The following is a 230,686-nucleotide window of genomic DNA, read 5'->3' as shown; positions in this document are numbered from 1 at the left end:
GGAGGCGCTCGACAAGGACCCGTTCCTGCTGTTCGAGCTCCGCGGGCGCACGCGCGCGCAGGTCATCGAGGCGCTCCGCGCCGCCCGAGGCGCCGCGCCGGGCGGCGCGAGGGGGCGGAGAGCGCGCGGGGGCGCGGGCCGGAAGCGCGCGCCCTGCGCCGCCGACGAGCCGCCCGTGGCGACGGTGACGCTCGGCCCGATGGAGGCGAGGGACTTCGACGCCTGGCGCGAGCCGCCGCCGGCGCTCGACGTGGCGCTGGCGCCGCCGCGGTCGCGCGGGGCGCTGCTGACCCAGCTCGGCGCGCCGCCCGGCTGGACCGAGGAGCGATCACCGGCGGAGCTGCTCGGGCCGCTGATCCGGGCGGCGTCCGAGCGGGCGCGGGTGATCGCGATGGCGGAGGGCCCGCGTCGAAGCGGAAAATCCGATCGTTAGCCTAACTAACGATCCGGGTGGCGCCGCGCCACGCGCCCGCGCGGTGGAACAGGGCGGTCCAGCTCCTGGACCAGGTGGAGCGCTGGACCGATTCGAGGCGCGCCCGCGCGCGCCCCGTCAGAAGCTCCGCGCGGCCGGGGTGCCCGCGCGGGACGCGGCGGCGCGCACTGCGGCACGCTCCGACTCGGAGAGCACCACGTTCAGCTCGAGCACGTCGCAATCGCCGCTCCGCTCCACGTTGACGCTCACCTGGTCCAGATCGATCCGCTCGTACTTCGAGATCACCTGGAGCAGCTCCTGCTTGAGCCGCGGCAGATAATCCGGCTCGCCCGTCGGGCGCACGCGCTCGCGCGCCACGATGATTTGCAGACGCTCCTTCGCCACGGTCGCCGACTTCGGCTGCGACCTCCGGAAATAATCCATGATCGACATGGCACAACCCCCTAGGCGGTCGCCGCCTGGCCGCCAAAAATCCGGCTGAAGAACCCCTTCTTGGCCGGCTCGAGGAAGCGGTGCGGCCGCTCCTCGCCGAGGAAGCGCTGGACCACGTCGAGGTAGGCCTGCGCCGCGTCGCTCGTCGGATCGAGCACCACGGGCGTCCCGGCGTTCGACGCCTGGAGCACCGCCTGCGACTCCGGGATCACGCCGAGCAGCGGGATGCCGAGCAGCTCCAGCACGTCCTTGTGCCCCAGCATCTCGCCCTTCGCGACGCGCGCCGGCGCGTACCGCGTGAGCAGGAGGTGCGTCTTCACCGGCTCCTCGCCGAGCTCCGCCCTCCGCGTCTTCGCGTCGAGCAGGCCGAGCACGCGATCCGAGTCGCGCACCGAGGAGACCTCGGGGTTCGTCACCACGATCGCCTCGTCCGCGAAATACATCGCCATCTGGGCGCCCCACTCGATGCCTGCCGGCGAGTCGCAGAAGATGTAATCGAAGCCCGCGGCGCGCAGCTCGTCCAGGATGCGCCCGACCCCGTCCATCGTGAGCGCGTCCTTGTCCCGCGTCTGCGACGCGGGCAGCACATAGAGGGTCTCGATCCGCTTGTCCTTGATCACCGCCTGGCGGACCGTCGCCTCGCCGCGGATCGCGTTGACCAGATCGTAGACCACGCGGCGCTCGCACCCCATCACGAGGTCGAGGTTGCGCAAACCCACATCGAAATCGATGGCAATCGTCTTGTAACCGAGAGCCGCGATACCGGACGCGAGGTTTGCGGTCGTGGTGGTCTTGCCGACTCCGCCCTTGCCCGAGGTGACGACGACTACCTTTGACACCAGAAACCTCCTTAGATGGTTCGAAAGACGTGGCTGTCCGACGGCCGAGCCCGCCCGGATGCCCGTCTCTCCGGCGCTGAGGAGGCGCCGTCGACGTGTTCGGAGCTCGGCGCCCACCCGATTCCCTTGAGGCCGGGGACGCGCTCGACTGGGTACGTCATGGCGCGCCGAACGAACAACTTTTTTGCGGCGAAACTTGCAGCGTACCCCATCCGGCGACCTGGTTCCAAATTCCCTACATGTAGGCAAACGCTGCGCGGCCGCGAATCGCGGGCATTTTTGCGGGAAGAGGCGGCCCGGTCGCCGGGATCTCCGGGTCGATCGCCCCGCGCCCGCGGCGCGCCCGCGGCCTTTGGCGCGGTCGCTTATGCAATACTGTTGTCGGAATGACACCGGGTCAGCGGATCGGACCGCATCACGTGGTGGAGCGGCGGGCCGGGGCGGGCTCGCTCGGCACCGTCTACCTCGCGCGGCACGTCGAGACCGGCGAGCCGGCGGCGATCAAGGTCCTCCGGGATCCGAGCGAGGAGGCGCTCAAGCGGTTTGCCCGCGAGGCGCGCGCGCTGGCCGCGCTGCAGCACCCCCATATCGTCCGGTACGTCGACCACGGGGTGATGGCGGACGGCGAGCCGTACCTCGTGATGGAGTGGCTCGAGGGGGAGGACCTCGGCGCGCGGCTCGCGCGCGGGCGGCTGGAGCCGGCCGCGGCGCTCCGGCTCGCGGCCAGGGTCGCGGAGGGGCTCGAGGCCGCGCACGGCCAGGGGGTCGTCCACCGCGACATCAAGCCGCAGAACCTCTTCCTCCCGCAGGGCGACCTCGATCGGGTCAAGATCGTCGACTTCGGCCTCGTCCACCTCCGCGACGCCACGTACGCGCTGACGCGCGAGGGGCAGACGCTGGGCACGCCGTCGTTCATGCCGCCCGAGCAGGTCACCGGCGAGCAGGAGATCGACGCCCGCGCCGACCTGTACGCGCTCGGGTGCGTGCTGTTCGCGTGCCTGACGGGCCGGCCGCCCTTCGCCGCCGCGCAGCTCGTGGCCACGCTCGCCAAGGTGGTGTTCGACGAGGCGCCGCCGCCGAGCTCGCTCTGCCCGGGGCTGCCGGCGGCGCTCGACGCGTTCGTCGCGCGGCTGCTCGCCAAGAAGCCCGCCGCGCGCCCCGCCAGCGCCGCCGCCGTGGTCGAGGCGCTGCGCGCGCTGGAAGCCCGGCTCGGCGGCCCGGCCTCGTCGAGCGCGCCCGCCTCGTCGGCCGCCCTCACCGGCCGCGAGCGCCGCGTCGCCAGCGTGATCCTCGCCGCGGGCGCGGGCGACATCGGGCGCGGCCTCGCCGCCGCCGACCGGACCGCCCCGCTCGGCGGCGCCCCCCCGCTCGACGCCCTCGCCCTGACCGCGCAGGCGCTCCGCCAGGTCGTGACGCGCCACGGCGCCCAGCTCGAGCTGCTCGGCGACGGCTCCCTCGCGGCGCTGCTCCCGGGCGCCGGCTCGCCCACCGAGCTCGCCACGAGCGCCGCGCGCTGCGCCCTGACGATCCGCGGGCTCCTGCCCGGCGCGCGCGTGGCCCTCGCGACCGGCTGGGACGAGGTCGAGCGGACGCAGCCCATGGAGCAGGTCATCGACCGCGCCAGCGCGCTGCTCGAGGGCCGCGCCGAGGGCCAGACCGACGGCGCGCCGCCGATCCTGCTCGACCCGATGACCGCGGCCCTCCTGAGCGACCGGTTCGAGGTCTCGCGCGGCGCGGGCGGGCTCGTGCTCGTCGGCGAGATCGAGCCCGCCGACGAGGCGCGGCGGCTCCTCGGGAAACCGACGACGTGCGTCGGACGGGAGCACGAGCTGCTCCTCCTGCAGGCGACCTTCGACGAGTGCGCCGCCGAGTCCGAGGCGCGTGCGGTGCTGGTCACGGCCGGCGCCGGCGTCGGCAAGTCGCGCCTGCGCCACGAGCTCGTGCGGCGCCTCGCGGCGCGCGGGGAGCCGGTCGAGATCTGGACCGCGCGCGGCGACTCGATGCGCGTCGGCGCGCCGTTCGGCATGCTCGGCCAGATCGTCCGGCGCGCGGCGCGGCTGCTCGACGGCGAGCCGATCGCGGCGCGCCGGCAGAAGCTCGCCGCGCGCGTGTCCGCGCACGTGCCCGAGCCCCTGCGGCGGCCGGTCACCGAGTTCCTCGGCGAGATGGTGGGCACGCCCTTCCCGGACGACGACAGCGTGCTGCTCCAGGCGGCGCGGCAGGACGCGAAGCGCATGGGCGACCAGATGCAGTGGGCGTGGGTCGAGCTCGCCCGGGCCGAGTGCGCTGCCCGGCCGGTCCTGCTCGTCCTGGAGGACCTCCACTGGGGCGACCGGCCGACCGTCGAGTACGTCGACGCCGCGCTCCGGCTCCTCGCCGGCGAGCGGCTGATGGTGCTGGCGCTCGCCCGCCCCGAGGTGCGCAAGGCGTTCCCGGGTCTCTGGGGGGATCGCGCGCTCACCGAGCTCCGGCTCAAGGAGCTGTCGCTGAAGGCGTGCGAGCGGCTCGTGCGCGAGGCGCTCGGGCCGGGCGCGCCGGCGGCCACGGTCGCCGAGATCGTGGGGCGGTCGGCGGGCAACGCGTTCTTCCTCGAGGAGCTCGTGCGCGCGGCGACGGAGGGTGGCCCCGGCGGCGTGCCGGAGACGGTGCTCGCGATGATGCAGGCGCGCCTCGGCGGGCTCGTGCCGGAGGCGCGGCGGCTGCTGCGCGCCGCCAGCGTCTTCGGGGAGGTGTTCTGGCGCGGGGCCGCGCGGGCGCTGCTCGGCGCCTGGGTGGACGAGCCCGAGCTCGACGCCGGCCTCGCGGAGCTTGAGCAGCGCGAGCTCATCGCGCGCCGGCCGGACGCCAAGTTCCACGGCGAGGTCGAGTACGCCTTCCGGCACGCGCTCCTGCGCGACGCGGCCTACGAGATGCTGACCGAGGACGATCGGGCGCTCGGCCACCGCCTCGCGGGCGAGTGGCTCGCCCAGTCGGGCGAGACCGACGCGATGGTCCTGGCGACGCACTTCGAGCTCGGCGGCGAGCGCGGGCGCGCCATCCACTGCTACCGGCGCGCGGCCGAGCAGGCGCTCGGCGGCAACGACTACGCGGCCGCGATCGAGCGCGCCGAGCGCGCGATCGCGTGCGGCGCGGCCGGCGACGAGCTCGGGGAGCTCGCCACGATCCAGGCCGAGGCGCACCGCTACCGCGGGGATTTCGCCTCGGCCGAGCGGCACGCGGTCGCGGCGATGGCGGCGCTGCCGGAGGGGAGCGTGCGCTGGTACCGCGCGGCGAACCTGGTGGCCCTGGCGGCGACGCCGCTGGGCCATGAAGAGAGCGCCACGGCGCTCGCCCGGACGCTGTGCGCGCGCTGGTCCGAGCGGGCGGCGCGCGGCCCCGAGCTCATCGTGATGGCGCAGGCGGCGAGCGGGCTCCTGGTCCTGCGGGGCGAGTGCGAGGACGCCGAGGCGCTGTGCCGCCGGATCGACGCGGTGGCCGAGCGGTTCCGGGGCGACCCGGCCGTGAGCGCGACGATCCTGCGCCTCGGCATGCACCGGGCGATCCTGGCGGGGGATCTCGGCACCGCGCGGGAGCGCTGCGAGGCGGCGGCGCACGGCTTCTCGCAGGCGGGCGACGCGCGCATGGCGTGCAGCTCGCGGAGCAACGCCGGGCACCTCTGCAACGAGCTCGGCGCCTACGCCGAGGCCGCGGCCCTGATCCGCGCCGCCCTGGCCGACGCCGGGCGCCTGGCGCTCGCGAACACGGTGGCGCACGCCAAGGAGAACCTCGGCCGCGCGCTCCTCCACCTCGGCGCCCTCGACGAGGCGCGCGCCCTGGAGCTCGAGGCGCGCCGGCACTTCGTGGCGGCCGGCCAGCGGCGGCTCGAGGGCGGCACCTACATCTACCTGGCCGAGGTCTTCCGCCTCGCCGGGGACCTCGCCGCGGCCGAGGCCGAGGCGCGCCGGGCGTGCGAGCTCCTCGCCGACGTCCCCCCGCTCGTGCCGTGCGTGCTCGCGACGCTCGCGAACGTGCTGCTCGCCCAGGGCCGCGCCGCCGAGGCGCTCGAGAGCGCGGCGCGCGCCGCCGAGCTCGCCTCCGCGGCGGTGACCTCGCGCGGCCACCTCGAGACGGGCGAGTCCCTGGTCCACCTGGTGCACGCCGAGGCGCTCGCGGCGTCGGGCGACCTCGGCGGGGCCCGCGCCGCCATCGCGCTCGGCCGCGAGCGGCTGCTGGCCCGCGCCGCGAAGATCGCGAACCGCGCGTGGCGCGCGGGCTTCCTCGAGAACGTGCCCGAGAACGCCCGCACGCTCGCGCTCGCTCGGGCGTGGCTGGGCGAGCATCGATGACGTCGCGGTCCGCCGGCGAGGGACGATGCGCCCGATCCAGGCCTCCCCGCGGCGGAGCCCCATCACGAACAATTAGTTAGCCTGACGAAGTCGCGCCCTCGCGCTTCGGACGACGCGCGCAGCGCTCGCCGTAGCGCGTCGCGCAGCCCACGTCACCGCTGCGCCGAGCTCGCCCGGTGGGCCGGGATGCGCGCAGCAGAAAAAGATCCCTGTCCGTGCCATTCGAGCGAAGGACGACCGAGGTCGCCGCATTCACCAGGTACCAACGAGCGGCGGCGCAGGGACCAGCCGAGCCTCGAGGACCGAGGCCGCTGGGCGCGCCGGACGAGCGTCGTTCTCCGGTCCTCGGGGAGCTCTCGGGGCAGCCCAGGTCCACGCCTGGGCTCCTCTCGCTCAGCTCGACAGCCAAGCGGAGCTTATCATGAGAAGAAGCATCATTTTCGTGGCCGCAGCAATCCTCTCGGCGTGCACGGGAGAGGTGGACGACCTCCCCCTGGCCGAGACGGACGAGACGCCCGCGGGCATCATCGGAGGCACCGTCGACGAGGGCGATCCGGCCGTGGCGATGCTGCGCATCTACCCGCAAGGCGAGGACTTCGGGGAGATCTGCACCGCTTCGCTCATCGCTCCGAAGGTGCTCCTGACCGCGGCCCACTGCGTGGCGCCGGAGAAGGTCGACGGCGGGACCATCACGGCCTTCTTCGGCACCGACTCCTATGGGGAGGAGGGGTTCTGGGTCAACGTGGTCGAGACCCACATCGACCCCGCGTACGACCACGCGAACAAACAGGCGGGGCACGACGTCGCGGTGGCCATTCTCCAGGAGCCCGTCGCCATCCAGCCGCTTCCGTACAACCGGGCGCCGCTGACCGAGGCCAGGGTCGGCGAGCCGGGCCGGCTGATCGGCTTCGGCGATGATCATGAGATCTGGGGGTTTGGCGGCCTCAAGCTCCACGTGTCGACCACCGTCCACACCGTCACCCCGTCTCTGGTCGGCCTCGGCGACCGGGACCACCACACGTGCGTGGGAGACTCGGGCGGGCCCGCGCTGATGGACGTGAACGGCGTCCCCACGATCGTCGGCGTGACGTCGTTCGGAGGGGTGCAGGCGCCCAGCATCTGCACCGACGGCTGGCATTCGCGGGTCGACATCTCCGTCGACTTCATCGACCCGTTCGTCAACGCGCCCTAGCCCCAATGCCGGTCAGTTAGGGGAAAACCGCATAAATTCATAAGGTTGCGGGTGCTGTGGGCCCGCGACGAGCGGTGCGGCTTCCCGTCACCCCCATCCGGGGACACGAGCGTGTTCATGGCACCGCGGCCGACCGCCAGCAGGAGCCGATCGAGGTCGACGCTATCTCGCGCACTTGACGAGCTTCTTGGGCGGGCGAGAGGCGCAGCGGCAAAAGCGGTGCGCTCACCGGAATAAGCTAAGTATGGCTTTCCGCGATGCGCTGCTCGCTGCCGCCGACTACGTCGGCCCGGCTGACGTCAACAACATCTGCAAGCACTTGCCGGCCGAGTGGATCGAGCAGGCGCTCGCCGCGACCGGTACTGCTACGCTGCGGCGTCGACGCCTGCCTGCCGAGCAGGTCATCTGGCTTGTGCTGGGCATGGCGCTGATGCGCGATCGGCCGATCGAGGAGGTCGTCACCAAGCTGGATCTTGCTCTGCCCGGTGCGAACGGGGCGATCGCCCGCAGCGCCATTCCCCAGGCGCGCGCTCGGCTGGGCGACGAGCCGATGCAGTGGCTGTTCGAGCGCAGTGCCCTGGCCTGGTCGACCCAGAGTGCCGACGCGAATCGCTACCGCGGCCTGGCCGTATACGGCATCGATGGCACGACGCTGCGCGTGGCCGACACGCCGGACAACCGTGCCGAGTTTGGCGGCGCTTCGAGCTCACGCGGTGACAGCGGCTACCCGCAGGTGCGCTTGGTGTGTCTGATGGTGCTGAGCTCTCACGAGCTGGCAGCTGCCAACTTTGGTCCTTACGCAACTCATGAACTGAAGTACGCACGGCCTTTGGTTGACCACATCCACGATCGCTCGCTGACGATCGTGGATCGCGGATTTTTCGGTGCCTCCTTTCTCATCGGGCTGACGAGATCGGGCAGCGAACGACATTGGATGACCCGCGCCCGCTCCACCACCAAGTGGCGCGTGATCAAGCAGTACGGCCCTGACGATGCGCTGGTAGAGATGGCCGTCAGCTCCGAGGCCCGCCGCAAGGACCCATCTCTGCCAAACACATGGCACGTGCGCGCCGTCCGCTATCGGCGACCCGGACATGAGCCCAAGACGCTGCTGACCTCGTTGCTCGATCCAGTGGCCTACGCGGCGAAGGAACTGGCGGCGCTCTACCACGAGCGCTGGGAGCTGGAACTCGCCTACGACGAGCTGAAGACGGAAATGCTCGATCGACGTGAGAGCATCCGCAGCAAGACGCCGATGATGGTGCGTCAGGAGATTTGGGGCCTGCTGTTGGCCTACAATCTCGTCAGGCTGGAGATGGAGCGCGTGGCTGCCGAGGCGCGCGTCCCTCCGACGCGCATCAGCTTCATCATGGCGCTACGTCTCATCCGTGATGAGTGGCTCTGGTCGAGCGACTCCCGTCCCGGAGCCATCCCCGGTCATCTGCACAACCTCCGCCGGGATCTGAAGCGCTTCATCCTACCCCCACGCCGCGCTGAACGAACGTACCCTCGCGCGGTGAAGGTCAAGATGAGCAACTACCCGCGGAAGCGGCCGATCTGAAGGGGATGGAGCTTAACTGACCGGCATTGGCCCTAGCCCCGCCGCCCGAGCGGCGTCGCCAGGGCTCCTTCCCTCTCCTCTCGCATTCACACCTACATCGCGAGCCAAACGCCGCGATCCACCGGACATGGGCTCGCGGTTCTTCGGGACCGGGCTCCGGCGACCGTGCCCCGAGCCACACATTCCCCTGAATTGTGCCTCGGCCTCCAAACCTCCCCTAACGGAACATTTACATCCCCCTTGACAGCCAGATCCTCGTTCTCGTAACACGAAGGATCGAGCATGCTCGCTGCTGCATCGACTTTCACGCGAGGTTATCCCGCGCGACCGAGCGAACCACGGACGAGGAGGGATCTCATGAAGACGATGGGACGATGCTGGGCGGCCTTCGGGCTCATGCTGGCGGCGGCGGCGTGCGGATCCGGCGATGCCGGCGGCGAGGACGCCGAGGGCGACACCATCACGCGGGCGGAGATACCGGACAACGAGTTCTTTCCGATGGAGCTCGAGGCGAGGATCGACAGCCTCGTCGCCGAGCTCAACAAGACCCCCCTCAAGTCGATGCAGATGGTGGTCCTGACGAAAAACCTGTCCGATTTCTTCGAGCCGATCTCCGTGGGCGCGAACCGGGCCCTCGGCGAGCTCGAGGCCATCGGGAATGTGCTCGGGCCCACGGACCAGTCTTCGGACGATCCCACGACGACGCAGGATCTTCAGAACCAGCAGATCGATCAGGCGGTGGCGGACGGCGCCAGGGGGATCGGCGTCTCGCCCTTCGGCGAGGAGAACAGAGCCAACATCGACAAGGCGGCCGATGCCGGGATCCACGTGGTGACGTTCGACAGCGACCTGGTGGACTCGAAGCGCTCGCTCTACGTCGGATCGCTCGGCTACTCTGCCGGAAAAACGGCCGCGAGCACCCTGCTCGATATGCTGCCCGATCCGCCAGGCACGGTGTTGATCCACGGCATCACCGGAAAGGATTGGCCCGACGGATTCGACCGGACGCAGGCGGCCCAGGATGTGATCGGGAAGGCGGGCTACACGTTCACCGTGACCCAGGCCGCCTTCGTCGGCGAAGAGAGCGCCGACGTCGACCAGATGAAGGCCGTCCTCGAGGCCGCGAACCCGCCCGTCGTCGGCATGCTCGGCCTGTTCAACATCTCGTACCGGCTCGTGATGGCCGCAGAGGCCGCGGGCATCGAGGGTGTCCCCATCGTCGCCTTCGATTACGATCCGAAGACCGTCGAGTACATGCGCGAGGGGCGCATCCGGGCCACGCACACCCAGCGGCAGTACTACGAGGGTTACCTCGTGCCCTACATCCTCTACGGCATCGACACCATCGGCCTCGACGCGACAAAGCAGATCCTGGCCCCGCTGGTCGACGACAAGGGCCGGGTCAACATCGGCATCGACGTGGTCCTGTCGGAGAAGATCGACGACTACAACGACTTCCTCAACACGATCGGCGCCATCCAGTAGCGGCGGCGCAGCTCGCGGGAGGCCCGGCGCGGTTCCTGCCGGGCGCCGCCGGCGCCGTGGGATAGACTGGGGCCATGACCGTCATTCGCTTCTACCGCGCCGGCGACGCCCACGGGTTCTTCTCCAACTTCTCGCGCCACCCGTTCACGCTGAAAGGCAAGGTGTGGCCCACGAGCGAGCACTACTTCCAGGCCCAGAAGTTCGCCGGCACGGACCACGAGGAGGAGATCCGGAGCGCCCCCGGCCCCGGCGAGGCGGCCCGCATGGGCCGCCAGCGGAGCCGCCCGCTGCGCCCCGACTGGGAGCAGGTGAAGGACGACATCATGCGCGAGGCGGTGCTGGCGAAGTTCACCCAGCACAAGGATCTCCGCCGCGCCCTGCTCGACACCGGGGACGCCGAGCTGGTCGAGCACACCGCGAACGACGCCTACTGGGCCGACGGGGGCGACGGGAGCGGCCGGAACATGCTGGGGAAGATCTTGATGGAGATCCGCGAGCAACTGCGCCGCCCGGCCTGAGGGCGAGCCGCCGCCCGCGCCGGAAGGTCCGAAGGCCCTCGCATGCCGCCGGGCGGCGCCGCCGCGGCGCTCAGAAATCCGCCACGTTGAACGGCTGCCCAGATACCGACGAATCGGGCCCAGTCCCGACCGGGTGGGTCTCGGCGATGCCGCTGATCGTGCCGGAGACGGCGCTGCCGGTCAGCTCGCCGCTCAGGTACACGAAGACCTCCCTGAACTCGGTGGGATCGACCTCGGTGACCTCGTACGAGCCCTGGAGCGCGTCGACATCGATCCTGTGAAAGAAGCGGCCCGCGCCGACCTGCGGGACCCTGAGCGTGACCGCGAACGACTCGTCGAACGCGCCGTCCTCGGTCGAGAAGGCCAGCGGGACGTCGAGCTGCAGGTGATCCGCGCAGTCCGCGGCGATCGCCGTCGACTCGGCGCCGCCAGGTCCGCGGTCCGCCACCGCCTTCTCCGTCGATCGCACGAAGCGCGCCGCGACGAGCTCGCCCGCGGCGACCGTCGCCGTGGTGCTGCCGCCCTTCGACCACGCGAGCGGGGCGGAGCGCTCCCCGGAGAGGGCGGAGAGCGCGTCTCGCGCCGAGAAGCCCAGCGGGGAGACGTCGTCGGCGCCGATGTCCTCCTTCACCTCGTCGCACCCGCCCTCGTTGACCTGGACGCCGCCGATCTGGCCGCCCGGCGCCGTGTCGTCCGAAGGCCCTCCGCCCTCGCCGGACACGCACCCCCACAGGCCAACGCTCATCACCGCCGCCGCCACCCAAGAAAGACAAAGCCGCTCGCGCATGTTCATGACCTCCTGCGGCCTACCTTGCGTCGGCCCCCGGAGCGACGCCAGCTCAGCTTCGCACATTTCATAGAGCAAACAGGCCTGTATATGTGCGAATCTGCGCTACGTGAACCACGAATCCCTCGCAAGAGAGCTGATCCGCGCGCTCCGCGGCCGGCGCTCGCAGCTCGGCTTCAGCCGCCGGCTCGGCTTCCGCACCAACGTCGTGTACACGTGGGAGTCGGGCAGGCGCTGGCCGACCGCGGCCACGTTCCTCGTCGCGGCCCGGCGCGCGGGCGTCGACGTCGCGGGGGCGGTGGGGCGCTTCTTCCCCTCGACGCCCGCCTGGCTCGCGCACACCGACCCGGCGTCCGCCGAGGGCGTCGCGGCGCTCCTCTCGGAGCTGCGATCGATGTCGCCCATCGTCGACGTGGCGCGCCGCGCGGGCAGGAGCCGCTATGCGGTCGCGCGCTGGCTCTCGGGCGAGGCCGAGCCGCGGCTCCCGGACTTCCTGCGGATGGTCGAGGCCTGCTCGCTGCGCCTGCTCGACTTCGTGGCCCTCTTCGCCGACCCGGCGGCGCTCCCGGCCGCGAGCGCGGCGTGGCGCACGCTCGAGGCCCAGCGCCGCGCCGTCTACGAGGAGCCGCTGCTGCCCGCGATCCTGCTCGCCCTGGACATGCCGTCCTACCGCGCGCTGCCGCGCCACGAGCCGGGGTGGATCGCGCGGCGGCTCGGGTTCCCCGCCGAGGACGAGGCGCGCTGCCTCGACCGGCTCGCCGAGGCCGGCCAGATCCGGAAGAGCCGCGGGCGGTGGATCGTCGCGCCGATCCGGACGGTGGACACGCGCCCCGACCCGGACGCCGAGCACCGGCTCAAGTGCTTCTGGGCGGGCGTCGGGCTCTCGCGGCTCACGCGCAAGGCCGAGGGGCGCTTCTCGTTCAACGTGTTCACGGTCTCCGAGGCCGACCTGGCGAAGCTCTCCGAGCTCCACGTGAGCTATTACCAGAACATGCGCGCGGTGATCGCCGAGTCGCGGCCGCCCGAGCGCGTGGTCGTCGTCAACCTGCAGCTCTTCCCGCTCGACGGGGGCTGAGCCGCGCCCGCGGCGGCGGCGCGGGCGGAGCGCGCCTGCGCGGCGAGCGGCGCGCGCGATTCACACGATGGCGAACGCCCGCACCGGGAACGTGCCGAAGGCGCGGACCTTCACCGGGACGGCGAAGAAGCGGGCGCCGGCGGCGGGGAGCCGTTCGAGCCCGGTCATGTGCTCGCAGATCGGGATGTCCGCGCCGAGCAGGATCGAGTGCACCGGCCGCGTGGGATCGGCCGTGTCGTCGATGTTGTAGGTGTCGACGCCCACGAACGCGGCGCCCGCGCCGGCCAGGCGCCGCGCCGCGCCCCGCGTGAGGAACGGGTGCCCCTCGAAATAGCGATCCGTGCGCCAGTGGTCGCTCCAGCCGGTGCGCACGAGGACGGCCTTGCCGGCGAGATCGAGCCCCTCGAACGCGCCTTCGTCGATCGCGCGCCCGGACCGATCCCGCGCCTCGACGACCACGCTCTCCAGATCGGCCAGCGATTCGAGCGGCAGGGCGGCGAGGTCCTTGCCGTCCGCATAGCGATGGAACGGGCTGTCCACGTAGGTGCCCGTGTTCGCGACCATGTCGATGCGGCCAATGTGGAATTCGACACCTTCCGCGTAGACGGCGCGGGACTGCTCGCGCGAGAGGAAGTCGCAGAGGACGGGCGCCGGCACGCCCTTGTACGTCACCATGCCGTGCTCGACGGTGTGGCTGAGGTCGACGAGGATTCGTGAGGCGGGGGTGGTCACGGTCCGCTCCTTGGGAGGGTCTCCGCGCGGCGGCGCCTCTCGCGAGCGCGGTCGGGTCGCCGAGCCGCCGTCAGTCTCGCGGAGCGGCGCGAAGAGATCCAGAAATCGGGCAATCCAGGCGAGTTGACACCCGCCCACATGCGCCGATAGAGTGTGACCACGGGGATGTCGCGCTCGGCCCGAGGGTCCTCGGGGCGAGCCATCGTGGATGGGTGCCGCAGCGGGCGCGGCATCGGGTGCTGTCATTGAAATGGATCATCGCGGGGAGATCGAGCGTGCCCGCGTGGAGAGCTGGATGCCTGGGATGAGTCGAGCCGTGCCGCGCCGAGCCCTCCTCCTGTCGGCGCTGATCCTGTCGACCGGCGCGGTGTCCGGCTGTCGCTCCAAGGGCGGAGGCCCGGAGAGCGGCTCCGTCGCGCCGGAGCGGGCCGCGAAGGCGGAGCCGGCGGCGTCCGCGTCGAAGCCTGCGCCGAAGGGCGCCGCGATGGTCACGATCGCGCGGGAGCAGCAGGCGACCTGGGTGCGCAATTTCAACCCGTTGCTCGCCGAGGGGAGCGTGCGCTTCCCGACGGTCGCCGGCATCTACGAGCCGATGCTCATCTACAACACGATGAGGAACGAGTACACGCCGTGGCTCGCGACGAGCTATGCGTGGAGCGACGGGAACCGCAAGCTCACGTTCACGGTCCGCTCGGGCGTGAAGTGGTCGGACGGACAGCCGTTCTCGGCGAGGGATGTCTCGTTCACGTTCGCGCTGCTCAAGAAGCACCCGGCGCTCGATCTCTCGGGGGTGTGGAGGTTCCTCGGCGCGGTGACCGCGGAGGACGAGTCGACCGTCGAGTTCGTCCTGAGGCGGCCCTATGTCCCCGGGCTCAGCTACATCGGCCATCAGCCGATCGTGCCGGCGCACGTCTGGAAGGACGTCGCCGATCCGGTCACGTTCGCGAACGAGAACCCGGTGGCGACAGGGCCGTTCACCGAGGTAAGGGTCTTTCAGAACCAGGTGTACGAGCTCGGCAAGAACCCGCACTACTGGCAGGAGGGCAAGCCGGCGGTCGACGGGCTGCGCTTCCCGGCGTACCCGAGCAACGATCAGGTGACGATGGCGCTCGTCAACGGCGAGGTCGACTGGGCGGGCGCGTTCGTGCCGGACATCGAGCGGGTCTTCGTCGCCAAGGATCCGGCGCACCATCATTACTGGTTCCCGCTCGTCGGCGGCACGGCCACGCTGTACCCGAACGCGACGAGGAAGCCGTTCGACGACGTGCGCGTGCGTAAGGCGATCAGCATGGCCATCGACCGGGAGCAGATCGTCAAGCTCGCGGCCGACAACTACACGCACGGCGCGGACGCGACGGGGCTGGACGACTCCTACGAGCGGTTTCGCAGCGAGAAGGCGGTGGCGGCGGGCGACTGGGTGAGGTTCGACCCGCAGCGGGCGAACGAGATCCTCGACGACGCGGGGTATCCGAGGGGCGCCGACGGGATCCGGACGAGGAACGGCAAGTCGCTGCGCTTCGAGATCAACGTGGTCAGCGGCTGGTCGGACTGGGTCCGCGCGGTGCAGATCATCGTGCAGAACCTGCAGACCGTGGGCATCGACGCGACGATGAGGACGTACGACTTCAGCGCGTTCTTCGCGGCGCTCCAGAAGGGCGCGTTCGACATGTCGATGGGGTGGACCACGGTGGAGCCGACGCCGTACAACTTCTACCGGGATCTCATGAGCACGGAGCTCCTGAAGCCCGTCGGCGAGGTGAGCGCGCGCAACTGGCACCGCTTCGGGGCGAAGCACGCCGACCCGCTGTTCCACCAGTTCGAGGCCGCGACGGATCCGAGCGAACAGAAGCGCATCCTCGACGCGATCCAGATGATCTTCGTGGAGGCTGCGCCGGTGATCCCGCTGTTCAAGAACCCGTCCTGGGGCGAGTACAGCACGAAGCGGTTCACCGGCTTCCCCACCACCGAGAACCCGTATGCCAAGCTGACGCCGAACAACCCGCCGGAGTACCTGCTCGTCCTGACCGAGCTGCGGCCGAGGTGAAGGCCCCGGGCGGGTGGGGGGTGGAGGATCAGTTGTTGTCCTCGGGGGCGGGCTTCGGCGTGACGTCGAGCTTCACGGTCGCGACGGCGCCCTCCTCGACGATGGCGCCCTTGGAGATCGAGGCGGTCATGACGGTGATGAGGTAGTTTCCCGCGGCGAGCGAGGGCACACGGAAGTTGCCGTCCTTGTCCGTCACCGGCATGTGCCGCTCGAAGCCCGGCTTGCGGCCGCGGTTCGTGGTGACGAGGAGGCGGATCCCGGCGAGGGGTTTGTCGCCGGCGGTGACCCGTCCGCGGAGCTCGCCGGTCCCCTCGCCGAAGAGGGAGATGTCGCGCTTCACCACCTTGCCCTCCTTGACGTTCACGGACACCATGGTGGCCCGGCTCCCGTCGCGCAGCTCGACGCGCACCATCCCGGCGGGCAGGTCGTCGACGCGATAGCGTCCCTCTTCATCGGCCACCACGTTCACGAAGCCGACGGAGCGGGCGAGCAACGTGAGCTTGGCGTTGGGGATCGGCGAGCCGTCGTCCCGGCGCGCCACGCCGCGGATGCTCCCGCCGGGGGACATGACCACCTTGACCGGCTCCACCTTGCCGCAATCGGAGATGTTCGAGGCCACCGTGGTCACCGCGTGGCTCCCATCGTAAGCGCGCACCTGGATGTCCCCCGTGGGCACATGCTCGAGCCGGAACGTGCCGTCGTCCCCGGTCTGCGTCTGCTGCACGTCGGCCGAAGACCGGAGGGCCTGCTCGCTCAGCGAGCCGGCGCCGAGGCGCGACTCGGCGTCGACGAACACGCCCGGCAGCGGCGTGCCCTGCGCGTCCTCCACCCTCCCCGAGAGGACGCACCCCCGGGAGAGCGCGAGCTCCACCGTGCCCGTCTGGCCGCGCTCGACGTAGAGCATCTCGGAGAACCCCGGCGCGAGCTCCTCGGCCGTGGCCTTGAGGATCACGTCCCAGGGAGGAATCTGGTCGATGCGGAAGGTCCCATCGGGGCTGTCGAACGTCTGCGAGTACATCGGCGGCGGCGCCGGCACGTCGTCGGGGACGGCGGAGAGGACATCGATGGTGAAGCGGCGCACCGGCTCCTTGCGCTCGTCGACGACGCGCCCGGTGATGACACCGCTCCGAGAGAGCACGAGGCTCACGGTATCGCCGCTGTGCGCGACCGCGTTCGTCGGGCCGTAGCCGGCCAGATCGGCCTTCAGCTGGTACGTCCCGTCCTGCAGGCTGAGCTCGAAGCGCCCGCGCTCGTCGCTCTTCACGGCGAGCGCGGTCGAGGGGATGTTGCCGGCGACCTCGAAGGTCGTTGCGACGACGGTCGCGCCCGCGAGCGTGTTGCCGTCGGTGTCGTAGACCTCGCCGACGATCCGCGGGTTCTCGGGCTCGCGCGGCCCGGACAGCGCGGGTGACCTCAGGACAGCGCGGTTCCGGTAGGTGGGCGGGCTCCTCCGTGTCTCGCCTCCGGCCTCCTCGCTGCCCGCGGAGAGGGTCTCTTCGGCCCTGGGGCGGGCGAGCAGCAGCACCGCGGCCGCGATCGCGATGGCGAGCAGGGCGAGCAGGAGGAGCCTGCCAGAGGATCGGTGAAGAAAGCTTGTTCGTGAGCTGTGCTGTTGCATCGTCGTATCTCCAGGTGGGATACCCCGGCGAGCGGGCGGTCGTGCGGCGGACGCCTGCACAAAAAGGGAGAGCCGCCGGCGAAAGCCGGCGACTCCCTTCCTTCAGGTCCCGGGGCGCGCGCTGCCGCCGGTCATCGGAGCTCCCGTGTGCACCCCGGGAGCTCCTGCCGGCCGCCGAGCTGCGGCGCTCCGGATCGCGCGTGGAGGATCAGCCCTCGGTCGCCGGCGCCTCGCTGACGTCGGTGTGCTCCTCCTCCTCCTCCTCTTCGTCCACCTCCTCAGCCAGGAAGCTGCAGCTGTAGTTCACGAATTCGAGCCCCTTGAAGCTGCACGCGCCCCAGAGGTTGCCGTCGCGGTCCTCGCCGCCCACGAACTCGTTGAGCTTCCGCTTCTCAGACTTGAAAAAGAGCTTGCTCACCTTTTCGGGTTCGATGGTGACGTAGGTGACGACCGCATTCTTGTCGAACTTCTCGCAGTCGAAGTTGCCGGTCGTCATCTTCTCCAGGAGGAAGAAGTTGGTGCTGTCCGGGATGTCCGCCTCGAACTTCACCTTGCAGACGCGCACACAGAACTCCGCCGGAAAACCGAGGATCTCGCCGTCCTCGTCGTCCCGACGAAAGGAAGGATCGCACTTCAACGTGTTGGCTTCGGAGATAGCGAAGCCAGTGTCGATTTTGACATTCAGCTCCTGGTCGATGTCGATCGCCATCGCACCGGCGGAGAGCGTGGCGGAGGCAAGGACGACAAGAGAGATAAGCGACTTCTTCATGGAACCCTCCCATTATGACCACAGATCAGCGACCTCACGCCGGGACAGCGCTCCCGGCGCACGGCTCCGCATCGGCTGATGCGAGTCAACGACGTCAGTCGCCGGCTCACCTGCCTCCGCGGGCCCGAAGGCGGTCACGCTCTCGGCTGAGTTCTGCGTGACAGCGAGCGGTAAGCTATTCCACGAGTGCGCCGGTGCAAGAGTTTTTTCGGCTCGTAGATTTGTTTCAGGGTAGTCGCGCTGGACGATAGTTGTTTGTTCCAGCGTCGCCAGCCTGCGGAAACACTGGGTTCGTCCTCGCCCCATCCATGCCTGTCGGGATCTGTCACCGGTGCTTCGACGTTGGTCCGGACGCGAGATGTCGACCACGTCCGATCCGACGAAGGTCGTTCGAACCGAACGACCTCTGCCCTGCGCGAGCGGCAGAAGGGCGGCGAAGGCTGCCTGTACGAACGCGCGCGTCCTGGTGGTCCTCCGCCGAGGACTCGGTCGGCGCCCGTGTAGGCGACGCCCCGGCGGGCGGTTCGCCCCGGATGGCCAGCGGCGGCGTCCCGAACGGCGCGCTGGGCCGCCGCCTGCGGTGAACCTCCGCCGGACGACCGGTGAGCGCTACAGCCGCGTGACCACGAGCCCGTCGTTCTGCACCGAGATGCGGGCGGGCTTGCCGCGGTGCTCGTCGGGGATCTCGTCGGCCATGAGGTAGCGGCCGGCGATCGAGACGAACTCCGCCTCGAGGCTCATGCAGAAGATGCTCGCGTCCGCGTTGTTGTGGGCGCCGGCCATGGCGCGGCCGCGGAGCGGCGCGTAAACGTGGATGTTGTCGTTGGCGATGAGCTCCGCGCCCGAGCTGACCGGCGAGAGGACCACGAGGTCGCCGTGGGGGACGTAGATGACCTGCCCGCTGCGCACCGGGTGCCGCACGGTGAGGCCCGCGGGCGGCGGCTCGGCCGCGTCGGGCGGCGGCGCGGCGTCCCTCGGGCGACGGGCAGGCCCAGCCGTTCCGCGGTCGGGGGCGGCCCCTGTCCCCCCGCGGTCCGCCGGCGCCGGCCCCACCGCGACGGGCCCCGGCGTGGGGGTGGCCCCCTCGGCCTGCGCGCCCTGGCGCGGCGAGCGCGTGAGCGGCGTCCGCAGCACGCCGAGGCCGGCGGCGACGGCGCGCTCGCGCTGGGCTTCGGTCGGGTTGCGCACGGCGATGGGCACGAGGTTGTGCTTCCGCAGCAGGCCGGCGAGGGCGCCGAGGTCGACAGGCTCGTCGCCGAGGGCGTCGAGGTCGAGCAGGATCGGCAAGTGCAGGAAGAAGTGCGGCATCTGCGAGATGTGGTCGGCGAGCTGACGCTCGATGGCCGAGACATCCGCCGTCCGCAGGCAGAGCATCGTGATGGCGGGCATGGTGCCCTTGAGCGCAAACGCCTGCTGCTCCTGCCGCTTCTCCCCTCGCCTGCCCGACACCATCGCTGTCCTCGCTCGCAAAAAGGTGCTTCCGCCGCGGCACTGTAACCCGGATCCGGCGGCGCGCGCCGGAAAAACCGGCGGGCGCTCTGTCGCCGTCCGCCCTGTCGCTGTCAGCGCCGTCAGCGCCGTCGCCGCCAGCGCCGTCGCCCCCGACGGGCCGGCGCGTCGCCGCTTGGCTGGCCGCCGCGGGCGATGCTAACGGTGGTTTGGCCATGCCCACCGCGCGCCGCGCCTCCGTACGGCGGCTCGACCTCGATCTCCGCGCGACGGCCTCCTCCGGTCGCCCGGGGGCTCCGCCGGTCGAAGCGCTCGGCCGTCACCTCGCCCTGGAGGTCCCCGGGGTGTTCTCGGAGGCGGAGCGCGCGGCGCTCGTCGAGGGGGTTTACGCCGCCCGCGACGCGTGGACTGCCGACTTCGGAGGCGAGCAGTTCTCGCTGGGGCGCGCCTTTTACACGCACCTCGAGCAGGGGCGTTCCCGGGAGTACTTCGCCGACGCGGCCGCGTCCGACGCCCGCGTCGAGCGCCACCTCCCCGGCCTCCAGCGCCGGATGCGCGCGCTCGTCGCGGCGCTCACCGGCGGGCTCGCGCAGCCCCGGCGCGGCTTCTGCGGGCCGGGGGTGCACGTCTTTCCCGCGGGGGAGAAGGTCGCGCGCGAGGGCGGCGTCGTCCACTTCGACACGGAGGGGCTCTCCGACTACCACCTTGCCCGGCGGCTCCGCGCGATCACGGTGGTCGTGATGCTGGAGCTCCCCGACGCGGACGGCGGGCTCAAGCTGTGGGACGTCCTCTACGACGGGAGGGACGATCCGGGCGACGAGGCGCTCTCCGCGCGGAGCCTCGTGGCCGGCTATCGGCCTGGGGGCGCGCTCGTCATCGACAGCTACCGGCTGCACCAGATACAGCCGTTCTCCGGCGGCCGAGACCGGATCTCGGCGACGGTGCACGCGGCGGAGATCGATCCCGGCCGGTGGGAAACGTGGTTTTAGCGAGGGGAACTGGGCGGCTGACGGGAGCTGCTCTACACGATCTTCCGCAGGTAGTGGAACTTGGGATCGTTCAGATCGTCGGCCGTGAGCGCCCACCCCTCGTCGCGCGGGATGAGGTAGATGACATCCGACTTCACGCTGGCGAAGCTCACGTGCCCGAGGTTCTGGAGAATGTGGCCGAACACGTCGCGGCGCCAGAGGCGGTCCTTGGGGATGTCGCAGACGGCGCAGAGCATCCGATCCGTGGGCGAGCCCTGGACCAGCAGGAACGCCATCGTGAACGTCAGGTAGCGCGGCTGGCCGCGGTACGGGTCGGGCGTCCCCGACGGCCCCCTGCGCGCGCCCTCCTCGGTGGTCATGCCACGGGACCACATGCTGAAGTCGTTGAGCGCGCGGGCGTTGTCGTCGAAATAGTCCCAGCACCCCTTCTCGAGGACATGCAGGTTGGACAGCAGCGCCATCTGCGCGCGGCGGTACTGGTGCCATTTCTGGTTCAGGCTCATCGTCTCGCAATGGCCCTGCACGCACTCGTGCAGCGTGCGCTGCAGGACGCTCCCCGGGTCCATGCGCGCGCACACCTCCATCGCGAAGATCGAGTGCTCCACGCTAGCCTCCGTACCCTCCCGAAGCCCGGTTCCACGAGCCGCTCCGGCTGAGCGCCGCCCCGAGGATCGCGCCGGTGCCGAGCGCCACGACGACAGGCACCGTCCCGAAGCCGTCCGGGACCGGCGGCGTCCCGCCCGCGGCGCCGCCGCTCGAGAACGGCGTCGCCCGCACCATCGGCACATAGCCCTTGCCCGGCCGCCGCACGGCGGGCTCGACCGGCGCCGGCCGGGGCGGCGCCCCCCACGGGTAGTCCACCCAGAACCAGCCGTGCGACGCGGCGCTGCCCCCGTAATAGTGAGGAGGCCAGTCCTCGGTGGCGTTCGCGGGCCTCGCCTCCGCGGGATCGGGCGCGAAGACGCTCGCGGCCATCATCGCCACGTGGAGCTGGCGCATCCGGTAGGCCACGAGATCGTCGTTGAGATCGTCCGTCTCGGTCGTGTCCGCCTCCGTGGGCACGACGTACAGCACGTAGCGGACGCCGCGCTCCCACAGGGTGTCGGCGGACGGCAGCCGCGCGACATGCCGGTTGTCGAACTGCGCCGCGTCGTCCGAGTAGGGCGAGAGCCGCTGGCGATCGAGGACGAACATCGTCGCGCGCGGGCCGGGGTGCGGGCGGGCGAAGAGCGGCTGATAATACGCCGCCGCGGCGAGCGTCTGGTGCGCCTTGACGACGCCGCGCGGATGCGGCCAGTTGTCGAACGTGAACACCGGATCGAACGCCTCCGCCGCGCCCGCGGCGAAGGCCACCGACTCCGGGCCATCCAGATCCACGATGACCGCGATGTCGCGGCGCAGGCCGCCGGCCGTCCGGGCGGCGAGGAGCAGGGACGCGAGCGCCTTGCCGCTCCGGTAGGCGCGCTCCATCGCCGGCGTGAAGATCGGCCGGAGCACGCTGCCGAGCGGCGTGATCGGCGCCGGATCCCCCTGGGCGACGAGCGTGGGCACGGCGGAGGGGGACTCGAACAGCGCGGGCACATAGTAGGCGCGCATGGCCTCGTCCGCAGGCCTGAGCTCGGTCGCCATCCTCGCGATCGCCGCCTGGTCGAACGGCTTCTTCGACTCGCCGTCGAACGTCACGCTCTCTTGCGCCGCGCCGAAGCTCCAGCCGAAGGTCCGCTGCATGTCGAGCGCCCGCTTCCTCTGGACCTCGTGATCGTCCTCGGAGCACCCTTCACCCGCCACGGCGATCGCCGCCGCGACCCCGGCGAGCCCGACCGCGCCGAGCGCGACCAGGATCGCGTTCCGCCGCGAGGCGTCCTTCGGCGCCTCGGCGAGGCCCTTGTGCCACCAGCGCGCGCCGACGATCCCCGGCTTGTCGAGCACCTCGTCCCGCTCGAACGGCTCATTCGGTCGGCTCACGCGGCGGCCTCCTCGCCGTCGCGCGGCGCGCCGCCAGTCTCCGCGACCGCCTCCGCGACGCCCCCCGCCTCTGCGACGGCCCCCGCCCCCGCCGCACGGCCGTGGTCGCGCCGGAGCGCCTCGATGAACTCCGGGGTGAAGGTGCCGTCGATGCGCACCGAGTACCTGAAGAAAGGATCCGCCTCGACGCCGTGGTAGTCGTGGTCGTTGAACCAGTAAGCCCGGCCCGCGACGGCCGTCTTCCGCCGCGCCCGCTCGTCCCAGAGGAACAGGCGCTTGTTGCCCGCGGGACACAGCGTGATGAAGTGATCGGGCTCGCGCTCGACGCCGCGGTCCCCCTCCGCGCGCGCCCCCTCCCCTTCCCCGTCGCGGTGCACCGTGCCGTGATCGTTCGCCTCGAGACCCATGATGTTGCAGCGCCCGATCGACGAGAACGGCAGACGCTTCACGTAGGCGATCGTCTTCGGGAAGAACGAGCGCGCGAGCCGGGTGAAATCCTTGCCTTCGCTCCGGCTCTTGTCGCTCCAGTAGCGGTTCGGGATCAGCTCGACATAGACCTTCCAGGGGAAGTAGACCCCATGGCGGAACTTGAGCCAGAGCATCTGCCGCCGCGAGAGCGGGATCTCGCGCTCCTCTCCGAACTCGAGCGTGGCGCGCGCCGAGCGGTCGATCGCCGAGGGGTCGTCCGAGAGGCGCTGGAACGTGGCGAACTCCTCGTCGCCGAGGCCGCGGATCACCTCGCCGTAATCCGCGAGCGCCTCGCCGAGGCGCGACGGCGGCATGATGCCCATCGTGCGGTGGCTGCCGCCGGTGTAATCGATCGGCACCTGGGTGAGCCCGAGGCAGATCTCGTCGTGGAGCTCGCCGAGCGGCGCGAGGTCGAGGTACGGCGCGAGGTCGATATAGGGCCGCGCGAAGATGCCCGTGATGCCCTGAGTGCCGGAGTCGCTAGGAGGTTCGACCATGATCCGCCGCGGCAGCCGGTCCGTCGCCGGCCGGTGGACGTACCCATATCACAAAGAGCGGCCCGCCCCGCAAACCCTACGCCGGAGACCGCCGGAGCGCGCCTCGCGCGGGCCCTTCGCGGCGCGCGCCGGGGCTTGTGACGGCGCGGCGCGTTCTGTAGCGTGCGTCCCATGGATCTGTCCTACGTCATGGGGTTCGGGCTGGGCACGACGCTCGCTCTGCTCGCCCTCCTGCGCATCGGGCAGAGGATCTTCTCGCCGGCGCACACGGTCGCCCGCGATCTCGCCGAGAGCAACGCCGCGCGCCGGCTGCTCACGGTGGGCCAGGTCCTCGCGGTGTTCCTCGTCGCCGCGAACGCCGTCAAGAACTGCCTCGACGGGTCCAGCTTCGCGCGCGATCTGCTGTGGGTGAGCGCGTTCGCGGTCGTGGGCCTGCTCCTCGTGATCGCGACCGGCGAGCTCGGGATCCGGCTCCTGCTCAAGGCGCGGCTCCCGGCCGAGATCGAGCGCGGCAACGCGGCGGCCGGGCTCGCGGCGGGCGCGCACTACGTCGCGACCGGGCTCATCACCTCGCGGGCGATCGCGGGCAAGGACCTCGGCGATCTCGCGATCTCCCTCGGCTTCTTCCTGCTCGCGCAGATCACGCTGCACGTGTTCATCTCGCTCTTCCGGGCGCTCACCACCTACGACGACGCCGAGCAGATCCAGGGAGAGAACCTCGCCGCCGCCCTGAGCTACGCCGGCGCCTCGATCGCGGTGGCGATCATCATCGCGCGGGCGCTCGAGGGCGACTTCGAGGGTCTCTTCATCTCGCTGAAGGGCTATGGCGGCGTGCTGCTGTATCTGCTCGCGCTCTACCCTGTCCGGCAGCTGCTCGTGCAGAGCGTGCTGCTCGGCGCGCCGCTCGCGCTGCGCGGCGGCCGCCTCGACGCCGGCATCGCGGCCGACCGCAACGAGGGGCTCGGCGCCCTCGAGGCGGCGACCTACCTCGCGACCTCGATCGCCATCGCGCGCCTCCTATGAGCGACGCTGTCCGGGCGTACGACGCCTTCGCCGCGAGGATCGTCGAGACGGGCCTCATCACCGATCCGTGGTTCGACGGGGCGCCGCGGTTCCGCGAGGAGCCGGTGCTCGTCACGGCGGCGGAGCAGCGCGCCCTCTACCGGGCCGCCGAGGAGGTCGCGGCGGTGTACAACGAGCTGTGCCTGCTGGTCGCGGACGAGCCGTCGCTGCTCGACGACTTCTTCTGTCTGACGCCGTGCCAGAAGGCGATGTGGCTCTCGTCGCAGCCGCTGTGGCACGGCATCGCGCGCGCCGACGTCTTCCTGACCGACGAGGGCCCCGCGATCGCCGAGCTGAACTGCGACACGCCGACGGGCGAGGCGGAGGCGGTCGTGCTGAGCGCGCTCGCCGCGGCGGACCACCCGGGCGCGCTCGACCCGAACCGCGAGCTCGGCCCCCGGTTCTGCGCGATGGTGGAGGAGGTCGCCCGCGCGCTCCTCGGCGAGGCCGCGACGCGGCGCCTCGGGTTCGTGTATCCGACGGAGTTCACCGAGGATCTCTCGGTGATCCGCCTTTACCGGCGCTGGCTCGAGGAGCGGGGCTACGCGGTGATCCTCGGCTCGCCCTACAACCTCGCCCACGATGAGCGGGGCCTGTCCCTGTTCGACGTCCCGTTCTCGATCCTGCTGCGCCACTACAAGACGGACTGGTGGGGAGAGCGCTCGAGCGTGTGGACCGACGAGCAGATCCCCGACCCCGAGCCGCTCGCGGGCCCGCTCGGCGCTGTGCTCTCGGCCGCGGCCGACGGGCGCGTCGCCGTGCTGAACCCGCTCGGCGCGGTGCTGCCGCAGAACAAGCGCTCGATGGCCTTCATGTGGGAGCACCTCCACCGCTTCTCGCCGCACGCGCAGTCGGTGATCCAGCGCCACGTCCCGGTGACGTCGCGGCTGGAGACGGTGCACCCAGAGATGCTCCGCGCGCAGCGCGAGGAGTGGGTCCTGAAGAGCGATTATGGCGCCGAAGGAGAAGAGGTGATCCTCGGGCGCCACACGTCCGACGACGTCTGGCGCGCCTCCCTGGCCAAGGCGCGCGAGGGCCGGTGGATCGCGCAGCGGTACTTCGCGGCCCTCGAGAACGAGCGGCGGGAGTCGGTCAATTACGGCATCTACCTCATCGCGGGCGAGGCGTGCGGCATCTACGCGCGCGTCCAGGCCGGGATGACGGACGCCGCCGCGCTGAGCGCGCCGGCGCTGGTGCGGTAGCCGGCGCGAGCGCCGCCCGCTATCGCTGTGCCGGCTCCTTTGTGCACTCGAACAGCATCGCGTAGGGCCGCGCGAGGTAATTGCTCCAGAACGCCTCCCCGAGCGCCTCGATGCCTTCAGGCGCCACCTCGGGCGCGCGCCATCGGATCTCTCGAAACCCTGCGCGCCTCAGCGCGGCCTCATAGCCGCCCCGCGTCCAGTAGTGCGTCGAGATCGTCAGCTCGGCGTCGACCGTCGTCACCGTCACCTTCATCGGCGCCGCGTCCTCGAGACGACCGTCGACGGAGGCGCGCAGGCCGTAGGCGCTGTAATACGCAGGATCGTTCACGGCGAACGCGTCGTTCGGGTGAATGGCCACGAACCTCCCGCCGGGGGCGAGCGCCTCGTGGATGCCTCTGCACATCGCGGCGAGCTGATCGGGCGACGATGCGTGCGGCAGGACGTAGCAGGCCGTCACGAGATCGAAGGGGCCCAGCGCGCCTGCGTCGGCGATGTCGCGGCGCACGTACTCGACGCCGAGAGGGCTCCTGGCCTCCTCGCCGCGCGCGAGGTCGAGCATCCCCTCGGAGAGGTCCAGCCCGACCACCCGGCGCGCGCCCCTCTGCTTGAGCATCCTCGTGATGACCCCTGTGCCGCAGCCGACGTCGAGGACGGCCTGGCCCTCCACGTCACCGACCGCCCTGGTGAGCGAAAAGTAGTCCACATAGCGGCGCACATCCAGGGCGATGGCCCTGCCATAGGTGTTCGCGAAGCTATCATATTGACTTGACATGACCAAGGACCTCCACTCGCGCTGAGTCACCTGCCCTACCCGTTCAATCCACGATCGACCTAACGCCTCTCGGTGCTGGTCTCGGCCGGCCGGCCGGCCTTCAGAAGCAGAGCCACGACGTCGTCGACGCGCTCGATGGGCGGCGGCCTCGGAGAGCCGTCACCGAGCAGGCCGTCCATCACGACGTGCGTGAGCAGCGCGCCGATCGCCATGCGCGCCGCCGTCTCCGCGCTCGGGAACGACACGAGCCCGCGCTCCTGGCCGTGCTCGAGCAGCCGCACGACTGCGCTCAGGATCGGCCTTGGCACGGTCTCGCGGAACAGCGCCCCGATCTCGGGCATCCGGGGGACCTCTGCGATGATCACCCGGGCCAGGCCGAGGTAGTCGGGCTGCATGAGCGTGGTGAGCACCGCACGCAGGAAGGTCGCGAGCGCGTCGTGGAGCGCCTGCGCGTCCTCAGGCATGGACGAGGCGAGGGCGAGCTCCCGCCGACCCGGCTCGGCGATGAGCTCCTCGAGGACGCTCTGCAGGAGCCGCTCCTTGCTCGGGTAATGGGCGTAGAGCGTCCGCTTCGACACGCCGGCCGCCGCGGCGAGCGCGTCGGTGCTCGTCCCGGCCACGCCCCGCTCGAGGAACAGGCGCCGCGCCGCTGCCCTGATCTGCGCCTGTTTCGCCGACTTGCGCTCCTCGTGGCTGGCCATCATCCTGCTCTTGTAAACGAAACCGTACCGTTTACTTAGGCCACGGACTGGCGGTCGTCAAGGTGCGCGCGACCCGACCCAGGTTGGGCTGCCCGACCCGGCGCGGCGCGAACCGACCCAGGTTGGGCTGCCCGACCCGGCGCGGCGCGACCCGACCCAGGTTGGGCTGCCCGACCCGGCGCGGCGCGAACCGACCCAGGTTGGGCTGCCCGACCCGGCGCGGCGCGAACCGACCCAGGTTGGGCTGCCCGACCCGGCGCGGCGCGACCCGACCCAGGTTGGGCTGCCCGACCCGGCGCGGCGCGACCCGACCCAACCCAGGTTGGGCTATCCCCGGCCGACCCAGGTTGGGCTACCCCCGGCCGACCCAGGTTGGGCTACCCCCGGCCGACCCAGGTTGGGCTATCTCCGACCCGAGCACGGTGCGACGGCGACCGAACGTCCAGGGGCCAGAGACCGGCCGGCCCGCCAGCGCCGCTCAGAAAATCGCGCTCTTCCGCGCGCCCGAATCGGTCGTGCGCTGTCGGGGGAGCGCTCCGCCCGTGCTCCGCGGCGCCTCGGACGCGCGGGCGGGGCGCGCTGCGGCGGGGCGCGGCGCCGGCGTCGGCTCCGGCGGCGCCGCGACGGTGGGGGGCGGCGCCGGCTCCGGCGCCGCCGCGACGGCGAGCGGCGCAGTCTGGGGCCCTGCCGTCGCGAGCGGCGCTGCCACGAAGCCGGCCGGCGGGACAATCGAGCACGCGCCCGCCTGGGGTGCCCTGGACGTCTGAACCGCGGGAGCGCGGCGGGCGACGGCGCGCACCTCGCCGCCGACGGCGCGCAGCGCGGCGGACGAGCTTTGCAGCTGCGCCCGGGGCAGCGCGGTGGCGAGCGCCATCCCCATCCCGAGCGCCGCGAAGAGCCCAACGGCCGCGAGGCGCCCCCGGGGCCGCTGCGGCGGCGCAGCGCGCCCGACCGAGGCCGGCCCGACCGAGGCGGGCGCCACCGAAGCGGGCGCAACCGAGGCCGGCGCCACCGAGGCCGGCGCCACCGAGATCGGCGCCGCGTCCAAGGCGCCGACCGCGGCCACGAAGGCGGAGACCATCGGCTTGATGGCAGGAAATCGCTCTTCAGGGTTCAGGGCGAAAGCGCGCGCGAACCACCCCTCCAGCTCGGGCGGCGCTTCCGGGGCCAGCGTCGACAGCGACGGTCGCTCGCCGGCGAGGATGGAGGCGAGCACATCGGCGATGGTGCCGCCGGCGAAGGGCTGGTGGCCGGTGAGCGCGACGTGAGCGACCACCGCGAGGGCCCACATGTCGAGCTGCGGATCCGCGTGCCCGTCGCAGGTGTGCTCCGGGCTCAGGTAGGCCGGCGTGCCCAGCACCACGCCCTCCGCGGTCTGGCGGGGGAAGTCGGCCGGTAGATCCTGGCGGATCCACTTGGCGATCCCGAAGTCGGCGACCTTGGCCCGCAGGCGGCCGTCGCGTCCCTGGAGGAGCAGGATGTTCGACGGCTTGATGTCGCGATGCACGATCCCGAGGCCGTGCGCCACCGAGAGGGCCTCTCCGATCTGGGAGAGGAGCGCGGCGAGCTCGGCCGCCGGCACCGGCCCCCGCTCCTGGATCAGCTGCCGGAGGGATCGGCCGCGCACGTACTCCATGACGAGGTACGGGCCTACCGCGGGATCTTCGCCGGCGTCGTGCACGGTGACGATGAGGTCGGTCTTCCGCCCGAGCTGCGCCGCGACCTGCGCCTCGAAACGGAAGCGTTCCATGATGTCGATCGGCAGGCTCTGCCGCGGGAGGACGAGGAACTTGAGCGCCACGTCGAAGCGCCGGACGCCGTCGTGCGCGCGCCACACCTCGCCCATGGCGCCGTGGCCGAGCGGATGCGCGAGCTTGTACCGTCCAGCGACGAGGCGGCCGGGCTGGAGCTTCGCTCGAGTCCCGTCCCGTCCGGCGTCGCGCGGCGCCGCAGGAGACGGCTGCGCTGGCTGAGGCTGCTGCACGCTGAGCGTGGCCGCGTCGCGCGCGACGTCTCTCGCCGTGGGATCGAGCCGTCGATCCGGCGCGGGCGGCTGGAGCGTGCCCGCGACCTTCGTGCCGCCCCCGTGTCCCAGACCGGCGAGCGTGCCCATGGGCGGACGACCTGGGTTGAGAGGCCGGGACATATCCGCAGCGTATCGCGAACGCGGGGACCTTTGAATCGCGAATACCCGGGACCCCTCGCGCACGCACCCCTGCAAGCCCACACGACAGCGTCAAGATGCGCACCTCCACGGCATGTTTCGCCCGCCAACGCTCACGGCGCGGCGCGGGACCCCGCGGCGCGGACGCGCGCCCGGCCGGCCCGGGGGCTCCTGGCAGCCACGCGGCGGCCTCGCGCCGCGCCACACGCGGCCGAGGCGTCCGCTCTCCGGTCCCCGGCGCCTCCGGTCCGTGACGCGAGAAGCGCGGAGATCCGACCCGAGTTGATGTAGGACTCCTGAAGCGGCCGTCTCTTCGCGGGCGCGCTGATCGAGGAGGGATGATGGCAAAGATTGCACTCGTCACGGGCGCGAACCAGGGCCTCGGCTACGCGATGGTCGCCCGGTTGTGCCAGGAGCTGCCGGCGGGGAGCACCGTGTACCTGGCGGCGCGGGACCCTGCGCGCGGCGAGGCGGCCGTGGCTCGCCTGCGCGAGGAAGGCCTGCAGCCGACGCTGGCCCAGCTGGACGTGACCGACGACGCCAGCGTCCAGGCCCTGGCGGAGACGCTGGCGCGCCGTCACGGCGGGATCGACATCGTGCTCTCGAACGCGGCCGCGCGCATGGTGAAGGTGCTGCCGCAGGCGGCCCAGGTCCGCACCCTCATCGACACGAACAACCACGGGACGTACCGGATGATCCGCGCCTTCGTGCCGCTGCTCCGCGACGGCGGGCGGTTCCTCGTGGTGGCGAGCTCCTTCGGCTCGCTGCGCAAGCTGGACCCGCGGCTTCACCACCACTTCGACCCTGCCACGCGATCGCTCGAGGACATCGAGCGCGTCATGGACGAGTACGTGGAGCTGGTCGAGCGCGGCGAGGCGGAGGCCCACCACTGGCCGGCGTGGATCAACATCCCGTCCAAGATCGCGCAGGTCGCCTCGATGAAGGTCGTCGCGCGCCAGCGGAAGGACGAGGCGGCGCGACGCGGGCTCCTCATCGCCGCGGTCTGCCCTGGGTTGATCGACACCGAGGCATCGCGTCCCTGGTTCGACGACATGTCGTCGGCGCAGTCGCCGATGGATGCCGCGAAGGACGTCCTCTGGCTCTGCACGCAACCCGCAGGCTCGAAAGCTCCCTATGGCGAGCTCGTGCAGCACCGCCGGGTTATTCCATGGATATGACGCCTACCATGATCGATGCTGTCAAGATCGATGTCGCCCTCGTGAGCCGGCTGATCGCCGCGCAATTCCCGCAGTGGTCCCACCTGCCGGTCAGGCCAGTGGCATGGGACGGCTGGGATAACAGGACCTTCCACTTGGGCGAAGACATGAAGGTGCGGCTGCCAAGCGCCGAGCACTACGTTGCTCAGGTGAAAAAGGAACACCATTGGTTGCCAAGGCTGGCGCCGCTATTGCCCCTTCCCATTCCCACGCCCCTTGCGGTGGGGCGCCCCGCCTTCGGATACCCTTGGCCCTGGTCGATCTATGGCTGGATCGAAGGCGATACCGCGTCCGTCGAGCGGATCGCCGATCTCACGGGCTTCGCCACGGAGCTTGGCCGGTTCCTCGTCGCCTTGCAGCGGATCGATGGCACGAACGGCCCGCTGGCCGGTGAGCACAATTTTTTCCGCGGTGGGCCACTCTCCGTCTACGACGCTGAAACGCGCCATACCATCGCTGCCGTTGCCGGCAAGGTGGATGCGGGCGAAGCTATCGACGTGTGGGAAGCGGCGCTCGCGGCCAGCTGGCACGGCCCGCCGGTGTGGGTCCACGGCGACATCGCGGTTGGGAACCTGCTGGTCAGGGACGGGGGCTTGCGCGCCATCATCGATTTCGGCAGCTCCGGCGTGGGCGACCCGGCCTGCGACCTCGTGATCGCCTGGACGTTCTTCAGGGGCGAGAGCCGCGACGCATTCCGGGCGGCGGTGTCAGCCGACAGCGCGACTTGGGCGCGCGCCCGCGGTTGGGCGCTGTGGAAGGCGCTCATCACATTCGCGAGCAACGGACGTACCCATCCCGCGGAATACCCGCCTCGCGATGTCATCGCCGCGGTGCTGGCCGAGCATCGGCAGCACCGCGGCTAGCGGGCGGCGACGTCCTGCTGAGTGCGAAAGCGTGCGTGTGCCGGGATCATCCGCCAGGCCGTACCGTTCGTCGAAGGGAACAGCGGCCCGTGCTCAGCTCGCACGTTGCCGATTCGGGATCGGCTATTTAGCGGGCGACAACCCGGAGCAACCCGAACCTGGGTCGGCTCGCCGCGCGGGATCGCTCAGCCCGGGTCAGGTCGCTGAGCTCGGCGGTGCTGGGCGCGCCAGGCAGCGGGGGTGACGCCGTGATGGCGCCGGAACAACCGCACGAAATGGCTCGGATCGGCGTAGCCGACGCGCTCGGCGATCACGTCGACATACTCGTCGGTCGCCAGGAGCCTCCGCCGCGCCTCGGCCAGACGCCCCTCCACGATCCACGCGACCACCGTGCGCCCGGTGGCCTGCTTGACCGCGGTGGTCACGTGGGCCGGCGTCCGGCGCACCGCCTCCGCGACCTCCTTCAAGGACAGGGGCCCGAGGCACCGGGCCTCGATCACGGCCAGCGCCTCCGCCACGATCGAAGGACGCTGCGCCGGCGCGGCCCGGACGCTGCCGCTCGCGCGCACGACCTCCGCGAGCACCAGCGCGAGCAGGCTCTCGGAGACCACCGGCAGCGCGCCCGCGGCCTGCTGCTCGCGCTCGAGCTCCCGGAGCAGATCGAGCACGTACGCCTGCCGCGCCGCGGGCAGCTCGACCACGGGCGACGCCCCGTGCCGGACCCGGTCGAGCGGGGCGAACAGGTCGCCGTAGCGCGCCGGATCGAGGCACGTCCGGCAGAAGCCGATCCCCCACACCTCCGCATGGCTCGCCGACAGGACGCGGTGCGCGTCGCCAGCCGGAATGAGGTGGAGGTGCCCGGCCCGCAGCTCGAACTCGCCGCGATGCTCGACCCGCATGCGGCCTCCGACATGCAACGCCAGGGCGACGTACGTGTGGACCGCCGGGCTCTGCATCGGTCGCGCGTAGTCGCCATGGCACACATGCCGCATGAACCGGATCGGCGTAGGGTCGAGCTCGTCGTGGCTCACCCGCGGAGCGTACCACCTCCGTCGCGGCGTGCTCGCCGCACGAGAGCGGCAACCGAAACCAGGCCAGGCCCACCGAAAAGACGGCCAAGGACGCGCTCCTCCGGCGGCGGCGGGGAGACGCTTCGCGTTCCGTGCTCCCGGAGCCCGCCGCGGGCTCGCGTCACGAGCCTTCCGGGAGCGGAATGAACTCGGTGTCATCGCCGGGGATCGTGGGGAAGCGGCCCTCGCGCCAGTCGGCCTTCGCTCGCTCGATGCGCTCCTTGGAGCTCGCCACGAAGTTCCAGGTGATGTGGCGAGGTCCGTCGAGCGGCGCGCCGCCGATGAGCATGAGGTTCGTCGCGCCGATCGCCTCCGCGGCGACGGCCGCGCGCGGACGGAGCACGAGCATCGCGCCCGCGCCGAAGCGCTTGCCGTCGCACGCGATCGCCCCGTCGACCACGTAGATCGCGCGCTCCTCGTGCTCGTCGTCGATCGGCAGCGTCGCGCCGGCGTCGAGCCGAGCATGCACGTAGAGCGTCGGCGACAGGACCCCCGTGGGCGCCTTCGCGCCGTAGGCGGTCCCGGCGATGACGTGGAGCTCCGCGCCGTTGCGGCGCACGACGGGCATCGTCTGGCGCGGGTGATGCTCGAAGCGCGGCTCGATCTCCTCGTCTTGCTGCGGGAGCGCGACCCACGTCTGGATCCCGTGCATCCTGGCGCCGCGCGCCCGCACCTCCGGCGCGGTTCGCTCCGAGTGGACCACGCCGCGCCCCGCGACCATCCAGTTCACGTCGCCCGGCCGGATCGGCTGCTCCGAGCCGATGCTGTCGCGATGCACGAACTCCCCTTCGAGGAGATACGTGATGGTCGCGAGCGCGATGTGCGGATGCGGCCGGACATCGATCCCCTGACCCGGCGCGAAGTCGACGGGGCCCATGTGATCGAAGAAGAGAAAGGGCCCGACGTGACGTCGCTGCGCCGCTGGGAGCGACCTGCGCACCGTGAAGCCGCCCAGATCCCGCGGGCGCGGCTCGATCACGAGGTCGATGTTCGCGCTGTCGGCGCCCAGGCACTCCGGTTCCTTGTCGGGATATCGGCTCATCGAAAACTCCTTGCCCCCATGGCGCTCGTGCTCGTGACGCTCAACCTAGCGCCCCGACGCGCGGCGCCGCAATCCCGTTCTTCCTCGCGCACGGGGCCACGGCCGCCCTCGCCCGGCGAAGGGCGACGAGGAGAGCGGGAGCGTGCGATCGACCGCATCGAGGTCGCCGACGGCGGCAGCAACTCGACCTCCGATATCGCGCCAGCCGCCCCTCTCCAGGACCGAGCGGACCCGGCCGAGGCTCCGGGGCGACCCCGACCTCGGTCGGATCGTCCATCGGAGTGTCGATCGATTGCCAATAGATCGTCGCATTCTTACGAGGGCGGATCGCTGATCCTCTATCCGCGGCGCCGCGTGTGCAGCCTGGATGGACTACAGAGACCTTGCGCGATCGCCGCATTGCGCCGTGATGGTCGCAGTACGACGCAACCACTTTTCAGGCCGTATCCCGCGCAAAGATCAGCGTCATCGATTATACTCCTCATCGATCCCGGGGCTCCGACGAGGCGCGATCCTGCAAAATTCCGCCTCCGGAGACCTCTCGTTTTTATGTGCGTCGTGCTGGCGTATCGCGCCTGGCATGCGCTCGAAGAGGAGTGGATTTATGAGATTGCCTACGATGGCCATAGCTTTGTCGATGGTGAGTTTGGCCAGCGCCGCATGCGGCGGGGTTCCGGGCGGCGGCGAGGGCGACGGAGGCTCCCAGAACAGCACCGGCAACGGCACCGGCAACGGCGACGGCACCGGCAACGGCGCCGGCACCGCCACCGGCTACGATGACAGCTTTGGCAGCGGGAACGATCTAGGATCGAGCGGGAATTCCGGTGCAAACGGCGCCAGCAGCGGCGGCTCGACGGCAGCAGGGCAGGCGTGCGCCACCGAGACCTCCCAGGCCGGGTTCCAGCAGGTGTACCTCGCCTTCGCGTTCGACGTGTCGGGCAGCATGGGCGCGAACGATGTGCCCTGGCGCGATCGGTCGCTCAAGTGGGATCCCGTCGTCGCCGCGACGAAGCAGTTCTTCGTGGATCCCGCCTCGGCCGGGTTCCGGGCGTCGCTCACGTTCTTCCCTGGCGCGGGACAGATGTGCAACGCAAGCACGTACCTGGCGCCGAACGTCGCAATGACGCCGCTGCCGTCTCCGGCGTTCGGCGAGGCGATCGATGCCGTCACGCCTCAGGACGACCGGAGCTGGCGCATCGGCACGCCGACTGCATTCGTGATCGAAGGCACGACCGCGTACATCGAGGAGCAACGCCAGCTGAACCCCGGGAAATACGCGATCGTCCTCGTGACCGACGGCTATCCGGAGCAATGCCGCCAGTCGAACTCGATCGAGGCCGTCGTCGAGCGCGTCGAGGCGGCGCGCGCCGCCGGCATCTCCACGTTCGTGATCGGGGTCAACAGCCCGCCGGTGGAGGGCGCGCCGCCGAGCCTCGATGAGAACCTGCGCGTGATCGCGGCGGCGGGCGATACAGGAGAGGCGTTCATCATCGACACCGGCAACGCGGCGGACACCACGGCCGCGTTCAAGGCGGCCGTCGAGGAGATCCGCGGCGCCGCGGTCTCGTGCACGATCCCGATCCCGCCGCCCCCCGACGGGAGGACGTTCGACAAGCAGAAGGTGGACGTGAAATACACGAGCGCCACGACCAACACCCCGACGTCGCTCGTGTACGATCAGGCCTGCGCTGCCGCGGGCACCTGGCGCTACGACGATCCCGCGAACCCGACCGCGATCGTGCTCTGCGACGACACGTGCGCCGTGGTGCAAGCCCAGGTCGAAGTGTCCCTGGGCGTCGACTTCACCTGCGAAGACGTGCTCGAAGTGCCGCTGTGATCGGCGGCGCTCCCCGGCCGGCGCGATCCCTTCCAGGGATTTCGCCGGCCAGGCGAGCCTATCGCGGTGGACGCGCGGCGGGTGAATCGAGCTTCGACGAGCTCCCTCCGCGGAGGGAGCTCGCGCAGATCATCGGGTCAGCGTGACGTCAGGGACCACCGCGACCCAGGAACTCCATGAGCCAGGCCATGGCCGGCCGCATGGTGCCGTTCGAATGCTGAATGCCGGTGTTGTCCCGCCAGGTGGTGCCGACGATGTAGCCCCACAAGGTGATGCCCGGAACGGCGGGGTGATTCCAGAACATCGTGAACTGCTCCTCCATCACCCTCTTCTGCTGGTTGTCGTCCGCGATGCCGATATCGTACTCGGTGATGTACACGGGCTTGCCCAGCGCGGCGAGCTTGTCGAGGTAGCCCTTCACGGTGCTGGTGTTGATCTTGTAGGCGTCGTGGGCCTGAGCGCCGAGCGCGTCGACCGGGGCGCCCGCGTCGATGACCGCCCTCGCGATCCGCACGAAGTTGTTGTGGTCGTTCTCGTACTCGATGTTGTTGTAGTCGTTGAGGATCAAGACCGCGCCAGGGCAGAACTCGCGAGCCCACTTGAAGGAGTTCACGATCCAGTCCCAGCCGCTGGCGCCGTCGCCGCCGATGCCGTTCTTGTACGACGGCGTGGTGTGGGGCGGCGGCTCGTTGACGACGTCGATGTACTTCGTGTCGGGGTAGCGCTCGCAGAACGACTTCATCCAGTCCCGCACGGCCGCCTGCTGCTCCGACCCGGAGAGGCCTCCGACCCAGTTCGGTTGCTGGCTGCCCCACACGAAGACGTGGTGCTTGAAGATGATGTTGTTGTCCTTGGCGTACTTGTAGATCGCGTCGAGCTTGCTCCAGTCGCGACGGCCGCGGGAGCTCTCGACGGAGCCCCACTTGCCCTCGTTCTCGGGCGTGATCTGGTTCCAGTACGTCGCGAAGCCGTTGCGCACAGCGCCGCTCGTCGTGATGTTGCCGACGAACTTCGCGGCAGGGGTCCCGCCGCCTCCGCCGGCCCCGTTGTCCTCACCGCCCGCCCCGCCGCCGCCCGCGCTCGAACCGCCGGTCGTCGAAGAGCTGGTCGTCCCCGCCCCCCCGGTGCCGCTCGTGACCGAGCTGCTGCTGCTGCTGCTGCTCGTCGTCGGGCCAGCGCTGGCGCCGGTGGTGGTCGTGGTCGTGATGGTGCCCGCTCCCCCCTCGCCGCCCGCGCCCCCCTCGCCGCCATCGCCCCCATCGGAGCAGCCAGAGAGGGTCGCGAGCCCGAGCACGATCCACGTCGTGCCGCACAGCCATCGAGAAGAACGGTTCATGGTCATGTTGGACTTCCGAGAGTTGAGCGATTGGGGTGGAGATTCCAGGAGCGGGAGCGCCGATCGACTGCGACGCGAGCCGGAGCGCACACGCTCAGCGATGCCCACGCCGGGAGCCCGGCGCCTACAATTCCCGCGACCGGTGGAAGTGATCTGCGACATTCGCCTGAAAACGCCTACGCTTGGCGTTTTCCATCGAGAGGAAACATGCAGTGGCATTGGCCCCCTGCGCCAACACGACAACTTTGCACCTGAAGCCGAACTTGCGCCGCCGAGACGGTCGGTACAAGGTGATCCGCCCCATGACCGAGTTGAGCCATTCGCAGATCGAGCACTTCATCACCCAGGGCTTCGTCCGCATCGACGCGGCGTTCCCCCGGGCGCTGGCCGACGAGGCCCGCGCCATCCTGTGGCGCGACACAGGCATGACCCCGGACGACCCCAAGACCTGGACGAAGCCGGTGGTTCGACTCGGGCACTACGGCCAGCGACCCTTCGCCGAGGCCGCGAACACCCCGGTGCTCCGCGCCGCGCTCGATCAGCTGGTCGGCAGCGGGCGCTGGCAACCGTGCGCCGCCCTCGGCACGTTCCCCATCCGCTTCCCCTCGCCCCTCGACCCGGGGGACGCGGGCTGGCACATCGACGTGAGCTTCGGCACCGAGAACCCCGATTTCATGGAGTGGCGCGCGAACGTCCGGTCGCGCGGCCGCGCGCTGCTCATGCTCTTTCTCTTCTCGGATGTGGGCGAGGACGACGCGCCGACGCGCATCCGAGCGGGGTCGCACCTCGACATCGCGCGGCAGCTGGCGCCGGCCGGCGAGCCGGGGATGACCTTGCGCGAGCTGGCCGCGAACGGCTTCGCGGAGACGGCGCATCGGCCGCAGGTGCTCGCGGCGGGCGACGCGGGAACGGTCTATCTGTGCCACCCGTTCCTCGTCCACTCCGCGCAGCCGCACCGCGGCGCGCGCCCGCGCTTCATGGCTCAGCCCCCCCTGCTCCCGACCGAGCCGCTATCGCTCGAACGCGAGCGCGGCGACTACTCACCCGTCGAGCAAGCCATCCGCCTGGCGCTGAGCGGCGCAGCGGCCACCTCTCCGGACGGGACCGAACTCGCCCCTTAACCGCGCGGCCTTCGCGCGTAGAGGAAGCGCGCGTAGCCGATCTCCGCGGCGTTCTTCGTGAGCTCGACGTTGGCCCACGCCACGACGTCGCCGAACGGCCGGTCCTGGAAAGGCCACCGCGTCCGCCGCGTCGAGCGCAGGTCGTCGTCGGTGGCCTGCTCGATCGCCGCCCGCCACCGTTCCTGAAGCCCGCCGAGCCACGCGCGCACGCCGTCGGCGTCGCCAGGCCAGGTCACGTCCTCGCGCGCGAGGGCTCCGTCGCCGAACGAGTGGTCGAGCACCATCGACCACCAGAACCCGAGATGCCACGTCACCCAGGCGATGCTCGGCGGGCCGAGATCGTATCCCTCGTGCTCCGGCCAGTCGGCGCGCCACGTTCCATCGTCGGTCCGACGAACGTGCAATCCCTCGTCCGCAGGGCGCCACAAGCACTCTTCGGTGGTGAGCCCGTCGAGATGGAAGCTGGTGAGCTGCCACGCTATCTCGAGCTGCCGGACCAAGGTGCCGCGAACCTCGCCGGCCACGGGCGGAGGCGGGACCTCAGGGCTCTCGCGTCTCATCGCCCCAGCCTAGCACGGCCGCCCGCCCGCCGAGGGCCGGGGGGATTCACAGCCCGAGATAGGCCCTCCGCACTTCCTCCTTCCTCGCCAGCTCACTCGCCTCGCCCTCCAGGTGGACGCGCCCCTCCGCCAGCACATAGGCGTAGTCGCTCACCGCCATGGCCATGGCCACGTTCTGCTCGACGAGGAGCATCGTCAGCCCCTCGGCCTTGAGCCGGCGCAGCGACTCGAAGAGATCGAGCACCAGCCGGGGCGAGAGGCCCAGCGACAGCTCGTCGAGCATCAGCACCTTCGGCTCGGCCATCAGCCCCCGGGCGACGGCGACCATCTGCTGCTCGCCGCCGCTGAGCGTGCCCGCCTTCTGGCCGCGCCGGTCCGCGAGGCGCGGGAACATCTCGAACACGCGCTCCAGGTTGCGCCGCAAGCCCGGCTGGGCCCGCCTCGAGAAGGCGCCTAGCTCGAGGTTCTCGAGCACCGTCATGTCGGCGAACAGCTGCCGCCCCTCCGGCACCAGCGCGAGCCCCTCGGCGGCGCGGGCGTGCGCGGGGAGGCGCGTCACGTCGTGGCCCGCGAAGACCACCGAGCCGCGCCACGCGGGCAAGAGCCCCGTCGCGGCGCGCAGGAGCGTCGTCTTGCCCGCCCCGTTCGAGCCCACGAGCGCCGTCAGCCTCCCCGGCTCGAGGCGCAGGCTCACCCCCCACAGGATCTGCACCTCGCCGTAGCCCGTGACCAGCTCAGTAACCTCGAGCGCTGCCGCCATCCGAGCCTCCTGCCAAGAGCTCTCGCCCGAGCTTCGGGTCGCCGAGGTACGCCTCGATCACGCTCGGATCCGCGGCCACCGCCCGCGGCTCCCCCTCGGCGATGAGCTTGCCATAGTCCAGCACCACGATCCGATCGGAGAGGCTCATCATCGCCTGCATGAGGTGCTCGATCATCAGGATCGTGACCCCCTGCGCGCGGATGTGGCGGATCATGTCGATCATCCGGCCGACCTCGGCGGGGTTCAGCCCCGCGAGGACCTCGTCGAGCAGCAGCAGGTACGGCCGGGCCGCGAGGGCGCGCGCCAGCTCCAGCCGCTTCTTCTGCGCGACGTTCAGGCTGCCGGCCAGCTGCGCGGCGCGCTCGCCGAGGCCCACCAGCGCGAGCACCTCGTCCGCCACCCGGGCGGCCGCGCCGCGCCCGTGGCGCTCGCGGCCGTAGCAGGCGCCGAGCATCACGTTCTCGCGCACGGTGAGGTCGTGCAGCGGCCGCACGATCTGGAAGGTGCGGGCCAGCCCGAGGCGCGCCACGCGGTACGGCGGCAGGCCGGTGATGTCCTGGCCGCGGAAGACGATACGGCCCTTGTCCGGCGGGTGCACGCCGCTCACCACGTTGAAGAGCGTCGTCTTCCCCGCGCCGTTCGGCCCGATGAGGCCGAGGATCTCCCCGTCCGCGACGCCGAACGTGACGTCGCTCAGCGCTTGCAGGCCGCCGAAGCGCCGTGCGATCCCCTGGACGTGCAGCATCATTCGAGCACCCCCCGCGCGCGGGGCAGGCGCGCGCGCAGCCAGCCGACGACCCCGGAGGGCACGAACAGGACGATGAGCAGGAGCACGCCCCCCGCGAAGGCCAGGTGGAGATCCTTGAAGAGCGGCGTCGTGAGCAGGAAGCTGCGGAGGCGATCGTACGCGGCCGCCCCGAGGACCGGCCCGAGCGCCGTCCCCGCGCCGCCCAGCATCACCATGACCAGCGTCTCGATGGAGGTGTGCAGGCGGAAGGCGTCGCCCGGCTCGACATTGCCGTTCTTGAAGAAGTAGAGCGTGCCGGCCACGCCCGGGAAGAACGCCGACAGCACGTAGGCGAGCGTCTTCAGCCGCGGCGCGTTCACGCCCATGACGAGCGCCGCGTCCTCGTCCTCGCGGATGCTGAGCAGGCCGAGCCCGAACCGCGAGCTCTTCACGAGCAAGCTGATGGCGACCACCACCACGGTGACCGCCAGGAGCAGGGAGTACGTGAGCCACAGCGCCCTCGACGGGCCGCCGTACTCCCCGTACACGGAGAAGTTGATCGACAGCCCCGTCGCGCCGCCGAACAGGGAGACGTTGTTCACGAAGGCCCGCGCCGCCTCGTTGATCCCGATCGTGGCCAGCGCGAAGTAAGCGCCCCGCAGGCGCAGGATGGCGAGGCCGAGCAGGCCGGCCAGCGCGGAGGCGGCGAGGCCGCCGGCGAGCATCGCGAGGTAGAGCGAGACGCCCCGCTGGCTCAGGAGGTAAAAGCCGGTGTACCCACCCAGCCCGAAGAACACGATGTGGCCGAAGTTCACGTAGCCCGTGTACCCGAGCAAGAGGTTCAGGCTGGAGGCGAGCGTGACGAACATCAGCAGGGTGAACATCGCCTCGCGCAGCGTGTCGCCGCGCGTCGCGAGCGGGAGGGCGCCGAGCGCCGCGACGAGGAGGAGCGTCAGCCAGAAGGCGGGGCGTCGGTGCGCGTTCATGTGCGGGCTCCCATGAGGCCGCTCGGGCGGAGCAGCAGCACGAGGACGAAGAGGGCGAACTCCACCACGGGCACCCAGCTCACGGGGAGGAAGATGGGGATGAGCCCCTCCAGCATGCCGAGCAGGAGCCCTCCGGCGAGCGCGCCGATGGGGTTGCCGAGGCCGCCCAGCACGCCGATGACGAACGATTTGAGCTGGTACGACTCGCCGCTCAGGATGGTGAAGGGAAAGAACGTGGCGATGAGCGCGCCGGACGCCGCCGCGAGCATCGTCCCGAGCCCGAAGCTGAGGGCCAGCACGCGAGAGGAAGGGATGCCCATCAGCTCCGCCGAGGCGCGGTTGCTCGCCACCGCGCGGATGGCCTTGCCGAGCCGCGTCCGGCGCAGAAACAAGGTGAGCGCCGACGCGACGAGGATGGCCATCAGGGCCGCCATGAGGCGCGTGCCCGGGAGCGCCACCGGGCCGAGGCGCGCCGTGCCGAGGGAGTAGTCGATGTTGCGCGGGGTGGTGGTCAGGAGCGCCGTGCCCAGCCCGATGAAGATCATGTTGACGGCGAACGTGGCCAGCAGGGTCGTCAGGTGGTGCGGCGCGTGGATCACGCGGTGCACGGCCACGGGGTAGATCAGGAGCCCGAGCAGCAGGCCCGCCCCGGCCACGGCGACCAGCCCGACATACGGGTTCACGCCGAGGTGCGTGAACAGGAAGTAGCTGGCGAACATCCCGAGCGCGATGACCGCGCCGTGGCTCAGGTTGATGATGCGCAGGATCCCCCAGATGAGCGTCATGCCCATCGCCGCGAGGCCGTACACGAACCCGAGCATGAGCCCGTCCACGAGCGACGTCAGCAGCTGGCTCGGGCCCGCGGCCGCCTGATCGCGGGCCGGATACAGGGGTTTGGCCGTGCTGGCGTCCTCGGGCCAGACGACCCGCTTGACGAGCCTCCCCTGCTCGTCCTTCTGCCACTGGATGTAGACCATCTCGTGACCGACCTGGCGGCCGTGCCGTTTCGCGCTGGTGTCGTACTTCGTGTGGCCGAAGAACGTCAGCATGTCCGTGCCGTCGAGCGCCGCCTTGACCTTCGCCGTCTCCAGCGACCCCGCCCGCGCGACGGCCTGCTCCAGGATCAGGCCCGCGGCGTAGCCCCCCGCGCCGTGGTACGACGGCGTATCGCCGAACCGCTCTCTGTAGCGAGCGACGAAGTCGTGCACCGAGGGCCCGTGCCAGGGGAGGCCCGCGGCGCGCGCGGCCTCGGGGCTGTACTTCACGGTGGACTCCCACTGGCTCGGCCCGATCACGCCGAGCGCCGCCGCGCCGAGCTCGCCGAACCGCGGCTCCGGCGGCGCCACGAGCAGCGCGACGAACTTGGCGTGAATGCCCTTCTCCGCGAGCTGCCTGGCGAAGGTGCTCGTGTCGGCGAAGTGGCCGCCGCCCATGATGGCGTCCACGTCGCCCGGCATCCTGTTGATGAACGGCGCGAAGTCGGTGGTGCCGCTGGCGTAGCCTTCGAAGAGGACGATCTCGTAGCCCTTGGCCTCGCCGTGGCTCTTGGCCGCCGTGGCCACGTCCGTGGAGAACTTGTCCCGCTCGTGGACGATCGCGACCCTCTTCGCCGACGGGTCGAGGTGGGCCAGCAGATCGAAGGCGCCGGTCAGGTAGCGGCTCGCGGGCGTGTAGGTCATGAAGGCCAGCGAATAGCCCTTGTCATGCGTCGAGTCCGACGACGCGCCCGCCGTGACCATGACGCGGCCGTACTGCTCGGCGATGACGGCCGCGGCGTCCGTCAGGCCGCTGCTGTACGGGCTGATCAGGAAATCGGCCCTGTCCTCGTTGATAAGCCGGGTGTAGAGCTGCTGGACACGATCCTTGTTGCTCTCGTCGTCATAGAACCGGATATCGACGGTGACGACGCTGCCGTCGGCGAGGCGGATGCCGCCGGCCTCGTTGACGTCGTCCACCCACATCTTGATGCCGTTGGTCTGCCGGGTCGACTCGACGTTGACGTTCCCCGTCAGCGACGCGGTGAACCCGACGATGGCCGTGCGCGAGGGGGCCGCCGAGGTCCCTTGCCGGTCGAGCGCGCTCGGCTGCGCTCTCGCGGGCGAGGGCGCGCTCCACGCGATCGCGACCAGCGTCAGAAAGAACAGGGCCAGCCTTCGCATCGCGGCATCCTACACCTCCGCGCCCACGTGCGCGCACACCATCCGCGGCGCCGGAAGCCGCCCCCCGCCCCGCCACGGCTCACGCGACGGTCCGCTCGGGGAAGTCGATCTGCTCCCACCGGCCTCCGGTCATGCCAGCGCCGGCGCCGGGCCGGCGCCGCGGCTGAACTTGGACGCGATGACGAGGTCGTTCCGATACGGGGCGACGATCTCGCCGATCAGCCGCTCTGCCTCGCCGTGCTGGTAATTGTCGGCGGTGTCGATGAAGTTGCCGCCCGCCTCGACATAGCCCTGCAGGATGCTCCGCGCCTCGTCCGGCGCGGCGCCGTAGCCCCACGCCCTCCCGAACATCCCGGTGCCCAGACACAACGCGGAGACCTTGAGGCCGGTTCGCCGGCCGAGAATCTTGTAGCGCATCGAGAGCTCCTCACCGCGGGAATGACGTCCTCCGCGGCCGACGTGGACCTGGCGGTCACGGCCGCTTATGCTCACGCGGTGACCGCACCGTACGCCTCACGGCCTGGAGCATCCATGTCGAATGCGCCGGTTTTCTGGTCCAAAACGCCACGCGAGCGAGGGTGATGTGGATGTTCTCACCGAGATCATGGCGCTGTTCCGGACCCAGGGGCACCTCTACGGCAGGCTCGAGCTCACGGCCCCGTTCGGGCTCCAGTTTCCGGGCAAGAAGGGGATCTGTCTCATCGTGACCCGCGGCTCCTGCTTGCTCGGCGTCGACGAGCAGGCGCTCGTGCCGCTCGTCGGCTCGCGCGCGTCGCCTCGATGTCGCGCTCGGCGTTCGCCGCGCGGTTTCGCGAGCTCGTCGGGGAGACGCCGCTCGATCACCTGACGCAGTGGCGGATGGTGCGGGCCGCGAGCATGATGCGCGAGAACCGGCCGATGAAGCTCGCGGCGATCGCGACGGCGGTCGGCTACGAGTCGGAGAGCTCGTTCGGCAAGGTGTTCCGGCGCGTCATGGACATGTCGCCGGGGCGCTACCGCCGGAAGCACCGGCTCGACGAGGAGCGAGCGGACTGACACGTCCGGCTGGCGCCCGGGGCGGCGGAAAAAAGAAACCGCCCGCAGGACCAGGCCTGCGGGCGGTCGTCACGATCTGCGGCTCGGTCTACTTGAGGCGGGCCAGCATCTGGACCTTCTCGGTGTCGAGCCCCGTCCAGGTGCCCCAGCCCGTCTTGTCGGCGTCGGTGTACTTGTGGCCGTAGATGCCGCCCGTATCACCCGACTCGGGGTTGATGGACCAGTAGGTGAAGTCCGTCATCTTCTTCTTGATCAGGTAATCCGTGTACATGTTCTGCCACTCCCAGTCGTAGCGCTTGCCGGCAGGCAAGTGCGCCCACATCTGGGCCAGGGCGGGCTCCATCTCGTTCTTCGGCCAGTCCTTCACGCCGCCGTACTCGCCGGTGATCACGCAGAACTTCTCGTCGTGGAGGAACCCGAAGTGCTCGTCCCACTGCTTCTCCAGCCTCGCGACGGCATCCGGGTTGGACCGCTCGATGTCCAGCCCGCACTTGGCCGCCGCGGCAGCCTCGTCCTCGAGCCCGGCGCACCCGGCCTGGGACTGATCGACGTGCTGCTTCTGAACGAACACGGCAGGCCCGTAGGTGTGGGGCGAGAAGCAGAGCCGATTCCTGGGGATCTGGATCGGGTAGGTGTGCTGCCCGTAGAAGTTCTCACCCCAGTTCGGGTTGAGGTTCTCATCGCCGTGGGGCTCCGGCGTCAGATCCAGGCCCGAGCCGCCCGGGGTCTGGTGGCTGCCCGACACGCCCTGGACCACCGCGATGATGTCGTCATTCTGCGATTTGATGGCGTCGTAGCACTCCTTGGCCAGGTCCGCCCACTCCGCCCAGCTGTACTTCCACGGCTCGTTGAAGCAATCGATGCCGAGGATATTGTCGATCCCGAGCTTCTTGGGCAGCGCCGCCATCGTACGGATATTCGCGAGCCACTTCTCCTTGTTGTAGGCGTCCTCACCCGAAGCGCAGGTGTAGTTGTCCTTCTTGTAGTCGTAGTTCTCGCGCGAGCTGTCGACCCACGGCGGGGCATCGTCGAGCTTGCCCTTGCGCCACCCGATGTGGTTCGAGCAGGAGTGCAAGCCCAGGATGACGTACAGCCCGTTCGCGTCGGCCTGCTTGAGGAAGTCCTCGAGCGCCGCGTAGGCGTTGGCGTACGGATAGGCCGTCGGATTGTTGTTCTTGAGCTTGGGCGTCTTGGTGTAGTCGCCGTCCGGGTGGGCGGCGTCCAGGGTCTGCGGCGCGATGGGAAGCCGGATCGTGTTGAACTTGAGATCGGAGCTCGTGAGCTCCTTCATCGTATCCGCGATGGTGCGCGTGGTCGTCACCCAAGACATCGACCCGATGAAGAGCTCCATGGCGCCGGGGCGCTCGAGGTCGTCCTGTCCCTCGAGCCCGAACCAGTTGCCGCCGCGGACCTGGGTGTCCACGCCGTCGATCATCACGCGGCCGTTCTCGGGATTGACACGGAACTTGCCGGGCGGCGAGTCATCGGTCGCCGGCGTGGGATCCCCGTTCGGGTTGGTGGTGCCGCCGCCGCCGCCGCCGACGCCCGTGCCCGTGGGCATGCCAGCGCCAACGCCGCTGCTGGTCGGGGTGCCAGCGCCAACGCCGCTGCTGGTCGGGGTGCCAGCGCCAACGCCGCTGCTGGTCGGGGTGCCAGCGCCAACGCCCGCGCTCGCGCCCGCGCCGCCGGAGCCCGTGGTGTCGCCGCTGGACCCGCTCGAGCTGTCACCGCCGCAGCCGATGGCCAGCAGGCCGGCGATGGAAAAGGAACACAAGAAGATATGGCTTCCTCGGATTCTCATAGCTCCGCTCTTTCTTTAAGCCCGAACTCAGCGCACGGTACACGGCTTCGAGCGTCCACGCCCCCGTGACACAACCGCAAGCCAATCCAATCTCAAGGCTTGGTCGCGCTCGACGTCGACCCTGTGCAGAATTCGCAGACAGGCAACACCGACGGGTTGCCAACCGGGGCTGTACACTACCCGCCATAAAACAAGGGGTCAAGATGGGATGTGCCCCGCCATGCGGGCATGGCTGGATAATTATCGACAGAGTGTCGCTTTCCCACGGGGGTGGATCTCTTCATCGTCTCATCGAGCCGACGAGCGCACGCAGCAGGGATGTCCCTACAGCCTTGGCCTCGCGGAGCTTGACTTTCGGATCGGCGACGAATTTTCCGGGGCTCGACGCGCCGCCATGATGCTCCGTGTCAAGCTCTCGCGACCTCATGATGCTCTGTGTCAAGCCCAGGGAAACGGCGTGTCAATGCTCACGGCGGTCAAGCGACGGGGCCGTCACCGTGCGCTTCGCCGTCATGCGGGGCGCTGGTAGCGGTGCTCCTGCGTGAGCCCGCCGTAGCCGTAGGCGCTGGCGCGCAGGTCCGCGATATGGATGTAGGAGTGCTCCGCCACCTCGCCGAGGAGCTCGCGCATCGCCTCGTGGACCGCCCTCAGGTAGGCCGCCTTCTCGGCCTTGGTGTTGGTCTCGTCGGTGATGCTGACCATCCAGTGATACGAGCGCGCGCCCTGCTGCGACAGCGCGCGCCCGGCGACGAACCAGCGCGAGGGCTCGATGAAGTCGATCACCACCGCGGTGAGCGACGGGTCCTTGTGCAAGATCTGCGCGGTCAGCGCGCTCGCCGCGGCGGCGGTCCGCTGCGCGAGCGCGTCGTCGGCGGGGCCCGAGATCTGGATATGGATATAGGGCATGACGGCTCCTTTCGAATTGACGCCCTCATTCTAGGTCGCCATCATTGCGCAGAGAAGCAGAACAATTTCGTCCTATTCGGCAGAAATTCTGATGAATCACCTCGAGCCGCTCTGGTTGCAGAGCTTCGTCGCCATCGCCGCCAGCGGCGCGGTGGCGCGCGCGGCCCAGCAGGTGCACCGCACGCCCTCCGCCGTGAGCACGCACCTGCGCCAGCTCGAGACCGCGCTCGGCGCGCGCCTCGTCGAGCGCACCACCCGCTCGCTGCGCCTGAGCGCGCAGGGCGAGCGGTTCCTGCCCTACGCGCAGCGCCTGCTCGAGCTGCAGGCCGCCGCCCAGGCCGCGCTGAAGCCCGCGCCGCAGCAGGGCGTGTGGCGCATCGGGATCAGCGAGTACTTCCTTCCGCACCGGCTCCAGGCGCTGCTCGCCTTGCTCGAGCATCAGGCGGCCGGCGCCCGGCTCGAGCTCCTCTGGGCGAGCTCGGCGGAGCTGCAGCGGCGGTGGCAGGCCGGCGACGCCGATGCGGTCGTCGTGACCGCCAGCGAGCCGCTCCCCGACGCGCGCCTGCTGCGCCGCGAGCCGCTCGCGTGGGTGGTCGGCGCCGGCGTTCGACCGCCGGCCGAAGGCGCCATCCCGCTGGTCCTGCTCGGGTCGGACTGCCCCGTGCGCGCCATGGCGCTCGGCGCGCTCGCGCGCGGCGGCCGAGCCCACGAGGTGCGGCTCACCTGCAGCGGCAGCCAGGCCGCGGTCGCCGCGGTGCGCGCGGGCTGGGGCGTGGGCTGCCTCAACGCGTCGGCCGTACCGCCCGACCTCGTGAATCTGGCCCAGCAGGACGCGCGGCGCTGGCGCTCCCCCGGGCGGCTCTCCTTTTACGGGCTGTCCCGGCCCGGGTTCCAGCGCCTGCTCGGCGCGCTCGCGGCGTGGGCCAAGGCGGCCTGACGCCTCGCTGGCCGACGCTCCTCGCGGGCGCGGCGCCCTGGCCGGCGTGACACGTCCTCCCCTCTTCTTGACTTGACGCGGCGCTCGAGAGGAGAACCAATGGGCGTTTTCCTGCATCGGCTCGATATCGCCGCGGGCCGGCCGATCGCCGTTGACAGCGGCCATGTTAACGTTCACATTCCGGCCTCGAAGGGGGTCTTCTGGCGCGTCGCTCCGGGTGGGTGGATGCGCGGTTGGACCTTTTCATCGACGACGGCGCGATGGGTACCACCGGCGAGGAGTCGTGAGGTTAAATCGATGAAGTCGAGCTGGATCCCGCGCGTTTCATGTTTGGTGGCGCTGTGCGCCTGCGGCGAGGCACCTGACAGCGGCACGACGTCGGACAGCGGCAGCACGTCGGAGGGCGGCAATCTCGCGGCCGGCGGCTCGGCGGGCGGCGGCGCCGGAGGCGTCGGCGGTCCAGGCTCGGGCGGCGCGGACGGCGCGGCCCAGGGCGGCTCGGCCGGCACGGGCGCCGGGGGTGCTTTCGTGCCCGGCGGCGCTGGAGGCGGCGGCTCGGCTTACGTGCTCGACTGCGGCACGAACGGCGTGGCCATCGAGAGCGCGGGCCCGCCTGAAAACCGCGTCAACTACGTCATCCTCGGCGACGGCTACGACGCCGCGGCCGTGAACACCACGTACCTCGAGCACATCGAGGCGGCGATGGCCCTGCGCTTCAGCAGCCCGATCGGCGAGCCGTACGGCAGATATCGCAAGTTCGTCAACATCTGCGCCATCAAGCTGGTCAGCCCCTCGAACGGCGTCCCGGGCGTGCTCGGCTGCACCGGCGACGACGAGAGCCGCCTCGCGGACTGCGATACCCGCGCGGCGGACGCCGCGCTCGAGGCGAACCTCCCCGACGACTTCGAGGTCGACTGGCACGCCATCGTGCTGAACAACGATCGCTGGTGGAACACGGGCTCCTCCTGGATGCTCTGGTCGGGCGCGCATCCGGAGGCTCCCGGCGCGGCCCTGCACGAAGGCGGCCACGGCTTTCATCAGCTCGCCGACGAGTACTGCGCCAAGGCGACGGGCGCGGGCTGCGGCGCGAACACGTGCGGCGGCAGCGGCACCGAGTACGTCGAGGTGAACTCGACGGCCGATTGCGCGACGACGGCCGGCAAATGGGACAAGTGGCTGGGCTACGACGCCGCCGACGCCACGGGCCTCCAGGGCACCTTCGTCGGCAGCCGCTACGTCGACGGCGGACAGTACCGCCCGTCGTCGAACTCGATGATGAACAGCCTGTTTGGAGGCCACAAGAACACGAGCTTCAACCCGGTCTCGCGCGAGAAGATGATCATGGATATCTGGATGCGCATCAAGCCGGTAGACTCGGCCGATCCGCCCGCCGGCGCCGTCACCGACCCGGCGACGCTCGCGGTCAACGTGATCGATCCCGAGGTCATCAGCGTCGATTGGACGCTCGACGGCGAGGTGATCGCGACCGACGGCGGCCCCGTCTACAACGTCGCCGCGGCGGGCCTCGCTCCGGGCACGCACACGATCGTCGCGAGGGCCTACGACAACGCCGGCGAAGCGTGGGTGCGCTACCGCAGCGGCGAGTGCCTGGACCCGCCGCCGTCGACCGACCCCAGGTACTACGATCCCTGCTGGGGTCGCGACAACTGGCCCCGCTCGCAGGAGACGGTGACGTGGACGGTGACGATTCCGTGAGGTCGACGCGCGGGCGCTGGGGCGTGGCCGCGCTGGTGCTCCTCGGCGCGGCGCTATGGCTCGTCGATCGCTCGCAAGAGCCCGATGGACGGCGGCTGCCCTCGTCCCGGCAGGGAGCGCCGCAGGAGGCGCCGCGCGAGGCGGCGTCGCGCCACAGGGCGAGCGAGCCGCCCGCGCCGGCCGCCGGCGCCGAGCTCGCCGCGGCGGCCATCGACCTGCCGGTCGTCGGGCCGAGCCCCGACGACCGGCACGACGGCCCCGCTCACCCCCACCCCGTCACGCCGCGTCACCTCGAGATGCAGCATGAAAATGGTCTGATTGCGCTGCTGAACGACGCGATGAGCGCGCGGGACGGCGCGCGCATGCGCGAGCTCGTGCGCGAGTATCGTCGCGCGCACCCCGGGGACCCGAGCCGGCTCCAGGACGGCTACGAGATCATCGCGGGGTGCCTCGAGGCGCCGGGCGAGGATTCGAGGGCGGCGGCGGAGGGCTACTATGCCGAGCACCGCGCCTCGACCGTGAGGCGCTTCGTGCGCGCGATCTGCCTCGAAGGGGGCTGAAGGACGCTCGCCCGAGCCGGCGCAGCTGCCGGCGGCCTCAGGACGATTTTCCGAAGGAGCGGCGCCGGTGGCGGCATGCAGACAGGGCTACCGGGAGCGACCTCGACCGATTGCGCACCTTTCCACCGCCCCTGTAGCGAAACGCATCGGTCCGTGCCGGCCTCGCGGGTGACTGGACGATTCCACGCGATCGCCTCGGAGCCGGCGGACATCGCCAGAAAGAGGTGCAGTGGATGGAATCGCAATCGAGAGCTTCACGGAGCGATCGTCACCAGGCGCGACCGGCCGAGCGCAGGCGCCCGTCGCCCCGCGGCGGGAGGGCCGGCCTCGTCCTGCGGGCTCGCGGCCTCCGCCTCGCGTGGCTGGGCGTCGTCGTCGTCATGTCCCTCGTGTGCCCCCGGAGCGAGGGCCTCGCCGCGACGACCGACTTCACCGTTCAATACGCCAACTACGATGTAGCCGCCCCGAACGACACGATCGCGGAGGCCGGCATCCGGCTGCGCAACAACACCACGGCGACGGTGCCGCTGAACAGAGTCGTGGTGCGGTACTGGTTCAAGAAGAACGGCGCCGCGGCCGTGACCCCGGCGTGCTGGTGGTGGAGCCCGTCCTGCAGCAACATCACGCTGGCGACCCGGAGCGTCTCCTCGAGCGGCGCCGACGGCTACGTGGAGATCGGCTTCTCGAGCAGCGCCGGGAGCCTCGCCCCGGGGGCGACGACCCAGCCGATCGACCTCGGGATCCAGTTCGGCGTCAACGTCGATGAGACCGACGACTACTCGTACGGCAGCCAGACCACCTTCGCCAACTGGAGCCGGATCACCGTGCACGACGCCGGCTCGGCGCCCACGGGCGGCCTGCGCGGCGGGACGCCGCCGAGCGGCACCGTGGCGGCGCCCGCGGCGCCGGCGTCGCTGACGGCGACGGCGGTGAGCTCGAGCGCGATCGCGCTGAGCTGGTCGGCGAGCAGCGGGGCGACGAGCTACAGCGTGTACCGCTCGACCACGCCGGGGTTCGCGCCCGCGGCGGGCAACCGGATCGCCTCCGGGGTGACGTCGACCAGCTACGACAGCACCGGCCTGTCGGCGTCCACCACCTACCATTACAAGGTCACGGCCTCGAGCGGGGGGAGCGAGTCGGGGGCGTCCAATCAGGCGAGCGCGACGACGCCCGCCGGAAGCTCTGTCGTGGCCGAGCTCTTCGACGACTTCAGCTACACGGGCACCGGCGACAGCAGCTTTCGCGCGTCTTGGTCGCTGCGGAGCTGGTCGGGCGGGCCCGGGGTGAGCGGCGCGCAGTGGCTGCCGTCCAACGTCTCGCTGGTCGCCGATCCGGCGAACGGGGCGAACAAGCTGATGCGGCTCAAGGCGACCACGAACGGCGCGGCCGCGGGGAGCTCGCATGCGGAGGTCATGTCCACGGCGAGGAAGTTCCGGCTGGGCACGTACGCCGCCCGGGTGAAGTTCTACGATACGCCGCTGTCCGGCGCGCGCCTCTTCGGCGACAAGCCGATCGAGACGTTCTTCACGATCACCGACTATGTCGAAGGCGTCCCGGACTACTCGGAGCAGGATTTCGAGTACATGCCGAACGGCGGCTGGGGGCAGGGCAACACCAGCACGATGTGGCTGACCTCGTGGGAGACGACGACCGACAAGACGTCGAGCCTCGTGTCGGGGAGCCACGACGGCTGGCATACGCTTGTAATACAGATCACCAGCACGTCGATCACGTACTACATCGACGGGGTGGCGAGGGCGACGCACGCGTCCAGGTTCGTCCCGGAGGAGGGCCAGTACCTGAGCTTCCAGGTCTGGTTCGACCAGCTCGACGCGGCCCAGGGCAGCTCGCGCACGTACCACGAGGACGCGGACTGGGTGTACTTCGCCAAGGACGCGATCCTCTCGCCCGCCGAGGTCGACGCGAAGATCGCCGGCTTCCGGAGCTCGTCGGTCGCCCGCAAGGACACGGTGCCGTGATCGGGTGACTCCAACCTGGGTCGGGCCGCCCGGCCTCAACCCGGGTCGGGCCGACCCTCGGGCGCCCGCAGCGCCTCCACGATCGCCTTCCGCAGACAGGCCGCCGCCGGGTCCTTGTGCGTCCGCTCGTGCCACGCGAGCCACATCTCGTGCGCGAGATCCGCCACGGGCAGCTCGACGACCCGCAGCGGGAGGTGCGACGCGAGCGCCTGCGCCGTGCGCCGAGGCATGCACGCGACGAGATCGCTGCCGGCCGCGGCCATCGCCGCGGGCGCGAACCCGGGGACCACCAGCGCGATCCGGCGGACCAGACCCTGCGCGCGGAACGCCCGCTCGACAAGCGCGTGCCCCCGGCCCGGACGGCCGAGCGCGATGTGCACGTCGATGAAGCCCAGCCGCGGAAACGCGCTCCGCGTCAGGCGCCGGCCCACGACCGGATGATCCCGGCGGACCACCCCCACGGTCGGATCCCGGTAGAGCGCCGCGACGCGGAGCCCAGGATCGCGCCGCCGCAGCACGATCGCCGCGTCGATCCCGCCCTGGGCAAGGCCCCCCGAGGCGATCAGGGCGTCGATGCTCACCACCCGGAGCCGCGCGAGCGGCATCTCCCGCGCGAGCGCCGCCGCGACCAGCGGCACATCCGCGATCTGCGAGTTGTCGGCGCAGGCGAGCGTGAGCTCCCGGGTGGACGAGCGCGGGTCGAACGTCCGCCGGCGCTCGACCACCGACCGCACCTGGGCCATCGCCGCCGCGAGCTCCGGCAGCAGCTCCTCGGCCGCCGGCGTCGGCGCCATGCCGCGGCCATCGCGGACGAGCAGCGGATCGCCGAGGAGCTCGCGCGCCCTGGCGAGCGCGTTCGAGACCGCCGACTGCGTGACGCCCAGCCGGCGCGCGGCGCGCGTCGCGCTGCGCTCCTCGAGCGTCACCGCGAGCACGTGGAGCAGGTTGAGATCGATGGCCGATAGATTCACCACGGTGATGACATCTATCACGATCCATCACTGGAGATGGCACGCGGCCCCTGTCTAGATACGGCCATGTCCACCCGCGAGAGACGCCCGACACGCGCTGGATTCGCGCCCCTCTGGCTCGCCGCCGCCGGCCTCGCCGCCGCCGGCTGCGACGATCTCCGCCAGTGCGATCCCCCCGATCCGGAGCGCCAGGCCGAGCTGCCCGCGGCGCTGTCGCAGACCGGCCTCTACGCCGACATCGCCGCGGGGACGGTGGCGAGCGACGTGGTGGCCTACGCGCCCGGCTTCGAGCTCTGGAGCGACGGCGCGGACAAGCAGCGGTTCATCCGGCTGCCAGAGGGCGCGCAGATCGACACAAGCGCTCAGGATGCATGGCAGTTCCCCGACGGGACCCGCCTCTGGAAGGAGTTCCGGAGGGACGGAGTCCTCGTCGAGACCCGCCTGCTCGCCAAGGTGGGCCCCGCCCCCGAGGACTGGGCCGCGGTCGCCTACGTCTGGAACGCCGACGGGACCGACGCGCTGGCGACGCCCGGCGGCGCCGAGGACGCGCGCGGCACGCCGCACGACGTGCCCGCGGCGGCAGAATGCATGGGCTGCCACGGCGGAACCGAGAGCCGCGTGCTCGGGTTCTCGGCGATCCAGCTCGCCGCGAGCCGCGGCGAGGTCGACCTCGACGCGATCGCCGCCCGGGGGATGCTCTCGGCTCCTCCGCGCCGGCCGGTCCGGCTCCCGGGAGACGCCGTGGCGCAGGCCGCCCTCGGCTGGCTGCACGCGAACTGCAGCCACTGCCACAACAGGACCCGCCCGAGCAGCGACGGCGCGCGCTGCTACGATCCGCAGCGCAGGTTCGACTTCACGCTCCGGGTCGACGAGATCGCGTCGGTCGAGACCACCGCCACGTACCGCACCGCCGTGGGCACGGTGATCCGCCCGGGCGATCCCGACGACAGCGACGCGGTGGAGCGCGCCCGGAGGCGCGATCCGGACTGGCCTTCGATGCCGCCCCTCGGGACCGAGATCGTCGACCAGGACGGCCTGGCGGCGCTGCGCGCCTGGATCCGTCGCCTCTAGACCAGAGCGCGGCGCTCGGCCGGGCAGGACGGCGTTTTTGCCACACTGAGACAGTCCGCGACGGCCAATCGAGCGGCAACTCGTCGCGCGGCCTCAGCCGCGACGTGAATCGCGCGCTGCTCGCCTGGCACATGGATTGCCAACACGCCGACAGCGCGGCGCCAGGAATCCAGGACGAAACCGCTTCTCCTCGGCCCGCCCAACCACCATGTCCACCCGCTTCGACAGCCTGATCACGCGCCTGCGCAGCGCATGGAAACCGGTCAAACAACCCACTGCCCCGCGCGCCTACCGGTGCCAGTGCGAGCGGCCGGTGTTCTTCCGCAACAGCGAATGCCTCGCCTGCAAGACGCCGCTCGGTTATGAGCCCGAGCGCGCCCAGGTGATGCCGATGAAGCCCGGCGCGACCGAGGGCACCTGGCAGCTCTGGCACGACGCCGCGGCCGCGCCGCGCCTCTACCGGCGCTGCGGCAACTTCGACACGGCGTCCGGCTGCAACTGGCTCGTCCCGGTGGCGGCGGAGACGCCCGCGCTCTGCGCCGCGTGCCGGCTCAACCGCACCATTCCGGACCTCACCGTCGTCGAGCACCGGGCGCTGTGGCGCCGCATCGAGACGGCCAAGCGACGGCTCGTGTCGCAGCTCCTCGCGCTGAACCTGCCGGTGAAGTCCAAGGTCGGCGAGGATCCGGAGCACGGCCTCTGCTTCGACTTCCTCGCCTCGCCGCCCGACGGGCCCAGGGTGATGACCGGCCACGCCGACGGCGTCATCACCCTGAACATCGAGGAGGCGGACGACGCCACGCGCGAGCGCATCCGCGCCGCGATGCGCGAGCCCTACCGCACGCTGCTCGGGCACTTCCGGCACGAGATCGGCCATTATTACTGGGACCGCCTGGTGCGCGACACCGGATGGCTCGCGCCGTTCCGGGAGCTGTTCGGCGACGAGCAGCAGGACTACGCCGCCGCGCTGAAGGCCAACTACGAGCAAGGCCCGCCCGCCGACTGGCCGCAGCGCTTCGTCAGCGCCTATGCCAGCATGCACCCGTGGGAAGACTGGGCCGAGACCTGGGCCCACTACCTCCACATGGTCGACACCGTGGACACGGCCCTCAGCTTCGGCATCGACGCCGACGAGGTGGAGCTCGACGTCGAGCCCTGGGGCACCGACGCGCTGTGGCGGCCGGACGATCCAGGGGCCGCGAGCTTCCTCGGCTTCCTGAACGCGTGGGTGGAGCTGACGGCCGTGCTCAACGAGATGTCGCGCAGCATGGGCCAGCACGACTTCTACCCGTTCGTGATGCCGCGCCCCGCCGTGGCCAAGCTCCAGTTCATCCACCTCGTGGTGAACGGAGCCCTCGCCGCGACCCAGCCGGCCGCCGCGACCTCGCCCGCCGCGACCGCGCCCGCCGCTACACCAGCGCCTTAGGCCAGGTGAACGAGAAGGCGGCGCCGCGCCCGACGTCCGAGTCGAGGGCGACGGCGCCGCCGCTGCTCTCGACGATCTTCTTCACGAGCGCGAGCCCGACCCCCGTGCCCTCCGACCGGTCCCGCGCCTCCAGCGTCTGGAAGATGATGAACACCTTGTCGTGGAAGCGCGGCGAGATGCCAGGGCCGTTGTCCGCCACCGTGAAGCGCCAGTGCGAGCCGGCGTCCGCGCACGAGACCACGGCGCGGCCGTTCCCCTTGTCGGGGTGGTGCTTGATGGCGTTGCCGATCAGGTTCATGAACACCTGCTGGAGCAGCGCGCGCTCCGCAACGACGCTGGGCAGCTGGCCGGCGATCTCGACGCGGAAGCCCTCCGGCGGCGACAGGAGATCCACCACCTCGTCGACGAGCGGGCCCACGGCGACCACCTCGGTGGGCACGCGGATGCGCCCGACGCGCGAGTACGCGAGGATGGCGTCGATGAGCGCGTCCATGCGCTGCACGCGGATGCGCAGGAGCTCCAGGTTCCGCTTGGACACGTCGCTGAGCCGCTCGCCCTCGTCGTCCTCGATCCACTGCGAGAGGTTCGCGATGCCCCGCAGCGGCGCCTTGAGATCGTGCGACGTGATGTAGGCGAACTGGTCGAGCTCGCGGTTCATGCGCTGCAGCGCCTCCGTGAGCCTCGCCAGCTCGTCCGCGCGCTGGCGCAGCGCGAGCTCCGCGTTCATGCGCTCCGTCACGTCGGTGCACGCGCCCGTCATCGTGAGCGGCCTGCCCTCGGCGTCGCGGAGCATGCGGCCGCGATCGAGCAGCCAGTGGACGCTGCCGTCGGGCCACACCACGCGGAACTCCAGGTCGAAGTCGGCGCCGTCGTGCACGCAGCGATCGAGCGCCTCGAGGACGCGCTCGCGATCGTCGGGGTGGACGAGGCCCGTGAACTGGTCGATGTGGCGCGCGGTCGCGCCCGCCGGCAGGCCGAAGAGCCGATCGAGGTTCTCGTCCCAGTCGAGCTCGTTCGTGGCCGGGATCCAGCGGAACGTGCCGGTCGCCGAGGCGTCGAGCGCCGCGCGGAGGCGCTCCTCCTTCTCCTGAAGCGCGCGCTGCGCCTGCCGCTGCTCGGTGATGTCGTGGCACGTGCCGAGCATCCGCGCCGGCCCGCCGTCGGGCGCGCGCTCGACCTCGGTGCGCGCGTGGACCCAGCGCGTGGCGCCGTCGGGCCGCACGATGCGGTACGCCATCTCGCCAGATCCCGCCCGCCAGAGCAGCCCCTCGAGCTCGGCGGCGACGCGCGCCCTGTCCTCCGGGTGGACGCAGGCGATGGCCGCGTCGGGCCGGACGCCGCCGCTCTCGCTCGGCAGGCCGTGGATGCGGAGCTGCTCCTCGGACCAGTCGAGCTTGCCCGCGGCGACGTCCCACGACCAGCTCCCGAGGTGCGCGACCTCCTGCGCCTTCGCGAGCTGCTCGCGGCTCTCGCGCAGCGCGCGCTCCGCGCGGGCGCGCTCGATGGCGATGGCGGCGAGGCGCGTCGCGACGCGGACGATCTCCTCGTCGGCGGCGGTGGGCGCGCCGGGCGCGGACCGGTACACGGCCCAGGTGCCGAGCACCTCGCCCGTCGAGGAGACGATGGGCGTGGACCAGCAGGCGCGCAGCCCGAGCGGCAGGGCGAGCTGGCGGAAGTCGGCCCAGAGCGGATCGGTCGCGATGTCCTCCACGACGACCGGCGCGCGGCGGTGGGCGGCGGTGCCGCACGAGCCCGCGCGCGGGCCGATGAGGATCCCGTGCACCGCCTTGTTGTACGACGCCGGCAGGCTCGGCGCCGCGCCGTGCAGGAGGCGGCGGCCGTCGTCGCTCGCGAGCAGGACGGTGAAGCGGCGGCCGGCGGAGAGCTCCTCGGCGTCGCGGCACAGCACCTCGAGCGTCTCCTCGATGCCCTGGTGGAGGGCGATCATCTCGAGCACCTTGCGCTGCCACCCGAGGAGGATCTGCTGCCGGCGCTGCAGGGTGGCGTCCATCATCGAGCCGATCATGCGGACGGCCTTGCCGGTCGCGTCGCGCAGCACGAGGCCGCGATCGTAGATGTACGCGTACTCGCCGTCGGCGCGGCGGAAGCGGTACTCGCCGCTCCACGTCGTCGCGGTGCCGTCGATGGCGTCGTGGATGCTGCGCGAGACGCGCTCGAGGTCGTCGGGGTGGATGCGGCCCGTCCAGCTCTCGGGCCCCGGCTCGAGGTCGTCGAGCCGGTACCCGAAGGTGCGCTCGAAGTTCTCGTTCCACCAGACCGTGCCGGTCGTGAAGTCCCAGTCCCAGATGGTGTCGTTCGTGGCCTTGGCGAGGAGGTGGAAGCGCTGATCGCTGAGGCGCATCAGGTCCTGCGCCATCCGGCGCGGCGTCACGTCCTCGAGCGCGCCCTCGTAGCGCGCGACGCGCCCGGTCGCGTCGCGGATGGCGCGCGCGGTGATGCTGACCCACAGGCGCGTCCCGTCGAGGCGCACGAACTCGACCTCGTAGCCGTGGACGGCGCCCTCCTGGTCGAGGATGCGCATGATCTCCTGCCGCTGCCGCTGGTCGGCGTAGAAGCCTGGGACGGGCAGGTCGAGGAACTGCGTGTGGTCCGCGTAGCCGAGGAGGCGCGCGAACGCGCGGTTCGCGTCGATGAAGCGCCCCGCGGGCGTGGTCGTGAAGAGCGCGACCGGGCACCCCGCGTAGAACGAGGAGAGGCGATCCTCGCCGGAGAGCGGGGCGAGCTCCGCCTCGGCGCTCGCCGTCTCGGTGCGGGTTCCGGCGTGGGGTGGGCTGATGCGGAGGTCGTCGTTCATCCGGGGGCGTCCTTGCGGCGGGACACCTACCTTTGCGGGCGCGCTCGCACGAGCGCAAGCGCCATGCGCTCCGCCGCGTCATTCGGCGCACGCCCCGGCGCACCGCCGCGCCCGCCGCGCCCGGTCACCCGCGCGATTGCAGGCGCACCCCCGGCAACGGCCTGCTCGCCGCTCCTACGCCGACACCGCCGAGCGACTTCGCGCGACGGCCCGATGCGCTGAATGACCCCGGCGCGAACACCCCATGTCCCGCCGAAGGACGCCGTCGTGCGGCCCCTACGGGACATCCATCAGCGACAGGTTGACCGCATCGCTGACCTCCTCCGCGCGGATCGCCTCGATCATCGCGTCGAAATCGTCCCAGTACCACAGCTGGTCCTCATCGACCCCGAGGTGGTCGTAGCTCGGGAGCCCGTGATTCGTGAGCAGGATGATCATCAGGTCTCGCGCCGGATCGGGGTCGATGACCATGAGCGTCCCGGCGCCGCCCGTCTTGCTGTACGCGACGGTCGAGGTGTGATCGCCGCCGGGCCACGCGCCGGGATCGTACATCTCCCACCCGAGCCCCTTGCCCGAGTAGAACAGGTTCTGGGCGAACGTGGTCGCCGGCGTCGGGAGGCCCATGTCGCCCGTCTGCAGCGTCGTCATGCGCTCCACCGAGGGCCGCGACATGATCCGCTGGCCCGGACAGGACAGGAGCATCGGGTTGCAGAGCGCGTCCGGGCCCCAGACGTGGACGCCCCGGTTCAGGAGCATCTGCCCGAACTTGGCGAGATCGAGCGCCGTCGAGAACAGGCCGTCGCACCCGGTCAGGTGGCCGTGCTGAGGGGTCCCCGTGTTCTCCTCCACGTCGTAGTCGGTCTCGTCCTGCACCTCGCCCCGCAGGTAACGCCCGCGCACGCTCGACCACGCCGTCCCCACGAAGCGCTCGCTCTTCGCCGGCATGTGGACCTTCGGCCGGTAGGACGTGCTCGACATCTCGAGCGGATCGAAGATGTTGGTCTTCATCAGCCCCTGCAGCGAGTCGCCGCCCGCCTTCTCCAGCACGTGGCCGAGGAGGCGAAACCCGAGGTCGCTGTAGAGGACCTTCTGGCTCGGCGTGTAGAGCAAGGGCGCCGTGAGCATCGTGTGCCAGCGGTCGCTGGCGCCGAGGACGCCGCTCGCGTCCATGTCCTCGCCCGACACGTAGCGCATCAGGTCCCTGACCGTCACGCGCGCCTTGTCCGGGCTCGTGGCGAACTCGGGGAAGTACGACGCGACCGTGTTGTCGATCTTGAAGCCGGGGAACCGGCCGGACTCCTGCATCCTCATCGCCAAAAAGACGGTGAACGGCTTCGTCATCGACTCGAGATCGAAGATCCCGTCGCGCGGCATCGGCGGCGAGGGCATGTCCGGCCAGCTCGCGTTGAACCCGTCGCGCTCGCCCAGCGCCTCGTGGAGCACGATCCGCCCATGGCGGGCGACCAGGAGGACGGCGCCCTGGATCTCCCCGCCCGCGATGGCGTCCTCCAGGGCCAGCGTCGCATCGCGCAGCCCCGCGCTGCTCATGTACACGGACTCCGGCTCCGCGGGCTGCAGCCTGCGGGGCCACGCGCCGCTCGAGGGCTGAGAGGCACCCCCGTAAGCGACGTCCGGCGCGCCGAGGCCCGCCAGGACCGCCAAGGAAGACACGAGAATAGACGTCGTTCCCATGGATGATGCCTCCTCGCCAGAGCTGCCCGGCGACAAAAGGTCGAGACCACCATGATAACGCGCTCTCCAGCGCGCCAGCTAGCCGGGTTTGCCCCGACAACGATGCTGGTTTAACCTACGCAGACGCCCCGCGGACACGCGGTGTCAAGACGAAACGAGCGCCCTTGTGCGAAGGCGCCGCCGCTCTGCACACGTGTCCGATGAACGCTCGCAAACAATCGCGCCGTCAGATGTTGCATAGGCCACATGCAGTGAGCGCGTCGCGCCCGACCTCTCCGTCCACGATGCCGCGGCGCTCCTCTTCGGCTTCGGCGCGCGGGCGGGCGGTCAGTCGATCGGTCCGCAGCCGAGCGCCCTCGATCTCTCGCGCGCCCGCGCCGCGGTCTGCGAGGGCGGGCTCGCGCCTCCCCAGCGCGCGATCACGCTCGCGTAGGCCTGGCACGCGCCGGCGATGTCCCCCGTCTGCTCGAGGGCCTGACCGAGGAACCAGAACGAGCGCACGTACGTCACCGGCCAGTCCAGCATATCGCACGTCATGACCGCCTTGCGGAGCGCGGGGATCGCGTGGCCGGGCATGCCCGCGAGGTGGTAGACCGCGCCGAGATCCGCGTGGACGTCGTGATCGACCTGATCGCTCATCAGCGCGCTGACCGGCAGCGCGGGGACAGCCTCCGCGGCCTCCTCGAAGCCCTCGATCCAGCGCGCGTGCGCCCTCACCACGGCGGAGAGCGCGCGCTCGGCGCCGGCCGGAGCGCCCGACGGCGGCAGGTGCTCGGCGCGCCGCTCCTGGAACGCGGCCCATGAGATGAAGCCCGCATGCAGCATGACCCGCAAGAGGTCCGCCGAGCCGCTGGCGCAGGCGACGTAGTTGTCGAGGCACGTCTCCGCGATGCGCGCCGCCTCGATCTCGCGATCGGTCTCGAGATAGATATCGACGAGCGCGCGGGCGACGTCGGCGTGCGCCCTCGACTCCGCGCTCATCCGCAGGCGCGCGCTTCGCAGCAGCACCTCGGCCTCCGCGAAGTCGCCCGTGAGCGCGCGCACGCTCGCCTCGTCGATCAGCGCGACGTAGCGCCGCTCCGAGTCCGGCAGCGAGACCCAGCCCTGCCGCAGCGGCACCATCACCGCGTCGGCAGACCGCCCCTGCGCGTAGCTCGACGACGCGAGCTTGCGCTGGATCGCCTGGCCCCTCGCGCCCGTCATCCACAGCATGAGCTGCAGGTCCTGCTCGACCTCGCCGCAGCTGCCGAGCGCGCTGTGGATCTCGCTCCTGACCTCGTAGCAGCTCGCCGCCTGGGGTGAGATCGCGAGGCACTGGTCGACGGCGGCGGCTGCGTCCTGGAACGACCCGAGGTGCCGCAGCGACCGCGCCAGCGCGGCCCAGCCCTGGGCGCGCTCGGGCTCGCTCGTCGTGGCCCGCGTCGCCGCCTCGACGCTGGCGTGGATGTTCCAGCGCAACGCGTGGCGCGCGAAGAGGGCGAGCACCTCCGCGTCGCGCGGGCGCTGCACGGCGAGCGCGGAGAGCCGCGCAGCACAGAGCGCCGCGTCCCCGGGATCGCCGCCGAGCAGGGGCTCCATGGCCTGGAGGAGCGCTCGCTCGCGGGCGTCGAGCCCATCGCGCAGCGCCTCGGCGCGCGCGTAATGCATCCGCGCCTCGGCGCGGTCCGGCGCGTAGATCGCGAGGCGGAGGTGCGCTGCGGCCAGCGCGTCGTCGAGGGCGATCGCCTGCCGCAGGCGGTCCGCCGCCTCGCCCTCGTTGGCGTCGCCGACGGCCTCGAGCGCGGCCGCGTACCGGGACAGCGCCCGCGGATTGATCGCGCGGGGCGGCGGCCGCTCCTCGACCGGAGCCGGGCTCTCCCGCCACGCGAGCACCACGGCGACCAGGCCCGCGAGCGCCACGGCGAGGCCGATCGTCCAGGCCGCCGCCCGGGCGGCGGTGCGCCTTCCGGTCGAGCGGGGCTCCGCCGGGGGCGGCGGGGTGTTGGGGCGCTCGGTCGGCGCCATGGGGTCGACCTCGGCTTCCTCCACCGCCTCGCCGTCCGGCACCCGGACCGGCGGCCCGGAGGGGGCGGGCGCCGGCGACGCCGGCGCGTCCGAGCTCGGCGCCGCGGCCTGCTGCGCGAGCGCGGCGAGCACGCCGTGGACCTCGCCGAGGTCCGAGGGCCGGGCGTCGCGGGCCACGGACAGCATGCAGCGCACGAGGCGCGCGAGCTCCGGGGGCACGCCGGGCGCGGCGCTCTCCAGCGGGGGGATGCCGCCGGTCACGATGATCTTGAAGACCTGGCCGGCGTTGTCGGCGCGCGTCGGGAGGTCGCCCGAGAGGCACTCGTAGAGGAGCAGGCCGAGCGACCAGATGTCGGTCCGGTGATCCACCGGATCTCCGAACACCTGCTCCGGGGACATGTAGCAGGGCGTGCCCAGCCTCGTCCCGCTCTCGGTGAGCCCCGGCGTCCGAGCGTCGTGCCCGCTCGCGGCCGTCAGCTTCGCGATGCCGAAGTCGAGGACCTTGACCCGCTGGCTCGAGCCGTCGACGAGGAAGATGTTCTCCGGCTTCAGATCGCGGTGGATGACGCCCCGCGCGTGCGCCGCGGCGACGGCCGAGACCACCTGCAAGAAGATGGAGGCCACCTCCGGGAGGGACATCCTCGGCCCGCGAGCCAGCCTGTCGGCGAGCGACTCGCCGGAGAGCAGCTCCATGATCATCACGGGCGCTCCGTCCTCGAGCGCCACGTCGTGCACCGCGACCACATTGGGGTGGTCGAGCTCGTGCGCGATCCTCGCCTCGCGCAGCAGGCGCAAGCGCACCGCGCCGGACACGCCCTTCACGAGCTTGAGCGCGACCCGCGCGCCGGTCAGCCTGTGGCTCGCGGCCCAGACCACGCCCATGCCCCCTTCGCCGAGCAGCCGATCCAGCCGGTAATGGCCTGCGACGATGTCGCCGGGGCGAAAGCTCCGCCTCGCGCCCTCGGCTCGCTCGTCGCCCTCGCCAGGCGGAGCCCCCCTTCCCAGAGCGTCCGACGTCGCCTGGAGGTCCTGCGTGTCGCTCCCCTCCGGTGCGCTGCGCACGACAGACTACACTACGCTTCCGGCCTCACCTGTCCAGACCGAAAGCAGCCCGCGCCTACCGCAGAGAGAGCCGCTCCACGAACGCCGGCCCGAACACGCCGTCCACCCGCATCGCGTAGCAGCGGAAGAACGCTCGACGCGGCCCGGAGGCGGGTCTATCCACTCTGTCATGGAAAGCTCGCCGCGCGCGCCCCGGTGCGGACTCGCCCTGCTCGCCTCGCTGGCCCTCGCCGGCGCGCCGGGCTGTGGAAAGGACATCCAGCGGCCCTCGCCGGAGCCGACGCCCGGCGCTGCTCAGGAAGGAAAGGCCATGTCGCTCTACGACTTCACCGTGAAGACCATCGACGGGCAGGACCGCTCCCTCGGCGACTACCGGGGCAAGGTGCTGCTCTTGGTGAACACCGCATCGGAGTGCGGCTACACGCCGCAGTACGCGGGGCTCGAGGCGCTCCACGATCGGCTCAAGGATCGCGGCTTCGCCGTCCTCGGCTTCCCCTCGAACGATTTCGGCGCGCAGGAGCCGGGGACGGACGCCGAGATCGCCGCCTTCTGCTCCACGAAGTACGGCGTCAGCTTCCCCATGTTCTCGAAGATCCCGGTCAAGGGGGGCAGCAAGCACCCGCTCTATGCCTTCCTCACCCAGGCCCCGCCCGCCGGTGAGGTGAAGTGGAACTTCACCAAGTTCCTGATCGGCAAGGACGGGTCGGTGCTCACGAGGTTCGAGTCGTCCGTGGCGCCGGACGACCCGAAGCTCACGCAGGCGATCGACGAGGCGCTCGGCGGCTGAGCGAGGCAGCGCCCGAGCCCCCGCCGGCCGAGACGAGGCGGAAAGCTGCGCGCGTCCGAGCCGCCTTCAGCGGCTCGGAACCCACGAAGCGCCTACGGACCGACGTAGCGGTAGACGCGGATCCAGTCGTACTCGGCGCGCGTGGGGGCGGTGCTGCTGTCGACCGGGCCTGCCCAATCTGGCGAGCCAGAAGCCCAGATCGTCAAGAGGATGTTCTGAGGGAGGACCATGCGTTCCATCTCCTCGGTGGCAGTGTGCAAGAGCGCTCCGTCGACATAGAAGCGCGCCTCACCGGGCACCCATTCGATGACATAGGTGTGAAAGCCCGCTGCGGGGTTGAAGCCCAATGTAACGAGCTTGGGGAACTGGAGGTGGCCGGTGGCTGGATCGGCGGGCGGGATGTTCACCATGTGGTTGAACTGAACGCGATCGGTGTTTTTGCCCAGAAACTCGATGTCGAGCTCGTTCCAGTCGTCGGGCGGCCATGGGGTATAAATGAGCACCAGAGAAGAGACGACCGCGGAGCCCTGCGCGAACCGCGCTGACGCTTCTATTCTTCCGTAGGTCAGCGTCTCGCGAGAGCGCATCTCCACGCCGCGAAAGGGCTTGCTGGTATCGTTGGCTGCCGTCAGCGAAAGGCGCAGGATGCCGTCGCTGACCACCGCGTTTTCGCCGGTGAACTGCGCGAGATTGCCGTCCCAGCTGTGGGTCATCAGCTGCCAGCGCGCGAGATCGACGGTGTCGAACGGATCTTCCCAGGCGAGCTCGAAGCTGCCGTCGCCGGCGCCACCTCCAGCGGCGCCACCCGTGCCGCCAGCCGTCGCGCCGCTCGTCGCGCCGGAGCTCGCGCCGCTCGTCCCGCCGGAGCTTGCGCCGCCCGTACCACCTGCGCCGCCGGTCATGGGCATCTCTGGCGGCATGCCGCCATCGCCGCCGGTCATGGGGCCGGCAGCAGCCCCACCCGTCGCCGTGTTGGGGGGACCTCCACCGGTGCCGGGGGAGGAGCCCGGATCCGGCGAGTCGTTGGAGCATCCCGAAAACGCCAGGAGCGCGAGCAAGGCGAGGGCTGATCGACTTCGCATGCCGATCGCATACCCAACCGTCGCACGGCGAGCATCCAGGTTTGTGCGTTTCCGCAGCCTGAAGGCCGATTCGCGGAGCGGCGATGCCGGAACGAGGGGTCTGGTCGCGCGAGCTACCCGGGATCTCGGCGATCGTGCTGTGCGCTCAACGGTTCCAACCTGTCGGCGAGCAGCTTCCGGGTGCCTGGGTCGAGGAGCGCGCTGGGCGCCATGCCCAGCAACTCTCTGATCACCTGGTGACAGCGCGAGTAGCTGCCGAACCCGGCGTCGAGCGCCGCGTGAGTCAAGTGGATGCAGCCCTGTTCGAGCAGCTCGAGGAGCTTCAGCGTTTGCAGCCGGTTCTTGTACTCCGTCAACGACAGCCCCTGGTCGCGGCGAAACTTGCGGCTCACATCGCCGCGGTTGCTGGCCAGGCGCCGGGTCAGCTCGTCGCGGCGGAGGCTCGGCGCCTCGACCAGCAGGGCCGCAGCGCGGTGGCCAAGGCTCACCTGCGGAGGAGGCGTCGTCTGGGCCAGCGCTGCGAGCAGATCGAGCAGCCGACCTTCGACAGCCGGGTCGTCGCGGCTGCTCGGCACCTGGGCCATCGCGTCTGCACAAGCCAACAAGGCCGCCTCGTCGAGGCGCTGCGGAGGCCGAGAGAAGCTCGGCGCGCAGCCGTGCTCGCGCGCGAACGCATCGATCAGCTCGGGCCGGAACCCTACCACATAGAGCTCGAGGTCCGGGCTGGCGTCTTCGAGATAGTGATCCAGCCCGGGCGGGTACCACAACAAGGATCCGCGGCCCATCGGAACGCGACGATGCCCCACGCGAAAGATGGCGGTTCCCCGGACGACGAGGTTGAACTCCGGCTCGTCGTGGAAATGGGCTGGTCGCCTGTAGGCGGGATGATATCGCCAAGCCTGGGCGCGTCGGCCTTCGGGCATGGGGAACGACTGCCACAGCAGGTTCACGGTAAGTCCAAGGATAGTGCAGCCTGGTTCGCTAGGTCCACCGGCTCAGCGCCGATAGAGCCGCTGGAGCCGCTTCACGAACGCCGGCTCGAACACCCCGTCCACCCGGATCGAGTAGCGGAAGAACGGGTCCGGCTCGACCCCGTGGTAATCCATGTCGTTGAACCAGTAGATGGGTGCCTGGACGACCGTGCGCTCCTCCCCTTCCCGGTCGCAGACATAGAATCGCTTGCCGCCGCGCGGCGCGAACGAGATCGACTGCGCCACGCCGAGCGCGCTCCCGGGCTCGGTGTCGCGGTGCGCGGGCGCGTGGTCGTTCGCCTCGAGACCAAAGAGCACGCAACGCCCGATCTCGACGAACGGAAGCCCGCGGAGGAACTCCACCGTCCGCGGGAAGACCGCCCTCGCCTCTGCCGAGAAATCTTTGCCGGCGCCGGAGTGCTTGTCCTCCCAGCGGTCGTTCTCGAGGAGGTGATAGCAGACCTTCCAGGGGAAATAGACGCCGTAGCGGTACTTCAGGTACAGCATCTGCGCCCGCGAGAGCGGGTGATCGGTCTCGTCTCCGAAGGTGTACTCGCCGCCGCGCTCGAGATCGAAGGCGGACGGGTCGTCGGCGAGCGCCACGAAGTCGCGGAGCTCCTCGCGCGAGAAGCCGCCGATGACCTGCCCGTAGTCCACGTACGGATCCTCGTGCACCCACGGCGCGACCACGCCCATCCACTTCAGGCTCCCGCCGGTGTACGAGGGCTCGACGCGGCAGAGCCCGAGCACGATCTCGCGATCGAGCTCCGGGAAGCAGGACGTGTCGATCAACGGCGAGAGATCGATGTACGGGCGGCCCCACAGGCCGCACAGCTTGCTCACGACGCCCCCGCGCCGAGCGCCGCGAGGTACCGCTCGGCGACCCACCGATCGAACGCGTGCACGCCGTCCTCCACCGCGGCGTAGGTCGACGGCGCGTAGCCCGGGGCGCGCATCCCGCGCTGCTGGCGCTCGCAGATCGACCGATCCTCGCGGTTCACGGTGTCCCAGAAGGCGAACACGTCGGCCGGATCGAAGCCGGGGGTGAACGCCGCCGGGTGGAAGTAGGTGTCGGCGACCACGAGGGTCCGGTCCGGCGCGCGCGGGGTGAGCCGGTACGTGAGCAGGTAGTCGGGCTGGAGGCTCGTGAGCAGGCCCGGGAAGAGCATGGCGTCGCGCACCCGCCGCCGCTCCGCCTCGGGGACGATCAGCGGCCGCGCCCCGCGCGCCGCGCCGAGCGAGACCGTCTCGGCGCCGGGGACGAGCTCCATGAGCCCGCCGAGCCACGGGCCGCCCCCGCCCCAGGACACGGCGTCGTCGCACGGGGTGAGCCGCTCCAGCGCGGGGTGGACGCGCGGGAAGTGGTGAGACTCCTGGAAGTTCTCGACGCAGAGCTTCCAGTTCGCGGCCACCTCGTACTCCACCCGCCGGCCCCGCCGGAGCGAGCGCAGCTCGGGGCGCGCGAGCCACGGCGGCGCGCCGCCGAGCGCGCTCTCGAGCGGGGGCGCCCCTGGGTCGAGCGCCACGAAGAGGAAGCCGAAGAGGGCGCCCGCCCGCGCGGGCAGGAGGCCGTGCGCGCCGCGGTCGAAGCCGGGGGGCGCGTGGGGCGCCGCGCGCAGGGCGCCGGAGAGCTCGTAGGTCCAGCCGTGGTACGGGCACGCGAGCTGAGAGAGCCGGCCGCACGCGCCGTCGACGAGCGTCGCCGCCCGGTGGCGGCAGACGTTGTGGAACGCGCGGATCTCCAGATCCGCGCCGCGGAGGACGAGGATCCCCGCCGGCGTGAGCGGCGCGAGCACCCACTCGCCGGGGCGGGCGATCTCGTCCTCGCGGCCGACGCAGACCCACGAGCGACCGAAGATCTCGGCCTGATCGAAGGCGAACACGTCCTCGTCCCAGTAGGCGCGCGCGGGCAGCGGGCGGGCGGCCGACAGCGGCGCGAGCACGGCGCGGAGGTCGGCGGGGGAGAGCGGGAGCGCCGGCAAGCGGGGCGATGCTACCAGAACGGGAGCGAGGCGCGCGCCGCGCGGCGCGCCGCCGGAGCGCGGCTCAGCGGGTCGGGCGCGCGTCGACCCCGAAGGTCAGCAGCGCCTCGTCGACCTCGACGCCGCGGAACCGCTGCACGTCGACGCACGGCTGATCCACGTGGGGCGGGCACAGGTCGCCCTCGCACGTCTCCTCGGTCGTCCGCGTCACGACGCCCCTGACCGTCGACCCGTCGACCGTCATCGAGACGCTCACCCGCAGGCGGGAGATCGTCCTCGTGGCGCCGACGATCTCCCGGAAGCGGTCGTCGTCCCCGTCGTCGTCGGCGTCGACGAACCCGTCCTCGAGCTCATCGCGGTCGTCCAGCTTGTCGCCGTCGGTGTCGACCACGCGGTCGCGCGACGGATCCGTGTCGTCGTCGCCGTCCTTGTCGGCGTCGACGAACGGGTCGACGTCGTCCGAGATGCCGTCCTGGTCGGCGTCGGTGACCCTGTCGCGGAAGGGAAACTCGATGTCTTCGGAGCTGCCCTCGAAGGTATACGGGTCGTCCTCCGAGGAGCCATGCAGCACGAGACCGCCGGTGTCGAGCACCGCCTCGTCGTCGGTCGGGAGGTAGAGGAGCAGCGTCTGGCCGTCCCGGAACGTGGTGGCGTCGTACTTCTCCGCGAGGATCGGCCGGTCGCCGGGGAAGCAGCCAGGCGCCTGCTCGGGCGCCTCGAGGGCGACGCGGTACACCGCGTAGTCGCCCGCGGAGAGGCCGCCGCACGAGGCGACGCCGGCCAGGGCGGCCAGGAGGGCGGCGCGGGCCGAACGCGCACGAACGTCTCGTCGATCAAGCATGTCCATCTCCTCCGCGGCGCTCAGGGAGGCGCCACGGCTCAGCACTCGAATACGTCGCTCCCGCCGCACGAGTAGTAGCACTGTTCGCAGTTCAAGCACCTGTCGTAGCTGGAGTACGTCTGCACCCCGTCCGGATACACCTCCAGGCACTCATCGATGCAGGCGTCGTTCGCGCAGGTCACGAGGCACTGGACGAGGAAGTAGCAGTCGTCGCTGATCGTGCACGCCTCGAGCTCGTCGGCGCAGCTCCCCTCGTTCGCGCACGCGACGCACCCGCTCGTGGCGCTGCCGCAGACGCCGATGTCGTCGCAGGCGACGGCGCTGGTCTCGCAGTCGATGACGTCCGTGCCCTCCTCGCAGTAGCCGGTGCCCTCGGGCTCGTCGCAGTCGCCGTTGTCCACATAAGGGCACGGCGCGCCCGCGCAGTCGGCCGCGTCGGTGCCCTCGTCGCAGATCCCGGTGCCCTCGGGCTCGTCGCACTCGCCGTTGTTCGCCTCGGAGCAGGTCGCGCCCATGCAGTCGTCGACGTCCGAGCCCTCGTCGCACCGGCCGGTGCCCTCGGGCTCGTCGCAGGTCCCGTCCTGCACCGACGGGCACGGCACGAGCTTGCAGTCGTCGACGTCCGTGCCCGCCGGGCACCGGTCGGCGCCCTCGGGCTCGTCGCAGATGCCGTTGCCGGTGTACGGACAGAAAGAGAGGCAGTCGGCTGGGTCGGTCCCGGCCGCGCACGTGTCGGTGCCCTGGGGCTCGTCGCAGACGCCGTCGCCGGCCGTGGGGCAGTGATCGCGACCTTTTGGCTCGAGACAGCCGAGGAGGGCCGCCGCGTGGGCGTTGCAGACCTCGGCCAGGTGATGACCATCCACGCACCGGCCCTCCAGGCGGACGCAGTCGGCATAGGCCTTGTGCTCGTCCTGACAGCGCTCCTCGGCCCGCTCCTCGATGGCCTCCTGCTCGGCCTCGCACAGGCCCTCGTTGTCCCCGGAGCAGTCCTCGCAGGCGCAGCGGGCCTCGCAGACCGTCGCGTAGACCGGCGGCCCGCCGTCGCCGCCGCCCGAGGTGGCGCAGGCGGCGAAGAGGCTGACGAGAGCTGCTGTGATCATCACGTGTGCGACACGCATGGGATCTCCTCATCATCTTCTGAAGCGAGGGCTCGTCCCGCCGGAGCGCAGCGCGCCGCCGCGAAGCCGGCGAGGGCACTACGACACGGCTGGCGCTGGGAGCTCCAGGTACCCTTCACCTGCGCACACCGCGCTCGTCCGATCCTCGCTTCGAATGTGATTGTAAAATTCTTCCAAAGGAAAACGGCTACGTATACCAGCTCAGCAGGCGGCCGGTCAATCATCGAGGCGGCGCTCGCGGCGGGCAGCAGCGGAGTGCGCGCGCTCGGGCTAGGCTCGAGTCGGGAGATCACAGCAGGGCACGCAGCGTAGCGGCGATGCAGCGACGTGTGGCATGTGAGGCGCGCGGGTCAGGAGGAGGGCTCGCGCGGCAGACGAGAAAACGACGCTGCTGCCCGCAATGCGTGCTGCGCGCGGCGTGGAGCGGACTCGACAATCCCGCGCGGTCGCCGTCGAAAAGCTGCGCTGAACGGGGCCGGCGGGGGCGGGGTGAGAGCGGCGTCGATCGAGCGCGGCGTTTCCGGGTGCTCTCCGCGGGGAAGAGCGGACACGGCGCGAAAAGAGCCGTTGGCATCCGTGTCGTTTCGACAGAAGATGCGCGTGCGCCCATCGCGCTGCGGCGCCTCGCCTCCGACGGCCGGCACCGCGTCACTGGACCCCTACCGGCTGGAGAGCAGCGGATGAAGATGCGATCTTTGGTGTGCCTCTTTGCGTTGAGCTTGGTGACCGCGGCGTGCGGCGATGACGACCCGGCCCCGGGGAGCGGAGGCAGCGGCAGCACGACGACCAGCGGCAGCACGACGGCGGGAACTGGCGGCGAGGGAGGCGACGGCGGCGGCACCGGCGGCGACGGCGGCGGCACCGGCGGCCAGGGCGGCGGCACCGGCGGCCAGGGCGGCGGCACCGGCGGCCAGGGCGGCGGCACCGGCGGCCAGGGCGGCGGCACCGGCGGCCAGGGCGGCGGCACCGGCGGTGGTGGCGGCAGCGTCGCCTCCACGACCTCCGGCACTGGCGGCGACGGCGGCGGCGGCGGCAGCGTCACCTCCACCACCTCCGCGACCACCGGCGCCGGCGGCGACGGCGGCGGCGGCGTCACCTCCACCACCTCCGCCACCACAGGCGCCGGCGGCGACGGCGGCGGCAGCGTCACCTCCACCACCTCCGCCACCACCGGTACCGGCGGCGACGGCGGCGGCAGCGTCACCTCCACCACCTCCGCGACCACCGGCGCCGGCGGCGACGGCGGCGGCAGCGTCACCTCCACCACTTCCGCGACTACAGGCGCCGGAGGCGACGGCGGCGGCAGCGTCACCTCCACCACCTCCGCAACGACCTCCACGACTTCCGTCACCACCGGAGGCGGCGGCGAGCCCCTTGCCGACGGCGCTGCCTGCGTCGCCGATGACGAGTGCGCCAGCGGCGTCTGCTTTGATGAGGTGGGGGTCGGCTTCCCATCCGGGCACTGTACCGGCGCCTGCAACACGGACAGCGACTGTGCCGGCGGCGGCGTCTGCATCGCCCTCACCACCTTCAGCATGTGCGTCGCCCCGTGCGAGACAGCGGACGACTGCCGCGACGGCTACATGTGCGACACCGACGACACCTGCTGGCCGGGCTGCACAAGCGACGCGCAGTGCCCGGAGGCGGGGACGTGCGCCGACGATGGGTTCTGCGGGGCGCCGGCGAGCCCCGATGGCAGCGCTTGCGCGGATGACGGAGATTGCACGGGTGACTGGTGCATCTCCCAGGCCGAGTACGGCTTTCCGGGCGGCTACTGTTCGGGCTTCTGCGGCCTCGACACCGAGTGCACCGGCGGTGGCACCTGTTACATGGAGCCGGGCGACACCACCGGCATCTGCCTCACCGCGTGCACGACGGACAGCGACTGCCGCGGCGGCTACATCTGTGACGCCGACAATACCTGCTACCCGGCCTGCACCAGCGACGCTCAGTGCTCGGACGGGTACGTCTGCAATGCCCTTGGCTACTGCGACCCGCCGGCGGGCGATGGCGCCGACGGCGACGCTTGCGCCACTGACTTCGACTGCGCCGGCGGCTACTGCTTCACCGAAGCCGATGGCTGGCCGGGCGGGTACTGCACGGGCCCGTGCACGCCCGGGGCCGACGACTGCGCCGGCGGCGGCTACTGCGACTCGGACAGTGAGGGCAACAGCGCCTGCATCGCCGAGTGCGGGACGACGGACGACTGCCGCGACGGCTACGTGTGCAGCGCTGGCCTCTGCCTGTAGGGCTGACCCAGCGGCGCTGAGCACCCGCAGAGGGCCCGTCCAACGCGATGGCGGGCCTCTGCGACCTCCTCCCTGAGGCGGCGAGCCCCGGTTCAGCCGGGCTCGCGCCCGCTCCGGCGGCGCCGTCGCAATGCCGCCAGCGCGATCAGCGCGAGCGCCGCCGCCGTCGGCCCCTGGCCCGGGACCCCGGCCGCCCGGCAGCCGCAGCCGCTGCTGCTACCGCCGGCGCCCCCGGGCGCGGCCCCGCTCGGTCCGGCCGCGCTCCCGGCGCTGCCCGCGGCCGCCGCGCTCCCGCTCGCCCCCGCCGCGCCGCCCCCGCCCACGCCCGTGCTCGCGGCGCCGCTCGCCGACGACACCGAGCTCCCGCTCGCTCCCGCCGCGCCGCCCCCGCCCACGCCCGCGCTCGCGGCGCCGCTCGCCGACGACACGGAGCTCCCGCTCGCCCCCGCCGCGCCGCCCCCTCCCCCCGCGCCCGCGCTCGCGGCGCTGTTCGCCGACGAGGCGCCCGGCGAGCCCGTCTCGCCGACCAGCGCGAGGTACGCCTCGGCGAAGCGCTCGCCGAGGAGCTGGTACGCGGCGGAGTCGAAATGCCACGTATCGTCGGCCCGCCGCGGGGCGAAGTCGTCCGTGTCGACCCACGCGACCCGAGGGTCTTCCTCGGCCACGGCCACCTGCGCCGCGCGCACGGCGTCGATGTTCGCCTCTTTGCCGGCGGCGATCGGCCCGCCGTTCGCCGGGTAGAGGTTGTCGCTGATCCGGCCGAGCACGACCGGGAGCCCGGGCGCGCCGAGATCCTCGCGGATCGCCGCGATGAAGCCGCGCAGCGTGTCGCCGTAGGTGAACGCGGCCGCCCACCCCGCCTCGTTCTCGCCCTGCATCCAGAGGAGCCCGGCGATCTCGACGTCGTGCCCCTCCGACTCGAGCCGCGCCAGGGCGTTGTCGAGCCGCGTCGGCTCTTCCGGGTAGCGGAGGGCGCGATCGCCTGTGTACGTCGCGGAGTCCAGCTTGCCGAGGAGCGCGTGGTAGAGCTGCGATTTGTAGAGCACCTCCGGATCCGGCCCCAGCCCGCGCCCCCAGTGGTCGACAAGGTTCGTGCCCCCCTGCGCCAGCTTCACGATCGCGATCCGGTGCTCGGGGTACGCCGCCGCCATCGCGTGGCCGAACGTGATCTCCGGCCCGTAGCGGCGCGCCTCGCCCTTCGGCTCGAGCGGCCCCCAGTCGGTGCTCGTCGCCGCGGCGTACGGCCCCCCCTCGCGCGCGTCGGGGTTGTGGTGGTCGTACCAGATGTCGGGCTGGCTCTGGAGCTCGGCCGGCAAAGCGGTGCCCACGCCGTAGCCGACCATGTTGGACTGGCCCGCGAGCACGAACAGCTTCACCGGCTGTGCCGCGGCGGACGCGGAGAGCGAGATCGCGAGAGCCGCCACGGCGATGCAGGACCGCTTCATGACACGGTATATTCTCCGCTGGCAGCGCAGCGTCAATACGCCGGCGCGCGGCGGGGGCCGCCGTCCGATGAGGTCGAACGCGAGGGAGCGGCGGCGCGCTCTTCGACCTTCGACGCTTGAATGCGCCGTTCGTCCGGCGTTCACAGGACAGGATGTCGGGGTCTTACCCCGCAGGTGCGCAACCTCGTCGGGCTCGCCTCTCGATCGCGATCAATTCCCTTCGGGCGTCGCGTGGTAGGCGGCGCTCGACGTCGCGTAGACCCCGTTTGTCGCGTACGAGTAGCGGTGGGGCCGGACGTGATGCTCCGAGTGGCGCGCGCACCAGAGATCGGCGGCGCCGGTCTCCTGCCGGCGCTTCACGCACTCGGGGCAAGGCGGCTCGATCTCGGGCACCCGGCCGGCGGTCGCGTGATCCTTCGGCCGCACGATCCACACCGGGCAGCGCGCGAGCCGGGCGACGCGCTCGGCGACCGAGCCGAGGAGCAGCCGCTCGAGCCCGCGGTGGCCGTGCGAGCCGACGACCACGAGGTCGGCGTCGAGGTCGGCGGCGAGCTGAGCGATGTTCCCGGCCGCATCGCCGCGGCGGAAGTGGACGACGACGCGCTTGAGCCGCCTGCCGTCGAGCTTGGCGCCCAGGGCGCGGACGCGCTCGCTCGCGCGCGCCTGGAGCTGCTGGAGCGCCACGTCGGGCTTGGTGGCCGCCGCCGGCGCCCGCGAGAGCCCGACGCCGACCCAGCTCTCGGGCTCGACGTAGACCCCGTGCACCTCCGCGTTGTCGCGGCAGCAGGCGGAATCGAGCGCCTGATCGAGCGCGCGGTTGCTCAGATCCGAGAAGTCGATCCCGACCACGACGATGAACCGACCCGTTGCGCCCACGCTCGACATGACGTCCTCCTCAGCCTCGTTGCCAGTCCGGGCGGGTTACCCTGCTCTGCCCGGCGTGCTGCGCGGCGCGCCTCTCGGCACGCCGCGCGCGCTGCTCGCAGGGTTCGCATGGGCCGTGCCATGCGCTCCGAAAGGCGGCGAGCGGCGGGCCCTGCCATGCGCTCCGAAGGCGGAGAGCGGGCGACTCGCGCGCTGGGCGCGTCGCCCCGCGCGCGGCGGACCTCCGCGCGCGGCGCGCGGGGCGTGCATGCCTTTCGTCGCGGCGCAAACGGCGCGCGGCGGCGCGGGCGCGGCGCTCGGGGCCTGCCGCCCTGCCGCGGCGTTCCGGGGCGCTCGGGCGTGGCACGGGCGGTGCTCAACGCAGGGCGCGCCTCGAAGCGAAGGCCGCGGAGGCGAGCGGAGAGATGACGATGACGACCCTTGGACCGATCAACGGAGAGCACCCCATCCCGCAGCACGCGATCCGCAGCGCGCGCATCGTTGGAGACGACGGCGAGGCGTCGGTCGTCGCGACCGTTTATTGCCCGCTCAAGGAGCGGTCGGCCACGGTGCCCGAGTGCGAATCGTGCCGTCGGTTCCACGCGCTGCATTTCGACGCGGCGTCGCGCACGACGTCGGTCGTCTGCCATACCGAGCGCGCGATGTCGGCCATGGGGAGCGCGGACCCGCTGGCCGGGGTGGGTCAGCACGTGAATCCGGCGGCGCCGCTCGCCGGGATCATGAGCCGGGACGTCATCTGCGTGCGGCCGGAGGTCACGGTCGACGAGATCGCGGCCCTGCTCATCCGCCACGGGATCAGCGGGATGCCGGTCGTGGATGCGGACGGCAAGCCGGTCGGCATGGTGTCGCGGGCCGACGTGCTCCGGGCGGCCGAGGAGCGCGGCGATACCGAGGAATCCGAGCGGATGAGCTTGCACCCGGACGACGTCGCGCCGCTCGACATGGAGCAGGGCTTCCACGTGTACGAGCCCGTCAAGGTCACCGCGCGCGACGTGATGACGCCCGTCGTGGTGCAGCTGCACGAGAGCGCGAGCATCCGGCAGGCCGCGTCGCTGATGGCCTACGAGGGCGTGCACCGGCTGCCGATCGTCTCGGACGACGGCAAGGTGGTGGGCATCCTGTCGTCGCTCGACGTGCTGCGGTGGTTCGGGCGGAGCTGCGGATACCTGATCCCGCCGGGGCGCAGGAGAGCCTGAGGGGAGAGCGCAACGGGCTGGAGGAGGCCATCCGCCGAGCGTTATTTCGGGATGGAGCGTGCCGATCTCGCGGCACGAGGGTCACGACAGCTTGTCCCGGCGTGAGGACAGCTCCGGGACGGCTCAGTCCCGCCTCTCCAGTGCAGGCATCCAGGGCGTCTCCACAAGCCTCCGCGCCAGAAACCTGAGCTCAAGCTCCTCGGGTAGGCACGGCTGAAATTTCGACAGCGGCTCTCGGGCGCAGGAGGCCGCATGCCGTACCGCATCCGCTTCGCTGATCGCGCCGGGCGCCAGCAAAGCGCGGGCGGCCTCACGAACAGCCACGACCGATCGCATCGCATCGCCCCGGAGCTTGATGGCGAGATTGCCCGGCGTCACGTGGGGGCCGAGTCGCTCCTCGAGCAGCCTGGCAATCAGGTTGTTTGCCCTCCCGCCCATAAACGTGTGCCACACGATCTCGTTCGCCCCCTCCACCATGGGCATGGGTTCATCTGCAAGGAATGCATGGCCGGCGCGCTCGGCCCGCATCGCAGCCGTGGCGCGGCTCGTCCACCATTTGTCCTCCGCGCTGTCGAGCAGCGTCCGGCGGAGCTCCTCGCACAGCCGTCGCGCGATGAGTCTCGGCTTGCCGAGCCAGTTCAGGTGCCGCCCGTCCGGCGCGGGTACGACGTCACAGACCCCCTTCTTCCAGTCAATACGGATGATCTGCCAGGGGCGCCCCCCGAGGACGAAGCAGCTATCCTGCGGCAGGGCCTGCACGAACACCGCGTCGACCGACCCGACGTTGCGCTGCCCCCACATGACGTCGATGGATGCCGGTGCCTCGAACACGGCATAAAGCGCCTGAAAATTCCTCCGCGCATAGAGCGCTTCACCTCTGGTTCCGAGGATCAGCCGCCCCTCCGTCAAGACGAGGATCCCGGCGGATAGCATCCGAGCCAGCAGCAGCTCACGCTCGCGCTCCGTCACGTCTGCAAAGCATCCTGCCCCCGCGATCCATGCCCACCAGTCAGTCACGGGGACACCGCCTTCCTGAAGGCACAGGGCAAGGAGCTGCTGCGCGAGCACATGGAACGCCGCGCGCTCGGGTTGCACCGGCTCGACGTAACCGCTGGACCATAGCCGCAGGAGCGCTGCCGAAAGCGCGAGATCGCTCTCCTTCGTGCAGAGGATGGTCGCGCCCTGCGCCGATCCCGCGCGGCGGCCGGTTCGGCCCATCCTCTGGAGAAAGCTCGCCACCGCGGAAGGTGCGTCGATCTGGTACACCGCGTCGAGATCTCCGATATCGATCCCGAGCTCCATCGTGGATGTCGCCACGATGACGCAATCGCGCCCGGACTCGAAGGCGCGCTCCGCCTGGCGGCGCTCGTCCGCCGATAGGGACGAGTGCATAAGAAAAGTGCTCACCCCCGTCGCCTGGAGCGCCTCGCCGAGCTGCTCGACGCGGCGTCGGCTGTCCAGGAAAACGAGCCTCTTCTTCCCCACGTCGAGCTGCGAGATCACCTTCGCCGCGTTCGGCAGGCTCGCCACCCAGTCGAGGCGCACCTCGGGCGACGAGGGACGCTTCGGCGGATCCACGAGGCGCGCCGCGCGGCGGCTGGTTCCCGTCAGCCATGCCAGGATCTCCAGCGGGTTACCCACCGTGGCCGATAGCCCGATCCGCTGGATATCCCGCCTGGCGTGGCGCTGGAGGCGCTCCAGCACCGAGACCAAATGTGCGCCGCGATCGTCGGCAGCAAAGGCGTGCACCTCGTCGATGACCACCGCTTGAAGGCCGCGGAACAGCCTGCGGCTCGGGACGCGGCTGCTCACAAGCATCACCTCGAGCGACTCGGGCGTGGTCATGAGGATGTCCGCCGGCTCCTGCGCGAAGCGCCCCCGCGCGCCCGCGCCGACGTCGCCGTGCCACTTGAACACGCGGCGCGACATCATGCCCGCGAGCCGCGTGAGCCGCGGCTCTTGGTTGTTGAGCAGCGCCTTGATCGGGCTCAGGTAGAGCACGCTCGGCGAGGCCCAGTCCTCCACGTGCATGCGCGAGAGCAGCGGCAGGAACGCCGCCTCGGTCTTGCCGCCCGCCGTCGGCGCCAACACGACGCAGTTGTCGCCGTCGAGGATCGCGTGCGCGGTGAGCTCTTGCACCGGACGCAGCTCCGAGAAGCCGAGAGTGTGGACGATATGGTATCGGACGGCCGCGCTCAGGCGATCGAAGGCGCCCGAGGTCGCCTGGTCAGCCATCTCCCTCTCCGCCCGGGCTCGCGCCGCCCAGATCGAGCCCGATGTCCTCCGGGCCCTTCGCCACCCCGGCCGCCGCGGCCTCCTCGGCCGTCATCTCCGTCGCCGAGATCTTCAGATCCAAGTGCTCGGCCGGCTCGAAGTCCTCGAACTGGTCGACGCGATCGAGGACGCGGTCGACGAGCTTCTTCAGGAAGAGACGCGGGGCGATGCCTGTCCTCTGCCCCAGCTTCCCCGTGACGCTGCGCGCCAGCGCGCGCAGTACCTCGTCGGTCACCTTCGCCTGGACGCGCTCGGGGTGGTCGGCCGGGTAGAGCGACCGGACCCGCTTCGCCACGTCGACCAGGCGCTCCTCGTCGAAGGCCAGCAGGCGGACCTGAACGGCCTTTGGGTTGTCGAAGCGCGGCTCCTCGTCGAAGTCGGTATGAAGCCGCGCGGCGAGCGCCGGCGCGCGCTGGACCCCCTGGAAGCCATCGAAAAAGGCGGGGGTTCCTGTGATCAGCAAGAACAGCCCCGGGTAATCGCCGCGCGCCATAGCATCGAGGAGCTGCCGTAGCGCGTTCAGGCTCTTCTCGCGGCTGTCGCCCCGCGCCCGCTGAATCGTCTCGACCTCGTCGAGCACGAACATGAGCCCCGGCCGCCCCGTCTGCTTGAGCAGCAGGAGCAGCCCCCGGAGGAACGCGAGCGCGCCGGTGTGATCCAGATCGGCCTTCAGGCTTGCCTTCCGCTTGACCGAGCCCGCGACGTGCGGCTGTCCCATCAACCAGGCGATCAGCCCATCGAAGGTCGCGTCGTCCTCCTCCAGGCGCGCCCGGTGCGCCCCACGAAGCGCCGAGGAGAAGGCCGGCTGGTCCTCGGCGACCGCGGCCAGCCGCTCCTCGAGCCGCTCGGCGACGCGCTCGTGGAAGCGCTGGGTGTTCGACGAGAGCCCAGGCTCCGCGGCCAACACCTCCTCCTCGATATCGAAGAACCACCGCTCGACGAGCTGCCGGAACGCCCCTCGATCGCGCTCCTTGGTCCTCAGGTGCTCGAGCGCGCGTCGATAAACCGTCTCGAGCCGGTAAAGCGGCGTGTCGACCTCGCTCACCTGCACCTCGGTAACGGCCATGTCGAGCGCGAGCGCCCGGGCAGCGAAGTACCGCGAGAAGAACGTCTTGCCAGCGCCGTAGTCGCCGCGCACCGCCTTGAAGCGGCTGCGCCCCGTCGTGCACTCCTTGAGCTCCTCGACGATGGCCTTCTCGAAGCGATCCAGACCGACGGCCAGGTATTCGAGGCCCTTCTCGGGGACGGTGCCTGTCCGGAGCGCATGCACGATGTCCTTGCGCCGGGCCCTCGAGGGGAGATCGAGCTCAGCCACCCTCGTCCTCCATGAAAATGGCCCGGAGCAGGCGTTCGTCGAGCGTGATGGTCTGGCTCTTCCGGTCCATCTCGATCACGGGCTCCTGATCGAGGTTGAGCACCCGCTCGACGCGGCTCATGAACCCCGGAACGCGGACGCTCGTGCCCGCCGCGTCGATCTTGAGCGCCACCGCGAAAGCGTCCCACGTCATCCGGCCCCCGTTGCGCACGAGCAGCGCGATCGCGTCCTTCACCCTCGGCTGCTCGGTCTCCGGGATCCCGATGATCTGCTGGCGGAAGAGCCTGGTCTTGAACAGCCCCTCGGCGAGTTCTGGCGGCGCCGCCGTTCGAGGCGCCTCGAATGGCAACGCGACCTGCGCCGGGCCCGTCCTCGGCGCCGGTGCGGTCACGGTGAGCGCGGGCAGCGGCGCCGCCGCAGGCGTGGCGGCCGCTGCGTCGCGTGCGGCCCGGGCGCGCTCGGGATGCCAGAACGCCGGCGGGTCGAGCGGCGCCTCGTGCACGTCGAGCGCCTCAAGCTCGGGCAGGAGCCCGCGCGGCGCGAGCAGCACCGCGGGCGCCACGACCTCGGCGAGGCTCGCGCCCCCGTGCTCGCCGGCGTGCGTCATCGAGGTGTAGCGCAACGTCTCGTGGACGGCGACCGCGACGCGGTCCGCCCCCTTCGGCATGGCCAGCGGGCCGGCCGGCAGCTCGATCTCGTCAGGCGCCGCGGTGTCCGACGGCCCCAGGGCGCGGTACCGCGCCCCGCGCTCCGCCCCCTCGATCTCCTTGCCCGCGCTCCGCACCGCGGCCCCGATCAGGCGCAGCGACCTGACGTTGCCGTGATCGCTTACGAGCAGCACGAGGCGCCCCGTGCTCTCGGCGGCCTCAAGGAGCGCCCTGAGCGGTCGGATGCGCTCCGCCGACAGGGGCACGTGGAGCTGCGCCGAGCCCTTGAGCTGGTCGTCGATGGCGTTCACCACGACCGCCACCACGCGACGATCGCCCTTCACGATGCGCGAGGCGTCGTCCGAGAGCCCGCCTCCCTGGCCGAGGACGTCGCCCTTCAGCAGGACGATCGGCACCTCTCCGATGCGCTGGATCGCCGGGTGCTGCGCCAGCCGGTCGCCGTCCCGCCCCGTATCGAGGCTCTCGCCCGGGACGAGCGCTCGGCCCGCGAACAGCGCGCTCCGGCTCAGCTTCGTGATCGTGGGCACATGGGCGAGCACCGGCACGCGACGCCCGCGCGATACCGGGACGAACGACGTGCGCACGACCGAGGGGGCCGAGGACGCGGACCCCCATCCCGCGCCGGCCGAGGGCGCCGAACCGTCGAACGATGCCCAGAGCTCGGCGAGGTTCGCCCCGCTCATCCCGTCCATGCACAGGACGAGCAGCCGAAGGTCCTTGCTGCGCTCGAGCAGGTCCAGCCCCATCCGCGCGAGCGCGTCCTCAATGAGCACGACCTCCGCGCTCCGCCCGTCCGGAAGCCGCACCGCCCCGCGCAGGACCCCGCGATCCCCCTTCTTGCCGACGAGCCGCGCATAGGCCCGCGCAAACCGGGCATCGAGCACATCGCGTACCCGGTCGACCGCGACGACGAGTCGCTGCAGGCCCTTCCCGAGGGGCCCCGAGCCGTCGGTGCGCACCGTCTGGCGCGCCCAGTCAACGTAGGCGCCCACCTCGGCCTGGAACGCCGCCAGGCCGATCACCTCCGCCTGCGGCGGCCAGGCCTCCTCCGGCTGCGCTGCCGCGCCTCTCGCCACCGGCTCGCCCAGGAAGGCCGCGAGGCGCGCCGCCATCTCGACCTGCTCCTCGAGCGCCGCATCGCCGCGCGCCGCGTCGTGCGCCAGCAAGTCGACGGCGGCCCGGGTCACGGCGTCGATGGCGCGCCCCGCGTTCGCCCCATCCGGCGCGCTGGCGGCCGCCTCGAGCGCCCCGACGAACGCCTTGCACCGATGCGCGAAGACGAACGGAAGGCGGTTCGACCCGAGCGCGTGCGGCCGCACGTGCTCCCCAGCGAGCAGCGCCTCGGCCTCGCCCAGGATTGCCCGGCGCAGCGCGTCGTTCCCGGGCCCGTCGAGCTTCTGCCACACGAGCGGCACCAGGTAGCCGAGATCGACGAGCGCCCTGGCGAGGGCGGCCATGCCTTCGTCGCGCACGTGCCGGAGCGCGTGCCCGGGCGACTGGAGCACGCGGATTTCGATCACCGTGGTGAGCAGGTTGAAGGCCTCTCCCTGCCTCTCGCTCAGCGCCGCCCGGGCCGCCTCCCCGACGACGGCCATCGCCGCGAGCTCCACGCCGGCGTCGTTCAGCCACGCCGACAGCACGCGCGGGGCGCTCGGCCCCATGCGGCGCGCGAGGACCGCGGCGAGCTCCTCCCGGGCCTCCTTGACCTGCGCGAGGAGCGCCGCGAGCGCCTTCCCCCGGTGCTCCCGGTCGAGCAGCGTCGCCGCGAAGAGCTGCGCTTCGGTCTCCAGGCCCTCGATTCCCAGCCGATCCCTCAGGAAGACGAGCCACGCGTCGTCGAGGTCGATGCTCGGGGCCTCCCCGCGCGCGTAAGCCCGCGTCCCCTCGCGCTGCACCACGCTGCGCAGCTTGCTGCCGAGGAGGCGCGGCGTCCCGCTCTTCGCGCCGAACCGCCCCGGCAGGAGCCACTCGACCTGCGGCCAACAGAGCCGCCCGCTCGCGAACACCGCCTCGAGGTCGCGCGGGAGCTGGCGCGCGAACGGCACGATGTACACCGACGCCTCTCCGTCCTCTCGCGCGAGCTTCCGCCGGAGATCGAGCTCCCCGGAGGTGTCGATCACGCGGAAGCGCACCGCCTCGCCGCGCAGCGTGACGTCGAGGAGCGCGCCGTCCCCGGCAGGCTCCGCGAGGGAAGCGAAGATGGCGGTGCGGTACGTGCGGTGCTGGCGCTGGTGGAGCAGCTCGAGCTCCTTCCTGATGAGCTCGCACGAGAGGGCCGGCGCCTCGGGCGCGAACGATACGACGTCGGGCGTCGCGGCCGCAGACGCCGCCGTCACCCTTTGCCTCCGCCGAGGACCTCGATGGTGACGCGGAGCCGCTTGCCGGCCCCGAGCTTCGCGCGGAGCGCGGCGACCAGGCGCTCGACATCGCCGACGTTCGCGAGCGTGTGCTCCTCCGATGAACCCACCTCCGGCGGGTCCGGGCGCGCGACGTCGAAGGACGGCAGCGCCTCGGCCGGCAGCTCTGGATCGACCCCCCGCGGGTCCGGCGTCGGCGGCGACGGCGGATTCGCCGGCGGGGGCAACGGCGGCGGCGGCGCCGGCGGCGGCTTCACCTCGAAGAGGAGCCGCGTGAGCTGCGTCGCCTCCCGCTCGAGGACCGGGCGCAGCGCCTCGACGTTCTCGTCCCACTGGAGCGCCTGCCGCACGCGCTCCATCACCGGTCGGACGTCCGGCCCCCGGGCGGGCTCCGCCTCCAGTTTGTGTCCTCCGGCGATCGGCGCCTTGAGGCTCTCCGACTTCAGGGTCTGGACCAGCGCGTCGACCTCCTTCGGCCCGGCCATGTGCGTGAGGGCCGTCGCGCGCGCCGGATCCCACGGGGTGCGCGCCAGCGCCTCGACGATGCCCGCCGCGTCGCGCGCCGAGAGCACCGCAGAGGTCAGCTCGCGGAGCTTCTCCAGCACCGCGCCCCTGGGCGTCGCCGCCGCGGGCGCCGTCAGGCCAGCGAGGCGGTGCCACTCCGCGAGGAGCGCCACCGCGCTCTCCAGCCGCGCGGCGACCAGATCGCTCGCCGCCTTCTTCGCCCGGCTCGCGAGCTCGTCCACGCGCGCCGGCGTGAGCGCCTTGCCCAGGGTGATCCCGAAGAGCTCCGCCGTGCGGAGCGCGCTTTGCCAGGTCTCCTGGCCCGGGAGCTCCACCGGCACGAGCGACAGGTCGTCGGCCAGCTTGCCGACGAGCGCCGAGACCGCGTTCCCGTGCGCGAGCAGCCGCAGCGGCTTCGCCGAGGCCTTCGCGTAGGCGAGCACCAGGAAGTCCTCCACCTCGCGCGAAAGCTCCATCAGCCCGTCGGGATCGATCGCCCGGCGCACCGCCGCCACCGACAGCGGCCCCTTGTGGCTTGCGAGGTTCTTCGCCATCTGGTCCAGGATCCCACCCGCGTAGGTCGCGTCCTCCTCGATGATGCGCACGACGCCGAGGTGCTCGGCCGCGGCGATCCCGCGCAGGTCCTCGATCTGCGCCCGGTCGAGGCGCGCCCGGCGGTCGGGCGTCTCGAGCACGCGGTCGAGGAGCTCCAGGACCGCCTCGAGCCGCTGCCGCGTCGGGACCTTGCCCTTGCCGAACACCGGGTGGCGTGGCGCCCGCGTCTCGAGCGCCTGCTTCACCACGGCCTCGAGCGCGTTCTGGAAGAGGCCGCCGGCCGGCACCGACAGCCTGGCATCGCGCCGGAGCAAGTGCACCTGCCGGTCGGGCGCGAGCCCCGGCGCGAGGTGCTGGTTGTGCTCGTGGCTCAGGCCGTACGCGCTCGCGAGCGCGTTCTCGATCTGCTTGCTCTTGAGCTCTCGCTGCTGCTCCAGCGTCGATCGCACCCGCGCGAGCTCGTCCATGCTCACGAACGGCAGGCGGGTGGCGAGATCCTGGTCCCGCAGGTCGACGAGCCCGTCGATGATGACGAGATCCGCGAGCACTTGCCGCGTGTCCTCATCCAGGAACGCCGGCAGCCACACGATCGTGGCGAGGCCCCGCTCCGCCTCCTTCCCGGCGAGGCCGTCGAGCACCTGCGCGATGCGCTCCTCGTCCTCCCGCGGCCCGTGGCCGACCTCGTCGAACGGGTAATCGAGGACGACCCGCACGTCCTCGTCCTCGCCGGGCCGGAACACGTGGTCGTTCGCGAGCCGCACGTTGTCGTAGACGAACCCGACCACCCACTTGCGCTCGCGCCACTCGACGGTGCGGCGCCCGGCCTGGTCCTTGCGCGAGACGCCCATCTTCTCGAACAGCACGTCGCGCACGCGGATCCGCCGGCGCTGCTCGTTGTCGAGGTCGCGGCAGAAGTCGAGGATGCGGCGCACGTCGATGATGTCGAGGACCCCGCGCACCTCGGGGTTCGCGTCGCCCCGGACGTGCACCGCCGGCGTCACGCCGGCCCACTCCTTGACGAGCGCCGTCGCCATGGTGGTCTCTTCGTTGGGCACGCGCGACTTGAGGGTGCCGCTGTTCAGGTACACGAGGCCCGAGGCCGTCAGGTCCTTCAGGACCGGCGTGTTCGGCACGAGGCCCTGGAGGAGCACCGTCTTGGCGATGCGCGTCTGGTTGCGGCAGGCCTTCTCCCGGCAGCCCGAGCAGCCGAGGCGGGCGTCGAAGTCCTCGCGCAGGAGCTGGCATCGCTCCGGCGTGTCGGTCTTCTGCTTCTTGCGGATGTGCGGCAGGAGGTCGTTCTCGTAGATGCGCCGCGCCTGCTCATACGATCGCTGGATCGCGGGCAGATCGCTGGTCTGCCCGTGCGCCACGACGTCGAAGAGATCGCCGACCGGCACCACCGTCCCGAGCTCGAAGTCGGGCAGGTAGCGGACGAGGAGGTGCGTCAGCTCCCGAAGCGCCGTCCGGTCCCGCTGCAGCGTGGCGCTCAGGGCGACCATCACCTCGATGAGCGCGGGGGAGAACGGATACACCCGCCGGAAGTCGTCGGCGTCGCCCTGGTTGCCGTTGAGGTGCCGGAAGTCCTTCGCGAAGGCGCGCTTCCAGGACGCGAACGACGCGTCGATCTCCGCCCGGGCCTCCGGGCCTGAGGGGCGCAGGACGCGCTTCTCGATGATGCGCGGCAGGTCCTTGTCCTCCAGCGAGATCGTCTCGAATCGGTCCTTCCAGAACGAGAGCTGGTCCCGGAAGATCACCTCGTCACGGCCGACCGCGAGCTTGCCGACCATCTCCGAGAGGTCGCGCTGCCGCGCGGCGAAGGTGATGAACGGCAAGGCAGGCGGGTAGTCGCCGTGCTCGACGAGGGTCGAGACCTTCGGCGTCTCGAGGGAGAGCTTCCTCGGGTCCTGGAAGGTCGAGAGCCACAACACGAGCTCGTCGAGGACGAGGACGACGCCCTCGTAGCCGAGCCCTTGGAGGTGCTCGGCCAGGATTTGCAGGCCCGGGCCGAGCCTCACGAGCTCGGCGCTCGCCGCCACGCCCTCGAACCAGGGGGTCCTCGCGAGCTCGCCCGCGAGCTCCCGCGCCTGCCTGGAGCCGGGCGCGGCGAGGGCCGCCTCGAAGCGCTGCCGGGTCCAGCGCGCCCCCCCGAGGTCGCCCCAGGCGCCGTCGTCGTCCGAGGCGCCCTGGTTCGAGGGGAAGGCCGCGAAGAACCTCGCGTCGCCCAGGTCCGCGAGCAGGCGCTGCGCGCTCGCGAAGAGCTTCTGCGACGCGAAGAGCGCCGGCGCCGGCGCGCCCGGGTGGAGCCGCGCGAGCTCCTCGACCGCCGCGCCGAGCACGATCTCCTCGAGCGTCGTCGCCTGGCGGCTGATGCACTGGACGTGCAGGCGGAAGAGCTTCCGGCCGACGATGGCAGGGTGGAACTTCGCGCGGTGCTCCTGGAGCTCGGGGTGGAGCGAATAGACGGCCTTCTCGTCGGCGAGGAGCAGGCTCAGGACGTTCATGAAGTGCGACTTGCCGCACCCGAAGCTGCCGTGGATCCAGGTGAACACGCTCCGCCTGTCGGCGAGGCTCCTGCGGGCGTTGTCGAGCGCGCGATCGAGGTTGCGCGCGATGGACGGCGTCACCTGGTACTCGGCGAGGGTCCGCTCGATGCGCTCGGCGCTGGCAGCGCGGTCGATCTGGTGGACGAAGTCCACCGTCTTGACGTCCTCGGGGAGTTGAAAGTACCGGCGAAGGGGCGCTTCGGACATGGGATCTCTGAGGGGTGCTCCTGCGAGCGGTCCAGATCGGCGGAGAGGTGGAGGTCGACGAGACGACAGCGAACCGTGGACGGTATCACGGGCCGAGAGGGCGCCGGGACGACCGCCTCAGTGCGGCCGGCGGCCGGCGAGGCGCTGCGATGGCACCAGGAAGCCCGCCGCTATGCTGCAGGGCCTGCCTGGTCACGCCTGAAAGTAAAGAATCATACAGGAATGCCTGCGGAAGTGCCGTCGGAGGTAAAAGATCATACAGATCAGTCTGCGGAACCGGCCTCGACCGTTGCGCAGCATACAGTACTGCGTGCGGAGACGCGCTTTTTATGTAGTTCGGCATACATTCTTGTCTCCCACGGCGCTCCCGCGCCTCCCTGCGCGCGCGAGACTGCCTGATTTCCTGCGCCGGGGTCCAGCGCCGCAGGGCGACTGGGCGTGTGGCTGAGGTCGCTTGTGGATCCGGCAGCGAGGATGGGGCGCGGAGGCAGGATCGAACCAGCCCAGCGCGGTCAGGCGACTCGCATCCATCACGGCGCGCGGCGGAGCGCGCCGCGCTCCCAGACGTACCGGCCGCGGGCGCCACAGATGCGCCGGTAGGCGGCGCGCACGCGCTGCCCGGAGGCGCTGCTCCCGCCGGGGGCGCCTGGGAGGGGGCTGTTCGCGGCGATCCAGGGGTGGTCACACGAGGGGGTCGTCCCCGCCGTATCGTCGAATCGGAGCGAGCTTCCCTCGACGCGAAGATCGAGCACCACCGAACACGGGATCGGGGCGCCCGGCGCGCACTCGTCGAGCGTCGCGCCGGTGGGGACGTCGAGCACAGCCTGGAGCACGCCGCCCCGCGCTGCGTAGAGGACCGTGTGCGTCACGACGGGCGCCGCGTCGGATTCCGGCTCGCGCGCACGAGAGCACACCATCAGCTCGACCTCCGGCAGACGGAGCGCCTGGTGGCAGGAGCACATGTTGAGGCGCTGAGGCGGGCTCGTGGCGAGGGTCGACCAGCACGAGGCATCGGGACGCCACGCGGCGCCGCGGGCCGCCAGCCAGGCATCCTGGTCGAACGGCGTGCCAGCCGGCGCGCTCGGGCCGGCGGCGGTCGCAGGAGCGGGCGAGACCGACCCTGCATCGCCGAGCGACGGCGGCGATCCCGATCGAGGAGCCCCGGGCGTGCCGGGGCGTGCGGCATCGAGGTCGTTGAGCCCACCGCCGCCCGCCGAAGCGGCTCCGGAGGGCGAGGCCGGTGCCGCCGGCGCGCTCGCCGACGATGGGAGCCCCCCCGTCGAAACGTCGCCTTGGGGAAGGCGCTCTCGATGACAGCCGAGCTGCCCCGCCGCGAGCGCGGCGACGACGAGTGAAACGAGGGCGCGCTTCAAAACAGGGAGTCCTGCAAGAACCGTTGCAGAAAGGTCACGGCGAAGGGACCGGGGACGGCGATGTAACCGCCGAAGACCGCGAACTGATGCCAAAAGTCGACCCTCCCGCGCAAATGTGGGTAGGCGGTAATCACATGATCCCAGAGCGGGTTGCTGCCCGCGTCATAGGCTTTCCTGTTCGGCGGCGTCGCGGTGACCCGCGACACGGGCCCCCGCGCGAACTTCTCGATGCTGATCCGGATCCCCTCGTTCGCCGTGAGCTGATAGCCCCCGGTCATCCGCAGCACCGTGTCGTTCCGCGAGTTGAACCACTGGATCGCGGCGCCTGCGCTGGAGGGTGCACCCCGCGCATCGAACGCGTACACCTCCGAGACGCGTCGCGTGTTGCTGGCGAGCGCGGCCCACATGGACAGCCCGCCGGCGCTGTAGCCCGCGACGCCGAGGCGGCCGAGCTGGATGGCCCCACGGTTCTTCCCGAGGCGTTGCTCCGCCCAGAGCAGGCGGAGCGCGCCGCCGGCGAGGGCAGGGAGCGATGCGCCGGTCGCGGCGCCAAAGTCGGAGCCGCTCGGCCAGGGGTGAAGGATCACCACGGGCTTCCCGCTCCGGGAGAGCGCGTCCTCGAAGCCCGCGCGCAGCCATACATAGGGTCTGTTGCCGTCGCTGGGATCGGGGCGAAACACGTCGCGCCGCCACACATCGGCGTGCAGGTCATCGACCGGCTTGAGCAGGTAGCGGTTGAGCCCGAACATGTCGTGATGAGGCTCATCGACGCGGGCATAAGCGTAGCTCTGAGGTCGGAAGAACACGAGGCAGCCGACCCCGGGCGAAGGCGGCGCGGCGCACGCGGCGGGGACGGTCGCAAACCAGATGAGCGGCTTGCCACCGGTGTATCCGAGGGCGACGAGCTCGGGATCGCCAGGCTGGTGATCGACAACGTACTCGGACGCGAAGGCAGCGTACGCCATCCAGAACGGCGTGATGTTCACGAACTCCGTCCGGATCTGCACCAGCGCGGCGCCGTTCACGTTGGCCATCACCTTCGTGTCCACGAGGGGGTGGCTCTTGACGAAGGCGGGGATGTTCGCCGCCTCCAGCATCGTTCCCCCCGCGACCACGTCGTAGGGCTGCTCCACCTGGAGCACGGGGTGGCTCATCGCGCCCACGCTTCCGACTGCGCCGAACGAGGCCGTGAACGTGGCCTTCAAGACCACCCGCGCCGTCCCGTCGGGGATGTCGAACTCGCGCACGCCGGAGGACGTGGACGCGAGCGGAAGCGGCGTCCCTCCGACCACGAGGCGCACATCGGCCCCCGATTCGGGCAGGAGCGCGTGCCCCGCGTTCGGCCAGGTGACCTTGACCCGCAGCATCAGACCTGCTCCGCCTCCTGGAACACGGGATCCACCTTCCCCTCGAGGGCCAGCTCGACCATGGTCGACCGGTAGACGAGCTCCTCGACGAACGGCGGCGGCGCGTCCAGGCTCGGCGCAGGCAGCTCGAGCGGGATGCTCTCGAGGAAGCGCCATACCGCGTCCAGGCGCTCCAGGAACAGCGCCTCATGGAGCGTATCGATCGCCGCGCGGAGCCACTCCGGTGGAGCTGGCGCGGCGGGCGCCGGCGCATCCGGCGGCGGCGCAGGGCTGGCCGGCAGCGCGACCCACTCCGGGACCGCCTCGGTCGGCATGACGAGCGTGTCCCCGGGGAAGATCACGTCAGGCGATCGCCCTGCGTAGCGCTCCTGGTTGAGCGCCCAGATCTCCCTCCAGCGGGCGCCGTCCCCGAGGTAGCGGGCCGCGATCCGCACCAGCGTGTCGCCGCTCTGGACGACAAGCACGTTGGGCGCGATCCACAGCCCGGCATCGACCGGCGGCGGGGGGATCGGCGGCGGCGGTGCTGGCGAGGGCTCCGGTGCTATCCCCTGCACGAGGGCCTGAGCGCCCGTCGCGGCGGAGTGGAGCGCGAGCATCGCGCGCTCCTCGGCGACGGTGAGCTGCCATGGCCCTGACGGGTCGACCAGGGACAGCTCGGCCCACGGGGATGCCTGGGCGATATGAACCAGGTCGGTGCGCGTCACGAGCAGGAGCTTCTGGGGCTCGGCATCCGGCAGGCTCACGGCGTCGCCGATGCGGCTCGGGACGCGCACGTGCCACGAGTCCCCCTCGGGCAACGGCGCTGTCCGGCGCAGGCCCCGCTCCCGGCCGGCGAGCGCCCTGGCGAGCTCATCGGTGCTGGCAATGGCGGCGCTTCCCCAGCCCGCCGGCACGCCGTCGACGCGCACGCGCCCGCTTCCGTCCGTTCGGCGCACGACCTCCCCTGCGGGCGTGCTCACCCGCATGCTCACGTCCGCGATCGGGGTCTCAAGCTCGTCCAGCAGGACGATCTCGTAGAACGAGAGCTCGGTCCCCGCTCCGGGCGGTCGGGCCGGCGGCGACGTTCCCGGTCCAGCGTGCGGCGCGCGGCCCCCCTGGCCTAGGGGCGCGGCGGACGCCGGGGCGCGGATCTCGCGCAGCGCGACGAGCTCTCCGTGCTCCAGCGCCCGGCATACCCGCGCGGAGATCCGATCGCGGAGCGCTCGCTGGTCCTGCGGGTACAGGCTGGACCCGCCGCAGAGGGTGAGCTCGCTGTAAACCTCCTGAAGGACATGGAGGTTGTCGTTCAGCCGAGCCTCGATGGCGAACGAGGCAAACAGGGGCGGGACGGGCTCGAGGTGGTCCTTCGATGGATCGTCGGGCGCGTGATTCGCGCGCACGAGGTAGATTCGCTGGCCGAAGTCCAAGACCGGCCATCTCCTGAGCCGGGAATCCGTCATGTCGCGGAGCGCGCCCCAAGCAGGATGGCGAGCGAGCCGGGGCGCCGCTCGAAGCTCACGCGGGTTCGGATGTCGTCGAGGTCGGCCCGCTCGATCACGCTTCCACGTCCTCCCCTCCACCGGCGCGGCCCGCTGTCGATGCCACGACACGCGGCCGCTTCTTCTTTTCGACCAGGCGCCCGGCCTCGACCAGCGCGTCGACGGTCTTCTTGAGGGCGCTCGCGGAGAGGCCGAGCTGCTGGCCGAGGTCGGCGGCGGCGACGCCGGCGCCCTCGTCGCGCGCGCGGACCGCCTCGACGAAGGCGTCGAGCGCCGCCTCGTCGGCGGAGGCGCCGCGGGCGGGGCGCGCTGCCCTGGCCGGGGCGCGGGGCTCGGCGGCCGCGGCGCGCTCCGGGGCCGGCTTGCGGCCGCGGGCGCCGGCGCGGGCCGGGCGGCGGTAGGCGCGGGCCTCGTCGAGGGAGACCTCAAGGCGGCGGGCCTGCTCGGCGAGGTAGGCCTCGAAGGCGGCGGCGGTCTCGCCGTCCTCGTCGTGCCACTGCCGCACCCAGGGGAGCAGGTCGGCCATGGTCTGGAGCAGCGGGAGGAGCCGCTCGCGCGCGGCGGCGTCGAGGAGGAGGCCCTCGTCGGTCGCCGCGGCGGCGCCGAGCGCCTCCTCGCGGTCGAGGCGGGTGGCGCGCGGGATGAGCTCGTGGCCGTGCAGGCCCATCTCCTCCTGCCAGAGCTCGATGGCCGCCTGGAGTTGCTCGAGGTGGTTCCAGCCGGCCCAGCCGAAGACGAGGCTGGCCTTGCCGGAGGCGCCGGAGGGGGGCGTCGCCGTCGGGTAGGCGACGAAGCGCTCCTTGGGGACGTCGAGCTTGCCCCGGTGGCGCCAGACGACGGCGGCGTTCTCGAAGTCCTTCTGGTCGTATTTCGGGGGGACCGGGACGTCGAGCTTCTCGCCGGCGTCCTCGCGGCGCTGGAGCTCCCAGGTGCGCTCCCAGAGGCGGCGCTTGGCGATGCCCTCCTCGGTGTAGCGCTGGCAGGTGGCGGAGGGGACGGACTCTTTCTGGACGAGGTCGGCGAGGACAGCCTCGAGATCGTAGGTGCTGGTGCCGGTGAGGACCTCGGCGACGGCGCGGACCTTGGGGTCGGCGTGGAGGACGGCGGCGAGGGCGCGGATGGGGAGAGGGCGAGGGTCGGGGCGGTCGCGGAGGGCGGATTCGGCGCGGGTGAGGAGCCAGGATTCGCAGGCGTCGTGGACTTCTCCATCCCAATCGAGCGGCTCCCAGCGGCGTTTGTACTCGAGACGCTCCAGCAGCTGAAGCTCCTTATTCTCGCTTGTGCAGCTCAAGCGTTGCCGAACGACGCGAGCTTGCATCGGCGCAAGAGAGTTCAGATCTTCAAGCCTCAGAGCTCCCCGACGGAAGCGCTCGTACCATTCAGTACTCTCACCTTGTCGAACCCTCTCGGCCAGCGCAACCTCAACAGGTCTCCCTTCTGGAACAAGCTCACAAATCGTATCTGGCGTCACACAACTCGGCGGACTTGGAAGTCCCAACAGCGCATAAACAAGCCAGTCCAACTCCTCCTGGAGCGCACAGGCCAAGCTGCGACAGCGCTCGAACTCCCGCCGTGTCAGCGCGAGCAACTGAAGCAGTGCGCTCGCGCCGTCATCGCGTTCCACGAGCGAAGCAAACACATGCCTCGGAGCCAAATCGGCAGCTCTCTTGGATTGTTCATCAAGGGCAGACGCCCACGGAAGAAGCGTTCCAACGGGAAGCACCGGCATCTCCAACAGTGCGGTCCCACTAAACTCAAAATTATTTTTCCATTCTTCGGTTCCCATAATTGAGAACCCGCCAGCAACACGCGACCCACCCCCTTCGCCTTTTTTTGTACACACCTGCTTCATCCAGAAGCAGGCCGTCGAGCTGTTCAAATAACCTAGGAGCGCGAGATGCTCTTCCTCAGTCGCGCCCTCCGGCAGCTTAATAAGCTGCGCCGTTCGATTGAATACACTCCCGCCGCGATCAAAAACGAAGTGATTGTGGGTGGCAACAAATGCGAAGATAATAGACAGCGGCACACGAAAGCGCGCCGGAAAAAAGATCGAAAATTCATACCAGAACCGCCCGTGCTCCAAGTGGGTTTTCCCATATGTGTAGCGATTCTGAAGCGAGGTCCGCAGCGGCCACAGCGCACGGCACATTGCCGGCTGGGGCCAGGGCACGAAAGACTGATCATAGGGGAATACACAATGCTCAGGCCCATGCACTGCCCAATCCCTAACAACGTCTCCCGTGACCATGGGTCGCGCACATACGGCGGGTATTTCATGCCTTCGGATCGCGCCCTCTCCCCATATATAAGCATCGTCCTCCATGGTGAGCGCGCCAACGCCAATTATGTCTACCACCTCACCCAACCGCTTTTCCGCCCGCGTCTCCAGCAGCTCCTTTAACTCTGTTGCGCCGCCACCGCCGAGGCTCCAAGGATGGTGGCCAAGCTTGTCGCGCTCCACGTCGGCCACCGAGATGTATTCGTTCCCATAGCCAGCCTCGAGATGGTGTGAGGCGATCGACGACCACACCTTACCCTCCGAAGGCACCGACGGCGTCGTTGGCTCACCGCGACTACCCATCACGACGCGCACCTGCGAGCCGATCCGTCGCCTAGCGCGGCCGAAGAGGATCACCGTCGGCGTCCCATGCCCCGGGATATAGGCGCTCGACGTGTCGATCACCTCGGTTAGGTCGATCCGGGGAAGCACGTCCTCGATCAGCCGCTTGCCAAACTCGCGTTTCATGAACGAGTTCGCCGTGATCTGCCCCGTGAACGCCCCCTCATTCCCGAGCTGGAAGATCCTCTCCACGAACGGCGCCGACAGCGCGTACTTCCCCGACGCCGCCACATACCGCTCCCGGATGAGCTCCCGCTTCTTCGCGTCCTTCTCCGTGATGTACGGCGGATTCGCCACCACCACATCGAACCGCGTCGACGCGAGCAGCCTGTCCGTCTCCGGCTCGAAGAACGACAGCAGCGGTCCCCGCTCGAACCCCGTCCCCTCCGTCGCCACCCCCTGCCGCGCCAGCGCATCGCCGAAGGTCCCCTGCACCTCCCGCCCCGCGAGCAGCGAGTCCCCCACGTGCACGTGGATCTCGACCTCCTCCGGCACCTGCTCCAGCTTCGGGATCCCCGCCTTGTCCAGATAGCTCAGCAGCAGCCGGAACCGCGCGATCGCCGCCGCATACGGGTTCAGGTCCACCCCGTACACCTGCCCCAGCGCCGCCCGCGCGCTCTCCTCTCTCCCCTTCCCCGGCTCCACCCGCCGCCGCGCCTCGAACAGCCGGTCGTAGGCCCCCAGCAAGAGGTGCCCCGACCCGCACGCCGGATCGAGCACCGTCACCGCCACCCCGCGCTCCCGGATCGCCGGATCCAGCGTGTTCTCCAGCAGGAACCGCTCCACGAACTCCGGCGTCTGCAGCAGCGCGTACCGCTTCCGCACCCCCTCGTTCAGGTCCTGGTACAGGTCCCCGAGGTACCGCGTCGACGCCCCGTCGTGCTCCTCCTCGTCCCCCGCCGGCCGCCCGAACGTGAACCGCAGCGCGCCCCCGTCGGTCGCCCGCAGCTCGTCGAGGAGCTCCCCGATCGCCCGCGACGACGGCCCGAGCCGCCACAGCGGCGCCCGACCCGGCCCGAACACCCCCCGGCCGCCGGGCATGAGCGCGATCGCGTCGAAGACGTGCAGCAGGTAGTCGCGCTCCCCGAGGAACTTCATCTGCGCACGGAACTGCGCCAGGCGATCCGCCGCCCCGGGACCCGCCAGCCGGTGCGGCAAATACCCCCGGTCCTCCAGCGTCCGCGCGAACACCGCGCAGAGCACCCAGCTCGCCGCCACCTGATCGCAGAACCCCTCCCGGTAGACCTCGTACGCCTCCCCGGTGCGCCCCTCGGCCGCGTCCCTCGCGTGCGCCTCGCGCAGCGACGGCTCCACCCGTGGATCCGCCGCGCGCTCGGCGAGATCGGCCGCGAGGCGGCGGTGGACCCTGGACATGGCGCGCACGAGCGCGGCCGGATCGGCGAGCGGCGGGAAAGACACGGGTTGGCTCATGGTCTCTGGGCTGGGAAATACGGCGTGCTCGATCGGCGCTTCTCGGCGTGACGCTGGATCCACGCGGCGGGCACCTCGACGATCTCGTGCGGCAAGAGCCCCGGCACCGGGACGAGGCAGCTCCCGGCCGAGGCGCCGACCCGCGAGGCGACGTCGGCGCCGACCTCGACGACGGCGCCCTCGCCCGCGAAGACCGGCAGCACGACGAACGTCGCGAGGCGCCCGGCCGGCGGCGCGGGCGCCCGGTGCGCGTCGGCGAGCCGGGCGACCACGGAGAGCAGGTCGTACCGCGCGAGCAGGCCGAGGCGCGTGAGCACCCGCGGCCGCCCCGACGCGAGCACGGCGCCGACCGAGCGCTCCGCCGCGAGGCGCATCAGCTCCAGGAGCCTCGGCCACGCAGCACCCCCGGGGCCGCCGGCGTCGGCGGCGAGCGCCGGCGCGAGACCGCCGCGGAGGTTCTTCTCGGCCGCGACCGCCTCGGCCCCGTCCACCATCAGCGCGTCGAAACGGACCACCTCGCCGCCGACGCGCCCGGCGACCGCGTGCGCCACGAGCTCCGCGTTGGGCGCGCCCCGCTCGACCGGACGCCCGTCCCCGGCGACCATCCCCCGCCAGAGCAGCACGCGGAACGCGCTCTCGCGCCGCGCGCGCTCGAGCTCCTCGCCGAAGATCCGCACCGCCGTCGCCCCGCGGACGTCGCCCTCGGGGCGCTCCCGGCGCGGCGTGAATGGGACCGGGGCCGCGCCGGCCGCAGGCGCGGCAGGCGCCTCCGGCGCGGCCGAGGGGCCGGGATCGAGGCGAGGCGCGGCGGCCCCCGGGACCGCAGGGGCGGGCGACGGCGGGCCGGCGGCAGGCTCCACGCCCGCGGCTGCGCCCGCGCCGCCGGTCGAGCGGTTGCTCCAGAGCTCGGTCGAGCCCTGGCCCAGCGTGCGCTCCAACGGCACGAGCGCCCCCCTCGCCGGGTCGACGCGCAGGCCGATCCCCCGGGCGAGGCCGTCGAGCGCCGCCGGATCGTCGGGGAAGGGCCCGCCCTCGGGGTAGCGCGCGCGCACCCGGCGCTGGAGCTCGTCGAGCGAGATGTCGCCCGCGATCGCCGCCGCGCTGAGGAGGATCGCCCGCCCGGCAGGCAGGCCCACCGGGTAGAGCTCGCCGCGCGCCGAGAGCCGCGCCCGCGCGGCGGTCGCGACCGCGAGCGCGACCAGCGCGCGATCCGGCAGCGCCTGCGCGAGCTCCGCGCGGCGCGGGTCGATGCCGGGCGCCGCGCCGATCCCCTCGCGCAGGCGCGCCGCCGCCGCGGCTTCGGCGACCACGGCATCGCCCTCGACGAGCGCGTCGGCGGCCCCGCCGAGCACCTCGGCGAGCTCGAAGCCGGCGCGGTCCCACGCGACGAGCACCTCGCCGGACGACGGGCGCGCGACCCGGCGCAGCCGCAGGCGCGCGTCCTCGGGGCCGCCGAAGAGGTCGGCGTCGAGCTCGGTGACGGCGCGCACCAGGGCCTCCGCGCCGCGCCGGGCGGCGTCGGGCGCGAGGTCCGGCTCGGGCGGCAGCGCCTCCAGCACGGCGGCCGCGGCGCGACCGAGGGGGACGACCCCCGCGCTCGCCGCGAGGGCGCCCTCGACGGCCGCATAGACCCGCTCGAGCACCGCGAGCTCGCGCCGCTTCGCCGGCGGGGCGCCGTCCTCCGGCGGGAGCGCGGCGGTCGCGCCGCCGCCGGTCCAGCGCTCGCGCGCCTTGCCGACGTCGATGGAGATCTGCGCCCGCGAGACGTTCCAGGCGCGCGCGAGGTCGAGCATCGTCCCATGGCGCGGGAAGCCCTCGCGGTCGTCGAGGCCGAGGTACTGCCGCACCCGCACGCGCGAGACGCTGCCCTTGGGGCCGCTCCGGGGCGCGACGAGCTCGACGGCCGCGCCGAGCGTGGTCGGAGGCCGCTCGGCGTCGACGAGGCCCGCGAGCCACGCCGTGACGTCCTTCACGCCCTCGGTCGCGCCGTCCCGCTTCGCCCGCGTGACGAGGTTCTTCACCTGCGCGTGCGGCGCGGACGCGACCGCGACGGAGTCGACGAGGCCCGCCTCGGCGAGGCGCCGCGCGAGCGCCGCGCTGAGCCGCCCCGCCTCGGCCTCCTGCTCCACGGCGCGGCGCGCGCCAGCGAAGCCGCGGAGGAACGGGGGCGCGGCGTCCGTCGCGCTGATCTCCAGGTGCTTCCGCACCACCTCGGCGAGCTGGACCAGCGACCGCGCCGTGCTGGCGCCGACGCCGCGCACCCCACCGAGGCGGTTGCTCGAGAGCTGCGCGAGGTCGTGCAGGCTGTAGATGCCCATCCGGTCGAGGGCGTTCCGCTGGCGCGCAGAGAGCGCGAGGTCGCCGACGCGCGCCTCGGGACCGAGCCCCTTCAGGTCGGCCGCGCCGATCGCCGGCTCGTCGCCCGCGCGCTCGTGCTCCGGGACCTTGTGCAGGGCCCGGATGAACGCGTCGCGCATGTCATCCGCGGCCGCGAAGCGATCGCGCGCCGCCGCCTGGAAGGCGCGCTCGAAGAACCGCACGAGCCCGTCGCGCACGTCGGCGTCGAAGCGATCGGGCTCGAGGTGCACCGCGACCGCGCCCGGCCCGGCGGCCGGGAGGGGCGCGGGGCGGAGGCCCGTGAACATCTCGTGCAGCGTGATCGCCGCCGCCCACCGGTCGGCCGCGTCGTCCCAGCGGCCGCGCACCGGGAGCTCCGGGTCCTTGTAGGCGGGGGTGCCGATCCCGAGCTCGTCGGCCGGCCGCTGGGAGAGCGAGAAGTCGAAGAGGAGCAGCCTCTTTCTGCCCTTCTCGGCGCCCGAGGTCAGCCCGATGTTGGCGGGCTTGATGTCGCGGTGCTGCACCCCCGCCTCCTCGAGGCTGCGCAGCGCGGTGAGCAGGTCGTCGCCCCAGCGGCGCGCGTAGTCGAGCGAGAGCGCGCCCTCGGCCCGGATCTCGTCAGCGAGCGTCCTTTCCCCCGCGAGCTGGACGACGAGGCACGTGCGTCCAGCGAGCGTGCGCGCCTCGATGAAGTGCGCGATGCGGTCGACGCCGGGCAGGCGCCTGAGCCGCTCGAGCACCTCGCCCTCGCGCGCGATGCGCTCGTCGTGGGCGTCGGACAGCGGCACCTTGAGGGCGACCTCGCCCTCGCGCGGGTGCGACACCTTGAACACCCGCGCCGTGGCGCCGCTCCCGAGCTCCCCGAGCACCCGGAGATCTCCGCCGAGGACGGCGCCCTTGACGGCCTCGAGCGGGTCGAGCTCGGGCGCCGGGGGCGCCTCGACGGGGGCCGGGGAGCCGCCTTCGCGCTCGCCTGCGGCGTGGACAGGAGCGCCGGGCTCGCGGTCGGCTCCCGCACGCAACGGCAAGGGAACGGGCGGCTCCGGCGCGGTGAGCGCCTCCTCAAGGCGATCCACGAAGTCCAGCGGCGTGGGCAGATCCCGGGTGCGCTCGGTCGCGTCGGAGGAGGTGGCGGTCCAGAGGACGGCGTCGAGGCTCTCGCGGACGCCGCGGGGGAAGAGATCGTCGCGGACGGCGGAGATGAAGAGGCCATGATCGCGATCGAGCCGCTGCGCGAGCTCGGCGGCGGTCGACGCGGGCGGCTCCTCGGCGAGGAGGTAGTAGGCGAGCGCGCCGAGCGAGAACATGTCGCTCGCAGGCGTGACGGGCGCGCCGCGCGCGACCTCCGGGGCCTCGTAGAGGCTCGCCGAGGCGCCGGCGAGCCGGGTGAAGAGCTTCGTGCCCTCGCTCGCGGGCTCGACCGAGGCGGCGAGCGCGAAGCGGGTGAGCTTGACCTCGATCGGCCCGGGTCGCAGGACGGGGGCGCTCCGGGCGCTGCGCTCGTCCTGGTGGAGCGACGGGCCGCGGTGGACCAGGACCGCCTCGGGCGAGAGGGCGCCGTGAACGACATCGCGGCGATGGCAGAACGCGAGCGCGTCTGCGACGCGGCGGAGGATGGCCAGCTTGTCGTCGACGCCGAGATCGGAGCGGCCGCCGTCGCCGCGGTGCTCCTTGAGGAAGGCGTCGAGCGGTTTGCCCGGGAAGCCGCGAAAGACGATCGCGGGCCCGAGCGGCCCCTTCGGATCGAACTGCTCGAGCGCCAGGATGTCCGGGTGGTCGCCGAGGCGCAGCAGCACCTGCGCCTCGCGCTCGACGCGGCGATCGAGCCGCTCTGCGATCTCGCGGTCCCCCTTCGGCGCGAGGTAGGAACGTACGCGGCAGCGCGGCCCCACGCCGCGCGGCACCGCCCAGTGGTCCTGGTAGCCGTCGCCCTCGCCGACGAGCTCGGTGAGGTCGAACCGGCCGTCGACCACGGTGAGGGGCTTGTCGATGCGCCTGAGGCCGAACTCGCTGGCCTGCAGCACCCTCCGGAGGTCGTGGAGCGTCTGCGGCGGCGTAGAGCGGGAGCGGAGGTCGTCCCGCGCTCCCGGGAAGGAGGCGTGGCGGAGGGCGTCGCCGATCCTGTCCCGCCCGACGACGACGTGCGCGAGGCCCGCGTCGTGCAGCCCGAGGTCGGTCCCCTCGGCGTGCGTGAGCCACACGAGCGGCTCGAACCTGAGGCGGCCGAGGCGCTCGGCGACGTCGGACCCGAAGCGCCGGGCGATGCGCCGCACGCGCTCCATGAGCGACTTCGCCTTTGTCTCGAGCAGCGGGAGAGGATGGTCGACGACCTCGCGCCCGCGCTCGCGGGACTGTGTGACGAGGTGCCGCACGTCGCCGTCGACGAGGCGGCCCTTCCAAGACTTCAGCTCGATGACGTAGAGGCAGCGATCCGTCAGCGCGATGGCGTCGACCTCGTAGCGGCGCCCGTCGTCGGTCTGGAACGAGAACAGCGCATAGCCGCCGAACGGCCCGAAGGTGGGCATGGCCGCGCGGAGCCACTCGATGCCTTCCTGCTCGTGGCGATGCGGTGTCGTGCCGACGATCTCGAAGCGCTGGAACGTGCTCATTCTCTGGTCCGGCCCCGGCTACGATCCCGCGAGGTCGATCGCCTCGTCCGCCCCGAGCGCCGCCGCGATCGCCCGGGCCGCCTCGTCCTCGGAGGGATCCGCGTCGGACGAGGTGACGAGGAGCCGCGCCTGGGCCACCTTCAGCCGCTGCTTCTCCCGCTCCGCCCAGCGCGCCAGGGGCTCGTCGGGGCCGCGGCGCGTGCTCACGAGCAGCGGCGCGCCGGCTTCGCCGAGGAGCGCGCACACGATCCCGAGGGCATGCCGCGCTTCGGGCCGGTCGGTCACCAGGATCACCTGGGTCCGCGCCGAGAGCCGCTGGCCGCGCAAGAACGCTCGCGCCACGTGGGCCATTGCGCGGCTCCCCGCCACGACCACGTTGGTCGACGGCGAGAGGCCGCGCGCGAGGCGGGGGTGCACCGCCTCGCCGGAGCCATCCGCGCCGGCCGAGCCGAGGAGGCCCCACGCGGCGAGCGCGTGATCCAGCGCCTCGGCCGCGTTCGCTGGCGTCGCGCGGGTCGCGAACAGCCCTTCGACCATCCTGGCCGGGGGCCGCTCGAAGCCCGCTCCCCACGGGTCATCGTCGTACCAGCCCGACAGACTGAACACTGGCCCGGGTGCGAAGGCCGCCGGGTAGAGCATCGCGAGGTTCCGCAGGACGAGATCGCAGCGAACCACCGGCGGCAAGTCGCCTCCGTACGCTCGCCACGCCGCGTCCGCGTCGGCGTCCAGCACCCGGTGCTCGTTCTCCCGATCGATCAGCCGCGCCGTCGAGAGCGCGGCGCGATAGAAACACATGGCCTGGTCCTGCGTCGGTGCGGTGTCTTTCATCGAGGCCTGGAAGTCGGAGGAGAGTAGAGCGAACGCGGGCGATCTGTCGATCCTTCGCGAGCGGCGCCGCGCCTCCGCGAGTGAAGCGGCCCCGGCGCCGTTCGAGGTGCGCCCGTCGACCACCGTCGCGGCGGGGAGCGCAGCGGGGCCCGGTGCAGATGAGCTCGCCCGCACCTCGCTTTCGAGGAGCCCAGGCGAGCTCGCGTCTTCGCGGCGCGCATGGCGCGCACCCGCAACTTGCCGCGCTACCGCCTGGCTGATAGCTCGCTGAGCGCATTCACGAACGGAGGCGGCGGATGAGCGAATACCGGACAACCGCGGCGGCGCCGGTGCTGGTGGCGGCGTTCCTGGGTCAGATCTTCGGGGTGGATCCGGTCACCGGGCGCGTGGTGTGGGAGCACAAGCAGGACGGGGCCGGGTACACGTCCACGGCGCTCCTGATCACGCCCGCGGCGATCTACGCGGCGAGCATCAGCAACGTCGCCTGCCTGCGTTACCCGACGGGCGAGCTGCTCTGGGAGGTGAAGACCGCCACGCTCGGCCGCGCCACGCTGCTCCTGGAGGGCGACCGGCTCTTCGTCGCCAAGCAGGGCGAGATCGAGTGTTTCTCGCTCACCGGCCAGAGCCTCTGGCACAACCGCTTCAAGGGCAAGGGAATGGGCCCGGTCGCCCTGGGCGTGCCGGGCAACGTGGCCCAGTCCGACGACAAGGACTGACGCGCTCCGAGGCGCCGAGGTCGGCGAGAGCGCGTCCATCGGCCGGATGGCCGCGCGAGCGTGCCACCGCCAGCAGACGCCCACCGATGGCCGACGGCGGGGTTCGGTCGACGCCTGGGCAGCGCCTCGCCGGCCCGTCCGTGTCCGGACCGGCGGCGCAGCTCGTCCACGAGCGCCACGGCATGCCAGTCTCGAGTGGGTCGCTGCCCTCGTACCTGCTAGGTTCATCCAGGAGTTCGACCATGGCTACACCGGCAACGGTCCACATCGATGTGGAGCTCCCTTCCGACCTTGCCCAGCTCCGCCTCCCGGAGGGGGTCGACCGCCGGCTTCGGGCGCTCCTGGACAAGCAGGATCGCGGAGAGCAACTGTCTGCGGATGAGGCCATCGAAGCCGAAGGGCTCGTCGATCTCGCCGAGCTGCTCAGCCTGCTACGGCTCCGCGCATCGCGGAAGGATCCCGCGCCTGCGCGATGAGCACGCGATAGCGTGCCTGCCACGCTACAGCGCCGCGTCCGCGAAAGGGCAGCCGATCGATGCGAGTATTGCAGACTCGCCCAGGTCGGCCAGGAAGCCACGTTTCACATCGATCACGTCCAGCCGCGGCACGAGGGTGGCATGACCACGCTGGAGAACCTGGCGCTCGCCTGTGTGTCTTGCTCGCTGCGCAAGGGAGCGCGGACGCACGGAAGCGATCCGACGACGGGCGCCCTGCGTACCTCTTCCACCCGCGCTGGGCTCGCTGGGAAGATCACTTCGAAGTCACGGACGAGCTTCTGATCGTCGGCAAGACCCCCACAGGCCGCGCCACGGTCGCGCTGCTCCGGATGAATCGGCCTCTCGTCGTCGAGATTCCACGTGAAGAGGCGTTGCGCGGTCGTTTTCCGTAGAGCGCCTCGCCGCCCCGCGCTGACGCCGATGGGTACTCCACGTCGGTGCGAGAAGGTTCACCGCTCAGCCTCACTCCCCGGCCCTCTCAGCCGGTCGAGCTCCCCTGGCGCGTCGCTCGCTGGGCCAGCTGGGCGCGGTGTCGGCTGGCGAACCCCCTGCGCCCGCGCGCAATCGCTGCAGGCGCGTCCTCCCCGGCGGCCGGAGGTCGCCAGCGCGGCGCAGGCGGCGCATCCAGCCAGATCAGCCCGCTCGTCGCCCTGACCACCGCCGCGAGAACGCCGAGCTCCGCCCGGTGGTCCGCATCTTGCTGACCCTCTCGCAGATACCTGAATCGCTCGGATCGTCACGGACGCCCAGCGCCCGGGGAGGCCTCATGAGCTCTTCGACCCTTCGCATCCAGGATTGCATGACCAAGAGTCCGCACTCGATAGGCGCCGATCAGAAGGTCGGCCTCGCCCGCAAGCTCATGCGAGGACATCGCATCCGGCACCTGCCGGTGCTGCGCGGCGGCCGGCTGGTCGGCATGATCTCCGAGCGGGACATCTACTGGATCGAGACGCTCAAGGACCAAGAGGGCGATGAGCTGCTCGTCAGCGAGGCCATGTCGCCGAGCCCCTACGCCGTCGCGCCGGACGCGCCGCTCTCCGAGGTGGTCCGCGAGATGGCCGAGCACAAGTACGGATCGGCGGTGGTGCTGAACGGCGCGCACGTCGTCGGGGTGTTCACGACGACCGACGCCCTGGCCGTCCTGGCCGCGTTGCTCGCCGAGAAAGAGACCGCCTGACGGCGGCCAGGCAAGCGACGCGGCGGCGAGCCACGGCCCGCCCCGGCGCCGGCAGCGACGTCGATCCGAAGAACAACCTGGCCAGCCCGAGCAGCGCAGCGACCGGCCATCCATGACTCGCTGCGTCCGGCCTCGTCGACGCCGCCCGCCGCGCGCCCGGTCTCGTCGACGCCGCGCGCCGCCCGCCGCATACGGTCCCGCCGCAACGCGGTGAAGACGCGTCGCGGCGCAGCCGCGGATTCGGTCGAGCCGCCTCCGAGGCAGCGCTCCGTGCCGCGCCCCACACGCCGAGACGGGCGCGTGCCTCGCTGGGCGCGCGGCGTGCGCCGCGAGATCGCGCCATGGTAGAGTGGCGCGCCTGTCCATGAGCCCCCTTGATCGCAACGAACTCGTGACGAAGCCCGCCGCCGTCGTGCCCTCGCTCGACGATCCGCTCGACGAGGCGCCCGGCGGGGCGGCCGCGCCGGCCTCGGCGTACGACGCCGCGCTCCGGGAGGCCGAGGAGCTCCGCCGGCGGCCCTATGTCTCCGCGGGCCCGGAGAACATCATCCGGCAGCACGGCAAAGGCCGGATGACGATCTGGGAGCGCATCCGCGTGCTGACCCCCGAGCCGCCGCGCGTGCTCTTCGAGAACTGGGGGCCGAACCTCGACGGCGCCTCGCTGGTCACGGCGATCCTGCGCATCGGCAGCCGCGACGTCGCGCTCTACGGCCACGATTTCACGGTCCGCGCCGGGTCGATGGACGCGACGAACGGCCGCAAGCTCGCGCGGCTGTTCCAGCTCGCGGGAGAGCGCGGGATCCCGCTCATCGGCCTCAACGACAGCGCCGGCGCCTACGTCCCCGCGGGGGTCGGCGGGCTCGACGGCTACGCCGAGGCGTTCGCGGCGCTGCGCAAGATCAGCGGCGTGGTGCCGAGCATCATGTGCATGTTCGGGTTCAACGCCGGCGGCGGCTCCTACCTGCCGCGGCAGGGCAGCTTCGTCATCCAGCCGGGCGGGACGTTCTTCGGCCTCACCGGGGCGGCGGTCGTCAAATCGGTCCTCGGCGAGGTGGTCTCGCCCGACGACCTCGGCGGCCCGCGGGTCCACGGCGCCTCGGGCGTGGCCGATCTCACGGTGCCGGACGAGGTCGGCGCGCTGCGCACCACCGTCCGCCTGCTCGGCTACCTGCCGAGCAACAACCGCGAGAGCCCGCCGTTCCAGCGGACGAGCGATCCGCTCGACCGCGAGACGACCGAGATCGACACGCTGCTCCGCAGGGCGCTCTCGTCGCCCACGGGCTTCAACACGCCGCTCGATATCAGCATCATCATCCAGCGCATCTGCGATCACGGCGACTACTTCGAGGTGCAGCCGCAGCGCGCGCGCAACACGATCACCGCGTTCGGGCGGATCGGCGGGCGCGTCGTCGGCTTCGTGGCCAACAACAGCGCGGTCGCCTCGGGGCAGATCGACGTGGCCGCCGCGTACAAGAACGCGCGCTTCATCCGCTTCTGCAACCTCTACAACATCCCGCTCCTCTTCATGGAGGACACCACCGGCTTCCTCCCGGGCCGGGAGCAAGAGGCGATGGGCATCGTGCAGGCCGGCCGGGCGATGCTCGACGCGATCATCGACGTGCGGACCCCGCGCATCCTGCTGCTCGTGCGCAACGCGTTCGGCGGCGCCTACGCCTCGTTCAACAACTACGCGACCGGCGCGGACGTCGTCCTCGCGCTCCCCACGACGCGCGTCGCCGTGATGGGGCCCGCCGGCAAGGAGTTCGTTTACAAGGACGAGCTCCGCAAGGTGCGCGCGCAGGCGAGCGCCAGGGAGAAGGCGGGCGTCAAGGAGCGGCTCGGCCGCGGCCTGGACGAGGCGAAGGCGAAGGCCGAGGCCCGCGAGGAGGCCGCGGCGTGGCTGAAGGCCAGAGAGGCCGAGTTCGGCGCGCGGTACGAGCGGGAGCTCATGAACCCGCGCGAGGGGCTCAGCCTGGGCTCCATCTCGCGGCTCGTGATGCCGCGCGAGCTCCGCTCGGTGATCGGAGAGAACCTGGAGTTCTTGCTCCGCCATTACCAGCCAGGGCCGTTCACCGGGGTTCAGCGGGAGTTTCATTGAGCATGGATGGGTTCGGGAGCAAGCGCGGTTACGACCGCAATCCGATGGTGGTGCGCGACCGCAGGCTCGGCCGAGCGAGCTCGGCGTGGGCGCGGTCCTTCGCCGCCGACGACGTGCGGCCGCTGATCGTCGGCCGGGGTCCGATCCGCAAAGAGGCAATGGACGTCTTCGCCCAGATGGGGATCGAGCACTATGGCATCCTCCTCTCGGAGAAGGACTCGATCGTCTACACGCACGCGCTGGCGCCCGAGCTGCGGTGCATCCACCCGGCGCACGTGCACCGGGTCAAGGACTATACCGGCGCGACGAAGGACGAGCGCGTCAAGCTGATGCACGAGATCGTCGCGATCGCGCGGGCCGGCGGCTACACGCACGTGTTCGCGGGGTACGGCTTCATGGCCGAAGACGAGGAGTTCGTGCGCACGCTCGAGGAGGCGGGGCTCGTCTTCATCGGCCCCCGCTCGTCGGTCCAGCGCGCGGCCGGGCTCAAGGACGAGGCGAAGCGCACGGCGCTCGCGACCGCGGTCAGCGTGACGCCCGGCATCGACGACGCGACCCGGCGGATCGTGCTCCGCAGGTGGCCCGATCACGCGGCCCTGCGCGCGGCCGCCGAAGGGCGCGGGCTGCTGCGCGACCCGGGCGCCGCGGCGCGGCTCGCCGAGGGCGTCCCGCTCGCCGAGGCGGCGGACGCGCTGCTCGCGGCGGCCTACGCGGCGCGCGTGGACCTCTACACGACCGACGAGCTCTGCGCGGAGCTCGAGCGGGGCGCGGCCGAGCTCCTCGCCCGCCACCCGGGGCGGCGGATCCGGCTCAAGGCCATCGGCGGCGGCGGCGGCAAGGGGCAGCGGCTCCTCGCCGGCGTCGCCCCGGGCGCGGCGGAGCCGGAGGCCGCGGCGCGCGCGCGGGCGGCCGAGGTCCCCGCGCTGGCGCGGGAGGTGCTCGCGGAGGTGAAGGCCGCGGGCGTCGGCGACAACAAGAACATCCTGCTCGAGCTCAACGTCGAGGAGACGCGGCACAACGAGATCCAGCTGATCGGCAACGGCGCGTGGTGCGTCGCGCTGGGCGGGCGCGACTGCTCGATCCAGATGCACGAGCAGAAGCTGCTCGAGGTGGCGATCACGCAGGAGGGGCTCCGCGAGGCGATCGAGCGGGCGCGCGCCGCCGGGGACGAGCGGCGAGCGGCGTCGCTCGAGCGCGAGCTCGCCTCGCTCGCCCGGATGGAGGCCGAGGCGGAGCGGTTCGGGCTCGCGGTGGGGCTGAACTCGGCCTCGACGTTCGAGTGCATCGTCGAGGGCGATCACCATTACTTCATGGAGGTCAACACCCGGATCCAGGTCGAGCACCGGGTGTCGGAGCTCTGTTATGCCCTCCGCTTCGAGAACCCGGCCGATCCGGCCGACGCGTTCGAGGTGACGTCGCTCATCGAGTGCATGGTCCTGCTCGCGCGCCACGGCGAGCGGCTGCCGCGGCCGGTCCGCGTCCGGCGCGAGGGGTCCGCGGTGGAGGCGCGCCTCAACGCCACGAACGGCGCGCTGGAGCCGCACGCGGGCGGCGTCATCGTCTCCTGGAGCGATCCGCACCCGCACGAGATCCGCGACGATCAGGGCATCTGCGTGAAGAACCCCGACACCGGGGTGTTCATGCATTACCGGCTCGCGGGCGCGTACGACAGCAACATCGCGCTCCTCGTGACCTACGGCGGCTCCCGCGAGGAGTCCTACCTGCGGCTCTGCGAGATCCTGCGCACGACGACGCTGCGGGGCAGCGATCTCCACACGAACCTCCTGTTTCATTACGGGCTCGTGCACTGGTTCCTCGCGCGGGACGTGTGGGCGAAGCCGACGACGCGCTTCGTGGTCCCGTACCTCACGCTGGTCGGCCAGCTCTCGGCGGAGCTCGGAGGCCTCGATTTCGACGCGATGTGGGCCGAGCTCGGCGCCCGCCACGAGCGCCGGCTCGCGGCGCAGGCCGGGGACGGCGCGGAGGCGGGGCTCAGGAAGGTGTTCGCGCTCAAGGACACGCTCGTGCGCCGCCCCGTGGAGCGGATCTGCGCGGAGCCGCACCTGCTGTCGGCGTGGCTCAGCCGGAACCTGGGGTCGTTCGAGGTCCGGTCCGGGCGGGTGCGCTGGCTCAAGAACCCGGTCGAGGTGCTTTCGGACACGTACTGGCTGCTCAACATGACGCCGCAGCCGCACGCCCCCGCGGCCCACGTGATCTGGGATCACGACGAGGCGCTCCTCTCGCGCGCGCTCGGCTTTTACCGGCGCCTCGGCGAGCGGATAGGCCAGGCGGGCGGCGCGCCGTCGTGGCCCGCGCTGCGAGAGGCCCTGTCGCAGCCCGCCGCGCCTCAGGGCTGGGACGGTGAGCTCTGGCGGCGGGTCCGCGGCGCGCACCTCGGCTTCCAGGCGGGGCTGGAGCTCCTCGACGCGCTGGTCCTCGCGGGCGACGCCGCGCGCTTCTTCGAGCTCCGGGTGCGCGAGGACGGCGAGGTCGTCATCCCCGAGCGCCTGCTCGACCGCGAGCTCGCGGCCCGGATGCGCAAGGTCCTCGCGCCGCCGCCCGCCACGCGGGCGAACGAGATCGTCGCGGTCACCGGCGGCATGTTCTACGCGCAGGAGGCGCCGGATCGGCCCCCCTTCGTGGCGAAGGGCAGCCACTTCGAGGCGGGCGATCCGCTCTACGTCCTCGAGGTGATGAAGATGTTCAACAAGGTGCTCGCGCCGTTCTCGGGCACGATCGAGGAGGTGCTCATCGACGGCGGCGAGGGGACGATCGTGCAGAAGGGGCAGCCGCTCTTCCGCGTGCGGCCGGACGAGGCGCACGTCGAGGAGGACGCGGCCGATCGCAAGCGCCGCCGGCGCGAGCAGACGACGCGCTATGTCGACGCCATCTTCGATCCGGAGGGGCCCTGACGAGGCGAGCGCCGCGGCGCCCTCCACCGGCGCGGGGCGCCCCTCGGCGGCTCGCCTTGACGGGCGCGCCGGGACCAGGGATCCTCGCGGGCATGCGATTCGCCGCGCTCGGGTCGATCGTGCTCTTCGCGGGCAACGCGCTCCTCGCGGGCGACGCGCGGGCCGAGCGAGCCGCGCCCGTCGCTCCCGTCGACACCACCCGGCGCGACGTGGGCGTCGGCCTCTCCGTCGGCGGGTTGGTCCTTGGCTCCGTCGGAGCGGGGATGTACTTCCTCACCCGGCCGCGCGGCGAGGATCTCTGCGGTTGCGCGTCGAAGGCGTGGGTCTTTCCCACCGTGCTCATGAGCCTCGGAGGCGCCATGGCCGTCACCGGCATACCGCTCTGGATCACGGGGCAGATCCAGAGTGATCGCGCGAAGGCGCAGGCGGAGCTGCATATCGGCCCGCTCGGCGGAGGCGTCCGGCTGCTGTTCTGAAGGGCAGCGGCGGACTCGGCTCACCTTCCGCGGTCGCGTGCTCAACCCGCCCTCCGCGCGCCGGCGGCCCCCCTCCGCCGGCAGCTCGCCTCGCCGCGCACAGCGACTCGGGCCTCGAGCGCCTCAGGCCGCCGGCGCGCGGCTCGCCGCGGGCGCGGCCATCGCCGCCGCCTCGCCGGCCGCGGCGGGCCTCGCCGAGGCGGCGCCCGCCGGCCGCCGCGTCCAGAGCCCCGCGACGAACGCCACGAAGGCCACGACGCCGGCGATGAACACGCTGTCCCCGACGAGGCGCATCCAGCGCAGCGCCTCGAGCAGCGGCTGCTGCAGGAACTCCGCGCTCCGCGCGTACCACAGCCCGCGGTCGACGCTGGCCCACGCCTGCGCGAGGCCGATCGGCAGGAGGCTCAGCGCGATCATCAGTCCGAGCCCGACGTTCATCCCCCAGAACGCCACCCGGAGCCGCGCCTCGTTCCAGACCGCCTCGGGGCGCAGCCGGCGGAGCATCACGAGCACGAGGCCGAGCGAGAGCAGCCCGTAGACGCCGAAGAGGGCGGCGTGCGCGTGCACCGGCGTCGTGTTCAGGCCCTGCATGTAATAGAGGGCGATCGGCGGGTTGATGAGGAACCCGAACACCCCCGCGCCCACGAAGTTCCAGAACGCGACCGCGACGAAGAACTGGATGGGCCAGCGATAGGCCTGCATCCACGCGCTCCGGTGCTGCATCCGCCACGTCTCGTGCGCCTCCATCCCGACGAGGACGAGCGGCACCACCTCCAGGGCGCTGAAGCTCGCGCCGACGGCCATGACCGAGACCGGCGTGCCGCTGAAGTACAGGTGGTGGAACGTGCCGGGGATGCCCGAGACGAGGAAGATGCAGGTCGACAGGATCGCGGCCCGCGCCGCGCTGTCGGGCCGCACGAGCCCGAGCCGCGTGAACAGGAACGCGATCGCCGCGGTGGCGAAGACCTCCATGAACCCCTCGACCCAGAGGTGCACGACCCACCAGCGCCAGTATTCCATGATCGAGAGGTGCGTCTTCGCGCCGTAGAACAGGCCCACGCCGTAGAACATCCCGATCGCGACCGTGGCGCCGGTGAAGAGCAGCACGATGTGCCGGCTCACGTCGCGCCGCGCGAGGGCGGGCCAGAGGGCGCGCAGCATCAGGAAGAGCCAGAGCGCGAGGCCGCCGAAGAGCGCGATCTGGAAGGCGCGGCCGAGGTCGACGTACTCGTACCCCTGGTGCCCGAACCAGAAGGACGCCTCGAGCGCGAAGCGCTGCTTGACCGACAGCCACTCTCCGGCGAGCGAGCCGAAGACCACGAGGACGAGCGCGCCGAAGAGGACGTTCACGCCGAGCCGCTGCCCCCTCGGCTCGCGCCCGCCCACGGCCGGCGCGAGGAAGAGCCCCGCCGCGAGGAAGGCCGTGGCGATCCAGAAGACGCCGAGCTGGACGTGCCAGGTGCGCGTCACCGCGTAAGGCAAGTAGTCGGCGACCGGCAATCCGAAGACCTCGTGTCCCTCGACCGTGTAATGCGCGGTCAGCGCGCCGAGCGCGACCTGGAGCGCGAGCAGCGCGACCACGACGACACAGTACTTGCCGACGGCCCGCATCGACGGGGTGAGCACCCAGCCGGCCAGCGGATCGCGCGCCGGCGCGGGGGCGGCGGCGTCCTCGGCGCGGCGGAAGGCGTGATACCACACGAGGGCGCCGATCCCCGCGAGCAAGAGCACGATGCTCACGATCGACCAGACGACGTTGGGGGCCGTGGGGACGTTGCCGATGAGCGGCTCGTGAGGCCAGTTGTTCGTGTAGGTCGCGCCGGTGCCGGGGCGCTCCGCGGCGCAGGCCCACGAGGTCCAGAAGAAGAACGCCGTCAGCTTGTCGCGCCGCCCCGCGTCCGGGACCGCGCCCGTGTGCAGCGCGTAGCTCTCGCGCAGGCCGGTGAGCGCCGGCTCATCGCCGAACAGCGCGCGGTAGTGCGCCGCGGTCTCCTCGATCGCCAGCGCGCGATCCTCGGAGATCGTGAGCGCGCCGGTCGCCGGATCGACGGCGCTGTCGCGCATCGTCCGCTGGAGCCGCGCCTTGAGCGCGGCCTGCGCCTCGTCGGGCAGCGCCGCGAACGGCGCGCCGTGCGCTCGCTGGCTCCAGAGCGAGAGGAGCGCCTCGGCCTCGCGATGGAGCCAGTCGGCCGACCAGTCCGGCGCCTGGTAGGCGCCGTGGCCCCAGACGCTGCCGACCTGCTGTCCGCCGATGCTCTGATAGACCAGCTGCCCGTCAAGGATATCGTCCTTCGTGAGCAGCACCCGGCCGGACGGCGTCCGCACGATCTCGGGGATCGGCGGGGCCTTGCGGTACACCTCCCGGCCCATGAAGCCGAGGATCAAGAATCCAAGGGTGATGACGGCGGCGAGCGCCAGCCAGAGTCGTCGTAGGCTATGCATATCGACCTCGTGGTTCGCGCGAGCCCGCGGCGCGCCAGCGGCGCCTCCGGGCTCCGGTCGCGACATCAGGCCAATAGGCAGGAGGCGTGCCGCTCCCCTTCCCCGCTTCATTTCGTGGGTGCTGGGGCGCACGTTTTGCGCCCGCGCGCACCCGTTGCTCGACGTCCTCTGCCGCGCGGCGCCGGTGCGCCTGACGCGAGGCGAGGAGATCGGCGGGCTCATCGGTCGCTGATCGGTGGTTGAAAGGATCTGTGGACAGAGGAGGATCCGAATGGCAACCACAGGTCATGGACGACCGAAGAACAGACCGCCGGCGGGCCCGGCGCGGGTTGGCTCGGGTGCTCTTTGCGTTCGCCGGCGCGGGCGCGCTGGCCGCGTGCTCGCCCAAGCGCGCCGAGGTCACGCCGCAGCCAGCGCCCACCGACAGGATCCTCACCGGCGCCGACGCGCTGGGCGACTGGACCACGGACGCGCCCGGCGTCAAACGCAAGATCACCGCCGCTGACCTCCCGCCGCCCAACGAGGACGAGTCGGTGGTCAACCGGCCGAGCAAGGCAGATCGTCCAGCCGGTGTGTTCCCCAAAGTGCCGTCAGGATTCACCGTCACCGAGCTCGCCATGGGCCTGGACGAGCCGCGCGTCCTCCAGGTGGCGCCGAACGGCGACGTGTTCGTGGCCGAGAGCGGGGCGGACCGGGTGACGGTGCTCCGGGACGCGGACGGCGACGGCAAGGCCGAAGCCCGCAGCGCCTTCGCGGAGGATCTCAACCGCCCCTTCGGCATCGCCTTCTATCCGTCGGGCACCGACGCGCCGACGCACGTCTACATCGCGAACACGGACAGCGTTGTGAGGTTTCCTTACAAGACGGGCGACACAAAGGCGAGCGGCCCGGCCGAGCCGCTGGTCACCAACATCCCCTCGGGCAAGGAGATGGTGGGCGGCGGCGGCCACTGGACCCGCGATATCGCCTTCAGCAAGGACAACCAGCGGATGTTCGTGTCCGTGGGCTCGCGCTCCAACGTCGACGACGACGAGGACGAGCACCGCCGCGCCTGCATCCTGGCCTTCACGCCCGACGGCAAGGACGAGACGCTCTATGCGTCCGGCATCCGCAACCCGGTCGGGCTGGCGATCGAGCCGTCGACGGGCGCGCTCTGGACCAGCGTGAACGAGCGCGACGAGCTGGGCGACAACCTGGTCCCCGATTACGTGACGCGCGTGCAAGAGGGCGGCTTCTACGGCTGGCCCTGGTACTACCTCGGCCCGAACCAGGATCCGCGCCACGAGGGCAAGCGCCCCGAGCTGAGGGACAAGGTCCTCGTGCCGGACGTGCTGATCCAGTCGCACTCGGCGTCGCTCGATCTCTGCTTCTACACGGGCCAGCAGTTCCCGGCCGACTACCAGGGCCACATCTTCGCCGCGGAGCACGGCTCGTGGAACCGCTCGCGGCGCACCGGCTACAAGGTGATCCGCATCCCGGTCAAGGACGGCAAGGCGGAGGGGTACTACGAGGACTTCATGACCGGCTTCGTCACGAGGACCGGCGACGTGTGGGGCCGTCCGGTCGGCGTCGCGGTGGCCAAGGACGGCGCGCTGCTGGTCAGCGACGACCAGAGCAACACCGTGTGGCGGGTCGCCTACGGCGGAAGCCGCGCTCCCGCCGATTGAGAGGCGCTAAGCGGCCGAGCCGCGGGAGCGGGGCGTGGCCGATCCACGCGCTGGCTCGACTCCCCGCGTCGGCGCTCGGCGCGTGCGTACGAGCGGGCGGGACGCTCTTCCGTGCAGCGGCTTCATGCGTGCACGCCCGAGGCGCGACCGCACGGCCGGCTCGATCCTGGAGAGGGCGCCATCGATCGCGGCTTGCTTCGACGCATCTCGATGCTCGGTAACGACGCTCGGCAGCCCGGAGAGGACCACCTTGATCCGGCAGATCTTGTCGATGCCTCCGCGCGGCCCGTTGGTGTCCGTCAGGCGAACGCTGATGCGTTCGATGGACGCACCGAACTTGCTGAGCCTCCTGCCCAGCTTCTGGCGGATGTGCTCCCGGTCCGTGGGATCGAGGTCCACCCCGATCGTGCGCACGTGGGCAGGCGGCTGCCCGCGGGAGCTCCCGGTCCGCTTGACGGGCCGCGGCAGCTCGGCCGGCAGCGCTGTCCGAAACTTGCTTGCCGCCACCTTGCGAGTTCGATCACCCATGATAGGTCCCCCGCTGCTTGCGGGGAGCGCTGCCGCGACGGGGGTGCTGCATGCGCCTCATCGCCGAGCCGAGCTCAGCTCCGGAGCCGAGCTCGGCCACGAGCTCATTGCGTGGGAGGCCGGCCCTCGCAGGCGTCCACGCCGGCGGATCGCTCGCGGGAAACGACTGCTGACAGGCCTCGTCCACGACATCGACATCACGCAGGGGCCCGGCCGGCAGGCCCACTTTTCCAGCCTGCCCGGCGCGCTGCTCCTCGCCCCGACGCCGCTCGTTGCCCGGCTGTTCTGCGTCAATCCGGGCCGCCCGTCCCTGCGTGCACCCCATGGCGTGTCCCCCGCCCACGACATTGCGCCTCGCCGCCGCGTCGGCAAGCTCTTTCGCGGCCTCGAAGACGATCTCGGACAGCCGAGCTGCCTGTGGCTATGGCAGAGCCGCGCTCGCCCGCCGTGCCGGACGTACGCGAATTGCCGGAATCCCGCCGCAGCCAGACATGCCGCATCGCGGCAATCAGGCCCGCGCCCCGATAGGAGAAATGCATCTGTACGGCATGCGCTCTCGTCGTGCCCCGCCTCGTGGTCCGGTGGGCCCCGGACCACAATCCTCTGGTCATTTCATAAATAGTATTGTTGAATCACGGGGCATCGGCGTGCCAGGTGCGCTCGAGGAGCGACGACGAGCTCTGGTCTTCAGGTCACGGGCCTGCGGCTCCTCGTCGAGCTCACCCGGACGTGCGGTTTCCTCTACATGGTTGCCTGACAGGTGCGAGGGGGTATGTCGAAATTCCGCTTGAGCCGACGTGCCATGCTGCGAGGCGCCGGCGCCATCGCCGTCGCGCTCCCGTGGCTGGAGATCATGGGGACCGAGCGCCCGGCGCACGCGCAACCCGCCCCCGCCCGGCGCTTCCTCGCCGTCTACACGCCCGGCGGGACCGTGATGGACCGCTGGCGTCCGACCGGCACCGAGACGAGCTTCACCCTGGGCCCCATCCTGGCGCCGCTCGCGCCGGTGCAGGACCGGCTGCTCGTCATCGACGGCCTCGACATGAAGAGCGCGCGCGGGGAGCAGCACCAGGCCGGGATCATCGCCTGGCTCACGGGCACGGAGCAGGAGGGCGCGAACAGCGGCGGCTACGGGAGGGGGCCGTCCATCGATCAGGTGATCGCCTCCCGGATCTCCGCCGGTCGGAAGGCGAAGGCGAGCCTCCAACTCGCGGTGCGCTGGGCGACGGGCAAGTCCCACGGCCTGATGTCGCCCATGAACGTCGTCAATTTCGAGGACACCGCGCCGTACAGCCCCATCCCGCCGCGCCTGGATCCGGTGGAGATCTTCACCGAGCTCTTCGGCACGCTGAACCCCGGCGCCAGCGACGACGCCGCCCTCCGCCTCGCGCGGAAGCGCTCGATCCTCGACTTCCTCGACGGGCGCTACGCCGCCCTCTCCGCGCGGCTCGGCGCGGCCGACAAGCAGAAGATCGACCAGCACCTGACGAAGATCCGCGAGATCGAGCTGAGCCTCGGCAGCACGCCGGCCGCGGCGGGCGCTTGCCGGGTCCCGACGGGGGTCGACACGTCCGACTACGACCCGAGCTCGGGGCTCAACGCGGACGACAACGGCGCGAACGTGGACGCCTCGACCGACGCGGCCATCCCCAGGGTGGGCAAGCTGATGACGGACATGCTGGTGATGGCGCTCGCCTGCGACATCACCGCGGTCGGCACCCTGCAGTGGAGCGACACGGAGGCGAAGCACACGTTGCCGTGGCTGAACCTGACCGAGAACCACCATTTCTACCAGCATAACGGCGGCTACAGGCCGGTCGAGTGCGCGCGCATCCACACCTGGTACTCGCAGCAGCACCTCTATCTCTTGCAGGAGATGGAGAAGATCGACATGGGCGGGCATTCGCTGCTCGACGAGAGCGTCGTCTTCTTCGGCTCCGAGATCTCGGATCCGGCGACCCACGCGAAGAAGGACATGCCGTTCCTGCTGGCCGGCGGCGGCGGGGGCCTGCGCACCGGGCGCTGGGTCCAGTACCCGAGCCTCCCGCACAACAACCTGCTCGTCTCGATCTTGAACCTGTTCGGCGACCCCCGGACCAGGTTCGGCTCGACGCAGCACTGCACCGGGCCGCTCACGAACCTCACGTAGGCCCGGCCTTGCGGGCCGCGCTGCGAGCAGATTTCCGGCAGCGAGACCCGAAGGAGCGTAAGCTACCCCAGTGACAGCTCCCGGCGTCTTCGAGGTCGTCGTGCCAGACTCCATCTGGGTCACCGAACGCCCGGTATGGTTCAGCGGCGTTCGCCTGCGATCGAGGACCACCGTCGTTCGACTCTCGGGCGAGGCCCTCTGGGTTCATAGCCCCTGCACCCCCACGGACGACGTGTGCGCGGCGCTCGATGCGCTCGGCGAGGTGCGCTGGATCGTGGTGCCCAATCGATTCCACCACCTGCAAACGCCAGCCACTGCCGCTCGATACCCGGACGCGCTCGTCGTCGGACCAAGGTCTGCAGAGGCGCGCAACCCGCGCGTCCGCTCGACCATGGGCACGGACGATCCCGCGTATATCCGCTCGACCCCTGAGCTGACCCCTATTCAGCTGAAGGGCGTTCCTTTTCTCGACGAGACGGTCTTCTTCCACCCGGCGAGCGGCTCTCTGATCGCCGCAGATCTGCTCATGTCCGCCTGCGCGCGCGACCACTGGACCTGGCGAGCTGCAGCGCGCATCACGGGACGCTACGAGAAAGTCGGGACGCCCCCCGACGTCCGAATGCACGCTCGCGCGAGCACGGCGGTGGCTGAATCGATCGCGAAGATGCGCGCGCTGCCGCTCCAGCGGATCCTCGTGGCCCACGCCGATCCGATCACGGATCGACCCGCTCAACGGCTCGCCGAAGCATGGAGCTTCGCTGTTCCTCCTCACCTGAGGCAGCCCGGCGCCACGCTCTAGCGTCGCAGCGCACCGAAGGGCCCGGCGACGGGGCGGCGAGCGAAGGAGAATCCCGCGGCGGCGAAACAGGCTGAAGCCAGGAAAATCTCTACGGTTGCCGGCGACCGCTCGCCATCGACCGGTTCTTCTGGCGGGACTCCTGACCCGCGGTACTAGCCTCCTGGCCGAGCGCCCCCGCTCCCCCGGACCATGCGACCCTGCCTCCTGTTCCTCGTGCGCCACGGCCGCACCGCGGGTAACCGCGGCGGTCCCGCGACGCCGATGAGCGGGTGGACCGACACGCCGCTCGACGCGCGCGGGCGCGAGGAGGCCGAGGCGCTGGGCCGCCGCCTCGCCAGAGGCCCGGCGTTCGACGCCGTGTACGCGAGCCCGCTGAGCCGCGCGCTCGAGACGGCGCGGATCGCGGCCGGCGCGTGGGGCCCGGTCCGCCCGCACGACGGCCTGCGCGAGATCTGCTGCGGCGACGTGGACGGCGCGCCGATCGAGGAGGTCAAGGCGCGCCACGCCGCGCTCTGGGAGGCGAACCTGCGCCAGGACGACGACGACTTCCGCTGGCCGGGCGGGGAGAGCTACCGCGAGTTCCGCGCGCGCTGCCTCGCGACGATCGGCGCGATCGCCGCGGCGCACCCGGGGCAGCGCGCGCTCGTGGTCACGCACGCGGGCGTCATCGGCCAGATCCTCGGGGCGCTGCACGGCGTACCGGCCGCGCGCTGGGAGCCGTTCCGGCCAGGCAACGCCAGCCTCACGTCGCTCTCGTGGCAGGGCGAGCGCGGCGTCCTCCTGCGCTTCGACGACCGCGAGCACGTCAGCGCCAGCACGCGTCGGCCCGGCGGATGACGCGCAGCCAGTCCGCCGCGTTCCGGGCCGCGGCCGCGCGCGCGTCCGGCGTCGCGCCGGGCTCGCTCGCCCGGCACGCCAGCGCGAGGTGGACCCCGAGCGCGCCCGCGAGCGCGTTGGACGCGGCCGCGAACCAGTAGGCGTCGCGCAGCGGCCGGGTCAGCGCCGGGGCGAGGCCGCGCGCCGAGAGGTAGCCGGCGAGCAGCGTGTCGTGGCGGCGCCGCGCCTCCGGCTCCCAGTAGCCGAGGGCCTGGAGCCACGAGCTCACGTCCTCCAGCGGCGAGCCGATCCGCGCGCGCGCCCAGTCGAGCAGCACCGGCTCCACGACCCCGTCGCGCCGGCGGACCATGACGTTCCCCGGGTGCACGTCGCCGTGGATCACCGCGCGGCCGAGCGGCCGGAGCTCGAGGAGCTGGCGGCGCATCGCGGGCAGCGCCGCCACGACCCGCCGCAGCGCGGGCAGCGACCGGGCGAGCGCCGGGACCTCGCCGCGGGGCAGGCGCTCGGCCAGCGCGAGGGTGCCCCGCGCCGCGGCCAGGTTCTCGGCCTCGTAGTCCCACGCCGGCAGGGAGGCGCCGCTCGCGGTCGCGTGGAGGCGCGCCAGCCGCTCGAGCACCTGGGCGGTGTGCGCGCTGTCGGCCCACGGCCAGGCGTGCGCCGGCTCGATCCGCTCGAGGTAGAGCAGCCAGCGCCCGCGCCCGAGCCGCTCTACGGCGAGCAGCTCGGGCGAGAAGCGCCGCGCGACGGACCTCGAGAGCCGCCGGTAGACGGCCGCCTCGCGCGCGGCGGCGCCGTGCACGAGCTTGGCCACCAGCGCGACACGGAGCGCCCGCGCGCCGCCGCGCAGCCGCGCGGTGACCAGCGCGACCTCCGAGCAGAGCCCGCCCGGGAGCGGGCGCACCTCGATGGCCGCGTCGCCGGCGGCACCGCCGTGGCGCGCGGCGAGGAAAGCCCCCACCGCGGCGCGATCCAGGGCACCTCGCGTCATCGATCACCTCCCCGAGCCGACATCGATCGCCTCCCCGAGCCGACGATGCGCCGAGTCCAGCTCACGATCCACCCTGCGCCTCGAATCCGGTCCGCGCGCCGGAGCCGTGCGCCCGGCGATGCCGGCGCGGCGGCGCGCGGCCGCGCTGGAGCGGCCTTTCCGGGCGGCGGCGCGCGACCGCGAGGGCGAGCGCACAAGGCCCGGAGAGCCCGTTCTGACTGGCTTCGGTTGCCCGGATGAGTATTCTCCCGTGCGGGTGTCGCGGCGGCAGAGCGCCGCGACAGGTCATCGCGGGACGGTCGGGCCGCCTTCCCCCCTTTGCGCGACGCCGCTCGCGCCCTGGCGGTCCCTTGAGTCGATCCCCGTCACAGCACGCCCCCGGAACCTGGGCCCCCGCGCGCCGCATCGCCGAGCGCGTCCTCGGCCCGATCGAGCGGTTCCTGCACGTCGAGGCCGCCAGCGGGATCGTCCTCTTGGTCGCGTCCGTCGTCGCCCTCGCGTGGGCGAACTCGCCGTGGGGCGACGCGTACGAGCACCTCTGGCATCTCCCGATCACGATCGGCGCCGGCTCGCTGGTGTTCACGCAGCCCCTGCACTTCTGGATCAACGAAGGGCTGATGACGATCTTCTTCTTCGTCGTCGGCCTGGAGATCCGGCGGGAGATCCACGAGGGGGAGCTCTCGGATCTCAAGCGCGCGGCGCTGCCGGTCGCCGCGGCGCTCGGCGGCATGATGGCGCCCGCGCTCCTCTACCTGTCGCTCAACACGTCGCCCGCCTCGCGGCACGGCTGGGGCGTCCCCACGGCGACCGACATCGCGTTCGCGGTGGGCGTCCTGGCCTTGCTCGGCAAGCGCGTGCCCCCTGCCCTGCGCGTGCTCCTGCTCGCGCTCGCGATCATCGACGACATCGGCGCGATCATCGTCATCGCGCTGTTCTACTCGTCGGGCGTCGCGTGGAGCGGGCTGCTCATCGCCGGCGGCGGGCTGCTCGCGGTGCGGCTGCTCCAGCGGTTCGGCGTCCGCTCGCCCGCCGCCTACGTGGCCCCCGGCGCCGTGCTCTGGTGGGGCATGCTCCGCGCCGGCGTCCACCCGACGATCGCCGGCGTCGTCATCGGGCTGCTCACGCCGGTGCGCTCCTGGTTCGGCAGCCACGGGTTCCTCGCCGCGGCGCGCGACACGGTGGACAGGGTCGCCGCGCTCGTCCAGCGCGACGACCACCGCGCGGACGAGCTGCTGCAGCCCCTCGGGCGGATCCGGCAGGCCCAGCTCGAGGCGCTGCCGCCCGTGGTCCGGCTCCAGGCGGCGCTCCACCCGTGGGTCGCGTACGGCATCATGCCGCTGTTCGCCCTCGCCAACGCCGGCGTCCGCGTCGACGGCTCCTCGCTCGGCCACGCGTCCTCGGGGACGATCCTGCTCGGGGTCATGGTCGGCCTGGTCGTCGGCAAGCCGATCGGCATCTTCCTCGCGAGCTTCGCGATGGTCCGGCTCGGCGTCTGCGCCCTGCCGCGCGGCGTCGGCTGGCGCGGGATCGCGGTCGTGGGCTGCGTCGCGGGCATCGGCTTCACGATGGCGATCTTCATCGCCGGCCTCGCGTTCGACGACCCCGCGAAGCTCGCCGCGGCCAAGCTCGGCGTCCTGCTCGCCTCGGCCGTGGCCGCCGTGGTGGGCCTCCTCGTCGGCAGGCTCGCGCTGCCGAGGGCCCCGGCGCTCGGCGCGGCGCGGACGGCCACCGAGGCCGAGGCGTCGACGGAGCAGTAGCCCCACCCTCCGCGAGGCGTCCGGGCAGGAACCCAGAGGCGGACGCGATCGATCAACGATACGGTCCCTGGCGCGGCGCCTCACCATCGAGCACCGACACGTCCACGTGCTCGTCGAGCCCCTCGAGCTCCTTCACGTGCCACTCGACCAGCATGCAGCCTGCGCAGATGTACGCCTCGAGCTTGCCGACCCTCCGGCTGCTCCAGACGCTCGGCTGCGCGATGGCGAGCTCGCTCCGCCCGTCGGCGTCCGCGTCGAGGACCTTGGGCGCGTGGAGGATCTTCCTCGCGCCGCATGCGGGGCAGCGTAGCTCGTCGCGCATCGACGCGGATCGCCGCTCGAGCAGCGCCTGGACCTCGCGCTCGAGCCGCCCCACCCGCTCCTCGAGGGAGCGCCCCGCCGGCGCGCTCGCGGCGTGGGCATCGGTGACGGGAGCCGCGACGGGCGCGCTCGCGGCGCGGGAGAGCCGGGCGCCGCAGTCCGGGCAGAAGACATGGGCCTCCGGGTTCGAGCGGGCGCACGTGGGGCAGTCCATGGCGACAGGATACGGGCGATTTCCCGCGGAGCGAACGGCAGGAAGGCCCGATCTCACTCCACCAGGATCTCCACGGCCACGAGCCGGTCCTCGCGTGTCCCGTCACCGGTGCGCACCATGCGCAGCCGAAAAGAGGGAAGGCATGCCCGCGCGACCCGAGCCGCCCCGGAACCGTCCGCGCGAGTCCGTGCTCATTGGCGACGCCCCTCCAGGGCTGCCTTGATGCCAGCGTGAAAGGCAGGGGACGCGGGGTTTTCTTCGAAGTTGACGATTCTCAAGGTGGTGTTCCTCGCGATCGCGGTCCGCACCGCCTCCGCACCAACGTCCCCAATGGCGTTGTTGCGCAGCCGGAGAATCTTGAGCGAGGCGTTGTTGCGAAGGGCGTCGCCGACACTCGCTGCGCCGATGTCGCAGATCTGGTTGTGGTTGAGGCTGAGCGCGATCAACGAGCTGTTGGATGCGAGCGCCTCTCCAATGGCCGCGGCGCCAACGTCGCCGATCTGGTTCCGCCCGAGCCCCAGCTCGACCAATGAAGTAGACGCTCGGAGAGCCTCTCCGATCGCCCTGGCCCCAACATCGCCCACTCGGTTTTCGTTGAGACACAGCGTCGCGAGAGAAGCGTGTTTTCTCAGGACATCTCCCAGAGCCTCGCCTCCGACGTCCCCTATCTCGTTGTTGAACAGCCACAGCTCCTTGAGCGCGGTGTTGGCGAGGAGAGCGTCTCCGATGGCCTTGCAGCCAAGGTCTGTGATTTGGCAGCCGCCCATCCTCAGGATAGAGGTCTTGCTCGTCTCGAGAGCCTTCGCGATAGCCTCCACCTGGGTTTGCCGGAGCGCGCCGTCGACCGTGACCTCAACCTGTCCGGCGTGGAGCCGCCTCACGGCTTCCTCTGCGCCGACGATCACGGCGTCCCTCCTGCAGACTACATTGATGAATGGGAGAGTCGCGCTACTGCCCGCAGGCTCGTCGATGTCGGAGAACTCGACGAGCCCGTACGGACCGAACTCCCGCTTCACCGACTCGGCGTCGTAGAAGTACATCGGAAGACCGGGCAGGCGCTCGTACCAGTCGTCGCCGAGCCGGAGCCCATGTCCGTACATTGGCGCCTTCTTTGAGATGATCGTGAAGATCATGTGCCCACCGGGCGCCAGCTGGCGGTAGCAGTCTCGAATGAGCTTCTCGCGACCGCGGGCATCCAGGAGGAAGACGAGCCCGTAGCAAAAGATGCCGTCGTACTGCCGGCGGTCGAAGGGCATGTCGGTGACTGATCCGTGGACGATGGGGATCTCGAGGCCGAGTCGCGAGCGGGCAAGCTCGATCGCCGTCGCAGAGATCTCGATCCCCGCCACTGACATCCCGCGCTCGAGGAACGGCTTCGCGTTCCTGCCGTAGCCGATGCCGGGTATCAGGACACTCTTGACACCGGCTCGAGCGAACGTGTCGCGCGCGAGAGAAGCAGACGTCGTCGGCTCCAGTCCCCACATCAGCTGCTTCTCGGCGAACGCGGTTTCCCAGAATTCGGTCATGATGGTTTGGCTCCTGCTCGCTGTGAACTACTCATGGCTTTTGGGGCGCCTCCACGATGTACTTCTTCCCATGAGGGCGACGCACACGCCGGCCAGGACGGCGCGGCGCTGGGAAGGGGCGTGGATGGCTTGATCGGCGGCGCCTGCTCGTGTGGATGGATTCGCCTTCATCGTTCATCTCATGTCACTGGGAGGCGCGGGGCGAGCAGCCACCCGAGTCCGCACGTCCTCGCCCAGGGCCGCGAGCGTCACCTCGCCGAGGCGCGACAGAAGCAGCGACTCCGCAGCCTCGAACGACTTGCTAAGAGCCGCGTTGACCGCCTCTTCGACGGCGCAGCCGGGCGTCTCCGTCCGGTTCCCAATGGCGAGCAGCGAGGGCGAGCCGAGCGCAGTGTAGATGTCGCGCAGGGTCACCTTCGCGAGATCGCACGCCAGGGACCACCCCCCCCCATGTCCCTTCTCCGACCGGACGTATCCCTGCTCCCGGAGACCGGCCATGACTCGCCGGATCACCACGGGATTGGTGTCCATGGCTTTCGCCATCTGCTCGGACGTCAAGGGCCCCTCGTGCTGGGCCATGTGCAGCAGGACGTGAAGCACCCCGGAGAGTCGGCTGTCTCGCCTCACGCAACTTATGATGTTACGTGACCGGAGGGTTGTCAAGGAGCACGGCCGCGGAAGCTCGGCCGTCGACCCGCGCCCAAGCGCTTCGGTGGCCTTCTCGAAGGGAAGCCCCGGGGCTCGGCGGCACCTCGACGCACCCGTGGAGCACCTCCACGTCGCCCAGCCAGGCGAGCGCAGGCCGGGCTCCCTGGAGCCAGGGCCACCCGCCCTCCGGCTCGGCGACGATCGGCTCGGGCGCGATGGCGCGGTCCTGCACCGCCACCTCCGCGCCGAGCTCCCGCGACAGAGCGCGCCCGAGCAGGTCGGCCGCCGGGGCGCCGAGCGCCGGGCCGACGTGCACGACCTCCACGACGGCCGGCTCGTTGTCCGGGAACCGGAGCCGCCACGCGACGAGCGGCCCCGCCGCGTGCGGCCACGCGCCCCCGAGCGACGCGGCGAGCTCCCGCTGGACGAGCGCGAGCTCCGGCTCCTTGGGCGCCACGTCGATGGGCGTCGAGCTCGCCCGGACCGACGCCGCCACCTCCTCCAGCGCGCTCGCGTCGAGCCCCGCGATCACGTCGACCTTCGGGGTGACGCCCGCGACCACGGCGATCCGATCGCGCAGATCGCGCTCGAGCCGCTCCGCCTCGTCGGCCCGGCCGAGCAGCACGAGGCGCACGGCGACGCTGCCGTGGTCGACGGTGACGCTCGACCCCTTGGCGCTCCGCTCCAGCATGCTCCGGACGATGGCCTCGCGCGCCTCGGGCTCGATCCCGAACGCGGCCGCGATGCGGTCCTAGAGCCAATGCCGGTCAGTTAGGGGAAAACCGCATAAATTCATAAGGTTGCGGGTGCTGTGGGCCCGCGACGAGCGGTGCGGCTTCCCGTCACCCCCATCCGGGGACACGAGCGTGTTCATGGCACCGCGGCCGACCGCCAGCAGGAGCCGATCGAGGTCGACGCTATCTCGCGCACTTGACGAGCTTCTTGGGCGGGCGAGAGGCGCAGCGGCAAAAGCGGTGCGCTCACCGGAATAAGCTAAGTATGGCTTTCCGCGATGCGCTGCTCGCTGCCGCCGACTACGTCGGCCCGGCTGACGTCAACAACATCTGCAAGCACTTGCCGGCCGAGTGGATCGAGCAGGCGCTCGCCGCGACCGGTACTGCTACGCTGCGGCGTCGACGCCTGCCTGCCGAGCAGGTCATCTGGCTTGTGCTGGGCATGGCGCTGATGCGCGATCGGCCGATCGAGGAGGTCGTCACCAAGCTGGATCTTGCTCTGCCCGGTGCGAACGGGGCGATCGCCCGCAGCGCCATTCCCCAGGCGCGCGCTCGGCTGGGCGACGAGCCGATGCAGTGGCTGTTCGAGCGCAGTGCCCTGGCCTGGTCGACCCAGAGTGCCGACGCGAATCGCTACCGCGGCCTGGCCGTATACGGCATCGATGGCACGACGCTGCGCGTGGCCGACACGCCGGACAACCGTGCCGAGTTTGGCGGCGCTTCGAGCTCACGCGGTGACAGCGGCTACCCGCAGGTGCGCTTGGTGTGTCTGATGGTGCTGAGCTCTCACGAGCTGGCAGCTGCCAACTTTGGTCCTTACGCAACTCATGAACTGAAGTACGCACGGCCTTTGGTTGACCACATCCACGATCGCTCGCTGACGATCGTGGATCGCGGATTTTTCGGTGCCTCCTTTCTCATCGGGCTGACGAGATCGGGCAGCGAACGACATTGGATGACCCGCGCCCGCTCCACCACCAAGTGGCGCGTGATCAAGCAGTACGGCCCTGACGATGCGCTGGTAGAGATGGCCGTCAGCTCCGAGGCCCGCCGCAAGGACCCATCTCTGCCAAACACATGGCACGTGCGCGCCGTCCGCTATCGGCGACCCGGACATGAGCCCAAGACGCTGCTGACCTCGTTGCTCGATCCAGTGGCCTACGCGGCGAAGGAACTGGCGGCGCTCTACCACGAGCGCTGGGAGCTGGAACTCGCCTACGACGAGCTGAAGACGGAAATGCTCGATCGACGTGAGAGCATCCGCAGCAAGACGCCGATGATGGTGCGTCAGGAGATTTGGGGCCTGCTGTTGGCCTACAATCTCGTCAGGCTGGAGATGGAGCGCGTGGCTGCCGAGGCGCGCGTCCCTCCGACGCGCATCAGCTTCATCATGGCGCTACGTCTCATCCGTGATGAGTGGCTCTGGTCGAGCGACTCCCGTCCCGGAGCCATCCCCGGTCATCTGCACAACCTCCGCCGGGATCTGAAGCGCTTCATCCTACCCCCACGCCGCGCTGAACGAACGTACCCTCGCGCGGTGAAGGTCAAGATGAGCAACTACCCGCGGAAGCGGCCGATCTGAAGGGGATGGAGCTTAACTGACCGGCATTGGTCCTAGAGCGCCCCCCACGCGGCGTGCGTCAAGCCACGACCCCGGCGCCCTGCCCCGCGCGGCCCGCGTCCAGCCCCGCGTGGACCACGCGCAGGAGGCGCCGCACCGCGCCGGCGTCGGGCAGCCGGTAGGCGGCGCGGCTGCTCGCGTTGCCGACGTGGATGGTGCACGCGGACGGCGGCAGCGCCGCGAAGATGTCCTCGTCCGTGCGGTCGTCGCCGATCGCGATCACCGCCGCCCTCGCCGGCACGTCGTCCAGGATGAGCGGCACCACCCTGCCCTTGTGCACGCCGCGCGGCCGGACCTCGATCACCTTCGCGCCGGCGAGCAGCTCCAGCGCATCCAGCGGGATGCGCGCCTCGAGGCGCGCGCAGAGCTCGCGGACGTGCTGGCTCGCCAGCTCGGGCTCGGCCGTGCGGTAGTGCCAGGCCAGGGTCACCGTCTTCTCCTCGATGAAGGTGCCCGGGGTGCGCCGGGTGACGTCCTCGAGGATCTTCCGCACCTCGCCCTTCCAGGCGGCGGCGTCCGGCTCGAGCGCGACCCAGTCGTCGCTCGCCTTGGGCCGAGACCAGAAGCCGTGCTCGGCGTGGAGGTGGAGCGGCAGCGCGCCGAGCCAGCGCTCGATGTCGGCGCGCCGGCGGCCGCTCACGACGTGCACGCGGTCGCGCTCGGACAGCGCCCGGAGCAGCGCGAGCAGCTCCTCGTCCGGCGCGGCGAGGTCGGGCACCGGCGCGAACGGGACCAGCGTGCCGTCGTAGTCGAGGATCCACACGCGCTGCGGCGCCCGGCGGACGCTCTCGACGACGCTCTCGGGCATCCCCCGGCGCGACGGGGGGGCCACCGCGGGCGCCGCTGGCGCGGCGCGGTCGAGATCGTCGAGGAACGACTGCGCCCAGGTGTGCACGTCGTGCGTGGCCACGCGGCGGCGCAGCGCCGCCATCCGGAGCCGCTGCTCGGCGAGCGGCATGGCGATCGCCTGCTTCACGGCGGCGGCGACCGAGCCGATGTCGTACGGGTTGACGGAGATCGCCTCCGCGAGCTCGGAGGACGCGCCCGCGAACTCGCTCAGGATCAGGGCGCCGTCGTCGTCGACCCGCGCGGCGGCGTACTCCTTCGCGACGAGGTTCATGCCGTCGCGCAGCGGGGTGACCAGCATCACGTCGGCGGCGAGGTAGAGGGCGACCACCTGCTCGAACGGCAGCGACCGGTGCATGTAGTGGATCGGCGTCGCGTACGTCGTGCCGTACTTGCCGTTGATGCGGCCGACCATCTCGTGGACGAGCCGCCGGAAGTCGGCGTACGCGCCGGCCGACTCGCGCGTGGGCACCGCGAGCTGGAGGAAGCGGACGTGATCGCGCAGCTCCGGCTCGCGCTCGAGGAACCGCTCGATCGCGAGCAGGCGGCGCGGGATCCCCTTCGTGTAGTCGAGCCGGTCGATCCCGAGCACGATCTTGCGGCCGCGCGCCTCGGCGCGGATGCGCGCCGCCTCCTCCCGGACGCCGGGGTGACCCGCGAGCCGCTCGATCTGCGCGGCGTCGATGCTGATGGGGTGGACCCCCAGGGCGACCGCGCGCCCATCGTGCTCGATCGCCGCCTCGCCCGGCTCGACGCCGAGCACGTGCGCCGCCGACGCGGCGAAATTCCGGCGGAAGCCGGCCGTGTGGAAGCCGATCAGGTCGGCGCCGAGCAGGCCCCGCACGATCTGCTCGCGCCACGGGAGGATGCGGAAGACCTCGGCGGACGGGAACGGGACGTGGAGGAAGAAGCCGATCCGCGCGTCGCGGAGGCGCCGCCGGAGGAGCGCCGGGAGGAGCAGGAGCTGGTAATCGTGCACCCAGATCGCGTCGCCCGGCGTGTACTGCGCGGCGACGACGTCGGCGAAGTGCTCGTTGACGCGCTGGTAGGCCTCCCAGTCGAGCTCGGCGTCGAGGTTCACCTTGTCGAGCAGGTAGTGGAACAGGGGCCAGAGGACGCCGTTCGAGAAGCCGTCGTAGAAGCGGTGCTGCTCCGCGGCGCCGAGGTGCACGGGCACGGCGCGCATCCCGGCGAGCGCCGCGTCGGCGTCCTGCCGCTGCTCGGGGGAGAGGCTCGCGACGCTGCCGGGCCACCCGATCCAGACCGCGCAGTGGCGCTCGTGCGGGCCGCGCATCGCGGCGGCGAGGCCGCCCGAGGAGCGCGTGAGGGAGAGCGCCCCGCGATCGACGCGCACGCTGATCGGGAGACGGTTCGAGACGATGAGCAGTCGGGCCATGGAGTTCCCCTCCTCTGCGGTGACGAGGCCGCTCGCCGGGCGCGAGGCGCGGCGCCGCCCTCGTCGGCCGGGCGCGAGGCGCGCCGGCGCCGGGACGAGCCGCGCGCCTCGCGCGAGGCCGCGTGCCGCCGAAAACGAACAGGGCACGACGCCCACCGCGGGGTCCGCCGCGGGCGCGCGTGGCTGAGCGAATACTTTGAACTCAAAACATATCGCGCGGCGTCGCGCAAGCTGATCCGGCGCGCCGGACGGCCGCGCGCGCCGATCGGTCGGCCACCTCGCACCTCGGCGCGCAGGGGTGTCGCGGCGCGTCGGGCGTCGATGGAGGTCAGGCGCATCCTGTCAGGCGCGACTCGCTCGAGGATGTCTGTTCGATCGCGCGGTATCGAGGGCAAGCTCGGGCAGCTCCGCGGGCTGCACGAGCTCTACGTGCTCGCGGCCGACCTGCACATCACGCTCGTCGCCGTGAAGAAGACGGCCATGATGCTGCTCGACCGCCCGCTCATGGCGAGCTGCGACCGCATCGAGGAGAACACGCACCGCCAGCAGGCGTGGCTCCTCACCCAGGTCGGCGCGCACGCGCCGCAGGTCCCGGGCGTCCCGTTCTGAGCCGGCGCGCGGGCGCGCCCGCAGGGCCGCGCGCGGCGGACCCGCCGGCGCGCGGCGGGCCGCCCTGGCGCGCGAGCGGCACGAGCGCGGCGCGGCGGGCGCTACGCGCGGGCCTCTCGCTGAGAGATCGAGCTCAAGAGCGCTGACGACCTCGCCCCGCCGTCCTTGTCGGCGATGTCCGACAGGCTGATGACGCCGACAGGATGCTTCTGGTCGTCGACGCAGACGATCCTCGACTTCTTGTGGTTGCTCATGAGGCTCGCCGCCACGTTCACGTCCTCGTCCGGGCGGCAGCAGACGACCTCTCGGGTCATGACGTCTTCCGCCCGTGTCGACGCGGCCTGACGGTGCTCCGCGAGCACCCGGATCGTGAGATCGCGATCGGTGAGGGTCCCGATGACGGAGCCGTCATCGCCGCAGATCGGAACGAAGCCGATGTTCCGCGACTGCATCAGCTCGGCGACGCGCTCGACGGGCTCGCCCGCCTTGCAGCACGCCACGTCGGTCTTCATGAGCTCGGAGCAGTTCATGGTCTCTCCTCCTGGCATCGAATTCCGCTTCGTGTTCGAGACGCCCATCGTCTCGTCTGGAGATCCAGCACGAGCAAATGGCGGGCCATCGCGCCGCGAGGCACGGGTGTCGAGCTCGCGACGAACAGGGGATGGCGCGAAATGCGATCTCGCGACGACCGAGCGGGCACGAGGCGGCAGCGCTCTCCAGCGCTCGATCTGGTCAGTCCCCTGCCCTACCCCAGCCGCAGGCTGACCTCGTGCCGCCGTCGCACGAGCCCGGCGCCGGCCGGCGGGAAGAAATCGCCGTCGGGCCGATGATCCTCGGCGGCTCGAGGGGTCGAAGTGACAGAGGCCGCGGCGGACCGTCCCGCCGCGCCCCGAGGAGCGTGAGCCATGGCGATCTTGACGATGACGACGTTCGTGACGCTCGACGGCGTGATGCAGGCCCCCGGCGGGCCGGGCGAAGACCCGAGCGGAGGCTTCACCTACGAGGGCTGGGTGCGGCCCCACTTCGACGACGACCTGGGCGCCTTCATGGTCGACGTGTTCAAGCGCGCCGACGCGTTCTTGCTCGGGCGCGGCACCTACCAGATCTTCGCGTCGCACTGGCCCCGCGTGACCGACCCGGCCGACCCGATCGCCTGCGCCCTGAACGCGCTGCCCAAGCACGTCGCCAGCCGCACGCTCGGGCGCGCCGAGTGGGGCCCCGCGACGATCGAGCGCGACATCGTCGCCGGCGTCGCCGGCCTGAAGCAACGTTACGAGCGCGAGGTCCAAGTGCACGGCAGCGCGGGCCTCGCGCAGACGCTGCTCTCGCACCGACTTGTCGACGAGCTGCACGTGCTCACGTTCCCGGTCGTGCTCGGCGCTGGAAAGCGCCTCTTCGAGCGCGTCGCGCCCACCGCCTTCGAGCTCCGGGCCACACGCGCGACCGGGCGGGGCGTCGTGCTCAACACGTACCGGCGCGCGGGCGAGCCGACGTTCGGCTCGTTCCTGCTCGACGGTTGAGCAGCCGCGGGCGACGCGCGGCAGCGTTCGCTCCCTTCTTCTTCTCCGTCACCAGGGACGAACTTGGGCGACGAATTTGCCGTGAGCGGCTGCTCGGGCTGCCGGTGTCACCGAAGCGGTGAGCAAGCTCGCGCGGACAATATCCTGCCGTATCGGGATGGCCTGACTCCGCCCGCAGGAAGAAGGCGGCCATCTGGCCGCCGAGCGGCCACCTCCGCGCGGTTCCGAGGTCGTCGAGCCGCCCTACCCTGCGAGGTTCTCGTGGTTGATTCAGCTCAAGTCACGCTGTAGCTTCGCACGAATCTGGCGCAAGCTGCGGGGCCCGCGGGTGCCCACCGTCCCGCCAAGCCCGAACATTGATCTTCCCGAGGCTTGGAGGGTCGCGCCAGTTCGCCAGGCAGCAAACTGCAACTGTAGTACTAGCGGGCGACGAGGGCGAGCACGTGACCGCCGCCGTGTGCGTCGACGCTGCTCACGCCGCGAAAATCAGGAATCTGTATTGGAACCGATGAGCTCTTGAATTCACCGTTGCCCAGCGCGCCGAACTCGCCATGCCCCCAGGTCCAGACTGTAGCGTCCTCTGCCAGCGCCACGCTATTGTATGCTCCTCCGGCGAGCGCATTGACTTTGACAGTGATTGGCACCTGAGCCTCGACCGCCGTGAGGCTCCTATTTTCATCTACATCAACAACCCCAAGCTGACCGGATCCATTGTATCCCCATGACATCACCCTACCATTGGAATACAGCGCCAGCCCATGGAACCCTCCGGCAGCAACATGGGTCACCTCGGCCCCCTCCAGCCCCCGCACAAGCGCGGGCAGCAGGACATTCTTCTCTGTCCCATTGCCCACCTGCCCAACTTCGTTGCGCCCCCAGGCATAGACGCCGACCCCTTTCCCGAGCGCCACACTATGCGAGGAACCACATGCAATCTCGTCAATAGAAATATCAGAGAGGGCAGTGACCTGGATGGGGATGTGACTGTCCGTCGTGGTCTCGTCGCCGAGCTCACCAGAGCTATTGCTCCCCCAAGCCCACACCGTGCCGTCCTTCTTGAGCGCGAGGCAATGCTGTTGCCCCGCCGCGATGGCGTCCACATCATCTATATATGCCATGGTCGGCTTCGAGTGTGGCTCATGGTCGCTTGAGTTGTCACCCAACTCACCATAAGAGTTATTTCCCCATACCCAGACCTTGCCGTCGATATCGAGGGCCATGCTTATATACCCTCCAGCGGCGATGGCCTTGACATTAACGAGACCTCCAACAACCGTTGGAACTGGGATAGCAGTCACACCGGAATCGACGCCCAATTGACCGAACTGGTTGTTGCCCCAAGCCATCACGGTCCCGTCAGTCAACAAGGCCAGGCTGTGACTCGCCCCCGCAGAGACCGCCTTCACGTTCACGCCCGCCGGTGGTGATACAGTGATTTCGACAGGGCTCGCGCGGTTCACCGTGGAGCCATCACCGATCTGGCCGAACTGATTGGCTCCCCACGCGTACACCGCCATCGTTGCGCCGCCGCCGGTACCTCCACCGATGCCTCCGCCGGTCGTGGCTCCGCCTGCACCGGCGTCTCCCCGCCCATCTGTACCCCCGCCAGAGTCACCTGACAGGTCAGAAATGCCAACGATGCGACCACACCCCGCGCCGGCAATGAGCGCTCCAGTGAACAACCCCATAAAAGCAAACCGATCATTCACTTTCACCATCACATCCACCCCCCAACGCCCGAAACACAATATCCACATTATCTGCAAGGCCACGACCTCACATCATCGTTCAGGATGTGCAAGGCATCGGCGAATCCGCAGGAATATCGTCCGAGAAAGAGGCGCTGATCCGCTAACGCCCCGTCACGTCCCGTTGTGACGAGCCGTCACGTGCGCTCGGAGTCGGCCGTCGCGTCGGCCTGGAATACGCCGCATCGCGGTCGGCCTTCGCGTGCATCTCAAAAATCTCCTCGGAGAACCGCCTCCATCCCGTTCTGCCCGATCACCGGCGTCACCTGCAATCCCGCCTTGCCATTCGCGGCCGGGCCGCTCTTCGGGGCCAGGTTCAGGAGGATCGCGGCCGTGGCGATTCCGACGCCGCCCACGACGAACCCTGCTGTCGATATTGCAGCCGAGGTGCGCGCGTCCTCGCCGAGGGCGATCCCCTCGTCATCGCACCGGCTCTTGTCGCGATCCTTGCAGTGCGACAACGCCGCGTCCCATTGCGAAAGTGTCTTGAATCCGAAGCCAGCGCCAAGGCCGATCCCAACAAGCCCCACGGAACCTGCAGCAATCGCGCCGAGGTGAAACCCGTTCATGCCGGCTCCAGCCGGTGCCGGCGCCGGCCTTGGTGCCGGTGCAGCAGCGGCAGACGCGACGCCAGCGTCGTTCTTCAGGACGGGCACGCGGACCTCCAAGGTCGCTCCCGCGAGGACCTGCGCCGTCTGCTCCCACGCCTTCTTGCCCGGGGCCGTCACCCGGATCGTGTGCTCCCCGGGATCGATCGCGGCAGGCACGTTCCACGTGCTGCGGTCGACGTCTGCGCCGTCGCGCTCCACCCGCAGACCTCCAAGGTTCGCGAGCTCCGCGGGGACCGTCAGGAGCAACATCGGCACCTTCGGCTTCAACGCCTCGGCGCGTTCCTTCGCCCGCGCTTCGCGGTCGCTGCGGCCGGCCGCCCTAGCGCTCTCGGCGACCTCCAGGAAGATGGACCACGCACTGCCGGTGAGTCCGACCGACTCATAACATTCCGCGAGGCGGTACTGGGTCACCATTCCTGGGTCGAGCTCATGGCTCTTCTTCAGCATCGGGCACGCGTCGGTGTACTTGCCGTTCTTCATCAAGGCGAGGGCCTCGTCGAACAACGCCTGCGCCTCCGCCACATGGGGCGAGGCCTGCGCGCTCGAAGGTGCCGCAGGAGGCGAGCGCTGCGCCGCTGAAGGCGCCGCCTGGACCGTTATTGCCAAGGCGATGCACGCCGTGAGGTGCCCGTGGACGTGTCGCGTTCGACTCGCTTTCATCTTGCCCCCGTGTTCCATGGCTCCGACTCAGTAACGGCCCCCGCCAAAACCGTCATCCCCGACCCTTCTGCCTGTCGTCCCGGGGGCGCGAGACCTCGTGCTTCGCGCCGGGGCCGGCTGTGGCGTCGCGGCCATGGCGCTCGCCGTCGGTAGGGATGACCGTGACGCCGCGGCCGGGGCGCTGGCGCTGCTCATGGGAGCGGGCACGGCGGCCTTGTTGTTCACCGCCGGCGGTTCCATCACGGAGGCGTCCGCTGCAGGCTCGGCGAGCCGCACCGTGTGAGCCGAAGAAGACGCCTGGTGCGCGACGTCTGCGTTTCTCGGAGCGGCCGTGTCGGCTGCGGCCCTGAGCTGCTGCGAAGCAACCCAGCCGCCGCCGGCCAACGTCAGGAGCGCTGCTACGCCGATCACCAGAGCTGCTCGCGGCATCGTCGTGAGCGGCCGATCGGCCCTTCTCGAGGCGTCAGGGGCGCTGGTCCATGACGCGGTCACCGTCCGAATCGACTCGGTCAAACGAGCAGCGCTCGCCCCGTACGGCAGGAGCACCGGTGCGGGCTGCCCAGCGGGCGCTTTTGTCGGTGCAGGCAACGGCAAGCAAGCCGCCGGTGGTGCATGTGCCGGCTCGGGCATCGACCCATACCGCGGCGCCGGTGGCCGGGGGACCAGGGCGCTGCTCGAGGGCAGGGCGGCCACGCCTGGCGCAGGTGCGTCGGCGATCTTCGTGGCGTCGTGGGGGAACGGCGCTCTCACGGTGGCCGTGCCGGCCGCGAACCGGGCGAGCGCCACCCCGAGCTCGTTGGCATCCGCGAAGCGGGCCGCCGGGTTCTTCTCGAGACACCGCAGGATCAGGGCCTCGAGACCCGGTGGCACATCGGGCCGCACAGCCCGCAGCGAATCGGGGCTGTCAGCGAGCACCGCCGAGCAGACCTCCGTGATCGTGCTGCCCGAGAACGGGACGCGGCCCGCAAGCATCCGATACAGGATCACGCCCAGCGCCCACACGTCGCTGCGCGCATCCGCGTTGCGCGCCCCGCGCATCTGCTCGGGCGACATGTAAAGTGGAGTCCCGAGGACCGTGTTGGTCCGCGTCGCTTCTACGCCGTCGAAGGCTGGATCGGCGACCTTCGCGATGCCAAAGTCCAGCACTTTCACGCGCTCATCACCGCGCGGGCCGCTGGCCAGGAACAGGTTCGCCGGCTTGAGATCGCGGTGAACGATGCCGATCGCGTTGGCCTCGCCGATGGCGTCGCACGCTTGCACGATATAGCGCGCAGCGCGATCGACCGGCAGAACCACCTCCCGGTCAAGGACGGTCTTCAGATCGATGCCGTAGAGCATCTCCAGCACGATGTACGGCACACCGGTCTCGAGTCGGCCGACGTCGTGGATCTTGGCCACGTAGTCGCTCTTGAGGCGCGCTGCGGCGCGGGCCTCTCGGAGGAAGCGCTCGGTGCCCTCGGCGTCCGAAAGGGCAGTCGGGAGCATGACCTTGATGGCCCGCAGCTCGTGCAGATCCAGGTGCATCGCCGCCACGACGACGCCCATCGCGCCAGCGCCGAGCACGCGTTCAACCCGGTACTTCCCGGCGATGATCTGTCCGCCCCAGACAGGTATGGTGGTAGCCTCGATCATGTCGGCCACTCTCCCTCCTCTCCAGACCCGTAGCGCGCGAGGCTCCCTGGGTCGAATGAAAATGGTCCTTCGCCCTGCGCGCGCAGCGTCGCCGCGACCTTCCCATCCGATGCATTGACGCTCTGCCTCCGCCGTAACGGTCAGATGTCCAAGGAGTCTTCCATGCCGCACCCTAGGGAACGCATGGATTTCGAGTACCTGAGCAGACAGCCTAGCTCGCCCCGAGCAGCGTTATTGGCCTGAACGTCACGTGGAGAACCGACGCCCCGTGAACATCGGCGCCGGACGTCCGCACGTCCCATCCATAACCTGTCCCGTCTTTACCAGGCGGTTCACGTCGATGTACCGGCTCATGAGCACGTCCGTCTGGGTCGCTGCGCACAGCGCGAAGCACGCGCCGTCGGTTCGGGCGTGCGTCGGAAGCCGGTGCGCGCGCTGAGCACGGCATTCAGCAGCCGCTCGTCAGCAGCGGCGAGAGACTCCGGAGCTGTGCTGTCGATGATCGTGCGATCTACTGGGAGGCCCGGCTCAGAACGGCGCGTCGCCGTCCTCCGGAACGATGATCGACTTCAGCGCCCCATCCTGGCGGTCGGCCTGGAGGCGGATGCCCCGCTCGGCGTCCGACAGGTCGAATCGGTGGGATGGGCTCGACGTCCACCGCCCCCTCGGCGACGAGGCGGATCGCCCGCGGGTACACGTGCCCCATGCGTCGGGAGAACTTGATCTTCAGCCCCTTGCGTCGGCACAGCGCCGCCGGCAGCGAATAGCGGTCGCCCTCGGGGATGCCCGCCAGCAGGATCCGCCCGCCGATGCGCGCGGCCTCGGCCGCATGGTGGAAGCCATCGGGCGAGTTCGTCGCCTCGAGCACGAGGTCGACGCCCCGGCCGCCCGTCCACTCCGCGACGGCCGCGGAGGTCGGCGCAGCGTCGTGCGCGCCCAGCCTGCGCGCGGCCTCGGCCCGGTAGGCGATGGGATCGACCGCGAAGACGCGCTCGGCGCCGGCCAGGCGCGCGAGCTGGACCAGGCACAGGCCGATCGGCCCGCAGCCCAGCACCACCACCGTTTCCTGCAGGTGGGGCCGCGCCAGATCCATCGCGTGGACCGCAACGCCCAGCGGGATCTCAGGTCGCCCCGCACTGAGCGCCCCCCGGCGGAGGTCTTCACCAGTTTTCCGCGCATTTTCGCGATCGCTAACAGCCGACGACGACCGCGCCCACCTCGGAGGGGTCCTCGCCGCAGAGCAACGCCACCTCGTGCTGTCCGCGCGGCGCCCTCTGGACGAGGGGCTGCTTGTGCAGATGGCTCACCGGATCGGCGACCGACACGCTCCCGGACCGGAGCCGCAGGGGCCCCAGCGGCCGGACGTGGCGAACCTGCGAAGACCCCGGCGCTCTCAACAGATCGAGGACCGTTCGGGGCACGTCCCGCTGGTCGAGGATCTCCCCGGTCTCGGGATGCGGGCGCAAGAACGTCACGGCGCGTCGAGCCTACCATCCCGCCCGACCACAACAAAATTCCACTCCTGCGGCTCCTCCGGGATGCGCCATCAAAAAAATTTGAGTGGACGCCTCCGAGTGGTGACCGAAAGCCAGCACCTCATCCCACAACACGTCGAGCTCTGGAAACGGTGATCTCGGACGTTCCGTAGCGGCCGCTCAGCGGGCCCTCGGTCTCGGAGTGATCCGCGACCAGCTCACGCGCGCCACGTCCGGCAGCGCCGGCGCCGGCGTTCGTCTCGTTTTCGATTGGCTTGAAAGGCGAGTACTACAATGAGAGCTATTGCTTATGGGACCATGGCCCTGGTCGTGGCGGGAGCCCTGGGTGCGTGCGGCGGGTCCGAGTCGGGCGATGACGGCTCCGGCGGCGCTCCGAATGCAGGCAGCGCGTCAGGGCAGGCATCCAGCGGCGCCGCGGGGCAGTCGTCCAGCGGCGCCGCGGGGCAGTCGTCCAGCGGCGCGTCCGGGCAGTCGTCCAGCGGCGCCGCGGGGCAGACGTCCAGCGGCGCGTCGGGCGGCGGAGACCCCGGCACGGGCGGCACCGACAGCCCAGGCGAGTCCATCTGCGGAGTGACGCCGGCCGCCGCGACCGGGCATGTCGCGCTGGAGAACCTCTGCCGCGGCGTCGTGGCCGTGCGCTCGGGCGAAGGCAACTTCATCAGCTGGCGGTTGATGGGCTACGAGGATCCCGAGATCGGGTTCAACGTCTATCGCGACGGCGCCAAGGTGAACGGCGCTCCCATCACCGACTCGACAAACTATTTCGACTCGGGAGCGCCCGGAGACGCGAAGTACACCGTCCGCGCCGTGATCGATGGCGCCGAGCAGGGCGACTCGGCCAATACGCGCGGCGGGGACTCCGGCACACCCACGTGGGCGCGAAACTATCTGACCATCCCGCTCAAGACGCCCGACAATTACCAAGCCGGTGACGCCTCCCCCGGCGATCTCGACGGCGACGGCGACTACGAGCTCGTGGTCAAAGAGCAGAACAGCCCGCGCGATCCATCGCAAGACGGCCGCACCGGCCAGCCCAAGCTCGCGGCCTACGACACCGACGGCACCTTCCTGTGGCGCATCGACCTGGGCATCAACATCCGCGAGAGCGAGCACACCACGCCCTTCGTCGTGTACGACCTCGACGGCGATGGTCGCGCCGAGATCGCCGTCAAGACCGCGCCCGGCACACGCGATGGGAAGGGAGCGTTCCTGCACACCGGTCCCGCCGCCGACGATGACGACGCGCGAGACTACCGCAACGGGGCGGGCAAGATCTTGAGCGGACCGGAATACCTCACGGTCTTCAGCGGCGTCGACGGCGCGGAGCTCGCGACCATCCAGTACCACGCCCCCATCACGAGCGGCAGCTTCGGCGACAACAACGGCAACCGCTCGGATCGCTACAACGCCACGCTGGCCTTCCTCGATGACTCAGGCCAGCCGAGCGTCGTCATGCAGCGGGGCTACTACGCCCGAACGACGTTCGGAGCATACAATTACCGCGAAGGCCGGCTGAGCCTGCTGTGGAGCTTCGATTCGTCCGCGAACGGCAACGGCGCCTTCGCCGGCAAAGGCGTTCACAGCGTCATGGCGGCGGACACGGACGGCGACATGAGGCAGGAGATCATCCCTGGCGCCGCGACGATAGGCCCCGACGGCAAGGGCAAATGCGCCGTCGACTTCTATGGACACGGCGACGCGATTCACGTCGCCGACCTGGTCCCCTCACGCCCCGGGCTCGAGGTGTTTCAGCCGACCGAAGCGGACGGCGTGCCCTCCTACTTCGTGCGAGATGCGGAGACCTGCGAGGTCCTGTGGCGCGGCCCGAACAGCGACGGCGAGGGACCGGGCCGCGGCGCGGCCGACGACATCTCGCCCGACAACCCCGGAGGTGAGGCCTGGACCAACACCGCAGGCCTGTTCAGCGCGGAGAGCGGTCGCAACATCGGCTCCCGTCCCCGCCAGGTGAACTTCCTGATCTGGTGGGACGGCGATGAGAGCCGCGAGCTGCTCGACGGCAACACCGTCACGAACTTCGACGGCGAAGGCAGGGGCTTCACCGCGAGCGGCTGCACCTCGATCAACGGCAGCAAGTCGGTGCCGACGCTCAGCGCGGATCTGTTCGGCGACTGGCGCGAGGAGGTCGTCTTCCTGTGCGGCGACAGCCTGCGCATCTACACCACCGATCAGATCACCAGACGCCGCATCTACACGCTGATGCACGATCCGCAGTACCGTGCCAACGTGTCGGCCCAAAACGCTACTTACAACCAGCCGCCGCACACCAGCTTCCATATCGGCGACGGCATGAGGGAGCCCCCCAGACCCGACATCACGGTGCGGTGACGCCGGCGCGCCGTCGTGCGCCCGCTCACGGCGCCGCCGCCGCGCGGGGCCGGAGCGACGGGCTGGAGCGCGCGATCGAGCAGGCCACGGCCATCCCGACCCTGACGACGCGCGCCTGGGCTCCGTGGAGGGCGCCGGGATGCTCGGAAAAAATCTACAATCACCGGCGCGCGCGACGGCTCATGGTGGGCGCATGACCCGACACGACAGCCACGCTTTTCATCTCTCCGACACCTACCTGCAGCTCCTCGACGGCGGCGCCGCGAAGCCGATCCCTGTGGACGCCGAGTTCTGGGCGAAGATCGGCGAGCGCGAGGAGCTGCACGCCGGCCGCATGGTGGGCCTCTTCCACATGGACAAGAGCCCCGATCACCGCGAGGTCCACCCCCGTGGCGACGAGGTCCTGATCCTGCTCTCGGGCGCGGTCGACGTCGTGCTGGAAGACGAGCTCGGCGAGCGCGTGATCGAGCTGCGCGATCAGGGCGCGTGCATCGTCCCCCGCGGCGTCTGGCACGGGCAGATCGTGCGCGCGCCGAGCGTGATGATCTTCATCACGCCCGGCGAGGGTACCCAGCACCGCGCGGGCTGATCCCACGCGATGACCGGCGGCGAGCCCCCGCAGCGCCTGCGGGGGGTGCTGGCCGAGGGGCTGCCGGTTCGCGACGTCGCCCGCGAGCTCGGCCCGACGCGGCGCCAAGACCGCCGTTGCGTTCAAGCGCGCAGCCCGCTCGCTGCCCACGCTCGGACGCATGAACCGTCCGATCCAGCCACTCCAAACGCTCGTCGCTCACGCCGCGTGGGCCAACCGACAGCTCTTCGCCGCCCTTCGCGACATCGATGCCTTCGGATCGCAGAAGGGCGCAGACCTCATCTTGCGCGTCCTCGACCACATCCACGTCGTCAGCCGCATTTTCCAGGCCCACCTCCAGGGCGTCTCGCACGGCTACGAGTCCACGCAGAGCGCCGTCCTTCCTGCGCTCGAGGAGCTCGATCGCGGATCCGAGGCCATCGACCGCTGGTATGTGGATACCGCGGCGTCGCTCGGACCGGAGGAGCTCGCACGACCTCGCGATGTGCGCTTCACCGACGGAAAGGTCGTGCCGATGAACGCCGCCACGATGATCCTCCACGTGGTCACACACACGACCCATCACCGCGGAAACGTGGACGCCATCATGTACCAGTGCGGGATGCCGCGCCGGAGGGACGGATTCCCCGAGTTCCTCGTCAGTCGAGCGTCCGCCACGTGATCGAGCTCAGCCCCTGCGTCGGCGTCATGCCGAACTGCTCCCGGAAGACGCGGCTCAGGTGGGCGCTGTCCGCGAACCCGGCGGCGGCCGCGGCGGCGCTCAGGCTCGCTCCCCCCTCCACCGCGGCGATGGCGCGGCGCAGGCGCTTCCACCGCAGGTACGCCCGCATCGGGAGCCCGACGTCGCGCGCGAAGGCATGACGCATCTGCCGCGGCGAGAGCCCGGCCTCGTGCGAGAGCCGCGCGAGGTCGACCGGGTCGGGGCCGTCGAGGTAGGCGCACATCCGGCGCGCCGCCGGGTGTCGCGGCTCCGGCGGCTGACGCAGGTCGACGGCGGAGAGGATCGAGGCCATGAGGGCGCGCGCCATCTCCGGCGTGGGATCGCGGGGGACGCTCACGTCGATCGCGTCGCGGCCCCACGTCGCGCACCGGGGCGCGGCGTCACGAGAGAGCGCTCGGCTCGCCACGTCGTCCCCGTCGAGGAACAGCATCGCAGCGTGCGCGCACGCGCCGTGCCGATGGGGCATGCGTGGGGGAATGACGGCGGCGCCGGCGTGAAGGCGCCCGCCGGCGCCGTCCTCGATGCACAGCCCCTGCGGCGCGATGACGACCTGGGCCGCGTGATGCGCGTGGCGCCTCGTGGCGACGAGGAGGCCCACGTAGAGCATCCGCGTCTCCGAGGCGAACACCGTACCGTTCAACCTCGCCGGCGTGCTCAACGGTGGCTGGCTCCCTCGGGGGATGTCGACATCCGCGGGTCCATCGGCTCGCCCATCCTAGCTCAGCCGCTCTGGGGGCGAAGGGGCTTCCAGGGCGGCCGCGAAGCGGACGCCGGGGTGCGGAGCGGGGCGGAGCCCCGAGGAGACGAGGCGAGGTCCAGAGCCGGGCGTCCGCCGCGGGAATCGGTTTGATCTCAAACAATGAGCGAGCTAAGAATCCGGTCATGAGCCTGTCCTTCTCTGGACCCAAGGGGTGGATCGAGCAGCGCTGGATCGTGTACGCGCTCCTGCGGGACAGCATCCAGCACCACCTCGAAGACGGGTGTCCGAGCGAGGAGTTCGCGGCGATCCACGGCGCGGCCGGGGCCCTCGGCGGGCAGCGCGTGGTGCTCCCGGCGCAAAAGCTCCACGACGAGCTCCGGCGGGCGCGGGCCGCGCTCGCGGGGCGCCCGCTCGACGCGCTGGCGATCAGCGGCCGGACCCGCGCGGTCCTCAGCCTGCGCTGGCCGCCGCCGGCGGAGCGAGAGACGATGCTCGTCAAGGACTGGGGCGACTCGGTGCCGCTGCTCGGCTCGCCGCCCGGCGACAGCCTCGACGACGTGTTCGGCCACCTGCTCGACGGCCTCCTGCGCATCACGGAGGGAGCCTCCGCGTCGGATCACGTCGAGGTCATGGACCTGTAAGCGCAAGCTCACCGGATCCGGAGGTCGATCGTCATGTCCTTTCCGCCCCGCTGGACGGCGATCGCGAGGTTGTCCGCCGAGCGCAGCCGGGCATAGGCCTGGAGGGCGCTCTGCGGGTCCGTCAGATCGAAGCCGTTGATCGACCGGAGGGTGTCCCCCTTGCGCAGGCCGACCGCGGTCAAGAGCGAGCCGGCCCCGACGCGCGAGAGGCGGACGCCGATCACCCGCTCTCCCTCGCGGACGGGGACAATCCGCGCAGAGCGCATGAGCTCGCCTTGCTTCTCCAGGACGAGATCGATCGCCGTCCGGTCGACGATGAACTCGGTGTCGCTCACCTTCCGGATCTTCGACGCGATCTCCGGCGGGAGCGCGCCGCGCTTCGGCGGCTTCGGCGCGGCGCGGGGCGCGGGCGGCGCCGGCGCGCGCCGGTTGTCGCCGATGCGGACCTGGCAGCGCGCCCCCGGCTCGGCCAGCCACACGCGGTCCCAGCCGATCGCGAGCACCGAGCGGCCCTCGACCGCGTCGCCCGCCCGGCGGAGGAGCGGCTCCCCTCGCCCCACCGCGATCGTGGCGAACGACCAGGCGGGATCCTCCGAGGCGGCGATGAGCAGCACGCGCGCGTCCTCGCAGGTCGGATCCAGCAGCGGATCGCCGAACGCCGCGGGGTCCTCGTCCGCCTCCTCGCGCGCGGGCCTCGGCGTGAGGGGCCCAGTCCTCGAGTCGAACGGGTTCCGCGCGAGGATCGCCGCCGCGCTGGTCGCGTGATCGCTGGGCGCGAGGACGGGCGGCGGCGGCGGCGGCTCCGGCCGAGCCGCGGGCAGCCCGGAGAGCCACGCTTCCTCGACGAGGTACGAGATCCCGGAGGCCTGCTGGTACGCAGCCGTCATGATCATCCCGCCGAGGAGCGCCGGGAAAGCTCGCTTGATGAGGACTTCCGGGATCAACGTCGTCTTCCAGATCGGGTGTCCGCGCGAGCGCCGGCGCCCCCCGCGACCCGAGGGCGGCCACGGATGGAGCGCGGGCGCCCGCGCGGGTGTTGCTTGCACGCCCTGCGCGCCGCGACCCTCGCGCGAGCGCAGCCTGCCCGTGGTGGAGCAGCATCCGTGCCCACGTGGCTTGGGAGTTGCTGCCCGCAGGCGCATGACGACAAGGCCAGGCTCCGCACCGCGCCCCCGCCCCATCGCGCTCCTCGCCGCGATCGCCGCGATCGCCGCACCTCTGGCCGCGGGGTGCGCGCCGGACCCGCAGAACGCGCCCTGTTCCAGAGATGCCGAGTGCCGGCGCCGCGACGAGGATCTCAGGTACTGCATCAGCGCGACATGCGTGGAGTGCCTCTCCAGCGCGATCTGCGGCGCAGGGAACGAGTGCGTCGACGGGCGCTGCGTGCTCCGCTGCCGGGACGCGCGCGACTGCCGATCCGACCAGCTCTGCCGCGACGGCACGTGCGAGGACCGGTGACGTGCGACATCGTGTCGCATCTGGGACAATGGATCGCATGAACGCGCGAAGCCGAGAGGGGCGGACCACCATGGGGCTGACGCTCCAGCTGTGGCTCATGCTCCTCGTGCCGATCGTCCTGGCCGTCGCGCTCTACGGGGCGGTCATCCACACGACGCGGCACCAGTTCCTCCGCAGCCAGGCGGCCGCCGAGCTGCGCCACCACGCGAGCCTCGTCGAGGCGGCGATCGGCGGCGCCGTCGAGCGGGGCCAGGTCGAGCTGCTCAAGCACCGCATCGAGCGGCTCGCGCAGGCCGACCGCATCCTCGGGATCGCGGCGTTCGACGCGGCCGGGGGCCCGATCCTCGTGACCGATCCGATCGCCGGCGAGGCGGCGGAGCTCGCGGCGCTGGCGCGGAGGGCGCTCTCGACGGGCGCCGAGATCGAGGAGGAGCGCACGCTCGGCGGGGCGCCGGCGCTCGTGCGCACCGTCACGTTCTCGCAGCGCGGGCTGTCCGTGGTCGCCGTGGTCGTCCGGGAGCTGCGCTACCTGGACGCGTTCGCGCGCAGCTCGAACCGCGGGCTGGCGCTCGCCGGGGCCGCGCTCCTCGCGGCGACGGCGCTGATCGCCGCGTTCGCGAGCCGGGCGACGGTCGGGCGGCCGGCGGGCGCGATCGTGGCGGGCGTCGAGCGGGTGGCGCGCGGCGAGCTCGGGGTGACGGTGCCCGAGGGGGGCGCCGAGGAGCTCCGGCGGCTCGCGCGGGCGTTCAACGCGATGACCGCCTCGCTCGCCGAGGCGCGCGCCCACCTGGAGCAGGAGCAGGCCGCCCGGGCCGCCGTCGAGCGCAAGCTCCAGCAGGCGCACGCGCTGTCGGCCGTCGGGCAGGTGGTCGCCTCGATCGGCCACGAGATCGGCTCGCCCCTCAACGTCATCCTGGCGCGCGCGCGCCGCCTCGCCGACCAGCCCGGCTGGCCCGACGCCGCCCGCGGCGAGCTCGAGACGATCGCCACGCAGTCCGAGCGCATCTCCCGCGTGGTGGCGCGGCTGCTCTCCATCGCCCGCCCGCCGCGGACCCTCGGCCGCGGCAGCGACGTGGCCCAGGTCGCGCGCGAGGTGCTCGCGTTCCTCGGGCCGGAGTGTCGGCAGCGCGGGATCACGACGCGGATCGACCACGACGACGCGCCGCTCCACGTGGCGCTCGACGCGGATCACCTGTTCCAGGTGCTGTTCAACCTGTGCCTGAACGCGGCGCAGGCGCAGCCGAACGGCGGCGAGATCGCGGTGCGCCTCGCGCAGGCCGACGGCCGCAAGGCGTCGTTCGAGGTCGAGGATCGCGGCCCGGGCGTCCCGCCGGGCGTCGCCGCGCGCATCTTCGAGGCGTTCTTCACGTCGCGGGGCGACGGGGGCGGCACCGGGCTCGGCCTGGCGATCGTCGAGGGGATCGTGCGCGACGCGGGCGGCTCGGTCGAGCTCGTCCGCACCGGCCGCGGCGGCGCCTGCTTCCGCGTCACCCTGCCGCGCGGCGCCGCCGCGCCGCTCGCCGCGCGCGGCGTGGGCGTGGAGGCGCGCGCGTGAGCCCGCGCGCGCGGGTGCTCGTCGTCGACGACGAGCTCGAGATGGTGAAGCTCGTGGCCGACATCGCCCGCGACATGGGCCACGAGCCGACGACGCTGACCGCGCCGCTGCTCGCGCTGCCGCTCCTCGAGGAGCGGGAGTTCGACCTCGTCGTGACCGACGTGCGCATGCCCGAGATGGACGGGATCGAGCTCATCGAGCAGATCGCGCGCTTCGACCCGCGGGCGGCGATCATCGCCATGACGGCGTTCGGCTCGATCGACACCGCGGTCCGCGCCATGCGCGCCGGCGCGTTCGACTACCTGCCGAAGCCGTTCCAGCCGGCGGACATGGCGCTGCGGATGGAGCGGGCGCTCGGGCAGCGCGCGATGACGGTCGAGCTGACCGAGCTGCGCTCGGAGGTGGCGCACCGGTTCTCGATCGCCGGCATGATCGGCCGCAGCCGGGCGATCGAGGAGGTGATCGCGCTCGTGCGGCGCGTCGCGGACAACCCGGCGACGGTGCTCGTGAGCGGCCCGAGCGGGAGCGGCAAGGAGCTCGTGGCGCGCGCGCTCCACGGCGAGAGCCGGCGCCGCGGGCGGAAGTTCGTGGCGGTCAACTGCGCGGCGATCCCCGAGGCGCTCATCGAGGCGGAGCTGTTCGGGGTGCGCAAGGGCGCGTACACGGACGCGCGCAGCGATCGGCCCGGGATGTTCCAGGAGGCCGACGGCGGGACGCTCTTCCTCGACGAGGTGAGCGAGCTCGCGCTGCCGCTCCAGGCGAAGCTCCTGCGCGCGCTCCAGGAGCGGGAGGTCCGCCCGGTCGGCTCGGTGTCGTCGGAGCCGGTCGACGTGCGCGTCATCGCGGCGACGAACCGCGATCTGCGCGCGGCGGTCGCCGAGCGCGCCTTTCGCGAGGATCTCTTCTACCGGCTCGCGGTGATCGAGATCGCAATCCCGCCGCTCAAGCACCGGACGGACGACATCGTGCCGCTGGCCGAGCACTTCCTGGCGCGCGCGGCCGCGAACGCGGGCAAGCCGATCGCGGGGTTCTCGGGCGCGGCGCTGAAGCGCCTGCTCGCGTACGACTGGCCCGGCAACGTCCGCGAGCTGGAGAACGCGATCGAGCGGGCGGCGGCGCTCTGCGACGGCGGGCGGATCTCCCCGGACGACCTCCCGGAGGGCGTGCGCGCGCGGCGCGGCGCGCCGGATTTCCTGGAGGCCGCGGCGGATCGGCTGATGACGCTCGACGAGCTCCAGCGCGAGTACGCGCAGATCGTCCTCAGGCGCGCGGGCGGCAAGAAGCAGCGGGCGGCGGCGCTGCTCGGCGTCGACCGGCGGACGCTGCAGCGCTGGTTCGGCGGGGGGAGCGAGGGCGAGGAGGGGGCGTGAGGCGTGGTTTCACCCGCCAGGAGCCAGGCGGGCAGTGGTCGACCTTGCCCAGGGAGAGTCCACATGAAGGCGGGAAGATCGTTCATGTTTTCTTCCCGCCTTCATGTTCAAATTGACGACTACCCCATGCTGGCCCGTCGTGGGCCCTGTAACCTCCGGGCGAGGTCTCTGTACGTACGGGCCGAGAGATGCACGACGTCAAAGAGACCGAGGGAACAACCCATGAGTTCAAGCTGGTCAGCCTCCTCCACTGGCTCGACACGGTAAAAATCGAGAAATGGCTGGTCTCGCCGGGCGATGAGGTGGCCAAGGACCAGCCCCTCGTCGAGGTGGTGACGGACCTCATCGGCCTGGAGTTCGGCCCAACGCACATCGGCGCGACGCTCCCCGCGCCGCGGGCGGGGAAGATCCTCCTGACGCGCGGGCAGGAGGGTGAGACCGTCTCGCTCCCCTCCGTGCTGGTCGCCTACGCGGTCGATCGCGGCGAGCCCGCGGCCATCGACGACCGATCGACCGCCGACCCGATCGCCGCGATGGTGCGCAGCCTCGCCGAGCTCACCAGGAGGAGGGACGAGGCCGCCGTCGCGGAGCGCAAGAACGAGCACATCATCGCTGTCTGCCTGAGCGACTACGATCAGAAAAGGGACGAGCTGCTCCGTCGCTTCGGCAAAGCGGCGCTGGAGCCGCTCCTCAAGCTGCTCACCGAGGAGCCGCTCGGGCACGTCCGCTTCGAGGCGGCCACGCTGGTCCGGGAGCTGCGCAGCCACGCAGCGATCCCGGAGCTCGTGCGGGCGCTCGCGGACGCGCGCGACGACGTGCGCGCCACGGCCAGGGACACGCTCGGCGGCTTCGATCCGCGGCACGTGCGCGCGGCCCTGCTCCGGGCGCTGACGGACGGCAGCGCGGCGGTGCGGTGCGCCGCCGTCGCGGCGCTGGCGCGGCTGGGCGACGCGACGATCGTCCACGAGATCGAGCGCCGGCTCGACGACGAGGACGCGGCCGTGCGCCACGCCGCGGCCCTCGGGCTCGTCGAGTTTCACCCGGAGCGCGCGGGCGACGCGCTCTCGCGCCTGCAAAGCGACCCGGACGAGGCCCACCGGAGCGATGCGGTCGCGCTCGTCGCGAGGATCGCCGCCGGGCCGGACGCGCTCGAGCGCCTCGCGCCCTGGGCCGGCGACCCCTCGCCCGCGGTGCGCGGCCAGGTCTACGCCGCGCTGGCCGGCCACGTGCAAAGCACGCGAGGCGAGGCGCTGCTGAAGCCGCTCCTCCGCCACACGGACGCGGGCATCCGCATGGACGCCGCGACGACGCTCGCGTCGATCGGCAGCCCGCTGGCCGCGCGGACGCTGGTCGATCTGTCGCGAGATCCCTCGCCCGGCGTGCGCCGGCAGGCCCTGTCCGCGCTGTCCTGGCTGCTCCACCCGGTGCACGCGGCGCACCTCGCGAGCGCGTTGCGCGATCCCGACCCCGGCGTGCGCATCATCGCCGCCTCTGCGCTCGCCCGGTTGCGCGACCCGAAGGTCGCGGCGCACCTCGCGAGCGCCCTGCGCGACCCGGATTTCCGCGTGCGGGTCGCGGCCCTCGACGGGCTCGCGGATCTCATGCTCTACCGGCGCACGCCGCTCCTCCCGACGCTCGCCGCCGCGCTCGGCGACGAGATCTCGTGGGAGCAGCAGGGGCGCATGAGGCCCCTGCACTCGATGAGCTCTCATGTGCTCGACGCCATCGGCCGGGTGCTCGCCGCCGCCGCGGGAGACGGCGCCGCCGGGAGCACGTCGCCGAGGTCGGACGAGACCCGCGCCCTGCTGCGCGACGCCCTGATCCGCGCGCTCACGCAGACGCCCTCGGACCCCGTCGAGGCCGCCGCGGGGGTCGCCCGTCTGCTCGCCGATCCGGCGCTCGCCCCTGCGCTCGCCCTCGCGCTCTCGCGCAACGCGCCCTTCCCCGGGCGCAGCCAGCCTCTCTGCGCCGCGCTCGACGCCATCGGCGACGCCGCCGTCGCGCCGCTCGTCGACGCGCTCGCCGGCGCCGATCCGGAGGCGCGCCAGGCGGCCGCGGAGGCGCTGGAGCGGTACGCCGCCGTGGAGGCCGTGGACGCCCTGCTCGCCGCGCTCGGCGATCCCGCGCCCGCGGTCCGGGCGAGCGCGGCGGCCTCCCTCGCCGCGCACGGCGGCGGCAGGGCCGTCGAGCCGCTGACCCGCGCGCTGGGCGACCCGGAGTACGCCGTGTGCTGCAAGGCCGCGCTGGCGCTCGGGAAGCTCGGAGACGGCCGCGCCGCGCGGCCCCTCGTCGATCTCGTCGAGGGGCTCCTTCAGCGCCGCGTCGAGCGCCTGGAGGACCCGGAGTACAACAAGCTGATGAGCGGCGTCCGCGCGCTCGCGTACCTGCGCGATCCGAGCACGCTCGAGCTCATCGCGCGCTCTCTCAGCCACGCCGATTTCCGCGTCCGCCGTGACGGCGCCCGCTCGCTCGGGTACTTCGGCGGACCGGTCGCCCGGGAGCTGCTCCGGTTCGCGCTTCAGGACTGGTCGCCCGAGGTACGGCGCTTCGCGCGGGACGCGCTGGCGTCCATGGGCGCCTGACGAGACATCCACGCTTCGACGCGGAGGGAGACGAGACGCGGAGCGGAGCGCTCGTGCGCGCCGGCGGGCGCCGGGGTGGTCAGGAGGGGCGGTGGCCCTGAGCGCCGAGGAGGCTCCGGGTGAGCGGCCCCCCGTCGACGAGGAGCTCGTGCAGCGCCTCCTTGAGGTCCTCCTCGGCGACCGCGACGCCGCGCCCCGCGTCGGCCGCGAACAGCGCCGCCCGCCGCAGGAGCTCGCGGATGAACGCCGCGCTCACCCCCTCGGTCCGCGCGATGAGCGGCGCGAGGTCGTCGCCCCGGAGCGAGAGGCCGCGCCCGTAGAGCGCGAGCAGCCGCCGCCGGCAGTCGGCGTCCGGCAGCGGGACCTCCACGGCGAGATCGATCCGCCCCGGCCGCGCCGCCAGCGCCGGCTCCAGGGCCTGCGGGCGGTTGGTGGTCAGGAGGAAGATCACGTCGGTGTCCTCCGCGAGGCCGTCCATCTGGTTCAGGAGATCGAAGAGCAGCGGGGAGCGGCAGCTCGAGTCCGTGCTCTCGCGGTCCTGGGCGATGATATCGACGTCCTCGAGCACCACCAGCGACGGCTGGAGCGACCGCGCCATCGCGCAGGCCTCCTTGAGCAGCTTCACCCCGAGCCCGGTGAGGAGCAGGGTGGTGCGCTCCTGCATCTGGCTCGCCAGGTACATCGCGGTGAGGGTCTTGCCGGTGCCCGGGGGCCCGTAGAGGAGCAACCCGCGCTTCAGGTGTCGCCCCGAGGCGAGCAGGGACTCTCTGTGCCGGGAGAAGCCGATGGTCGACCGCTCGAGCCGCGCGAGCAGCGCCTCGGGCAGGATGAGCGATTCGCGCGCGATCCGCGGGAGGCTCTGGAGCTCGATCTTGGTCGCGGCCGGGAAGACGTCGGTGGCCTCGCTCAGGGTGACCACGCGGCTGCGGTAGACGTTGAGCCGGCGCATCAAGACGCGGAGCTCGGCGAGGAGGCGCTGGGCGCGCTCGTTGTCCCGCGCCATCACCTCGACGGTGAGCTGCTGGCGCCGGAACCCGGCGTCGTTCGGGCCGCGCACCAGCAGCGCGAAGTGCTCGTCCCCGTGGCCGAGGAGGTAGATGCCGCCGGCGACGCAGGCGATGACGCGCTCCTCGTCGAGTCGGACGTTGCGGTACTGCACGGGGCCCAGCGAGGGCGGCGCGCCGCCGACCCCGGGCATCGCCGGGGGCGGCGCGACGAGATCGGGGAGGCTCACCCCCCGGAACATGTCGCCGCCGGAGACGCCGAGCAGCTCGGAGGTGAACCCGCCGTCGCGGAGGTGGGTCTCGATGGCGAGCTGGAAGTTCGGGTGGTCCGAGGGCGGGAACTCCTCGGCGACGACGGGGAGGGCGCGGGGGTCGGCGCCGAAGTGCCCGCGGAGGCGGCCGAGGAAGAACGGCTCTTGCACGGCGTGGGCCGCCGCCATGGCGCCCATCAGATCCGTGAGAGAAGGGGTTTGGTTTTGGGGCTTGTCGTTGTCCATGATCTCGTCTCCGGCGTGGGGGGGGACGATATCACGCGACTCGGTGAGCTCGTTGGAGCTGTCGGTTTTGTCGGCGGAGCCGTGGATTGTACTTTGGACGTTATGATCGCCGCCGGTCGTTCGGAAAGTTTTCGGAAGATTGGAATCGCAATGGGATAATCCGGGAATCGCGCACGCGCACGAAGGACGAGCACGGAAGACGGAAGACGAGAGACGAGAGACGAGAGACGAGAGACGAGAGACGAGAGACGAGAGACGAGAGACGAGAGACGAGAGACAGATGGAGGCCGGCGTAGCGGACCGTGCCGCGGGGGGGCGAAATTCACGAGCCTTCAGGGGGAGAGCCGAGACTCCTGTGCGGCTCGGAAGGGATGATGAGACCCAGGACGGTTGATGGATATCAAGCCTCCACGGGGCGCAGGCGCCCTGCTCCGGGTCGACGGACCGTCCTTCGTTGCGTGGTCCGCCCCTCCGGAGAGGCGGACCTCCTGGACGAGGTCGAAGCAGGCCTCGTGTCCGGCGGCGATGCGCCGGCGCGACGCAGGAGGGGCGTGCGAGGCGCGCCACGATCCCGGGCGACCGAGCGCGCCGGTGCGAGCGGGCCCGGCCGCCGGAGGAGCGCGCCGGGTTTGCATCGGGCGCGAAACCGGATCAATCGGGGACATGGAAACAACTGCGACGCAGCGCCCGCAGGAGCTCCGCCAGCCGAGGCAGCTGAGCCTGAGCACGCTCCTCGCGGCCGCGACATGTCTCCTCACGGGCACGGCGATCGCCGTCGTCGCCGCGCTCGTGGTCGCCTCGACGACGATGCAACAGGCCACCCGGATCCTCGGCGACGCGAGCGAGAGCGTCCGCCTGGCGGACCGGCTGCAGGTCGACCTCTTCCTCGACGCGCACCAGCTCAGCCGCAGGGCCGGGTTGGGCAGCTTCGGGGCGATCGCCGACGACCATGCGTGGGAGCGCGAGCTGAGGGAGGGCCTCGCGGAGGCGCACCGCTACGTGAGCAGCCCGGAAGAGGGCAGCGTCCTCGAGGACGCGCAGCGGCGCGTCGACGCGTACCTCGCCCGGCGCCGCGCCGCCGACGACGTCAGCCTGCCCCCCTCGTCGGCCGCCCTGGCGCCCACCGTGGACGCGGTCGATTTCGACGATGCCTTCCGGGCCCTCGATCGCCTCGTCGAGATCAACATCGAGCAGGCCAGCGCGTCGAAGGCGCTCGTCGCGCGCCTCGGCCAGCGCGCGAGCTCCGCCGGCGTCGCGGCGGTCATCTTCTTCATGGCGGGCGCGTCCCTGGTCCTCCTCAGCGCGCGGCGGCTCGTCTACGGCCCCGTCGTCGCGATCCAGGAGGCCATCGGCCGCTACGGCGCCGGGGATCGCGCCGCGCGCGCGCCGCTCGTCGGGCCGCGCGAGCTCGGCGACATCGCGCGGGCCTTCAACAGCACGGCGGAGTCGCTCGAGCGGCAGCGACAGGCGCAGCTCGCGTTCCTCGGCGGCGTGGCGCACGATCTCAGGAACCCTCTCTCGGCGCTCCGGCTGTCCGTGAGCTTCCTCAACCTCGACGGCCCCCCGCCGGATCCTCGCGTCCAACGGACCATGGCGCTCGTCGGGCGGCAGGTCGATCGCCTCGAGCGCATGGTCGGGGATCTCGTCGACGCGTCGCAGATCGAGGCGTGCAAGCTCGACCTCAAGCTCGAGGAGCGCGACCTGCGCGAGCTCGCGCAGGAGGCGGTGGAGCTCTACCGCCCGGTCTCGCCGGAGCACCCGATCGAGCTCTCGCTCCCCGAGGCGCCGGTGCCCGTCCGCTGCGACGCGACCCGGATCGAGCAGGTGCTGAACAACCTCCTCTCGAACGCGCTCAAGTACTCTCCCGCCGGCGGCCAGGTCGACGTGACGGTCCGCGGCGGCGACGGCCGCGCCGAGATCGCCGTCCGCGATCGCGGGGTCGGGATCCATCCCACCGATCTGCCGCAGCTCTTCGAGCCGTTCCGGCGCCTCAAGGCGTCGGCGGGCGCGATCCCGGGGACGGGCCTCGGGCTCGCCGTGGCGAAGCGCATCGTCGAGGCGCACGGCGGCCGCGTCCTGGTCGAGAGCGAGCCCGGCGCCGGCTCGGTGTTCCGGGTCGAGCTGCCCCGCGCGTCCTGACGGAGCGCGCCGCCGCCGTGGAGGTCGCGTGGACCGCCCGGGACGGCGGCTTGACACCGCCGGTCGCGGCGGCGTGAATGCGGCGCGTGGATCCATCGCCGAGCCCGTCGTCGCGACCGAGCGCGCCGCGCACCGCGCCGTCCGGCGCCCCTGCCCCGCAGCGGCCGACGGTCGCCTCGATGCTCGCGCAGCCCGCGCCGGGGGTCGCCGCGACGGGCGCCGTCTCGATCGCGCCCCGGAAGCAGGCCGCGTGGATGCGGCCGACGCCCCTGCTGGTCGGCAGCGCCGCCCTGCTCGGGGTCGACCTCGCCCTCGCGATCACGCCGCGGGCGTCGGCCGCGCTGACCGTGGTGGAGACGCTGCTCGTGCCCGCGTGGGTCGCGGCCGTGGTCTCGCTGGAGCGCCTGCGCAAGGCGCTCGCCGGCGCCAGGGTCGAGGCCCGCAGGCCCCGGCTCGCCCTGTTCCTGCTCGCGTTCGTCCTGCTGCTCGCGTGCCTCGGCGAGAAGTGGCTCCTCGTGCTCGGGCAGCCGGCCGAGGTGCTCGGGCAGCCGGTCGAGGCGGTCGGGCAGCCGGCCGCGGCTCCGGGGCAGCGGGGCGTCGCGCTCTACCGCACGTACACGGTGCTCGCGTTCCTCGTGGCGCTCGGGGGCCTGCTGGGGCGCCGGCCGCTCGAGCGGCTCCTCGCCGCGGCCGCGGAGCACCCGGCCCGGCTCATGATGATGTCGTTCGCGGTCGCCACGCTGCTCGGCAGCTTCCTGCTCACCCTGCCGCAGTCGCTGCGGGACATCGCGCACGCCTCGTTCATCGACGGCCTGTTCATGTCCGCGAGCGCGGTGTGCGTCACCGGGCTCGCCGTGCACAACGTCGCCGCGACGTACACGCCGTTCGGCCAGGCGGTCCTGCTCCTCCTGGTCCAGGTCGGCGGGCTCGGGATCATGGTCCTGTCGACGTTCTTCGCCATCGTGGCCGGCAGGAGGCTCCGGCTCCGCGACGCGGCGGTGATGGCCGAGATGATCGACGCCGAGTCGTTCGCCCGGCTCCGCCGCAACGTCGCCGCGATCGTCCTGTTCACGCTCTTCATCGAAGCGGTGGGCGCGCTCGCGCTGCTGTTCAGCTTCCTGCCCCACCACCAGATCGCCTCCGGGCCGGTCCCCGGGGAGCCGCTCTCGGGCGCCGGCGATCACCTCTGGGCGGCCGTGTTCCATTCGGTCAGCGCGTTCTGCAACGCGGGCTTCTCGCTGTTCGGCGGGGGGCTGGTCCCGCTGGTCGGCTCGCCCGCGGTCTCCGCGGTGGTGGCGGCGCTGGTGATCCTGGGCAGCCTGGGTTTCCCGGTGCACGACGAGCTCCTGAGCCGGATCCGGCTGCGGCTCCGCGGCGAGCGGCCGCCGCGGCTGTCGTTGCACAGCCGGGTCGTGCTGCTCGCGACGGCGGCGCTGCTCGTGGCGGGGACCGCGGGTTACCTGCTGCTCGAGGCGCGCCGGTCGATGGCCGGCCTGTCGTGGCCCGTGAAGGTGATGGCGAGCTTCTTCCAGTCGGCGATGACGCGATCGGCCGGCCTGAACACGGTCGACTACAGCCTCATGGGCCCGGCGACCTGGATGCTCGCCTGCATCCTGATGTTCATCGGCGGCGGTCCGGGCTCGACCGCGGGCGGGGTCAAGCTCACGACGTTCGCCGCGCTGCTCGCGGCGCTGCGCGCCGAGCTGCGCGGCGAGGAGGCGCCGCGCCTGCTCGGGCGGACCCTGCCGGCGGCCACGGTGCGCCGGGCCCTGGGGGTCGCGTTCCTCAGCATGGTGCTCGTCGCGGGGCTCCTCCTGGTCCTGCTCGTCCTGGAGCCGCACAACCCGATGGGCCTCGCGCTGGAGGCGGTCAGCGCGTTCGCCACGGCCGGGCTGTCGGCGAACATCACGCCGTCGCTGAGCGCGCCGGGGAAGCTGGCCATCACGGTGGCGATGTTCATCGGGCGCATCGGGCCGCTGACCCTGGCGCTGGCGCTGGCGAACCAGGCGAGGGCGCGGAGCTACCGGCTGCCGGAGGAGCGCGTGGGGATCGGGTGAGCGGGCGCGGGGCGAGCGCGATCGGAGCTGGGCCCTTCCCTGATGCGCTCCGCTCACGGTAATTTTCTGTCTCCAGCCTCAAGGAGATGCGCGCCTGATGGAATCTGACTCGAACGCGTTGCTCGGGGAGTTCTTCGCCGGCTGTCCAGACCTGCTCTTCGTCGCGTCGGCCGAGGGGGCGCTGCTGCACGCGAGCGACGCGCTGCGGGAGCTGCTCGGCCCCGCGGCCTTGCAGGGCGCGACGCTCGCGGAGCTCGCTCACCCGGACGATCGCGCGGCGCTCGCGGAGGCGTGGTCGAGGCTGGTCGCTGCGGAGGGTCCCGTCACCTTCCGCGTTCGCCTGCGCGACGGCAGCGGGGCGCACCGGCCGCTCTCCTGCAACGCGAGGCGGTCGTCCGACCGCGGCGTCGTCTTCGGGACGCTCCGGGCCACGACCGAGGCGACGGAGGAGGAGCTCAAGGCGCTTCGCTCCAAGGCGCGCATGTTCGACGCCATCGTCGAGCACCTGGACGACACCGTGATCTGGGGGCTCGATCGCGACGCGGTGTGCTTCTACCACGAGGGGAAGGGGCTCGCGAACGCTGGGCTGAAGCCCGGGCATCTCGTCGGGGCGAACTGGTTCGAGATCTTCGACGATGAGGCGCGCAAGGCAGGCATCGACCTTCACGCGTGGTTCGACGGGACGACGCACCGCCATCGCGACGAGTTCTTCGGCATCTACTGGGACCTCTGGGCCATTCCGCTGCGCGACGATCGCGGTGAGCCCGGGGCGGGCGTGGTCTGCGTGTCCTTCGATATCACCGAGGCGAAGCGCGCCGAGAAGGAGCTGCGCACGCAGCTCCAGCAGATCGAGGCGCAACAGCGGGTCATCCGCGACCTCTCCACGCCGATCATCGAGGTCTGGGACGGCGTCCTCACGCTCCCGATGGTGGGGACGGTCGACAGCGTTCGCACCGCCGACGTCATGGACAGCCTGCTCTCGAAGATCGTCGAGAAGCAAGCGCGATACGCGATCCTCGATCTCACCGGCGTCGAGGTCGTCGACACCCGGGTCGCGAGCCACCTCATCGAGCTCGTCACCGCGATCCGGCTGCTCGGCGCCGAGGGCATCGTCGCCGGCATCAAGCCGAACGTCGCCCAGACGATGGTCGCGCTCGGGCTCGACATGTCGCAGCTCAACACGCAGCGCAACCTCCGCGCCGCGCTCAACCACGCGATCCGGTCCATGACCCGCGCCCAGGCGCCGTCCGCCGCCGCGAGCCCGGCGCCCGCCCAGAAACCGGCGCCCTGAGCCCGCGCGCACCGCCGGCTGCGCCGCCCCGTCCGCCTGCGGCGATGGGTCACCACTCCGGCGGATCGAGGGGCGGATCGAGCGTTCCTCCGCCCGCATGCTCGATCTTGTCTGCCACCATCCTGGCGATGAAGCTCGCGGCGTCTCGAATCGCGTGCACCCAATCCACCTGCTTCAAGCGCACGCTGTCATCGTATTTGAACCCGAGCACGTCGACGGCGACAGACCACGTGATCCCATCAGGATCGGGGCGCACGTCGCTGATCCGGAGGGTGATCGTTCGCGGCGAGCTTCCATCTGCTGGCGTAAACTTTGTAATGAGCTCAAGCACCGACGCCCCCAGCAGCCTCGATCACATCCTCTGCGATACAATCAACATCCATTGATGCACCTCATGCAACAGATTTAATTCTGTTCGTTTGGCACGACCTTCGTGTCATCGTTCTCGAGCCTTGCTTTTTTTGCGGCGTTCCCTAACGACCTAAACTCGTGCCTGTCGCAAATCACACGGCGGAAGCCGGCGCCGCGCAGCAAGTGGGCTTCACGGGGTCGCAGAAGGAGTCCCGAACCCGAGGTCGTCCTCCCCGAGCCACGTCAACCTGGCGCCAGGTGGGGCCAGAGTAGGCAGAATTTGCGGCACAAGCCAGCAACCCGCGAGGAATGCCTGGAGCTCGTCGACGCCATGGAAGTGACGCGAGTACGGTTCATCGAACCCCTCGATCTCAACCAGCACCCGGAAGTCTCCGCCTGAAACGGGATCGCGCTCTGGCAACCCGATACGAACGATGATGTCGCGAACGTCGCTCGATCCGGCCAGGGTCATTTGGAGCGTGCGCACCAGCGATCTGGGAGGTGTATGCGTGCTCAGGGGTTAGCCCTTGCACTTCTTGACGCATTCACCTCTCGTCCGTGCCCCATGCCTCCCCCCCGCCTCCGGATGGTTCTCCCACTCCGAAGGCGGCGTCAACGGCGATCCAGGTCGCAATTATGTCCTCAACATCCTCACGCCTGCAGCGCGAGGGCAGCGGAGCCCGTGACGAGGATTCCTACACCGCGCTCACGGGAATCGGCCCGGGCTCGTTCGGCTCCGTGGAACCCCCGCGCGCGACCTCAGGTGGAGCGGGCGCCGCTGATCGCAAGCGATGCCGGCCAGGCCGCGCCGATCGGGGTACCTCAGGCAGGCCGATCAGGCTACGGTTCTGCCACCGACGCCCCATGACATCAGCGTTCGTACGACCAGCCATCGAGTCCGATCTCCCTCGCCTCCCCGAGATCGAACGCTCGGCCAGCGAGGCGTTCCGGGGGACGGACCTCAACCTCGATGCCCTCGCGAGCGTGACGCCGGCGGACGGCTGGCGGGATGCGCTCCGGGCAGGGACGCTCTGGGTCGTCGACGACGGCGCCGGCGCGCCGATCGCGTTCCTGGGCGCCGAGGCGATCGGCGACGAGCTTCATATCCGCGAGTTCGACGTCGCGCTCGAACGCCAGGGCCAGGGGCTCGGTCGGCGCCTGCTCGGCCATGTCATCGCGTGGGCGCGGAGCGCGAAGCTCCAGGCGATCACCTTGACCACGTTCCGGACCGTCCCCTGGAATGGGCCGTTCTACGCTGCCATGGGCTTTCGCGAGCTGTCGCCGGCCAAGACGCCGCCGCGGCTCGCGGCGATCCTGAAGAACGAGGCGCGTCAAGGCCTCGACCCGGCGCGGCGCTGCGCCATGCGGCTCGACCTCGGCGCGACGTGACGGCGCGCGGAGATCACTCGTCCGACAGATACGCGACCATGAAGCACATCTCCTGATTCGTCCCTTCCCCCCAGGGCACGTCCTGCGGCGGGAGCTGGAACTGCCCCTCGCTCTCGGCCGTGTTGTCCCAGGTGCACTCGGCCACGAACCGATCTCCCGTCCCCCAGCGCAGCGGCTCGTCGAACATGTAGAGCGCCTGGTGGTGGAACTCGAACTCGCCGCGCGCCGCGCACTCCTCCTCGCCGCCGTCGCGCTCGACCCAGGCCCGGTACGAGCGGCCGAGCAGGTGCATGTGCGGCAACAGGCCGTAGACGAGCCGCGGCGGGCCCTCGTTCTGCGTGCTGCTCCGCTCGGTGTGCCCCTCGACGCCGGCGGGGATCGTGAAGGGCACCGGGCCGAAGACATCCATGTAGACCTCGGCGCGGGGCCGCTCGCGCGAGAGCTCCAATCGGTATCCCGATCGATCGCGGGCGCTCGTACCCCGGCGCCCGAAATAATGCATCTGCAGGACGAGCTGCTCGCCCGGCTCGACGCGGACCCCGGCGCCCTCCGGCAGCCGCGTCACCCCGACGCCGGGCGCCCAGCTGTGGAGGAGCTGCCAGTCGAGCTCGATGACCGGATCGCGGCACGGGAAAGCCCTTGTCCCCGGCGGAACGCCGTATCCGATACCGGCGTCGCCGGCGAGATCCCGATACACGGCCATGTGGTGCACCACCGCGGGATCGCCGACCATCGCCTCGAACGCCGTGATCCAGGCCGGCTCGGTGAAGGGGTTGTCGATGATCGCGCAGAAGTACTCGTTGCCGTCGTCGTCGAGCGTCACGTCGTGCGCCTCGGGCATCTCGAGCGTGGCGTCGGGCGCCTCGATGGTGTCCTTCGCGCGCTGCGGCGGGGGCGCGTCGGCCGGATCGCCGAGCGGCGCGCCGTCGCGCGCCCAGGCCTCGAAGCGAGAGCGCTCCTCGACGGTGAGGCTCATCCGCTCCGCGCCCTCGTAGCTGCGGCAGCTCGGGTCCAGCACCGGCGGCGGCATGTCCCCAGCGCTCACCCGGAGGGCCATGAGCTCGGCCAGCCGCTGCGCCGTCGCGGCGTCCGTCAGCGCCACCCGGCCGACGCCCGCGCCGTCGTGGCAGGAGGCGCACGAGCGCTCCACGAGCGGCTGGATGTCCCGATACCACGTCACCTTCGACCCCGACGGCGAAGGCGCCTGCTCGTCGCCCCCGCAGCCCGTCACCCCCATCACCCCGAGCACGAGCGCCGCCGCGCCCCGCGCCCTGCGCACGGTCTTGCACCACGTCATCGCACACCTCCGCTCTGCACGGCCGAACCAGGAGCCGCGGCCCTCAGGCCAGCTCCTCTCAATCGGTCGTTTCAAACAAACGTTTAAACTGCGCGCGATGACGTGTCAAGGACAGGGCCGACGACCGCGCGGAGCGCGCAGCTTTCCGACGGAGCGGAGGGGTGTAAGGGGGACGGACCAGCCGGCAGCCCGCCGGGGGCGGCGCGGCCTCAGCGCCGGCGGGCAGCCGAGAGAAAATCCCACTGAAATGAAAGAGAAAGAGGTTAGCCAGCGCTGTCGCCAGCAACGTGACCACCGTGAGCTGCCGTGGCGAAGTACGCGCCCGGCGCCACGCCGAGGAGGCGCCGGAACGACGCGATGAAGGCGCTCGCGCTGCGGTAGCCCACACGCTCGGCCACCACCGCCACCGGCACCCCCGCGGCCAAATGCGCGAGCGCGGCGCGCAGACGGAGATGGGTCCGCCACTGCCCGAACGTGGACCCGGTCTCGGCCAGGAAGAGCCGGGCGAGCGTGCGCGCGCAGGCGCCCGCGGTTCGAGCGAAGGCCGCGAGCGTCCGCGGATCCGCCGGGTCGGACAGCAAGACGTCGGCGACGCGGCGGGACCGCGGATCGCGCGGCAGGGTCAGCTCGATGGGGTTGGCCTCCAGGGGCCGCAGCAGGTCGAGCAGCAGGCGTTCGGCGTGGCCGCGCGACCGCGCGGCCGCGCTCGGGTCGGCGAGGAAGCCGATCAGCTCGCAGACGAGCGGCGACGCGGCGACCACCCTGGGGGCCGTCCAGCGGATCCGGCAGCCGCGGCGACGGATGTACACGCTTCGCATCGTCGCCGGCCGCGACGCCTCGACGGCGTGCACCACCCCTGCCGGGATCCACAGCGCGCGCGGCGGCGGCAGCACCCAAACCGCGGCGCCGACGCTGACCGCGAGCACGCCTCGGGCGCACCACACGAGCTGGTGCACGGGGTGCTCGTGCCAGTCGAAGCGCCGGCCGCTGGACATCTCGAAGCTGCCCACGACGATGGCGCCGGCGTCCGCGGGCAGGCCGAAGGACGGTTGTCTCTTTGTCGACATCGATTGGCAGAGTAGCGCATGGCGGACACCTATCGAGCCGACTACCGTCTGCGCATGTCGATGAACCGAATCCATCAATGGCTCTGCGCCTCGGAGCGCTGGGCCGACGCCGTCGAGCGCCAATTCCTCCCCTGGGCCCTGGCCGGGGTCGAGCTCGGGGGCGAGGTGCTCGAGATCGGGCCCGGCTACGGCGCGACGACCCGGGTGCTCCTGAAGCGGACGGCGGCGCTGACCGCCCTCGAGACCGACGCGGCGCTGGCCGACCGCCTGGCGCGGCAGCTCGATCGGCGAGCCCGCGTGGTCCACGGGGACGGCACCGCCATGCCGTTCGCCGACGGGAGCTTCACGGGCGTCAGCTGCTTCACGATGCTCCACCACGTGCCGTCGCCGGCGCTGCAGGATCGGCTGTTCGCCGAGGCGCTGCGGGTGCTCAAGCCGGGCGGGATCTTCGCCGGCGCCGACAGCATGCCGAGCCTCGGCTTCCGCCTCGTGCACGTGTTCGACACGATGGTGCTCGTCGACCCGGCCACGCTCCCCCAGCGCCTTTCGGCCGCGGGATTCGTCGACATCGCGGTCGAGGCGGCGCCGCGCCGCGCGTTCAAGTTCCGGGCGCGCAAGCCGACGCGCCCGGCCGCGGCAGCGCACGGCGACAACGTCGCTCGTGGCGAGGCCGGCTAAGCAGGCACGAGCGCGTGCAGCGACGACAGCACGTCTTCGACGGCGCGCACGAGCGACGGGTCGAGCGTCACGCCCGCGGCGCGCGCGTTCTCCTCGATCTGCTCGACCCGCGTCGCGCCGATGATCGCCGAGGCGACGCCCGGCTGGCGGAGGATCCACGCGATCGCGAGCTGCGCCAGCGTCAGGCCGGCCTCCGCGGCCAGCGGCCGGAGACGCTGCACGATCTCAAGGACCCGCGGCTCCAGGAATCGACGGTACAGGAACGAGCCCGCCGGAGACGTGCCGCCGACGCTCGTCGCACCCCGCGACTCGGGCGGCAGCGGCCTGCCCGGCAGGTACTTCCCCGTGAGCACGCCCTGCGAGAGCGGCGACCACACGATCTGCCCGATCCCGAGCTCCTCGCACAGCGGGATGACCTCGGCCTCCGGCGCGCGCCACAACATCGAGTACTGCGGCTGACTCGACACGAACCGCACGACGTTCGGGATCGCCGCCGCCGCGCGGATCTGCGCGGGCGTCCACTCGCTGAAGCCGATGTACCGGGCCTTGCCCTGCCTCACCACCTCGGTCAGCGCCGCCATCGTCTCCTCGAGCGGCGTGTCGGGGTCGAAGCGGTGACACTGATACAGATCCACGTAGTCCGTCCGGAGCCGCCGCAAGGACGCGTCGATCTGCTTGTGGATCTGCGCCGCAGACAGCCCACGATCCGTGTCGCTCATGGCGAAGAAGACCTTCGTCGCGATGACGTAGCTGTCGCGCGGGACCCCGCGGAGCGCCTCGCCCAGGAAGGCCTCGCACGCGCCGCGGCCGTACACGTTCGCCGTGTCGAGGAAGTTGATCCCGAGCTCGAACGCGCGGCGGATGCAGGGGACGGCGCGCTCCCTCTCGACGTGCCAGCCGTACGTGAGCCACGAGCCGAGCCCGATCTCGGAGACCCGAAGGCCGCTCCTCCCGAGCTGGCGATACCTCATCCCCGTGCCCGCGCCGACCGCGGGCGGCGGCAGCGAGGCGGCCCCATCCGTCGCCGCGATCACGGCTCCCCTCCCCCGCGGCCCACGCTGATCCGCTTGCAGCCATAGAGCCTCTCGGCGGTGATCCCCGCCTCGCGACACCGCGCGACGAGCTTGTCCGACTCGACGATGGGGCGCGACTCCGGCGTGTACTGCATCACCATGATATGCCCCATCCAGGGCTCCTGCCCCATCGCATAGACGTAGACCTGCTTCGGCCGGAACCGCTCGACGATCGGCCAGCCGCGCTCGAAATCGGAGCCCGTGAACCGGCGCGACCTGTCGTGCTTCCGCAGGAGCGGCTTCGTGAGCAGCGGGCCATAGAGCCAGCTCATCTGCGCGCCGTCGCACTCCATGCCGATGAAGAGGACGTCGGCGTCGCCGATCCGGTCGTGGATCCGGTCGTACAGCTTCGGATCCAGGTTGTTCGAGTCCGCGAGAAACAGCGCGGTGCGGCCGTCCATCGCGACCGCGAAGCCGGCCTTCGTCCGGATGTCCAGGTCGGCGTGCTCGCCGAGGAAGGGGAGCGCCGCGATCCGGCCGCCCGGGATCGACAGCGACTCCATCGGTCCGAGCTCCACCACCCGCGGAAAGCCGATCCTCTGGAGCGCGAGGCGCAAGGACGGGTCGACGCGACAATCGCCCTTGCTCCGCGGGACGACGATGGTGCCGATCTTGTGGCGCAGGTCGATCAGCGTCTCGAGCAGGCAGTGGTCCTGGTGGTTGTGCGTCAGCACGACGTAATCGATCCGCTCGGGCAGGTCGTCGTGCGTGAGGCGCTCGCCGGGGCCGCCGTGCTGGTAGGCGATGATCGGATCGAACAGGACGCTCGTCGACGCGCTCTCCATCAAGACGCACGCGTGGCCGTAATACGTGAGCCGCGGCTCGGAAGAGCGGTAGTCCGGGCGGCGCGGCGGCGGCTCGGCCGAGAAGAAGCTGCGGAAGAGCGGCTCGTCGCCGGCGCTCACCCCGAGCCGCTCGCGGATCTCGCCGTACGATCCAGGGGTGTGGCGCATGCGGAAGAGCGCGTCGAGGTGCTCCGACGCGAACGGCACGTCGAGCATGAGCACGCCGGGGCGCGGGAGCCGCGGCGTGCTGAGCCCGTAGCCGCGGACGTCGCTCGCCGCGAGGGAGATCGCGAAGCTCTGCGCGGCCGGCTCGTAATACTCGCTGTCGTAAAACAGCGGCTCGAAATAGCGCACCGCCGGCTGGCCGTTGACGTCGTAGGTCAGCTCGACCATGCCCCGCAGCGGCGCGGGGATCTGCGCGTAGAGCGGCTCGAGCGACATGCCGTCGCCCCGCTCCGCCACGAGCCGGTCGAGCTCGTGAATGGCGTCCGCGAGCGAGAGCAGCCGGGCGCGCTCGCGGATCGTGCGCTCGGCGAGCGCCCGGACGGCCCCCGCCGCCTCGGCGCCGTGGCCGATGAACGGGCCGCCGGCGAGCGCGGGGTTCGTGAGCGCGGCGACGTGGATCTGCGGGTCCTCGGCGAAGGACTGCATGAGCTTCACGTGGCTGTTCGCGAGGAACATCGCCGCGCTCGGCGGCGGGATCAGGTAGATCCACGCATACCACTGGTTGAAGAGCGGCTCGGCGATGGCATTGGGCCTCAGCGTGACTTCGTCGCTTCTCATGAATGCTCCACGCCTGGCCCGGGCCCGGGCGCGCTGGGGGATGGATTGAGCCCTGTCTCGTGCAGCCGAGCCTCGATGGCGCGGGCGACCGCGGCGACCGCGGGCGCGCGCAGGACGCTCGCGTGGTCGGCCTCGACGTCGCGCACCTCGACGGCCTCGGCGAGCGCTTGCCACCGGCGCGCCGCCTCGCCGGGGTCGGCGAGGGTCGCGGTCGCGCGCAGCAGGAGGAGCGCGCCCGGGAAGCGCGCGCCCTCGTAGGCCGACGCCGCGCGGACGTGCGCCGCGTACACCGCGAACATCCGCTGGATCTGCTCGTCCGGCACGTCCTCGGGCAGGAGCGCGCTCGACCTCGCGCGCGCAAGCACGAGGCCGAGCCGCCCGGGCGGCTCGGTCGCGGCGAGGTCCGCGAACAGCGTCGGGCCGTCGAGCCCGAGGTCGGCGGCGAACCCGGCCACGAGCGTCCCCTCGTCGAGGGGCGGCGCGACGCCGGGCGGCCGGCTGTCGATCAGGGCGACGAGCGGGACGTCGCGCCCGGCGCGGGCGAGCTGGCGCGCGAGCTCGAAGGCCAGCACGCCGCCGAGCGACCAGCCGCCGAGCAAGAGCCGCGCGCCCGGGCAGACCTGCTCGATCAGGGCGCGGTACGGCGCGACGATCGCCTCGACGGTGGGCGCGGCGGGGCGCGCGGCCTCGGCGGAGAGCCCCGGCGCGCGCAGCGCGTACACGCGCCGCCGGCCGCCGAGGCGGAAGGCGAGCTCGCGGTACATGTCCACGCCGCCGCCCGCCGCGTGGACGAGGAAGAGCGGCGCGGCGTCCGCGGGGCCGTCCTCGAGCAGCACCAGCGCGGTCGCCTCCGACGGGCGCCGCGCGCGGATCGCGGCGGCCAGGCCGTCGATCGTGGGCCGCGCGTAGAGCGCCGAGGCCTCCAGCGCGACGCCGAACCGGGCGCGCACGCGGAGCATCATCCGCATCGCCGAGAGCGAGTCGCCGCCGAGCCGGAAGAAGTCGGCGTGCGGGTCGATCGCGGGCCGGCCGAGCACGCCGCGCCAGATCTCCACGAGGTCGCGCGCCACCGGATCCTCGGGCTCGGCCGGCGCGATCTCGGCGGCGGCCGCCGCGGGCGCGGGCAGCGCGGCGCGATCGACCTTGCCGCTCGGCATGCGCGGGATCGCGTCGAGCGCCACGAGCTCGCCCGGCACCATGTGCTCGGGCAGCCGCGCCGCGAGCGCGGCCGCCACCGACGCCGCGGTCGCGCCGGGGTCGAGGACCACGTACGCCACGAGGTGCGCCCCGCCCGCGGCCGCGTCCCGCCGGACCGTGCACGCGGCGCCGCGCACGCCCGGGGCCGCGAGGAGCGCCGACTCGACCTCCTGGACCTCGACGCGGTAGCCGCGCACCTTGACCTGCCCGTCGCGGCGGCCGACGAACTCGATCTCCCCGTCCGGCAAGAGGCGGACGTCATCGCCGCTCCGGTACATCCGCGCGCCCGGCGTGGAGGAGAACGGGTCGGGCACGAACCGCTCGGCCGTCAGCCCGGGCCGGTTCCAGTACCCGCGGGCCACCGCGGCGCCGCCGATGCAGAGCTCGCCGATCGCGCCGGGCCGGATCAGGCGGAGATCCTCGTCGACCACGTAGCAGGAGGCGTTCCCGATCGGGCGGCCGATCGGGACCACGTCCGACGCGCGGGCGCACGGCCACTGGGTCACGTCGATGGTGGTCTCGGTCGGGCCGTAGGTGTGCACGAGCTCGGTGGACGGGAGCACGGCGAAGAACCGGTCGCGCGTGCTCCGCGCCAGCGCTTCGCCGCCGGCGAAGACGCGCCGGAGCGTCGCCGCGCAGCGGCGCGCGTCGGGCTCCGCGAGGAAGTGATCGAGGAGCTGCGGCGTGAACCACAGCTCGGTGACCTCCGCGGCGACGATGAGGCGGGCGAGCGCCATCGCGTCGCGCTGCACGCCCGGGGGGCCGATCACCATCGTCGCGCCGGCGACGAGCGGCGCGAACAGCTCCCAGAGCGAGATGTCGAAGCTCAGCGAGGTCCGGTGCAGGAACCGGTGCCCCTCGGCCAGGGGGAAGCGCCGCTGCCGCCAGAGCAGGTTGTTGCAGAGCTGCCGGTGCGGCACGACGACGCCCTTCGGCAGGCCGGTCGAGCCGGAGGTGTAGATGATGTACGCCGCGTCGTCCGCCGAGCGCCCGTCCGGCGCCGCGCGGGGCGGGGCGGCGCGGCGCGGATCGCGCGCGAGATCCGCGGCGAGGACGGCCTCGGCCCCGGTGCCCGCGATCTTCTCGGCGCCGCGGCGATCGACCAGAGCGACCGACGAGGCCGAGTCGCGGACCAGGTAGGCGATCCGCTCGGCGGGGTACTCGGGGTCGAGCGGCACGTACGCCGCGCCGGCGATCAGCACGCCGAGGACGCTCACGACCGCGTCGACCGACCGGTCCATGCAGATGCCGACGTGATCCTCGCGGCCGATCCCGCGGCGCGCGAGCTCGGCCGCGACGGCGGAGGCGCGGGCCCACAGGCCGGCGTAGGTGACGCGCTCGTCGCCGGCCCACACCGCGACGGCCTCCGGCGTCCTCCGCGCCCGCGCCTCGACGCGGGCCTCGATCCGCATCGGCCCCGGCCACTCGACGCGGACCGCGCCGTTCGAGAGGGCCAGCGCGCGCTGCCCTTCGGTGAGCAGATCGAGCTCGGCGTGAGCGCCCTCCGGCGCGCGCGCCATGGCGTCGAGGACGCGCCGGGTCGCGCCCGCGACGAGCTGCATGTCCTCGTCCGAGAAGAGCGACGCGCTGCCGCTGAACAGGATCGACAGGCCGCCGTCCGCCGGGCTGAGGCTGCACGCGACCGAGAGCGCGAGGGGCGTCTCGCCGACGTCGTGCTCGTCGAGGACGGTGATCCCCGGGATCGAGAGCGCCGCGTCGTAGGCGTGGAAATGGGCGAAGTTGAACAGGACGTCGAAGAGCGGCTCGCCGCCGTTCTCCCGGACGAGCCGCGCGAGCGGGTACCGGCGGTGCGCGTCCATCGCGCGCTCGGCCTCGTGGACCTGCCGGACGAGATCGCGAAAGCTCCCGCGCCCGAGCTCGACCCGGAACGGGACCGTGTTAAGGAACATCCCGACGGCGCGATCGCCGTCCTCGGACTCGGGGCGGCAGTTGACCACGAGCCCGGTGACCACGTCCCGGCGGCCGCACAGGTAGGCGAGCACGCGGAGGTGGGCAGTCAGGAGCACGGTCTTGAGCGGGACCCCGAGCTCGGCGGCCAGCGCCGCGAGGCCCGCGTGGACCGGCGCCGCGACCCGCTCGCGCACGTTGCGGACCGGCGCCTCCTGCGCGCGGCCGAAAGGCGGGGCCGGCGCGGCGGCGACGGGCGCGAGCGCGGCGCCCTCGAGCGTGCGCCGGAAGTGATCCCGCGCCGCCTCCGACGCGAGCGCCTGCCGCTCGAGGGCGGCGCACTCGCGCTGGCCGATGCGCGGGGGCGGCGGGAGCGCCGGGACCTCCATCCCGAGCTCCCGCGCGTACAGCTGGAAGAGCTCGGTGACCATCTGGGCCGAGCTCCAGCCGTCGAGCAGCACGTGGTGCTGCGCCCGGGTGAACTGGAAGCTGCCCGGCCCGCGGCGATGGACCGAGATCCGGAGGAACGGGCCGCGCTGCAAGTCGAACCCGCCCGCGCGCGCCCGCTCGAGGTGCTCCGCGAGGGCGACGGCCTGCGCGGCCTCGGTCAGGCCGGTCCAGTCGTGCAGCTCGACGGGGATCTCGGCCCCGGCGCGCACGATCTGCAGCGGCTCGCCGAAGCCGGTGAGGTCCACCGTCGATCGGAGCGCCGGGTGGCGCCGCGCGAGCGCGCCGAGGGCGCGGCGGAAGGCGGCCTCGTCGAACGGCGCCCGCAGGTGGTAGCTCGCGACGTCGTGGTAGAAGACCGAGCCCGGCGCGCGCAGGCTGTGCGCGAGCACGCCCAGCTGGAGCTCGGTGAGCGGGAAGGCGTCCTCGGCGTCGGCCGGCAGGCGCGCCCGGTCGGCGTCCTGGAGCAGCGCGAACGGCGCGAGGGGCGCGACGCCGCCGGCGGCGGCGCCGCGGCCGTGGGCGTCGAGCCACGCGGCGAGGGAGCGCACCGTCGGGTGGCCGAAGAGCTGCGCCGGCGTGAAGTGGAGCCCGCGGCGGGCCGCCTGCGCCTGCACCCGGATGCTCCGGATGGAGTCGCCGCCGAGGGTGAAGAAGTTGTCGTCGACGCCGACGCGCTCGGCCCGGAGGACGGCCGACCAGATCTCCGCGAGCGCCTGCTCGGTCTCGGTCCGCGGCGCGACGCTGGCCGGGGCCGCGGGCGCGACCGGCGCCGGCAGGGCGCCGCGATCGACCTTGCCGTTCACCGTGCGCGGCAGGCCGTCGATCCGCACGAACGCCGACGGCACCATGTACGAGGGCAGCCTGGCCGCGATCCGCGCGCGGAGGTCGTCGTCCGAGGGGCCCCCCGGGTCCACGGCGAGGTAGGCGTAGAGCCGGGCGCCGTCGCCGTCGTCGCGGGCGACGACCACGGCCTCGCGCACCGCCGGGGAGCTCCCGATCACCGCCTCGATCTCGGCGGGCTCGACGCGGTAGCCGCGCACCTTCACCTGGTCGTCGACGCGCCCCATGAACTCGAGCGCGCCGTCCGCGCGGAAGCGCGCCCGGTCGCCGGTGCGGTACATCCGCGCGCCCGGCGCGCCCGCGAACGGATCGGGGCAGAAGCGCTCCGCGGTGAGGTCCGGCCGGCGTGCGTAGCACCGCGCGACGCCGAGCCCGCCGACGTAGATCTCGCCCGCGGCGCCGAGCGGCGCCGGCCGGAGATCGCCGTCGAGCACGTAGATCCGGGCGCTCTCCGCGGGGCGGCCGATCGGGACGCGGGCGGCCGAGGCGTCCTCGGGCAGGCAGGCGCGCGCCGTGCACCAGACGGTGGCCTCGGTCGGGCCGTACTCGTTCAGCAGCCGCGTCCCCGGGAGGCGCTCGACGTGCTTGCGCACGAGGGCCGGCACGCAGGCCTCGCCCGCGACGATCGCGAACCGGTGGAGCGCGAGCTCGGCCTCGGGGACGGCGTCGAGCAGCGCGCCCCACAGGTTCGGGTTGCAGTAGGTGACGGTGATCCGGTGCTCGCGGATGAGCCGCGCGATCGCGGCGGCGTCGCGCTGCGCGCCCTCCTCGGCGATCACGAGCGTGCCGCCCTCGCACAGCGTGTTGAAGATGGGCGCGACCGAGCTGTCGAACGCGAACGAGTAGAGCAGTAGGCAGCGCTCGGTCGGCTCGCCGAACAGCGCGCAACGGGCGCGCATCGAGGCGTGGAGGTTCGCGTGCGTCACCTCGACGCCCTTCGGCTCGCCCGTGGAGCCCGAGGTGTAGATCACGTACGCGAGCGAGCCGGGCGCGGGCCCCGGCGGCGCCGCGGGCGCCGCGTCGAGGGGCGCGTCGACGAGGAGCAGGTCGGCGGCGGGGGCGCGGTCGGCGGTGGCCGCGTGCGCGACAACGATCCGCGTGGTCGCCTGCTCGAGGAGGAAGCGCCGGCGCGCCTCGGGGTAGCTCGGGTCGACGGGGACGTACGCCGCGCCGGCGCGCAGCACGCCCAGGACGCCGACGATCAGATCGACCGAGCGCTCGATCAGGACCACGACGCGCGACTCCGGGCCGACCCCGCGCGCCGCGAGGGCCGAGGCGACGGCGCGGGTGCGGGCGTCGAGCGCGCGGTAGGTGAGGCTCGCGCCGCCGGCCGTCACCGCGACGCGCTCCGGGCGCTCGGCTGCCCGCTCCAGGATCTCGTCGACGACGGTGCGCCCGGCGGCCGCGGCGGCCGCGGGATCGCCCCCGCCGTCCCCCAGCGCGAGGAGCCGCCGGAGCTCGGCGGGCCCGACGAGATCGAGCCGCGCCACCGGGCGATCCGGCGCCCTGCTCGCCGACGCGATCAGCGTCGCGAGCCGCTCCGCGAACAGGTCGGCGAACGCGCCGCCGTACCGCGCCCCCGCGAAGCGCAGCGCGCACGCGAGCCGCGGCGCCTCGGGCGACCACGTGAAGCCGACGCGGACGCCGGCCGCGGGCTCGTCCACCTCGCACGCCGCGACGCGGGCCGTGACGCCCGCGCGCTCGGCCTGCGCCGGGGCGCGCTCGAAGCGGAACGCGACGCCCGCGGTCCCCTGCCCCTCCGCGGTCCCCTCGTCCTCGCGCGCCCCCAGGCACGCCTGCCACTGGGCGTGCTCCCGGAGGCGCGCGTGCACGTCCGCCGCGAGCGCGGCGAAGGTCGCGCCGGCGCCGACGGGCGCCGCGAGGGGCGCGAGCTGCGCGAACGGGCCGACCGCGCCCGCCAGGTCGGCGAGCTCGCGGCCGCCGAGCAGCACGTCGAGGCGCACCTCGCCGCGGCCGGCGTGGCGGTCCACCGTCGCGGCGACGGCGGCGAGCAGCAGGGCCTCGAGCGACACGCCGCGCTCGGCGGAGGCCCGCTCCAGGGCGGCGAGCGTCGCGGCGTCGACCTCGAAGGACCGGTCGATCGCCCCCTCGGACGGGGGCTCGTCCAGGCCCGGCACGACCGACGCCTCGACCGACCGCTGCCGCTGCCAGTGCGCGATCCCGGGGACGGCCTCATCGGACGCCGCGAGCTCGGCCACCCAGTCGGCGTAATCGGCGTGCTGCACGGTGGGCTCGAGCGCGTCGCGGGTGCGCCCGGCGCGCGCGGCTGCCAGGGCGCAGAGCTCGGTCGCCAGGTGCCCCGCGGTCTCGCGGTCGGCGCACAGGGCCGACGTCCGCAGGCCGATGACCCACCGGGCGCCGCCCGCGCGCGCGATCGCCCACGTGGTCTCCGGGCCGCCGGCGGGGGGCGGCGGGAGCGCGGCCTTGGTGCGCGCGACCAGCGCGGGCTCGGTCTCGCCCTCGGCGAGCGGCGCGACGACGACGGGCGCCGGCGCCGCCTCGACCACGACCTGCAGCGGGTGCGCCATGCCCGGGAGGCACGCGAACCGCGTCCGGAGGATCTCGTGCCGGCCGGCGAGATCCTCGATCACCGCGGCGGCGCCGCCCTCCCCGGAGATCCCGTCGACCACGAAGACGAAGCGCGCCTCCGGCGCCGTCCGCGCGGACGAGAGCCGCCGCTGCTGCGGCGAGAGCCGGAAGCCGCGAATGACCTGCTCGTCGAGCGCCGGTGTCTGAAGTTGCCTATCCATCCTATCCCCGGTCCATGGTGCTCAGCACGAAGTCTCCCCGCGGCCCGCGGCCCGCGGCGGTCCTGGATGCGCGCGCCGCGCGCGGCTCACGACACGGACCGCGGCTCCGAGAGCGCGACGACCACGCGGCGGGCGCCCTCGAACGGCTCCCGGCCGTGCGCGACGGTCATGTTGTCGAGCAGGAGCACGTCGCCGCGCGCCCACGGGAACAGGATCCTCTCCGCGTCATAGGCGTCCAGGATCGTCCGCACGTCCGCCGGATCGATCGGTGAGCCGTCTCCATAGAAGGTCTGGAACGGCAGCCCGTCCTCTCCGTAGGTCGACACCAGCGCCTGCCGCACGTCGGCCTCGCGCGCGGCGAGGTGGAAGAACGCCGCGTGGTTGAACCAGAGCCGCTCCCCCGTGATCGGGTGGCGCTGAACCGCGGGCCGGACCGCGACGGTGCGCAGCCGCTCGCCGTCGAGCCACTCGACCTCGATCGCGTGCGCCTTGCAGTACGCCTCGACCTTGGCACGGTCGTCCGTATAGAACGCCTGTTGCCAGGTCAACCCGACACCCGCGTTGTAATTGCGCACGTACCGCACGCCCCTCGCCTCGAAGCGAGCCTGGATCTCCAGCGGGATCCGCGCGAGCACGCGGCGGACATCGCAGATGGGCGTCTCGCCGCGCCCCCCGGGCGCGGTGAGACAGCAAAAGAAGATCTTCCGCGGCCACGTGAAGCAGTAAGCCCCCTCGTTGTGCAACGCGATCGTCTGGTGCTGCGGGTAGAACGTCGAGGCGTAAACCCGCTTCGCGCCCGCCTCGGCCCGGGGCGTCGACTCGTCGCCGGGCGCGTCGAGCGGATCGCCGTCCGACGCCGCGGCCACGACCTCGGCGAAGCGCTCCGGCGCGTCGACGCCGAAGCCGCGGAAGAGCAGCGCCCGGTGCTCCAGGAGCAGGGCGTCGACGCGCGGCCGGTGCGCGCGGATCCACGCGGCGAGATCCACGTGGCCCGCGGCGGCGGCGGGGCTCGCGACGGCGAGCACCGAGCGCGCCTCGCTCCACGGGCGGACGTCGACGAGCGCGGCGCCCGACAGGACCACTTCTCGACGACGATCGCCGCGGAGCGGCCGATTGGAGATGCTCATGGCGAATTCCCGGAGAGATAGAGTTTCGCGTCACCGCGCCTCGCGCGCCTGCACATCGCGTCCATGATCACAAGAGCGGGAGCGAGCGGCGGTCGTTCAGCCGCTCGGGCGCCGGGCGCGACGTCGAGAGCTGCTGGATGAGATCGCCGAGCAGCCACTCGAGCAGCGACTCCCCCGCGGGGGTGAGCGACAGGACCGCCCCGGCGCTCGTGAGCAGCCCCCAGTCGACGTACCTCGCGGTCGACGCGGCGAACCGCTGCACGAGCGCGTCGTCGAACGACGCGCGCAGCTCGGCGAGATCCACCGGGCGGTTCGATTTCCAGAGCGCGAGGACCAGGATGTACATCCGCTCCAGCGGCCCGAGCTCGTACTTCGTGCCGATGGGCAGCGAGCGGGCGTTCACGCGCGCGATGTACTCCTCCTTGTCGTCGACGTTGATATAGAAGTGGCCAGGGCCGTAGTTCTGCACGTGCGGCCCGAACGCGACGCACGGGGTCTGCTTCTCCCACCGCTCGCGGTAGACCTTGGTGTCCGCGACCTTCGGCTTGAGGAACCAGCCGACGAGGTTCTCGCGGTATCCGGCGCCCTCGAGCAGCGCCTTCGCCTCGGCGCGCATCACGCGGCACTCGACCTCGCTCGGGAAGGCGCCCGGGGCGGCCTCGTACTCGCGCACGAGCGGCGGATCGTCGCGGACCTCCAGGCGATAGAGGGTGATCGAGGGCGTCTCGAGCGCGATCGCGGTCTCGACCGACTCCAGGAACTCGGCGCGCGTCTGCGTCTTGAGCCCGTACAGGAGGTCGATGTTGACCGACGGGATGCGCGCGATCGCCTCGCGCAGCACGTCCATCGCCTTTTCGCGCGAGAACGTCCGCGCGACCATGCCGAGGAGCCGGTCGTTGAACGCCTGCACGCCGATGCTCAGGCGCGTGGCGTACCGCTCCAGCACGTCGAGCTTCTCGCGCCCGAGCGTGCCGATGCTGGCCTCGACGCAGACCTCGGCGTCGGGCGTCAGGCGGTAGCTCGTGAAGAACGCGAGGTGCTCCTCCAGCATGTCGCGCGGGAGGACCGTCGGCGTGCCGCCGCCGAAATAGATCGAGGGCACGCTCTTTTCGCGCAGGCCGCAGAGCTCGTCCATGAGCCGCGCGTGGGCCCGCTCCGCCTCGAGCAAGCGCTGCATCTCCGAGCGCTTGTCGATCTTCCCCCAGTAATAACAGTACGTGCACTCCTCGACGCACCACGGCACGTGGGCGTAGAGCGCCACGCTCGGGGCGCCGGCATAGAGCGACCGGATCCAGGGGAGCGCGGCGTCGTCGTACCGCGAAGGCCGCGAGCAGGCCTTGACCACGTCCTCGAAGATCCTGAACCGGAACTGCCGCGCAGTCCGCTGCTCGAAGAAATCACCCGGGAGACGACCCATTCCGAGTCGCTCCAATACGGTCCTATCGGCCATCGTCCATTCCTCTCTTCACCGCACGTCCGCCGCGTTGCACGGGTCGTCGGCGTTAAGGTTTCTCGAGATGAGGCCCGTCCGCGCGCGCCTCGGGAGCACCGGATCGCTCCCTTTCGGCCGATCGCTTGCGCAGCTGGCCTGCGCGCTGCCGGAACGCCTCGGCCTCCTCCTTGCGCAACGCCGCGTCCTCCTCGCGGACGAACGCGGCGAGCTCGGCGACCGGGGCCCGGGGCCGCTCGACCACCGCGGAGAGGAGCCGCAGGAAGACCCGCGGCAATCGCGCGACCGCCGCCGCGTCGAACTGGCTCCGGCGAAACTCGAAATACCCGCGCAGGCCGCCTTCGTCCGTGGGCCACAGCAGGATGGAGAGATCGAACGGGACGATCGGCGGGTAGAGCGGGATCAGGTCGGCGCGGAGGCCCGGCACGACGACCGCGGCCTTCGGCGCGTTCTGCAGGGCGAGCCAGACGCGGAACAGCGGGTTCTGGGCAACGTCGCGCTCGCGCCGGAGCTCGTTCACCACGAGGTCGAACGGGACGTCCTGCCGGGCGAACGCGTCGAGCGCGGTCTGCCGGCTGCGCGCGAGGAGCTCGGCGAACGTCGGCTCGCCGGAGACGTCGACGCGGAGCACGACCGGATTCACGAGCAGGCCGACGAGCCCCTCCAGCTCGGCCCGCCGCCGGTTCGCGAGCGGCGTGCCGACGGGGATGTCGGTGTCGCCCGTGAACGCGTGGACCAGGACGTCGAGCGCCGCGAGCAGCACCATGAAGAGCGTCGCGCCCTCGGCGCGCGCGAGCTCCTCGAGCGCCCGCGCGAGCGCCGGCGCGACGCCCACCTCCTCGCTCGCGCCCGCGCGGTCCTCCGGGCCCTGCGCCTTGCGCCCGTCGTTCGGGAGGCCCAGCGCGAGCGGGAGGCCGCGCAGCCGCTCGCGCCAGAAGTCGAGCTGCGCCTGGTCCACGGGCGCCTCGTGCTGCCAGGCCGCGTAATCGCCGTACTGCAAGGCCGGCTCGGGCAGGGCGGCGCCGGCGTAGAGCGCGAGGAGCTCCCGCACCAGCACGCCCATCGACCAGTCGTCCGAGACGATGTGGTGGATGGTCATCACGAGCACGTGCTCGCGGGCGTCGACCCGGAAGAGCGCGGCGCGCAGGAGCTGCCCGGTCGAGAGGTCGAACGGCCGCCACGCCTCGGCCGCGATCGCGCCCTCCAGCGATCGCGACCCGGCCCGCAGGTCGATCACGACGAGCGGCGCGGCCGGCGCGGGGCGCACGACCTGGACCGGCTCGCCGTCGACCGACACGAGCGCGGACCGCAGCGACTCGTGGCGCGCGAGCAGGCCGGCGACGGCGCGCTCGAGCGCGGGCACGTCGAGCGCGCCGGTGAGGCGCACCGCCGTGGGCACGTTGAACATCGCGGTGCCCGGCGTGAGCTGCTCGAGGAACCACATGCGCCGCTGGGCGTGCGAGAGCGGCGCGCGCTCGAGGCGGCGCCGCGGGATCGACGGCGCCTCGGCGGGCGAAGGTGCCGTCGCGCCCTCCGCGGGGGCGGCCGCCCGCGCGGCGAGCGCCTCGACCGCGGGCGCGAGCGCCGCGATCGTGGGCCGGTCGAACACGAGCTGCAGCGGGACCTCGACGCGGAGCGCGCGCTGCACGCGGGCGACGACCTGCGTCGCGAGGAGCGAGTGCCCGCCGAGGTCGAAGAAGTTGTCGAGCACGGAGACCTCGCCGGCGCTCAGCACCTCGCGCCAGATGCCGGCGAGCAGCGCCTCGGTGGGCGTGCGCGGCGGGACGCGCGGGGCCGCCGGGTCGCCCGCCGCCGGGTCCGGGGGCGGCAGGGCCGCGCGGTTCACCTTGCCGTTCTGCGAGAGCGGCAGCGCCTCCAGGGCGACCACCGCGGACGGGAGCATGGCGCTCGGGAGGCGGCCCCGGAGCGCCTCGCGCAGGTCCGGCGGGAGCGGCGCGCCCGGCGCCGGCACCACGTACGCGACCAGCCGCGGGTGCCCCGGGGCGTCCTCGCGCAGCATCACCACCGCCTGCTGCACGGCCGGCAGGGCCTCGAGCGCGGCCTCGATCTCGCCGAGCTCGATCCGGTGGCCGCGCAGCTTGATCTGGTGATCGGTGCGCCCCTGGAACTCGAGCGTCCCGCCCGGGAGCCAGCGCGCGAGGTCGCCGGTCCTGTAGAGCCGCTCGCCCGGCGTGCGCGCGAACGGGTGCGGCACGAACCGGAGCGCCGTCTGCTCGGGGCTGTTGCCGTAGCCGCGCGCGAGCGGGACGCCGCCGATGTACAGCTCGCCCGTCACGCCGAGGCCCACGCGCCGCATCCCGGCGTCGAGCAGGACGATCTCGCCGTTCGCCACGGGCTCCCCCATCGAGACGACCGCGCCGGCCTCGCCCCGCGGCAGCGAGCACCCGGTCACCGCGATCGACGCCTCGCTCGGGCCGTACATGTTGATCAGGTCGGCGTGGGCCGCCGCCGCGAAGAAGCGCCGCGTCAGCTCGGCGGGGACGGCCTCGCCGCCGACGAGGACGCGGCGGAGGCTCGCCGGGAAGGCGCCCGGCGCGTCCGCGAGGAACGCCGAGAGCATCGACGAGACGAAGTACGCGATCGTCACCCCGTGCCGCTCGATGGTGCGGCGGAGGTACGCCGGGTCGCGGTGGCCGCCGGGGCGCGCCACGACGATCCGCGCGCCGGCGAGGAGCGGCCAGAAGACCTCCCAGACCGAGACGTCGAAGCCGAACGGCGCCTTGAGGAGCATGCGGTCGCCCTCGCCGAGCGGCCACCGCTCCTGCACCCAGCCCATCTGGTTCACGATCGCGCGGTGCGACGTGAGCGACGCCTTCGGCCGGCCCGTCGAGCCGGACGTGTAGATCACGTACGCGACGTTGTCCGGGAGCGCGCGCGGGGGGCCGAGCGACGCGCCGCTCGCGCGCGCGATCGCGGCGTCGCCGTCGACGCAGACGACCGCGCACCCGCCGGACGGGAGCTCGTCGGCGGTGGCCTCGTCCGTGACGAGGATGCGCGCGCGCATCTCGCGGAGCATGTGCTCGACGCGCGCGGGAGGGAGATCCGGGTCGATCGCGAGGTAGCCCGCCCCCGCCTTGACCACGCCGAGCACCGCGATCACGAGCTCGAGCGAGCGCTGCAGGCAGACGCCCACGATCGTCTCGCGGCCCACGCCCATCGACGCGAGGTGACGGGCGAGCTGGTTCGATCGGCGCTCGAGCTCGGCGTAGCTGATCGAGGCGTCGTCGTGCTCGACCGCGACGGCGTCGGGGGTGCGCGCGGCCTGTCGGGACACGAGCTCGTCGAGCGTCACGGGCTCACGCTCGCGCGCGGGCCCGCGGGCCAGCGCGTCGAGCCGGGAGAGCTCGCGCGCGCCGAGGTACGCGCATTGGTCAACCGGCTCCGCGGCGACCGCCTCGCCGGGGCGCGCCGTGAGCTCGGCGAGCAGCGTGGCGAAGCGCTCGCCGAGGCGCGCCGCGTCCTCGTCGCTGGCGACGGACGCGTCGACCTCCAGCTCGAACGCGACGCCCTCGGGCGTCTCGGAGCAGACGAGCTGCGCGGCGAACGGCTCGGTCGTCACGCGGCGCGACGCGAGCGTGAGCCGGAGCCCCGCGGCGGCGCGCGGCGGCGCCGCCCTCCGGAACGAGAAGCCGAAGGCCCCGAGCGGGAGCGCGTCGGGCACGTAGTCCTGCAGGGCGCGGGCCTCGCGCTCGCCGCGGGCGACCCGCGCCGCGAGGCCGGCGAGCGGCTCGCCGCGCGACGGCGCGACGCGGAGCGGGACGTACCGCTCGTACGGCCCGCACGCGGCCCCGAGCTCCGGGTGCGTCCGCCCGTCGAACAGGGTCGCCACGGTCACGCCGGCGGGGTCCTCGCCGCTCGACCGCCACAGGACCGCCGCCCAGGCGGCGAGGCACGCGACCGGCAGCGGGACGGAACAGGCCTCGGCGGCCGCGCGCAGCCGCCGCTGGAGGGCCGGATCGACGGCGATCGCGGCGCGGCGCGGCCGGAAGCCCGGCCGGGCGTCCGCCGGCGGCGCGAAGAGGAGCGCCGCCGCGGGCGCGTCCGGGAGGCGCTCGCGCGCCCAGAGCGCCTGCGCCTCGGCCGCGTGGCGGGACTCCAGGAGGCCGTCCTGCCAGTCGGCCACGTCGGCGTACTGCCGCACCGCGGCCGACGCGGCCTCGTCGGCGAGCGGGGCGCCGCGCCCGAGGGCGGCGGCGAGCTCGGCGACGATGTTCTCGAGCGAGGCGCCGTCGACGCAGAGCGCGGGGGCGCTCAGCACGAGCTCGTGGCGCTCGGGGGACCGCCGGACGAGGGCCGCGCGGAGGGGCGGGTCGCCGAGCGGCTCGCTCGCGGCGCGGGCCAGCGCGGCGCCCGCGCCGCCGGGGTCCGCCTCGACGCGGAGGTCGACGCGGGGCGCGCCGACGATCTGGACCCCGGGCGCGCCGTCGGGCAGCTCGAACGTGGTCCGCAGGATCTCGTGCCGCGCGACGACCTCGCGCAGCGCGGACGCGATCCGCCGCTCGTCGCACGGCCCGTCGATGGTCACGTGCGCGACGGCCCGGTACGGCGACGGCTCCGCGGCGCCGCGCGACCGCGCCGCGAGCCGCCGCTGCTGCGGCGAGAGCGCGAACCCGCCTGTCTCGAGGGTCTCTGTCATGGCTCCTCTCGGCCGAGGGCCTTCCCCTCGGCGCCCTGGGTGGACGGCCTCACGGCGCGGCGCCGGGCGCTGCCGAGCCGCGCGAGCTCCGCGCCGCGGGCGCGCTCGAGCTCGCGGGCCCTGCGCTCCTCGACGCCGGCCTCGACGTGCTCCCGGAGCTCGGCGAGCGTCGCCTCCGGGCGCGAGGTCGCGCGCTCGAGCCCCCGCGCGTAGTCCTCGAGGAAGTCGCGCACGGTCTCCTGCCGGTAGAACTCCGTGCTGTACTCGACACCGAAGACGAAGCCGGACGGCCCCTCGGCGACCGTGAGCACGAAGTCGAACGGCGCCGCCTCGGCCTCGACCTCGAGCGCCTCGAGCACGACCCCGTCGAGCTCGATGCTGGGCACGCGCACGTTGCGCATCACGAACTTGGCGTCGAAGAGCGGCGCCTGGCCGGCGACGCGCCGCGGCCGCAGCGCCTCGACCAGCCGGTCGAAGGGCAGATCCTGGTGCTCGAACGCCTCGAGGGTCACGTCCCTGACCCGGCGCACGAGCTCGGCGAACGCGGGATTTCCGCTGAGATCGGCGCGGATGACGAGCTGGTTGACGAAGAAGCCGATCATCCCCTCCGTCTCGAGCCGGTTCCGGTTCGCGACGTCGGTCCCGACGACCATGTCCTCGATCCCGGTGCGCTGGTGGAGCAGCGCCTTGTAACAGGCGAGGAAGATCATGAACGGCGAGACCCCCTCGCGCCGCGCGAGGCCCCGCACGCCGTCGGCCAGCGCCGCGGGGGCCGGGAGGCTGTGGCGCGCGCCGCGCCAGGTGCGCGCGCCCTCGGGGGCGTGGTCGGCCGGGACGCGCACGCGCGGTAGATCGCCGGCGAGCTTCCTCCGCCAGTAGCCGAGCTCCGCCTCGAGCCCCTCGCCCGCGAGCCACGCGCCCTGCGCGGCCGCGAAGTCGACGTACTGGACCGGGAGCTCCGGCAGCGGCGAGGCCAGCCCCCGCGTGAACGCGCGGTAGAGCGCGCCGAACTCGGCGACGAAGACGCCGACCGACCAGACGTCGAACACGATGTGGTGCACGACGAGCACCACGATGTGCTCGCGCTCGGCGCGCCGGATCACGTGCGCGCGGAGGAGCGGGCCCGCGGCCAGGTCGAAGACCTCGAGCGCCTCCGCGGCGATGGCGCGCCGGGTCTCGGCCTCGAGGTCCGCGCCCGGGAGGTGCGCGAGGTCGGACACCCGCCACGGCACCGACGGCGCGGGCGCGACGACCGGCACCGGGCGGCCCTCGGCCGCGGCGAAGGTCGTGCGCAGCGCCTCGTGGCGGCGGCAGATCTCCTCGAGGCTCCGCCGCAGCGCCGCGAGATCGAGCCGGCCGTCCGCGCGGACCGCGAACGAGACGTTGTACGCCGGGCTGCCCGGCTCGAGCTGGTCGAGGAACCAGAGGCGCTGCTGCGCCGACGAGACCGGCAGCCGCCCGCCGCGCGGGACGGGGACGATCGGCGGCAGCGCGCTGCGGGCGGCCCCGGCGCCCTGCCGCCGCTCGATCTCCGCGGCGAGCGCCTCGATCGTCGGCCCCTCGAAGAGCGCGCGCACGGGCACGTCGACGCCGAGCCGCGCGCGCACGCGGGAGACGAGCTGCGTCGCCATCAGCGAGTCGCCGTGGAGCGCGAAGAAATCGTCGGTGACGCCGATGTCCTCGACGCCGAGGATCTCGGTCCAGATGCGCGCGAGCAGCCGCTCCATCTCGGTGCGGGGCGCGACGCGATCGGCGCGCCCCTCCGCGCCATCCGCGGGCGCGGCGGCCGGCGCGCCCGCGCCGCCCTCGTGGCGCGTCCCGTCGACGGCGGCGGCCGCCTCCGGGCCCGGCCGGGGCCCGCGCGCGAGCGAGACCCAGTGGCGCGTCCGCTCGAACGGGTACGACGGGAGCGGCACGCGGCGCCGGCCCTCCCCCTCGTGCAGGCGCTGCCAGGCGACCGGACAGCCGGCCTCCCACAGGCGGCCGAGCGCCTCGAGCGCCTGGCGCTGCTCGCTCGAGCCGGCCTCGCGCTCGCTCCGCAGCCCCTCGATCCCCAGCGCCGACGGCAAGGTGCGCCGCGCGAGCGCCGTGAGCGAGCGGCCTGGACCGACCTCCAGGAAGACCGCGTGCCCCTCGGCGCGGAGCGCCTCGAGCCCCTGCGCGAAGCGGACCGGCGCGCGCAGGTGCCGGGCCCAGTAGTCCGGATCGACGGCCTGCTCGTCCGTGATGGGCGCGCCGGTGACGTTGGAGATGAACGGCACGCGCGGCGGCCGGAGCGCGGCGCGGCGGACGCGCGCGCGGAACGGCTCGACCGCGCCGTCGAGCAGCGCCGAGTGGAACGCGTGCGACGTCTCGAGCCGGCGCGCGAACGTCCCCTGCGCCTCGAGCGCCGCCTGCACCTGATCGATGGCGCCGGACGGCCCCGAGAGCGCGACGAGCCCCGGCGCGTTCCACGCGGCGATCTCGACCCCGTCGCGGAGGAAGGCCTCGAGCCGCTCGGCCGGCGCGCCCACCGCGAGCATCGACCCCGGGGGCATCGCCTGGGTCAGCCGCCCGCGCTCGATCACGATCGCCACCGCGTCCTCGAGCGTCACGACGCCGGCGAGGCACGCCGCGACCCACTCGCCGAGGCTGTGCCCGAGCATCGCCGCGGGCTCGACGCCCCACGACATCCAGAGCCGCGCGAGCGCGTACTCGACCGCGAAGAGAACCGGCTGCACGCGATCGGTCGCCGTGAGGCGCGCGCCGTCGCCGTCGCCCGCCTCGAAGGCGACGCGCGCGAGATCCATCCCGGCCGCGTCGCCGGCGACCTGCGCGCACGCGTCGAAGGCCCGCCGGAACTCGGGCTCGGCCGCGTACAGCCCGGCGCCCGCGCCGAGGCGCTGCGCGCTCTGCCCGGGGAACAGGAACACGGCCCCCCGCCCCGCCGCGGCGGGCGCGCCCTTCCGCGGGGCGCGGAGGGCCTCGCGGGCCTCGCCGAGCGACGCCGCGACGACCGCGCGGCGATGCGCGTGCTCGCGGCGGCCGACCTGCAGCGTGAACGCCACGTCGCCGAGGTCGAGCGAGGGGCGGGCGTCGAGGTGGGCGGCGAGCGCGCCGCACGCGGCGTCGAGGGCGCGCTCGCTGCGGGCCGACAGCGCGAGCACGCACGCGGGCCTGCGCCACGGCGCCGCGGCCGGGGCGGCCGGCGGCTCCTCCAGCACGACGTGAGCGTTGGTGCCGCCGATGCCGAACGAGCTCACGCCCGCGCGCCGCGCCGGCTTGCCCGAGGGCCAGGGCCCGGCCGACGTGGGCACGAAGAACGGCGTCGACCCGAAATCGATGTGCGGGTTCGGCGCCTCGAAGTGGACGCACGGGGGGACCACCCCCTCGCGGACGACGTGGATCGCCTTGATGAGCCCCGCCACGCCGGCCGCGGCGTCGAGGTGGCCGATGTTGGCCTTGAGCGCCCCGAGCGCGCAGGAGCCGACCGCGTCGGTGCGCCGCCGGAACGCGGTCGTCAGCGCCTGGATCTCGACCGGGTCGCCGAGCAGCGTGCCGGTGCCGTGCGCCTCGACGTAGCCGATCGAGCCCGGATCGACCCCCGCGACGCGGTGCGCCTCGGTGATGACGGCGGCCTGCCCGGCGACGCCCGGCGCGCTGAAGCTCGCCTTCCTGCCGTCGTTGTTGACGGCCGTGCCGCGGATGACGGCGTGGATGCAGTCGCCGCCTTCGAGCGCGTCGGCGAGGCGCTTGAGCACGACAAGGCCGACGCCGCTGCCGGCGACCGTGCCCGCCGCGCGCGCGTCGAACGGCCGGCAGCGGCCGTCGGGCGACATGATGCCCCCGGGCACGTGGACGTGGCCGCCCTTCTGCGGCACCGCGACCGAGACCCCCCCGGCCAGGGCCACGTCGGTCTCGAAGCCGAGCAGGCTCTGGCACGCGACGTGGACCGCGACGAGCGACGTCGAGCAGGCGCTCTGCACGAGCACGCTCGGCCCGCGGAGGTCGAGCTTGTACGAGACGCGCGTGGTCAGGTAGTCCTTGTCGTTCGCCAGCGTGAGGGCGCGCAGCCCGACGGCCGCGACCAGATCGGGGCGCGAGACGACCTGGAGCAGGTACGCGCCCGGGCCGCACCCGCCGAAGACGCCGATCGCCCCCGCGGTGCGCGCCGGGTCGCAGCCGGCGTGCTCGAGCGCGTTCACCGCGCACTCGAGGAAGAGCCGGTGCTGGGGGTCGATGAGCTGCGCCTCGCGCGGCGGGATCTCGAAGTACGCCGCGTCGAAGTCCTCGATTCCATTCAGCAATCCGCCCGCGCAAACGACGGAGGCGACGGGGGCGGCGCCCGGCGCCTCCGGCAGGGCGGCGTGCGCCTCGCGCTCGTGCTCCGGGAAGAACGTGATCGACTCGACCCCGTTCACCACGTTGGCCCAGAGCGCGTCGACGTCGTCCGCGCCGGGGAAGCGCCCCGCCATGCCGATGACGGCGACGGCGCCGCCCAGGTCCTCGTGCTCGTCTCCGGGTGCCATCGCGCTCATCCGTTCGACCGCTCCCCGCGCGCGGCCTGCCGGCGGCGCGCCGCGTCCCGGCGCGCGTCCGCGCGCTGCTCGGCCGCGTCGGTCGACCCGCGCGCCGGATCGCTCGCGTCGACGCGCGCGGCGAGCGCCTCGATCGTCGGCGACTGGAACAGGTCCGCCACCGCGACCGGGGCGCGCAGCCGCTCCTTGAGCAGCCGCTGCGCGCGCACCGCGAGCAGCGACGTCAGCCCGATCTCGAAGAGGTTCTCGTTGACGCCGATCTGCTCGACCTGGAGCACCTCCTTGAGCGCCCCGACGATCGCGCGCTCGGTCGGCGTGCGCGGCGGGATCCGCGGCGCCTCGCCCTGGCCGCCGCGCGGGTCGATCGCGGCGAGCGCCGCGCGGTCGACCTTGCCGTTCGCGCTCAGCGGGAACGCGTCCACCGGGACGCACGCGCTCGGGACCATGTACTCGGGGAGCGTCCGCCGCGCGAACCCGAGGAGCACCTGCGGATCCAGGCCGTCGGCGCCGATGACGTACGCGACGAGGCGCCGGTCGCCCGAGGGGTCCTGCTTGACGGCGACCACGGCCTCCTTCACGTCCGCGTGCCGGAGCAGCACCGCCTCGATCTCGCCGAGCTCGACGCGGTAGCCCCGCACCTTCACCTGGAAGTCGACCCGCCCGAGCAGCTCGACGGCGCCATCGCGGAAGTACCGGGCGAGATCGCCGGTGCGGTAGAGCCGCTCCCCGGTCGCCGGGTGCGTGACGAAGCTCGCGGCGGTCCGGCCCTCGTCGTGGAAGTAGCCGAGCGCGACGCCGACGCCGCCGATGTAGAGCTCGCCCGGGACGCCGACCGGGCACGGCTCGAGCGCCTGGTCGAGGACGTAGACGCGCTGGTTCGCCATGGGGCGGCCGTACGGGACGCTGCGCCAGCGCGGATCGACGCGATCGATCGGGTGCAGGATCGACCAGATCGACGCCTCGGTGGCGCCGCCGAGGCTGACGATCCGCGCGGCCGGGGACGCGGCGCGGATCCGCTCGGGGAGCTTCAGGTCGATCCAGTCGCCGCTCAGCAGCACCAGGCGGAGCGACGCGAGGTCGGTCGGCGCCATCGTGCCGGCGCCGGCGGGGGCGGCGTCCAGCGCGAGCTGGAGCAGCGCGGGCACCGAGTTCCAGACGGTCACGCGCTCGGCCCGCACGAGCGCGGCCCACGCGTCGGGCTGCGGCCCCGGGCCCGGCGGCGGCAGGACGATGGCGCCGCCCGCCGCGAGCGTGCCGAAGAGGTCGTAGACCGACAGATCGAAGCTCAGGGACGAGAGCGCGAGCACGCGGTCGTCGCGCCCGACGCCGAACCGGCGGTTCACGTCGAGGATCGTGTTCACCGCGCCGCGGTGGTCGATCATCACCCCCTTCGGCTGGCCGGTGGATCCGGAGGTGTAGATCACGTACGCGAGGTCGCCCGGCGCGGGCGCGGCGCGCTGAGGGAGGCGAAGGGCGTCGTCGAGCTCGCCCAGCTCGTCCAGCTCGTCCACGAGCGCGCGCTCGACCCCGGCGGGCCAGTCGATCCGCGCGTCGACGTGCGCCTGCGTGAGCGCGAGGCGCGCCTCGCCGTGCGCGAGCAGGTGCGCGAGCCGCTCGCGCGGCAGCGCGGGATCGATCGGGAGGTACGCCGCCCCGGCGTGCAGCACGCCGAGCGCCGCGGCGACCTGCTCCCAGCCCTTGTCCATCGCGATCGCCACGAGCTGGCCGCGCCCCTGTCCGGCGCTCCGTACGCGCGCCGAGACGGCGAGCGCGCGCCGGCGCAGCTCCGCGTACGTCAGCCGCAGGCCGCCTGCGACGACCGCGACCGCGTCCGGCTGCTCGCTCGCCCGCGCGAAGAACGGCTCGTGCAGGCAGAGGTGGTCCTCGTACGGCTCCTCGGTCGCGTTCCACGTCACGAGCGCGCGCCGGCGCTCCTCGGGCGTGAGCAGGAGCGCCGCGACCCTCGCCTCCGGCGCGCGGACCGCCCGCTCCGCGATCTGCACGAGCGACTCGAGGAGCTCGTCGGCCGTGTGCGGGTCGAAGAGGTCGGTGTTGTACTGCAGCGAGACGACCTCCTCGCCGCCGCGCGCCTCCACCGAGAAGCGCAGGTCGAAGCGCGTCGCCTCCACCCCGAGGTCGAGGAGCTCGACCTCGAGGCCGCCGAGCGCCATCGCGGGCATCGGCGCGCTCTGGACGACGAGCATCACCTGGAAGAGCGGCGACCGGCTCATGTCGCGCCTCGGCTGCAGCGCCTCGACGACCTTCTCGAACGGCGCGTCCTGGTGCTCGAACGCCTCGAGCGCCGTCCCCCGGGCGCGCCGGAGCAGCTCGGCGAAGCTCGGGTCGCCGGCGAGGTCCACGCGCAGGACGAGCGTGTTCACGAACATGCCGACGAGCCCCTCGAGCTCGGGGCGCGGCCGGTTCGCGACCGCGGTGCCGATCGCGAGATCGTCCTGGCCGGTGGCGCGCCGGAGCGCCACGGCGAGCACGGCGAGCCACGCCATGAACCGCGTGACCTCCGCGCGCTGGCAGAGCGCGTCGAGATCGCCGAGCAGGCGCCGGGGGAGCACCGTCGTCCGCTCCGCGCCGGCGAACGTCTGGACGGCGCCGCGCGGCCGATCCGTCGGCAGCTCGACCGTCGGCAGGTCGCAGAGGCGCCGCGCCCACCACGCGACGAGCCCCTCGAGGCGCGCGCCCGAGAGCGCCTGCCGCTGCCAGCGGGCGAAGTCGACGTACTGCGCCGCGAGCGGCGGGAGCGCCGGAGCGCCCCCGCGACGACAGCTCTCGTACAAGGCGCCCAGGTCCCGGAGGAGCGGCGCGAACGACCACCCGTCGATCGCGATGTGGTGCACGCCGAGCACGAGGACGTGCTCCTCCGGCCCGAGCCGCACGAGGCGGGCCCGGAGCAGCGGGCCGGCGGCGAGGTCGAACGGCGTCGTGAGCTCCGCGCGGGCGGCGAGCCGCACCGCGCGCTCGCGCTCGCCCTCGGGCTGGTCGGACACGTCGACGAAGCGCACCGGGACGTCGCGGCGCTCGCCGATGCGCTGCACCGGGTCCGGGCTCGCCGCGAACGTGGCGCGGAGCGCGGCGTGGCGGCTGACCAGCCCCTCGAGCGCCCGCCCGAGGGCCTCCCGGTCGAGCGCGCCGCGGAGCCGCGCCGCCGGGGCCAGGTTGTAGGCCGTCAGGCCGGGGAGAAGCTGGTCGAGGATCCAGAGGCGCTCCTGCTCGTAGGAGAGCGGGTGATCCGCCGCGTCGGGCGCGCGCGGGATCGGCCCCGGGCCCGCGCCGCCCTCGCCTCCGCCGAGCGCGCCGAGGGCCATTGCCGGCCGGGCGGCGGCCTCGATCCGGCGCGACAGCGCGCGGACCGTCGGCGCCTCGAAGAGCGCGCTCAGCGCGACGCGGAGCCCGAGCCGGGCCTCCAGGCGCCCGATCACCTGCATCGCGGCGAGCGAGTCGCCGCCCAGCTCGAAGAAGCCGTCGGTCGCCCCCAGCCGCGGCGCCCCGAGCACCTCGCGCCAAATCGCGGCGACCTCCCGCTCCAGGTCGGTCGACGGCGCCTCGATCGCGCGCCCCTCCGGCGCGCCGGCGTCCAGCGACCCGCGCGCGAGCTCCTCGAGGTCGCCGGCCAGGAACGCCGCGCGGCAGGCGCCGCGCTGGATCTTGCCGCTCGAGGTCTTCGGGATCGTCCCCCGCGCGATCAGCACCACCGCGTGCGCCGCCACGTCGTGCTGGAGCTGCACCTCGCGGCGCACCGCCGCGACGACCTCCGCGAGGTCGGGTGCCCCGCGCGGGTCGACCTCCTGGACGAGGACGAGCCGCTCCTCGCCCTCCGCCTCGACGCCGAAGGCGGCGCAGCAGCCCCGGCGCAGCGCCGGGTGGCTCGCCTCGGCCGTGCGCTCGAGGTCGTCGGGGTACAGGTTCCGGCCGCGGACGAGGATCAGGTCCTTGAGCCGCCCCGTCACAAAGAGCGCCCCGTCGCGCAGGTAGCCGAGGTCGCCCGTGCGCAGGTACGGCCCCTCGTCCGGCGCGCCTTCGCGCCGCGCGCCGAACGCCTCGGCGGTCGCCTCGGCGCGCCCCCAGTAGCCGCGCGACACGCTCGGCCCGCGCACCCAGATCTCGCCGACCTCGCCGTCCTCTCGATCCCGCGTCGAGACCGGATCGACGATCCGCACCTCGCCGCCGGCGTCGACGGCGCGGCCGCACGCGACGAGCGTCTGCGCCGCGCGCCCCGGCGCAGGCGGCGCCGCGCGCCCGCCGGCGAGCGCCTCGCGATCGACCGTGGCGAGCGCGGGCCCGGCGCCGCGCTCGCCGCCCGTCACGATCAGCGTCCCCTCGGCCAGCCCGTAGCACGGGTAGAAGGCCTCGCGCCGGAACCCGCACGGCGCGAACGTCGCGGCGAAGCGCTCCAGCGTCTCGTGCCGCACCGGCTCCGCGCCCGTGAACGCCACGTCCCAGGTCGAGAGGTCCAGCGCGGCCACGTCGGCCGCGGTCGCCTTGCGCGCGCACAGGTCGTACGCGAAGTTCGGCCCGCCGCTCACCGTGGCGCCGAAGCGCGCGACGGCGCGCAGCCACCGCATCGGGCGCTCGAGGAACGCGAGCGGGGACATCAGCGCGACCGGGAACGCCGCGTAGAGCGGCTCGAGCACGCCGCCGATCAGCCCCATGTCGTGGAACGGCGGCAGCCAGATCACCCCGCGCGACGCGCGGCCGGTCCGGAACCCGCGCGCGATCGCGCCGAGGTTCGCGAGCAGGTTGCCGTGCGTGAGCATCACCCCCTTGGGCGCCCCGGTCGAGCCCGAGGTGTACTGGAGGAGCGCGAGCGTACCGCGCGAGATCGCGGGCGGACGCCAGGCCTCCTCGACGCCGGGCGCGAGCGCGTCGGTGCTGACCCACCGCCCCGCGCGCAGCGCCGGAGCCTGCTCGGCCAGCGCGTCGCCCATCGCCGCGATCGCCTCGGTGGTGAGCACGACGCGGGCGCCCGCGTCGGCGGCGATCGCCTCGAGGCGGGGCAGCGTCCGGCCGAGGCGCGCCGGATCCGGCGGGTACGCCGGCACGGCCACCACGCCGGCGTAGAGACAGCCGAGGAACGCGGCGACGTAGTCGAGCCCGGGCGCGTACAGGAGCACCGCGCGCTCGCCCGCGGCCGCGATCGCCTGGAGCGCGGCGCCGACGGCGCGCGCCCGTCGATCGATCTCCGCGAACGTGACATCGAGCCGCTCGGACTCGCCGTCTACAAGGAAGCTGTACGCGAGCTCGTCACCGAAGCAAGCCGCGCGGCCACGGCCCAGCTCGACGAGCGTCTCGAATGCAGCACCGGAGTCCATGGAATCACTCATGAGTCCGTCGGATTCGTGCGGTTTCATTGCGATGACCGACCTGTCCGTGGAAGCCCACGACTCCGGCGCTCCGGCGCCGACTCCCCCACCCTCTCGCGGCGCACCATAATCCATACGAGACACATCACCAGCGCCAATCGTCGCTGCGCATGGCGGAATTGCCGAGTGCGCGGCCTCCTGGGAGGCTCCTGGGAGAGCCCTGTTCAGCTCGACTGGAGATATCGAGTCGCGCCGCGATCCCCGCGCGACGGCATCCATTCAAGCAGGCCCACGGCAGCGCTCGTCCCCCGATGGGACATCGACAGATAGCAGCAGAACCCCATCATCGAACATCGACCAGGGGCCATCGACTATCATCATCTCGTGGGCGCGTCCCGGGATCGTTACATTACTTAACACGATAAACTGACCCGAGCGTTGACACGATTGCTCGCGCTGATAGCGTGCGCGCATGCTCGGAGCGGACGGCGCGATCGAGGTGGGCAAGCTGCCCCGCGAACATCGTGATTCAATTGCGGCGCCGGTCCGATCAGCGCCCTGGCGAGCCGCGCTGCCCGGCGGCGAATGGGAGGTCTGGCGGACCGTCTGCCTCCGGGGCGCCGGATTCCCGGTCGACCTCTTGCGCGCGCTCGTCGCCCCCGGCAGCGCCGCCGCCGCGGATCGCTTCGGCGACGCCGATCGCGCCGCGGAGCGGTCCCGGGGGGCCGCGATCGCGGCGCTGGACGCGCTCGTCCGCGTGGACCCGCGCGCCGGGGTCAACGCGCTCGCCGGGGACGAGGCCGCGCGCGCGCGGCTCAAGGCGGAGCGCCGGCGGCTCGCCAAGGGCGGCGCGCCTCGAGACAGGGCCGGCGTCCCCGCGGCCGACGCCGCGCTCGACGAGCTCGCGGGCGCGCTCCGGCGGCGCGACGGCGCCGGCGCCGAGCTGCGCGAGGTGTTCGACGACGAGGCGCGGATCGTGAGCGAGCGCCTCCGCGGGATCTGCCGCGACCGCGCCTTCCGCGAGGCGCTGGTCTGGCAGAACCGGCAGGTCCTCCGCACGGCCGTGGACCCGCTGCTCGCGGCCCCGGAGGGCGCGGCCGACGCGCGGACGCGCTCCAAGGAGCGCCTCGTCGCGAGCTACCTCGAGCGGTACTGCGCCAAGAACGACTCGATCGGCTTCTTCGGCCCCTTCGGCTGGGCCAGCATCGACGGCGGGCCGGCCGCCGCGCGCGTCGCCCCGGGCCGCGGGCTGCTCGCGAGCCGCACGGTGTCCCTGGAGCACTGGGTCCTCGACGGGCTCGCCGCGGCCATCGCCGCGCGGCCCGGCGTCGCGCCGTGGCTCGCGCCGCGCTGGCTGCCGTTCTACAAGCTCGACGGCCGCGAGCTCATCCTGCCGATCGGCCACCGCGCCGAGCTCCCGCCGGCGCGGGCGCGCCTGCTCGCCGCCTGCGACGGCGTCCGGCCCGCGCGCGCCATCGCCGCGGAGCTGCTCGCCGACGCCTCGCTCGGGTTCTCGAGCGAGGCCGAGGTCTACGACCTCCTGCGCGACATGGTCGGCATGCGCGTCCTCGCGTGGGACCTCGAGCTGCCGTACGCCCTGCGCGACCCCGAGGCGCACCTGCGCGCGGCGGTCGCCCGGATCGAGCCCGAGGACCTCCGCGCCCCCGCGCTCGCCGCCGTGGACGAGCTCTTCGCGGCGCGCGCGGCGGCCGCGGCCGCGGCGGGCGACCCGGAGGCGCTCGACCGCGCGCTCGACGCCCTGGAGCGCACGATCGCGCGCCTCACGGCCGGGCCCGCGACGCGGGCGCCCGGCGCCGTCTACGCGGGCCGCACGCCCATCTACGAGGACTGCCGCCGCGACGTGGAGGTCACGTTCGGCGCGCCGTTCCTCGAGCGGATCGGCCCGGCGCTCTCGCTCGTCCTGTCGAGCATGCGCTGGTTCATGCGCGAGACCACCGAGGCGTACATCGGCTACGTGCGCGGCGTCGTCGACGAGCTGGTCGGCGGCGCCCCCGACGCGCGGCTCGACATGACCGTCCTCCAGCGCGCGCTGCTCGATCGCATGAAGCCGGGCGTCTTCACCCCGCCGGTCCAGCGCCACGTCGACGCCGTGCGCGAGCGCTGGAAGGAGCTCGTCGGCGAAGCAAAGGACGCGCGCCGGGTGGAGCTCGACAGCGCCGCGCTGCGGGCGCGCTTCGAGGCGGCGTTCCCGAGCCACCCTTCGGACCGCACGGTCGCGCCGTTCCATGTAAGCCCCGACGTCCTGGTCGCCGCCGCGAGCCCCGAGGCGTTCGCCGCGGGGGACTTCCTGGCCGTCCTCGGCGAGGTCCACCTCGGCCCCACGCTGAACGCGTTCTGCACGCTGTCCCAGCACCCCTCGCCCGGGGACATCACCGCCGCGCTGGTCGGCGATCACCCGTGGCCCGCGCTCTACGTCACCGGCCACAAGCAGGAGCTGCTCGGCGGCCCGACCGGCCAGCGCGTCTTCGGGGCGCCCGAGGCGCGGCGGCCCATCGACTACGTGCTCGACTTCTCGACGTCCCCGCAGTCGATCGACCCGGAGCACCACCTCCGGATCGCCGACCTCGAGGTCGTGGTCGAGGGCGACCGCTTCCGCGCCCAGACCCGCGACGGCCGGCTCGTCTTCCACGCGCGCCAGTTCATGTGGCTCATCATCAGCCTCGAGGCGACCCGCGGCTTCTCTCTCTTCGCGCCGGCCCGCCACGTCCCCCGCGTGACCATCGACGGCCTCGTGATCGCCCGCGAGCGCTGGATGTTCGCCCCCGCGGAGATCGGCGCCGCGGAGCTCGCCACGCCGGTCGATCGCTTCGTCGGCGTGCGTCGGTGGGCCGCCGAGCACGGCCTGCCGCGCTTCGTCTTCGTGAAGTCTGCGGTGGAGTCCAAGCCGACCTTCGTCGATCTCGACAGCCCGCTCTCGGTCGAGGTCTTCGCGAACCTCGTGCGCGTCGCCCGCGAGGACGCCGCCGCGCGCGCCAATCCCGGCGGCATCGCCGTCACCGAGATGCTCCCGCGGCCCGACCAGTGCTGGCTCGTCGACGCGGACGGGCGCCGCTACACGAGCGAGCTGCGCATGGTCACGTGCTTCGGCCCGGACACCCGGGTCGGCCTCTAGCGCCGGTTCCCGGCTCGGGCCGGCTGACGGTGAGGGTTTCGCCGGCCCTCGATCACAGGCTGGTCGTGGTCGACTTTGCCCGGAGAGAGTCCACATGAAGGCGGGAAGGCGGGAAGATCATGAAGGGTTTCTTCCCGCCTCGCCGCCTTCATGTTCAACTTTGACCACGACTCACAGGGTCACCTCGGCGACGCCTCGTGCAGCACCGGAATCGCCGTTCCCCCGATTCGATGGCGCGCTCGATCGTCGGCACGACGTCGAGCTCCACCCCCTCATCGCGCCGCGCGACGCGCCCGAGCAGCGTCGCCGCGTCGTCTGCGGCGCCACGGCGGCGTCAGGACAGCCGCTCCGCCCGCGCTCGGGCGACCTCCGCCGGGGCGCGCAGGCGCTCCCATGCCTGATCGATATAAGCGAGGCACTCCATGACGGATCCCTGCTTGCCGGCCTCCCGCCACCCGCGCGGGATCGGGCGCTCGACGGGGCAGACGGTGTACTGCTTCTCGTGATCGACGACGACGCGATAGGTCGCTGCGTCCTGTCCCTCTCCCTGGCTCATCTCTACCTCTCTACCTCCGCGGGTCGGCCCGATTGCGCTGCGGGGTCGCACGATAACCTCGGCGCTCGCGCCGTCGAGCCGGAATCTCCGAGCTCGGATCGCAGGATCAGGCCGTCTTCGCCCGAGACGGCGTCACGCCGGGATCGACGCCCATGTCATGGCATGCGTCACGAGCGCGCAGCGCCGGAGCATCGGGCCCCCGCGGCGCATTCATGACTCGGGCGCGCGACACGTGAGCGAGAGGCGGACGGCGCGAGACGCTGGAGAAGAGCCCGTAGGAATCGCCGGCTCGATAGAAGCGGGTGGTGGCCATGGGTGGGCTGGCGTCGCGCTCGCGACGCCGACGCGATCCGACGGGCGCCACAGCCGCGGACGCGAGGCGGCCGCGCACTTGCCATGACCTCGTGGTCTGATGTGGTGTGCTTTGCGGCCATCGCGCGGCTCGCTGCGGGGCGCCTGGCCGAGGGGGTCGACGGCCCGCGGCGGAGGTGATAGCCATGCTCTTCATCATGCCTGAAGCCTCTCGAAGCGACGACCTCGACCGCTTCTTCGAGCTCTCTGTCGACCTGGTGGGGATCGCCGGATTCGACGGATACTTCAAGCGCATCGGCGGGGCGTGGGAGCAGACGCTCGGCTTCTCGCGCGAAGAGCTCCTGGCCAGGCCCTTCCTCGACTTCGTTCATCCCGAAGATCGCGAGCGCACCGTGACCGAGTCGGCGAAGCTGTTGTCCGGCGAGGCCACCGCGACGTTCGTGAACCGATATCGACGCCGCGACGGCTCGTATCTGTGGATCGAGTGGAACTCGGCAATCTACCCGGACGCTGAGCTCGTCTATTTCGTAGCGCGCAACATCACCGAGCGCCGGCGCGCCGAGGAGGCGCTGCTCGCGGCCGAGTCGCGGTACCGGGCGGCGATCGACGGGAGCCTCGACGGGTTCTGCCTGCTGCGTCGCACGGTCGGCGAGCCGGGGGAGACCGTCGATTTCGTGTTCGCCGACGCCAACCTGCTGGTGAGCCAGGTGACGTCGAAGCCGCGCGAGGAGATCCTCGGCCGGCGGGTCGCCGAGGTCTTTCCCGCGGTTCGCGATTTCGGCCTCCTCGAGAAATACGAGCACGTCTTTCGGACGCGCGAGCGGCTGCTCGTGGAGACGGAGACCCCCCTGCCCGGGGGCAAGAGCCTGTGGCTGCACTACCAGATCGTCCCGCTCGACGACGGAGTCGCGGTGACGGTCAAGGACATCACGGCGTCCAAGCAGCTGGAAGCGGAGCTCCGGGAGGCTCTCCAGCGCCGGGAGAGCGACGCCGAGGCGCTCCAGCGGAAGAACCGCCAGCTCGCCGAGGAGAACGCCGAGCGCGAGCGCGCCGAGGCGCTGCTGCGGCAGCAGCAGGAGACGATGCTCGCGATGTCGACGCCGATCATCCAGGCGTGGGAGGGCGTGCTCGTGCTGCCGGTCATCGGCGCCGTGGAGACCGCGAGGGCGGCGCAGATCATGGAGCGGCTGCTCCCCGAGATCGTCCGGACACAGGCGCGCTTCGCGATCCTCGACCTGACCGGTGTCAGCGCGGTGGACGCCGCGACCGTGTCGCACCTGCTCGCCGTGGTGCGCGCGGCAAGCCTCCTCGGTAGCCAGTGCCTCGTCTCCGGGATCTCGCCGGCGATCGCGCGGACCATGACCGAGATCGGCAGCGCGGAGGGGGCGTTTCTGACCTTCGGGCTGCTCCAGAGCGCTCTCCGTTACGCGCTCTCCCGCTGCAGCGCCTAGGCCGCGCGCGGGCCGGCAGTGCTCAAAGTTGAACATGAAGGCGGGAAGGCGGGAAGGCAGGAAGAAAAGACCAATGATCTTCCTGCCTTCCCGCCTTCATGGGAGCTCTCTCCGGGCAAACTGAGCACTACCCAGAGCCCGCAGGCTGTGGGGTGAAGGCCGCCTCATCGTCGATGCATCGATGAGTTGACGCGTCCTACCGGCCGGGGCATCAGCGGGCGCCGTCCTGCGCCGCACGCGCAACGACAGGTCCTCTTGGAGGAACATGCGTCTCCCGTCGATCCTCTCGCCGAGCTCCCTCTTCATCGCGATGACCGCCGCGCTCTGCGCCTGTGGAGGGACCGCGGTGCCCGCCGACGCGCCCGCCGACGCGCCCGCCGACGCGCCCGCCGATGTGTGCCCGGTGGTCGACGCAGGTCCGCCGCCGCTCTGCCCGGAGGGCTGCGTGTGGAACGGCACGGAGTGCAGGCGACATCAGGGCATCGTCATGCCCGACCGGCGCGACCCCGACGGCTCTCCCTGACATCGCCGGCGGCTCGCCCTCACCTCGCGCGCCCTGTCCCTCGGCGGGGTCTCCGACGCGCGCGCGTCGCGGCGCCTTCGCTCAGCGCCCGCCGGCCCCGCCGTGCCGGCGCGGGCCGACCGTGGCCTCGCAGCGGGCGAGCCACGCCGCGGCCTCGTCCATCAGGCGCTGCGCCAGCGCGCGCCGACCCACCCCGGCCACCTCGGCGTCGGCCACCGCCCTCGCCAGCTCCTCCGGCGCCGCCTCGCCCCGCCGGGCGAGGTGCAGCTTCTCCCACAGCGCCGCGGTGGCCGCGACCCCCATGTCCCCGCCCTGCTCCGCCGCGCGCCTCGCCTCCCGCGCGTCCGAGAGCGCCTCCTCCTCCCGCCCCAAGGCAGCGAGGATCTCGGCGCGGCGCAGCAGCGTGTGGGTCCTCATCGGCCGGTCGCCGAGCGCGCGCTGGATCTGCTCCGCCGCGCTCGCGTTCCCGAGCGCCTCGTCGAGCTCGCCGGTGTGCCGGAGCGCGTAGGCCCGGAGCGACAGCGCCGCCGCGCGGAGCGCAGGATCGCCGGCCTCGGCCGCCAGCTCCGCCGTCCGCCCCGCGGTCTCCGCCGCCTCCCTGGGGCGCGACGCGCGCATGAGACAGGTGGAGAGGTTGTGCCGGAGCAGCCGGCCCTGCCCCCCCATCCCCTTGGCGTCGGCCAGCTCCACCAGGCGGAGCAGCCGCGCGATCGCGTCCTCCACGCGGCCGAGCTCCGCCTCGAGCACCGCGAGATCCCCCTCGATGTGGATCTGCTGCCAGGTGGAGCCCGTCGAGACCGCGAGCGCGAGCGCCCTCGTCAGGTCGTGCTCCGCCTGGGGCAGCGCGTCGCGGCCCGCGGCGTGGCAGAGCTCGACCCGGAGCACCCGCGCCGCGAACTCCAGGGCCGGTCCGCACGGCTCGGCGAGCGCCACCGCCTCCCCGGCGAGCGCCATCGCGCGCGCGGGCGGGAAGACCCCGGCGAGCGCCATCCGGGCCTCGCAGCGCAGCGCCGGATCGCCGAGGCGATCCGCGTCGCCGAGCAGCGCGGGATCCTCGGCGGCCTCGGACAGCCCTCGGGCCACCTCGAGCCGCCGGATCCGCCGCCGCACGTCCTGCGTCAGGCCGCGCGCCGCAGCGCCCAGGCCCGGCGCGGCGCGCGGCGCCCCGGCCGGAAGAGCGAGCGCGAGCGCGCCCCCGGGCCCATCGAGCCGCGCGAGGCGGGCCTTCGCCTCCTCGAACCGCCGCGCCCGGACGAGCACGCGCACCACCTCGAGCTCCACGTCGAGGCGCGCCTCGGGATCGGCGGTGAGCGCCGCGAGCTCCTCGCCGAGCGCCGCGGCCTCGGCGAAGAGCCCGGCGGCGACCGCCCCCTCCATCGCGCGCCCGAGCCACGCGCGCGCCTCGTCGCGGGCGCCGAGCTTCTCGTACCCCGCGGCGAGGAAGGCCGCGTCCGCTTCCGCGCTCGGCCCCCCGGCGATCGCGTCGAGCAGCGCCCGGTGCAGCCGGTGGAACCAGGGGCGATGCCGGACCAGGTTGAGCGCCGCCTGGCGGACCATCTCCTGCGCGAAGCCGTACTCGTGCCGATCGCCCGAGACCGCGAGGATCCCCGTGTCCACGAGCGCCTCGAGCGCCTGATCCACGCCCTCGGCCTCGCCGAGGGCGCGGCGGAGGGTCGCGAGCGCGAGGCCGCCGCCGTGGAGGGCGACCGCGGCGAGGGCCGAGAGCGCCGCGCGGGCGGGCGCGCTCGCCGGATCGAAGAACGACGCGAGGCGGTCCTCGAGGAGCTCGGCCACGCCGGGCACGCCCTCGCGCAGCACGCGCTCGTCCGCCGCGCGCCAGGAGCCGTCCTGCCACGCGATCGCGCCCCGCTCGCGCCACACCGAGAGCGCGTGCAGCACGAAGAAGGGGACGCCGCCCGAGCCCCGCACGACGGCCTGCTCGAGCGCGACGTCGACGGGGCACACCGCCCGCGCCAGCGCCGCGGTCTGCTCCGCCGCGAGCGGGCCGAGCGGGAGGTGCCTCACGGCCGGGCCGATCTTGCCGCGGGTCTTGCCGAGCAGCGCCCGGAGCGGCGGCGAGGGGCTCGGCTCGTCGCGCGCGGCCGCGACGACGAGCAGGCGCGCCTTGGCCCCGAGCTCGGCCCGCTCGACGAGCAGCCGCAGGAGCCCCAGCGTCTGCGCGTCGGCCCACTGCAGGTCGTCGATGATCAGCGCGACGGACGCCCTGGCCGCCGTCCGGAGCAGCGCATCCTCGACCCCCTCGAGGGCGTCGTTCCCGCCCTGGCGGCCGGGGAGCGCGGCCGGCCGGAGGGCCTGGTCGATCGCGTCCCGCAGCGGGCCGAACGCCTCGCGGCCGCCGCCAGGCAAGGCGTCGAGGCCGCGGAGCAAGGGCCTGAGCGCGCTCTGGCGCTCGGGGGAGCAGCGGATCCGGAGCGTGCGCTGCGCCGTGAAGCCGGCCTGCTCGACGGCCGCGTCGAGCAGGCGGGTGCGGCCGATGCCGAGCGGCCCGGTGAGCAGGGCGACCCGCGGGCGGCCCTGCTTCGCCTCGCGCGCCGCGCGCTCGAGCGCGGCGCAGACGTCGGCCCGCCCGACGAGCGGCGGCGCCGCGCGGAGCTCGCGGGGCGCCTCCACGTCCCCGCCGAGCAGGCGGCGGACGGCCCGGTCGAGCCGCGGGTCCTGCTGGCGCTCCCCCGACGCGGGATCCGTGGCGCGCCACGGCCTGCCCGGCGCCGCGGGCGCCTCCGGGAGCAGCAGCCGGCCGCCGTGGCACGGGAGCCACGGCAGCAGCGGCACCCGACGATCGCCGAGGACCGCGCAGGGCTCGCCGGCAGGGCCGGGCGCGCCGCCGTCGGGCCGGCCCTCGCGCCTCGCGTCGCCGCGGCCCTCGACGCCCGCCGCACCCGCGGCGGGGACGTGGATCGGGATGGCGAGGAGCTCCGCCGCGCGCTCGAGGAAGGACGCGATCCACCGCGCGCGCTCGTCGATGACCACCTCCGGCAGGGTGAGCGTCGCGTCCGACGGAGAAGGCGCCGCCTCCAGCAGGCTGGGCGTCGCCCCCGGCAGGGCGGGGCCGCGCAGGAGCGCGCCGAGCTGCTCGGGGAGCCGCGGGTCCGCGGCGAACGCGAGGCAGCGCGCGAGCGCCGGGTCGATCGAGGAGAGCTCCTCGTGGAGGGCGCGCACGAGGTAACACCAGGAAGAGGGGGTGGGCCGGGCCGCGCTCCGGAGCTGCTCTAGCAGCGCGCTCGGGCGCGGCGCGTCCGGGGCTGCGGCGAGCACCGCCATGCCCAGGGCAAAGGCATACCGCAGGACGCCGAGGCCGAGCTCCCCCAGCGCTCTCCCCACCTCGGCCGCCTCGGCCGTGGACGCGGGCCCATCCGTGCGCCGGACCCGCTCGAAGAGGGGCGCGAGCGGGGGCGGCGTCGCGGGCTCGGCGCCGGGGAGCGGCCCCTGGGCCCGGCCGAGAGGCGGCGGCGGCGGGCTCCCCGCGAGCGTCGCGCGGGGCGGCGTGAGCCGGTCGCGGAGGCGCTCGAGCGCGCGCGCGACCCCGTCGGCGTGGCCGGGGCGCGCGCGGGGATCGGGATCGCAGAGCAGCGCGATCAGCGCCGGGAGCGACGTGGCCTCCGCGGCGTCTGCGCGCGTGAGCGCCTCGGGGCGCGGGGCGGAGGGGCCGAGGTGCTCCCGGGTCCGCGCCGCCGTGTCGGGCATGCGCCCGTTCCCCAGCTTGAACAGGGTCACGCCGAGCGCGTAGAGGTCGCTCCTCGGCGTCGGGGGCGCGGCGAGCGCGAGGCACTCGGGGGCGATGTAGCCCGGGGTGCCGACGAGCGCCGGGACGCGGATCGTCGACTCGGCGCCGCGCTCCGCCGTGGGCCGGTCCACCCCGCCCGAGGCGCCGGCGGTCCGCGCGTCCGGATCCACGGCCCGAGCCGCGGCGAGCGGGGAGCTCCCGGCGCCGTCGCCGGCGGGGCCGAGGACGACCGAGGGCGCGCCGACCACGATGCCGAAGTCGATGAGCTTGTAGCCGGACGCCCCCTGGACGATGTTCTCCGGCTTGACGTCCCGGTGCACGAGCCCCGCGGCGTGGACCGCGGCGAGCGCCCACGCCATGCTGATCCCGACGTCGAGGACGCGGCGCTCCTCGAACGGGCCCTGCGCGCGCAGGACGACATCGAGGCTCTGGCCGGGGACGCGCTCCATCACCAGGCCGATGACGCCGTGGGCGTCGTCCCGCTGGAGCGAGTAGAAACGGACGATGTTGGGGTGCTCGACGCGACAGAGGGCGCGCGCCTCGTCGAGGATGCCCTCGCGCCACCGGCTCGCCTCGGCGGGAGAGCCCGACAGCGTCGCGGGGAGGACGAACAGCTTGATCGCGACCTCGCGAAACGTCCTCCCGTTGTAGGTCTCCTCCGCGAGCCAGACCGGCGCGAAGCCGCCCTCCCCGAGGCGGCGGAGCAGCCGGAACGGGCCGAGGTGACTGATGACCGGGGGGCTGAGCGGCTCGGCGGGCATACGGCGACGAGCGCGCAGGATAACGCACCGGGCCGGCGCGGCGGAACGCCTGTCTCCGGCAGCGCGCCGGCCGCGGACGGAGCCCGGCGGGCGCTCCATGTAGCTATCGCGACCACCGTGACCGACCTCCTCGCGAGGTCGTTTGATCAAACGGATCGATCTGCTCGATCGAAGGATCACATCGCGCGACCCGCGCGAGGCTCACCCCGATGCCGGCGCTCACATCTTCGGAAGCCGCGGGGTGAGGCGCACGCGGAGGGTCGACGGAGGGGGCGAGCCGATGATCGACAGCACCACCGACGGCCCGTCGTCGGGCGCCCAGGACGCGCTGCCGGTCACCCTGCCGTCGGCCACGCAGCCGAGGAACTGCTCCGCGGCCTTGCACTCGTCCGGGATCACGAAGCTGCGCTGAGCCGACTTGCCGAACAGGCGGATCAGCGCGGCCTCGGTGGCGCGGAACGACGTGACCCAGCCCTGCGCGTCCTCCGGCGGGCGGACGACGAGCTCGACCGCCGAGAGGCTATCGTCCTCGAACGCGAGCTCCGCCGACGCGCCGGCGATGCTCTCGGTCGGGGTGCCGCTGCAGCGGGCGACGCCGTCTTCCTGCTCGCTCCACGTGTGCCCTGCCGCCTCGCAGGCCGCGAGGGCGGTCGCCCTCGCGGCGCCGAAGATGAACCCGAACGCCCCCAGCGGCGCGGGCGGCGCGACCCGCCCGGCACGCTCGGTTTTTGCGGCCGCGCGCTTCGGAGGTGCGCTCTGCTCGCCGCCTCCGACGATGAGGCGATTGTGCGCTTCGACCGCGCTGTCCATGCTGCTGATGGACCAGATCGTGAGCGGGATGTTGACGGCGATCGCCGCGGCGCCCACGCCCGCGAGCGGCCACAGCGGGTCGCGTTCGCCCGTTATCTCCTGCGAGAGGGGCACGCCGATCAGGAGGCCTCCGGCCGCGGAAATGAGCGACCCGAGGAGCAACAGCGCGTGCGCGCGGCTCACGTGGGGCGCCGCCTCGGGCTCCTTCGCGAGCCATTCCTGGACGCCGCTGATGGCATCTCCATCTTGCGTGTACCGCACGTCGAAGAACCCTGTGTGGAGCTCGATCGGTCGGCTCGGGTCCATCTTCCGCTGAGGCGCGGCGCACCCCAGCCCATGGAGCGCCAGCGCCACCGTCATCCACGTCATCGCTTTCATGCCGTTGCCTCTCTTCTCGAGCCCACGCTGCCTCGCCTCGCCGCTCACAGGGCTTTAGGGTCGCCCGCCCGGCGGGTCGAAAGCGCCGAGGGCGCGCTCTGACGCCGTGTCTTTGCGGCGCCCGGCAAGGGGTCGCGGGGTCGCGAGGAGCACCTCTGGCACGGGCTGTGCCAAGCGGGACTTGCGATGGGTACGGGCCACGGCGAGGATGGGGCGATGCCCAGACGGCGGTGGTGGACGTGGGCGATGGTGATGGGCGCGATCGGGGCGGGCCCAGCCTGCGCGCCCACCTCAGAATTTTACATGACGACGGTAACATCGGATCTCCAAGGCGCGACGTGGAGAACTGCGGAGGTGGATGAAGCAAACCGGTTGACCGCCGAGGCCGATGCGCGGAAGGCGCAGGGCGGGTACGAGGGCGCCATCCCCCTCCTGAAGCGCGCCCTGGCCCTCTACGAGAACGTGCTCGGGACCAATCACCCCACGGTCGCGAAGGCCCTCAGCAACCTGGGCGTGCTGTACCGTGAACGGGGAGACTACGCGCAGGCGGAGCAGCTGCACCGACGTGCCCTGGCCATGCGGGAGAAGGCGCTCGGGCCCGATCACCCGGTCGTCGCCGCGTCGCTCAACGACCTCTCGGTGCTCTACCGCACCAGGGGAAACTACGCGGACGCCGAGTCGCTCGCCGAGCGCGCGCTGGCCCTCCGAGAGAAGGCCCTGGGGCCCGACCACCCCGACGTCGCCGAGTCGCTCGCCACGTTGGCGGTGCTGTGCGGGGACAAGGGGGATTACGCCCGGTCCGAGTCGCTGCACAAGCGCGCGCTGGCCATCCGGGAGGACGCGCTCGGGGAAGGTCACCCCGACGTCGCTCTGTCCCTCAACGACCTGGCGGCGCTGTACCGCGCAAAGCGAGATTACGCGCAGGCCGAGCTCCTCTCCGAGCGCGCCCTGGCCATCCAGGAGAGGGCCTTCCCGCCTGACCACCCCGCCGTCGCCCTCGCGCTCAACAACGTGGCCGTGCTGTACGGGAAGCGGGGGGATTACGCGCGCGCCGAGCCGATGCACCAGCGCGCTCTGGCCATCCAGAGAAAGGCGCTCGCCCCTGAGCATCCCCACGTCGCTCAGACGTTCCACTTCCTCGCGTCGCTGTACCTGGACAAGGGGGATTACGCGCGCGCCGAGGCGCTCTCCGAGCGCGCCCTGGCCATCCGGCAAAAGGCGCTGGGGCCATCCCACCCCGACGTCGCCCAATCGCTCAGCAATCTGGCAGCGCTGTACATCGCGCAATCGCGCATCGACGAGGCGGTGAAGACAGCCGGGCTGGCGACGGACATTCAGGATCGCAATGCGGCCGCCGTCCTCGCGACCGGCTCCGAAGATCAGAAGCGCTCCTACATGAGCACGCTGGTCGACCAGACGCATCTGGACATCGCGCTGCACATCCAGCACGCACCGGCGACGTTGGACGCCGCGCGCCTGGCGCTCACCGTCCTGTTCCGGCGCAAGGGCCGCGTGCTCGACGCCATGACCGGCAACTTCGCTTCGCTGCGCCTGTCGCGCGACCCCGGCGACGGGGCCCTCATCGCGCGGCTCACGTCGGTCTATAGCCAGCTCGCCGCCGAGGTCTCCCGCGGACCGCAGAACGCTCCACCGGCGCAATACCGCGAGAGGCTCGCCGCGCTCGAGCAGCAGCGGGAAGCGCTGGAAGCGGAGGTCGGAGAGCGGAGCGCCTCGTTCCGCGCCGAGCAAAAGCCCGTGATCCTGCCCGACGTGCAGGCGGCGATCCCCGAAGGCGCCGCGCTCGTCGAGACCGCGCAGTATCGTCCTTACCACCTCCGCCCCGACACGCGGTCGGGTCACTGGGGCGCCCCCCGCTACGTCGCGTATGTCCTCGGGCCGGGCGGCGATCCCGCCTTCACGGATCTCGGCGAGGCCGCCCCCCTCGAGGCTGCCGTCGATGCCCTCCGCCGCGCCCTCGCCGACCACGATCTCACGCACGACCCCAGGCCGGCCGCCCGCGACCTCGACCGTCTCCTGATGGAGCCCGTCCGAGCGCTCCTCGGCGACACCCGCTGGGTCTTCCTCAGCCTGGATGGCCCCTTGCACCTCGTCCCCTTCGGCGCGCTCGTCGACGAAGAGGGCCAGTACCTCGTCGAGCGCTACCTCTTTTCCTATCTCACCACCGGACGTGACCTGCTGCGGTTCGAGGACTGGAAGGCCGCCTCGCGCGAGCCGCCGCTCATCCTGGCGAACCCGGCCTTCGACGAGAGCAGCGCCCCATCCGCGCCCGACGCGACCCACCGCGGCGTCCGCTCCATCGATATGGTCACCCAGCGGCTCCTGCCGCTCCAGGGCACCACGGCAGAGGCCCGCACCATCGCCGCGTTCTTCCCCGAGAGCCGCGTGCTCCTGGGCGCGAATGCCACGGAGGAGGCCGTCAAGGCGGTCCAGGGGCCGCTGCTCCTGCACCTGGCCACGCACGGCTTCTTCCTGCCCGAGCAGCCCGTGCCCGCGGCGCTCCTGACGACCCCCGGGCACGGTCCCACCCTGGCCGAGCTCGCCGCCCTCCGCCAGCGCGAGAACCCGCTGCTCCGGTCCGGAATCGCGCTCGCCGGCTTCAACCGACGCCGGAGCGGCTCCGACGACGGCGTGCTGACGGCGCTGGAGACCGCCGGGATCGATCTCCACGGCACGCGTCTGGTGGTGCTGTCGACCTGCGAATCGGGGCTGGGCGAGGCGACCTCGGGCGAGGGGGTGTATGGGCTGCGGCGCGCGCTGACGATGGCCGGCTCCGAGACCCAGGTGATGAGCCTGTGGCAGGTCGACTCGGGGCGGACCCGCGAGCTGATGCAGGCCTATTACCAGCGGCTCGCGGGCGGCGCCGGCCGGAGCCAGGCGATGCGCGACGTGCAGCTCGCGATGCGGGCCGATCCGTCGACGGCGCACCCGAACCTGTGGGCGAGCTTCATCGTCTCGGGCGACTGGCGGCGGATGGAAACCCAGGTGCGCTCGCCGGAGGCCGTCAAGGTCGCAATGGGCCCGCGCGGGTGCGCCTGCGAGCAGACCGGCGGCGAGCCGCACGCGCGCGGCGCCTGGCTGGCCGCCCTGCTCGGGCTCCTCGTCGCGGCGCGGAGGCGCCGCTCACTGCGGGCGTGAACAGCCTCTGGTTCGGGCGATGGTGGGAGGATGCGATCATGGATGGGCGCAGGAAGACGCGGATGATGGCGGTGCTGGTCGCGGGCGGGCTCGGGCTTTCGTGCGCGGGCTGCTCCTTCGCCTTCAGCCGCGGACCCAAGACCGACCCCAAGGAGACGGGTCCCGAGGCGGCGCTGGACTGCACGGATCACCCATGGTGGGCCATCATGGATATCTCCATCGTGTCCAGCATGGTTTTAACGCTCATCATTCCGGCCGCGACCGAGACCGGCGTTTGGGCCAGGGAGTATAAGCCGTACGCCATCAGCCCCGAGGCGGGCGTCCTCGTCGGCGGCGCCGGGATCGTGGTCTCCGGGATCTCAGCGATCCATGGCTTCAACGTCCTTGGCCAGTGCGCGAAGGCGCATCATCGAAAGAAGGAGCTGGGCGAGGGCATGGGGAGCGCGCCTCTGGTTCATGAGGAGCCCCGCCGCGACGCTCGCCCCCCTGCCCCGCCGCCGGGCGCCGCCGGCTTCGTCTTTGGCGAATTGATGGATGAGGCCGCCGCGACCTGCTGGGGGGCCGGGCTCCAGTGGAGCGAGGCCGCGGGCGCTGCCCGTTGCAGCGGCAAGCCCTCCGGGGAGCTCCCGGGCGCCTCGGCGCAGCTCGAGTTCACGGACGGCCGTCTCTCGGCGGTCGAGCTCGTCATCGACCCGGCCGAGGATGCGGCGGGCCTCGCCGGCGCGTTGCGCGACACCGAGGTCGCGTTGGTCCGGCTCTTCGGCAAGCCGGGCCAGCGCAGCTTCGTGATCCCGGACGAGTGCAAGGCCGAGGAGGCGTTCCTCGGCTGTGTGATCGACGGCAGGGTGACCGGCAGAGCGTCGTGGTCGCTCCCCGATGGGCGGACCATGACGCTGTCCATCGCCGGCGCGCCGCCGCCGGCGACCATCCGCGTGCGCATCACCCCGAAGCGGCCGGACCCTTGAACTCGAGGCCGGGCGGTATGCCTACGCGCCGTCGCTCGTGCCCCGAGGGCGCGTCGACCGGACCAGCATCTCGTGGAGCAGCCACAGGCCCGCGGCCGTGAGCACCGCGAGCGTGCCGATCGACGGGAGCCCCACGCGCGCGGCGAGCACGCCGCCGATGCTCGGCAGGACCGCGCCGCCGACCATGGCCGCGCTCGCCTGGAACCCGATCGCGTGCGCGGTGTAGGGGCCGAGCCGAGCCGGGGTGCGGGACATCAGCGTCGGGTAGATCGGCGCGAGGCCGAGCCCCGCCAGCATCAGCCCCGCGGCCCCTGGCCAGGCCGGGCCGACGGCGAACAGCGCGGTTCCGAGCAGCGCCACCACCGTGGCCATGCGCAGGAGCCGGTCCGCGCCCACCCGATCGACCGCCATGCCGAGCACGACGCGCCCGACGCCGATGCTGCCCCAGTAGGCGCCCGCCCACACCCCGGCCGTCTCCGCCGCGACGCCGCGCGCCTCGGTGTTGAGCGTGAAGCTCCACTGCCCGAGCATCACCTCGAGGCCCGTGTAGAGGAAGAACACCGCGATCTGGAGCCACACGCGGCGCTGCCGCAGCGCCGCGGCGAGCGGGACGCCCGGCGCCGGCGCCTCCTCCGGGCCCTCGGCGGCCGCGGCCCGCGCGCGGAACGACCCCTTCACCACGGCGAAGGCCGTGGTCAGGAGCAACATGATCGCGCCGACGATCGCGTAGCCCGAGCGCCAGGAGCCGGTGGTCGTGAGCGCCGCCGTCGCGATGAGCGGCCCGAGCGCCGCGCCGGCGCAGTAGCAGGCGTGCAGCCAGTTCACGTGGCGCGCGGAGAAGTTGCTCGCCGCGTAGGCGTTGAGCCCTGCGTCGATCGCGCCCGAGCCGAGCCCGGTGATCAGCCCGCAGAAAATCAGCAGCGGCCAGAACGGCGTCGCCGCGTAACCGAGCAAGGCGACCGTGATGAGCCCGCTGCTCAGCGCGAGCAGCTTGCCCACGCCGAGCCGATCCACGAGCTTCCCCGCCGCGACGCTGGACGAGAAATACCCCACGCCCGTCCCGACCAGGAGCGCGCCGAGCGCGCTCTGCGGGAGCCCGAACGAGGCGCGCAGCGAGGGCCACGCGACGCCGAGCACCGCGTCGGGCAGGCCCAGGCTCACGAACCCCACGTAGGTGAGGATCAGGAGCGGCGGCACGCGGGCGGCCTCTCTCCAGGCGCCCCGCTGGCCCTGGATCGACATGTTTTCCGCGATCTCGGTGGAAGCATGAACGGGCGAGATTGCATGTTTTCCACCCGCCCGCCACCGGCGTGAGCGCGGCCCGTTCATGGGCGGAACTGTCGTGCCTGCTCATCCGCCAGCCAGCCAGCCAGCCCGCGCGCGACCCCCCACGCTGGCGCGCGGTCGCGTAAGATTGATGCCATGCGAACTTTTCACCCTTTTCTGCCGCTGACGGCGGCCCTGCTCCTCGGATCGCTGCATGCCACCGGCTGCTCGGACGGCTCGTCCGCGGCGGCGGATGGGCCGTCCGGCGCCAGCGACGCGGGCTCGCGCTGCGATCCGTCGGGCGGCGGGCCGCACTGGCTCCTCGAGGGGGAGACCGTGACGTTCCCCGTGGCGTGCGCGACCGGCCTCGCGCTCGCCGGCGACGCGTTCGAGGTCGGCCCGCTCCCCGAGGGCGCCGCCTACGACCCGATCGCGCGCGAGGTGACGTTCTCGCCCGGGCTCGACCAGGCGGCCGTCTACGACATCGAGATCCGCGTCGCGCAGACGTCCGAGGTCGGGCGCGTCAAGGTCGGCGTCGCCGACGCCTTCGCCGATCCGTCGAACGTGCCCGTCGTCGATCCGGCCCGCTACCCCGAGGAGTACGGCCTGCCGGTGCTCTTCCTCTCGCCCGTCCCCAAGGACAAGGAGTACGCCCCGGCCACGGTGATCTACCGCGGCCACACGTACGCCGCGGAGGCGGAGCTCCGCGGCGAGAGCTCGCTCTCGTACCCGAAGCGGAGCTACACCCTCAAGTTCCCCAAGGACGACAAGTTCAACGAGCCCGACGAGGCGGGCGGCTTCACCGATCGTCGCAAGGTCGTGCTCATCACCACGTTCGACGACAACTCCTATGTCCGGCAGCGCCTCGCCTACGACCTCTGGAACCGACTCGATCCCGAGCACATCCAGGTCAAGACCTACAGCGCCGTCCTGTACCTCGACGGGGAGTACGCCGGGCTCTACACCGTCGCGGATCACATCGACGGCTACCTGATGGAGGACCACGGCTACCCGCAGGACGGCAACCTCTACAAGGCGGTCAGCCACGACGCGAACTTCGCGCTGGTCGGACACTCCGGCGAGAAGAAGGAGACGCTGCACGACGGCTTCGAGAAGAAAGAGGGGGCGCCGGCCGAGGGCGAGCCCGGGGCGTTCTCGGATCTCGACGATCTCGTGACCTTCGTGTCCGAGTCCGACGAGGCCACGTTCGCCGCCGAGATCGGGGCGCGGATCGATCTGCGGGACTACGAGGACTGGTGGATCTTCGTCACGTTCATCATGGCCAACGACTCGGCCGGAAAGAACAGCTACCACTACCGCGATCCGGCCTCGGACGGCGTCTTCCGCTACGCGCCGTGGGACTTCAACGCGAGCTTCGGCCAGTCGTGGGAGACCGAGCGCGAGCCGGCCTCGGAGCGCGTCGAGTACCGGGACGCGAACCTCCTCTTCGAGCGCCTCCTCGAGGAGCCCTCGATCGGCGACCCGCTGCGCGCCCGCTACGGGCAGGTCCTGCGCGGCGCCTTCGCCGAGGCCGAGATCCACGCGATCGTGGACGGCTACGTGGAGCGCATCGACGCGAGCGCGCGCCGGGACGAGGCGCGGTGGGGCGAGGCGTACCGGGGCTACGAGGGCTGGAGCGGGCGCGACGACTTCACGACGTACGAGGAGGAGATCGCGTACCTGAAGGCGTGGATCTCGGAGCGGTGGCAGCACCAGGACGAGCTCTACTGAGCGACGCGTGGCGCGCGACGCGCGGCGCGGCCCGCCCACGCCGCGCCGCCGCGCCGCCGGCAGCGGCGACCCGTGTGGCGCTCCCGGCGCATCCGTGAGACCTTCGCGGCGCCGCGCCCCGAGGGGGCGGCGCGCGACCGGAGATCATGAAATCGAAGAGCGTCCTCGTCATCGGGCTCGGCCGGTTCGGCACGTCGGTCGTCGAGACCCTCTGGAAGAACCGGGCCGAGGTCATCGCGGTCGACAACAACCCGGAGGCCGTCGACGCCGTGAAGGACAAGACCTCGGCCGCGTTCGTCGGCGACGCCACCGTCCACAAGGTGCTCGAGGGGATCGGCGCGCAGTACGTGGAGACCGCGATCGTGACCTTCGGCGAGCACTTCGAGCCGTCGGTGCTCTGCGTGGCCTCCCTCGTCCGGATGGGCGTGCGCGAGATCATCGCGCGCGCCGCCACCGATCGCCAGGCCGACATCCTGCGCGCGGTGGGCGCGACCCGCGTCATCCAGCTCGAGACCGAGATGGGCCGCCGCGTCGGCGCCGACATCACGATGCCGCTCGCGCAGGACCTCCTCGACCTCGCGAGCCATTACCGCGTCGTGCCCTGGAACGCCCACGGGCCGCTCGTCGGACAGACGCTCGCCGGCTCGAAGATCCGCCAGCGCTACCGCATCAACGTGCTCGGTGTGCGGCCGCACACGAACAAGCTGCCCGGCGACAAGCCGCGGCTCGAGGCACCCACACCGGACTACGTGATCCGCGACGGCGACACGCTGCTGCTCGTGGGCGACAGCGACGACGTGAGCCGGTTCGTGGCCGAGGTCGGCGGCTGATCGCGCCGCGGGCCGCGCGCCGCGCGCCGCGCGCTGTCGACGCGCGCGCGCGGCGACCGACGTGTGAAGCAACGTGAAGCACGGTCCTGGCTGCGCGATGCGTCTTTCCGCCTCGGCCTCGCCATGCAAAAGGGCGGACCGCATGCCTTCCACAGCGTCCTCCGTGATGCGCCTCGTCGTCTCGGAAGCGCTGCTGCTCGCGGTCACGATGACCGGCAGCGCAGCGCGCGCGCAGCCCGCCGGCGCGCCCCCCCCAGAGCCAAATGCCGCCGAGGGCGACTCGGGCGGCGCCTCGGTCCCCCGCGGCGGCGCCGGCGCGGTCGTCGTCCCTCAGCCGGGCACGCCCCCGCCGGCGCCCGCCGCCGTCAGCCCGCCGACGCTGATCAAGTACTCCCCGCCCGCGTATCCGCTCGAGGCGCAGCGCGCCGGCGTCGAGGGCAGCGTCATCCTCAAGCTCGACATCGACAAGACCGGGCGCGTCACCAAGGCCGAGGTCGCGACGCCGGGCGGGCACGGGTTCGACGAGGCCGCGCTCGCGGCCGCGCCCGGCCTGGAGTTCGCGCCGGCGCGGCGCCCGGACGGCACGCCCGCGGCGGCGCGCATCCTCTACCGGTACGCGTTCACGCTCACGCCCAAGCCCGCCGACGCGGCCGCGCCGGCGCCGCCCGCGGACGTCGAGACGGTGGTCGGGACCGTCCTGTCCGCGGGCACCGGCGAGCCGCTCCCGGACATCGCGGTCACCCTCGTGCGCCCCGACGGCGGCCGCGAGGAGGCGAAGACGGACCAGGGCGGCAAGTTCCGCTTCAAGAACCTCCCCCCCGGCAAGTACCGGGTCGAGGTCGCCGCCGCGGGGTTCGAGCCGTTCGCGGCCGAGGAGGAGATCGCGGCCGGCGAGGCGATCGAGGTGCGCTACCGCATCGCGCTCGCCGCGCCGCAGGACGGCACGGCGCCCGGCATCGAGGTGACCGTGCAGGGCGAGCGCCCGCCGCGCGAGGTGACGCGGAGGACGATCGAGCGGCGCGAGATCGACCGCATCCCCGGGACCGGCGGCGACGCGCTGCGCTCGCTGCAGAGCCTGCCGGGCGTCGCGCGCAGCGGCTTCGGGCTGCTCATCGTGCGCGGGTCCGCGCCCCAGGACACGCTCACGTTCGTCGATCGCACCCCGGTGCCGATCATCTACCACTTCGGCGGCCTCTCCTCGGTCGTGCCGACCGAGATGCTCGAGAAGATCGACTTCTATCCGGGCAACTTCAGCACCGTGTACGGCCGCGCCATGGGCGGCATCGTCGACGTCGGGCTCCGCTCGCCGAAGCAGGACGGCAAGTACCACGGCGTCGTCCAGCTCGACCTCATCGACGGGCGCGTGCTCCTCGAGGGCCCCGTCCCGTTCCTCAAGGACTGGACGTTCATCGCCGCGGGCCGCCGCAGCTGGGTCGACGCGTGGCTCGGGCCCGTGCTCAAGGAGGCGGGCTCCAGCGTCACGCAGGCGCCCGTCTACTACGATTACCAGTTCGTCCTCGAGGGCCGCCCCTCCGCGAGCGAGCGCGTGCGCGCGAGCTTCTACGGATCGGACGACGCCTTCAAGATCACCCTGGACAAGCCGCCGGAGGACGAGCCGGCGCTGACGGGCGATTTCGGGCTGCACACCGCCTTCCAGCGCTTCCAGCTCAGCTACGAGAACCGGATCGGGAGCCGGGATCGGCTCTTATGGTCGATGGCGCTCGGCCGGGACATCGCCGACTTCGAGATCTCTCCCCTCGCCTTCAACGTCGTCTCGACGTCGCTCGACCTGCGGCTGGAGCTCTCGCACAGGTTCGCGCGGTACCTCACGATGAACGTCGGGACCGACCTCTCGGGCGGCGTCGCCACGGTCAACATCCGCGCGCCGTCGCAGCAGCCCGCCGGCCACCCGTCGAACCAGCCGTTCTCGACGTACCCGTTCCAGGACCGGTCGTTCGACGGCGCGTACTCGCGGCCCGCCGCGTATGCCGAGCTCGAGGTCGTCCCCTCGTCGCGGGCGCGGATCGTCCCCGGGGTGCGGGTCGACTACGCGCTCGATACGCAGACGCTCGACGTGAGCCCGCGGGTCAACGCGCGCTACGACATCCGGCCCGGCTTCCCGCGGACGACGGCCAAGGGGGGCGTGGGCCTTTATTATCAGGCGCCGCAGTTCGCGGAGAGCATCGAGCCGTTCGGCAATGCGGAGCTCAAGTCGAACCGCGCCGTGCATTACGGCCTCGGCGTGGAGCAGGAGATCACGCCGCAGGTCGAGGTGACGCTGGACGGGTTCTACAAGCAGCTCGATCGGCTGGTCGTCTTCTCGCCGGAGAAGGACGACTATGCCAACGACGGCACCGGATACGCGGTCGGCGGCGAGCTTTTGTTGAAGTACAAGCCGGACGAGCGCTTCTTCGGCTGGGCGGCGTACACCCTCTCGCGGTCGGTGCGCAAGGACGGCCCCGACGAGGAGGAGCACCTCACGCAGTTCGATCAGACGCACGTGCTCACGGTGCTCGGGAGCCTGCGGCTCGGCCGGGGCTGGGAGCTGGGCGCGCGCTTCCGGCTCGTGTCGGGCAACCTGCAGACGCCCTATGTCTGCGATCCGGAGGAGAAGGGGTGCAATCCGAACCGGGTGAACGCGATCTACCACGCGTCCTCTGCGAGGTATTCGCCGATCCCGCTCGGGGGTGATTACAGCGAGCGGATGCCGCTGTTCCACCAGCTCGACATCCGCGCCGACAAGACGTGGAAATTCAAGAGGTGGCAGCTCGGGCTCTACCTCGACATCCAGAACGTCTACAATTACATGGCGGCGGAGGGCATCAGCTACAACTTCAACTACACGCAGCGGGAGTACGTGACGGGGCTCCCCTTCCTGCCCACGCTCGGGCTGCGAGGAGATTTCTGATGAAACGGACCGCACTGCCCGCTCGTCGCGCGCTGCTCGCCGCGCTCTCGACCTTGGCCGTGGGCATCCCCTGCTGCGCGGGGAGCGACATGGCCCCTTCGTCCGAGGTGAAGGGGCTCCGCGTCCTCGCCGTGACGGCGGACAAGCCGTACGCGGCGGCGGACGAGCTCGTGACGTTCCGGATGACGTACGCGGACGCGAAGGGCGCGGAGGACGGCGCGCCGCGGAAGGTCGAGGTCACGTGGGTGGGCGGCTGCGTGAATCCGCCGGTCGGGGTGGACGAGCACCTCGGGTGCATTCCGCAGTGGCTGGGCACCTATGCGGCGGGAATCGTCGCGAATCCGGGCGGTGCCGGCGGCGACGGCGGCAGTGGTGGGGCTGGCGGCAGCGGCGCCGGCGGCAGCGGCGCCGGCGGCAGTGGTGGGGCTGGCGGCAGCGGCGGCGGCGCCGGCGGCGGTGCCGGCGGCAGCGGCGGTGCCGGCGGCAGCAGCGGCGCCGGCGGCAGTGGTGGGGCTGGCGGCAGCGGCGGCGGTGCCGGCGGCAGCGGCGGTGCCGGCGGCAGCGGCGGTGCCGGCGGCAGCGGCGGTGCCGGCGGCAGCGGCGGTGCCGGCGGCGATGGCGGCAGCGGCGGTGCCGGCGGCGATGGCGGCGGCAGCGGCGGCGGCGACGAGGAGCGCACCGTCCCCTTCGCGCAGCAGGAGATCGGTCCGGAGAAGAGCGGCGAGCCCGATGCGGTCTCGTTCACGTGGAAGCTGCCCAAGGAGATCCTCAAGGACGCGAGGCCCACCGAGACGGGGACGGTGTACTCGTCGGCTTACGTGCTGTTCGCCGTGTGCGCCGGCACGACACGCGTGGCGTCGGCGCCCGAAAAAGCGGGGTTTCCGCTGGAGTGCGTCGGCGACGACGGGACGGTGCTCGGTCCGGACAGCTTCGTCGTGGGCTACACGCAGGTCTACGTCTTCAAGAAGGAGCGGCTGAACGCGAACCCGCCCATCGACGACTTCACGCTGAAGCTCGATGGCAAACCCGTCACTCCGGGCGAGGACGGCGTGCCCGTCGTGAAGCGGTGCGTTCGGTCGGAGGAGCAGGCCCAGGGCTGCGGCCGGACCGAGCCGGCAGAGGACGAGTGCACGACCTACGAGATCGAGGCCGTCGTGCCGGAGGAGGCCGCCGAGGTGGACGAGGAAGCCGCCGGCCTCGGCGGTCCGCCGGCGCGCGAGGCGATCTGGGTCGACTACTACACGGACGGGGGCGAGTTCGACGGGGCGCGCCGCCTGGTGAACGACACGACCGGCGCCTCCCGCGAGGGCAACGGGACCACGTGGACGCCGCCGTCGGAGCCGGGGCGCGTGTCGCTGTGGGCGGTGGTTCACGACACGCGGGGCGGCGCGAGCGTGAGGCGACGGGAAGTGCAGGTGGAGTGACGCCAGGACCACGCCGCTCCACGCTGAGGAGCGGGTCAGCCCTCGGCGGCGGTCAGGCGCACGCGGAACGGCGCAGGGTACCCGTGGACGCGCGGCATGGGGTCGATCGCGCTGGGGACGCCGGCCCGCAGCAGCTGTTTGACGGCGAGCGAGATGTGCAGGATGGCCACGTACTTGCCGTGGCACGTGTGGATCCCTGACTCCCAGAACAGGTAGTTCTTGCTCGGCAGGCGCCCCGGCCTGAACTGGTCCGGGGCGTCGATGTGCTCGTGGTCATGCATCGCCGAGGCGCTGCAGGCCATCACCAGCGCGCCGGCGGGGATCTTCTCCTCGTGCCGCGTGCCACGCCCGACCGTGTAGTCGCGCACGCAGAGGCTGGTGACGCCGGTCGACGGGGGGCGGAAGCGCAGCGCCTCCAGCACATAGCCGGTGATGGCGGCGTCGTCCTCGACGTTCACCACGTTGAGCGCGTCGCGCAGGACGCGCGGGCGCTTCATCAGCTCGACAAGGGCGTTGACGATCGCGCCGCCGCTGAGATCCACGCAGCCCATGAGCAGCCCCAGGATCACGTCGCGGATCCCCTCGTCGCTCTCGTAGGTCTCGGGGACCGCCTGCATGAGCAGGTAGCGGTCCAGCACCGACGGTTGCTCTGGCGGGGGCGACTTCGCCAGCTGCTTCTTCCGCGCGGCGACGATCGCGTCGATCAGCGGCAGCGCCTCGTGGCGAGCGGCCCTCGCCGCCGCCACGGCCGCCGGGTCGTTGGTCGGGTTGAGGAAGATCTCGTGGAACAGCGCGTGGGTCCACGCCACCACCTTCTCCGTCGGGATCTCGCCGACGCCGAGGTACCGGGCCATCGCGCCGGCTGGCACCCTGAGCGCGTAGTCGCCGGTGAGGTCGAACGGCTTGTCGACGCCGACCTTGGCGAGCAGCCGGTTCGCCTCCTCCACGACGATCTGACGGTAGCGGGGCAGATCGGCGCGCGGGAACGCGAGGCGCAGGAGCGACTTCTCGTGCTCGTACTTGGGCGAGTCGTTCATCGCCAGGATGTTCTGACCCACGTTCTCGACGAGCTTGGGCGCGATGTTGTCGACCGAGAAGACGTCGTTGGCGTTGAGGACCTCGACGACGTCGTTGTACCGGGTCACGAGCGTGATGGCCGGGATGGAGAAGATGGGCTTCTCGCGCCGCAGCTGGCTGAGGAACGGGAGCGGCTCCTCCCTCAGCCACTTGAAGACCATGCCGGCCTCGATCTGCTTCCGCTTGACCGGATCGTTCTCGTTCGACAGCGCGCTGTGGAGGGCCTGCAGGTAGTCGAAGGGCGGCGCCTTGGCAGCGTCCGCTCGCCCGTCTTCTTCGATGTGAATGCTCATGAGGCGAATTCCTTTCTCGCGTGCCGATCAGATCGCGACGCTCTGGGGGACCATCGACGGGAGCAGGTACAGGTACGGCTGCTCGCGGGTGCGGTTGCGCTCGGTGATCTCCCGCTCGATGTGCGCCAGGCGCTCGCGGTAGCGGGCGAACGCCTGCTTCGCCGCGGGATCTTGCAACAGGCACTTCATCGTCATGAGGCTCTCGCTGGTCAGCGGCGGGCCCATGCTGAGCGAGCGGCTGAGCACCATCTGGCGGATGCTCTGCGCGCGCCCCGGGAGGCGCTCCAGCGGCTTGAACTGCCGCTTCTCGCTCCCGTTCAGGACATCGCCGAAGGAGCGGTAGGTGGCAAACTGAGCGTTCGGGATCCAGGTGTAATAGTCCGTTTGCCCGAAGTTGACGGCGGCGTGGTACGCGGTCGCCGTGAAGATGACGTTGGTGGCGATCGCGATCAGGTCGTCGAGGCTCGTGAGCTTCGCGAGCTGTTTCTCTCTGTCCGGCGGGAGCAGGCTATCCATGCCGCCGAGCTCGGGAGACACGAGCTCCTTCATCCACGCTTGCAGGCTGGCATCGCTCGCCAGAGACCCCGGCGTCGGGTAGGCGATCTTCAGGACCTGTCCGACGTACTCCTGGATCGCGTCCCAGTGCAGGAGCGCGTCGTCGCGGTAGTGGTAGCCGACAAGGTCGCGGACGTCGCGCGCCGCCAGGTCGTGGGGGAGCGCGCTCTCGTAGAACCGGTAGGGCTTGCCGCGGTAGCCCTTGATGCCCTTGCCGGTGTAGGCGCGCGTCAAGAGCTCGAACGAGCCCATGTTGGCCACCGAGCTCGTGATGTCGAAGAAGCGCCCTCGCCCGAGGAAGCGCCGGCGAGCCAGCTCGTTGATGGCCAGGGTGTTGAAAAAGTGCGGCCTGAGGAGCTGATGGAGCGGATGCGTCGCGGGCAGGTTGCGGTAGGTGCTCACCGCGAACGGCTCCACGACGAGGTGCGCGTAGAGCAGGTGGGTCACCTGGCCTTGGAAGATGGCGTCGGCGCTCGCGACGGCGATCTTCGCCGTGAGCCAGTCGTCCGACGGGCCCGAAGGGGTGAAGATCTTGTCGGGGTGCGCCCCCTTCTCGGCGCGCGAGTCCACGAGCCGGATGGCCACGGGCAAGAGCTCGCCGGCCGCGGTCTGGTGCAGCATGCACGTCGGCGCCAGCGGGTACTTGCCCAGCTCTTCCTGCACGTCGGTGTCGACGATGTCCTTGAAGATGCGGTAGTCGAGGAAGTAGAGCTGCCCGCTCTCGCGCACCGCCTCCAGCGTGCGACCGTCGGCGATCGTCACCGGCTTGGGCTCGGCGCCGCTCAGGAAATCGGCGAGATCGGCCGGGGTCGCGCGGCGGATGTGCGCCGGGTTGATCCCCACGAGGCGCTGCCGCCCGAACTCGGCGTCCTCGGCCCACCGCGTCGCGACGGAGGGCTTGCGGATGAAGGTCCACGGCTTGAAGAACTCCTCGAACTGATCGAAGCTCTCCCAGTTGTCGATGGACTCGAAGATGGCGCCCAGCCCGAGGTCGGACGTGGCCCTGAGGATGAACTTCCCCTCGCGATAGCGCCTGTACCCGTACGCGAACAGGTGAAGCGTCTGCGCGATTTGCAGTCCGGCGGTGTCCTTCCACTTGCCGAGGTTGAGCGCCAAGATCTTCTTGATCGGAAAGCCTTCCCCCGGCGGCACGGAATCGCTGCCGGCCGGCAGGTTGGACCCGAAATTGCGCCAGTTCGGTGTCGAGCTGGGCTCCCTCATGCTCGTGCTCTCTTCTCCGTCTCAGACGGACGGTGGATTGGGTGGTTCACGTCAAGCATCGCTCTCGCGTCGCAGCGGTCCGAGCGCGCGCGGGAATGGTTCCGTCTCAGTCGCAACAGGACTCAATCATCCAGCGCCGCCCCCCCGTCCTCGACCTGCCCCCGCAGCCGAGCGCGTCGCGCTTCGGCGTAGAATCGACCAGGTGCGATTCCACGAAGAGCCGTCGCGCCGAGTTGCACGCGATCGATGCTTACGCGTGCATTGTCGAGGCTGCTAGGAAACCGTGGAGCGTTCACGCGTGTCAAGCTCTTTTGTTCGGCACCGGGGCGAGCGGCCGGATGCCGCGCCCCCCCTGCGCCGGGCGTGTTCGCTCCCGACGTACCGCTACCTCGACGACGTATGGCTTGAATGGCAACCGCGCAAGTCGTCCGATTCGTGCTCGTACCCCGCTCCTTCCAGCAGGATTTCCCCGCCGCCAGCGGCACAGAGCTGCCAGGGCGAGCCGAAAGGGCGGTGCCCCGATTGCGAGACGTCGAACGGGAAGCGAACCGCCATGACGCCGAGCGCGGCGAGAAACCATTGAAGTTAGTTGGCCTAACTAACTTAAACACCGATGCGGCTGATAGGGCGGACGCAACTCAGGCAACTGACGCAACGGACGCAACTGACACCACCGATGTGGCTGATGTGGCTGACGTGGCTGACGTGGCTGACGTGGCTGGCGCTGGCGACTCGAATGAAACCGTGAACGCACTCGACATCATCGACGTCATCGATGCGCTCGATGCAATCCGTGCACTTGACCCGTTCGGCGCGAGCAGGCGACGACGGCCTCTCGTGGAACACCGAGCCGAGCGCCGGTAGCGGGCGCGCCGCAGTGTATGCTAGGCTCGGCCCTCTTGTCGAGGCCGCGCGCTCGACGGTCGAGCGTGGGCTCGGGTGCCGCGGTATCCAGCTGAACCAAGGAGGAGCGAGCCATGCAGGCGGATGACGACGCGACGATCTACAAGGTGGTGGTGAACCACGAGGAGCAATACTCCATCTGGCCGGCGGACCGAGAGAACCCGCTCGGCTGGACAGAGGCCGGCAAGACGGGCAACAAGGCGGAGTGTCTCGCGTACATCCAGGAGGTCTGGACGGACATGCGCCCGCTCAGCCTCCGGAAGAGGATGGCCGAGAGCCCCTGAATCGCGGGCCGCCCGAGCGCCCGTCGCGAGCGGCCGGGCGGCGGGCTCAGCCGCTACCTCGTCGCGCTCGGCCGGCTGCGCCGCGCGGGATCGCGCGAGCCCGTCGACGTCGCGCGCGCCGGCGCTTGTGCCAGGACCCGCGCTCCCGTACGCATCCGTCATGCCGCCCCTCGATCTGCACGTCGCCCTGTTCGGCGCCTCCGGCGCCGGCAAGACGGTCCTCCTGGCAGCCTTCTACCGGGCGCAGACCCAGCCCTCGTTCCAGCAGGAGTACGCGTACAAGATCCAGGCGGTCAACAAGGCGCAGGGCAACCAGCTCCTCGGTCGGTTCTATCGCCTCGAGGAGGGCAGATTCCCGGACGGCAGCACGCGCTTCGACGAGTACGAGTTCGACTTCTTCCCGAGAGATCTGCCCGAGCCGGCGGTCCGCATCCACTGGTACGACTACCCGGGACGCTGGTGGGAGGACGAGCCGGTCGACGCGGACGAGCGGGAGGCGATGCGCCAGGGCCTCCTCCGGCTCGGGATGAGCCAGGTGGGCATCCTCCTCGCGGACGGCGCGAAGTACCGGGCCGAGGGCACCGGGTACATCCGGTGGCTGTTCGAGCACTTCGCCGACGAGTGCGACCGGCTGCGCCGGGCCAGCGCCGCCACGGGCGACGAGGTGAGCTTCCCGCGGGAGTGGATCCTCGCCCTCAGCAAGGCCGATCTCTTCCCGCCGGACTACGGCGCGCGGGACTTCGAGCGCGAGGTCTGCCGGGACGCCGACGATCAGCTCGCGAAGCTCTGCTCGGTGCTCCGCGCCGAGCACGCGTTCGGGCACCGCTTCATGCTGCTCTCGTCGGTCGCCGCCCCGGCCGGCGCAGCGGTCGATCCGAGGACCTCGCTCGGCGTGCGCACCCTCGCCCCCGCGATCCTGGTGAGCACGGTCGAGGGCGCGGTGCGCGAGGCGCAGGCGGCGAGAAAGGAGAAGTCGGCCGGAGAGACGTTCTTCCAGGGCCTGCGCGATCTCGTGCAGTTCGTCGACTCCCTCGACGACTTCCTGCCGAAGCGATACCAGATCGTGAGCAAGATCCTGCGGTTCATCTCGATCAAGGACTTCGCGACCACCCGGCTCGACCGGCTCAAGAAGACGCGCGAGGACGCGATCCGGAAGGGCGACACCTTCACCGCGGTCCTGACCGCGATGGTCGCGGCCCTGCGCGACGACGAGGGCGCCCGCGCCTACCACCAGAACCAGTGAGGTCGTCATGCCCGCGCCCGCGCCCCTCGTCGAGACATCGCGCCTCCTCTGGAGGACGCGCGGCGAGCACTGGGATTACGAGTTCATCTGTGTCCCCGAGATCCCGGCGCTGCCCGCCTGGCTCTCGACGCTCGAGGCGATGCTCGGCGACGCCGACGCTGGCGCCGGGGAGCTCCGCTATGGCCTGCTCGAGGTCGACGAGCGCGGGCAGAGGGCGCCGCGCGCCTATCCCTACGTGGCGGTGAGGTTCCTCGATCCGGCGCGGAGGGACTGGACCGGACGGCAGGTCCAGCACTTCGCGGCCTGGTTCCCGCCGGTCCCGCCCGAGGCGGCCGCGGCGTTGCCCGAAGCGGTCCCCGTCGACTGGCACCTTCGCGTGCTCGACGGGCTCGCGGGGACGTACGGCTCCGGCGAGGTGTTCGGGCTCCCCGAGGCGGCGATCCGCGCCTGGAAGCGGAGCCACGAGGAGAGCCGGGCCGCGCGCGCGATGGCGATCGTCAAGGCGACGCCGCCGGTGGCGCTGGGCGACGGCGAGGCGGCGCCGTCGCGGTGGACGCGGGTGCCGACCTTAAAAAAAAAGCCACCGGAGCCGCCGGCCGCGGCGGGCCTCCTCTCGGCGGGCGCGGTCCCTAGCGCCAAGGGCCGGCGATTCGGCTGCTTCGCGATCGGCGCCATGATGCTCGCCGCCTTCGGTCCACTGGTGCTCGCTTGCGGGGTGCGCCTCCTCGGCGCCTGACGGCCGCGCCGCGCACGCCATCCCACGGGGAGCCGGCCCCGCCAGCGCCCGCCGGGCGACACAAGGGCATCGCTCATCCGTCCTGCGCGTCCGAGAGCTGAGCGCTCGGCGGCGCTCGAACCGGCGACAGAGGGCAATCACACCTCGATTTTCCGCTTGCTCGCTGTTTCTTGAGACCCCATCCTCTTCCTGGGGTGGGGAGCCGCGCGTGCGCCGCCGGTCTCGGGGTCCAATCCTTTCGGTTCTATCTTGAGCGAGCGCTCCTCGCGTCAGGCCGCTCGCGACGTTCGCGCCGGTCCGTCCAACGCTCCATGCGCCCGCGTCACTGTCTCGTGTCCCCGTGGCCATGCTGTCGATCGGAGGTGCGCCCGTGAATTCAGCGATCGTCATACCGCTCGTCGTCGCGTCGTCGTGCTTCGTCTCCGCCGCTGCCGCCGCCGAGCAGGCGTGCGGGTACTCCAGCGCCGGCTGGAACGCGCCGAGCGGCGCGGCCGTGTTCAGCGTCGGCTCCGGGCTGATCGGGGACCTCCTGAACGCGGTCGGCGAGATCAGGACGCACTCCATGCTGTCGCACGGCCCCGGGAAGTGGGTGACGCACGCCACGATGAAGCAGCCGACCGAGAACTCCTGGCCTGCGGTGTGCAGCACGCCCGTCACGCCCAGCGACCTGATCGAGGGCTATCCTGGGCTGTCGCAGGTCAACCAGGGCGGGATCTACCGCTTCCTCTACGGGAGCGGCGGGAGCGGGCCGGCCTCGCTGACGTATCAGGTCGGCGACGGCAAGAAGGCCGCCTCGATCGGCGACGCCATCTGGTGGGAGGTGGCCTACTACGCCGATCACTCGATCGTCGACGAGGGGGTCGAGATCGATCGACCGAACATCCGTGGAGCCCGGGTGCGCTACTCGCTGTACCAGTACCGCACCACCGAGGGCACGCCGACCGGCGGGCCGGCGTGGAACAACGGCATGGTCTGCTCTTCCTTCCTGGCGTACGCGCACTACGTCGACGGCCAGGGCGCCATCCCCCCGTACACGTACGGCCACGAGAAGCTCGCCAACGCGGCCAACGCCCTGTACGCCGGGGTGAGGGACAGCTGCGAGAGCAGCCTGGGGTTCTGGGGCTCGATCGGCACCTCGATCGCCTGCCTCACCACGGACATCTGCGGGAAGGCCGCCAATCAGGTGGCGAACTGCATGGCGTCGCACGCCTGCGACACCAGCAGCGGCAGCTTGTGGAGAGGCGTCCGCGACACGCCGAGCACCGTCGCCGTGTCGATCAGCCCCGACCGCATCGGCGGCTGGAGCGGGCACGTCTGGGGGACGCAGCCCGGCGCGACGGTCTGGTCCGCCGATATCGGGCACAACGTCCAGTGGAACTCTGGAGGCAACGTCTACGGGTGCTGGTACTGACGCGCGTTCGAGCACGATGACGTGAGGAGCTCAGGCCATGACGACCAAGGTCGGTGCGCATCGGTCCAAGGCGCGGTGGGTCGGCGCGGCGGTGCTCGCCGCCGCGGTGGGGCTCTCGATCTGGCATCTCCGCGCGCCCGGCGCTCCCGAGCCCGTTCGGTCGGCGCGGAAGGCGAGCGCGCCCGAGGCCCCGCCCGCCGCGAAGCGCGCGGCGAGCGCGGCCGCGGCGAGCGCGAAGCCGCCCGCGGGCGATCCGGCGCCCCTCATCGACGGGGTCGAGGTCGAGAAGTCGGAGGTGTGCGCCGGCGAGGAGAACCTCATCACCGTGCGCGCCCACACGACGAACGGGACCGACGACTACCTCCACGGCGTCATCGGCGGGCACGCGGGGTCGCGGGTGCCGCTCCGCATCTGGCCGGACGCGGACGGTTCGTACGAGATGCCCGTCATCTCCGTGTTCGGGCGGAACAACGTGATGCGTCAGATCGAGGTCCCGAGATACACGGTCAAAGCTTGCAAGCCGGAGCGGCTCGTCGCCATCACCCACAGGCTGCTGCCCAACACGGCCGATGAGGTCGAGCTCGCGGCGCGGATCGTCGACGTCGGGGCCAAGGACGACCCCGACGCGAGGCCGTTCAAGCCCGCGCGCTATACCTGGGTGTTCGACGACGGGGAATCGGAGGAGACGGCGGCTCCGTTCGTGACCCACAGCTACGAGCGCCGCCCGCAAACCTCGCTCGTCTCCGAGTTTCTGCTCCGGGTGGAGGTCCGCGGCGATGCGGGGGAGAAGCTCACCGGCCGCGCCCTGCTCCAGATCCCGAACATGATCTTTCAGAACTTCGCCGAGCGAGGGGTCGTGACCGTCCTGGCGACGCCGACGCCCCGCTTTCCCAGGCAGGGCGGCGACGGCGTGGTGCGGCAGTCCTTCCGCCTCTGGCATCACCGCGACGCGCCGGTCCGGATCGATACGGTCACGGCGGTGCGGCACTACATCCACGCGGCGAACAGCTCACCGCACGAGCAGGCCTCGCTCGGCCTGGCCGAGATCCCGCCGGGTCAGGGCGTCGACGTGGCGGTGAAGCTCGACACGCGAGGCGAACCGGATGTCTTCACGATCACGTACTTCCTCGAGGGGAAGACGGCGGAGGGGTACCCGGCGCGCGGGACGTTCTCGCTGATGCGGCCGCCGCCGGCGCCGACCAAGCAGTCGAACATCCCGGTCACGGAGCCGGTCCTCCTCGCCAAGATCAAGCGGGCGCGGGAGCTCCTCGCGCAGGACTTCGTGACCGACGAGGACATCTGGCGGCTGGAGCGAGAGGGCAAGATGGCCGATCTCGACGGCTCGCCGCCGCCGGCGCGGTAGACCGCTACGAGCGCGCCACGCCGGGCTGCGCCGCTCGGGGCATCGATCGATGCTCTCCGAGCGGCGGTCCGTCGTCAGTAGCCGCAGAGCTCCCACGGGGCGGCGCAGCTCTGGCCGGTGACCGTAGAGGGGTTCGTCGGGCAGGTCCACCACTCGCCCTGGAAAGGACGCGGGTTGCAGTGCGGGAGGCACTCCACCCACCCCGACGAGCACGAGTTCCCCACCGAGACGGTCGGCTGAGCCGCGCAGAACCAGCGTTTTCCTGCGAACCAGCCGGGATTGCACACATCGGGCGCCCCGGCGACGGGCGGATACACCGTGGCGACCGCCTGGATGTCCACCGCGTCGAGGCTCTCGCTCCCGAAGCGCACGCCGTCCTGATCCGAACACCCACCCCAGTAGGTCATGATGGAGTCGTAGTCGTAGAAGCCAGGGTTCACGACGATGTACCGGCGGCTCGAGGGCCACCCGCTGGCGACGTCGCTCGCGGGCAGCGGCTGTCGTTGGCTGCAGCCGCTGGGGACCAACGGGTGATGCCACTCGTGCATGAAGCCGATCGCATGACCCATCTCGTGGATCGCGTACTGCTCCACGCAGTCGAAGCTGTACTCGACGCGGGCTGTCTGCCAGTTGTACTTGATGCAACGGTTGAAGTCGGCGCCCCAGGGCTTGAACTGGACCAAGCCGCCCTTGTTGTAGACGCCGATCGAGTCCGACTGGTTGGGGGCGTCGGGGTGGATCCTGACGCCGACGTAGGTCATGCGCGTGGCCGGCAGGAGCGAATCGCAGCTCTCCCAGCCGGTGAAGCGAACCGAGCTCCAGCGCTCCCAGCTGCCCTGGAGCGCGGTGCGCACGCGCGTGATGACATCCGCGAGCGAGGGGTTGGGCGCATGGATCAGCCCGCCCGCGGCGCCGTCGGCCCTCTGCTCCGCCGAGCTCGTGGGGTCGATGCAGACCGGGATCCGGACATAGCCGTCAGCGTCCTCAGGCCAGCGACTCGCGCTGTCGAAGACGCTCGCCTCGGCAGACCTCGGCGCGGCGGAGACGGTCAGCGCGGCGCCCAGCGCTGCGAGGAGCAGCGGACCGAGCGAAGAGCGAAACCGCACATGTCGTTCAGGGCCCCGCGTCGTGCGGTGCACCGAGACATTCTCGAGCGGGCTCATGGACGCAAACGCATTGCGATGGCCTTGCAGCATGTTCTTCTCCAATCGACGAGGGTTGTTCTGCCGAACGCGGCTCCGGCGTGGAGCTCGACGCGGTTCACCGGCTTCGCGCCAGGGCCGTGGACGAGACCCGAGCACGGGGGAGGTCGACGCCGCACCGGCTCGCGGCGTCTTCACCCTGCACCTACGATGAGCCTGCCGCTCGGTTTCGCGGGAATGTCACCCCGCTGCCCGGCGGGCGAAGCGCGGACGAGGCGCTCGTCCCCACGGTAGCGCCGGTGCCGCTGCATCCACCGCGCTCCTCCATGGGTCGCTGCCCGCGGGTCGCCGAGGAGCCGGACCCGGGGCGCCGATCCTTGGCTCGGCGGCCCTAGCGGGCTCGCAGATGGCCGTGTAGCTCCGGGTGGTGGCCGGATTTGAACGAGAAGGCGGGAAGGCGGGAAGAAAAGATCAATGATCTTCCCGCCTTCCCGCCTTCATGGGAATCGCTCCGAGGCCAATATCCCGCGATCCCCGCGGCCGACAGCATCAAAGGCCGCTCGAATCCAGGGGATCCGAGCGGCCTCGGTCGCGCGGCCCCCGCCGCGGGCCGCTCTGTCACCACTTCAGAGCTTCGATCATCTTCTCCCCATAACGCGTGCCCATGATAACGACGGACGCATGATCGAAGTGGTACTGATCCATGACGTTCGTCCCCTGCTGGCTGATCCAGTATCCCATAGGCAACATGTCGGCCGCCTGGTGCACGAGGTTGTTGTGACCGCTGCAACATCCGCCCGCGGGGAGCTCTCCGAGAATGAAGGGAACGTCGTAGTCGACCCCCCAGGCCGCCTTCACCTCGTTATAGAGCTGAACGACCTTGCCGGGCCATGAGCTCTGGCCGTTGTCGGACTCACCCTGGTGGAAGATGATGCCCGCGAAGCGCGCGTTCTCGGCCGTCTTCGCTTTGGCGATCTTGTTCAAGATCATCTGGTGATGCGAGCCGCCAGAGATGAACGTGTTGATCGACTCGCCGCTCTCAGCGGTGGCGACCAGCCCGATCGTATCCCCCTCAGGCAGCTTTCCGAGCAGGGTCTTGCCGAACCAGATGCCCGGGTCGACGGAGGTCGACAGGTTCCATCCTTTTTCGCCAGGGCAATCGCTGAGCGGCGGATTGGCCAGGTTCCACTGTCCGGCCGGCTGATTGCATCCGCCGAGGACCTTGAGCCGCTCGTCAGAATTCTTGTCGCTGTCCTGCTTGTCGGCGACGCCAGCCATATTCGACTGGCCCATGAGCATGAAGATGTGGAACGTCGGATTTGCGCTCGGCGCGCCGCCGGTGCCTGCCCCGCTGCTGACCGACGCCGTCCCTCCCGTGGCGTCACCTCCAGTCCCAGCGCTCGCGCTGCCTGTCGCGTCGCCCCCGGTCCCCGCGCTCGTGCTGCCCGTCGTGGCGCCGCCTCCAGTCCCCGCGCTCGTGCTGCCCGTCGTGGCGCCGCCGGTCCCCGAGCCGGCCCCTCCGGTGTTGTCGTCCTCACCGCCCGCGCCGGACTCGCCACAACCGGACGCAGCAATGATGCAGAGAATTGGGAGGAGCAGGAACCTGGGTGTGCCTCGGGTCGTGCGGTTCATCTCGGTCATGGTCGTTACCTCGTCGCGCCGGGGCGCGATCTGAAGAGAATGGCGGAAGTGGTAGGCCGGCGTCGCGATGCCGGCGCGGCGAACCTCGCCCGCAAAGAGCTCAGCGCCGGGGCCCAGCTTATCGCATCTTGGGCGCATGGCGTCCAGGATTCGGCTTGTAGGACGACACGAGGAGAAGACCTTGACGCTGGATTTTTTCATCATCGGCGGCGTTCGTTCTTCGCTTCGCCTCAAGCGCCGACCGATCCTTTCGAGGCGAAGCGGTTTCATGATCCCGGACCGCGGAAATTTGAAACGGACGCGTCGCGCGGGCAACGCAGCGGACCCATCACGAGGCAACCGCGCTGTCGTGCTCGTGCTCGAGGGAGCCCCTGTAGGGAGCTGGAGCAACCGCGACGGAGCATGGCTGGACGTCGTGCGAGATCTCCGGACGATCGTCGAAGACCTCCGCGAGCGCCGCGCTCCGCGCTCCGCGCTCCGCGAAGCGCGCCAGGCTCTCGATGGCGTCAGGGCAAGGCGGTGGTGATCACGTCCTTCGTGGTCGCCGTGCTCTGGCCGGGGCGATCGACGCAGGACGGGTAGTACTGGCCCGCCCCGTTGATGTTCTGGCAGACCCGGTCGCAGGACCCGACGATGCGGATCACCCCGCACTCCGCGATGCTCCCCCCGGACGTCAGGTGGCCCGCGGCGCAGTCGCGCTGGTACGCGCGCGAGTTGTCGACCGTCGCGCTGTTGTAACAGGCGTTGAGGTACGGTTGCGCGGCGAACAGGTTGCCCCAGAAGGCCCCCTCGATGTCCGGATAATCGATGAGCTCCTGGCTGGAGGAGAGCGTCTTCAGCGGATCCCGCAGCGAGCGGGCGGACAGGAGCACCGGTACTTGATAGTAGTTCACGCGCGCCGCCACGCAGCTGGAGACCATGCGCTGCCCGGCCTCGTCGAGCGGCCCGGTCGCCCACGCGCGCGCGACGCCGAGCAACCCGGGGTAGCGCTCATCGTGCCTGGTGCCGCTGGAGTCGGTCCACGAAAAATTGAAAGACGCCGAGCTGCTCAGGGCGCAGCTCGTCGCATAGCGCACGAACTCGCGCGCCAGCGCGCCGCTCGGCCCGGGATCCTGGATCGCGGCGAGGTTCCGCGCGCTGAGGCCGTTGAGGTTCAAGGCGTTGAGGTTCAGGGCGTTGAGGTTCAAGGCGTTGAGGTTCAGGGCGTTGGTGCTGAGCGCGTTGCCGCCCAAGAGGGCGCCCTGGGATTCCCCCACAGGCTCGTCCCACGCATCGGTGTCCCCTACCTCGGCGACGCAGCCCGACAGCACCCCTGCCCAACCAAGCACGATGAATGTCCGCTTGAGAGACATGGATTCCCCCGTGTTCCTGGCGCATGATCCGACGGCGCCCTGCGCGCGGCGCGCGCGGGCTCCCATCGATTCGCTGGATGGGTTCAATATTCTACTTTTTCCCGCGCCGTCGCGCCGGTGAAAGTCGCTTCGGCGGCGGCGAGATCGATGTCAGTCGCGTCCGCCTCCGTCGCCCTCGTCAGCGCCGCGTACCAGCGCCGGAGTCGCCCGCCCATGACGGTCGGAATGGTGGCGGCGGCCGCGAGGGCGCGCTCGAGCTGCGCCCGGGCGTCGGCGCGCCGGCCGCGGCGCAGGGCGGCGAGCGCCCGCGCCTCGATCACCTCGATCCGCTCCTGCCCGACCGAGCAGCGCGCGGAGCGCTCCTCGAGCGCGGCCCACGCGGCGCGGTCGTCGTCGCGGGTCGCGAGCTCGATCATCGCGCAGAGCACGTCCTCCGAAGGCTTCAGCGCCTCGCAGCCGGCGTCGTCGCGCGCCGCGCGGAGCCGCCGGGCGATCCGGCGAGCGCCCGCCTCGTCGCCCTGGTAGAGGCGCAGGCGCGCGATCAGGAGCGCCACGACGACCGGCGCGTGGCGATCGCCGCAGCGGGGCGCTATCGCCTGGACGGCGCGCGCATGGGGCCGCGCGGCCGCGAGATCGTCCATCAGGTACAGGTACTCGGCGAGGTTGTAGCGGCCGACGAGCTCGAACGCGGGCTGGCCGAGGTCGCGCCCGAGCGCGATGGTGCGCTCGAAGTCGGCGATCGTCCCGGCGCGGTCGCCCTCCAGGGCCCGCGCGAGCCCGCGGTTGTTGAGCGCGGCGCCGAGGTGCATGAGATCGCTGCGCTCCTCGCAGCTCTGGATCACCGCGTCGAGGTCCCGCGCCGCCTCCTCCACGCGGCCGAGGCTGGCCAGGATGAAGCCGAGCAGCAGCCGCGCGATGATGTGCGTCTCGTGGCCCTCGTCCCCGAGCCGCGCCGCCTGCGCCGCGGCGCGCGTCAGCACCGCGGCGGCCTCGTCCTCGCGGTCGGCGCGGTGGAGCGAGCGGCCCACGCCGAGGAGCAGCCGGGCGCCGAGCAGGGGCGAGGCCGCCCGGTCGGCGAGGCGCTCGGCGGCCGCGACCCGCTCGCTCGCCGCCCGGTACTCGCCCGTCCAGTCGAGGATCATGGCCTCGTCGAGGAGGAGCTCGATCTCCGCCCCCGGCTCCGACGCTGCGGCCGCCGCCTCGCGCGCCGCGGCGAGGTCGGCGAGGGCCTCGGTGTGGCGCCCGAGCCGGAAGCGAGCGAGGCCCCGCGCGCGGCGCTCCTCGGGGAGCAGCGCGCCGAGCAGCGCCTCGACGCGCCCGTAGCAGCCCTCGGCGTCGAGGTAGGCCCGGCGCGCGGCCGCGAGCTCGGCGCCGCGGGCGAGGAGCGACGCCGCGCGGGCGGTCAGGCCGCCGCGCTCGCAGTGCGCCGCGAGCACCAGCGGATCGGCCTCGCCCGCGGCCTCGAGCCAGTCGGCGGCGAGGCGGTGGCCGAGCGCTCGGTCGTCCTCGGTGAGCTGCGCGTAAGCGCCCTCGCGCAGGAGCGCCTGGCGGAAGGCGTACTCCTCCTCGCCGGGGAAGCGACCCTCGCGGTGGCGGACGCAGAGCTCCCCGGCGACGAGCGCGGAGAGGTGCTCCGCGAGCGGATCGGCCTCGTCGCCCCCGAGCAGGTGCGCGACGGCCCCTCGCCAGAACACCTCGCCGAGCACGCTGGCGGCGCGCAGGATCCGGCGCGCGGGGGGCGCGAGCGCCTCCAGCCGGACCTGCACCATCGCCACCACCGTCTCGGGCAGCGCGTCGCCCCGGCCCTCCGCCGTCGCGCGGATCAGCTCCTCGAGGAAGAACGGCTGGCCCTCGGACTGGGTGACCAGACGATCGATGAGGGCGCCGTCGGCCCCATCGCCCAGCGCCTCCCGCGCGAGCTGCGCGCACGCCCTCGGCGGGAGCTGCCTGAGCCAGAGCTCCTGGCGCCCGCGCTCGGCCCAGAGATCGGGGTACGCTTGCTTGACCTCGGGGCGCGCCGTGGCGAGCACGACGAGCGGCTGGTCCGCGAGCTCGCGCAGCACCGCGTCGATGGCCGCGACGGAGGCGCGATCGGCCCAGTGCACGTCCTCCAGCGCGAGCACCACCGGCTGGGCCGCGCACTCGGCGCGCAGGAAATCGCGGAGCGCGCGCTGCATCTGCTCGCCGAGCAGCTCGGGGTCCTGCCGGGCGGCGCGGAGCGGGAGGCTGTCCTCGTCGGGGAACGGCACGCCGGCGAGCTCGCCGAGGAACTCCTCGATCCGGCGCCGATCCGCCTCGATCACGCGGCGGGCGACGCGGGCCCGGAGGAGCGCGCGCCGCTCCTCGAGGGGCTCGCCGCCCTTGATCCCCGCCGCGCCGCGGATCGCCTCCGCGAGCAGGCCGCCGGTGGATCGCGCGCGGAGCGGATCCCCGAGCCCCGCCCAGATCTCCGCGGGCGCGCCGGCGCGGCGGAGGGCGGCGAGGTGCTCCTGGAGGAGGCGGGACTTGCCCATGCCCGCGGCGCCGATGACGAGCACCGCCCGGGCGGCGGGCTCGCCGGCGCAGGCGGCGAAGGTCTGCTCGAGCAGGCGGAGCTCGTGATCGCGGCCGACGCAGGGCGTGGGCCTGCCGAGGAGCGGGCGCCACGGCTCGGCGGCGCTGCGCTCGCCGCGGAGCTCGAGGGCGCCGGACGCGGCGATGGCGGCCTCGAAGCGGGCCTCGAGCAGCCCGGCGGTGGTCTTGTCGAGGAGGATCGGCGGCGCGCCCGCGCCGTCCGCGCTCCGGAGCAGCCCGGCGGCGCGCTGGATGGCGTCGCCGACCGGCAGGCCGCGCCCGAGCTCGCCCCAGCCGACGGTGATCGCGATCGGGCGATCGGGGACGCGCTCGCGCAGGGCCAGGGCGCAGCGCGCGAGCTGCGCGGCGAGGTCGGTGGGCACGTGCGGCCGGCCGACGATGAGCACCGCGGTGCCGTCGGCGAGCAGCTCCAGGCGCCCCTCGAAGTGGGCGGCGACCTCCCGGAGCGCGCCGGCGTCCGCGCCCGCCTCGCAGGCCGAGAGGGTGGCGTCGAGCGCGGACGCTCTCGCGCGGCCCACCACCGCGACGCCGTGGAAGCGGCGCTCGCTGGTGGTGAGCGCGGAGCTCGGCGGCGCCGGGATCGACCCGCCGTGGACCTCCTCGGCCGCGAGCGCGGCCTGGACCGCGGCCCCGTCGCGCGGGCGCCGCGCCGGATCCTTCTCGAGCATGTGCGAGAGCAGCGCGTCGAGCCACGGGGGCGCGTCGGGGCAGCGCTCCGACAGGCGCGGGGGCTCGTCGAAGATGATCCTGGCGAGGAGGGCGATCAGGTGATCTGCCTGGAACGGCGGGGCGCCGGTGAGGCACTCGAAGAGCACGCAGCCGAGCGAGAAGATGTCGGCGGGCGCGCCGACCTCATCGCCGCTGCGCGCCTGTTCCGGGGCCATGTATTCGGGCGTTCCGACGAGCACCCCGGCGCCGGTGATCGGGGCCATGCCCGGGAAGCGGGCGATCCCGAAATCGAGCAGCTTGGGCTCGTCGATCCGGCCGCCGACGAGGAAGATGTTGGCCGGCTTGAGATCGCGGTGGACGACCCCCAGCGCGTGGGCGGCGCCCAGGGCCGCGGCGACGCGCGCCCCGAGCTCCACCGTCTCGGCGACCGTCAGGCGCCGCCGCGCGAGGAGGCGGGAGAGGTCCTCTCCCTCCAGCCACTCCATGACCAGGAACGGCGTGCCCTCGCGCGCGGCGTCGTAGGCGATGTACCGGACGATCCCCGGGTGTGCGAGGCGGGCGAGGAGCTCCGCCTCCCGCGCGAAGCGCGCGACGTGGTGCGGCGACGGATCGTGCAGCACCTTCGCGGCGACCCGCGCTCCGGTGGTCACGTCACAGGCGCGGTAGACCGCGCCCATGCCCCCGATCTCCGCGAGCGCCTCGACGCGGAAGCGCCCCCCCAAGAGCTCCCCCGAGCGCACCCATCAAGGATAGACGGAGAATGCGGTTCGTCCAGTGATGGTGTGAATTTGGGCCGCGGATCCGCGCGCGCGGCGCCCGGGGCGCATCGATGGTTGGACCCGATTCCGACCCAGGTGGGACCGATGCCGGGCCGCTCTGGGCGAGCTCCCGCCAGCCGGGGCGGATTCCGCAGTTGACGCTTGACGTTTCCGAGGCGTTTCGATGTTCTGTTCCTGCGGGAGGCGCCAGGGTCGGCACGTGCGTGCCAGGAGGAGAGCGGGGGCGGCGTAGGGGTGCGAGGCGTGAGCGGCTCCTCGCCCGGGGGGCGCGGAGCGCCGTGGTTCCTTCACGCCGTCAGGAGGAGCGCCGCTCTCGCCCACACGACAGAGCCAGCGCCGGCCGACGAAAGCGAACGGGAATCCGATTCAATGAACCGACACAGCCAAGCGCACCTCGGTCAGGACGCTTATCAGGTCACGGAGACCGTGGCCGTATTGCCGCGGAGCATCTGGCGGCGCGCGCGCCACGCGACCTCCGGCGCGAGCGTGCTGCTGCACTCGCTCCGACGCGCGGTCGCGCAGCCGCGTCGGGTCCTGGAGCTCGAGCTGCAGAAATGGCGTCGAATCGGCGCGCTGACGATCGACGGCGACGTGTGCGAGGTGGACGGCGAGCCGTCGCTGATCGTGGAGGACTTCGGGGGCGCGCCGCTCGCGATCCCCGCGGAAGGGTTGGACGTCGGAACGTGCCTGGAGCTCGCGCTCGGCATGGCTCGCTCGCTGCATGGCTTGCACGAGCAGGGGTGGCTGCACGAGGACGTGAGCCATGGCAGCTTCCTGGTCAACCTCGCGACGCTGCGTGTCGAGTTCGCTGATCTCCTGGCGGTCTCCGAGGGCGCGGCGGGCGGCGCCGCCTTCGAATTCGCGACCTCGCTCGCCCACGTCGCGCCAGAGCGGACGGGGCGCCTCAATCGTCGCCCCGATCACCGTGCAGACTATTATTCTCTGGGCGTCACGCTCTTCCAGATGCTGACGGGCCAGCTGCCGTTCGCGGCGAGCGACGCCATCGGCTGGGCGCACGCGCACGCGTCCAAGCGCGCGCCGCTCGTCACGGAGCTGTCGCCCCACGTGCCGCCCGTCCTCGCGCAGCTCGTGTCCAGGCTGCTCGCGAAGGATCCTGACGAGCGCTACCAGAGCGACCACGGGCTGCTGAGCGACCTGACCACGCTGTGCGAGAGCTTCCGGCGGACGCGGGCCTTCCCTGCCCTCGTCTTGGGGGCGAGCGACGTCTCCACCGAATTCGTGGTCAGTCGAGACGTCCAGGGGCGCGACGCCGAGCTGTCGGCGCTGGGAGGCGCCCTCGACGGCGCGCGCTCCGGGAAGAGGCTGCTCGTGCTCATGCCGGGGGCGGCGGGGGCCGGAAAGTCCGCCGTGCTCGCGGAGTTCCTGAGGCGGCACGGCGGAGAGCCGGCGCGCCTTTTGTCGACGGCGTTCGAAGAGCGGGGCGAGGCCGTGCCGCTGTCGGGTCTGGCGCACGTGCTGCGAGGCCTGGCGGGGGACCTGCTGTCGCTCTCCGAAGCCGAGCTGACCGAGCTGCGGAAGCGCGTGACCGCGGCCCTGGGGCACAACGCAGGTCTCCTGACCGAGCTCGTGCCGGCGCTCTCCTGCGTCACCGGCGCCTCCACGTCCGTCGTGGCGTTGAATCCCCTCGAGGCGCAGCGCCGGCTCAAGCACGTCTTCCTCTCCTTCATCCGTGTCTTCGCCACGCCGGAGCGCCCCCTCGTCTTCGTGCTCGACGACGCTCAGTGGCTCGACGCCGCCTCCGCCGAGCTGCTGTCTGCCCTCCTGACGAACCCCGACTCGAGCCACGTGATGGTGCTGGCCGCGTTCCGCGGCGGCGACGTCGGCGACGTACCGACGCTCCTGAACCTGCGGAACGCGTCGCGCCGGACGAAGGAGGTCGTGCTGACATTGCCGCTCGGGCCGCTGTCGTCCGACGCGGTGGCGGAGATCGTGGCGCGCTCGATGCGCGCGCCCGTCGCGGAGGTCCGTGGGCTCGCGGAGATCGTGAAGCGCAAGACCGACGGCAACCCGTTCTTCATCGGCCAGCTGCTCGTCTCGTTGCATCGACAGGGCGCCCTGCGCCTGGAGGTCGAGCGCGGCCGGTGGTCGGCCGACGCGCGGCGCGCGGAGGCGCACCCCGCCTGCGACAACGTCGGCGCGCTGATGGCGGAGCGCCTCGAGAACCTCGGCCCCGACGCGGCGAGGCTCCTGTCCGCCGCGGCGTGCTTCGGGATGCGCTTCGATCTGCAAACCCTGTCCGAGGCCGTGGACAAGCCGGTCGCGGCCTGCCTCGAGCTCGTCCGGGAGGCGCTGGCCCATCGCCTCGTGTCCGAGGTCTCGGCCGAAGCTCGAGCGGAGCGGCCGGAGCCTGTCCGGGGTCACGAGCCCGCTTCGTACGCCTTCGAGCACTCGCGCGTGCGGCAGGCGGCGCTCTCGCGCGCCAGCGACGCGGAGCGCGTGGCGCTCGACGCGTCCATCGGGCGGGTCCTGCGCGAGCGCCTGCGGGGCGATCGCGCGCCGGGTCGGATCTTCGAGGTGCTCCGTCACTTGAACGCCGCTCGCGGCGCGATCCATGACCGAGGAGAGCGCCTCGACCTCGTGGAGCTCAACTTGACCGCGAGCGACCAGGCGCTCCAGAGCGGCGCGTGGAGCATCGCGGGGACCCACGCGGAGATCGCCGTCGAGCTCCTGGCCGGCTGCGAGCGCGAACGTCCACCGGAGCTGGCCTTTCGAGCGATCTTCGCGCGCGCCGAGACGGCCTTCGTCCTGGCGGATCCGCGCGTCGACGCGCTCTGCGAGGAGGCGCTCGGGCTCGCCCCCGACCGCCTGGCGCGCGGCCGCGTTCATGTCTTGAAGACCCGGATCCTCGAGCACGGCGGGCGAATGCAGGACGCCGTGGTCCAGGTGCGCGCGGCGCTGGCCGAGCTCGGCGTGCGCTTGCCGGAGGCGCCCGACGAGATCAACCAGGGCATCGGGGAGGGTATCGGCAAGCTGCAAGCGCACCTCTCGCGCGTGACGATCGAGGGCCTGCCGGCCCTCCCGAGGGCGGAGGACCCCGAGTCGCGCCTGGCCCTCGAATTGCTGGCGCAGGTGATCCCTCCGGCGTTTCAGACGTATCCGCCCCTGTTCTTCCTGGCGGAGCTCATCATGTTCGACCTGGCGCTGAGCCGCGGCGTCGACGCGGTCTCGTGCAAGAACTTCGCCGACTGCGGCATCATCCTCCTCGCGGTGCTGGGCGACTACGATGCTGCCTATCGCATGGGCCTCGCTGCCTTCGAGCTCTTGAAGCGCTTCTCGCCGACCCCGGTCGAATCGGGCGTGTGCTTCGTGTTCGCGGCCTTTCTCGCGCACTGGAAGGAGACGTACCGAGATCTGTTCGCGGTTTACGACCGGGGGGAGAAGAGCGGGCTCATGCTGGGCGACCTGCAGCACGTCGCCTACGCCAAGAACGATCGCGCCCAGCGCTCATTCCTGGTCGGCGCGCGGCTGCGGGCGTGCCGCGAGCAGGTCGCGGAGCTGCGGCGGTATTTGACGCACATCTCGGCGGCGGGCCAGCTGGTCAACGCGCTGGTCGTCGAGCGAGCCGTCGCTCGGCTGATGGCGCGCGAGTCGGAGAGGGAGGCCGTGGCCGCGGCCGACCGCGAGGCGACGGCCGTGATGGCCGCCGAGAAGAGCACCCAGTACTGCTACGCCTACGGGCAAGCCCAGATGATGACGAGCTTCATCCTCGGCGACTTCGCCTCGGCGCGGCAGTGGATGGAGTTCACCCGGGAGTTCTTGATCATCTCGGCGGGGCAGTTCTCGCTCCCCGATTACAGGCTCTTCGAAGGGCTGCTGGCGGCGCGGGCGTGCCGCGAAGGAGGCCCGGAGACGCGGGAGGCGCAGCTCGCGGTCGTCGAGGAGAACCTGAAGCAACTCGAGGTCTGGTCCCGCCTGTGCGCGGAGAACTTCGCCCACAAATATCATTTCCTCGCCGCCGAGCACGCGCGCCTGACGGGGCAGCCGCTGCACGTCGTGCTCGCCCGCCACCGCGACGCGATCCGGACGGCCGGGGACGGGTTCATCCACCTGCGGGCGCTCGTCCACGAGCACCAGGCAGAGATGTGGCTGTCGCTGGACGAGCCCCTCCACGCGAGGACGTGCCTGGAGGCGGCTTACAGGCTCTACAACGACTGGGGCGCGACGGCGAAGCTCGAATCGCTCGCGCGCGAGCACCCCGCTTTGCTCGCGGATGTCGTCCTGGGAGAGATCGCGACGCCGCGCGGCGCGGCGGCGGCCGGCCTGGGCTTCGACGGCGCGTCCCTGCTCAAGGCGACCCAGAGCATCTTCGTCGAGGTCGAGCCCGAGCGGCTGTTCGCCGCGCTGATGGCCACGTTGATCGAGAACGCCGGGGCAGAGCACGGCTGCCTCGTCCTGCGAGACGACGCCGATCGCACGTATTACGTGGAGGCGCGCGCCCACGTGGAGCGCCCGATCGCGAGCCTCCCGCGGCGCGTTGCGTACTCGGAGG

The 230,686-nt window shown here is 72.0% G+C and carries 156 protein-coding genes and 1 pseudogene (2 of these 157 only partly in view); 70 read left to right on the top strand and 87 right to left on the bottom strand.

Annotation, left to right across the window (positions count from 1 at the left end; genetic code table 11):
* On the top strand, window positions 1-433 hold the end of the coding sequence (locus WMF33_RS20215) for an SWIM zinc finger family protein (protein ID WP_437338671.1). The gene continues 509 nt to the left of window position 1, outside the view; the window shows 433 of its 942 coding nt (coding positions 510-942); its start codon lies beyond the left edge, outside the window; it ends in the stop codon at window positions 431-433.
* Window positions 434-550: 117 nt separating this feature from the next.
* On the opposite strand, the gene minE is transcribed toward WMF33_RS20215, so the two are convergent.
* Complete coding sequence (gene minE / locus WMF33_RS20210) at window positions 551-865, bottom strand: cell division topological specificity factor MinE (RefSeq protein ID WP_061621502.1); 315 nt, start codon at window positions 863-865, stop codon at window positions 551-553.
* A gap of 11 nt (window positions 866-876) precedes the next feature.
* Window positions 877-1,704 carry a septum site-determining protein MinD gene (gene minD / locus WMF33_RS20205; RefSeq protein ID WP_020736015.1) on the bottom strand — a complete coding sequence of 276 codons (828 nt, stop codon included), beginning with the start codon at window positions 1,702-1,704 and terminating at the stop codon, window positions 877-879.
* Between the two features lie 386 nt (window positions 1,705-2,090).
* Here minD and WMF33_RS20200 point away from each other — a divergent pair, with 386 nt between their 5' ends.
* The 5 genes from WMF33_RS20200 to WMF33_RS20180 all read left to right on the top strand — a co-directional run bounded on the left by WMF33_RS20200 (window position 2,091) and on the right by WMF33_RS20180 (window position 10,785).
* Window positions 2,091-6,029, top strand: a complete 3,939-nt coding sequence (locus WMF33_RS20200) for a serine/threonine-protein kinase (RefSeq protein WP_437338670.1) — start codon at window positions 2,091-2,093, stop codon at window positions 6,027-6,029.
* A gap of 421 nt (window positions 6,030-6,450) precedes the next feature.
* Window positions 6,451-7,221, top strand: a complete 771-nt coding sequence (locus WMF33_RS20195; RefSeq protein WP_437338669.1) for a S1 family peptidase — start codon at window positions 6,451-6,453, stop codon at window positions 7,219-7,221.
* Between the two features lie 244 nt (window positions 7,222-7,465).
* Entirely contained in the window at window positions 7,466-8,782 is a 1,317-nt protein-coding gene (locus WMF33_RS20190; RefSeq protein ID WP_437332111.1) for an IS4 family transposase, read from the top strand.
* Window positions 8,783-9,139: 357 nt separating this feature from the next.
* Window positions 9,140-10,267 (top strand): substrate-binding domain-containing protein, encoded by a 1,128-nt coding sequence (locus WMF33_RS20185; protein ID WP_437338668.1) that lies wholly within the window; start codon window positions 9,140-9,142, stop codon window positions 10,265-10,267.
* Window positions 10,268-10,341: 74 nt separating this feature from the next.
* Window positions 10,342-10,785, top strand: coding sequence for an NADAR family protein (locus tag WMF33_RS20180; protein ID WP_437338667.1), 444 nt, complete (start codon window positions 10,342-10,344; stop codon window positions 10,783-10,785).
* Between the two features lie 70 nt (window positions 10,786-10,855).
* Here WMF33_RS20180 and WMF33_RS20175 read toward each other — a convergent pair whose 3' ends face one another.
* Window positions 10,856-11,572, bottom strand: a complete 717-nt coding sequence (locus tag WMF33_RS20175) for a hypothetical protein (protein ID WP_437338666.1) — start codon at window positions 11,570-11,572, stop codon at window positions 10,856-10,858.
* A 109-nt stretch (window positions 11,573-11,681) separates the two neighbouring features.
* On the opposite strand from WMF33_RS20175, the gene WMF33_RS20170 reads away from it, so the two are divergent.
* Window positions 11,682-12,647, top strand: a complete 966-nt coding sequence (locus tag WMF33_RS20170; RefSeq protein WP_061623014.1) for a DUF4423 domain-containing protein — start codon at window positions 11,682-11,684, stop codon at window positions 12,645-12,647.
* Between the two features lie 60 nt (window positions 12,648-12,707).
* On the opposite strand, the gene WMF33_RS20165 is transcribed toward WMF33_RS20170, so the two are convergent.
* Complete coding sequence (locus WMF33_RS20165; RefSeq protein WP_437338665.1) at window positions 12,708-13,379, bottom strand: cyclase family protein; 672 nt, start codon at window positions 13,377-13,379, stop codon at window positions 12,708-12,710.
* Window positions 13,380-13,695: 316 nt separating this feature from the next.
* Here WMF33_RS20165 and WMF33_RS20160 point away from each other — a divergent pair, with 316 nt between their 5' ends.
* Window positions 13,696-15,423 carry an ABC transporter substrate-binding protein gene (locus tag WMF33_RS20160; protein ID WP_437338664.1) on the top strand — a complete coding sequence of 576 codons (1,728 nt, stop codon included), beginning with the start codon at window positions 13,696-13,698 and terminating at the stop codon, window positions 15,421-15,423.
* A gap of 28 nt (window positions 15,424-15,451) precedes the next feature.
* On the opposite strand, the gene WMF33_RS20155 is transcribed toward WMF33_RS20160, so the two are convergent.
* From WMF33_RS20155 to minC, 3 genes are all read right to left on the bottom strand, one after another.
* Window positions 15,452-17,041 carry a carboxypeptidase regulatory-like domain-containing protein gene (locus tag WMF33_RS20155; protein WP_437338663.1) on the bottom strand — a complete coding sequence of 530 codons (1,590 nt, stop codon included), beginning with the start codon at window positions 17,039-17,041 and terminating at the stop codon, window positions 15,452-15,454.
* Between the two features lie 208 nt (window positions 17,042-17,249).
* Window positions 17,250-17,810 carry a hypothetical protein gene (locus tag WMF33_RS20150; protein WP_437338662.1) on the bottom strand — a complete coding sequence of 187 codons (561 nt, stop codon included), beginning with the start codon at window positions 17,808-17,810 and terminating at the stop codon, window positions 17,250-17,252.
* 609 nt (window positions 17,811-18,419) lie between these two features.
* Window positions 18,420-19,262 (bottom strand): septum site-determining protein MinC, encoded by an 843-nt coding sequence (gene minC / locus WMF33_RS20145; protein WP_437338661.1) that lies wholly within the window; start codon window positions 19,260-19,262, stop codon window positions 18,420-18,422.
* A gap of 212 nt (window positions 19,263-19,474) precedes the next feature.
* On the opposite strand from minC, the gene WMF33_RS20140 reads away from it, so the two are divergent.
* On the top strand, window positions 19,475-20,248 hold the full coding sequence (locus tag WMF33_RS20140) for a hypothetical protein (RefSeq protein WP_437338660.1): 774 nt from the start codon (window positions 19,475-19,477) through the stop codon (window positions 20,246-20,248).
* A gap of 32 nt (window positions 20,249-20,280) precedes the next feature.
* On the opposite strand, the gene WMF33_RS20135 is transcribed toward WMF33_RS20140, so the two are convergent.
* Genes WMF33_RS20135 through WMF33_RS20125 form a run of 3 tightly spaced genes read right to left on the bottom strand, consistent with a single transcriptional unit; the run spans window position 20,281 to window position 23,178 of the window.
* Window positions 20,281-20,853: a hypothetical protein gene (locus WMF33_RS20135; RefSeq protein WP_437338659.1), complete on the bottom strand. Its 573-nt coding sequence runs from the start codon at window positions 20,851-20,853 to the stop codon at window positions 20,281-20,283.
* A gap of 1 nt (window position 20,854) precedes the next feature.
* Window positions 20,855-22,213, bottom strand: a complete 1,359-nt coding sequence (locus WMF33_RS20130) for a hypothetical protein (protein ID WP_437338658.1) — start codon at window positions 22,211-22,213, stop codon at window positions 20,855-20,857.
* Window positions 22,210-23,178 (bottom strand): hypothetical protein, encoded by a 969-nt coding sequence (locus WMF33_RS20125; protein ID WP_437338657.1) that lies wholly within the window; start codon window positions 23,176-23,178, stop codon window positions 22,210-22,212. Before WMF33_RS20125 ends, WMF33_RS20130 begins: the two co-directional genes overlap by 4 nt.
* A 171-nt stretch (window positions 23,179-23,349) precedes the next feature.
* On the opposite strand from WMF33_RS20125, the gene WMF33_RS20120 reads away from it, so the two are divergent.
* Window positions 23,350-24,201 (top strand): DUF350 domain-containing protein, encoded by an 852-nt coding sequence (locus WMF33_RS20120; protein WP_437338656.1) that lies wholly within the window; start codon window positions 23,350-23,352, stop codon window positions 24,199-24,201.
* Complete coding sequence (locus WMF33_RS20115) at window positions 24,198-25,442, top strand: glutathionylspermidine synthase family protein (RefSeq protein WP_437338655.1); 1,245 nt, start codon at window positions 24,198-24,200, stop codon at window positions 25,440-25,442. The genes WMF33_RS20120 and WMF33_RS20115 overlap by 4 nt, the downstream gene beginning before the upstream one ends.
* A gap of 19 nt (window positions 25,443-25,461) precedes the next feature.
* Here WMF33_RS20115 and WMF33_RS20110 read toward each other — a convergent pair whose 3' ends face one another.
* From WMF33_RS20110 to WMF33_RS20100, 3 genes are all read right to left on the bottom strand, one after another.
* Complete coding sequence (locus WMF33_RS20110; protein ID WP_437338654.1) at window positions 25,462-26,214, bottom strand: class I SAM-dependent methyltransferase; 753 nt, start codon at window positions 26,212-26,214, stop codon at window positions 25,462-25,464.
* Between the two features lie 59 nt (window positions 26,215-26,273).
* On the bottom strand, window positions 26,274-26,915 hold the full coding sequence (locus WMF33_RS20105) for a TetR/AcrR family transcriptional regulator (protein ID WP_437338653.1): 642 nt from the start codon (window positions 26,913-26,915) through the stop codon (window positions 26,274-26,276).
* Between the two features lie 478 nt (window positions 26,916-27,393).
* Window positions 27,394-29,028, bottom strand: coding sequence for a protein kinase domain-containing protein (locus WMF33_RS20100; protein WP_437338652.1), 1,635 nt, complete (start codon window positions 29,026-29,028; stop codon window positions 27,394-27,396).
* A 392-nt stretch (window positions 29,029-29,420) separates the two neighbouring features.
* Between WMF33_RS20100 and WMF33_RS20095 the strand changes: the two genes are divergently transcribed.
* Together WMF33_RS20095 and WMF33_RS20090 are read left to right on the top strand one after the other, a co-directional pair.
* Window positions 29,421-30,257: an SDR family NAD(P)-dependent oxidoreductase gene (locus WMF33_RS20095; RefSeq protein ID WP_437338651.1), complete on the top strand. Its 837-nt coding sequence runs from the start codon at window positions 29,421-29,423 to the stop codon at window positions 30,255-30,257.
* A gap of 8 nt (window positions 30,258-30,265) precedes the next feature.
* Window positions 30,266-31,159 (top strand): aminoglycoside phosphotransferase family protein, encoded by an 894-nt coding sequence (locus WMF33_RS20090; RefSeq protein WP_437338650.1) that lies wholly within the window; start codon window positions 30,266-30,268, stop codon window positions 31,157-31,159.
* A gap of 185 nt (window positions 31,160-31,344) precedes the next feature.
* On the opposite strand, the gene WMF33_RS20085 is transcribed toward WMF33_RS20090, so the two are convergent.
* Together WMF33_RS20085 and WMF33_RS20080 are read right to left on the bottom strand one after the other, a co-directional pair.
* Window positions 31,345-32,190, bottom strand: a complete 846-nt coding sequence (locus tag WMF33_RS20085; protein WP_437338649.1) for a helix-turn-helix domain-containing protein — start codon at window positions 32,188-32,190, stop codon at window positions 31,345-31,347.
* 160 nt (window positions 32,191-32,350) lie between these two features.
* The gene (locus tag WMF33_RS20080; RefSeq protein ID WP_437338648.1) at window positions 32,351-33,271 is read right to left on the bottom strand and encodes a pirin family protein; all 921 of its coding nucleotides are present in this window, start codon (window positions 33,269-33,271) and stop codon (window positions 32,351-32,353) included.
* A 580-nt stretch (window positions 33,272-33,851) separates the two neighbouring features.
* Here WMF33_RS20080 and WMF33_RS20075 point away from each other — a divergent pair.
* Window positions 33,852-35,108 (top strand): vWA domain-containing protein, encoded by a 1,257-nt coding sequence (locus WMF33_RS20075; protein WP_437338647.1) that lies wholly within the window; start codon window positions 33,852-33,854, stop codon window positions 35,106-35,108.
* 148 nt (window positions 35,109-35,256) lie between these two features.
* Here WMF33_RS20075 and WMF33_RS20070 read toward each other — a convergent pair whose 3' ends face one another.
* Window positions 35,257-36,444, bottom strand: a complete 1,188-nt coding sequence (locus WMF33_RS20070; protein ID WP_437338646.1) for an endo-1,4-beta-xylanase — start codon at window positions 36,442-36,444, stop codon at window positions 35,257-35,259.
* A gap of 302 nt (window positions 36,445-36,746) precedes the next feature.
* Here WMF33_RS20070 and WMF33_RS20065 point away from each other — a divergent pair, with 302 nt between their 5' ends.
* Window positions 36,747-37,565, top strand: coding sequence for a phytanoyl-CoA dioxygenase family protein (locus WMF33_RS20065; protein ID WP_437338645.1), 819 nt, complete (start codon window positions 36,747-36,749; stop codon window positions 37,563-37,565).
* Here the strand turns inward: WMF33_RS20065 and WMF33_RS20060 are convergent.
* From WMF33_RS20060 to WMF33_RS20035, 6 genes are all read right to left on the bottom strand, one after another.
* A complete protein-coding gene (locus WMF33_RS20060; RefSeq protein WP_437338644.1) occupies window positions 37,562-38,125 on the bottom strand; it encodes a DinB family protein in 564 nt (187 codons plus the stop codon). The genes WMF33_RS20065 and WMF33_RS20060 overlap by 4 nt on opposite strands.
* A gap of 46 nt (window positions 38,126-38,171) precedes the next feature.
* A complete protein-coding gene (locus tag WMF33_RS20055; RefSeq protein ID WP_020735987.1) occupies window positions 38,172-38,885 on the bottom strand; it encodes an ABC transporter ATP-binding protein in 714 nt (237 codons plus the stop codon).
* Window positions 38,860-39,630 (bottom strand): ABC transporter ATP-binding protein, encoded by a 771-nt coding sequence (locus tag WMF33_RS20050; RefSeq protein WP_437339500.1) that lies wholly within the window; start codon window positions 39,628-39,630, stop codon window positions 38,860-38,862. Before WMF33_RS20050 ends, WMF33_RS20055 begins: the two co-directional genes overlap by 26 nt.
* Complete coding sequence (locus WMF33_RS20045; RefSeq protein ID WP_437338643.1) at window positions 39,630-40,598, bottom strand: branched-chain amino acid ABC transporter permease; 969 nt, start codon at window positions 40,596-40,598, stop codon at window positions 39,630-39,632. Before WMF33_RS20045 ends, WMF33_RS20050 begins: the two co-directional genes overlap by 1 nt.
* Window positions 40,595-42,757 (bottom strand): ABC transporter substrate-binding protein, encoded by a 2,163-nt coding sequence (locus tag WMF33_RS20040; protein WP_437338642.1) that lies wholly within the window; start codon window positions 42,755-42,757, stop codon window positions 40,595-40,597. The genes WMF33_RS20045 and WMF33_RS20040 overlap by 4 nt, the downstream gene beginning before the upstream one ends.
* A 129-nt stretch (window positions 42,758-42,886) precedes the next feature.
* Complete coding sequence (locus WMF33_RS20035; RefSeq protein ID WP_437338641.1) at window positions 42,887-43,174, bottom strand: aldo/keto reductase; 288 nt, start codon at window positions 43,172-43,174, stop codon at window positions 42,887-42,889.
* Between the two features lie 166 nt (window positions 43,175-43,340).
* On the opposite strand from WMF33_RS20035, the gene WMF33_RS20030 reads away from it, so the two are divergent.
* Window positions 43,341-43,604 carry a cupin domain-containing protein gene (locus WMF33_RS20030; RefSeq protein ID WP_437338640.1) on the top strand — a complete coding sequence of 88 codons (264 nt, stop codon included), beginning with the start codon at window positions 43,341-43,343 and terminating at the stop codon, window positions 43,602-43,604.
* Window positions 43,538-43,792 carry a helix-turn-helix transcriptional regulator gene (locus tag WMF33_RS20025; RefSeq protein ID WP_437338639.1) on the top strand — a complete coding sequence of 85 codons (255 nt, stop codon included), beginning with the start codon at window positions 43,538-43,540 and terminating at the stop codon, window positions 43,790-43,792. Before WMF33_RS20030 ends, WMF33_RS20025 begins: the two co-directional genes overlap by 67 nt.
* An 88-nt stretch (window positions 43,793-43,880) precedes the next feature.
* Here the strand turns inward: WMF33_RS20025 and WMF33_RS20020 are convergent, their stop codons facing one another.
* Both WMF33_RS20020 and WMF33_RS20015 read right to left on the bottom strand, forming a co-directional pair.
* On the bottom strand, window positions 43,881-45,353 hold the full coding sequence (locus WMF33_RS20020; RefSeq protein WP_437338638.1) for a glycoside hydrolase family 5 protein: 1,473 nt from the start codon (window positions 45,351-45,353) through the stop codon (window positions 43,881-43,883).
* Between the two features lie 750 nt (window positions 45,354-46,103).
* Entirely contained in the window at window positions 46,104-46,499 is a 396-nt protein-coding gene (locus WMF33_RS20015; RefSeq protein WP_437338637.1) for a tautomerase family protein, read from the bottom strand.
* A gap of 91 nt (window positions 46,500-46,590) precedes the next feature.
* Here WMF33_RS20015 and WMF33_RS20010 point away from each other — a divergent pair, with 91 nt between their 5' ends.
* From WMF33_RS20010 to WMF33_RS19995, 4 genes are all read left to right on the top strand, one after another.
* Window positions 46,591-47,436, top strand: a complete 846-nt coding sequence (locus WMF33_RS20010) for a LysR family transcriptional regulator (protein ID WP_437338636.1) — start codon at window positions 46,591-46,593, stop codon at window positions 47,434-47,436.
* Between the two features lie 297 nt (window positions 47,437-47,733).
* On the top strand, window positions 47,734-49,152 hold the full coding sequence (locus tag WMF33_RS20005) for a M64 family metallopeptidase (protein WP_437338635.1): 1,419 nt from the start codon (window positions 47,734-47,736) through the stop codon (window positions 49,150-49,152).
* Window positions 49,131-49,712, top strand: coding sequence for a hypothetical protein (locus WMF33_RS20000; protein ID WP_437338634.1), 582 nt, complete (start codon window positions 49,131-49,133; stop codon window positions 49,710-49,712). The genes WMF33_RS20005 and WMF33_RS20000 overlap by 22 nt, the downstream gene beginning before the upstream one ends.
* A 233-nt stretch (window positions 49,713-49,945) precedes the next feature.
* Complete coding sequence (locus WMF33_RS19995; protein WP_437338633.1) at window positions 49,946-51,691, top strand: cellulose binding domain-containing protein; 1,746 nt, start codon at window positions 49,946-49,948, stop codon at window positions 51,689-51,691.
* A gap of 35 nt (window positions 51,692-51,726) precedes the next feature.
* On the opposite strand, the gene WMF33_RS19990 is transcribed toward WMF33_RS19995, so the two are convergent.
* Window positions 51,727-52,683, bottom strand: a complete 957-nt coding sequence (locus tag WMF33_RS19990) for a LysR family transcriptional regulator (RefSeq protein ID WP_437338632.1) — start codon at window positions 52,681-52,683, stop codon at window positions 51,727-51,729.
* Window positions 52,684-52,728: 45 nt separating this feature from the next.
* On the opposite strand from WMF33_RS19990, the gene WMF33_RS19985 reads away from it, so the two are divergent.
* Window positions 52,729-53,733 carry a hypothetical protein gene (locus tag WMF33_RS19985; RefSeq protein WP_437338631.1) on the top strand — a complete coding sequence of 335 codons (1,005 nt, stop codon included), beginning with the start codon at window positions 52,729-52,731 and terminating at the stop codon, window positions 53,731-53,733.
* Between the two features lie 208 nt (window positions 53,734-53,941).
* A complete protein-coding gene (locus tag WMF33_RS19980; RefSeq protein WP_437338630.1) occupies window positions 53,942-55,159 on the top strand; it encodes a zinc-binding metallopeptidase family protein in 1,218 nt (405 codons plus the stop codon).
* Here WMF33_RS19980 and WMF33_RS19975 read toward each other — a convergent pair.
* The 3 genes from WMF33_RS19975 to WMF33_RS19965 form a co-directional block, all read right to left on the bottom strand.
* Entirely contained in the window at window positions 55,143-57,974 is a 2,832-nt protein-coding gene (locus WMF33_RS19975) for a PAS domain-containing protein (RefSeq protein WP_437338629.1), read from the bottom strand. The genes WMF33_RS19980 and WMF33_RS19975 overlap by 17 nt on opposite strands.
* Before the next feature lie 276 nt (window positions 57,975-58,250).
* Window positions 58,251-59,666, bottom strand: a complete 1,416-nt coding sequence (locus tag WMF33_RS19970) for a serine hydrolase domain-containing protein (protein ID WP_437338628.1) — start codon at window positions 59,664-59,666, stop codon at window positions 58,251-58,253.
* Between the two features lie 327 nt (window positions 59,667-59,993).
* Complete coding sequence (locus WMF33_RS19965; RefSeq protein WP_437338627.1) at window positions 59,994-62,732, bottom strand: protein kinase domain-containing protein; 2,739 nt, start codon at window positions 62,730-62,732, stop codon at window positions 59,994-59,996.
* Window positions 62,733-62,901: 169 nt separating this feature from the next.
* On the opposite strand from WMF33_RS19965, the gene WMF33_RS19960 reads away from it, so the two are divergent.
* Window positions 62,902-63,519: a glutathione peroxidase gene (locus WMF33_RS19960; RefSeq protein ID WP_437338626.1), complete on the top strand. Its 618-nt coding sequence runs from the start codon at window positions 62,902-62,904 to the stop codon at window positions 63,517-63,519.
* A 92-nt stretch (window positions 63,520-63,611) separates the two neighbouring features.
* On the opposite strand, the gene WMF33_RS19955 is transcribed toward WMF33_RS19960, so the two are convergent.
* The 6 genes from WMF33_RS19955 to WMF33_RS19930 form a co-directional block, all read right to left on the bottom strand.
* Window positions 63,612-64,460 carry a family 16 glycosylhydrolase gene (locus tag WMF33_RS19955; protein WP_437338625.1) on the bottom strand — a complete coding sequence of 283 codons (849 nt, stop codon included), beginning with the start codon at window positions 64,458-64,460 and terminating at the stop codon, window positions 63,612-63,614.
* A gap of 254 nt (window positions 64,461-64,714) precedes the next feature.
* The gene (locus WMF33_RS19950) at window positions 64,715-65,551 is read right to left on the bottom strand and encodes an AraC family ligand binding domain-containing protein (RefSeq protein WP_437338624.1); all 837 of its coding nucleotides are present in this window, start codon (window positions 65,549-65,551) and stop codon (window positions 64,715-64,717) included.
* 45 nt (window positions 65,552-65,596) lie between these two features.
* Window positions 65,597-66,415: a hypothetical protein gene (locus WMF33_RS19945; RefSeq protein ID WP_437338623.1), complete on the bottom strand. Its 819-nt coding sequence runs from the start codon at window positions 66,413-66,415 to the stop codon at window positions 65,597-65,599.
* Window positions 66,412-67,554 carry an aromatic ring-hydroxylating oxygenase subunit alpha gene (locus WMF33_RS19940; RefSeq protein ID WP_437338622.1) on the bottom strand — a complete coding sequence of 381 codons (1,143 nt, stop codon included), beginning with the start codon at window positions 67,552-67,554 and terminating at the stop codon, window positions 66,412-66,414. The genes WMF33_RS19945 and WMF33_RS19940 overlap by 4 nt, the downstream gene beginning before the upstream one ends.
* A 64-nt stretch (window positions 67,555-67,618) precedes the next feature.
* Entirely contained in the window at window positions 67,619-68,395 is a 777-nt protein-coding gene (locus tag WMF33_RS19935; protein WP_437338621.1) for a hypothetical protein, read from the bottom strand.
* A gap of 38 nt (window positions 68,396-68,433) precedes the next feature.
* On the bottom strand, window positions 68,434-69,513 hold the full coding sequence (locus WMF33_RS19930; RefSeq protein WP_437338620.1) for a latent transforming growth factor beta-binding protein: 1,080 nt from the start codon (window positions 69,511-69,513) through the stop codon (window positions 68,434-68,436).
* Between the two features lie 680 nt (window positions 69,514-70,193).
* Between WMF33_RS19930 and WMF33_RS19925 the strand changes: the two genes are divergently transcribed.
* Complete coding sequence (locus WMF33_RS19925; RefSeq protein ID WP_437338619.1) at window positions 70,194-71,762, top strand: hypothetical protein; 1,569 nt, start codon at window positions 70,194-70,196, stop codon at window positions 71,760-71,762.
* A gap of 92 nt (window positions 71,763-71,854) precedes the next feature.
* Here the strand turns inward: WMF33_RS19925 and WMF33_RS19920 are convergent, their stop codons facing one another.
* Both WMF33_RS19920 and WMF33_RS19915 read right to left on the bottom strand, forming a co-directional pair.
* Window positions 71,855-73,207 (bottom strand): sialate O-acetylesterase, encoded by a 1,353-nt coding sequence (locus tag WMF33_RS19920; RefSeq protein ID WP_437338618.1) that lies wholly within the window; start codon window positions 73,205-73,207, stop codon window positions 71,855-71,857.
* A 210-nt stretch (window positions 73,208-73,417) separates the two neighbouring features.
* Window positions 73,418-74,092 (bottom strand): universal stress protein, encoded by a 675-nt coding sequence (locus tag WMF33_RS19915; RefSeq protein WP_437338617.1) that lies wholly within the window; start codon window positions 74,090-74,092, stop codon window positions 73,418-73,420.
* Window positions 74,093-74,502: 410 nt separating this feature from the next.
* Here WMF33_RS19915 and WMF33_RS19910 point away from each other — a divergent pair, with 410 nt between their 5' ends.
* The gene (locus WMF33_RS19910) at window positions 74,503-75,288 is read left to right on the top strand and encodes a CBS domain-containing protein (protein WP_437338616.1); all 786 of its coding nucleotides are present in this window, start codon (window positions 74,503-74,505) and stop codon (window positions 75,286-75,288) included.
* Window positions 75,289-75,411: 123 nt separating this feature from the next.
* Here the strand turns inward: WMF33_RS19910 and WMF33_RS19905 are convergent, their stop codons facing one another.
* From WMF33_RS19905 to WMF33_RS19860, 10 genes are all read right to left on the bottom strand, one after another.
* Window positions 75,412-77,523 (bottom strand): DEAD/DEAH box helicase, encoded by a 2,112-nt coding sequence (locus WMF33_RS19905; protein WP_437338615.1) that lies wholly within the window; start codon window positions 77,521-77,523, stop codon window positions 75,412-75,414.
* Complete coding sequence (gene brxD / locus WMF33_RS19900; protein ID WP_437338614.1) at window positions 77,516-78,877, bottom strand: BREX system ATP-binding protein BrxD; 1,362 nt, start codon at window positions 78,875-78,877, stop codon at window positions 77,516-77,518. Before brxD ends, WMF33_RS19905 begins: the two co-directional genes overlap by 8 nt.
* Window positions 78,870-81,881 (bottom strand): BREX-2 system phosphatase PglZ, encoded by a 3,012-nt coding sequence (gene pglZ / locus WMF33_RS19895; RefSeq protein ID WP_437338613.1) that lies wholly within the window; start codon window positions 81,879-81,881, stop codon window positions 78,870-78,872. The genes brxD and pglZ overlap by 8 nt, the downstream gene beginning before the upstream one ends.
* Entirely contained in the window at window positions 81,878-85,711 is a 3,834-nt protein-coding gene (locus WMF33_RS19890; RefSeq protein WP_437338612.1) for a DUF6079 family protein, read from the bottom strand. The genes pglZ and WMF33_RS19890 overlap by 4 nt, the downstream gene beginning before the upstream one ends.
* A 530-nt stretch (window positions 85,712-86,241) precedes the next feature.
* Window positions 86,242-86,628 (bottom strand): hypothetical protein, encoded by a 387-nt coding sequence (locus WMF33_RS19885; protein ID WP_437338611.1) that lies wholly within the window; start codon window positions 86,626-86,628, stop codon window positions 86,242-86,244.
* 452 nt (window positions 86,629-87,080) lie between these two features.
* Complete coding sequence (locus WMF33_RS19880; RefSeq protein ID WP_437338610.1) at window positions 87,081-88,451, bottom strand: hypothetical protein; 1,371 nt, start codon at window positions 88,449-88,451, stop codon at window positions 87,081-87,083.
* Complete coding sequence (locus tag WMF33_RS19875) at window positions 88,451-89,830, bottom strand: LysM peptidoglycan-binding domain-containing protein (RefSeq protein WP_437338609.1); 1,380 nt, start codon at window positions 89,828-89,830, stop codon at window positions 88,451-88,453. Before WMF33_RS19875 ends, WMF33_RS19880 begins: the two co-directional genes overlap by 1 nt.
* Before the next feature lie 154 nt (window positions 89,831-89,984).
* Window positions 89,985-93,980 carry a BREX-2 system adenine-specific DNA-methyltransferase PglX gene (gene pglX, locus WMF33_RS19870; RefSeq protein WP_437338608.1) on the bottom strand — a complete coding sequence of 1,332 codons (3,996 nt, stop codon included), beginning with the start codon at window positions 93,978-93,980 and terminating at the stop codon, window positions 89,985-89,987.
* On the bottom strand, window positions 93,977-98,926 hold the full coding sequence (locus WMF33_RS19865) for a protein kinase domain-containing protein (RefSeq protein ID WP_437338607.1): 4,950 nt from the start codon (window positions 98,924-98,926) through the stop codon (window positions 93,977-93,979). The genes pglX and WMF33_RS19865 overlap by 4 nt, the downstream gene beginning before the upstream one ends.
* 18 nt (window positions 98,927-98,944) lie before the next feature.
* A complete protein-coding gene (locus WMF33_RS19860; protein WP_437338606.1) occupies window positions 98,945-99,754 on the bottom strand; it encodes a hypothetical protein in 810 nt (269 codons plus the stop codon).
* 296 nt (window positions 99,755-100,050) lie between these two features.
* Here WMF33_RS19860 and WMF33_RS19855 point away from each other — a divergent pair, with 296 nt between their 5' ends.
* From WMF33_RS19855 to WMF33_RS19825, 7 genes are all read left to right on the top strand, one after another.
* Complete coding sequence (locus tag WMF33_RS19855; protein WP_437338605.1) at window positions 100,051-100,470, top strand: outer membrane protein assembly factor BamB family protein; 420 nt, start codon at window positions 100,051-100,053, stop codon at window positions 100,468-100,470.
* A gap of 242 nt (window positions 100,471-100,712) precedes the next feature.
* Window positions 100,713-100,946, top strand: a complete 234-nt coding sequence (locus tag WMF33_RS19850) for a hypothetical protein (RefSeq protein ID WP_437338604.1) — start codon at window positions 100,713-100,715, stop codon at window positions 100,944-100,946.
* A gap of 12 nt (window positions 100,947-100,958) precedes the next feature.
* Window positions 100,959-101,249, top strand: coding sequence for an HNH endonuclease (locus tag WMF33_RS19845; protein WP_437338603.1), 291 nt, complete (start codon window positions 100,959-100,961; stop codon window positions 101,247-101,249).
* A 517-nt stretch (window positions 101,250-101,766) separates the two neighbouring features.
* Window positions 101,767-102,144 (top strand): CBS domain-containing protein, encoded by a 378-nt coding sequence (locus WMF33_RS19840; protein WP_020735953.1) that lies wholly within the window; start codon window positions 101,767-101,769, stop codon window positions 102,142-102,144.
* A gap of 364 nt (window positions 102,145-102,508) precedes the next feature.
* A complete protein-coding gene (locus WMF33_RS19835; protein WP_437338602.1) occupies window positions 102,509-104,242 on the top strand; it encodes an acyl-CoA carboxylase subunit beta in 1,734 nt (577 codons plus the stop codon).
* 2 nt (window positions 104,243-104,244) lie between these two features.
* Window positions 104,245-107,154, top strand: a complete 2,910-nt coding sequence (locus tag WMF33_RS19830) for a biotin/lipoyl-containing protein (RefSeq protein WP_437338601.1) — start codon at window positions 104,245-104,247, stop codon at window positions 107,152-107,154.
* Between the two features lie 92 nt (window positions 107,155-107,246).
* On the top strand, window positions 107,247-107,630 hold the full coding sequence (locus WMF33_RS19825; protein ID WP_437338600.1) for a hypothetical protein: 384 nt from the start codon (window positions 107,247-107,249) through the stop codon (window positions 107,628-107,630).
* 123 nt (window positions 107,631-107,753) lie between these two features.
* Here the strand turns inward: WMF33_RS19825 and WMF33_RS19820 are convergent, their stop codons facing one another.
* Window positions 107,754-110,072, bottom strand: a complete 2,319-nt coding sequence (locus WMF33_RS19820; protein ID WP_437338599.1) for a nitric-oxide reductase large subunit — start codon at window positions 110,070-110,072, stop codon at window positions 107,754-107,756.
* A gap of 329 nt (window positions 110,073-110,401) precedes the next feature.
* On the opposite strand from WMF33_RS19820, the gene WMF33_RS19815 reads away from it, so the two are divergent.
* On the top strand, window positions 110,402-111,739 hold the full coding sequence (locus WMF33_RS19815; protein WP_437339499.1) for a PQQ-dependent sugar dehydrogenase: 1,338 nt from the start codon (window positions 110,402-110,404) through the stop codon (window positions 111,737-111,739).
* 6 nt (window positions 111,740-111,745) lie between these two features.
* Here WMF33_RS19815 and WMF33_RS19810 read toward each other — a convergent pair whose 3' ends face one another.
* Window positions 111,746-112,267 carry an HPF/RaiA family ribosome-associated protein gene (locus WMF33_RS19810; protein WP_437338598.1) on the bottom strand — a complete coding sequence of 174 codons (522 nt, stop codon included), beginning with the start codon at window positions 112,265-112,267 and terminating at the stop codon, window positions 111,746-111,748.
* An 802-nt stretch (window positions 112,268-113,069) separates the two neighbouring features.
* Between WMF33_RS19810 and WMF33_RS19805 the strand changes: the two genes are divergently transcribed.
* From WMF33_RS19805 to WMF33_RS19795, 3 genes are all read left to right on the top strand, one after another.
* Window positions 113,070-114,416, top strand: a complete 1,347-nt coding sequence (locus WMF33_RS19805; RefSeq protein ID WP_437338597.1) for a DUF1552 domain-containing protein — start codon at window positions 113,070-113,072, stop codon at window positions 114,414-114,416.
* Window positions 114,417-114,486: 70 nt separating this feature from the next.
* Entirely contained in the window at window positions 114,487-115,215 is a 729-nt protein-coding gene (locus WMF33_RS19800; RefSeq protein ID WP_437338596.1) for a DUF4336 domain-containing protein, read from the top strand.
* 189 nt (window positions 115,216-115,404) lie between these two features.
* Window positions 115,405-116,052 (top strand): histidine phosphatase family protein, encoded by a 648-nt coding sequence (locus WMF33_RS19795; protein WP_437338595.1) that lies wholly within the window; start codon window positions 115,405-115,407, stop codon window positions 116,050-116,052.
* Here WMF33_RS19795 and WMF33_RS19790 read toward each other — a convergent pair.
* Window positions 116,021-117,040 carry a phosphotransferase family protein gene (locus tag WMF33_RS19790; RefSeq protein WP_437338594.1) on the bottom strand — a complete coding sequence of 340 codons (1,020 nt, stop codon included), beginning with the start codon at window positions 117,038-117,040 and terminating at the stop codon, window positions 116,021-116,023. The two genes, WMF33_RS19795 and WMF33_RS19790, sit on opposite strands and share 32 nt — an antisense overlap.
* A 350-nt stretch (window positions 117,041-117,390) precedes the next feature.
* On the opposite strand from WMF33_RS19790, the gene nhaA reads away from it, so the two are divergent.
* Window positions 117,391-118,797: a Na+/H+ antiporter NhaA gene (gene nhaA / locus WMF33_RS19785; RefSeq protein ID WP_437338593.1), complete on the top strand. Its 1,407-nt coding sequence runs from the start codon at window positions 117,391-117,393 to the stop codon at window positions 118,795-118,797.
* Window positions 118,798-118,849: 52 nt separating this feature from the next.
* Here nhaA and WMF33_RS19780 read toward each other — a convergent pair whose 3' ends face one another.
* The 5 genes and pseudogenes from WMF33_RS19780 to WMF33_RS19760 form a co-directional block, all read right to left on the bottom strand.
* Complete coding sequence (locus tag WMF33_RS19780) at window positions 118,850-119,332, bottom strand: hypothetical protein (protein WP_437338592.1); 483 nt, start codon at window positions 119,330-119,332, stop codon at window positions 118,850-118,852.
* Between the two features lie 191 nt (window positions 119,333-119,523).
* Window positions 119,524-120,099 (bottom strand): hypothetical protein, encoded by a 576-nt coding sequence (locus tag WMF33_RS19775; protein WP_437339498.1) that lies wholly within the window; start codon window positions 120,097-120,099, stop codon window positions 119,524-119,526.
* A 141-nt stretch (window positions 120,100-120,240) separates the two neighbouring features.
* Window positions 120,241-120,858, bottom strand: a pseudogene (locus tag WMF33_RS19770) (class I SAM-dependent methyltransferase); the annotation flags it as partial.
* 174 nt (window positions 120,859-121,032) lie between these two features.
* Window positions 121,033-121,485: an Rrf2 family transcriptional regulator gene (locus WMF33_RS19765; RefSeq protein ID WP_044986266.1), complete on the bottom strand. Its 453-nt coding sequence runs from the start codon at window positions 121,483-121,485 to the stop codon at window positions 121,033-121,035.
* Between the two features lie 13 nt (window positions 121,486-121,498).
* On the bottom strand, window positions 121,499-122,197 hold the full coding sequence (locus tag WMF33_RS19760; protein ID WP_437338591.1) for a hypothetical protein: 699 nt from the start codon (window positions 122,195-122,197) through the stop codon (window positions 121,499-121,501).
* Window positions 122,198-122,505: 308 nt separating this feature from the next.
* Here WMF33_RS19760 and WMF33_RS19755 point away from each other — a divergent pair, with 308 nt between their 5' ends.
* Window positions 122,506-123,822 (top strand): IS4 family transposase, encoded by a 1,317-nt coding sequence (locus tag WMF33_RS19755; protein WP_437332111.1) that lies wholly within the window; start codon window positions 122,506-122,508, stop codon window positions 123,820-123,822.
* Between the two features lie 58 nt (window positions 123,823-123,880).
* Here WMF33_RS19755 and WMF33_RS19750 read toward each other — a convergent pair whose 3' ends face one another.
* Window positions 123,881-126,103, bottom strand: a complete 2,223-nt coding sequence (locus WMF33_RS19750; protein WP_437338590.1) for a bifunctional alpha,alpha-trehalose-phosphate synthase (UDP-forming)/trehalose-phosphatase — start codon at window positions 126,101-126,103, stop codon at window positions 123,881-123,883.
* A 363-nt stretch (window positions 126,104-126,466) separates the two neighbouring features.
* Here WMF33_RS19750 and WMF33_RS19745 point away from each other — a divergent pair, with 363 nt between their 5' ends.
* On the top strand, window positions 126,467-126,712 hold the full coding sequence (locus WMF33_RS19745) for a hypothetical protein (protein ID WP_437338589.1): 246 nt from the start codon (window positions 126,467-126,469) through the stop codon (window positions 126,710-126,712).
* Window positions 126,713-126,813: 101 nt separating this feature from the next.
* On the opposite strand, the gene WMF33_RS19740 is transcribed toward WMF33_RS19745, so the two are convergent.
* Window positions 126,814-127,242 carry a CBS domain-containing protein gene (locus tag WMF33_RS19740; RefSeq protein ID WP_437338588.1) on the bottom strand — a complete coding sequence of 143 codons (429 nt, stop codon included), beginning with the start codon at window positions 127,240-127,242 and terminating at the stop codon, window positions 126,814-126,816.
* 375 nt (window positions 127,243-127,617) lie between these two features.
* Between WMF33_RS19740 and WMF33_RS19735 the strand changes: the two genes are divergently transcribed.
* Entirely contained in the window at window positions 127,618-128,232 is a 615-nt protein-coding gene (locus tag WMF33_RS19735; RefSeq protein ID WP_437338587.1) for a dihydrofolate reductase family protein, read from the top strand.
* A gap of 419 nt (window positions 128,233-128,651) precedes the next feature.
* Here WMF33_RS19735 and WMF33_RS19730 read toward each other — a convergent pair whose 3' ends face one another.
* From WMF33_RS19730 to WMF33_RS19705, 6 genes are all read right to left on the bottom strand, one after another.
* Window positions 128,652-129,749, bottom strand: coding sequence for an RCC1 domain-containing protein (locus WMF33_RS19730; RefSeq protein WP_437338586.1), 1,098 nt, complete (start codon window positions 129,747-129,749; stop codon window positions 128,652-128,654).
* A 440-nt stretch (window positions 129,750-130,189) separates the two neighbouring features.
* Window positions 130,190-131,095: a hypothetical protein gene (locus tag WMF33_RS19725; RefSeq protein ID WP_437338585.1), complete on the bottom strand. Its 906-nt coding sequence runs from the start codon at window positions 131,093-131,095 to the stop codon at window positions 130,190-130,192.
* 183 nt (window positions 131,096-131,278) lie between these two features.
* Window positions 131,279-132,883, bottom strand: coding sequence for a protein kinase domain-containing protein (locus WMF33_RS19720; protein WP_437339497.1), 1,605 nt, complete (start codon window positions 132,881-132,883; stop codon window positions 131,279-131,281).
* A gap of 511 nt (window positions 132,884-133,394) precedes the next feature.
* Window positions 133,395-133,976 carry a zinc-binding dehydrogenase gene (locus WMF33_RS19715; RefSeq protein ID WP_437338584.1) on the bottom strand — a complete coding sequence of 194 codons (582 nt, stop codon included), beginning with the start codon at window positions 133,974-133,976 and terminating at the stop codon, window positions 133,395-133,397.
* 97 nt (window positions 133,977-134,073) lie between these two features.
* Window positions 134,074-134,358, bottom strand: coding sequence for a hypothetical protein (locus tag WMF33_RS19710; protein WP_437338583.1), 285 nt, complete (start codon window positions 134,356-134,358; stop codon window positions 134,074-134,076).
* A gap of 308 nt (window positions 134,359-134,666) precedes the next feature.
* Complete coding sequence (locus WMF33_RS19705; RefSeq protein ID WP_437338582.1) at window positions 134,667-134,942, bottom strand: hypothetical protein; 276 nt, start codon at window positions 134,940-134,942, stop codon at window positions 134,667-134,669.
* A gap of 7 nt (window positions 134,943-134,949) precedes the next feature.
* Here WMF33_RS19705 and WMF33_RS19700 point away from each other — a divergent pair, with 7 nt between their 5' ends.
* The 3 genes from WMF33_RS19700 (at window position 134,950) to WMF33_RS19690 (ending at window position 137,975) form a co-directional block, all read left to right on the top strand.
* The gene (locus WMF33_RS19700; RefSeq protein ID WP_437338581.1) at window positions 134,950-136,725 is read left to right on the top strand and encodes a rhamnogalacturonan lyase; all 1,776 of its coding nucleotides are present in this window, start codon (window positions 134,950-134,952) and stop codon (window positions 136,723-136,725) included.
* A gap of 193 nt (window positions 136,726-136,918) precedes the next feature.
* Entirely contained in the window at window positions 136,919-137,314 is a 396-nt protein-coding gene (locus WMF33_RS19695; protein ID WP_437320840.1) for a cupin domain-containing protein, read from the top strand.
* Window positions 137,315-137,474: 160 nt separating this feature from the next.
* Complete coding sequence (locus WMF33_RS19690; protein ID WP_437338580.1) at window positions 137,475-137,975, top strand: DinB family protein; 501 nt, start codon at window positions 137,475-137,477, stop codon at window positions 137,973-137,975.
* Here the strand turns inward: WMF33_RS19690 and WMF33_RS19685 are convergent.
* Entirely contained in the window at window positions 137,953-138,663 is a 711-nt protein-coding gene (locus WMF33_RS19685; RefSeq protein WP_437338579.1) for a helix-turn-helix domain-containing protein, read from the bottom strand. The two genes, WMF33_RS19690 and WMF33_RS19685, sit on opposite strands and share 23 nt — an antisense overlap.
* Window positions 138,664-138,917: 254 nt before the next feature.
* Between WMF33_RS19685 and WMF33_RS19680 the strand changes: the two genes are divergently transcribed.
* Window positions 138,918-139,376, top strand: coding sequence for a hypothetical protein (locus tag WMF33_RS19680; RefSeq protein WP_437338578.1), 459 nt, complete (start codon window positions 138,918-138,920; stop codon window positions 139,374-139,376).
* Window positions 139,377-139,384: 8 nt separating this feature from the next.
* Here WMF33_RS19680 and gspC read toward each other — a convergent pair whose 3' ends face one another.
* The gene (gene gspC, locus WMF33_RS19675) at window positions 139,385-140,320 is read right to left on the bottom strand and encodes a type II secretion system protein GspC (protein WP_437338577.1); all 936 of its coding nucleotides are present in this window, start codon (window positions 140,318-140,320) and stop codon (window positions 139,385-139,387) included.
* A gap of 196 nt (window positions 140,321-140,516) precedes the next feature.
* Between gspC and WMF33_RS19670 the strand changes: the two genes are divergently transcribed.
* From WMF33_RS19670 to WMF33_RS19655, 4 genes are all read left to right on the top strand, one after another.
* Complete coding sequence (locus tag WMF33_RS19670) at window positions 140,517-140,834, top strand: hypothetical protein (protein WP_437338576.1); 318 nt, start codon at window positions 140,517-140,519, stop codon at window positions 140,832-140,834.
* 37 nt (window positions 140,835-140,871) lie between these two features.
* Window positions 140,872-142,389 (top strand): sensor histidine kinase, encoded by a 1,518-nt coding sequence (locus WMF33_RS19665; RefSeq protein WP_437338575.1) that lies wholly within the window; start codon window positions 140,872-140,874, stop codon window positions 142,387-142,389.
* Window positions 142,386-143,759: a sigma-54-dependent transcriptional regulator gene (locus tag WMF33_RS19660; protein ID WP_437338574.1), complete on the top strand. Its 1,374-nt coding sequence runs from the start codon at window positions 142,386-142,388 to the stop codon at window positions 143,757-143,759. Before WMF33_RS19665 ends, WMF33_RS19660 begins: the two co-directional genes overlap by 4 nt.
* A 188-nt stretch (window positions 143,760-143,947) precedes the next feature.
* Complete coding sequence (locus WMF33_RS19655; protein ID WP_437338573.1) at window positions 143,948-146,341, top strand: HEAT repeat domain-containing protein; 2,394 nt, start codon at window positions 143,948-143,950, stop codon at window positions 146,339-146,341.
* 79 nt (window positions 146,342-146,420) lie between these two features.
* Here the strand turns inward: WMF33_RS19655 and WMF33_RS19650 are convergent, their stop codons facing one another.
* Window positions 146,421-147,842, bottom strand: coding sequence for an AAA family ATPase (locus WMF33_RS19650; protein ID WP_437338572.1), 1,422 nt, complete (start codon window positions 147,840-147,842; stop codon window positions 146,421-146,423).
* Between the two features lie 663 nt (window positions 147,843-148,505).
* Here WMF33_RS19650 and WMF33_RS19645 point away from each other — a divergent pair.
* From WMF33_RS19645 to WMF33_RS19635, 3 genes are all read left to right on the top strand, one after another.
* Window positions 148,506-149,981: an ATP-binding protein gene (locus WMF33_RS19645; protein WP_437338571.1), complete on the top strand. Its 1,476-nt coding sequence runs from the start codon at window positions 148,506-148,508 to the stop codon at window positions 149,979-149,981.
* A 77-nt stretch (window positions 149,982-150,058) separates the two neighbouring features.
* Entirely contained in the window at window positions 150,059-152,038 is a 1,980-nt protein-coding gene (locus tag WMF33_RS19640; protein WP_437338570.1) for a TrkH family potassium uptake protein, read from the top strand.
* A 97-nt stretch (window positions 152,039-152,135) separates the two neighbouring features.
* The gene (locus tag WMF33_RS19635; RefSeq protein WP_437338569.1) at window positions 152,136-153,329 is read left to right on the top strand and encodes a PAS domain-containing protein; all 1,194 of its coding nucleotides are present in this window, start codon (window positions 152,136-152,138) and stop codon (window positions 153,327-153,329) included.
* Between the two features lie 49 nt (window positions 153,330-153,378).
* On the opposite strand, the gene WMF33_RS19630 is transcribed toward WMF33_RS19635, so the two are convergent.
* Both WMF33_RS19630 and WMF33_RS19625 read right to left on the bottom strand, forming a co-directional pair.
* Window positions 153,379-153,660 (bottom strand): hypothetical protein, encoded by a 282-nt coding sequence (locus tag WMF33_RS19630; protein ID WP_437338568.1) that lies wholly within the window; start codon window positions 153,658-153,660, stop codon window positions 153,379-153,381.
* Between the two features lie 210 nt (window positions 153,661-153,870).
* Window positions 153,871-154,152: a DUF6968 family protein gene (locus WMF33_RS19625; RefSeq protein ID WP_437339496.1), complete on the bottom strand. Its 282-nt coding sequence runs from the start codon at window positions 154,150-154,152 to the stop codon at window positions 153,871-153,873.
* Window positions 154,153-154,544: 392 nt separating this feature from the next.
* Between WMF33_RS19625 and WMF33_RS19620 the strand changes: the two genes are divergently transcribed.
* Window positions 154,545-155,069: a GNAT family N-acetyltransferase gene (locus WMF33_RS19620; RefSeq protein WP_437338567.1), complete on the top strand. Its 525-nt coding sequence runs from the start codon at window positions 154,545-154,547 to the stop codon at window positions 155,067-155,069.
* Between the two features lie 13 nt (window positions 155,070-155,082).
* Here the strand turns inward: WMF33_RS19620 and WMF33_RS19615 are convergent, their stop codons facing one another.
* Window positions 155,083-156,366, bottom strand: coding sequence for a hypothetical protein (locus WMF33_RS19615; RefSeq protein WP_437338566.1), 1,284 nt, complete (start codon window positions 156,364-156,366; stop codon window positions 155,083-155,085).
* 263 nt (window positions 156,367-156,629) lie between these two features.
* Complete coding sequence (locus WMF33_RS19610) at window positions 156,630-157,433, bottom strand: helix-turn-helix domain-containing protein (RefSeq protein ID WP_437338565.1); 804 nt, start codon at window positions 157,431-157,433, stop codon at window positions 156,630-156,632.
* Between the two features lie 54 nt (window positions 157,434-157,487).
* Here WMF33_RS19610 and WMF33_RS19605 point away from each other — a divergent pair, with 54 nt between their 5' ends.
* Window positions 157,488-158,111 (top strand): class I SAM-dependent methyltransferase, encoded by a 624-nt coding sequence (locus WMF33_RS19605; RefSeq protein ID WP_437338564.1) that lies wholly within the window; start codon window positions 157,488-157,490, stop codon window positions 158,109-158,111.
* Here the strand turns inward: WMF33_RS19605 and WMF33_RS19600 are convergent.
* From WMF33_RS19600 to WMF33_RS19565, 8 genes are all read right to left on the bottom strand, one after another.
* Window positions 158,108-159,082: an aldo/keto reductase family protein gene (locus tag WMF33_RS19600; protein ID WP_437339495.1), complete on the bottom strand. Its 975-nt coding sequence runs from the start codon at window positions 159,080-159,082 to the stop codon at window positions 158,108-158,110. The genes WMF33_RS19605 and WMF33_RS19600 overlap by 4 nt on opposite strands.
* A 59-nt stretch (window positions 159,083-159,141) precedes the next feature.
* Window positions 159,142-160,752, bottom strand: coding sequence for an MBL fold metallo-hydrolase (locus tag WMF33_RS19595; RefSeq protein ID WP_437338563.1), 1,611 nt, complete (start codon window positions 160,750-160,752; stop codon window positions 159,142-159,144).
* Window positions 160,749-167,918 carry an amino acid adenylation domain-containing protein gene (locus WMF33_RS19590; RefSeq protein ID WP_437338562.1) on the bottom strand — a complete coding sequence of 2,390 codons (7,170 nt, stop codon included), beginning with the start codon at window positions 167,916-167,918 and terminating at the stop codon, window positions 160,749-160,751. The genes WMF33_RS19595 and WMF33_RS19590 overlap by 4 nt, the downstream gene beginning before the upstream one ends.
* A gap of 86 nt (window positions 167,919-168,004) precedes the next feature.
* Window positions 168,005-169,045, bottom strand: a complete 1,041-nt coding sequence (locus WMF33_RS19585; RefSeq protein ID WP_437338561.1) for a TauD/TfdA family dioxygenase — start codon at window positions 169,043-169,045, stop codon at window positions 168,005-168,007.
* 67 nt (window positions 169,046-169,112) lie between these two features.
* Window positions 169,113-170,462 (bottom strand): radical SAM protein, encoded by a 1,350-nt coding sequence (locus WMF33_RS19580; protein WP_061621870.1) that lies wholly within the window; start codon window positions 170,460-170,462, stop codon window positions 169,113-169,115.
* Window positions 170,463-170,547: 85 nt separating this feature from the next.
* A complete protein-coding gene (locus WMF33_RS19575; RefSeq protein ID WP_437338560.1) occupies window positions 170,548-175,152 on the bottom strand; it encodes an amino acid adenylation domain-containing protein in 4,605 nt (1,534 codons plus the stop codon).
* Window positions 175,149-179,660 carry a type I polyketide synthase gene (locus WMF33_RS19570; protein ID WP_437338559.1) on the bottom strand — a complete coding sequence of 1,504 codons (4,512 nt, stop codon included), beginning with the start codon at window positions 179,658-179,660 and terminating at the stop codon, window positions 175,149-175,151. The genes WMF33_RS19575 and WMF33_RS19570 overlap by 4 nt, the downstream gene beginning before the upstream one ends.
* A 5-nt stretch (window positions 179,661-179,665) precedes the next feature.
* A complete protein-coding gene (locus WMF33_RS19565) occupies window positions 179,666-184,993 on the bottom strand; it encodes an amino acid adenylation domain-containing protein (RefSeq protein WP_437338558.1) in 5,328 nt (1,775 codons plus the stop codon).
* Window positions 184,994-185,456: 463 nt separating this feature from the next.
* Here WMF33_RS19565 and WMF33_RS19560 point away from each other — a divergent pair, with 463 nt between their 5' ends.
* Window positions 185,457-188,117, top strand: a complete 2,661-nt coding sequence (locus WMF33_RS19560; protein WP_437338557.1) for a lantibiotic dehydratase — start codon at window positions 185,457-185,459, stop codon at window positions 188,115-188,117.
* Between the two features lie 334 nt (window positions 188,118-188,451).
* Here the strand turns inward: WMF33_RS19560 and WMF33_RS19555 are convergent, their stop codons facing one another.
* The gene (locus WMF33_RS19555) at window positions 188,452-188,673 is read right to left on the bottom strand and encodes an MbtH family protein (protein WP_061629798.1); all 222 of its coding nucleotides are present in this window, start codon (window positions 188,671-188,673) and stop codon (window positions 188,452-188,454) included.
* Between the two features lie 509 nt (window positions 188,674-189,182).
* Between WMF33_RS19555 and WMF33_RS19550 the strand changes: the two genes are divergently transcribed.
* Both WMF33_RS19550 and WMF33_RS19545 read left to right on the top strand, forming a co-directional pair.
* Window positions 189,183-190,436 (top strand): PAS domain S-box protein, encoded by a 1,254-nt coding sequence (locus WMF33_RS19550; protein WP_437338556.1) that lies wholly within the window; start codon window positions 189,183-189,185, stop codon window positions 190,434-190,436.
* 265 nt (window positions 190,437-190,701) lie between these two features.
* A complete protein-coding gene (locus WMF33_RS19545) occupies window positions 190,702-190,959 on the top strand; it encodes a hypothetical protein (RefSeq protein WP_437338555.1) in 258 nt (85 codons plus the stop codon).
* 81 nt (window positions 190,960-191,040) lie between these two features.
* On the opposite strand, the gene WMF33_RS19540 is transcribed toward WMF33_RS19545, so the two are convergent.
* Together WMF33_RS19540 and WMF33_RS19535 are read right to left on the bottom strand one after the other, a co-directional pair.
* Complete coding sequence (locus WMF33_RS19540) at window positions 191,041-195,465, bottom strand: serine/threonine-protein kinase (RefSeq protein ID WP_437338554.1); 4,425 nt, start codon at window positions 195,463-195,465, stop codon at window positions 191,041-191,043.
* A 219-nt stretch (window positions 195,466-195,684) separates the two neighbouring features.
* Window positions 195,685-196,653 carry a hypothetical protein gene (locus WMF33_RS19535; protein WP_437338553.1) on the bottom strand — a complete coding sequence of 323 codons (969 nt, stop codon included), beginning with the start codon at window positions 196,651-196,653 and terminating at the stop codon, window positions 195,685-195,687.
* 246 nt (window positions 196,654-196,899) lie between these two features.
* Between WMF33_RS19535 and WMF33_RS19530 the strand changes: the two genes are divergently transcribed.
* Window positions 196,900-199,809, top strand: a complete 2,910-nt coding sequence (locus WMF33_RS19530; RefSeq protein WP_437338552.1) for a tetratricopeptide repeat protein — start codon at window positions 196,900-196,902, stop codon at window positions 199,807-199,809.
* A complete protein-coding gene (locus WMF33_RS19525) occupies window positions 199,806-200,774 on the top strand; it encodes a hypothetical protein (RefSeq protein ID WP_437338551.1) in 969 nt (322 codons plus the stop codon). The genes WMF33_RS19530 and WMF33_RS19525 overlap by 4 nt, the downstream gene beginning before the upstream one ends.
* A 21-nt stretch (window positions 200,775-200,795) precedes the next feature.
* Here the strand turns inward: WMF33_RS19525 and WMF33_RS19520 are convergent, their stop codons facing one another.
* Entirely contained in the window at window positions 200,796-202,016 is a 1,221-nt protein-coding gene (locus tag WMF33_RS19520) for an MFS transporter (RefSeq protein ID WP_437338550.1), read from the bottom strand.
* 180 nt (window positions 202,017-202,196) lie between these two features.
* On the opposite strand from WMF33_RS19520, the gene WMF33_RS19515 reads away from it, so the two are divergent.
* From WMF33_RS19515 to WMF33_RS19500, 4 genes are all read left to right on the top strand, one after another.
* Window positions 202,197-203,771: a CotH kinase family protein gene (locus tag WMF33_RS19515; RefSeq protein WP_437338549.1), complete on the top strand. Its 1,575-nt coding sequence runs from the start codon at window positions 202,197-202,199 to the stop codon at window positions 203,769-203,771.
* A 146-nt stretch (window positions 203,772-203,917) separates the two neighbouring features.
* The gene (locus tag WMF33_RS19510) at window positions 203,918-204,601 is read left to right on the top strand and encodes a potassium channel family protein (protein ID WP_020735879.1); all 684 of its coding nucleotides are present in this window, start codon (window positions 203,918-203,920) and stop codon (window positions 204,599-204,601) included.
* A gap of 142 nt (window positions 204,602-204,743) precedes the next feature.
* Window positions 204,744-207,509: a TonB-dependent receptor domain-containing protein gene (locus tag WMF33_RS19505; protein WP_437338548.1), complete on the top strand. Its 2,766-nt coding sequence runs from the start codon at window positions 204,744-204,746 to the stop codon at window positions 207,507-207,509.
* On the top strand, window positions 207,509-208,933 hold the full coding sequence (locus WMF33_RS19500) for a hypothetical protein (protein ID WP_437338547.1): 1,425 nt from the start codon (window positions 207,509-207,511) through the stop codon (window positions 208,931-208,933). The genes WMF33_RS19505 and WMF33_RS19500 overlap by 1 nt, the downstream gene beginning before the upstream one ends.
* A gap of 35 nt (window positions 208,934-208,968) precedes the next feature.
* Here the strand turns inward: WMF33_RS19500 and WMF33_RS19495 are convergent, their stop codons facing one another.
* Both WMF33_RS19495 and WMF33_RS19490 read right to left on the bottom strand, forming a co-directional pair.
* On the bottom strand, window positions 208,969-210,303 hold the full coding sequence (locus WMF33_RS19495) for a cytochrome P450 (protein WP_437338546.1): 1,335 nt from the start codon (window positions 210,301-210,303) through the stop codon (window positions 208,969-208,971).
* Window positions 210,304-210,330: 27 nt separating this feature from the next.
* Window positions 210,331-212,079, bottom strand: coding sequence for a lipoxygenase family protein (locus WMF33_RS19490; RefSeq protein ID WP_437338545.1), 1,749 nt, complete (start codon window positions 212,077-212,079; stop codon window positions 210,331-210,333).
* Window positions 212,080-212,601: 522 nt separating this feature from the next.
* Between WMF33_RS19490 and WMF33_RS19485 the strand changes: the two genes are divergently transcribed.
* The 6 genes from WMF33_RS19485 (at window position 212,602) to WMF33_RS19460 (ending at window position 218,019) form a co-directional block, all read left to right on the top strand.
* The gene (locus WMF33_RS19485) at window positions 212,602-212,943 is read left to right on the top strand and encodes a hypothetical protein (protein WP_437338544.1); all 342 of its coding nucleotides are present in this window, start codon (window positions 212,602-212,604) and stop codon (window positions 212,941-212,943) included.
* Window positions 212,944-213,056: 113 nt separating this feature from the next.
* Window positions 213,057-213,266: an MbtH family protein gene (locus WMF33_RS19480; protein WP_437320793.1), complete on the top strand. Its 210-nt coding sequence runs from the start codon at window positions 213,057-213,059 to the stop codon at window positions 213,264-213,266.
* A 160-nt stretch (window positions 213,267-213,426) separates the two neighbouring features.
* On the top strand, window positions 213,427-214,509 hold the full coding sequence (locus tag WMF33_RS19475; protein WP_437338543.1) for a hypothetical protein: 1,083 nt from the start codon (window positions 213,427-213,429) through the stop codon (window positions 214,507-214,509).
* A gap of 7 nt (window positions 214,510-214,516) precedes the next feature.
* Window positions 214,517-215,245, top strand: a complete 729-nt coding sequence (locus tag WMF33_RS19470) for a hypothetical protein (protein WP_437338542.1) — start codon at window positions 214,517-214,519, stop codon at window positions 215,243-215,245.
* A gap of 370 nt (window positions 215,246-215,615) precedes the next feature.
* Window positions 215,616-216,656 (top strand): hypothetical protein, encoded by a 1,041-nt coding sequence (locus WMF33_RS19465; RefSeq protein WP_437338541.1) that lies wholly within the window; start codon window positions 215,616-215,618, stop codon window positions 216,654-216,656.
* A gap of 37 nt (window positions 216,657-216,693) precedes the next feature.
* Window positions 216,694-218,019: a hypothetical protein gene (locus WMF33_RS19460; RefSeq protein WP_437338540.1), complete on the top strand. Its 1,326-nt coding sequence runs from the start codon at window positions 216,694-216,696 to the stop codon at window positions 218,017-218,019.
* A 74-nt stretch (window positions 218,020-218,093) separates the two neighbouring features.
* Here the strand turns inward: WMF33_RS19460 and WMF33_RS19455 are convergent, their stop codons facing one another.
* From WMF33_RS19455 to WMF33_RS19440, 4 genes are all read right to left on the bottom strand, one after another.
* Entirely contained in the window at window positions 218,094-219,182 is a 1,089-nt protein-coding gene (locus tag WMF33_RS19455; RefSeq protein ID WP_437338539.1) for a hypothetical protein, read from the bottom strand.
* 597 nt (window positions 219,183-219,779) lie between these two features.
* Entirely contained in the window at window positions 219,780-221,036 is a 1,257-nt protein-coding gene (locus tag WMF33_RS19450; RefSeq protein WP_437338538.1) for a sialate O-acetylesterase, read from the bottom strand.
* Window positions 221,037-221,308: 272 nt separating this feature from the next.
* Window positions 221,309-222,154, bottom strand: a complete 846-nt coding sequence (locus tag WMF33_RS19445) for a hypothetical protein (RefSeq protein WP_437338537.1) — start codon at window positions 222,152-222,154, stop codon at window positions 221,309-221,311.
* Between the two features lie 83 nt (window positions 222,155-222,237).
* Complete coding sequence (locus tag WMF33_RS19440) at window positions 222,238-226,137, bottom strand: serine/threonine-protein kinase (RefSeq protein ID WP_437338536.1); 3,900 nt, start codon at window positions 226,135-226,137, stop codon at window positions 222,238-222,240.
* Between the two features lie 408 nt (window positions 226,138-226,545).
* Here WMF33_RS19440 and WMF33_RS19435 point away from each other — a divergent pair, with 408 nt between their 5' ends.
* On the top strand, window positions 226,546-230,686 hold the 5' portion of the coding sequence (locus WMF33_RS19435) for an AAA family ATPase (RefSeq protein ID WP_437338535.1). Its footprint extends 1,817 nt past the window's final position; only the first 4,141 of its 5,958 coding nucleotides appear in the window; the start codon lies at window positions 226,546-226,548; its stop codon lies beyond the right edge, outside the window.

This window comes from Sorangium sp. So ce394 (assembly GCF_051474665.1).
Taxonomy (GTDB): Bacteria; Myxococcota_A; Polyangia; order Polyangiales; family Polyangiaceae; genus Sorangium; species Sorangium cellulosum_D.
The sequence above is the reverse complement of the archived record's forward strand: the minus strand, read 5'-3'. Positions and strand labels throughout refer to the sequence as shown.

Excerpts from the sequence above, each read along its gene's own strand:
- WMF33_RS19550 (WP_437338556.1), top strand. The coding sequence starts at position 189,183 with ATGCCTGAAGCCTCTCGAAGCGACGACCTCGACCGCTTCTTCGAGCTC.
- WMF33_RS19530 (WP_437338552.1), top strand. The coding sequence starts at position 196,900 with ATGGTGATGGGCGCGATCGGGGCGGGCCCAGCCTGCGCGCCCACCTCA.
- WMF33_RS20180 (WP_437338667.1), top strand. The coding sequence starts at position 10,342 with ATGACCGTCATTCGCTTCTACCGCGCCGGCGACGCCCACGGGTTCTTC.
- WMF33_RS19745 (WP_437338589.1), top strand. The coding sequence starts at position 126,467 with ATGTCTGTTCGATCGCGCGGTATCGAGGGCAAGCTCGGGCAGCTCCGC.
- WMF33_RS20195 (WP_437338669.1), top strand. The coding sequence starts at position 6,451 with ATGAGAAGAAGCATCATTTTCGTGGCCGCAGCAATCCTCTCGGCGTGC.
- WMF33_RS19930 (WP_437338620.1), bottom strand. The coding sequence starts at position 69,513 with ATGCGTGTCGCACACGTGATGATCACAGCAGCTCTCGTCAGCCTCTTC.
- WMF33_RS19545 (WP_437338555.1), top strand. The coding sequence starts at position 190,702 with ATGCGTCTCCCGTCGATCCTCTCGCCGAGCTCCCTCTTCATCGCGATG.
- WMF33_RS19735 (WP_437338587.1), top strand. The coding sequence starts at position 127,618 with ATGGCGATCTTGACGATGACGACGTTCGTGACGCTCGACGGCGTGATG.
- WMF33_RS19705 (WP_437338582.1), bottom strand. The coding sequence starts at position 134,942 with ATGGACTCGCCTGGGCTGTCGGTGCCGCCCGTGCCGGGGTCTCCGCCG.
- WMF33_RS19610 (WP_437338565.1), bottom strand. The coding sequence starts at position 157,433 with ATGTCGACAAAGAGACAACCGTCCTTCGGCCTGCCCGCGGACGCCGGC.
- WMF33_RS19810 (WP_437338598.1), bottom strand. The coding sequence starts at position 112,267 with ATGGGTGATCGAACTCGCAAGGTGGCGGCAAGCAAGTTTCGGACAGCG.
- WMF33_RS19565 (WP_437338558.1), bottom strand. The coding sequence starts at position 184,993 with ATGGACTCCGGTGCTGCATTCGAGACGCTCGTCGAGCTGGGCCGTGGC.
- WMF33_RS20125 (WP_437338657.1), bottom strand. The coding sequence starts at position 23,178 with ATGGTCGAACCTCCTAGCGACTCCGGCACTCAGGGCATCACGGGCATC.
- WMF33_RS19825 (WP_437338600.1), top strand. The coding sequence starts at position 107,247 with ATGCGATTCGCCGCGCTCGGGTCGATCGTGCTCTTCGCGGGCAACGCG.
- WMF33_RS19970 (WP_437338628.1), bottom strand. The coding sequence starts at position 59,666 with ATGGGAACGACGTCTATTCTCGTGTCTTCCTTGGCGGTCCTGGCGGGC.
- WMF33_RS19640 (WP_437338570.1), top strand. The coding sequence starts at position 150,059 with ATGCGGCGCGTGGATCCATCGCCGAGCCCGTCGTCGCGACCGAGCGCG.
- WMF33_RS20035 (WP_437338641.1), bottom strand. The coding sequence starts at position 43,174 with ATGCGCTACAAGATTCTCGGCCGGCGAACCGGCCTCAAGGTCTCCGCG.
- WMF33_RS19740 (WP_437338588.1), bottom strand. The coding sequence starts at position 127,242 with ATGAACTGCTCCGAGCTCATGAAGACCGACGTGGCGTGCTGCAAGGCG.
- WMF33_RS19935 (WP_437338621.1), bottom strand. The coding sequence starts at position 68,395 with ATGCTTGATCGACGAGACGTTCGTGCGCGTTCGGCCCGCGCCGCCCTC.
- WMF33_RS19755 (WP_437332111.1), top strand. The coding sequence starts at position 122,506 with ATGGCTTTCCGCGATGCGCTGCTCGCTGCCGCCGACTACGTCGGCCCG.
- WMF33_RS19500 (WP_437338547.1), top strand. The coding sequence starts at position 207,509 with ATGAAACGGACCGCACTGCCCGCTCGTCGCGCGCTGCTCGCCGCGCTC.
- WMF33_RS20140 (WP_437338660.1), top strand. The coding sequence starts at position 19,475 with ATGCCCACCGCGCGCCGCGCCTCCGTACGGCGGCTCGACCTCGATCTC.
- WMF33_RS20105 (WP_437338653.1), bottom strand. The coding sequence starts at position 26,915 with ATGGCCAGCCACGAGGAGCGCAAGTCGGCGAAACAGGCGCAGATCAGG.
- WMF33_RS19915 (WP_437338617.1), bottom strand. The coding sequence starts at position 74,092 with ATGTCGAGCGTGGGCGCAACGGGTCGGTTCATCGTCGTGGTCGGGATC.
- WMF33_RS19670 (WP_437338576.1), top strand. The coding sequence starts at position 140,517 with ATGACGACAAGGCCAGGCTCCGCACCGCGCCCCCGCCCCATCGCGCTC.
- WMF33_RS19795 (WP_437338595.1), top strand. The coding sequence starts at position 115,405 with ATGCGACCCTGCCTCCTGTTCCTCGTGCGCCACGGCCGCACCGCGGGT.
- WMF33_RS19520 (WP_437338550.1), bottom strand. The coding sequence starts at position 202,016 with ATGTCGATCCAGGGCCAGCGGGGCGCCTGGAGAGAGGCCGCCCGCGTG.
- WMF33_RS19790 (WP_437338594.1), bottom strand. The coding sequence starts at position 117,040 with ATGACGCGAGGTGCCCTGGATCGCGCCGCGGTGGGGGCTTTCCTCGCC.
- WMF33_RS20050 (WP_437339500.1), bottom strand. The coding sequence starts at position 39,630 with ATGCTGCACGTCCAGGGGATCGCACGGCGCTTCGGCGGCCTGCAAGCG.
- WMF33_RS19860 (WP_437338606.1), bottom strand. The coding sequence starts at position 99,754 with ATGAAAGACACCGCACCGACGCAGGACCAGGCCATGTGTTTCTATCGC.
- WMF33_RS20040 (WP_437338642.1), bottom strand. The coding sequence starts at position 42,757 with ATGCGAAGGCTGGCCCTGTTCTTTCTGACGCTGGTCGCGATCGCGTGG.
- WMF33_RS19505 (WP_437338548.1), top strand. The coding sequence starts at position 204,744 with ATGCCTTCCACAGCGTCCTCCGTGATGCGCCTCGTCGTCTCGGAAGCG.
- WMF33_RS19720 (WP_437339497.1), bottom strand. The coding sequence starts at position 132,883 with ATGATCGAGGCTACCACCATACCTGTCTGGGGCGGACAGATCATCGCC.
- WMF33_RS19605 (WP_437338564.1), top strand. The coding sequence starts at position 157,488 with ATGTCGATGAACCGAATCCATCAATGGCTCTGCGCCTCGGAGCGCTGG.
- WMF33_RS19910 (WP_437338616.1), top strand. The coding sequence starts at position 74,503 with ATGACGACCCTTGGACCGATCAACGGAGAGCACCCCATCCCGCAGCAC.
- WMF33_RS20080 (WP_437338648.1), bottom strand. The coding sequence starts at position 33,271 with ATGAGCCGATATCCCGACAAGGAACCGGAGTGCCTGGGCGCCGACAGC.
- WMF33_RS19645 (WP_437338571.1), top strand. The coding sequence starts at position 148,506 with ATGGAAACAACTGCGACGCAGCGCCCGCAGGAGCTCCGCCAGCCGAGG.
- WMF33_RS20010 (WP_437338636.1), top strand. The coding sequence starts at position 46,591 with ATGAATCACCTCGAGCCGCTCTGGTTGCAGAGCTTCGTCGCCATCGCC.
- WMF33_RS19510 (WP_020735879.1), top strand. The coding sequence starts at position 203,918 with ATGAAATCGAAGAGCGTCCTCGTCATCGGGCTCGGCCGGTTCGGCACG.
- WMF33_RS20185 (WP_437338668.1), top strand. The coding sequence starts at position 9,140 with ATGAAGACGATGGGACGATGCTGGGCGGCCTTCGGGCTCATGCTGGCG.
- WMF33_RS19885 (WP_437338611.1), bottom strand. The coding sequence starts at position 86,628 with ATGGTGTGCTCTCGTGCGCGCGAGCCGGAATCCGACGCGGCGCCCGTC.
- WMF33_RS20115 (WP_437338655.1), top strand. The coding sequence starts at position 24,198 with ATGAGCGACGCTGTCCGGGCGTACGACGCCTTCGCCGCGAGGATCGTC.
- WMF33_RS19850 (WP_437338604.1), top strand. The coding sequence starts at position 100,713 with ATGGCTACACCGGCAACGGTCCACATCGATGTGGAGCTCCCTTCCGAC.
- WMF33_RS20075 (WP_437338647.1), top strand. The coding sequence starts at position 33,852 with ATGCGCTCGAAGAGGAGTGGATTTATGAGATTGCCTACGATGGCCATA.
- WMF33_RS19620 (WP_437338567.1), top strand. The coding sequence starts at position 154,545 with ATGACATCAGCGTTCGTACGACCAGCCATCGAGTCCGATCTCCCTCGC.
- WMF33_RS19470 (WP_437338542.1), top strand. The coding sequence starts at position 214,517 with ATGCCCGCGCCCGCGCCCCTCGTCGAGACATCGCGCCTCCTCTGGAGG.
- WMF33_RS19695 (WP_437320840.1), top strand. The coding sequence starts at position 136,919 with ATGACCCGACACGACAGCCACGCTTTTCATCTCTCCGACACCTACCTG.
- WMF33_RS19855 (WP_437338605.1), top strand. The coding sequence starts at position 100,051 with ATGAGCGAATACCGGACAACCGCGGCGGCGCCGGTGCTGGTGGCGGCG.
- WMF33_RS20005 (WP_437338635.1), top strand. The coding sequence starts at position 47,734 with ATGAAGTCGAGCTGGATCCCGCGCGTTTCATGTTTGGTGGCGCTGTGC.
- WMF33_RS19730 (WP_437338586.1), bottom strand. The coding sequence starts at position 129,749 with ATGGCGGTGTACGCGTGGGGAGCCAATCAGTTCGGCCAGATCGGTGAT.
- WMF33_RS19555 (WP_061629798.1), bottom strand. The coding sequence starts at position 188,673 with ATGAGCCAGGGAGAGGGACAGGACGCAGCGACCTATCGCGTCGTCGTC.
- WMF33_RS20175 (WP_437338666.1), bottom strand. The coding sequence starts at position 11,572 with ATGCGCGAGCGGCTTTGTCTTTCTTGGGTGGCGGCGGCGGTGATGAGC.
- WMF33_RS19575 (WP_437338560.1), bottom strand. The coding sequence starts at position 175,152 with ATGACAGAGACCCTCGAGACAGGCGGGTTCGCGCTCTCGCCGCAGCAG.
- WMF33_RS19760 (WP_437338591.1), bottom strand. The coding sequence starts at position 122,197 with ATGCTGGAGCGGAGCGCCAAGGGGTCGAGCGTCACCGTCGACCACGGC.
- WMF33_RS19880 (WP_437338610.1), bottom strand. The coding sequence starts at position 88,451 with ATGCTGCGGGTCAAGGTCACCTGGCCGAACGCGGGGCACGCGCTCCTG.
- WMF33_RS19460 (WP_437338540.1), top strand. The coding sequence starts at position 216,694 with ATGACGACCAAGGTCGGTGCGCATCGGTCCAAGGCGCGGTGGGTCGGC.
- WMF33_RS20155 (WP_437338663.1), bottom strand. The coding sequence starts at position 17,041 with ATGCAACAGCACAGCTCACGAACAAGCTTTCTTCACCGATCCTCTGGC.
- WMF33_RS20065 (WP_437338645.1), top strand. The coding sequence starts at position 36,747 with ATGACCGAGTTGAGCCATTCGCAGATCGAGCACTTCATCACCCAGGGC.
- WMF33_RS19920 (WP_437338618.1), bottom strand. The coding sequence starts at position 73,207 with ATGAAGCGGTCCTGCATCGCCGTGGCGGCTCTCGCGATCTCGCTCTCC.
- WMF33_RS19805 (WP_437338597.1), top strand. The coding sequence starts at position 113,070 with ATGCTGCGAGGCGCCGGCGCCATCGCCGTCGCGCTCCCGTGGCTGGAG.
- WMF33_RS19840 (WP_020735953.1), top strand. The coding sequence starts at position 101,767 with ATGACCAAGAGTCCGCACTCGATAGGCGCCGATCAGAAGGTCGGCCTC.
- WMF33_RS20025 (WP_437338639.1), top strand. The coding sequence starts at position 43,538 with ATGTCGCGCTCGGCGTTCGCCGCGCGGTTTCGCGAGCTCGTCGGGGAG.
- WMF33_RS19715 (WP_437338584.1), bottom strand. The coding sequence starts at position 133,976 with ATGGATCTGGCGCGGCCCCACCTGCAGGAAACGGTGGTGGTGCTGGGC.
- WMF33_RS20060 (WP_437338644.1), bottom strand. The coding sequence starts at position 38,125 with ATGAGACGCGAGAGCCCTGAGGTCCCGCCTCCGCCCGTGGCCGGCGAG.
- WMF33_RS19615 (WP_437338566.1), bottom strand. The coding sequence starts at position 156,366 with ATGACGTGGTGCAAGACCGTGCGCAGGGCGCGGGGCGCGGCGGCGCTC.
- WMF33_RS20095 (WP_437338651.1), top strand. The coding sequence starts at position 29,421 with ATGGCAAAGATTGCACTCGTCACGGGCGCGAACCAGGGCCTCGGCTAC.
- WMF33_RS20090 (WP_437338650.1), top strand. The coding sequence starts at position 30,266 with ATGATCGATGCTGTCAAGATCGATGTCGCCCTCGTGAGCCGGCTGATC.
- WMF33_RS19995 (WP_437338633.1), top strand. The coding sequence starts at position 49,946 with ATGGAATCGCAATCGAGAGCTTCACGGAGCGATCGTCACCAGGCGCGA.
- WMF33_RS19495 (WP_437338546.1), bottom strand. The coding sequence starts at position 210,303 with ATGAGCATTCACATCGAAGAAGACGGGCGAGCGGACGCTGCCAAGGCG.
- WMF33_RS19540 (WP_437338554.1), bottom strand. The coding sequence starts at position 195,465 with ATGCCCGCCGAGCCGCTCAGCCCCCCGGTCATCAGTCACCTCGGCCCG.
- pglX (WP_437338608.1), bottom strand. The coding sequence starts at position 93,980 with ATGAGCCAACCCGTGTCTTTCCCGCCGCTCGCCGATCCGGCCGCGCTC.
- minC (WP_437338661.1), bottom strand. The coding sequence starts at position 19,262 with ATGGTGTCGGGCAGGCGAGGGGAGAAGCGGCAGGAGCAGCAGGCGTTT.
- WMF33_RS19515 (WP_437338549.1), top strand. The coding sequence starts at position 202,197 with ATGCGAACTTTTCACCCTTTTCTGCCGCTGACGGCGGCCCTGCTCCTC.
- WMF33_RS20045 (WP_437338643.1), bottom strand. The coding sequence starts at position 40,598 with ATGAACGCGCACCGACGCCCCGCCTTCTGGCTGACGCTCCTCCTCGTC.
- minE (WP_061621502.1), bottom strand. The coding sequence starts at position 865 with ATGTCGATCATGGATTATTTCCGGAGGTCGCAGCCGAAGTCGGCGACC.
- WMF33_RS20150 (WP_437338662.1), bottom strand. The coding sequence starts at position 17,810 with ATGAAGAAGTCGCTTATCTCTCTTGTCGTCCTTGCCTCCGCCACGCTC.
- WMF33_RS19985 (WP_437338631.1), top strand. The coding sequence starts at position 52,729 with ATGTCCACCCGCGAGAGACGCCCGACACGCGCTGGATTCGCGCCCCTC.
- WMF33_RS19650 (WP_437338572.1), bottom strand. The coding sequence starts at position 147,842 with ATGGACAACGACAAGCCCCAAAACCAAACCCCTTCTCTCACGGATCTG.
- WMF33_RS19600 (WP_437339495.1), bottom strand. The coding sequence starts at position 159,082 with ATGAGGTATCGCCAGCTCGGGAGGAGCGGCCTTCGGGTCTCCGAGATC.
- WMF33_RS19580 (WP_061621870.1), bottom strand. The coding sequence starts at position 170,462 with ATGGGTCGTCTCCCGGGTGATTTCTTCGAGCAGCGGACTGCGCGGCAG.
- WMF33_RS19980 (WP_437338630.1), top strand. The coding sequence starts at position 53,942 with ATGTCCACCCGCTTCGACAGCCTGATCACGCGCCTGCGCAGCGCATGG.
- WMF33_RS19925 (WP_437338619.1), top strand. The coding sequence starts at position 70,194 with ATGAAGATGCGATCTTTGGTGTGCCTCTTTGCGTTGAGCTTGGTGACC.
- WMF33_RS19475 (WP_437338543.1), top strand. The coding sequence starts at position 213,427 with ATGCCGCCCCTCGATCTGCACGTCGCCCTGTTCGGCGCCTCCGGCGCC.
- WMF33_RS19835 (WP_437338602.1), top strand. The coding sequence starts at position 102,509 with ATGAGCCCCCTTGATCGCAACGAACTCGTGACGAAGCCCGCCGCCGTC.
- WMF33_RS19665 (WP_437338575.1), top strand. The coding sequence starts at position 140,872 with ATGAACGCGCGAAGCCGAGAGGGGCGGACCACCATGGGGCTGACGCTC.
- WMF33_RS19535 (WP_437338553.1), bottom strand. The coding sequence starts at position 196,653 with ATGAAAGCGATGACGTGGATGACGGTGGCGCTGGCGCTCCATGGGCTG.
- WMF33_RS19635 (WP_437338569.1), top strand. The coding sequence starts at position 152,136 with ATGGAATCTGACTCGAACGCGTTGCTCGGGGAGTTCTTCGCCGGCTGT.
- WMF33_RS19865 (WP_437338607.1), bottom strand. The coding sequence starts at position 98,926 with ATGAGCACGTTCCAGCGCTTCGAGATCGTCGGCACGACACCGCATCGC.
- WMF33_RS19455 (WP_437338539.1), bottom strand. The coding sequence starts at position 219,182 with ATGAGCCCGCTCGAGAATGTCTCGGTGCACCGCACGACGCGGGGCCCT.
- WMF33_RS20190 (WP_437332111.1), top strand. The coding sequence starts at position 7,466 with ATGGCTTTCCGCGATGCGCTGCTCGCTGCCGCCGACTACGTCGGCCCG.
- WMF33_RS19655 (WP_437338573.1), top strand. The coding sequence starts at position 143,948 with ATGCACGACGTCAAAGAGACCGAGGGAACAACCCATGAGTTCAAGCTG.
- WMF33_RS19890 (WP_437338612.1), bottom strand. The coding sequence starts at position 85,711 with ATGTCCGAAGCGCCCCTTCGCCGGTACTTTCAACTCCCCGAGGACGTC.
- WMF33_RS19750 (WP_437338590.1), bottom strand. The coding sequence starts at position 126,103 with ATGGCCCGACTGCTCATCGTCTCGAACCGTCTCCCGATCAGCGTGCGC.
- WMF33_RS19780 (WP_437338592.1), bottom strand. The coding sequence starts at position 119,332 with ATGGACTGCCCCACGTGCGCCCGCTCGAACCCGGAGGCCCATGTCTTC.
- WMF33_RS20015 (WP_437338637.1), bottom strand. The coding sequence starts at position 46,499 with ATGCCCTATATCCATATCCAGATCTCGGGCCCCGCCGACGACGCGCTC.
- WMF33_RS19680 (WP_437338578.1), top strand. The coding sequence starts at position 138,918 with ATGAGCCTGTCCTTCTCTGGACCCAAGGGGTGGATCGAGCAGCGCTGG.
- WMF33_RS19820 (WP_437338599.1), bottom strand. The coding sequence starts at position 110,072 with ATGCATAGCCTACGACGACTCTGGCTGGCGCTCGCCGCCGTCATCACC.
- WMF33_RS20110 (WP_437338654.1), bottom strand. The coding sequence starts at position 26,214 with ATGTCAAGTCAATATGATAGCTTCGCGAACACCTATGGCAGGGCCATC.
- WMF33_RS19590 (WP_437338562.1), bottom strand. The coding sequence starts at position 167,918 with ATGGATAGGCAACTTCAGACACCGGCGCTCGACGAGCAGGTCATTCGC.
- WMF33_RS19955 (WP_437338625.1), bottom strand. The coding sequence starts at position 64,460 with ATGACCGGCGGCGATGGCGGCATGCCGCCAGAGATGCCCATGACCGGC.
- WMF33_RS19690 (WP_437338580.1), top strand. The coding sequence starts at position 137,475 with ATGAACCGTCCGATCCAGCCACTCCAAACGCTCGTCGCTCACGCCGCG.
- WMF33_RS19445 (WP_437338537.1), bottom strand. The coding sequence starts at position 222,154 with ATGTCTCTCAAGCGGACATTCATCGTGCTTGGTTGGGCAGGGGTGCTG.
- WMF33_RS20120 (WP_437338656.1), top strand. The coding sequence starts at position 23,350 with ATGGATCTGTCCTACGTCATGGGGTTCGGGCTGGGCACGACGCTCGCT.
- WMF33_RS19595 (WP_437338563.1), bottom strand. The coding sequence starts at position 160,752 with ATGAGAAGCGACGAAGTCACGCTGAGGCCCAATGCCATCGCCGAGCCG.
- WMF33_RS19490 (WP_437338545.1), bottom strand. The coding sequence starts at position 212,079 with ATGAGGGAGCCCAGCTCGACACCGAACTGGCGCAATTTCGGGTCCAAC.
- WMF33_RS19830 (WP_437338601.1), top strand. The coding sequence starts at position 104,245 with ATGGATGGGTTCGGGAGCAAGCGCGGTTACGACCGCAATCCGATGGTG.
- WMF33_RS19975 (WP_437338629.1), bottom strand. The coding sequence starts at position 57,974 with ATGAACGACGACCTCCGCATCAGCCCACCCCACGCCGGAACCCGCACC.
- WMF33_RS19480 (WP_437320793.1), top strand. The coding sequence starts at position 213,057 with ATGCAGGCGGATGACGACGCGACGATCTACAAGGTGGTGGTGAACCAC.
- WMF33_RS20200 (WP_437338670.1), top strand. The coding sequence starts at position 2,091 with ATGACACCGGGTCAGCGGATCGGACCGCATCACGTGGTGGAGCGGCGG.
- WMF33_RS20070 (WP_437338646.1), bottom strand. The coding sequence starts at position 36,444 with ATGAACCGTTCTTCTCGATGGCTGTGCGGCACGACGTGGATCGTGCTC.
- WMF33_RS20020 (WP_437338638.1), bottom strand. The coding sequence starts at position 45,353 with ATGCCCACGGGCACGGGCGTCGGCGGCGGCGGCGGCGGCACCACCAAC.
- WMF33_RS20055 (WP_020735987.1), bottom strand. The coding sequence starts at position 38,885 with ATGGCGGCAGCGCTCGAGGTTACTGAGCTGGTCACGGGCTACGGCGAG.
- WMF33_RS19775 (WP_437339498.1), bottom strand. The coding sequence starts at position 120,099 with ATGGGCGGCTGCCAAATCACAGACCTTGGCTGCAAGGCCATCGGAGAC.
- WMF33_RS19585 (WP_437338561.1), bottom strand. The coding sequence starts at position 169,045 with ATGAGCATCTCCAATCGGCCGCTCCGCGGCGATCGTCGTCGAGAAGTG.
- WMF33_RS19905 (WP_437338615.1), bottom strand. The coding sequence starts at position 77,523 with ATGGCTGACCAGGCGACCTCGGGCGCCTTCGATCGCCTGAGCGCGGCC.
- WMF33_RS19560 (WP_437338557.1), top strand. The coding sequence starts at position 185,457 with ATGCTCGGAGCGGACGGCGCGATCGAGGTGGGCAAGCTGCCCCGCGAA.
- WMF33_RS19960 (WP_437338626.1), top strand. The coding sequence starts at position 62,902 with ATGGAAAGCTCGCCGCGCGCGCCCCGGTGCGGACTCGCCCTGCTCGCC.
- WMF33_RS20100 (WP_437338652.1), bottom strand. The coding sequence starts at position 29,028 with ATGGGCACGCTCGCCGGTCTGGGACACGGGGGCGGCACGAAGGTCGCG.
- WMF33_RS19625 (WP_437339496.1), bottom strand. The coding sequence starts at position 154,152 with ATGACCCTGGCCGGATCGAGCGACGTTCGCGACATCATCGTTCGTATC.
- WMF33_RS19570 (WP_437338559.1), bottom strand. The coding sequence starts at position 179,660 with ATGGCACCCGGAGACGAGCACGAGGACCTGGGCGGCGCCGTCGCCGTC.